At 67.8% G+C, this 204,642-nt stretch carries 182 protein-coding genes and 2 tRNA genes; 82 read left to right on the forward strand and 102 right to left on the reverse strand.

Annotated elements, in window-relative coordinates:
• The first annotated feature begins 769 nt into the window (after positions 1-769).
• On the forward strand, positions 770-1,339 hold the full coding sequence (locus ACFSGX_RS14250) for a hypothetical protein (protein ID WP_380930909.1): 570 nt from the start codon (positions 770-772) through the stop codon (positions 1,337-1,339).
• Between the two features lie 118 nt (positions 1,340-1,457).
• Here ACFSGX_RS14250 and ACFSGX_RS14255 read toward each other — a convergent pair whose 3' ends face one another.
• Together ACFSGX_RS14255 and ACFSGX_RS14260 are read right to left on the reverse strand one after the other, a co-directional pair.
• Positions 1,458-1,865, reverse strand: a complete 408-nt coding sequence (locus ACFSGX_RS14255) for a hypothetical protein (protein WP_380930911.1) — start codon at positions 1,863-1,865, stop codon at positions 1,458-1,460.
• Positions 1,866-1,983: 118 nt separating this feature from the next.
• Positions 1,984-2,706, reverse strand: coding sequence for a calcium-binding protein (locus ACFSGX_RS14260; protein WP_380930913.1), 723 nt, complete (start codon positions 2,704-2,706; stop codon positions 1,984-1,986).
• Between the two features lie 159 nt (positions 2,707-2,865).
• Between ACFSGX_RS14260 and ACFSGX_RS14265 the strand changes: the two genes are divergently transcribed.
• Positions 2,866-3,555 carry a hypothetical protein gene (locus tag ACFSGX_RS14265; RefSeq protein WP_380930914.1) on the forward strand — a complete coding sequence of 230 codons (690 nt, stop codon included), beginning with the start codon at positions 2,866-2,868 and terminating at the stop codon, positions 3,553-3,555.
• Here ACFSGX_RS14265 and thyA read toward each other — a convergent pair.
• From thyA to ACFSGX_RS14285, 4 genes are all read right to left on the reverse strand, one after another.
• A complete protein-coding gene (gene thyA / locus ACFSGX_RS14270) occupies positions 3,533-4,456 on the reverse strand; it encodes a thymidylate synthase (protein ID WP_380930916.1) in 924 nt (307 codons plus the stop codon). The two genes, ACFSGX_RS14265 and thyA, sit on opposite strands and share 23 nt — an antisense overlap.
• Before the next feature lie 147 nt (positions 4,457-4,603).
• Positions 4,604-6,148 carry a DsbA family protein gene (locus tag ACFSGX_RS14275; RefSeq protein ID WP_380930917.1) on the reverse strand — a complete coding sequence of 515 codons (1,545 nt, stop codon included), beginning with the start codon at positions 6,146-6,148 and terminating at the stop codon, positions 4,604-4,606.
• A gap of 538 nt (positions 6,149-6,686) precedes the next feature.
• Positions 6,687-8,036, reverse strand: coding sequence for a M48 family metalloprotease (locus tag ACFSGX_RS14280; RefSeq protein WP_380930919.1), 1,350 nt, complete (start codon positions 8,034-8,036; stop codon positions 6,687-6,689).
• 327 nt (positions 8,037-8,363) lie between these two features.
• Complete coding sequence (locus tag ACFSGX_RS14285; RefSeq protein WP_380930921.1) at positions 8,364-11,339, reverse strand: Rne/Rng family ribonuclease; 2,976 nt, start codon at positions 11,337-11,339, stop codon at positions 8,364-8,366.
• Between the two features lie 523 nt (positions 11,340-11,862).
• On the opposite strand from ACFSGX_RS14285, the gene ACFSGX_RS14290 reads away from it, so the two are divergent.
• Positions 11,863-13,122: an N-acetylmuramoyl-L-alanine amidase gene (locus tag ACFSGX_RS14290; protein WP_380930923.1), complete on the forward strand. Its 1,260-nt coding sequence runs from the start codon at positions 11,863-11,865 to the stop codon at positions 13,120-13,122.
• A gap of 16 nt (positions 13,123-13,138) precedes the next feature.
• On the opposite strand, the gene ACFSGX_RS14295 is transcribed toward ACFSGX_RS14290, so the two are convergent.
• Positions 13,139-14,083 (reverse strand): VOC family protein, encoded by a 945-nt coding sequence (locus ACFSGX_RS14295; protein WP_380930925.1) that lies wholly within the window; start codon positions 14,081-14,083, stop codon positions 13,139-13,141.
• 59 nt (positions 14,084-14,142) lie between these two features.
• Positions 14,143-14,604, reverse strand: a complete 462-nt coding sequence (locus tag ACFSGX_RS14300; RefSeq protein WP_380930926.1) for a DUF4126 domain-containing protein — start codon at positions 14,602-14,604, stop codon at positions 14,143-14,145.
• Between the two features lie 147 nt (positions 14,605-14,751).
• On the opposite strand from ACFSGX_RS14300, the gene ACFSGX_RS14305 reads away from it, so the two are divergent.
• Together ACFSGX_RS14305 and ACFSGX_RS14310 are read left to right on the forward strand one after the other, a co-directional pair.
• Positions 14,752-16,458: a M28 family peptidase gene (locus ACFSGX_RS14305; protein ID WP_380930927.1), complete on the forward strand. Its 1,707-nt coding sequence runs from the start codon at positions 14,752-14,754 to the stop codon at positions 16,456-16,458.
• Positions 16,459-16,553: 95 nt separating this feature from the next.
• Complete coding sequence (locus tag ACFSGX_RS14310; RefSeq protein WP_380930928.1) at positions 16,554-17,582, forward strand: zinc-binding alcohol dehydrogenase family protein; 1,029 nt, start codon at positions 16,554-16,556, stop codon at positions 17,580-17,582.
• A gap of 9 nt (positions 17,583-17,591) precedes the next feature.
• Here ACFSGX_RS14310 and ACFSGX_RS14315 read toward each other — a convergent pair whose 3' ends face one another.
• A complete protein-coding gene (locus ACFSGX_RS14315; protein ID WP_380931155.1) occupies positions 17,592-18,305 on the reverse strand; it encodes an HAD family hydrolase in 714 nt (237 codons plus the stop codon).
• 123 nt (positions 18,306-18,428) lie between these two features.
• On the opposite strand from ACFSGX_RS14315, the gene ACFSGX_RS14320 reads away from it, so the two are divergent.
• Positions 18,429-19,121: an NnrU family protein gene (locus tag ACFSGX_RS14320; protein WP_380930929.1), complete on the forward strand. Its 693-nt coding sequence runs from the start codon at positions 18,429-18,431 to the stop codon at positions 19,119-19,121.
• Between the two features lie 58 nt (positions 19,122-19,179).
• Here the strand turns inward: ACFSGX_RS14320 and yghU are convergent, their stop codons facing one another.
• From yghU to ACFSGX_RS14340, 4 genes are all read right to left on the reverse strand, one after another.
• Positions 19,180-20,043, reverse strand: a complete 864-nt coding sequence (yghU, locus tag ACFSGX_RS14325; RefSeq protein WP_380930930.1) for a glutathione-dependent disulfide-bond oxidoreductase — start codon at positions 20,041-20,043, stop codon at positions 19,180-19,182.
• Positions 20,044-20,137: 94 nt separating this feature from the next.
• On the reverse strand, positions 20,138-20,476 hold the full coding sequence (locus ACFSGX_RS14330) for a hypothetical protein (protein WP_380930931.1): 339 nt from the start codon (positions 20,474-20,476) through the stop codon (positions 20,138-20,140).
• Between the two features lie 95 nt (positions 20,477-20,571).
• On the reverse strand, positions 20,572-21,321 hold the full coding sequence (gene eutC, locus ACFSGX_RS14335; protein WP_380930933.1) for an ethanolamine ammonia-lyase subunit EutC: 750 nt from the start codon (positions 21,319-21,321) through the stop codon (positions 20,572-20,574).
• Entirely contained in the window at positions 21,314-22,714 is a 1,401-nt protein-coding gene (locus ACFSGX_RS14340) for an ethanolamine ammonia-lyase subunit EutB (RefSeq protein ID WP_380930935.1), read from the reverse strand. The genes eutC and ACFSGX_RS14340 overlap by 8 nt, the downstream gene beginning before the upstream one ends.
• Before the next feature lie 141 nt (positions 22,715-22,855).
• Here ACFSGX_RS14340 and ACFSGX_RS14345 point away from each other — a divergent pair, with 141 nt between their 5' ends.
• Positions 22,856-25,393, forward strand: a complete 2,538-nt coding sequence (locus tag ACFSGX_RS14345) for a penicillin-binding protein 1A (protein ID WP_380930937.1) — start codon at positions 22,856-22,858, stop codon at positions 25,391-25,393.
• A 322-nt stretch (positions 25,394-25,715) separates the two neighbouring features.
• Here ACFSGX_RS14345 and ACFSGX_RS14350 read toward each other — a convergent pair whose 3' ends face one another.
• The gene (locus ACFSGX_RS14350; RefSeq protein ID WP_380930939.1) at positions 25,716-26,516 is read right to left on the reverse strand and encodes a hypothetical protein; all 801 of its coding nucleotides are present in this window, start codon (positions 26,514-26,516) and stop codon (positions 25,716-25,718) included.
• A 292-nt stretch (positions 26,517-26,808) separates the two neighbouring features.
• Positions 26,809-28,275, reverse strand: coding sequence for a S41 family peptidase (locus ACFSGX_RS14355; protein ID WP_380930941.1), 1,467 nt, complete (start codon positions 28,273-28,275; stop codon positions 26,809-26,811).
• A gap of 170 nt (positions 28,276-28,445) precedes the next feature.
• On the opposite strand from ACFSGX_RS14355, the gene prfB reads away from it, so the two are divergent.
• From prfB to ACFSGX_RS14370, 3 genes are all read left to right on the forward strand, one after another.
• The gene (prfB, locus tag ACFSGX_RS14360; RefSeq protein WP_157177089.1) at positions 28,446-29,573 is read left to right on the forward strand and encodes a peptide chain release factor 2; all 1,128 of its coding nucleotides are present in this window, start codon (positions 28,446-28,448) and stop codon (positions 29,571-29,573) included.
• Positions 29,573-30,286, forward strand: a complete 714-nt coding sequence (locus tag ACFSGX_RS14365) for a class I SAM-dependent methyltransferase (protein ID WP_380930943.1) — start codon at positions 29,573-29,575, stop codon at positions 30,284-30,286. Before prfB ends, ACFSGX_RS14365 begins: the two co-directional genes overlap by 1 nt.
• Positions 30,287-30,646: 360 nt before the next feature.
• A complete protein-coding gene (locus tag ACFSGX_RS14370; protein WP_380930945.1) occupies positions 30,647-31,552 on the forward strand; it encodes a class I SAM-dependent methyltransferase in 906 nt (301 codons plus the stop codon).
• A 333-nt stretch (positions 31,553-31,885) separates the two neighbouring features.
• Here the strand turns inward: ACFSGX_RS14370 and ACFSGX_RS14375 are convergent, their stop codons facing one another.
• The 3 genes from ACFSGX_RS14375 to ACFSGX_RS14385 all read right to left on the reverse strand — a co-directional run bounded on the left by ACFSGX_RS14375 (position 31,886) and on the right by ACFSGX_RS14385 (position 34,577).
• Positions 31,886-32,185, reverse strand: coding sequence for an excalibur calcium-binding domain-containing protein (locus ACFSGX_RS14375; RefSeq protein WP_380930947.1), 300 nt, complete (start codon positions 32,183-32,185; stop codon positions 31,886-31,888).
• Positions 32,186-32,298: 113 nt separating this feature from the next.
• Complete coding sequence (locus ACFSGX_RS14380; protein WP_380930949.1) at positions 32,299-32,667, reverse strand: hypothetical protein; 369 nt, start codon at positions 32,665-32,667, stop codon at positions 32,299-32,301.
• A gap of 281 nt (positions 32,668-32,948) precedes the next feature.
• Positions 32,949-34,577 carry an alpha-D-glucose phosphate-specific phosphoglucomutase gene (locus ACFSGX_RS14385; protein ID WP_380930951.1) on the reverse strand — a complete coding sequence of 543 codons (1,629 nt, stop codon included), beginning with the start codon at positions 34,575-34,577 and terminating at the stop codon, positions 32,949-32,951.
• Between the two features lie 255 nt (positions 34,578-34,832).
• Here ACFSGX_RS14385 and ACFSGX_RS14390 point away from each other — a divergent pair, with 255 nt between their 5' ends.
• Entirely contained in the window at positions 34,833-35,156 is a 324-nt protein-coding gene (locus ACFSGX_RS14390; RefSeq protein WP_380930952.1) for a DUF4279 domain-containing protein, read from the forward strand.
• A gap of 128 nt (positions 35,157-35,284) precedes the next feature.
• On the opposite strand, the gene ACFSGX_RS14395 is transcribed toward ACFSGX_RS14390, so the two are convergent.
• The 7 genes from ACFSGX_RS14395 to ACFSGX_RS14425 form a co-directional block, all read right to left on the reverse strand.
• Positions 35,285-35,854 carry a hypothetical protein gene (locus tag ACFSGX_RS14395; protein WP_380930953.1) on the reverse strand — a complete coding sequence of 190 codons (570 nt, stop codon included), beginning with the start codon at positions 35,852-35,854 and terminating at the stop codon, positions 35,285-35,287.
• A 96-nt stretch (positions 35,855-35,950) separates the two neighbouring features.
• Positions 35,951-36,292 (reverse strand): hypothetical protein, encoded by a 342-nt coding sequence (locus ACFSGX_RS14400; protein ID WP_380930955.1) that lies wholly within the window; start codon positions 36,290-36,292, stop codon positions 35,951-35,953.
• 213 nt (positions 36,293-36,505) lie between these two features.
• Entirely contained in the window at positions 36,506-36,775 is a 270-nt protein-coding gene (locus ACFSGX_RS14405) for a hypothetical protein (protein ID WP_380930956.1), read from the reverse strand.
• Between the two features lie 163 nt (positions 36,776-36,938).
• Positions 36,939-37,337, reverse strand: coding sequence for a hypothetical protein (locus ACFSGX_RS14410; RefSeq protein ID WP_380930958.1), 399 nt, complete (start codon positions 37,335-37,337; stop codon positions 36,939-36,941).
• Positions 37,338-37,459: 122 nt separating this feature from the next.
• Positions 37,460-37,960 carry a hypothetical protein gene (locus ACFSGX_RS14415; RefSeq protein ID WP_380930959.1) on the reverse strand — a complete coding sequence of 167 codons (501 nt, stop codon included), beginning with the start codon at positions 37,958-37,960 and terminating at the stop codon, positions 37,460-37,462.
• A gap of 562 nt (positions 37,961-38,522) precedes the next feature.
• On the reverse strand, positions 38,523-39,188 hold the full coding sequence (locus ACFSGX_RS14420) for an RlmE family RNA methyltransferase (protein ID WP_380930961.1): 666 nt from the start codon (positions 39,186-39,188) through the stop codon (positions 38,523-38,525).
• The gene (locus tag ACFSGX_RS14425; protein WP_380930962.1) at positions 39,185-40,369 is read right to left on the reverse strand and encodes a Ppx/GppA phosphatase family protein; all 1,185 of its coding nucleotides are present in this window, start codon (positions 40,367-40,369) and stop codon (positions 39,185-39,187) included. Before ACFSGX_RS14425 ends, ACFSGX_RS14420 begins: the two co-directional genes overlap by 4 nt.
• A gap of 176 nt (positions 40,370-40,545) precedes the next feature.
• Here ACFSGX_RS14425 and ACFSGX_RS14430 point away from each other — a divergent pair.
• From ACFSGX_RS14430 to ACFSGX_RS14440, 3 genes are all read left to right on the forward strand, one after another.
• Positions 40,546-40,619, forward strand: a tRNA-Gln gene (locus tag ACFSGX_RS14430).
• 341 nt (positions 40,620-40,960) lie between these two features.
• Positions 40,961-42,022 carry an SDR family oxidoreductase gene (locus tag ACFSGX_RS14435; protein ID WP_380930964.1) on the forward strand — a complete coding sequence of 354 codons (1,062 nt, stop codon included), beginning with the start codon at positions 40,961-40,963 and terminating at the stop codon, positions 42,020-42,022.
• A 113-nt stretch (positions 42,023-42,135) separates the two neighbouring features.
• Positions 42,136-42,951 (forward strand): NYN domain-containing protein, encoded by an 816-nt coding sequence (locus ACFSGX_RS14440; RefSeq protein ID WP_380930966.1) that lies wholly within the window; start codon positions 42,136-42,138, stop codon positions 42,949-42,951.
• A 439-nt stretch (positions 42,952-43,390) separates the two neighbouring features.
• Here ACFSGX_RS14440 and ACFSGX_RS14445 read toward each other — a convergent pair whose 3' ends face one another.
• The 3 genes from ACFSGX_RS14445 to ACFSGX_RS14455 all read right to left on the reverse strand — a co-directional run bounded on the left by ACFSGX_RS14445 (position 43,391) and on the right by ACFSGX_RS14455 (position 49,092).
• On the reverse strand, positions 43,391-44,497 hold the full coding sequence (locus tag ACFSGX_RS14445; protein WP_380930968.1) for a GGDEF domain-containing protein: 1,107 nt from the start codon (positions 44,495-44,497) through the stop codon (positions 43,391-43,393).
• A 133-nt stretch (positions 44,498-44,630) separates the two neighbouring features.
• Positions 44,631-46,784: a prolyl oligopeptidase family serine peptidase gene (locus tag ACFSGX_RS14450; protein ID WP_380930970.1), complete on the reverse strand. Its 2,154-nt coding sequence runs from the start codon at positions 46,782-46,784 to the stop codon at positions 44,631-44,633.
• 271 nt (positions 46,785-47,055) lie between these two features.
• Positions 47,056-49,092, reverse strand: coding sequence for a DUF3857 domain-containing protein (locus ACFSGX_RS14455; RefSeq protein ID WP_380930971.1), 2,037 nt, complete (start codon positions 49,090-49,092; stop codon positions 47,056-47,058).
• Between the two features lie 311 nt (positions 49,093-49,403).
• Between ACFSGX_RS14455 and ACFSGX_RS14460 the strand changes: the two genes are divergently transcribed.
• A complete protein-coding gene (locus ACFSGX_RS14460) occupies positions 49,404-50,684 on the forward strand; it encodes a glycoside hydrolase family 130 protein (RefSeq protein WP_380930973.1) in 1,281 nt (426 codons plus the stop codon).
• A gap of 159 nt (positions 50,685-50,843) precedes the next feature.
• Here ACFSGX_RS14460 and ACFSGX_RS14465 read toward each other — a convergent pair whose 3' ends face one another.
• Positions 50,844-52,121: a PQQ-dependent sugar dehydrogenase gene (locus ACFSGX_RS14465; RefSeq protein WP_380930975.1), complete on the reverse strand. Its 1,278-nt coding sequence runs from the start codon at positions 52,119-52,121 to the stop codon at positions 50,844-50,846.
• A 242-nt stretch (positions 52,122-52,363) separates the two neighbouring features.
• Between ACFSGX_RS14465 and ACFSGX_RS14470 the strand changes: the two genes are divergently transcribed.
• Genes ACFSGX_RS14470 through ACFSGX_RS14495 form a run of 6 tightly spaced genes read left to right on the forward strand, consistent with a single transcriptional unit; the run spans position 52,364 to position 56,869 of the window.
• Entirely contained in the window at positions 52,364-52,798 is a 435-nt protein-coding gene (locus ACFSGX_RS14470) for an EF-hand domain-containing protein (protein ID WP_380930977.1), read from the forward strand.
• A gap of 11 nt (positions 52,799-52,809) precedes the next feature.
• On the forward strand, positions 52,810-53,397 hold the full coding sequence (locus tag ACFSGX_RS14475; RefSeq protein ID WP_380931156.1) for an RNA polymerase sigma factor: 588 nt from the start codon (positions 52,810-52,812) through the stop codon (positions 53,395-53,397).
• Entirely contained in the window at positions 53,390-53,797 is a 408-nt protein-coding gene (locus ACFSGX_RS14480; protein WP_380930978.1) for a hypothetical protein, read from the forward strand. Before ACFSGX_RS14475 ends, ACFSGX_RS14480 begins: the two co-directional genes overlap by 8 nt.
• On the forward strand, positions 53,798-54,247 hold the full coding sequence (locus ACFSGX_RS14485) for a periplasmic heavy metal sensor (protein WP_380930980.1): 450 nt from the start codon (positions 53,798-53,800) through the stop codon (positions 54,245-54,247).
• 56 nt (positions 54,248-54,303) lie between these two features.
• Positions 54,304-55,716 (forward strand): DUF1800 domain-containing protein, encoded by a 1,413-nt coding sequence (locus tag ACFSGX_RS14490; RefSeq protein WP_380930982.1) that lies wholly within the window; start codon positions 54,304-54,306, stop codon positions 55,714-55,716.
• A 4-nt stretch (positions 55,717-55,720) separates the two neighbouring features.
• A complete protein-coding gene (locus ACFSGX_RS14495; RefSeq protein ID WP_380930983.1) occupies positions 55,721-56,869 on the forward strand; it encodes a DUF1501 domain-containing protein in 1,149 nt (382 codons plus the stop codon).
• 82 nt (positions 56,870-56,951) lie between these two features.
• Here the strand turns inward: ACFSGX_RS14495 and ACFSGX_RS14500 are convergent, their stop codons facing one another.
• Together ACFSGX_RS14500 and ACFSGX_RS14505 are read right to left on the reverse strand one after the other, a co-directional pair.
• A complete protein-coding gene (locus tag ACFSGX_RS14500; RefSeq protein WP_380930985.1) occupies positions 56,952-57,656 on the reverse strand; it encodes a hypothetical protein in 705 nt (234 codons plus the stop codon).
• Position 57,657: 1 nt separating this feature from the next.
• Positions 57,658-58,872 carry a toxic anion resistance protein gene (locus tag ACFSGX_RS14505; protein ID WP_380930987.1) on the reverse strand — a complete coding sequence of 405 codons (1,215 nt, stop codon included), beginning with the start codon at positions 58,870-58,872 and terminating at the stop codon, positions 57,658-57,660.
• A gap of 299 nt (positions 58,873-59,171) precedes the next feature.
• Between ACFSGX_RS14505 and typA the strand changes: the two genes are divergently transcribed.
• The 3 genes from typA to ACFSGX_RS14520 all read left to right on the forward strand — a co-directional run bounded on the left by typA (position 59,172) and on the right by ACFSGX_RS14520 (position 62,996).
• On the forward strand, positions 59,172-61,013 hold the full coding sequence (gene typA / locus ACFSGX_RS14510) for a translational GTPase TypA (RefSeq protein ID WP_380930989.1): 1,842 nt from the start codon (positions 59,172-59,174) through the stop codon (positions 61,011-61,013).
• A gap of 70 nt (positions 61,014-61,083) precedes the next feature.
• Positions 61,084-61,593 (forward strand): GNAT family N-acetyltransferase, encoded by a 510-nt coding sequence (locus ACFSGX_RS14515; protein ID WP_380930991.1) that lies wholly within the window; start codon positions 61,084-61,086, stop codon positions 61,591-61,593.
• 971 nt (positions 61,594-62,564) lie between these two features.
• Positions 62,565-62,996: a hypothetical protein gene (locus ACFSGX_RS14520; RefSeq protein WP_380930993.1), complete on the forward strand. Its 432-nt coding sequence runs from the start codon at positions 62,565-62,567 to the stop codon at positions 62,994-62,996.
• A 109-nt stretch (positions 62,997-63,105) separates the two neighbouring features.
• On the opposite strand, the gene ACFSGX_RS14525 is transcribed toward ACFSGX_RS14520, so the two are convergent.
• Genes ACFSGX_RS14525 through ACFSGX_RS14535 form a run of 3 tightly spaced genes read right to left on the reverse strand, consistent with a single transcriptional unit; the run spans position 63,106 to position 64,283 of the window.
• Positions 63,106-63,492, reverse strand: a complete 387-nt coding sequence (locus ACFSGX_RS14525) for a PaaI family thioesterase (RefSeq protein ID WP_380930995.1) — start codon at positions 63,490-63,492, stop codon at positions 63,106-63,108.
• Positions 63,493-63,526: 34 nt separating this feature from the next.
• Positions 63,527-63,979: a PaaI family thioesterase gene (locus ACFSGX_RS14530; protein ID WP_380930996.1), complete on the reverse strand. Its 453-nt coding sequence runs from the start codon at positions 63,977-63,979 to the stop codon at positions 63,527-63,529.
• 4 nt (positions 63,980-63,983) lie between these two features.
• Positions 63,984-64,283, reverse strand: coding sequence for an SCP2 sterol-binding domain-containing protein (locus ACFSGX_RS14535; protein ID WP_157177119.1), 300 nt, complete (start codon positions 64,281-64,283; stop codon positions 63,984-63,986).
• Between the two features lie 129 nt (positions 64,284-64,412).
• Here ACFSGX_RS14535 and ACFSGX_RS14540 point away from each other — a divergent pair, with 129 nt between their 5' ends.
• From ACFSGX_RS14540 to gstA, 3 genes are all read left to right on the forward strand, one after another.
• Positions 64,413-65,234 (forward strand): ATP-binding protein, encoded by an 822-nt coding sequence (locus ACFSGX_RS14540; RefSeq protein ID WP_380930999.1) that lies wholly within the window; start codon positions 64,413-64,415, stop codon positions 65,232-65,234.
• A gap of 483 nt (positions 65,235-65,717) precedes the next feature.
• Entirely contained in the window at positions 65,718-66,086 is a 369-nt protein-coding gene (locus tag ACFSGX_RS14545; protein ID WP_380931000.1) for a hypothetical protein, read from the forward strand.
• A 201-nt stretch (positions 66,087-66,287) separates the two neighbouring features.
• The gene (gene gstA / locus ACFSGX_RS14550; protein WP_380931002.1) at positions 66,288-66,881 is read left to right on the forward strand and encodes a glutathione transferase GstA; all 594 of its coding nucleotides are present in this window, start codon (positions 66,288-66,290) and stop codon (positions 66,879-66,881) included.
• A 151-nt stretch (positions 66,882-67,032) separates the two neighbouring features.
• Here gstA and ACFSGX_RS14555 read toward each other — a convergent pair whose 3' ends face one another.
• A complete protein-coding gene (locus ACFSGX_RS14555) occupies positions 67,033-68,814 on the reverse strand; it encodes an ABC-F family ATP-binding cassette domain-containing protein (protein ID WP_380931003.1) in 1,782 nt (593 codons plus the stop codon).
• 79 nt (positions 68,815-68,893) lie between these two features.
• Here ACFSGX_RS14555 and ACFSGX_RS14560 point away from each other — a divergent pair, with 79 nt between their 5' ends.
• The 4 genes from ACFSGX_RS14560 (at position 68,894) to ACFSGX_RS14575 (ending at position 72,908) form a co-directional block, all read left to right on the forward strand.
• A complete protein-coding gene (locus tag ACFSGX_RS14560; protein WP_232477371.1) occupies positions 68,894-69,199 on the forward strand; it encodes a hypothetical protein in 306 nt (101 codons plus the stop codon).
• Between the two features lie 279 nt (positions 69,200-69,478).
• Complete coding sequence (locus tag ACFSGX_RS14565; protein WP_157177124.1) at positions 69,479-70,144, forward strand: response regulator transcription factor; 666 nt, start codon at positions 69,479-69,481, stop codon at positions 70,142-70,144.
• A 73-nt stretch (positions 70,145-70,217) separates the two neighbouring features.
• A complete protein-coding gene (locus tag ACFSGX_RS14570; RefSeq protein ID WP_380931157.1) occupies positions 70,218-71,585 on the forward strand; it encodes a sensor histidine kinase in 1,368 nt (455 codons plus the stop codon).
• Positions 71,586-71,846: 261 nt separating this feature from the next.
• Entirely contained in the window at positions 71,847-72,908 is a 1,062-nt protein-coding gene (locus tag ACFSGX_RS14575; RefSeq protein ID WP_380931006.1) for an NAD(P)-dependent alcohol dehydrogenase, read from the forward strand.
• Between the two features lie 45 nt (positions 72,909-72,953).
• On the opposite strand, the gene ACFSGX_RS14580 is transcribed toward ACFSGX_RS14575, so the two are convergent.
• Positions 72,954-74,177 carry a hypothetical protein gene (locus ACFSGX_RS14580; RefSeq protein ID WP_380931007.1) on the reverse strand — a complete coding sequence of 408 codons (1,224 nt, stop codon included), beginning with the start codon at positions 74,175-74,177 and terminating at the stop codon, positions 72,954-72,956.
• Positions 74,178-74,395: 218 nt separating this feature from the next.
• On the opposite strand from ACFSGX_RS14580, the gene ACFSGX_RS14585 reads away from it, so the two are divergent.
• Complete coding sequence (locus ACFSGX_RS14585) at positions 74,396-75,409, forward strand: polyprenyl synthetase family protein (protein ID WP_380931008.1); 1,014 nt, start codon at positions 74,396-74,398, stop codon at positions 75,407-75,409.
• Positions 75,410-75,659: 250 nt separating this feature from the next.
• Positions 75,660-76,700, forward strand: coding sequence for a hypothetical protein (locus tag ACFSGX_RS14590; RefSeq protein WP_380931010.1), 1,041 nt, complete (start codon positions 75,660-75,662; stop codon positions 76,698-76,700).
• Between the two features lie 120 nt (positions 76,701-76,820).
• Here the strand turns inward: ACFSGX_RS14590 and ACFSGX_RS14595 are convergent, their stop codons facing one another.
• The 3 genes from ACFSGX_RS14595 to ACFSGX_RS14605 form a co-directional block, all read right to left on the reverse strand.
• The gene (locus tag ACFSGX_RS14595; protein WP_380931012.1) at positions 76,821-77,240 is read right to left on the reverse strand and encodes an acyl-CoA thioesterase; all 420 of its coding nucleotides are present in this window, start codon (positions 77,238-77,240) and stop codon (positions 76,821-76,823) included.
• 43 nt (positions 77,241-77,283) lie between these two features.
• Entirely contained in the window at positions 77,284-77,709 is a 426-nt protein-coding gene (locus tag ACFSGX_RS14600) for a GNAT family N-acetyltransferase (protein WP_380931014.1), read from the reverse strand.
• A gap of 113 nt (positions 77,710-77,822) precedes the next feature.
• Positions 77,823-77,966: a hypothetical protein gene (locus ACFSGX_RS14605; RefSeq protein ID WP_380931016.1), complete on the reverse strand. Its 144-nt coding sequence runs from the start codon at positions 77,964-77,966 to the stop codon at positions 77,823-77,825.
• Positions 77,967-78,151: 185 nt separating this feature from the next.
• Here ACFSGX_RS14605 and hrpB point away from each other — a divergent pair, with 185 nt between their 5' ends.
• Positions 78,152-80,707 (forward strand): ATP-dependent helicase HrpB, encoded by a 2,556-nt coding sequence (gene hrpB, locus ACFSGX_RS14610; RefSeq protein WP_380931017.1) that lies wholly within the window; start codon positions 78,152-78,154, stop codon positions 80,705-80,707.
• 296 nt (positions 80,708-81,003) lie between these two features.
• The gene (locus ACFSGX_RS14615; RefSeq protein ID WP_157177690.1) at positions 81,004-81,285 is read left to right on the forward strand and encodes an ETC complex I subunit; all 282 of its coding nucleotides are present in this window, start codon (positions 81,004-81,006) and stop codon (positions 81,283-81,285) included.
• 364 nt (positions 81,286-81,649) lie between these two features.
• Here the strand turns inward: ACFSGX_RS14615 and ACFSGX_RS14620 are convergent, their stop codons facing one another.
• The gene (locus ACFSGX_RS14620; RefSeq protein WP_380931019.1) at positions 81,650-82,255 is read right to left on the reverse strand and encodes a TIGR02466 family protein; all 606 of its coding nucleotides are present in this window, start codon (positions 82,253-82,255) and stop codon (positions 81,650-81,652) included.
• Between the two features lie 370 nt (positions 82,256-82,625).
• Between ACFSGX_RS14620 and ACFSGX_RS14625 the strand changes: the two genes are divergently transcribed.
• The 5 genes from ACFSGX_RS14625 to dnaA all read left to right on the forward strand — a co-directional run bounded on the left by ACFSGX_RS14625 (position 82,626) and on the right by dnaA (position 89,101).
• Positions 82,626-83,723, forward strand: coding sequence for a glycosyl transferase (locus ACFSGX_RS14625; RefSeq protein ID WP_380931021.1), 1,098 nt, complete (start codon positions 82,626-82,628; stop codon positions 83,721-83,723).
• Positions 83,724-83,899: 176 nt separating this feature from the next.
• Positions 83,900-85,822, forward strand: coding sequence for an excinuclease ABC subunit UvrC (uvrC, locus tag ACFSGX_RS14630; RefSeq protein WP_380931022.1), 1,923 nt, complete (start codon positions 83,900-83,902; stop codon positions 85,820-85,822).
• A 172-nt stretch (positions 85,823-85,994) separates the two neighbouring features.
• Positions 85,995-86,807 carry a bifunctional DNA-formamidopyrimidine glycosylase/DNA-(apurinic or apyrimidinic site) lyase gene (gene mutM / locus ACFSGX_RS14635; protein WP_380931024.1) on the forward strand — a complete coding sequence of 271 codons (813 nt, stop codon included), beginning with the start codon at positions 85,995-85,997 and terminating at the stop codon, positions 86,805-86,807.
• A gap of 124 nt (positions 86,808-86,931) precedes the next feature.
• On the forward strand, positions 86,932-87,195 hold the full coding sequence (rpsT, locus tag ACFSGX_RS14640; protein WP_157177695.1) for a 30S ribosomal protein S20: 264 nt from the start codon (positions 86,932-86,934) through the stop codon (positions 87,193-87,195).
• Positions 87,196-87,694: 499 nt separating this feature from the next.
• Complete coding sequence (gene dnaA / locus ACFSGX_RS14645) at positions 87,695-89,101, forward strand: chromosomal replication initiator protein DnaA (RefSeq protein ID WP_380931158.1); 1,407 nt, start codon at positions 87,695-87,697, stop codon at positions 89,099-89,101.
• Between the two features lie 18 nt (positions 89,102-89,119).
• Here dnaA and ACFSGX_RS14650 read toward each other — a convergent pair whose 3' ends face one another.
• From ACFSGX_RS14650 to trpS, 3 genes are all read right to left on the reverse strand, one after another.
• Positions 89,120-89,755: an energy transducer TonB gene (locus ACFSGX_RS14650; RefSeq protein ID WP_380931026.1), complete on the reverse strand. Its 636-nt coding sequence runs from the start codon at positions 89,753-89,755 to the stop codon at positions 89,120-89,122.
• A 271-nt stretch (positions 89,756-90,026) separates the two neighbouring features.
• Positions 90,027-90,737 (reverse strand): DUF4136 domain-containing protein, encoded by a 711-nt coding sequence (locus ACFSGX_RS14655; protein WP_380931027.1) that lies wholly within the window; start codon positions 90,735-90,737, stop codon positions 90,027-90,029.
• A gap of 349 nt (positions 90,738-91,086) precedes the next feature.
• Positions 91,087-92,085: a tryptophan--tRNA ligase gene (trpS, locus tag ACFSGX_RS14660; protein WP_380931159.1), complete on the reverse strand. Its 999-nt coding sequence runs from the start codon at positions 92,083-92,085 to the stop codon at positions 91,087-91,089.
• 371 nt (positions 92,086-92,456) lie between these two features.
• Between trpS and ACFSGX_RS14665 the strand changes: the two genes are divergently transcribed.
• Entirely contained in the window at positions 92,457-92,906 is a 450-nt protein-coding gene (locus ACFSGX_RS14665) for a hypothetical protein (RefSeq protein WP_380931029.1), read from the forward strand.
• Entirely contained in the window at positions 92,903-93,763 is an 861-nt protein-coding gene (locus ACFSGX_RS14670) for a hypothetical protein (protein ID WP_380931031.1), read from the forward strand. Before ACFSGX_RS14665 ends, ACFSGX_RS14670 begins: the two co-directional genes overlap by 4 nt.
• A 68-nt stretch (positions 93,764-93,831) precedes the next feature.
• On the opposite strand, the gene murJ is transcribed toward ACFSGX_RS14670, so the two are convergent.
• The 3 genes from murJ to ACFSGX_RS14685 form a co-directional block, all read right to left on the reverse strand.
• Positions 93,832-95,412 carry a murein biosynthesis integral membrane protein MurJ gene (gene murJ, locus ACFSGX_RS14675; RefSeq protein ID WP_380931032.1) on the reverse strand — a complete coding sequence of 527 codons (1,581 nt, stop codon included), beginning with the start codon at positions 95,410-95,412 and terminating at the stop codon, positions 93,832-93,834.
• A gap of 312 nt (positions 95,413-95,724) precedes the next feature.
• Positions 95,725-96,231, reverse strand: coding sequence for a protein-export chaperone SecB (gene secB, locus ACFSGX_RS14680; RefSeq protein ID WP_380931034.1), 507 nt, complete (start codon positions 96,229-96,231; stop codon positions 95,725-95,727).
• A 115-nt stretch (positions 96,232-96,346) separates the two neighbouring features.
• On the reverse strand, positions 96,347-97,150 hold the full coding sequence (locus ACFSGX_RS14685) for a class I SAM-dependent methyltransferase (RefSeq protein WP_380931036.1): 804 nt from the start codon (positions 97,148-97,150) through the stop codon (positions 96,347-96,349).
• Between the two features lie 58 nt (positions 97,151-97,208).
• Between ACFSGX_RS14685 and ACFSGX_RS14690 the strand changes: the two genes are divergently transcribed.
• Positions 97,209-97,394 carry a hypothetical protein gene (locus ACFSGX_RS14690; RefSeq protein WP_380931038.1) on the forward strand — a complete coding sequence of 62 codons (186 nt, stop codon included), beginning with the start codon at positions 97,209-97,211 and terminating at the stop codon, positions 97,392-97,394.
• Positions 97,395-97,589: 195 nt separating this feature from the next.
• Here ACFSGX_RS14690 and ACFSGX_RS14695 read toward each other — a convergent pair whose 3' ends face one another.
• Positions 97,590-99,089, reverse strand: a complete 1,500-nt coding sequence (locus tag ACFSGX_RS14695) for a CpaF family protein (RefSeq protein WP_380931040.1) — start codon at positions 99,087-99,089, stop codon at positions 97,590-97,592.
• A 113-nt stretch (positions 99,090-99,202) separates the two neighbouring features.
• Here ACFSGX_RS14695 and ACFSGX_RS14700 point away from each other — a divergent pair, with 113 nt between their 5' ends.
• Complete coding sequence (locus tag ACFSGX_RS14700; RefSeq protein ID WP_380931042.1) at positions 99,203-99,730, forward strand: GNAT family N-acetyltransferase; 528 nt, start codon at positions 99,203-99,205, stop codon at positions 99,728-99,730.
• Between the two features lie 356 nt (positions 99,731-100,086).
• On the opposite strand, the gene ACFSGX_RS14705 is transcribed toward ACFSGX_RS14700, so the two are convergent.
• The 8 genes from ACFSGX_RS14705 to ACFSGX_RS14740 all read right to left on the reverse strand — a co-directional run bounded on the left by ACFSGX_RS14705 (position 100,087) and on the right by ACFSGX_RS14740 (position 110,936).
• On the reverse strand, positions 100,087-100,353 hold the full coding sequence (locus ACFSGX_RS14705; RefSeq protein ID WP_380931044.1) for an ATP synthase F1 subunit epsilon: 267 nt from the start codon (positions 100,351-100,353) through the stop codon (positions 100,087-100,089).
• Positions 100,354-100,489: 136 nt separating this feature from the next.
• The gene (gene atpD / locus ACFSGX_RS14710; RefSeq protein ID WP_380931046.1) at positions 100,490-101,977 is read right to left on the reverse strand and encodes a F0F1 ATP synthase subunit beta; all 1,488 of its coding nucleotides are present in this window, start codon (positions 101,975-101,977) and stop codon (positions 100,490-100,492) included.
• 85 nt (positions 101,978-102,062) lie between these two features.
• On the reverse strand, positions 102,063-102,944 hold the full coding sequence (locus ACFSGX_RS14715) for a F0F1 ATP synthase subunit gamma (RefSeq protein WP_380931048.1): 882 nt from the start codon (positions 102,942-102,944) through the stop codon (positions 102,063-102,065).
• 89 nt (positions 102,945-103,033) lie between these two features.
• Positions 103,034-104,563 (reverse strand): F0F1 ATP synthase subunit alpha, encoded by a 1,530-nt coding sequence (gene atpA / locus ACFSGX_RS14720; protein ID WP_380931050.1) that lies wholly within the window; start codon positions 104,561-104,563, stop codon positions 103,034-103,036.
• Between the two features lie 2 nt (positions 104,564-104,565).
• Entirely contained in the window at positions 104,566-105,120 is a 555-nt protein-coding gene (locus ACFSGX_RS14725) for a F0F1 ATP synthase subunit delta (RefSeq protein WP_380931160.1), read from the reverse strand.
• 196 nt (positions 105,121-105,316) lie between these two features.
• Positions 105,317-106,888 carry a hypothetical protein gene (locus tag ACFSGX_RS14730; RefSeq protein ID WP_380931052.1) on the reverse strand — a complete coding sequence of 524 codons (1,572 nt, stop codon included), beginning with the start codon at positions 106,886-106,888 and terminating at the stop codon, positions 105,317-105,319.
• An 88-nt stretch (positions 106,889-106,976) separates the two neighbouring features.
• On the reverse strand, positions 106,977-108,530 hold the full coding sequence (locus ACFSGX_RS14735; RefSeq protein ID WP_380931054.1) for a cryptochrome/photolyase family protein: 1,554 nt from the start codon (positions 108,528-108,530) through the stop codon (positions 106,977-106,979).
• 234 nt (positions 108,531-108,764) lie between these two features.
• Entirely contained in the window at positions 108,765-110,936 is a 2,172-nt protein-coding gene (locus ACFSGX_RS14740; RefSeq protein WP_380931056.1) for a primosomal protein N', read from the reverse strand.
• A gap of 54 nt (positions 110,937-110,990) precedes the next feature.
• Between ACFSGX_RS14740 and ACFSGX_RS14745 the strand changes: the two genes are divergently transcribed.
• The 4 genes from ACFSGX_RS14745 (at position 110,991) to ACFSGX_RS14760 (ending at position 114,378) form a co-directional block, all read left to right on the forward strand.
• The gene (locus ACFSGX_RS14745; RefSeq protein ID WP_380931058.1) at positions 110,991-111,668 is read left to right on the forward strand and encodes a DUF4197 domain-containing protein; all 678 of its coding nucleotides are present in this window, start codon (positions 110,991-110,993) and stop codon (positions 111,666-111,668) included.
• Positions 111,669-111,927: 259 nt separating this feature from the next.
• A complete protein-coding gene (gene fsa / locus ACFSGX_RS14750; RefSeq protein WP_380931060.1) occupies positions 111,928-112,581 on the forward strand; it encodes a fructose-6-phosphate aldolase in 654 nt (217 codons plus the stop codon).
• 103 nt (positions 112,582-112,684) lie between these two features.
• Positions 112,685-113,152 carry a nuclear transport factor 2 family protein gene (locus ACFSGX_RS14755; protein ID WP_380931062.1) on the forward strand — a complete coding sequence of 156 codons (468 nt, stop codon included), beginning with the start codon at positions 112,685-112,687 and terminating at the stop codon, positions 113,150-113,152.
• Positions 113,153-113,508: 356 nt separating this feature from the next.
• Positions 113,509-114,378, forward strand: coding sequence for a tyrosine-type recombinase/integrase (locus tag ACFSGX_RS14760; RefSeq protein WP_380931161.1), 870 nt, complete (start codon positions 113,509-113,511; stop codon positions 114,376-114,378).
• Positions 114,379-114,707: 329 nt separating this feature from the next.
• Here the strand turns inward: ACFSGX_RS14760 and ACFSGX_RS14765 are convergent, their stop codons facing one another.
• The 5 genes from ACFSGX_RS14765 to rsmI all read right to left on the reverse strand — a co-directional run bounded on the left by ACFSGX_RS14765 (position 114,708) and on the right by rsmI (position 118,281).
• Positions 114,708-115,310: a DedA family protein gene (locus tag ACFSGX_RS14765; RefSeq protein ID WP_380931064.1), complete on the reverse strand. Its 603-nt coding sequence runs from the start codon at positions 115,308-115,310 to the stop codon at positions 114,708-114,710.
• Positions 115,303-116,256 carry a glutathione synthase gene (gene gshB / locus ACFSGX_RS14770; protein ID WP_380931066.1) on the reverse strand — a complete coding sequence of 318 codons (954 nt, stop codon included), beginning with the start codon at positions 116,254-116,256 and terminating at the stop codon, positions 115,303-115,305. Before gshB ends, ACFSGX_RS14765 begins: the two co-directional genes overlap by 8 nt.
• A 200-nt stretch (positions 116,257-116,456) precedes the next feature.
• Positions 116,457-116,837 carry a YraN family protein gene (locus ACFSGX_RS14775; protein ID WP_380931068.1) on the reverse strand — a complete coding sequence of 127 codons (381 nt, stop codon included), beginning with the start codon at positions 116,835-116,837 and terminating at the stop codon, positions 116,457-116,459.
• A gap of 104 nt (positions 116,838-116,941) precedes the next feature.
• A complete protein-coding gene (locus tag ACFSGX_RS14780; protein ID WP_380931070.1) occupies positions 116,942-117,415 on the reverse strand; it encodes a hypothetical protein in 474 nt (157 codons plus the stop codon).
• Positions 117,415-118,281, reverse strand: a complete 867-nt coding sequence (gene rsmI, locus ACFSGX_RS14785; RefSeq protein ID WP_380931072.1) for a 16S rRNA (cytidine(1402)-2'-O)-methyltransferase — start codon at positions 118,279-118,281, stop codon at positions 117,415-117,417. The genes ACFSGX_RS14780 and rsmI overlap by 1 nt, the downstream gene beginning before the upstream one ends.
• Positions 118,282-118,291: 10 nt before the next feature.
• Between rsmI and ACFSGX_RS14790 the strand changes: the two genes are divergently transcribed.
• Positions 118,292-119,503 carry a penicillin-binding protein activator gene (locus tag ACFSGX_RS14790; RefSeq protein WP_380931073.1) on the forward strand — a complete coding sequence of 404 codons (1,212 nt, stop codon included), beginning with the start codon at positions 118,292-118,294 and terminating at the stop codon, positions 119,501-119,503.
• Between the two features lie 312 nt (positions 119,504-119,815).
• On the opposite strand, the gene hemW is transcribed toward ACFSGX_RS14790, so the two are convergent.
• From hemW to rph, 3 genes are all read right to left on the reverse strand, one after another.
• Positions 119,816-120,943: a radical SAM family heme chaperone HemW gene (gene hemW / locus ACFSGX_RS14795; RefSeq protein WP_380931074.1), complete on the reverse strand. Its 1,128-nt coding sequence runs from the start codon at positions 120,941-120,943 to the stop codon at positions 119,816-119,818.
• Positions 120,944-121,080: 137 nt separating this feature from the next.
• Positions 121,081-121,719, reverse strand: a complete 639-nt coding sequence (rdgB, locus tag ACFSGX_RS14800; protein ID WP_380931075.1) for an RdgB/HAM1 family non-canonical purine NTP pyrophosphatase — start codon at positions 121,717-121,719, stop codon at positions 121,081-121,083.
• Positions 121,716-122,432, reverse strand: a complete 717-nt coding sequence (gene rph, locus ACFSGX_RS14805) for a ribonuclease PH (protein WP_157177723.1) — start codon at positions 122,430-122,432, stop codon at positions 121,716-121,718. The genes rdgB and rph overlap by 4 nt, the downstream gene beginning before the upstream one ends.
• Positions 122,433-122,526: 94 nt before the next feature.
• On the opposite strand from rph, the gene ACFSGX_RS14810 reads away from it, so the two are divergent.
• Complete coding sequence (locus tag ACFSGX_RS14810) at positions 122,527-122,721, forward strand: hypothetical protein (RefSeq protein ID WP_380931076.1); 195 nt, start codon at positions 122,527-122,529, stop codon at positions 122,719-122,721.
• Positions 122,722-122,731: 10 nt separating this feature from the next.
• On the opposite strand, the gene ACFSGX_RS14815 is transcribed toward ACFSGX_RS14810, so the two are convergent.
• Entirely contained in the window at positions 122,732-123,820 is a 1,089-nt protein-coding gene (locus ACFSGX_RS14815) for a glycosyltransferase family 2 protein (RefSeq protein WP_380931077.1), read from the reverse strand.
• Between the two features lie 263 nt (positions 123,821-124,083).
• Here ACFSGX_RS14815 and hrcA point away from each other — a divergent pair, with 263 nt between their 5' ends.
• Together hrcA and grpE are read left to right on the forward strand one after the other, a co-directional pair.
• Positions 124,084-125,127 carry a heat-inducible transcriptional repressor HrcA gene (hrcA, locus tag ACFSGX_RS14820; RefSeq protein ID WP_380931078.1) on the forward strand — a complete coding sequence of 348 codons (1,044 nt, stop codon included), beginning with the start codon at positions 124,084-124,086 and terminating at the stop codon, positions 125,125-125,127.
• 5 nt (positions 125,128-125,132) lie between these two features.
• Positions 125,133-125,684, forward strand: a complete 552-nt coding sequence (grpE, locus tag ACFSGX_RS14825) for a nucleotide exchange factor GrpE (protein WP_380931162.1) — start codon at positions 125,133-125,135, stop codon at positions 125,682-125,684.
• 422 nt (positions 125,685-126,106) lie between these two features.
• Here grpE and ACFSGX_RS14830 read toward each other — a convergent pair whose 3' ends face one another.
• The 4 genes from ACFSGX_RS14830 to ACFSGX_RS14845 all read right to left on the reverse strand — a co-directional run bounded on the left by ACFSGX_RS14830 (position 126,107) and on the right by ACFSGX_RS14845 (position 128,662).
• Positions 126,107-126,514 (reverse strand): hypothetical protein, encoded by a 408-nt coding sequence (locus ACFSGX_RS14830; protein ID WP_380931080.1) that lies wholly within the window; start codon positions 126,512-126,514, stop codon positions 126,107-126,109.
• Between the two features lie 733 nt (positions 126,515-127,247).
• Positions 127,248-127,439 (reverse strand): hypothetical protein, encoded by a 192-nt coding sequence (locus ACFSGX_RS14835; RefSeq protein WP_184075332.1) that lies wholly within the window; start codon positions 127,437-127,439, stop codon positions 127,248-127,250.
• 160 nt (positions 127,440-127,599) lie between these two features.
• Positions 127,600-128,052: a vgr related protein gene (locus ACFSGX_RS14840; RefSeq protein ID WP_380931081.1), complete on the reverse strand. Its 453-nt coding sequence runs from the start codon at positions 128,050-128,052 to the stop codon at positions 127,600-127,602.
• A gap of 169 nt (positions 128,053-128,221) precedes the next feature.
• Complete coding sequence (locus ACFSGX_RS14845) at positions 128,222-128,662, reverse strand: copper chaperone PCu(A)C (protein ID WP_380931083.1); 441 nt, start codon at positions 128,660-128,662, stop codon at positions 128,222-128,224.
• A 269-nt stretch (positions 128,663-128,931) separates the two neighbouring features.
• Between ACFSGX_RS14845 and dnaK the strand changes: the two genes are divergently transcribed.
• On the forward strand, positions 128,932-130,845 hold the full coding sequence (gene dnaK, locus ACFSGX_RS14850) for a molecular chaperone DnaK (RefSeq protein ID WP_380931084.1): 1,914 nt from the start codon (positions 128,932-128,934) through the stop codon (positions 130,843-130,845).
• 143 nt (positions 130,846-130,988) lie between these two features.
• A complete protein-coding gene (dnaJ, locus tag ACFSGX_RS14855; protein WP_380931085.1) occupies positions 130,989-132,110 on the forward strand; it encodes a molecular chaperone DnaJ in 1,122 nt (373 codons plus the stop codon).
• A 930-nt stretch (positions 132,111-133,040) separates the two neighbouring features.
• On the opposite strand, the gene purB is transcribed toward dnaJ, so the two are convergent.
• Positions 133,041-134,345, reverse strand: coding sequence for an adenylosuccinate lyase (purB, locus tag ACFSGX_RS14860; protein WP_380931086.1), 1,305 nt, complete (start codon positions 134,343-134,345; stop codon positions 133,041-133,043).
• Positions 134,346-134,548: 203 nt separating this feature from the next.
• Here purB and ACFSGX_RS14865 point away from each other — a divergent pair, with 203 nt between their 5' ends.
• Complete coding sequence (locus ACFSGX_RS14865; protein ID WP_380931088.1) at positions 134,549-135,547, forward strand: SDR family oxidoreductase; 999 nt, start codon at positions 134,549-134,551, stop codon at positions 135,545-135,547.
• A 462-nt stretch (positions 135,548-136,009) separates the two neighbouring features.
• Here ACFSGX_RS14865 and ACFSGX_RS14870 read toward each other — a convergent pair whose 3' ends face one another.
• From ACFSGX_RS14870 to ACFSGX_RS14880, 3 genes are all read right to left on the reverse strand, one after another.
• Positions 136,010-138,496, reverse strand: a complete 2,487-nt coding sequence (locus tag ACFSGX_RS14870) for a PhoX family protein (protein WP_380931089.1) — start codon at positions 138,494-138,496, stop codon at positions 136,010-136,012.
• Positions 138,497-138,596: 100 nt separating this feature from the next.
• Positions 138,597-139,382 carry a hypothetical protein gene (locus ACFSGX_RS14875; protein ID WP_380931091.1) on the reverse strand — a complete coding sequence of 262 codons (786 nt, stop codon included), beginning with the start codon at positions 139,380-139,382 and terminating at the stop codon, positions 138,597-138,599.
• 9 nt (positions 139,383-139,391) lie between these two features.
• The gene (locus tag ACFSGX_RS14880; protein WP_380931093.1) at positions 139,392-140,735 is read right to left on the reverse strand and encodes an APC family permease; all 1,344 of its coding nucleotides are present in this window, start codon (positions 140,733-140,735) and stop codon (positions 139,392-139,394) included.
• Between the two features lie 265 nt (positions 140,736-141,000).
• Here ACFSGX_RS14880 and ACFSGX_RS14885 point away from each other — a divergent pair, with 265 nt between their 5' ends.
• Entirely contained in the window at positions 141,001-142,242 is a 1,242-nt protein-coding gene (locus ACFSGX_RS14885; RefSeq protein ID WP_380931095.1) for a threonine synthase, read from the forward strand.
• A 69-nt stretch (positions 142,243-142,311) separates the two neighbouring features.
• Positions 142,312-142,854, forward strand: a complete 543-nt coding sequence (locus ACFSGX_RS14890) for a hypothetical protein (RefSeq protein ID WP_380931097.1) — start codon at positions 142,312-142,314, stop codon at positions 142,852-142,854.
• A gap of 295 nt (positions 142,855-143,149) precedes the next feature.
• Here ACFSGX_RS14890 and ACFSGX_RS14895 read toward each other — a convergent pair whose 3' ends face one another.
• From ACFSGX_RS14895 to ACFSGX_RS14910, 4 genes are all read right to left on the reverse strand, one after another.
• Positions 143,150-143,386, reverse strand: coding sequence for a hypothetical protein (locus ACFSGX_RS14895; RefSeq protein ID WP_380931098.1), 237 nt, complete (start codon positions 143,384-143,386; stop codon positions 143,150-143,152).
• On the reverse strand, positions 143,386-143,715 hold the full coding sequence (locus tag ACFSGX_RS14900; RefSeq protein ID WP_380931100.1) for a hypothetical protein: 330 nt from the start codon (positions 143,713-143,715) through the stop codon (positions 143,386-143,388). The genes ACFSGX_RS14895 and ACFSGX_RS14900 overlap by 1 nt, the downstream gene beginning before the upstream one ends.
• Positions 143,716-143,752: 37 nt before the next feature.
• The gene (locus tag ACFSGX_RS14905; RefSeq protein ID WP_380931102.1) at positions 143,753-144,892 is read right to left on the reverse strand and encodes a Gfo/Idh/MocA family protein; all 1,140 of its coding nucleotides are present in this window, start codon (positions 144,890-144,892) and stop codon (positions 143,753-143,755) included.
• 81 nt (positions 144,893-144,973) lie between these two features.
• Positions 144,974-145,405 carry a DUF488 domain-containing protein gene (locus tag ACFSGX_RS14910; RefSeq protein ID WP_380931104.1) on the reverse strand — a complete coding sequence of 144 codons (432 nt, stop codon included), beginning with the start codon at positions 145,403-145,405 and terminating at the stop codon, positions 144,974-144,976.
• 119 nt (positions 145,406-145,524) lie between these two features.
• Here ACFSGX_RS14910 and ACFSGX_RS14915 point away from each other — a divergent pair, with 119 nt between their 5' ends.
• Positions 145,525-146,718, forward strand: coding sequence for a phospholipase A (locus tag ACFSGX_RS14915; protein ID WP_380931106.1), 1,194 nt, complete (start codon positions 145,525-145,527; stop codon positions 146,716-146,718).
• A gap of 181 nt (positions 146,719-146,899) precedes the next feature.
• On the opposite strand, the gene ACFSGX_RS14920 is transcribed toward ACFSGX_RS14915, so the two are convergent.
• On the reverse strand, positions 146,900-148,258 hold the full coding sequence (locus tag ACFSGX_RS14920) for an Nramp family divalent metal transporter (RefSeq protein ID WP_380931107.1): 1,359 nt from the start codon (positions 148,256-148,258) through the stop codon (positions 146,900-146,902).
• Between the two features lie 109 nt (positions 148,259-148,367).
• Here ACFSGX_RS14920 and mntR point away from each other — a divergent pair, with 109 nt between their 5' ends.
• On the forward strand, positions 148,368-148,781 hold the full coding sequence (gene mntR / locus ACFSGX_RS14925) for a manganese-binding transcriptional regulator MntR (RefSeq protein WP_380931108.1): 414 nt from the start codon (positions 148,368-148,370) through the stop codon (positions 148,779-148,781).
• Between the two features lie 243 nt (positions 148,782-149,024).
• On the opposite strand, the gene ACFSGX_RS14930 is transcribed toward mntR, so the two are convergent.
• Positions 149,025-150,377: a Hint domain-containing protein gene (locus ACFSGX_RS14930; protein WP_380931109.1), complete on the reverse strand. Its 1,353-nt coding sequence runs from the start codon at positions 150,375-150,377 to the stop codon at positions 149,025-149,027.
• Between the two features lie 406 nt (positions 150,378-150,783).
• On the opposite strand from ACFSGX_RS14930, the gene ACFSGX_RS14935 reads away from it, so the two are divergent.
• The 5 genes from ACFSGX_RS14935 (at position 150,784) to ACFSGX_RS14955 (ending at position 158,320) form a co-directional block, all read left to right on the forward strand.
• Positions 150,784-151,359, forward strand: coding sequence for a TetR/AcrR family transcriptional regulator (locus tag ACFSGX_RS14935; RefSeq protein ID WP_380931110.1), 576 nt, complete (start codon positions 150,784-150,786; stop codon positions 151,357-151,359).
• Positions 151,352-152,254 (forward strand): carotenoid biosynthesis protein, encoded by a 903-nt coding sequence (locus ACFSGX_RS14940; protein WP_380931111.1) that lies wholly within the window; start codon positions 151,352-151,354, stop codon positions 152,252-152,254. Before ACFSGX_RS14935 ends, ACFSGX_RS14940 begins: the two co-directional genes overlap by 8 nt.
• 48 nt (positions 152,255-152,302) lie before the next feature.
• Positions 152,303-154,840, forward strand: coding sequence for a PepSY domain-containing protein (locus ACFSGX_RS14945; protein ID WP_380931112.1), 2,538 nt, complete (start codon positions 152,303-152,305; stop codon positions 154,838-154,840).
• Positions 154,840-156,900 carry a TonB-dependent siderophore receptor gene (locus tag ACFSGX_RS14950; RefSeq protein WP_380931113.1) on the forward strand — a complete coding sequence of 687 codons (2,061 nt, stop codon included), beginning with the start codon at positions 154,840-154,842 and terminating at the stop codon, positions 156,898-156,900. Before ACFSGX_RS14945 ends, ACFSGX_RS14950 begins: the two co-directional genes overlap by 1 nt.
• Positions 156,901-156,991: 91 nt before the next feature.
• Complete coding sequence (locus ACFSGX_RS14955; RefSeq protein WP_380931114.1) at positions 156,992-158,320, forward strand: amidohydrolase; 1,329 nt, start codon at positions 156,992-156,994, stop codon at positions 158,318-158,320.
• A gap of 13 nt (positions 158,321-158,333) precedes the next feature.
• On the opposite strand, the gene ACFSGX_RS14960 is transcribed toward ACFSGX_RS14955, so the two are convergent.
• Positions 158,334-159,305, reverse strand: coding sequence for a FecR family protein (locus ACFSGX_RS14960; RefSeq protein WP_380931115.1), 972 nt, complete (start codon positions 159,303-159,305; stop codon positions 158,334-158,336).
• The gene (locus tag ACFSGX_RS14965; protein WP_380931116.1) at positions 159,229-159,822 is read right to left on the reverse strand and encodes an RNA polymerase sigma factor; all 594 of its coding nucleotides are present in this window, start codon (positions 159,820-159,822) and stop codon (positions 159,229-159,231) included. The genes ACFSGX_RS14960 and ACFSGX_RS14965 overlap by 77 nt, the downstream gene beginning before the upstream one ends.
• A gap of 153 nt (positions 159,823-159,975) precedes the next feature.
• Between ACFSGX_RS14965 and ACFSGX_RS14970 the strand changes: the two genes are divergently transcribed.
• The 4 genes from ACFSGX_RS14970 (at position 159,976) to ACFSGX_RS14985 (ending at position 167,726) form a co-directional block, all read left to right on the forward strand.
• Positions 159,976-163,383: a TonB-dependent receptor plug domain-containing protein gene (locus tag ACFSGX_RS14970; RefSeq protein WP_380931117.1), complete on the forward strand. Its 3,408-nt coding sequence runs from the start codon at positions 159,976-159,978 to the stop codon at positions 163,381-163,383.
• A 64-nt stretch (positions 163,384-163,447) separates the two neighbouring features.
• Entirely contained in the window at positions 163,448-165,238 is a 1,791-nt protein-coding gene (locus ACFSGX_RS14975) for a CIA30 family protein (protein ID WP_380931118.1), read from the forward strand.
• Between the two features lie 53 nt (positions 165,239-165,291).
• Positions 165,292-166,518 carry a dipeptidase gene (locus tag ACFSGX_RS14980; protein WP_380931119.1) on the forward strand — a complete coding sequence of 409 codons (1,227 nt, stop codon included), beginning with the start codon at positions 165,292-165,294 and terminating at the stop codon, positions 166,516-166,518.
• A gap of 38 nt (positions 166,519-166,556) precedes the next feature.
• Entirely contained in the window at positions 166,557-167,726 is a 1,170-nt protein-coding gene (locus ACFSGX_RS14985) for a pyridoxal phosphate-dependent aminotransferase (protein WP_380931120.1), read from the forward strand.
• Positions 167,727-167,748: 22 nt separating this feature from the next.
• On the opposite strand, the gene ACFSGX_RS14990 is transcribed toward ACFSGX_RS14985, so the two are convergent.
• From ACFSGX_RS14990 to ACFSGX_RS15015, 6 genes are all read right to left on the reverse strand, one after another.
• Complete coding sequence (locus ACFSGX_RS14990) at positions 167,749-168,456, reverse strand: fimbrial biogenesis chaperone (protein ID WP_380931121.1); 708 nt, start codon at positions 168,454-168,456, stop codon at positions 167,749-167,751.
• Between the two features lie 13 nt (positions 168,457-168,469).
• Positions 168,470-171,034 (reverse strand): TcfC E-set like domain-containing protein, encoded by a 2,565-nt coding sequence (locus ACFSGX_RS14995; RefSeq protein WP_380931122.1) that lies wholly within the window; start codon positions 171,032-171,034, stop codon positions 168,470-168,472.
• A 12-nt stretch (positions 171,035-171,046) separates the two neighbouring features.
• Positions 171,047-171,532, reverse strand: coding sequence for a hypothetical protein (locus tag ACFSGX_RS15000; protein WP_380931123.1), 486 nt, complete (start codon positions 171,530-171,532; stop codon positions 171,047-171,049).
• Between the two features lie 19 nt (positions 171,533-171,551).
• The gene (locus ACFSGX_RS15005; protein WP_380931124.1) at positions 171,552-172,175 is read right to left on the reverse strand and encodes a hypothetical protein; all 624 of its coding nucleotides are present in this window, start codon (positions 172,173-172,175) and stop codon (positions 171,552-171,554) included.
• Positions 172,176-172,517: 342 nt separating this feature from the next.
• A tRNA-Thr gene (locus ACFSGX_RS15010) sits at positions 172,518-172,593 on the reverse strand.
• Positions 172,594-172,643: 50 nt separating this feature from the next.
• Positions 172,644-173,534, reverse strand: a complete 891-nt coding sequence (locus ACFSGX_RS15015) for a hypothetical protein (protein WP_380931125.1) — start codon at positions 173,532-173,534, stop codon at positions 172,644-172,646.
• A gap of 77 nt (positions 173,535-173,611) precedes the next feature.
• On the opposite strand from ACFSGX_RS15015, the gene ACFSGX_RS15020 reads away from it, so the two are divergent.
• Entirely contained in the window at positions 173,612-174,463 is an 852-nt protein-coding gene (locus tag ACFSGX_RS15020) for an HpcH/HpaI aldolase/citrate lyase family protein (protein WP_380931126.1), read from the forward strand.
• 84 nt (positions 174,464-174,547) lie between these two features.
• Here the strand turns inward: ACFSGX_RS15020 and cysK are convergent, their stop codons facing one another.
• The 5 genes from cysK to ACFSGX_RS15045 all read right to left on the reverse strand — a co-directional run bounded on the left by cysK (position 174,548) and on the right by ACFSGX_RS15045 (position 180,638).
• Positions 174,548-175,468 (reverse strand): cysteine synthase A, encoded by a 921-nt coding sequence (gene cysK, locus ACFSGX_RS15025; protein ID WP_157177766.1) that lies wholly within the window; start codon positions 175,466-175,468, stop codon positions 174,548-174,550.
• A complete protein-coding gene (locus ACFSGX_RS15030; RefSeq protein ID WP_380931127.1) occupies positions 175,465-176,763 on the reverse strand; it encodes an MFS transporter in 1,299 nt (432 codons plus the stop codon). The genes cysK and ACFSGX_RS15030 overlap by 4 nt, the downstream gene beginning before the upstream one ends.
• Positions 176,764-176,887: 124 nt before the next feature.
• A complete protein-coding gene (locus ACFSGX_RS15035) occupies positions 176,888-177,709 on the reverse strand; it encodes an alpha/beta fold hydrolase (protein WP_380931128.1) in 822 nt (273 codons plus the stop codon).
• Positions 177,710-177,790: 81 nt separating this feature from the next.
• The gene (astD, locus tag ACFSGX_RS15040) at positions 177,791-179,203 is read right to left on the reverse strand and encodes a succinylglutamate-semialdehyde dehydrogenase (protein WP_380931129.1); all 1,413 of its coding nucleotides are present in this window, start codon (positions 179,201-179,203) and stop codon (positions 177,791-177,793) included.
• Positions 179,204-179,249: 46 nt separating this feature from the next.
• Positions 179,250-180,638, reverse strand: a complete 1,389-nt coding sequence (locus ACFSGX_RS15045) for a protein adenylyltransferase SelO family protein (protein WP_380931130.1) — start codon at positions 180,636-180,638, stop codon at positions 179,250-179,252.
• A 50-nt stretch (positions 180,639-180,688) separates the two neighbouring features.
• Here ACFSGX_RS15045 and ACFSGX_RS15050 point away from each other — a divergent pair, with 50 nt between their 5' ends.
• From ACFSGX_RS15050 to ACFSGX_RS15065, 4 genes are all read left to right on the forward strand, one after another.
• Positions 180,689-181,552: an alpha/beta fold hydrolase gene (locus ACFSGX_RS15050; protein WP_380931131.1), complete on the forward strand. Its 864-nt coding sequence runs from the start codon at positions 180,689-180,691 to the stop codon at positions 181,550-181,552.
• Positions 181,553-181,852: 300 nt separating this feature from the next.
• Entirely contained in the window at positions 181,853-182,983 is a 1,131-nt protein-coding gene (locus tag ACFSGX_RS15055; RefSeq protein WP_380931132.1) for a glycosyltransferase, read from the forward strand.
• A gap of 91 nt (positions 182,984-183,074) precedes the next feature.
• Positions 183,075-184,478 (forward strand): NAD(P)H-dependent flavin oxidoreductase, encoded by a 1,404-nt coding sequence (locus ACFSGX_RS15060; RefSeq protein WP_380931133.1) that lies wholly within the window; start codon positions 183,075-183,077, stop codon positions 184,476-184,478.
• Between the two features lie 2 nt (positions 184,479-184,480).
• Complete coding sequence (locus tag ACFSGX_RS15065) at positions 184,481-185,176, forward strand: glutamine amidotransferase (protein ID WP_380931134.1); 696 nt, start codon at positions 184,481-184,483, stop codon at positions 185,174-185,176.
• Positions 185,177-185,316: 140 nt separating this feature from the next.
• On the opposite strand, the gene ACFSGX_RS15070 is transcribed toward ACFSGX_RS15065, so the two are convergent.
• Positions 185,317-185,604, reverse strand: a complete 288-nt coding sequence (locus tag ACFSGX_RS15070; protein WP_380931135.1) for a hypothetical protein — start codon at positions 185,602-185,604, stop codon at positions 185,317-185,319.
• A gap of 179 nt (positions 185,605-185,783) precedes the next feature.
• Here ACFSGX_RS15070 and ACFSGX_RS15075 point away from each other — a divergent pair, with 179 nt between their 5' ends.
• Positions 185,784-186,266 (forward strand): SH3 domain-containing protein, encoded by a 483-nt coding sequence (locus ACFSGX_RS15075; protein ID WP_380931136.1) that lies wholly within the window; start codon positions 185,784-185,786, stop codon positions 186,264-186,266.
• Between the two features lie 15 nt (positions 186,267-186,281).
• A complete protein-coding gene (locus tag ACFSGX_RS15080; RefSeq protein WP_380931137.1) occupies positions 186,282-186,875 on the forward strand; it encodes an NADPH-dependent FMN reductase in 594 nt (197 codons plus the stop codon).
• A gap of 110 nt (positions 186,876-186,985) precedes the next feature.
• On the opposite strand, the gene ACFSGX_RS15085 is transcribed toward ACFSGX_RS15080, so the two are convergent.
• The 5 genes from ACFSGX_RS15085 to ACFSGX_RS15105 form a co-directional block, all read right to left on the reverse strand.
• Entirely contained in the window at positions 186,986-188,185 is a 1,200-nt protein-coding gene (locus ACFSGX_RS15085; RefSeq protein ID WP_380931138.1) for a M20 metallopeptidase family protein, read from the reverse strand.
• 46 nt (positions 188,186-188,231) lie between these two features.
• Entirely contained in the window at positions 188,232-189,281 is a 1,050-nt protein-coding gene (locus ACFSGX_RS15090) for a serine hydrolase domain-containing protein (protein ID WP_380931139.1), read from the reverse strand.
• 47 nt (positions 189,282-189,328) lie between these two features.
• Positions 189,329-190,354, reverse strand: coding sequence for a sugar kinase (locus tag ACFSGX_RS15095; protein ID WP_380931140.1), 1,026 nt, complete (start codon positions 190,352-190,354; stop codon positions 189,329-189,331).
• A 461-nt stretch (positions 190,355-190,815) separates the two neighbouring features.
• The gene (ubiB, locus tag ACFSGX_RS15100; RefSeq protein ID WP_380931141.1) at positions 190,816-192,348 is read right to left on the reverse strand and encodes a 2-polyprenylphenol 6-hydroxylase; all 1,533 of its coding nucleotides are present in this window, start codon (positions 192,346-192,348) and stop codon (positions 190,816-190,818) included.
• 73 nt (positions 192,349-192,421) lie between these two features.
• Positions 192,422-193,150, reverse strand: a complete 729-nt coding sequence (locus ACFSGX_RS15105) for a class I SAM-dependent methyltransferase (RefSeq protein WP_380931142.1) — start codon at positions 193,148-193,150, stop codon at positions 192,422-192,424.
• Between the two features lie 114 nt (positions 193,151-193,264).
• Here ACFSGX_RS15105 and recO point away from each other — a divergent pair, with 114 nt between their 5' ends.
• Together recO and leuB are read left to right on the forward strand one after the other, a co-directional pair.
• Positions 193,265-193,996 carry a DNA repair protein RecO gene (gene recO, locus ACFSGX_RS15110; protein WP_380931143.1) on the forward strand — a complete coding sequence of 244 codons (732 nt, stop codon included), beginning with the start codon at positions 193,265-193,267 and terminating at the stop codon, positions 193,994-193,996.
• Between the two features lie 37 nt (positions 193,997-194,033).
• Positions 194,034-195,077, forward strand: a complete 1,044-nt coding sequence (gene leuB, locus ACFSGX_RS15115) for a 3-isopropylmalate dehydrogenase (RefSeq protein WP_380931144.1) — start codon at positions 194,034-194,036, stop codon at positions 195,075-195,077.
• A gap of 21 nt (positions 195,078-195,098) precedes the next feature.
• On the opposite strand, the gene ACFSGX_RS15120 is transcribed toward leuB, so the two are convergent.
• Positions 195,099-195,260, reverse strand: coding sequence for a hypothetical protein (locus ACFSGX_RS15120; protein WP_380931145.1), 162 nt, complete (start codon positions 195,258-195,260; stop codon positions 195,099-195,101).
• 212 nt (positions 195,261-195,472) lie between these two features.
• Here ACFSGX_RS15120 and ACFSGX_RS15125 point away from each other — a divergent pair, with 212 nt between their 5' ends.
• Entirely contained in the window at positions 195,473-196,747 is a 1,275-nt protein-coding gene (locus ACFSGX_RS15125; RefSeq protein ID WP_380931146.1) for a glycosyltransferase, read from the forward strand.
• 297 nt (positions 196,748-197,044) lie between these two features.
• Here the strand turns inward: ACFSGX_RS15125 and ACFSGX_RS15130 are convergent, their stop codons facing one another.
• Positions 197,045-197,587 carry a glutathione peroxidase gene (locus tag ACFSGX_RS15130; RefSeq protein ID WP_380931147.1) on the reverse strand — a complete coding sequence of 181 codons (543 nt, stop codon included), beginning with the start codon at positions 197,585-197,587 and terminating at the stop codon, positions 197,045-197,047.
• A 125-nt stretch (positions 197,588-197,712) separates the two neighbouring features.
• Here ACFSGX_RS15130 and metZ point away from each other — a divergent pair, with 125 nt between their 5' ends.
• Genes metZ through ACFSGX_RS15145 form a run of 3 tightly spaced genes read left to right on the forward strand, consistent with a single transcriptional unit; the run spans position 197,713 to position 200,104 of the window.
• Positions 197,713-198,927, forward strand: a complete 1,215-nt coding sequence (gene metZ / locus ACFSGX_RS15135) for an O-succinylhomoserine sulfhydrylase (protein WP_380931148.1) — start codon at positions 197,713-197,715, stop codon at positions 198,925-198,927.
• The gene (apaG, locus tag ACFSGX_RS15140) at positions 198,924-199,322 is read left to right on the forward strand and encodes a Co2+/Mg2+ efflux protein ApaG (protein ID WP_157177787.1); all 399 of its coding nucleotides are present in this window, start codon (positions 198,924-198,926) and stop codon (positions 199,320-199,322) included. Before metZ ends, apaG begins: the two co-directional genes overlap by 4 nt.
• On the forward strand, positions 199,319-200,104 hold the full coding sequence (locus ACFSGX_RS15145) for a LysR family transcriptional regulator (RefSeq protein WP_157177788.1): 786 nt from the start codon (positions 199,319-199,321) through the stop codon (positions 200,102-200,104). Before apaG ends, ACFSGX_RS15145 begins: the two co-directional genes overlap by 4 nt.
• 282 nt (positions 200,105-200,386) lie before the next feature.
• Here the strand turns inward: ACFSGX_RS15145 and ACFSGX_RS15150 are convergent, their stop codons facing one another.
• The 3 genes from ACFSGX_RS15150 to ACFSGX_RS15160 are packed head-to-tail and all read right to left on the reverse strand — an operon-like array spanning position 200,387 to position 203,153.
• Positions 200,387-201,535: a hypothetical protein gene (locus tag ACFSGX_RS15150; RefSeq protein ID WP_380931149.1), complete on the reverse strand. Its 1,149-nt coding sequence runs from the start codon at positions 201,533-201,535 to the stop codon at positions 200,387-200,389.
• Entirely contained in the window at positions 201,532-202,857 is a 1,326-nt protein-coding gene (locus tag ACFSGX_RS15155) for a serine hydrolase (RefSeq protein ID WP_380931150.1), read from the reverse strand. The genes ACFSGX_RS15150 and ACFSGX_RS15155 overlap by 4 nt, the downstream gene beginning before the upstream one ends.
• Positions 202,854-203,153, reverse strand: a complete 300-nt coding sequence (locus ACFSGX_RS15160; protein WP_380931151.1) for a chorismate mutase — start codon at positions 203,151-203,153, stop codon at positions 202,854-202,856. The genes ACFSGX_RS15155 and ACFSGX_RS15160 overlap by 4 nt, the downstream gene beginning before the upstream one ends.
• A 92-nt stretch (positions 203,154-203,245) precedes the next feature.
• On the opposite strand from ACFSGX_RS15160, the gene ACFSGX_RS15165 reads away from it, so the two are divergent.
• Positions 203,246-204,259 (forward strand): polyprenyl synthetase family protein, encoded by a 1,014-nt coding sequence (locus ACFSGX_RS15165; RefSeq protein ID WP_380931152.1) that lies wholly within the window; start codon positions 203,246-203,248, stop codon positions 204,257-204,259.
• The last annotated feature ends 383 nt before the right edge of the window (positions 204,260-204,642 follow it).

Consider the following 204,642-nt stretch of genomic DNA (forward strand, 5'->3'; position numbering starts at 1 on the left):
GGGCGTCGGTACGCTGCTTTGTGTCCTACTGGCCATTTTCCATGTCACCTAACATATCACCGTCGTGCGAAAGCTGCCGTTCTGCTTTCCACCACAATGAGACATTCCGGACCAGTGAAGCGGACGTCCGAAAGCGGCCGGTCCGCTAGCGCCCAGTTGCGGACATTCACGATCGCCAAACTATCTCAACGGCAAGATCGAGGGTTTAAGCGGGCAATCGGAGAGGTCGATTTTGATTCTCGTATGACCGATATGATCCACATTCGAATACCTCGACGAGATTACGGTTAGGGTAGAAAGTAGCGATCACCATGCGGAACTCAGCATAATGATTCAAGGTATTGAGTCGCATTTCTTCAGCAATTTCCGGTGGAATATAGATTATACCAACAACTTGTTGATTAGTTCTGCCATCCGTGTGCTCATTATAACGTCGATGCCATTGTGCAATTGATCCCACGCATGGTAATTTTGGAAGACTACGTTCAATTCTTATTATTTGGGATTGAAATAAGTCTGGCGCAGTTGGCTTAACCCCGCACCCCGTAAGGGCGAGCGTCACCGCTGGGAGTAAGCACTTCCGTAGCATATATTCGGTGTAGCTGGTGGCATGCCCCCGTCAACGTCCGCTTTCCACCAAAAGCGGACGTCGAGGGGTAATCAGTCGGTCGTCCGAAAGCGCCGTTCATCGGTCGACGGCGTCATCATGCCGCTATCCTGATCGCGATAGTTCCCGCATGTCTTTGACGGTCAGACTGGAGAACGAACGATGCGCTTTATTCTTGGATTCATCCTGCTGCTCGGCGTGGCGTCCGCTCCCGTCTTCGGGCAGACGCCTGTCGTCCCCGCCAACGCGACGAACAGTGAGATGACCGCGATCTTCGATGCGGATCAGGCCGCGCGGAAGGTGGCCAAGATCGACTGGCGGGTGGTGGGTGAAGCGGATCGGGGCAGGCGTGTCCGCACTCAGGCCATGCTGGACGCGGGACAGTTGCGCAGTGCCGACGACTATTATCATGCGGCCTATGTGTTTCAGCGTGGCGACCAGCCGGAAGACTATCTGAAGGCTCACGCGCTCGCGATCGTCGCGGCGGCGCGCGGAAAGTCGGAGGCGGCGTGGATCGCGGCCGCAACGCTCGATCGCTATCTTCAGCATATCGGGCAGCCGCAGATCTACGGCACGCAGTTTCTTCGCCACGGCGACGGCGATTGGACGCAGGAACCCTATCGGCGCGACTTGCTGTCCGACCCGCTTCGCGAAGCGACGGGCGTTCCGCCGATCGCCAAACAGGGGGAGCGGCTGAAGGAGATGGCAGCAAGCGTTTCGAAGGAGCGGTAATGTGGTTCCGATGCCGGCCGTCACAATGCGACATGTGCCCGGGGGTGGGGTGGATGCCCGAAAGCGGCCGGTCCGGAAATGCCCCATCGCGGGCCGTTATGAGTGCGGCGGTGCTGTCTTACTTTAGATAGAAGCCGGCTATTTTTGTGCCGTTGACGAAATAGGTCGTGATGAGTTCATGCTCGCCGGAGCGGCCCGACTGGGGGCCGTACGGGCATATTCGTCTGACTTCGACGAAGCGGATTTGTGACTGGACGGGGTCACGCTGAGTTGTTTCGCGGATGCTGGTTCTGCGGCAACCATATCGGTCCAAGACACCCAGGATCGAGACCGTCGCCTTGTCGAGTGGTCCCCCGACGTCACCCATCCCGAGCTGGGCGTCGGCCGTCAGCATGGCGAGCGCGGTGGGCCAATCCTGCTTCGTACTGGCTTGCAGCAGTCGTTCGACGATCGCGGTCGGCGTTTCCGCGTTCGACACCGGCGTGATGGGGGCAGCGGCCGCGAGTAATGCGACAATGAGGTTCATGATCCGCTACCCTGGCAGCAAAGCACCAGCTTAGCGGCAAAGCGGACGGTCGCAACTCCATGGCATGGGTACGTCGCCAGCCATGCGCGGGAGACTGCGGCGTCGCTGGACCGGCAGCTCAGTCGAATCCAGCGGGTGGACGTGCGCCGGGGCCGCCGGGGAATCCCCGTCCGCCGGGGCCGCGCGGGTCGCGGTCGGGATCGAGGCGGCGCAGCTCGTCCATCGTCAGTTCGGCGTCGTGGTTGGTGTCCGCCGCGTCGAACCGTTTGCGCTGGTGGGCGATGAATTCGTCCAGCGAGAGGCCGGTGTCGTAATTGACGTTTGCGGCGACGATCGTCATCGCGCTAAGCGGTTCGACCACCATACCCATTGCGCGGCCCCGCGGATCGCGGTCCAGCACGGGGAGAATGGCCTCGGACACGGGGCCGTCGGAGCCGGCGATCGGCTGATTTTCGGAGGAGGCCACCGACCCCAGCGCGCGTTGCCAGGCGAGGAATTCGGGGAGGCTGATCGACTGGTTACGATCCGTGTCGAGCCGTTCGAACCGCGCGCGGATGAGCGTTTCGCGGCGGGCGTCGACCACCATGTTCAGTTCGGCGAGCGTGACGAGGCCGTTGCGGTCGCGGTCCGCGGTCTGAAACATCTGCGCGGCCAGCTTGTCGATCTGTTCGCGCTTGATCGGCTTCATGGGGCGCGGGGCGCTCGGCCGGCCGGCGCCGGGGGGTCCGCCACCGCCGGGCGGTCCGCCGCCCTGGCCGCCGCCGCCGCCCGGAGGGCCGGATTGCGCAAGCGCCGACGTGGCGGACAGGCAGGCCACCAGCCCCAACAGGATCGCGCGCATGAATGACCTTTCGAACAGGGGCGTCTCGATATCGGATCGGCCCTTGGGGCGGCGGTGTTTCTGCGACATTTCCAGGTTGTCGAAAGCGACGGTTCGCCGTGCCCGCGGAATATCTGGCAAAGCCGCGGTCGTGCGTTACTGTCCGGCGGGATGCAGCGGTTGAAGACCTTTGCCAGGGCTGCGGCTTTCTGGTCGCTCTGGGTGGTCTGCGTCCTGATGATCCTGCCCACGCTGTTGAGCGTTCCGGGAGAGGCGACGCCGGCGCAGCTCAATCTGTATGTCGCGGTGCTGTTTTCGGTGATCTGTTATCCGGTCGTGCTGCCGGTCCTGACGCTGATCGAGCGGTTCGCGGTGCGGCGGGGCGCGCAGGCGGCGCTGGTGGCAGTGCGGGTCGCGTTGTGGGGCGGTTTCCTGGGCGTTCTGACCGTGCTGGCGATGCTGGGTATGGCGTTTCATGCGCATGATGTGGAGCAGGCGCGGCCGGTGGTGATCCGGAACGACGGGGTTGCCAGCGCCTTGTCCGGCGCGGTCATGCGGCGGGATATGGCGGCGCTGGACCGCCTGATCGCCGGGGGTGCGGGCGTCGATCACCTGATCCAGCCTTATAACCAGACGCCCGCGATGCGGGCGGCGAACCACGGATACTGGTCGGTGACGCTGTTCCTGCTGGAGCGCGGGGCCAGCCCGGACCGGCCGGACGATCTGGACAATTCGATCCGATCGCTGGCGGACTCGCGGTTGCCGACCCCGCGGGCCGGCGCGGATGTCGTGGCGCTCGCGCGGGTCCGGGCGCGGCTGGGCGTCGCGGGGCCGCCGGGCGAGGGGGCTACACCGCCACCGGCGCGCTGATGCCGGGCATGGGGGCGTAGTCGTACACTTCGAAATCCTCGATGCGGTAGTCGAAGATCGTGGCGGGCTTGCGCAGGAGGCGAAGTTTGGGGGTGCCGGTGGGCACGCGGCTGAGCTGCTCCGTGACGAGATGTTCGTGGTTGAGGTAGACGTGCGCGTCGCCGGCGGACCAGACGAGGTCGCCGGGTTCCAGGTCGCACTGCTGGGCGAGCATGCGGAGGAGGAGGGCGGCGGAGAAGGCGTTGAAGGCGTAGCCGAGCCCGAGGTCGCAGCTGCGTTGCCAGAGCATGCCGGACAGGCGGCCGGCGGCGACATGATACTGGTACGTCATGTGGCAGGGGGGGAGCGCCATGCCGTCGAGCTCCGCGACGTTCCAGCCGGTGAAGATGTGGCGGCGGCTACCGGGGTTGGTTCGCAGGCTTTCGACGAGCAGCGCGATCTGGTTGATGCCGGTCTGTGCGCGGACGAAGCGGCCGTCGGGCTGTGGCTCGTAGACCGGCCAGTCGACCCATTGCTTGCCGTAGACCGGGCCGAGATCGCCATAGTCCGCGGCGAACGCGTCGTCGGCGAGGATCATCGCCTCGAACGTGGCGCGGTCGACGTTGGCGCCGGTGTCGCGATTGTAGCGGGCGAGCGGCCAGTCGGTCCAGATGTGGACATTCTGTTCGACCAGCGGGCGGATGTTGGTGGAGCCGCTGAGGAACCAGAGGAGTTCGCGGGCGGCGACCTTCCAGGCGACGCGCTTCGTGGTGAGCAGGGGGACGGCGTCGTTCGCCAGATCGAAGCGCAGCTGCGCGCCGAACAGCGAGCGCGTGCCGACGCCGGTGCGGTCGCGGCGCTCGTCACCCGTGGTCCAGGTGCGGTGGAGGAGGTCGAGATATTGTTGTTCGGGGTGGGGCATGGTGGGGTCCTTCTTCCCCCCTCCCTTTTAAGGGAGGGGTTGGGGGTGGGTGCGACCTGTCCGCACTCGGCACCGTTGCAGTCTGACAAGCTGTAGCACCCACCCCCAACCCCCTCCCTTGAAAGGGAGGGGGCTCAGGAGGCTTGGTCAGCCCTTCCGTGCGTCCGCGATGGCCTGTTTCAGCGTGTCGTAGCCGACGGCGCCGGAGAGGATGCGGTTGCCGACGACGAAGGTGGGTGTGCCGGTGAGGCCGATGGTGCGGGCGAGCGCGAGGTTGTCGGCGATCTCCTTGGCGACGACCGGATCGGCGCGGTCGCGGGCGACGGCGGCGGGATCGAGGCGGGCGGCGGCGATGACCTGTGCGGACTTGGCGTCGCTGGGCGATCCGGCGGCGAACAGCGCGCGGTGGATGGCGGCGTGGCGGCCCTGGCGCGCGGCGGCGAGCGCGAGCGTGGCGGCCTGTTCGCTGCCCGCGCCGAGGATCGGGATTTCGCGGTAGACGATCTTGAGCTTAGGGTCCTCGGCGATCAGCCGGTCGATGTCGCGCACGCTGGCGCGGCAGAAACCGCAGGCATAGTCGGTGAATTCGACCAGCACGACGTCGCCGTTCGCGGCGCCGGCCCAGGCACCGCTGAACGGGGTCTGGAGGGCGGCGCGGTTGCTGGTCAGGACCGCGTCGGTGTCGCGCTGCTGAAGCTTGGCGACCGCCTCCGGAATGATTTCGGGATGTTCGAGGATGTAGGCGCGGACCGCCTCACCGAAGGCGGCGCTGCCGGGGGTGGGCGCGGCTCCGGTGGGCGGCGCGGCGGCGAGCGCGACGGCCATGCCGGCGATGGCGAGGCTGCCGATACCGATCGTCATCTGGGTTTTCCTGTCTTCAAGCCAGCGGGCGGGGGTGGTGTAGGTGCCGACCGTGGCGGACGGTGAGGTGGTTGGGGTGTCGTGCGTCGCGGGTGCGGCGGCGGCGGCGTGCGCGGTGGAGTGGGTGGCCGTCGGGTGGGACGTGCTCGCGGCGGCGGACGAGCTGGCTGACGACGTTCCGTGCGCGGCCGTTGCGGCGGCGTGCGGGGACGCGGTGGCTGTGGGGGGCGGTGTCGGGCCTGTTGGTTCGGGCGCGGGCGGTGCTGCGGCGGTTGGCGCTGCGGCGGTGCTCGATGCTGCCGGTGGTGGGAGGGGGGCGGCGGTGCCATCTGCTGCGAAGAGTGGCAGGGGCGTGGTGGGCGGTGCGGATTTGAGCGCGGCCGATCTTGCGGCTGCGGCTGCGGCGACGGCGGCGGAGATGCTGCTGGGTGGTGCGGCGGGCGCGGGGATCGGGGGGAGGTCCGTGGGGCGGGCCATCGGGTCGGCGGGCTTGTCCGGCGCGCGCGGGGGGGCGAGCGTGGCGAGGCGGGCGGTGCCGCTGGTCCAGGCCTGGCGGAGCGCGGGGCCGCCGGTGTCCGCGGCGCGGCGGGCGCGGACGCGGGCGAGGCCGGCGGCGCGGCGTGCGGCGGATCCGCCCTTTTTCGCGAGTGCGGCGGCGCGGCGGTCGATTTCGAGCGCGCGGATATCGTCGCGCGCGTCGGCGAGGCGGAGGGGCACGTCGAGCGCGTCGACGCCGCGGCGGACGGCCTGCGCGCCGCGGGCGAGCGTCTGGCCGATCGTGCGCAGGACGGGGGCGATGCGGTCGGGCGTCGGATCGGTCGGGTCGGTCACGGGGGTGGGGGCGTCCTGATCTGTGTGGGGTGGGCGTAGCGTGGGTTGGGGTGTGAGGGAAGCTTTTGGGGGTTGGTGTGGGGTGGGGTTTTGCGAAACTTGGGGTGGGTTTGGTGGCTGGGTCTCGTCAGGCCAGGCCCCCCACCCAACCCTCCCCCCGGTGGGGGGAGGGCTTTTGGGCGGCGCTTGGGGCTGGGGTCGTGTGGTTTACTGGGTGGTTGTGTTCTTAGCCCTCCCCACTCCGGGGGGAGGGTTGGGTGGGGGGCGTGGCTTGGGGTGTTGGTGGTTTGAGGAGGGGCTTGGCGTTTCGCGAAACTTTAGGGACCGTTTGTGGGGTCGTTCGGTCAGGCCACTCCCCCCTCTCCCAACCCTCTCCCCGGAGGGGAGAGGGCTTTTCTGGGGTGCTTGGGGTTGGATGGCTTTTCCAGCCTAAGCCCCCCACCCCGGCCCTCCCCCCGGTGGGGGGAGGGGGTTTGGTTCGCCCTGTGGCGGCGTTGCGTCTAGGCCCCGGCCTGCGCCGGGGAACGTGTCTCGCTCCCTACCGCCGCCGTTCCGCTTCGCCGCGGCTGGCCATGGCGATGTCTTGGGCGCGGATGTAGTCGGGGGTGCCGGGGGGGATGCCCTTGAGGGCGGCGTCGGCGTTTTGCATGGCGAGGCGGGTCTGGCCCTGGAGGCTGTAGCGTTCGGCGCTGGCGAGCATGGCGCGCGCGGTGTCGCCTTCGCCGGCGTAGATGATGCCGAGCTGGTACCAGGCGAATGGGTTCTGATCGTCGCGCTGGACCGCGACGCGCAGGACGCGTTTCGCCTCGGCGAGGTTGGCGGGGTCCTCGGTCGCGATCAGCGCGTGGCCGAGCGTGGCGGCGATCAAGGGTTGGTCGGGGCGGGCGGCGACGGCTTCGCGTAAGGGGGCGATCGCTTCCTTGGGGCGGCCGGATTCGAGCAGGACCTGGCCCTTAAGCTCGAGATAATAGGGGTCGTGCGGTGCGGACGCGACGAGCTTGTCGATCTCGGTCACCGCGCGGTCGGGGTAGGCGCCGCGATGCCAGGCATAGGTGCGCGCGTAGCGGGCCTGCGCGGTCTGGTTCGTCTCCGGGTATTTCGACATCGTGACGGGCGGGTCCTGCGTGAAGCCGAACAGCTTGCCCTTGATCCGCTGGAACCGCGCCTCGATCGCCGGGTCGGTGGGGGTGTTGTAGTAGGGCGAGCTGGTGATGTCGCCCTGGAGCGTGGCCTGGCGTTCGGCGGACATGGGGTGGGTCTGCTGGAACGGGTCGGTCTTCTGGTAGCTCGACGAGTAGCGATATTCCTCCTGCCGCAGCTTGCCGAAGAAGCTGAGCATGCCTTTGCCGGACAGGTGCGCGGTGCGCAGGAAGCCGGAGCCGGCGGCGTCCGCGCTCGATTCCTGTGCGCGGCTGAACGAGAGGTAGCGGCCCATCGCGGCCTGTTGCCCGGCGGCCATCGCGGCCATGCCGGCGGAGCCCGCGCCGGCCGCCATCGCGGCGACCCCGACGATGAGCGAGAGGATGCTGATGCCGCCTGAGGCCTTTGCCATTTCGCCGCCGCGGATGATGTGGCCGCCGGAGATATGGCCGACCTCGTGCGCGATGACGCCCTGGACTTCGGATGCGTTGTCGGCGGCCATGATGAGGCCGCTGTGGATGTAGACGATCTGGCCGCCGGCGACGAACGCGTTGATCGAGGGATCGCCGAGCAGGACGATCTGGAGCGCGCCTTTGCGGAGACCCGCGGCGACGCCGATCGGCTGGGCGAGATCGTTCAGGAACGCCTCGGTCTCGGCATCGCGGAGCACGGACTGGGCGGCGACGGGCTGCGTCGCGAGTGTCGTCGCGATGAGTGTCGCGAGGAGGAGGCGGAGGAGGCGGGTCATCGCCGTGATGTGTGGCGGGGCGCGGGTGAATGGGGGGTGAGCATGGGCGCGGTTTTAGCGGATGCCGGGGTGGGGGTGAAGGGGCTTGGGGTTTTGCTGTGACGCGGGTCTTTCGGGCGAGTTGGGTCTTTCCAGCCTAAGCCCCCCACCCCGACCCTCCCCCCGGTGGGGGGAGGGGGTTTCTGGTTCGCTGTTGGAGCAGGCTCCCTCCACCAACCGGGGGGAGGGTTGGCGAGGGGGGTGTTGCTTGGGGGAGCCTCGCCACGAGCGTTGCTCCCCTCTCCCAACCCTCTCCCCGGAGGGGAGAGGGCTTTTGCTTAGCTCGGCTTATGCGCCGAAGGTGCGTTGCCACCAGCCGCGGCGGGGGCTGCCTTCCTGGTTTTCGGGAGAGGCGGGTTCCGGGGCGTCCGCTTCGCCGGGGTCGGCGGTGGGGGCCGGTTCCGTTGCCACGGCGAGCGGGGTCACCGCTGCCGCGGCCGCGGGCTTGCGGGTGCGGGGGGCGCGGGTCGGGGCGGGTGTTTCGGCGACGGGGGCGGGGGCCTCCGTGGCTTCGACGTCCGACTTTTTCCGGCGCGGGCGACGGGGCTTGGGCGCAGGGGCCTCCGCGTCGGCTTCGACCGGGGTCGGGTCGATCGCGGCCGGGATCACGTCCTCGATCGCGGGGGCGATCGGTTCGGCGATGGGCTCGGCAACCTCTTCGACCGCGGCGTCGGCCTTCTTGCGGCGCGGGCGGCGCGGCTTCGGCGTGACCTCGGCCGGGGCGTCCTCCGTTGCCTCGACCGGCGCTGCGACCGGCTCGATCGCGACCGGTTCCGGAGCGACGGCGATCATCGCGGCGGGCGGAGCGACCGGGGCGGCGACGGGGGTGCCGTCGTCGCGGCGGGCGCGGGGGCGGCGGCGCGTGCGGGGACGGTCTTCCTCGACCACGTCCTCGACCGGGTCCGGTGCCACTTCGACCGGAGCGACCACCACCGGCACGTCGTCGAACGCAGCCTGTTCGGCGGTCGCGTCGGCGAGCTGCGTGCTGGCGGCGCTGGCTTCGTAGCCGGCCTCCGCGTCCACGGGTGCAGCGTCGTCGGACGTGGGCTGGTCGACGGTCTCACTGCCGTCTTCCTGACGGTTGCGGCGACCGCCGCGGCGTCCGCGACGACCGCGACGGCGGCGGCCTTCGCCGTCTTCGTCGGACGCCGGTTCGCCGTGCGCGGCGACGTCGAGATCGGCGTTGGCGCGCGTGGCGATCGCATCCTCGCGGTCCGCCTCGGGCAGTTCGTCGACCGCGACGAGCACGTCGTCTTCGGTGGTCTGACCGTCATGGACGGCCTGATCGGCGCCGTCCGTCTCCACGGCATCGCCATCCTCGCGGCGGCCGCCACGACGGCGGCGACGACGCTTGCGGCCGCCTTCGCCGCCACGCTCTTCGCGGCCTTCACGGCCCCCTTCGCGACCTTCGCGGCGCGGACGATCCTCGCGGGCTTCGACCTCCTCGATCTCGGGGGTCTCCTCCTCGATGTCATCTTCTTCCTCGCCATAATCCTCTTCGTCCTCGGCCTCCATCGGCGGCAGGACGGGGATGCGCGGCGGGTGCGCGGGCGGGGGACCGTGGCTTTCGACGGCCATGCGCGCGCCTTCGAGCTGCCCGTCGGGGCAGATTTCGATCAGCACGCCGTAGCGATCCTCGATCTCGGCGAGTTCGTGGCGCTTGCGGTTGAGGACGTAGAACGCCGCTTCCTGGCTGGCGCGCAGCACGAGCTGCGACCCGCGACCGCGCGCAGCCTCGTCCTCCAGCATGCGCAGCGCGGACAGGCCGGCCGACGATGCGGTGCGGACCAGACCGGTGCCGTCGCAATGCGGGCAGGTGCGGGTGGACGCTTCGAGCACGCCGGTGCGGATCCGCTGACGGCTCATTTCGAACAGGCCGAAGCTGCTGATCCGGCCGACCTGGATGCGGGCGCGATCGTTCTTCAGCGCCTCCTTCATCGCGCGTTCGACCTTCTTGTTGTTGCCGTTCGATTCCATGTCGATGAAATCGATGACGACGAGGCCGGCCATGTCGCGCAGGCGGAGCTGGCGGGCGATCTCGTTCGCGGCTTCGAGGTTGGTCGACAGCGCGGTCTGTTCGATATTATGTTCGCGGGTCGACCGGCCGGAGTTGATGTCGATCGACACCAGGGCCTCGGTCGGGTTGATGACCAGATAGCCGCCCGATTTCAGCTGGACGACCGGATTGTACATCGCCGACAGCTGTTCCTCGACCCCGCCGCGCTGGAACAGCGGCACGACGTCGACGTAGAGCTTCACCTTCTTCGCAGCAGCCGGCGAGAGGAGCTTCATATACTGGCGGGCCTGGCGGTAGCCTTCCTCGCCCTCCACGATCACCTCTTCGATGTCGCGGTTGTAGATGTCGCGGATCGCGCGCTTGATGAGGTCGCTGTCGCCGTAGACGAGCGCGGGCGCCGCGGACTTGAGTGTGTTCTCGCGGATCTCGTCCCAAAGCCGGGCGAGATAGTCGAAGTCGCGCTTGATCTCGGTCCGGCTGCGCTGAAGCCCGGCGGTGCGGACGATGCAGCCCATGGTGGACGGCAGCGCCAGATCGGCCATGATCGACTTCAGCCGCTTGCGATCGGCACCGTTCGAAATCTTCCGGCTGATGCCGCCGCCGTGCGACGTGTTCGGCATGAGCACGCAATAGCGGCCGGCGAGCGACAGATAGGTGGTGAGCGCGGCGCCCTTGTTGCCGCGTTCTTCCTTCACGACCTGGACGAGCAGCACCTGGCGACGGCGGATGACGTCCTGGATCTTGTAGCGGTGGCGCAGGTTCGTGCGCTTCTCGCGCAGATTGTCGACGGCCTGGTCGTCGTTGCCGGCACCGCCTTCGAGCGGGGCGGCGGCGCTGGGCTCGCCGTCCTCGTCGTCATGGTCGGCGTCGGTCTCGGCGCGCTCGGGGGCGTCGTCGCCGTCCTCGTCGTCGAGGTCGTCGTCATGGTCGGGACCGCGCAGACGCTCCTCCTCGGCGGCATGCTCGGCCTCTTCGGCGAGCAGCGCGTCACGGTCTTCCTTCGGGATCTGGTAGTAGTCCGGATGGATTTCGGAGAAGGCGAGGAAGCCGTGGCGGTTGCCGCCGTAATCGATGAACGCGGCCTGGAGCGACGGTTCGACCCGCGTCACCTTGGCAAGGTAGATATTACCCTTGAGCTGCTTGCGTTCCGCGGATTCGAAGTCGAATTCCTCGATCCGGTGTCCGTTGACCACCGCCACGCGGGTTTCTTCCCGGTGGCGCGCGTCGATCAGCATGCGCATTGTCATAATGGAGTCTCCTGGCGCGCAGGGCCGGCGGGGTCACCCGCGGCGGCGCGAAATCATGGGGGCAGGCCGTCGGCACGGACAGATCCGGCGCCGGCATCTGCGGTTGGGTCTGGAATGTGTTGGAGCCGCAGCCACCGTCCCGGACCGACGCACAGCGCCCGTTCGGGCGGCTGTCGGACAACAAGGAGGGATGGATCATGCGAAGCGTCAACCTGGTCGGACGAGGCCGCACCGACATGGGCGCCCCGTAAAGGTCCGGGCGGAGCCTGTTCGCGGTGCGCGAGCGCGGTCCATCCGGATTACACATGTGCTAGCATCGCGCGACCCGTCGCACAAGCGATGCGGCACGCCGCGGCTTTGTGGCGACACGATGGCGAAGGGCGTATTAACTATGCCGGTTCACCATCGGGATAGGTGGCGGCGCTAAGCCGGGGGCATGGACGGACCGACACCCCCTTGCGACAGGCGATTCGCCCGGCCGATGCCGGCGGGAGGCACTGCGATTCAGGGGGGGATTAGGCGCATGAGCCTGTTCGCGGCGATGATGGCCGCCACGATGATGGTGCCGGGGCCGGCCGCGGCCGCCGCGACGATCCGCGCGGTCGATGTGGGTTACGACAGCCTGACCGTGATGTTCGACGATGCGGTCGAAGGTGCGCGAATGTTCCTGCTCGACGGGCCGGAGCGGATCGCGCTCGACATCGACGGGGCGCGGGTCGGTCCGTTGCCGCCGATTTCCACGGGTGGCTTCGTGAGCGGGGCGCGCACCGGGCAGCGCGGCGAGAATACCGCGCGGATGGTGTTCGACCTGGCGACGCCGACGGTGGTGACCAATGCCGCCATGGCGGCGGACGGCCGTTCGCTGACGCTGTCGGTGGCGCCGGCCGATGCACGGAGCTTTGCCGACGCGGTGCGGGCGCGGGCGCGGACGTTGTTTTCGGCGGTCGGATTCCGGCGCTCGACGGCGCTGCCGGTGGCGGGTGCGGCTCAAGGTGCCGAGATGGAGGACGGTGCGATCGTCGTACCGCTGGAATCCGCCAGGCCCTATGTCCCCAACGAAGTGCCGCCGGTGCGTGGCGGGCGGGGCAGCAACCGGCCGCTGGTGGTGATCGACGCCGGGCATGGCGGGCATGATCCGGGTGCGATCAGTGTTTATGAAGGGCGCAAGGAGAAGGATGCGTCGCTGGCGATCGCGCGGGCGATCCGCGATGCGCTGGTCGCCACGGGGCGTGTGCGCGTGGCGCTGACCCGCGACGACGACCGGTTCCTGGTGTTGCAGGAACGGCGCGAGATCGCCCGCCGGCTGAAGGCGGACCTGTTCATTTCGATCCACGCGGACAGCGCGCCGGCCGATCTGGCGCGCGGGGCGAGCATCTATACGCTGTCCGAGGTGGCGTCGGACCAGGTCGCGGCGCGGCTTGCGGCGCGCGAGAACCGGTCGGATATCCTGAACGGGGTCAATCTGGGCAATGCGGCGCCCGATGTCTCGTCGATCCTCGTCGACCTGGCGCAGCGGGAATCGATGAACATGTCGTCGAGCTTTGCCGGGCTGATGCAGCGCGAGATGGCGCCGGCGGTGCCGTTCCGGTCGAGTTACCACCGGTTCGCGGCGTTCGCGGTGCTGAAGGCGCCGGACGTGCCGTCGGTGCTGCTCGAGACGGGGTATATGAGCAATATCGAGGATTCGAAGTTCCTGTTCAGCCGCGAGGGGCGGACGGCGATCGCCGATGGGGTGACGCGCGCGGTGACGGCGTATTTCGCACGGCGGATGGCGAGCCGGTAGGTTCCAGCAGGACGTCCTAGCGTTCGGGGTCGGGCGCGCGGAACGGCGAGTAGCAGGGTTTGCCGATCGCATGGAATTCCATCAGTTCCGCGCGCGTGCCGTCGGGATCGAGCAGGTTGAGCTGCCACTTGGCGTCCCGCCCGATCTTGGGCGTCTGATCCTGTCCGGCGAGCCGATCGCCGTTCCACAGTAGCGTGTAGGCCGCGCGGGCATCCGGGATGCCGAGCGCGAAATGGTTGAGCACGCCGAGGTCGGCCGCCGACATGTCGCGGGGAATGCCCTGTATCCCGGGGGTGCCGACGATCATATATTCGACCCAGTCGCGGCCGTCCGGCAATTGCAGCGAGATCCAGGTCGGACGGTCGTCGCGCATCCCACCCTCCCAATAAGGGCGGAAACCGAGGACGTCCCGGTAGAAGCGGTCCTGCTTCGCGCGATCGTGGACGATGAAGCCGACATGCATGACGTGGCTGGACAGCGGGTTGAGCGACACGGCGGGGGGGGTGGCCGGCGGCTGCATGAACTGGACGATCGTCCCCTCCGGATCGGTGACCGCGAACCAGCGACTGCCGTCGGCGGCGCGATCGAGCCTGGCCGGGACGCGGACGCCCTGTGCCGCGAGATAGCGGCGCATCGCGTCGGCATCGGCGGTGTTGAACGCGACATGCGCCAGGCGGTTGATCGAACGGTGACCGGGCGGCAGCGGCAGCACCTCGACAAATTGCGTCGGTGCGAAATAGTAGCGCGCGCCGGACGGGTGTTCCGGATCGGGTCGTTTCACCGCGCCGAGATCGTGGACGTAGAACCGCTCGCTGCGCGCCGGGTCCCGCGCATAGACGGCGATGTGCGAGACGCTGGCCAGCGGGGGCCGCGTCGGCGCGGGGTTGCGGGCGATGCCCGACCCGGACGCGACGGACGCCGCCAGCACCAGGCCGCACCATGTGATCGTCCGGCGTTTCATCGGCCCTGCTCCCCGCCCCGCGTCGTTCGCGCGGAGCCGGAGCAAGGTGTAGGTCGGTCCTAGCGGTTTAGCGAGGGGCGGGCGTTGGCGATCGCGTTTGCCGCGGCGAGGACCAGCGCGTCCTCCGCAAAGCCGGTCGAGGTCTGGCCCCAGCGCCGCATGGCGCGCTTGCGGAGGGCAAGCCCACCATGGGACGACAGGATCGCGGCGCCGATGCCCAGCGCCGCACCCGCCACCTGGCGTTTGGGCGGTGAGAGCGTCGCGCCCGCGAACCCGGCGGTGATGGTCCGCGCGAGCAGGCCGAGAAACACGGTGCGGTCGGGCGCGGTCTTCGTCTTGTCGCCCACCATTTCGGCGACGGCCATCGCCACGCCGCCCGCGGAGAACAGCGGACTCGCCATCAGGCGCGCTGCGGCATTGTCATACGGCAATGTGCCGCGTCGTGCCGCGCCGGCCAGTGCCGACAGCGGCGTCATCGCGCGCTGTCCGGCGACGAGGCCCATGAGGATCGGTCGAAACATGGCAACTCCTGGTGTCCGAGAGGACGGATCACCGACGGAACGAACCGTGCAGGCGATCCGATCCCGCGACCGGTTCGGGCAGCCGAGCGCTGCCTTGCATGACGCCGCACGGTGCGACAGTCTGACCATGACAGCGGGGGTGACGGCATGGGCAGATGGTGGGCGGCGTTTGCGGCGTTGGTCGGGGCGGTGTTGCTGGCGGTGATCGGCACGACGCCGCCGGCCCCGCGAGCAGCGGATGCGCCGCGGAGCGCGTTTTCCGCCGGGCGCGCGATGGCGGACGTGCGTGCGATCGGGCGTGCGCCGCATCCGACCGGGAGCGTCGAGAATGCGCGGGTGCGCGGCTATCTGATCCAGCGGCTGGGCGCGATGGGCCTGACGGTGCGGGCGAGCGGCACGGCGATGAGCCAGGCGGCGGCGGAACGGATCGCGACGCGGACCGGGGCGGCGAGGGTGCGACCGCCGGTGGTGAACGTGGTGGCGACGCTGGCGGGTCGCGACCGGACGCGGCCGGCGGTGTTGCTGATGGCGCATTATGACAGCGTGTTCGGATCGCCCGGTGCGGCGGACGACGCGGCCGGCGTGGCGACCGCGCTGGAGACGGTGCGCACGGTGGTGGCGGACGGGCGGCCGGCGCGCGACCTGATCGTGCTGCTGACCGATGGCGAGGAGGCCGGGCTGGAGGGGGCGAACGCGTTCTTCGCGGGCGATCCGCTGGCCGGCCGGGTCGGCGTGATCGTCAACATGGAGGCGCGCGGCGGCGGCGGGCGGGCGTCGATGTTCGAGACGGGCAGCGACAATGGCGCGATGATGCGGCTGTTCCAGGATGCGGTGCCGCGGCCGGTGGGGACGTCGCTCAGCGTCTATATCTACCGCCACCTGCCCAATTCGACCGATTTCACGCCGGCCAAGCGCGCGGGCTATGCCGGGTTCAACTTCGCGTTCATCGGGCGGGCGGGGCTGTATCACTCGCCGCTCGCGACGCCCGCGCGGCTCGACCAGGGCGCGGTGCAGGACATGGGCGGGCAGGTGCTGGCGCTGACCCGCGCGCTGCTGGCGGTGGCGGTGTTGCCGGGGAAGGCGCCGGACCTGAGCTTCTTCGATGCGTTCGGATGGGTGCTGCTGGCGTATCCGGCGGGGTTCGGCTGGGTTTTGTTCGGGGCGACCGCGCTGCTGTTCGCGGCGGCGGCGTGGCGCGAGCGGGCCATGCGGGACGTGCTGCGCGGCGCGGGGGCGACGCTGGCGCTGATCCTGCTTTCGGGCGGGCTGCTGTACCTGGTCAACCTGGTGTCGGGCGCGGACGGGCCGGTGAACTATTATGATCGGCTGGCGGCGATCCCGCGGTTGCAGGTGCAGGCCGGGCTGCTGTGCGCCGCGGCGCTGATCGCGGTGTGGGCAGGGCTGGCGGCCGGGCGGCGGTCGGTTGCAGGGCTGGCGGCGGGGGCGGCGTTGCCGATGCTGCTGATCGGCGGGGTCGCGCAATGGGTGGCGCCGACCGTGTCGGGGGTGATCCTGTGCCCGCTGCTGCTGGCGGCGATCGCCGCGGTGGCGCGTGCCTTTGGCGGGGCGCGGGCGGGCGCGATCGTGGGGATCGTGGCGGCGGCGATCGGCGTCGGGTTCCTGTTCGCGCTCGGCTTCTTCCTGATGCAGGCGGTGGGGCCGGATATGCCGTTCGTGGCGGCGGTGCCGCTGGCGCTGGTCGCGGCGTTGCTGTGGCCGCTGATGCCGGTGGTGGCGCGGCGGCCGGCGTTGCGGGTCGCCGGGGTGCTGGTCCTGCTGGCGGTGGGGATCGCGCTGTGGGTCAGGCTGGATCCGGTCGCGGAAAGTGTCGCGACGTTCAGTCTGGCGCGCTGATCGGGCGTCTTCGGACCGGACGGTGGTTCGGCGTCTGGCATTTGGTGCGCCGGTTTCTACATGCGGCGGACCCATTACCGAACGGAGCCAGACCCATGCGCGCCATTGCCTACCGCCAGCCCGGCGCGATCGATCGTCCGGATGCGCTGATCGACATCGACCTTCCGCAGCCCGTGGCGACGGGCCGGGACCTGCTGATCGCGGTGGAGGCGGTGTCGGTGAACCCCGTCGATGCCAAGGTCCGGGGCGGCGCGGCCCCGTTCGACGGGCGGTCTGAGCGGATCCTGGGCTGGGATGCGGCCGGCGTGGTCGCGGCGGTCGGGCCGGACGTCACGGCGTTCAAGGTCGGCGATGCGGTGTGGTACGCGGGGTCGCTGGTCCGCGACGGGAGCAACGCGGAATATCAGCTGGTCGACGAGCGGATCGTCGGCCGCCGTCCGCACAGCCTGACGGCGGCGGCGGCGCTGCCGCTGACCGCGATCACCGCGTGGGAAGTGCTGTTCGACCGGTTGCGGGTGAGCGACGGCGTGGCCGGTGGCGGGGCGGGGAGCATCCTGATCATCGGCGGTGCGGGCGGGGTCGGATCGATCGCAATCCAGATCGCGCGGGCGCGGACCGACCTGACCGTCATCGCGACCGCGTCGCGCCCCGAAACGCGGCAGTGGGTGCGGGATCTGGGGGCACATCATGTGATCGACCATGCCCGGCCGCTCACCCCGCAGATCGCCGCGCTCGGCATCGACGCGCCGGCGTTCGTGTTTTCGACGACCCATACGGATCGTCACCTGTCGGACATCGCCGAACTGATCGCGCCGCAGGGGCGTTTCGCGCTGATCGACGATCCCGCCGGCCTCGACATCGTGGCGTTCAAGCGCAAGTCGGTGTCGGTCCATTGGGAGCTGATGTTCACCCGTTCGCTGTTCGAAACCGCGGACATGGCCGAACAGGGCCGCGTGCTGGATACGGTTGCGGAGCTGGTCGATGCCGGCGCGATCCGCACCACTCTGACCGAGACGATGACGCCGATCGATGCGGCCAACCTGATCGCAGCACATTGCCAGATCGAAAGCGCCACGACGCGCGGCAAGATCGTGCTGGCGGGCTGGGGCGCGGACGCCGCCTGATCATCGCGATCAGGACGGGAGGAGCAGGTCCGGCAGTCCGGCGAGGTCCTGAAGCACGGCGGCCGGTTGCCAAGCGGGGTTGAGCGGTTCGCCCTCCCGATCGATCCAGACGGACCGGATGCCGAGTTCGTGGCAGACCTTCAGGTCGGTGAACTGGCCCATGCCGACGTGGATCGTCTCGTCCGGCGTGACGCCCATGACGGCATAAGCGTGCAGGAAGAGCCGGTGATCGGGCTTGTAGGCGCGGGCCTGCTGCGCGGTCACGACGAAATCGATGGGCGTGCCGATCGCGTCGACGGTGCCGGCGATCAGGTCGTCCGACGTGTTGCTGATGATGGCGATCCGGGTGCGTTCGCGCAGGCGGGCGAGCGCGGCCGGTACCTCCGGGTGAGGGGCGATCCGGCCCAGGGTCTGCAACAGCGTTTCGAGATCGGCAGCGGTGGTCGCGTGGCCTGCTTCGGCCAGCGCCTGGTTCAGGCTGGCGTGCAGCACGGCTTTGTAGTCGAGGAAGGCCGGTTGCCGTTGGTGGTCGACGGCCACCCCGCGCAGGCGGTCCGCGACCGTGGCGACGCGATCCTCCGGCGTGGTGGCCCCCGCGTGCCGGTCCAGGATCAGGCGGACGGCGTGGCGCACGGCACGATGCCACTGGACCAGCGTGCCGTAGCAATCGAAGGTGATGACCTTTGGGAGGCTGTCGACGGCGAGGATGGCATGGACTCCGATCGTGTGCGCCGGTCATGCCGCGGCGCGCGGGTTGCGGCAAGCCGGGGGAGCGGGACCAAAGGGCCGGTGGCCTGATCCGCCGGATGGTGGCAGGATCGTCGGCATTATCGGGGGGAACAAGCAATGACCGGGTCGATGGCCGTTCTGGCGACGGCGGCCGCATTTGTCGGTACGCATTTCGTGATGTCGCATCCGCTGCGGCGACCGCTGGTCGGCGCGCTGGGGGAGAAGGGGTTTCAGGGCGTGTATTCGCTCGTGGCGTTCGCGACGTTCGGGGCGATGGTGTGGGCGTACCGGGCGGCGGAAATCACCGCGCCGCTGTGGGCGGTCGGCGATGGGTTGTGGGCGGTGTCGAGCGCGCTGATGCTGATCGCGTCGGTCCTGCTGCTGGGGTCGCTGGTCCGCAATCCGGCGCTGGCGGGGGCGGCGGTCGACGCGGGCACGGCGGAGGCGCGCGGGGTGTTCGGCGTGACGCGGCATCCGATGATGTGGGCGTTCGCGATCTGGGGCGTCTCGCACATCCTGATCTATCCGGTGGCGAAGAACATCGTGCTGTCGGGTGCGATCATCGTGCTGGCGCTGGTCGGTGCGGCGTTGCAGGATCGCAAGAAGGCGGCGCTCGATCCGCAAGGCTGGCCGGCGTGGGAAGCGCGGACGAGCTACCTGCCGTTTGCGGCGATCCTGGCGGGGCGGGCGCGGTTCGGCGGGTTCGGGATCCATGCGCTGGGCGGTGGTCTGGTGACGTGGCTCGCCGCCACCTGGGCGCATATTCCGCTGGCGGGGTGGCCCGCGGGCATCTGGCGCTGGATCGGCTGAAAGCCAGCGGGATCGCTCGGGCGTCGATCGGTTGGACCGACGCCCGGCGGACTGGTCGTTAGTCGTTCAGCTTGTCCTGGGTGCGCGTGTCGAAGTCGCCGGCGTCGTGGCGTTCATGGAGCTGGCTCGAGGGCTCGCCCATCACACGGTTGACCATGCGGCCGCGCTGCACGGCGGGGCGGGCGGCGAGCTGATCGGTCCAGCGCTGGAGGTGGCGATAGTCCTGCACCTGGAGGAATTCGGCCGCGCTGTAGAGTTCGCCCTGTGCCAGCTGGCCGTACCAGGGCCAGATCGCCATGTCGGCGATCGTATAGTCCGGGCCGGCGATGAATTCGGTGTCCGCCAGCCGGCGGTCGAGCACGTCGAGCTGGCGCTTGGTTTCCATGGCGTAGCGGTTGATCGCATATTCGATCTTTTCCGGCGCATAGGCGTAGAAGTGGCCGAAGCCGCCGCCGACGAACGGGCCGCTGCCCATCTGCCAGAACAGCCAGGAGAGGCATTCGGCCCGCGCCGGCCCCGCCGTGGGGAGGAACGCGCCGAACTTTTCCGCGAGATACAGCAGGATCGCGCCGGATTCGAAGACGCGCACGGGTTCCGCGCCGCTATGGTCGGCGAGCGCGGGGATCTTGGAATTCGGGTTCAGTTCGACGAAGCCGCTGCCGAACTGGTCGCCTTCGCTGATGCGGATCAGCCAGGCGTCATATTCGGCGCCCGCATGGCCGGCGGCGAGCAGTTCCTCGAGCATGATCGTGACCTTGACGCCGTTCGGCGTGCCCATCGAATAGAGCTGGAGCGGATGCCTGCCGATCGGCCGCGGTTGATCACGCGTGGCGCCGGCGATCGGGCGGTTGATGCTGGCGAAGCGGCCGCCGCTTTCGGTGTCCCAGGTCCAGACGGCGGGGGGTGTGTAGGCGTTGGTCATGGTCGGTCTCCGGTGAAGGCAGAACGGGGAACGCGGGCGGCGACGGATGGGCACCAACGATGGTCCGATTGCGTGGGTGCGGAGCGCACGGTGGTCAGCGCTGTTTCTTCGACTGCGTCGCGGTGAAATCGGGGTCCTTCTTCGCCACCCAGTCGACGAATTTGCGCACCGCGGGGTGGGCCAGCAGGCCGTCCACATCCATGCCGTGCCGTTGCAGTTCGGTGTTGGTGAAGTTCGCGACGATCGTCTGCTGACAGATCGGGTGCATGGGCACGACATCGCGGCCGCCCCGGCTTTTCGGGACGGGATGGTGCCAGACGATGATCTTGCCGGTGGGCCGGCCGCAGAGCCAGCAGGGCGGGACCGGTTCGGGCGCCGCGTCCTCCAGCGACAGGTCGTCGTTGGCGGAGTGTCTCGTTTGTTTGCGGGCCATGCGTCTACCTGATTCCGTTCTGGACACCGCCTAGCATGGCCGGGCGGCGGCATCACGCCCGTCGACGCGGCGTCGATGGCGCGCGGGCCTGCGGATCAGCGTGGCGTGGCGGCGTCCGGCAACCTGTCGCCGGCGAAATCCTTGAGCAGCACGCCGGTCCGGCCGGCATCGCGGGCGGCGCGGCAGAGCGTGGCGATCTCGTCCGCGGCCTCGGCATAGTCAAGTCCGTTGGGCGGGTGGATGTTCGAGACGCAGTTGCGTTCGTTGTCGCGACGGCCACGCGCGGGGGCCCAGGTGATGTAGGCGCCGACGCTTTCGGCCGAACTGAGCCCCGGACGCTCGCCGATCAGCACGACGACGATCTTCGCGCGCAAGGCGGCGCCGATCTCGTCGCCGATCGCGACGCGCGCCTGGCGCGCCACGACGATCGGTGCGACGGTCCAGTGGGGCAGCCGTTCGAGCAGCGCCGCGATCAGGGCGCAGGCGTGGCGTTCGACCGCGACCGCGGACAGGCCGTCCGCGACGACGATGGCGAGGTCGGGCTCGCCCGCGGGCAGCAGTGCTGCGTCGTCGGGGTGGAGCCGGCGGCCAAGGTCTGGGCGGTGGAGGTAGCAGGTCCGATCCGCCGCGCGGCTGCGCACGTCGATGACGGCGTGGCCGGCGACGGCGATCGCACCGATCGGCAGCGCGGCGTGGACCGCATCGCGCGCGCGGGCATGGGCGAGCTGGAAATCGAGCATCGGCCGGGTCGGCAGCGCGACGCCGACCCGGCCGAGACCGACGCGCGCGATCGTCAGCGAGCGGAGCCGGGCGGCAAGATCGAGCGGGGCGGGGAGATCAGCCAAGAAGCGCCATCAGGGCGGGCACGCCGTGGTCGCCGAGTGCTGCGCCGCCGGGTTCGCGCAGGCGACCGGCCGGGTCGGTCAGCCCGATCGTGGCGAGCCAGGCCTCGAACTCCGGCGCGGGCCTGAGCCCCAGCACCTGCCGCGCGTAGAGTGCGTCGTGGAAGCTGGTCGATTGATAGCCGAGCATGATGTCGTCCGCGCCCGGAACGCCCATGATGAAACTGACGCCCGCGACGCCAAGCATCGTCAGCGCCGTGTCCATGTCGTCCTGATCCGCCTCGGCATGGTTGGTGTGGCAGATGTCGAGCCCCATCGGCAGGCCCATGAGCTTGCCGCAGAAATGATCCTCCAGCGCGGCGCGCAGGATCTGCTTGCCGTCGTAGAGATATTCGGGGTCGATGAAGCCGACCACCGAATTGACGAGCAGCGGCCGGTATGCGCGGGCGACCGCATAGGCGCGGCATTCGAGTGTCTGCTGATCGACCCCGTGATGCGCGTCGGCGGACAGGCAGGAACCCTGGCCGGTTTCGAAATACATCACGTCGTGACCGATCGTACCGCGGGCCAGGCCGAGCGTCGCGTCCTGCGCCTCGTGCAGCAGCGCCAGGTCGATCCCGAAGCTGCGGTTGGTGGCTTCGGTGCCGGCGATCGACTGGAAACACAGGTCGACGGGCGCGCCGCGGCGGACGAGTTCGATCGTGTTGGTGACATGCGTCAGCACGCAGGACTGCGTCGGGATGGCGAGCCCGTCGCGGATCTCGTCGATCATCGCGAGCAGCGTGGCGACGCGCGCGACGGCGTCGCCGGCCGGGTTGATGCCGATGACCGCATCGCCGGCCCCCATCAGCAGCCCGTCGAGGATCGACGCGGCGATCCCGGTCGGGTCGTCGGTCGGGTGATTGGGCTGAAGCCGGACGGAGAGCCGGCCGGTCAACCCGATCGTGTCGCGGAAGGCGGTGACGACCTGGATCTTGCGCGCGACCGCGACGAGATCCTGGTTGCGCATCAGTTTCGACACCGCCGCCGCCATTTCGGGCGTGATGCCGCGCGCGCACGCCGCGATCGCCGCGCCGTCGGTCGTGTCGGCGAGCAGCCATTCGCGCAGCGCGCCGACCGTCATCGACGCGAGCGGCGCGAAGGCGGCGGTGTCGTGCGTGTCAACGATCAGCCGGGTGACCTCGTCCGTTTCGTAGGGGATGATCGGTTCGGCGAGGAAGGTGGTCAGCGGCAGATCGGCGAGCAGCCAACGCGCGGCGACGCGTTGTTCCGCGCTGTCGGCCGCGACGCCGGCCAGCGTATCGCCCGACCGCAGCGGGGTCGCGGCGGCGAGGACATGCTCCAGCCCGTCGAAACGGTGCCGCGTGCCGGCGAGATCGATGTGGCGTGCGGACATGGGTGGCCTCGCGGTTTCAGCGATCCTGACCGATGTCGCGCGGGATGGCCAGTGCGGACGATGCCGGCGCCTGCGGGGGGCGTTCGGGCGAAATCTGCCCCGTCTGGTAAAGTCTGGCAGGGTCCCCTAGACCGGCGCGCGATGGACGAGACAGCGGAATCGATGCACGTGCGGTTGCGCCGTGGGCCCGGCCATATGCGGGCGCTGTTCGCGCGGCGCTGGGTGCGGGTGCTGGCGGTGCTGGCGCTGCTGGCGGGCGTGGCGGTGGGCGGGTTCTGGATGGTGTTCGCGCGCGACCTGCCGTCGGCGGAGCGCCTGCTGGCGTATGAGCCGGCGCTGCCGACCAATGTGCGCGATATCAACGGGCAGCCGGTCTATGCGTTCATGCGCGAGCGGCGGGTCGAGCTGTCGTTCGACGAGTTTCCCAAGGTGCTGGTCGGCGCGTTCCTGTCCGCCGAGGACAAGACGTTCTTCGACCATGGCGGGATCGACTATCTGGCGTTCGGCAACGGCGTGTTCGAATATCTGACCAAGATGGGGTCGGGCGAACGCGCGCGGGGCGGATCGACGATCACGCAGCAACTGGCCAAGATCCTGCTGGTCGGGGACGAATATTCGCCGGCGCGCAAGATCCGCGAGGCCATCCTGGCGCGGCGGATCGAGGCGGCGCTGACCAAGCAGCAGATCCTGGAGCTGTACCTCAACCAGATCTTCCTGGGGCGGAACGCTTACGGTGTGCAGTCCGCGGCGCGCGCCTATTTCGACAAGGATGTCGGGCAGCTAACCCTGCCGGAGGCCGCGTATCTGGCGGTGTTGCCCAAGGCGCCGTCGACGCTGACGCCCGAACGCCATGCGGACCGGGCGATGGCGCGGCGCGGCTATGTGCTGCGCCAGATGGAGGCGAACGGCTATATCACCGCGGCGCAGCGGGCGGAGGCGGATGCCGCGCCGCTCGGCACGGTGGCCAAGGCACGCCCGCCGAAGCGTCCGGCGGGTGGATATTTCCTGGAGGATGTGCGCCGCGAACTGATCGCCAAATATGGCGAGAAGTCCGACCGCGGGCCGTACAGCGTCTATGACGGCGGGCTGTGGGTGCGGACCTCGCTCGACCCGAAGGTGCAGAAGGCGGCGGAGGACGCGCTGCGTGACGGGCTGATGCGGTACGACGCCGGGCGCGGGTGGCGCGGGGCGATCGCGACGATCGACGCGAGCGAGCTGGGCGCGGGCGGCGCGTGGCGGACCGGGCTGGTGCGCGCGAATGTCGGCGTCGGGTATGACGACTGGCGCGCGGCGGTGGTGCTGGACAAGGCGGGCAGCGCAGCGACGATCGGGTTCACCGATGGATCGACCGGCACGTTGCCGGCGTGGGGTGCGGCCATGCCGCGCCGCGGGATCGGCGGCACGGCGTTCCGGTACATGAAGGCGGGCGACATCATCGCGGTGAAGCGCCAGGGCGGCGACTGGGTGTTGCGCAACATCCCCGAAGTGTCGGGCGCGATGGTGGCGGAGGACCCGCATACCGGCCGCGTGCTGGCGATGCAGGGCGGGTTCGACGAACGCGGCAATGATTTCAACCGCGCGACGCAGGCGATGCGGCAGCCGGGATCGAGCTTCAAGCCGTTCGTCTATGCCAGCGCGCTGGACGCGGGGATGACGCCGGCGACGATGATCATGGATGCGCCGTTCTGCGTGTACCAGTCCGCGCGGCTGGGGCGGAAATGCTTCGTCAATTTCGGTGGCGCGCGCGGGGCGGGCCTCCAGACGATGCGCTGGGGCGTGGAGCAGTCGCGCAACCTGATGACGGTGCGTGCGGCATCGCAGACCGGCATGAACAAGATCGTGGCGACCGCCAAGGCGATGGATATCGGGACCTATCCGGCGGTGCTGGCGATCTCGCTGGGCGCGGGCGATACGACGGTGGCCAAGCTGACCAATGCCTATGCGATGCTGGCTAACCAGGGGCGGTCGTTGAAGCCGACGCTGATCGACCTGATCCAGGACCGGCACGGCAAGACGATCTTCCGCGCCGACATGCGGCCGTGCGAGCGGTGCAACATGAAGGACTGGGACGGCAAGCCGATGCCGCGCCCGCGGATACGGACCAAGCAGGCGATGGACGCGATGACCGCGTACCAGACGGTGCATATCCTGGAAGGCGTGGTGCAGCGCGGGACCGCGACGACGCTGCGCGACCTGAACCGCCCGCTGTTCGGCAAGACGGGGACGTCGACCGGGCCGACCAACGTGTGGTTCGTGGGCGGATCGCAGGATCTGGTCGCGGGCGTGTACATGGGCTTCGACAAGCCGCGGCCGATGGGCGGTTACGCGCAGGGCGGGACGCTGGCGGCGCCGATTTTCAAGCAGTTCGCGAAGGTGGCGATGGCGGACATGCCGGTCGTGCCGTTCAAGGCGCCGCCGGGGATCCGGATGGTGCGGATCGACCGCAGGTCCGGGCGCAAGGTTTACGGCACGTGGCCGACGAACGATCCGCTGGCGCCGGTGATCTGGGAAGCGTTCAAGCCGGAAAGCGAACCGCGGCGGTCGATCCGGCGGTCCTCGCTGGCGGCGCGCGGTCGGCCGAAGGACCCGGTGGCGGCGGAGGCGGAAGCCGCAACCGCGCGGCGGGCGCAGCGCGCGAAGGATGCCGACTTCATGGAGCGGCAGGGCGGGATTTACTGAGGGTCCGCTCGTCGGGTTGATCGGGAACTGCGCGCGGTTCTCGACAGGCTCGAACTGAACGGGGTTGGGGGTTTTGGCCTAGACTAAAGGCTTGGGGCTCGCACCTAGCCTTAGCGCGTCGGAGGTGAGCGGTGAGGCACGGTCGGCTTCTCGGCTTCGCTCGAACGGGCCCTCGACTTCGCTCGGGATGGGCGGGGGTTGGGGGCAGCTTCTTGGATGACGCGGGGCTTTACCTCCCCCCGTTCGGTTCGAGCTTGTCGAGAACTGCGCGAGTTCTCGACAGGCTCGAACCGAACGGATTTGGGGGGCGCCGACCGCGCGGTTACTCGTAGTCGACCTTCCAGCGGTCGATCTGGAGGTGGCCGAAGCCGGCCATGGGTTCGGCGCCGATCGCGATGCCGGTGAACCATTCGGTGCCGGTGACGAGCTTCTGCGCCTTCAGCCAGCGGAGCGCGGCGAGGATGTCGAGCGTGCCCTTGGCGACCGGGGCGTTGTCCGTGGGCAGGAACAGGACGTATTTCTCGTTGAGCGATGCTTTCCATTCGCGCCCGGCGGCGTCGCGGTACTGGCCGATCGGCTTGCCGCCGTCGGCGAAGGCGATCGTGCGGGGCGGGGCGGAGAGGAGGAAGCCGATTTCGAGCAGCTTGGATTCGCTGTCGGCCGGATCGGAGCGCAGGTAGAATTCGGTGAGGACGTTGGCGCGGCCCAGACCGGTGCTGGTCCAGGCGAAATCGTGGCGCAGCGTGCGGATGCGGTCGATCTGGCGCGGGGGCACGGGCGTTTCGGGCGGGCCGCCGTCGTAATTGCCGTAGGCGATGAAGTCATAGGCCCAGACGCCGGCACCGCGCGGCGCGTGCGGCGGCCAGCGCCAGTGCATCGCGGTGTTGTTCGGGAAGCGCGCGGGGTCGATCCGCATCGTGTCGGCGTAGGTCGCCCAGTAGCGGTAGAGCGGGTCCGCATCGCCGCCCCAGGGCTGGGCATAGGCGGTGTAGGGCCCCTTGTGGAAATTGGTGCGCGCGGCGACCACCAGGCGGTCGCCGCCCCAGGCCGGGTAGCGCGCGAAGACGAAGAGCAGGGCGAGGACGGCGAGCAGGCCGATGCCGAGACGGCGGATGACGGTCACGCGATGTCCTTGTCGAAGAGGGGCGCGGGGTGCGGTGACGTGTCTAGGGGGATCGGCGCGGGCGGACAATGCGGGTGTGGTGGGGGGTGGGGAGTGGCGATGGGGCCGGATCCATCCTCCGTTCGGTTCGAGCTTGTCGAGAACTGCGCCGGGTTCTCGACAGGCTCGAACCGAACGGAGGGGGGGTAATCGAACCGAACGGAGGGTGGTAACCGAATCGAACGGGGGTTGAGGCTCGAACCGAACGGAGGTTGGTGGTCGAGCCGAACGGGGTTTGGCGGCGGCGGCCTTGTCAGAACAGGCCGGGGACCTCGCGTTGGGCGGTGTCGGGCTTGGCGGGGATCAGGAGTTCGCGGTCGGTGGCGAGGCTGCGGGAGCCGATGCCGCTGGCGGTCGTGGCGGTGATGCGGGTGCAGGGGCGGCCGGCGAGGAAGTCGAGCGCGCGGGCGGTGCTCGATTCGCGGGGGTCGCCCATCGGGAAGCTTATGTCGTCGTTGGCGGCGCAGCTGGCCTCGACCGTGGTGGCGAGGCCGTCGAAATAGGCGGCGGAGCGCGCGCTGTTCTGGACCGCGATGGCGACCACGCGGAGCCGATCGTCGCAGGCCGGGCGATCGAGCGCGATCTGGCCGACGGGCTTGCCGTAGGTGTTGCTGCCGATCAGCGCGGCGCGGTTGCGCAGGTAGGGCGTGTAGGCGTTGATGACGAGTTCGCTGGCCGACGCGGTGCCGCCAGTGCCGATGAACGCGACGCGCGTCGGGGCGACCGATTCGGCGACGGTGCGGAAATAGCGGACGGTGTCGTTGGTCGCCTTTTCCGGGCGGAAGGAGGTGTAGCCCTGCACGTCGGTGGCGGCGCGGTCGCGGCCGAGCAGATCGACGAGGTTTTCGGCGACCGAGATGAGCCCGCCGCCATTGTAGCGCATGTCGACGATGATGTCGGTGATGCCCTGTGCCCGGAAGTTGGCGAAGGCGGTGCGGAGCGCGGGATCGGCGCTGGAAATAAAGGTGCGCAGGTTGACGTAGCCGACGCGGCGATCGCCGTCGGTGAGGATTTTTGCGCCGTAGCGGCTGGACACGGGTGCGATGTCATATTCCGTCTTGGTCAGCGTGACGAGGCGCGTTCCGGCCGGGCCAGTGACCTGGAGCGTGCGGACGAGGCCGGGCGTGTTCGGCCCGAGCGCGACGCCGATCGGATCGGCCCCGCCGAAGTTGTAATATTCGCGGACCGGGCGGAGCGGCGTATCGCCAGACCCGATGGCAAGGATTTCGTCGCCGCGTTCGATGCCGCCGCCGGCCGCCGGCGTGCCTTCGAAGGTTTCGGCGATGAACAGGCGGCGCGCGGCGGTATCGCCCGACAGGCGGAAGCCGAACCCGGCGCTGGACCCGGTGGCGTAGAACGCGTCCTCGCCCCGGATCGAGGTGAGGTAGGTGAAATAGCGGTCGCGGCGCTGGCCGCGCGCGGTGGCGGTGAGCGCGTCGACATAGGTATCGACCGAGCTGTAGGGCGTGGGATCGAGGCTGGCCGGCAACGTTTCGGGGAACAGATACCATTCGCGCAGCTGCGCGGCGGCCCAGTCCTGCCGTTCGCGCAGCGAGCAGCCGGTGGAGGCGACCGGGGTCGGGGTGGGCGTGGCCGTCGGGGTCGGTGTCGGGGTGGGAGTCGTGCCGCCGGTGACGGGTGCGCTGCCGCCACCGCCGCCACCGCATGCGGACAGCAGCGCCGCAACAGACAACAGGACACCCGAACGCCGATACCGCATGACAAACCCCCCCGGAATATTGCGGTGATCCTAATATGTTCCGGGCAATACGCCAGCGCCAAAGCGGGCGCGCGACGTCGCGGGTTGCGGAAGGCCGGGCATGTCCCCTATTTGCTGTCGATTACGCGGCGGCCTTAGTGGGGCCGCCGCGACCGTACCGGAGAATTGTCATGCGCGCCGAAGCGCAAGCCCACGCCGACCAGATCAATGCCGCATTGGCGTTGTTGCGCCGTTTCCTCGACTGGGATCGGGCGCTGCGGCGGCTGGAGGAGCTGAACAACCGCGTCGAGGACCCGACGCTGTGGAACGACCCGAAGGCCGCGCAGGAGGTGATGCGCGAACGCCGGCGGCTGGACGAGGCCGTCAACGCGACGCGCGCGATCGAGGGTGAGCTGGCCGATACGAGCGAGCTGATCGAGATGGCGGAGGCCGAGGGCGACGGCGCGATGGTCGACGACGGCGTCGCGAGCCTGGCCGCGCTGGCCGAGCGCGCCGAGCGCGACAAGGTCACCGCGCTGCTGGCGGGCGAGGCGGATGCCAACAACAGCTATATCGAGGTGAACGCCGGCGCGGGCGGGACCGAGAGCCAGGACTGGGCGGGGATGCTGAGCCGCATGTACACGCGCTGGGCCGAGCGGCGGGGCCTGAAGGTCGAGCTGATCGACCATCATGCGGGCGAGCAGGCGGGGATCAAGTCCGCGACGATCCTGGTGAAGGGCGAGAATGCCTATGGCTACGCCAAGACCGAGAGCGGCGTGCACCGGCTGGTGCGGATCAGCCCCTATGACAGCGCGGCGCGGCGCCACACGAGCTTCGCCAGCGTCTGGGTGTATCCGGAAGTCGACGACGACATCGATATCGAGGTGTTGGACAAGGACCTGAAGATCGACACGTACCGCGCGTCGGGCTCGGGCGGACAGCACGTCAACACGACCGATTCCGCGGTGCGGATCACCCATATCCCGACCGGGATCATCGTGGCGTGCCAGAACCAGCGGTCGCAGCACAAGAACAAGGCCGAGGCGCTGAAGCAGCTGAAGGCGCGGATGTACGAGCGCGAGCTGGCGATCCGCGAGGCGGCGGCCGACGAGGGCTATGCCGCCAAGACGGAGATCGGCTGGGGCCACCAGATCCGGTCCTATGTGCTGCAACCCTATCAGCTGGTGAAGGACCTGCGCACCGGCGTGACGTCGACCGCGCCGGGCGACGTGCTGGACGGTGATCTCGACAAGTTCATGGCGGCGGCCCTGTCGCAGCGCGTGACGGGCGAGGAAGTGGACGTGGAGGACGTGGAGTGATGCGGACGACCGCGAGCCTGGGCCTGTTGCTGATGGTCGCGGCATGCGGTGCGGCGAGCCCGCCGGCCGCGGGCGACACGAAGGTGAAACCGTCCGAATTCCCGACCGCGCACCGCCCGGTGGCGGCGATTGTATCCGACCGCTGGTCGAACGAGGAGGAGCGCGACCGGCTGCGCGAGGCGGGGACGGTCATGGACTATAGCGGCGTGCGCAAGGGCATGACGGTCGCCGATATCGGCGCGGGCGAGGGATATTACACGATCCGCCTGGCGCAGCGCGTGGGCCCCGACGGGCGCGTGCTGGCCGAGGATATCCTGCCCGCGGTGCGCGACAAGCTGGCCGAACGCGTGACGCGCGAGGCGCTGGACATGGTGAGCGTGAAGCTGGGCACGCCGGCCGATCCGAAGCTGCCCGAGAACAGTTTCGACCGGGTGTTCCTGGTCCATATGTATCACGAGATCGCGTCGCCCTATGAATTCCTGTGGCATTTGCGGCCTTCGCTGCGCGCCGGGGGGCGCGTGGTGGTGGTCGATGCCGACCGCCCGACGCAGAACCACGGGACGCCGCCGGCGCTGCTCGACTGCGAATTCGCGGCGGTGGGCTATGTCCGGGTGGAACGCCGCGCGATGCCGTCGGCGGGCGGGTACCTCGCGATGTACGAGGCGCGCGGGGCGCGACCGGAGCCGGGGGCGATCAAGGCCTGCGGGGGGTGAGCTTGGTGGTGACGGTCGGGGACCGGCACCGCTGACTGCATCGTCAGTCTGAGAAAGAACAGGAGCGGGCACGCCGGTCGTTTCCGCCGTGGCCTGTCGTGTCAGCGGAGCGCACCATTGGGCGTGGTGCCGTTACCTGAATGTTGCGCCGATCGGTCACTGCGAACCATCCTGAGCGCCCGTCTGCTACACCGCTTCTTTTGGATTCGGGTCGCGAGCGGCTCGATCGACTAATTCAAATCAATAAACTTAAGTATATAAATTATGCAACCACGGGCGTCGGGGAATGTCTTGTTGTCCACAGAACTGACGCATAGAGTGTCTATTCGAGAGCAATAGACCTCAAATAGAGTCCGCCTTATGGAAAGCTCTGCCGTTCTCCCTCCCGAATTCGACGCAGGGCATTACCGCGGTCGGTACGAGGACCTGCGCGCGCTGGACGATGCCCAGGCCGCCTCGCATTTCGCCGTGATCGGTCACAAGGAGGGACGCGAAGGATCGCCGTTGTCGTTCCGCGAAACGTTCCTGGCGGAGATCGTTCAGCGCGACGAGGGGGACATATTGGAGATCGGGCCATATTACAGCCCGGTCGTGACGGGTCCGAACGTGGCCTATCTCGACGTTCTGGATGCGGACGAATTGCGCGCGCGTGCGATCGAACAGGGGCATGACCTGGCCAAGGCCCCAGCGAAGATCGATTTCGTCGGTGATATATCGACCGTCGACCGGTCGTTTGCCGCCGTGGTCAGTTGCCATGCGATCGAACATCAGCCGGATCTGGTCCGCCATTTGAATACGGTCGCGAAGATCCTGGAGCCGGGCGGCCGTTATTATCTGATGGTTCCGGACCATCGCTATTGTTTCGACGCGCTGATCCCGGGGAGCACGATCGCCGGCGTGTTGCAGGCGCATCGCGAGGGGCGGACGCGCCATACGTTGCAGAATGTCATCGAGCATCGCGCGCTGACCACGCACAACAACCCGGCCCTGCACTGGCAGGGTCTGTCCGGGGAATCCAAGCCGGCGAACCAGGAAACGCGGATCCTGGCCGCGATCGCGGAGTATGACCGGGCGGACGGCGGCTATGTCGACGTCCATGCGTGGTATTTCACGCCGACGTCGTTCCGGAACATCACCGATGCGTTGTTCCAGATGGGGCTGTCGGAACTCAAGCCGGTGCGGATCTTCAACACGCCGATGGGCCGGTTCGAATTTTGTGCGATCCTCGAGAAGCCGCGCGAGGAGCCAGCTTCCACGCCGATGTAGTGTTGCGGCGGCCGTCACATTGACCGGCACGGCTTGCATTTTGCGCAGGATGAAGCCGACGGACAGCGGCGCTGGCACGATCCAGCGCGCGCTGAACGGGGTTGGGTCGCGGGTCACGTGCGTGGGTGTACGGAGCTGTGCCACGAGGCATTGGTTGAGATAGTTTGACCGGAACTGAGGTCGGTTCGGACTTCCGCAGGGTCATTGGCAGGGTTCGGCCGTTGCGCTGGACCTGGCAGGACGCGGAAGTCTTGAGGGGGGGGCAGCTCTTGAAGCGGCGGCCGGAGGTGGTGGCGATCACGGCTTGCGCGGGCTGACGGCGAAATTCAGATGTCAGGGGATCGGTTCGCAGGCGATCCCGTCGCGGTCGCCGTCCAGGCCTTCGCGGTAGCCGGGTTCACCGCGGTAGAGCGGTGCCGTACCGGCGGCGCGTGGCCCGTTGCAGCCGGCCCAATGGTCGCCGGGCTGGGGTGGTCTCTGCCGGACGGTCACGCTTGCGACGGCAAGCCGGCGGATCGGGGTGGCGGCGTCCGCATCGGCCGGCGCGGACGGGAGCGAGGCGTAGCCGATGGCTCCACCGACGATGGACGCCGCGGCCAGGACCGCAAATGTCGGGAGTTTGGATGTGGCCACGGGTCGGGCCTAGCCGGCCCGCATCAAGAACGGGTTAAGCGCGCGGTCTGTGATCCGGGTCGCGGCCAGGTCATCGCGCAGATCCGTTGTTGAACGGGTCTGCGTAGTCCGGCTCAGTTCGGGGTGGCCATCAGGATGACGGTGTCGGCGTAGGCCGGGTTGTCGGCGTCGAACTGCGGATGGCGGGTGAAGGGGAAGGACGTCAGCGCCAGGTCGGTCAGGCCGGAGAGGCGGAATGCGCCGAGCTTGATCAGTTTGGGCTTCGCGCCGTCGCGTTCGAGCACGACCGCGTCGAGGATCGGATCGTCGTGGCGGGTGTACAGGACGTGCGGCGCGATGCGGATCGACGTCTTGTTGTAGGTGGCCTGCAGGCACAGCTTGCGCGCGATCGCGGTGGTGACGACCGGCGGGACCGGGGTGACCACGTCGGCGGGAACGACGGCCGCGGCAGGCGCGCGGAGAACGAGGCGGGGCTTTTCCATATCGGTTGCCTTTACGGCAGGCGGGGCGGCGTTGCACGCGGAAAGGGTGGGGTGGCGCGCCGTTGGGGTTCTTCGGTTTTGCTTGGTGGGGCAGGCTCCCTCCACCCATCGGGGTAGAGGTGGGGAGGGGGGTGTGGCTTGGTTGGGCTTTGCCAACAGGCGTTGCTCCCCTCTCCCAACCCTCTCCCCGGAGGGGAGAGGGCTTTTCTGGGGCGTTTGGGTTGGACGGGCTTTCTTGCGTAAGCCCGCCACCCCGGCCCTCCCCCCGGTGGGGGAGGGAGTCAGGTGATGACGTCGGGATCGGTGCGTCCGGTGTGGTGTTTGATGTTCGCGAGCTTCTCGGCGGCGGTGATGAGGGGGGCCAGGGCTTCGGCGACTTCGTGGCCGAGTTTGCCGTCCTTGGGTTCGTAGCGTTCGAGGTAGAGGCGGAGCGTGGCGCCTTCGGTGCCGGTGCCGGAGAGGCGGAACACGATGCGCGATCCGCCGTCGAACAGGATGCGGACGCCTTGCTTCAGGCTGACCGAGCCGTCGGTCGGGTCGGTGTAGGCGAAGTCGTCCGCCGCGGTGACGGTGAGGCCCTCGACCGTCGTGCCGGGCAGCGTGGCGAGTTGAACGCGCAACGCCGTCATCAGCGCGTCGGCGCCGGCGGTGGGGACGCCCTCGTAATCGTGGCGGGCATAATAGTTGCGGCCGAACAGCGACCAGTGGTCGTGGACGATTTCGACGACGCTCTGCCGGCGGACGGCGAGGATGTTGAGCCAGAGGAGCACCGCCCAGAGGCCGTCCTTTTCGCGGACGTGGTCGGAGCCGGTGCCGGCGCTTTCCTCGCCGCAGATCGTGGCGAGGCCGGCGTCGAGCAAAGTGCCGAAGAACTTCCAGCCGGTGGGCGTTTCGTAGGCGGGGATGCCGAGCGCGGCCGCGACGCGGTCGGCGGCCTGGCTGGTCGGCATCGATCGGGCGATGCCGGCGAGGCCCTTCGCATAGGCGGGTGCGAGATGCGCGTTGGCGGCGAGCAGCGCCAGCGAGTCGGAGGGCGTGACGAAGATGTTGCGGCCGATGATGAGGTTGCGGTCGCCGTCGCCATCCGACGCGGCGCCGAAATCAGGCGCGTCGGGGGCCATCATGCGCGCGTGCAGTTCGTGCGCGTGGACGAGGTTCGGGTCCGGATGGTGGCCGCCGAAATCGGGGAGCGGCGTGCCGTTCACCACCGTGCTGGGCGCCGCGCCGAGCCGGCGTTCGAGGATCTCGGTGGCGTAGGGGCCGGTGACCGCGTGCATCGCATCGAACGACAGCCGGGTGCCGGACGCGATCATCGCGCGGATCGCGGGGAAATCGAACAGGGTCTCCATCAGATCGGCATAGGCGGCGACCGGATCGACGACCCGGACGCGCGTGGTACCGACCAGCGTTTCGCCGTCGCGGTCGAGATCGACGTCGGGCGTGTCGAGCGTCAGGTAGCGGTCGATCGTCTTGGTTCGCGCGAAGATGGCGTCGGTGATCGCCTCGGGCGCGGGGCCGCCGTTGGCGATGTTGTATTTGATGCCGAAGTCCTCGTCCGGGCCGCCGGGGTTGTGGCTGGCCGACAGGATGAGGCCGCCATACGCCTTGTGCAGGCGGATCATGTGCGAGGCGGCGGGGGTGGACAGGATGCCGCCGCGGCCGACCAGGACCGTGCCGAACCCATTGGCGGCGGCCATGCGGATCGCGGTCTGGATCACCTCGCGGTTCAGGTAGCGACCGTCGCCGCCGATGACGAGCGTTTCGCCCTGGATCTCGGCGAGGCTGTCGAACACGGACTGGATGAAGGTCTCGGCATAATGGGGCTGCGCGAAGATGCGGACCTTCTTGCGCAGGCCGGACGTGCCGGGTTTCTGGTCGGTGAAGGCGGTCGTCTGGACGGTCTGGATCACGCGTGGTTCCCCCGGGGCGATGTCGCGGGGCGGGGGTATGCGGATATCGTTACGGTCGCAAGTTTGGGCGGGCGTCGGGCGGCGACGGGGGACAGATGGGGCGGGGGGTGATTGATCGATCGGCGGCCATTGCGGACCGGGGAGGATGGATCGACGGCGTCCGTCGCCTCAACTGCGCTGCGGGCGTCTGCTACTGGTGGAAAGCAGTCCGTCGGCTTTCTGGCCGCTGGCGCCAATCCGTGCAATCGGGTGCCGATGAGCACTGTTTACAAATCGGCGGCTTCGATCGGCTTTTTTGGTGAGGACCTTGATCCGGTAGAGATTACGACTTCTCTCGGCGCGGCGCCGACCGTCGGGGTACGGAAGGGTGGCGTATGGCGTACCAAGGCAGGAGCGGAAAAAGTTGCCCTGCAAGGTTCGTGGCGCATGGAGGCAGAACGACGCGAGCCGGGTGATCTGGATGACCAAATCAACGAACTACTTGATGGTCTATCGAGTGATCTTCGCGCATGGCGGTCATATTCCAAACGGTATCGCGGACGAGTTTTTGCGTGGCTTGTTCCTCGCCAGCGGGAATGAGGGTCTTACCCTGAGGTCTGAAACGCTTGCCCGCCTTGGTGATCGAGGCCTCCTTATAGACCTTGATATATACGGCTCGGACGACCCCGCCTAAATATCTGCAGATGGTGGATAGCGGAAGTTCCCGATCAGGGGTTCCGCCGCATCAGGATATGACAAGCTTTGATCGAAGACGTGAATCTTATCCGGGTGCCTAGAACGCGAGCGGCCTGAATGAGATGAAGCGGTTGCCATCCAAGCATGGCTGCTCCGGCGACCGTTCTCTCGTCGACAATATCGTGGCCAGGCTCCACGGCCCCGAGCAGTATACGGGCAGTCTCTTTCGGAGGTGGCAGCAGCGCACACTCATTGCTCTGAACTTCCCGCCTCGGCTGCCCAGCATATAGGAAGAACTCCGTAACGCTCCCGTCAGGTGCTAGGTTGATGCGCAGGAACCGCTCTTCGGACGAGAAGTAATATCGCTTCATGACAAGCGATCCCATCCGCTCCTCGACCTCTTGCGCTGGGCCCTGCCAAACCGGCCCTAACCTACGCACCAAAGCCAACGCCGTGATAGGCGACACGAAAAGCGGACGCGTGATCGTCGCCGGGAGTTTTTCACTGCTTGGAGGAACGCTAGATTCCGAAGCCCCGGCATATGTCGCGACACCGAGGAAAACGACTTTGATGGCTAGAACGTTTCTCGTCACTGTCATCATTTAAAACAGGTGAACGACCGTCCGCAATTGGCCGTTAGCGGATGTTCCACGATTCCTGCTCAACAATCGTTTAACGGGAATGTCCGGGTTTGGTGGTTAGCCGCCGTTCCGACGAACTGTCTTTGCAACCATCCAAAGGTGAAAAAACTGTGCTGCAAGGAAGACCATTCCGAGCGCGATGAACGACGGGATCACCATGCCCTCCTGGCCGGGCCGGGGCCCCGTGCTGGCAAGCAGGACACCGACGCTACCGAGCGTGAGAATTGACAGTGCGGGAATGAATGTAAGCGCCATCCAGCGTGGGACGGACCAAGTTACTTCGCCGTCTAACCACCACTGCATCGGCAATCGATCTTCACTTCGAAAGCGCGCCTCGGCACGAAGCGCGACGCCGCAGAGCACCAAGCCGAAAACTATGCCGATCAGCACTATCGTCATAGACCGCCTCCCGATGATCCCATAATAACGCAATCCGAGATGTCTGCAAATGGGCGTTTGAAGCCACTCCTACCGGATCGCAAATCGAAGGCCCGGAGGTGGTGGTTCGCAGTCCGACCGCTATTCGGAAGCGAGATGGCGTTCGCCGACATCATGTGACGTCGTCGTTTCTACCGAGCAGGGCGGCGTTCCAGGAACGGCCATGTTCTGGCGCTAAATGACAAACCGGCCCAACTCGTTTGCCGGGAAGGTTCGGAACCGCCGGAACCCGCCCTGCACTGCGTTGGCAAGAGACGCGATAGCCGCGATATCGCCGGCATCTGCCTTTCGGGAATCCTCTTCGGTCAACATCACCCCGACAGTAAAGGAGACCGCACTGATCGCGACAGGAACCGCAAGGACGTGCCGCCCGCGCATCCCGTTCGAAACCGTGACATCGACCGCATAGAGACTAAACTGGTAGTCACGTTCTGCGATCAGCACCCTTGGCCCTGTGAGGCAATATCGAGGTTCATCGCCATCCAGTCGACCATAATCAGAACTGTATCTAGCCATCGATTCATTATGCAGCGGGGCCGCCTTGTTTTGAAGCGATAAGCCTCGTGATCTTGTGAATGTCCGATTTTGGTGGTCAGCGGACGCTATCTCACGCCCAGACAAACATGGCCAGTCCTCCCAACATGACGATCAGAACGATGCAACTCCATCTAGATGCGGCGCTGACAAAACGCTGGCGCTTTGTCCAGAACGCTTCGGTAGCGGCAACCAAAGCAGGAAGATCAGCATCGTGCGGGACCATTTGACCCACCCCCTGCAATGAGCGTCGCAGAAGCTCACGCAAACTCTCCGGATCGGCTGGCTTTTCGATGGGGCGGATCACAACGCATTCGCCCTCTGTCGTGATTGAATAGGGCTCACCCGCTCGTCCGAAGGCTCGGGTGTAGATACCGTCACGGACATCTGCCGCTTCGATGTGCTGCTCAGCTTCCTCTACGGAAGAAAACACAAGGAGTGGCTCGTCTGCTTCGATGAAAAGAGTCGTCATGTCGGCAACCTCTCAACCAAACCAAATGTCCACAATTGGGCGTTAGCGGACATCCGAGTGGTGGCGGTGTCGAACGTCTGGTTTTGGTGGGAAGCGGACGTTCGGATTAGGATAATGTCGGCCTAAACACCCATAAGCGCGTCCCATAGCGCGAACGAATAAGTCGAGGTTCGAGTGAAGTTGACGCGATGACGCGACACGAGAATCTGACCATCGTGGGTATTTGCTACAGAGACTAGAATGCCTTCCGTCAGGTCGGCCACACCCAGGTCCGCATCGAAGTAACAGGCATCATGATACTCAAGGTTGCAACGGGCTTCAATTTCTGCGCCCCTTTGTGAAGAAATCGTGATCTTATAGTCGATTTCGCGTCCAGTACCGTTTCGATTGCGAATGTTGCCGCGGATCGGCCCTGTGTTGGGAGAATTGCTTCTGAAAATGATCGGCCAGAAACCGAACGATTCGTGAATTTTTACGGCTTCAAGCCGCAGAACTAAGTTTCCGGCTTCTAGCGGCGCCGCAACGGGTGCGGTGGTGCGGGCCCAGCCGAGGCCAAATATAGGAATAGCTAATATCAGGATAGCAACCAGCCACCCAATCCATATTTTACTCAACCTCATCATACAGTCGGCCATAACTGGTTTTACTATGTTCGCAATTGAGGGCTTTGGACGATCATGCGATCGTTGGCCCGAACGTTCGGGTCTGGTGGTTAGCAGACCTACTGGGCGTCTTGTGTAGGTGGTGGCTCAGCCAGAAGGCCGACACTTGCGCGGGTGGATTGCGCCCACCGCATCATGCAGACGAAGTTGGGCCAAGGCAGTCCGTCCAGATCGCCGTTTGGCGTAAGGTCCGCTCGGCGCTGACCAAGCTTGTCTTTGGACCAGACTAGCTGATCCAACCTGATGCCGCACTTGACGGCCTGCGCCGCTATTGCCTGCTCAGATGGTGCAGCGGCAGCAAGCAGTAGTGCGGGGATGAGCATCATTTGTTGATGATTGCTCGAAATCGCGAATGTCCGCAATTGGGCGTTAGCGGACATTCTCGAAGTCGTTGCGTCGAACCATCTTGAATGGTCGTTTCCGGGCGGTTCAATTGTTCGTTTACGGCAACAGCCGCCCAGGGGCGTCGGTTAGGTGAACACGTCCGTGCCCGCGCCGGCCGGGGCGGGCCGCGTCGCGGTGATCAACTGGGACCCTTGAAGCCTTGCGCGATCACGTACCATTCCGAGCTGTCCTTGCGGCTGGCGGGGGGTTTGGCGTGTTTTACGGTGGTGAACATGCGTTTGAGGAGGGCGACGAGGTCGCTGTCCGCGCCGCCGGCCAGGACCTTGGCGACGAACGAGCCGCCGGGGCGGAGGATTTCGCCGGCGAAGACGGCGGCGGCCTCGACCAGGCCCATGGTGCGGAGATGGTCGGTCTGCGCGTGGCCGACGGTGTTGGCGGCCATGTCGGACAGCACGACGTCCGCCTGGCCGCCGAGCGCCTCGGTCAGCAGGCCGGGGGCGGTGTCGTCCATGAAATCGAGCAGCAGGATGTCGACGCCGTCGATCGGATCGACGGGGAGAAGGTCGATGCCGACGACGGTGGCCTTGGGACGGACCTTGCGCACGACCTGCGCCCAGCCGCCGGGCGCGATGCCGAGGTCGATCACGCGGTCCGCCCCGCGCAGCAGACCGAAGCGTTCGTCGAGTTCGATCAGCTTGTAGGCGGCGCGGCTGCGGTAACCCTCCGCCTTGGCGCGGCGGACATAGGGGTCGTTGAGCTGGCGTTCGAGCCAGCGGGTGGACGCGGCGGTGCGGCCGCGCCCGGTCTTGACGCGGACGCGGCCGCCGGAACCCCCGCGGCTCATGACTTCGCCCTTTCGCGACCCATCAGGGTCCGCAATATGCCTTCGCGGATGCCGCGGTCGGCGACGCCGAGCCGTTCGGCCGGCCAGATGTCGAGGATCGCGTCGAGGATCGCGCAGCCGGCGACGACGAGGTCGGCGCGCTCGTGCCCGATGCAGGCGAGCGTGGCGCGTTCGGTGACCGACATGCGCGCGAGCCGGGCGCTGATCGCGCGCATCGATTCGGACGGCACGATCAGCCCGTCGATCGCGCGGCGATCATAGGACGGCAGTTTCAGATGGACGCTGGCGAGCGTGGTGACGGTGCCGCTGGTGCCGAGCAGCCGCATGGGACCTGGCATCCGCGCGCCGATCGCACCGTGGAAGCCGGCGAACGCATCGGCCACGCGGGCTTTCATGCGGTGGTAGGCGGCCTCCAACGCATCGGCATCGTCGCCGATATGCGGGTCGTTTTCGCTGAGCGAGACGACGCCCCAGGGTGCGGAGAACCAGTCGACGATGCGCGGTTCGCCGGCCGCGGTGTCGATCAGCACCAGTTCGGTCGATCCGCCGCCGATGTCGAACACCAGCGCGGGCCCGTCGCCGGGTTCGAGCAGCGCGTGGCAGCCGAGCACGGCGAGCTTCGCCTCCGTCTCGGCTGTGATAACCTCCAGCGCGATGCCGGTTTCGCGGTGGACGCGGGCGACGAAGTCGGCGCCGTTGGTGGCGCGGCGGCAGGCCTCCGTCGCGACCGAGCGGACGAGCGTGACGTGGCGGCGCATGAGCTTGTCCGCGCAGATCGACAGCGCGGAGACGGCGCGGTCCATCGCGGCGTCGGACAGCCGGCCGGTGGCGGCAAGCCCTTCGCCCAACCGCACGACGCGGCTGAACGCATCGACGACGACGAAGCCGTCCTCCTGCGGCCGCGCGATCAGCAGGCGGCAATTGTTGGTGCCGAGATCGAGCGCGGCATAGGTGCCGCGGTCGGCGCGTGGCGGGCCGGTGCGCGGGCCTTGACGGGGGGGGCTGTCGGCTGCGCGGCTGGGTGAGCGGGTGCCGTCAGGGGCGTCGGCCGACGAACCTTTGGCAGGCTGGCCGTTGGCGCGCGTGGACGATGGATTGGGGGACCTGCCGGATGGTCCGGATGCCGCGCGTCCCGGCGGGTGGCCGGGGGACGGCGCGGCCTCGAAAGGGCGGTGCGCCATGGATCGAAAACTCTGTTCTGGGGCCGGCGGAGCATGACGCTGCCGGTGCTTGGGAAGGAGCGTAGCGGTGTGCCGTGCCGGGCACAAGCCGTCGCGCGTTTGGGGGCCGGCGGCGGGTGGCGGGCGATGCGGCGTTGACAGCCGCGGAGCGACCGATTAGGCGGCGGACACGCTGCTGCCCCGTCGTCTAAAGGTAAGACAACGGTTTCTGATACCGTTTATCGTGGTTCGAATCCACGCGGGGCATCCAGTGGCGTTCGGTGCGAGTTGGATCGCGCTTTTTCAGATCAGGTTCGCGGGTGCGGTAGGGGTCGGGCTGGGGGTGTCCCCGGTGGCGCTGTGCTGTGCGGTATTGCGGCCGGTCTTTCCGGTTTGACGATGCTTGAGGAGCGCCGGTCGGCTGCGCGATAGCTTCGCTGTTCCGTTGCTGAAGAGGTAGCACCCACCCCCCAACCCCCTCCCTTGAAAGGGAGGGGGCTGTGGTTTGGCTTTGGGTCGCGTAGCTCGGCCAGCCGGGTTTCCGTTACGTCCCGGCGAGGGAACAGGTGGGGGGCTGCCCTGTTCAGGGAGGCAAGTAGTAGATCGGAGCATGTGATGAAGACGGCATTGGTTGTGGGCGCGAGCGGGATTGTGGGGAGTGCGACGGCGGCGTTGCTGGTTCAGGAGGGCTGGACGGTCCACGGGCTGTCGCGGCGGCCGGGGGCGCAGGAAGGCGTGCAGCCGGTGGCGGCGGACCTGCAGGATGCGGCCGGCACGCGGGCGGCGCTGGCGGGGCTGCACCCGGACGCGGTGTTCATCACGACGTGGCTGCGGCAGGACAGCGAGGCGGAGAATATCCGCGTCAATTCCGCGATGGTGCGCAACCTGCTCGATGGGCTGGATGACGACGGGGCGACGCGGCATGTCGCGCTGGTGACGGGGTTGAAGCATTATCTCGGGCCGTTCGAGGCTTATGGCAAAGGCGCGCTGCCGCAGACGCCGTTCCGCGAGGAGCAGGGCCGGCTCGACGTCGAGAATTTCTATTATGCGCAGGAGGATGCGGTGTTCGCCGCCGCGGCGCGCGACGGGTTTTCGTGGAGCGTCCACCGGCCGCATACCGTGATCGGCAAGGCGGTCGGCAATGCCATGAACATGGGCACCACGCTGGCGGTCTATGCGACTTTGTGTCGCGAGACGGGGCGGCCGTTCCGTTTCCCGGGGTCGACGGCGCAGTGGGAGGGGCTGACCGACATGACGGATGCCGGGCAGCTGGCGCGGCATTTGTTGTGGGCGACGACGACGCCCGAGGCGGCGAACCAGGATTTCAACATCGTCAACGGCGACATCTTCCGCTGGCAGTGGATGTGGGGGCGGATCGCCGAGTGGTTCGGCGTGGAGCCGGCGCCGTTCGACGGGACGATGATGCCGCTCGAGACGCAGATGGCGAACGACGGTGCGCTGTGGGCGGAGATCGCGGCACGCGAGGGGCTGGTCGAGGCCGACCTGTCGCGGCTGGCATCGCCGTGGCACACCGATGCGGACCTAGGCCGGCCGATCGAGGTGGTGACGGACATGTCGAAGAGCCGGCGGATGGGGTTCACCGCGTACCGGCCGACGGACGACGCGTTCTACGACCTGTTCGCGCAGCTGCGTGCGGATCGCATCATTCCGTGAGGTGAGAGCTGGGGGACTGGCGGAGTTGGGCGTGCCCTGTTCCGCTGGTCCTCGACCGCGTCGTTCGGGGGGCGTAGGAGGCTGGAATGCCTGTTCGTGTCCGGAGACCTGTTGTGCGCCTTGCCGTTCTCATCGATGCCGACAACGCATCCCCTAACGTCATCGGGCCGTTGCTGTCCGAGGTCGCGGCGCTGGGGACCGCGGTGGTGAAGCGGATCTACGGCGACTTCACGATGCAGAACCTGGCCGGGTGGCGGAACCCGTTGATGGAACATGCGATCCAGCCGATCCAGCAGTTCCGCAACACGATCGGCAAGAACGCCAGCGACAGCGCGCTGATCATCGACGCGATGGACCTGCTGCACCAGGGCAGCCTGGACGGGTTCTGCCTGGTGACGAGCGATAGCGACTTCACGCGACTGGCCACGCGGATCCGCGAGAACGGGCTGACCGTGTTCGGGTTCGGCGAGAAGAAGACGCCCAAGCCGTTCATTACGGCGTGCGACCGGTTCATCTATACCGAATTATTCCGCCAGAAGGGGGCTGCGGCAGCGGCGGTCGCGGCGGGGCCGGTGTCCGTGCCGGCGACGCGGACGCCTTCGCGGAACGAGGCTCCGCGGGCGGCGGCCCCTGCGCCGGTGGCGGCGGCTCCGGCGGCGACTTTGGCGAGCCCGGCGGATTTCCGGCCGGCGCTGGACGAGGCGTTCGATGCGGTGATCGGCGACGACAAGCGGGTGCCGTTGGGGGTTGTGGGGGCACAGATCCAGAAGCTGATGCCGGACTTCGATCCGCGGAACTACGGGATGCGGAAGCTGTCCGATCTGGTGGAGAATGAGGACGGGTACGACATCCTGCGCGAGAAGGTCGCGACGGGTGGGGACCGGTTGTATGTGGAGCGGGTGAGTAGTGCGCCGGTGCGGCGGCGGTAGTGTCGGTTGGTCTCCGTAAAATCCCGTTCGGTTCGAGCTAGTCGAGAACTGGGCGATGTTCTCGACAGGCTTGAACCAAACGGGATTTTTTTCAAACCCCGTTCGTCCTGAGTAGGGGCTGAGCGCAGTCGAAGGCCCGTATCGAAAGGGTTGCGCTTCGTGCCTCGAGACGCGCCCTCGATACGCTCCTGGGGGGCTACTCGGTCGCTACTCAGCATGGACGGGGTTTGGGGGCGGGGTCCGGTGGGGCCGGAACTGCGCGGTGTTCTCGTTCTTCGACAGGCTCAGGAGGCTCGAACCGAACGGGGATTGGCCGGATGTGGGGTGTGTTCGTAGCCGACTGGTTCGGCTGTTCCGTTCTTGGCCGGCGGGGCTTCTCGACTTCGCTCGAAGGGTCCCTCGATTTCGCTCGGGATGGGCGGATTTGGGGGTTTTGTCTTTACTCTGCCGCGTCGCGGCTGACGTGTTTGGCGGCGTAGAGCGCGCGGTCGGCTTCGGCGAGGAGGCGGTCGAGGTCTGGGCGGGGGGCGGTGGCGAGCGTGGAGCCGATCGAGGCGCCGACCCGGACGCCGCCGGACCCGACCCGGCAGGGCGCGTCGAAGCAGGCGCGGAGCCGGGCGGCGAAGGGGGCGACCTCGTTCCCGTGGCGGACGGGGGCCTGGATCACGACGAATTCGTCACCGCCGACGCGCGCGGCCAGATCGGTCGGGCGGAGCGCGGCGCGCAGCCGGTCCGCGACCTCCGCCAGCACGGCGTCGCCGGCGGGGTGGCCGTGGCGGTCGTTGATCGGCTTGAACCCGTCCAGATCGCAGTAGTGGACGGCGAGCATCGGCGCGGCGCTGGTCGGCACGATCCGCGCGAAGGCCTGGCGCAGGCCGAAACGGTTGAGCAGGCCGGTCAACGGATCGTTGCGCGCGACGGTCGACATCTCCTGCGCCGTGGTGATGTGGCGGCGGGCGGCGTCGTACCCCTGCCGGACGGTGCCGAGGGCGGCGACCAGGAACAGCAGGAGGCCGACCGCGAGGATGTCGTGATGCGGTTCGGGCGTGACCCAGGCGGCCGCGGCGACGGGCACGACGGTGACCATCAGCGCCAGCCCGCAGACGAGCGGGCGGACCGACAGCCGCGCGATGACCCCGGAGCAGAAGCCGAACATCATGCCGACGACAAGCATCTGGAACACCGGGTCCCCGATGGCGAACATCCGCAGGCAGAGCCCGCTGAGCAGCGCGGAGAACAGGATGAGGCCGAGGCTGTAGCGCAGTTCCCAGGTGGCCGCCGTGCGCGCGTCGGGCAGCGTCCCGCCGGCCGCGCGACGGACGCGGCGGAACCGGCGGAGGAGGAAGATGCGCGGAATCTGCACCACCGCCCCGGCCAGCGTGATGGCGGCGGTGATCGGATCGTTCATCGCGATCGCGAGGTACAGGCCGAGGCTGGTGAAGATGAGCCCGGCGATCCAGGTCGACCCTTCGATATCGAACATCGCGGAGACGAGTTCGACATAGACCGGATCGGGTTCGGGATCGGTGCGGAAACGGGCAAACATGGGTTGGGGTAACATGGATCAGGTAAAAGAGTTCGGAATAATTGGACGCCGCGGTCGGCGGGCGGCCGCAATTGGAGCGGGCTCAGACCAAGCTGGAAGGCCGGGATGAGGTCATTCCCGCCCCCTCGATCGTTTAACGCACAAATCCCGGTGCTCCGAACCGATTAAGGAAAAATGCGAAGATGTCGGCACGCTCGTCAAGACTCTGGTCTCGCGTAGACCCGAGGCCGTGTCCGGCCTTTCCGTCGGATCGGATCACGACGAGATGTTTGTCACCCCATTTGGCACGCATCATGGCGACCAGCTTTGCCGACATCCATGGATCGACGCGCTTGTCGTTCAGACCGATCGTGAAGAGGAAATCGGTGCCGCCTTTCGCGCCGGGCAACAACAGGGTCGAGTCCTGCGCCGCAAGCGCCCTGAACCCGCTCTCCGTTGTTGGATCACCCATTTCGCCATATTGATTGGGGCCGTTGTTGGCCGACGCCAGTCGGATCGGATTGACGATGCCGACACGCGTTACCGCTGCCGCAAAGAGGTCGGGTCGCTTCAGAGCCGCCGCAGGGACGAGCAGCCCCGCGGCGCTGGCACCGAACAGGCCGAGCGTCCGGGGGGTGGCATAGCCGAGCGTGACCAACCGCTCCCCGCAAGCGATCAGGTCGGCGTGACTGTTGACCTTGTTCGCCTGCATCCCGCCACGGTGCCATGCCTCGCCAAGCTCGCCGCCACCGCGGATATGGCAGTAGGCATAGACGCCGCCGCGCTGGTTCCAGACGTCCCAACTGGCGGAATAGAATGGCTGGCCCGATACGCCGTAGCTGCCATAGGCGTCGATCACCGTCGGCCCCGGCCCCTTTCGTCCGTCGGCAAAGACGATGGTCAGTGGCACCTTGGTGCCGTCGGCACTCGTCGCCACCTCCTCGACGACATGACGCCGGCCGGCGGACGGTGGGGTGGCGTTCGCCAGACCGATCGTTGCGACTCCACCAGCGGTGGCGCGGTAATAGACGTCGCCGACCGTGTAGCCGCCCATCGAGAAGGACACCGACTTCCGATCCGGTGACGGTGTCATGTCGTTGATCGACTGGCTGGCCGGTAGCGCGAGTTTGACCGGGGCGCCGCCCTTGCTCGGTACAAACCACAGTTCGCTTGCCGCGGACGGCAGGGTCGTGGTGACGTACAAACCGGTCGTGGTTCCGATGATGTTGGCAAGCACGCGTCCGTCCGAACGCATGATGACCCGGCTTTTCGAAAGCGATGGCGCGCCGCCGCCGAGGTCGATCGCGCGTAGTTCGCCATTCTCGTCGGTCCTGCTCGTCAGATAGTAGAGCGTGTCACCGACGATGTCGGCGAAGGTGACGCGGTCGTCATAGTCTGCGAGCTTCGTCCATGCGGGCTTGCCGGCGCGCAGATCATCGAGCCTGCCGACCGCGATCGGAACTTCGACACGGGCGTTTGCCGCTATTGCCAGCACCCAGCGCGAGGTCGGATCGGGCATGACGATCGGGAATTGCGCGGGATCGACCCGAAAGCCCCGATCCGGGCCGCTGCCGCCAAGCACCGCCACGTCCTGGCTGATCGGCGTACCGATCACGTGCCGATAGGCGACCATCCCCTTCATCTGATCACCGTTCGCCGCGGGGCCGAGGCGTGTATAGGTCACCGTCCTGTCGTCGATCCAGGCGACGCGGAACTCGCCCCATACCGGGGTCAGCACGTCGGGACCGGGCCGGCCAGTGGCGACACCGTAGAACCGGATCGCACCGGTTTCGCCGCCGCCTTCGCCGATGTGGATGGCGACATAGCGACCGTCCGGCGAAACCGAGAAGCTCGAGATCGCACGCGGCGTCTTGTCGTCGCTGCCGGCCATCGGGTCCAGCAGAAGTCGGTCCCTGCCGGCTTTCCGTACCATCAGCACGGGTATCTGCTTGTCGGGGGCAAGCATCTGGTAGAACAGCTTGCCGCCGGCTTCCTGTACCGAATTGTAACGGTTGCTGGCGCGGCTCAGCGCCTGCATGTCCCTGTACAAGGCCTCGCGACCCGGCACGGCCGAAAGCTCGGTCGTCGTATGCAGGCTCGACGCGTTGACCCATTGTTCGAGTGCGACACGGTGTTCCGGCTTTTCCATCCACCGATAAGGATCGTCGATGGAGATGCCGAACACGGTTTCGCGGAACGGCTCGGCCGTCGGCATGGGAGGAAAGTTCGAAAGGCCAGTTTTATTGGCCGGTTGTGCGAGTATGACAGCCGGTACCAGCAACGTTGCCGCTACAAGTCCCCTGATCATGGCGTGCCCCCTTCGGATCGACGCGATCAATTGATGATATAGTTGACCCATTCGGACTGCCCGGTCAATATACAACCGGCGGACGGTCCAGGCGTCTGCATCATCATTTGCTGCCGATGCTCATCAGATACGATCCTTGTTCACCTGCGCGATCCGGCCACCTCCACCTGTCTTTCGCCGGCTGCGTTGCGGCAGGCGAGGTTCGTCCGTAAAAGGGCAGGCCGATCGACTGCGCTCATCTAGCGTCGTGCATCCTGTCCCGCGCCGCCTGTCACCGCGTTGCGGGGTTTATCGGGGAGGCACATGGAACTGCGCTGGCCGTCCAGTCGAAATCGTAGGTGGTTGGGACGTTCTCGCCATTGCCGACGGCCGGTTTCTGCCCGGTGGGCGTGTAGGACAGCCAGCCCATGCTGTTGTCGAACGCGGCGATCCGCGCGTTGTCACGCTGGGCGTCGGCCGCACTGATTTCCGGTTGTTCGACGCGCGATCCGCGGACCATGCGGACGGACCCGTCGCGCAATTCCCACGCGCGATGATAGTTGCGGCCGAAGATGCGCGTGTCGAAGCTCGGTTTTGACGACCATTGTTTGGCCTGCGTCGACGTCGGCAACCTGACCGTCGTGACGTGGCAGCTATAGTCCGGCTTGGTGTAGAAGGGTGCGTCGCTGTTCCGGTCCTGCGTCCGCGCCCGCCGCTCCGGCGGGTTGAACCCGCCACCGGGAAGCGCCAGCGACTTGGCGCCATTGCCATCATCGTCCCAGTTCACCGTCCCGGTGCCGGTGATCGTCAGGATGCTGGCTTGGGCCTTCTGGTCGTAGCGCCACTGCACATCGTCGATCGCCTGCCAGATGTCGCCGATCGCTCGCTGACGGAACGCGTCGAGCATCTGGCCGGCCGTCACCGAGGAGAATTGAACCTGTTGCTGAAGGCCTTTGACGCCCCGGACGATTTCGGTCGACACGATCCGGGCGGGCTTGTCGAAGCCGGCCCGCGCATCGATTTCGAACAGGCTGATTTCGTCGGGCGTGGTGGCCGGCTGCCACCCCAGTTTCTCGATGCCGGTGCCGCCCGCGGTGAGCGGCAGGACCCAGTTGACCGGGAAGACGGGCCGGGCGCCCGGCAACGCGACCTGCGGCAAGGTCCCGTCCAACCAGTAGGTCGCGCCGTCGATGCGCGCGCGCACGAGCACATGATCGAACAATTGCGGAAGCGGCAGGCGTTGATCGAGACCGTCGTCGTTCCCGCTGGAATTGACGAGGACGGGTTCCGCGTCGACGCCAAGTTCCCCAAGCAGCGCGAGCAGCAGCGTGGTCTTCCCCTTGCAGTCCCCATAGCGACGCTGCCAGGTTTCGTCGGCGGACGCGGGGATCAGGTTGCCGCCGTTGAGGCCGACATAGATGTAGCGCACGTCCTGCTGAACCAGTTTGAGCGCCGCGGCCGCCCGATCCAGCGGACGGGTGTTCGCCGCGGCGATGCGGGCGGCCTCGCGCTTGACGGCGGAGTTCGGCGCCAGCGTCGACGCTTTGGTGAACAGCGGTGAGAAATGGCGTGAAACGGCGGGCCAGTCGGAGAAGTCGCTATATTCGATGGCACGCTGCCACTGGTAACGTGCCGGCGCGTCCTTCGGCGCTGACAGGGTGGCGGGGTTGTCGAAGCGGAAATTCACAGAATGTTCGCTGATCGTCATCGCCGAGGTCATATCGGCCGTGCTCTTCAGGTTGGGCTTTTGGCGGGGTTCCCAGCTCAGTCCCAGACGATAGCGGCCCGGTGAAGGGCTTGGCGTCAGCATGAGGAGCCCGGACTCGTTATGTCCGAGCGTCCGGTCGTTCGCGAAGGTCGTGAGGCGGACCTCCAGTTCGTCGCCGACCCGAAGGTCCGGCACGCGCAGGACCGCGGTCAAAGTCCCGTCCAACTTTGCGGCTTCGAGCTGATCCTCCCGCCGCAGGATTTCGAACGCCGTGCCCTTGAGCACGTCGACGACCTGGTTTTCACGGAAGACCTTGATGTCGTGGACGATCGGGGCACCCGCCGCCGGGTCCCATGCGATCGAGATATTGCCGAGTTGCAACGCGCTCGGTTGGAGGATCCTGATACGCGATCCGAGATACTGGGCCTGTCCCTGATCACTCAGGTGAACCTCCAGATCCTGGCGACGGATGAAGACCGGGCCGCTGACGGTGTCCGGCACCGGCAACAGTTCGGAGGACGACGCCCAGGCCGGCGCGGGGCCGCGGCGGACCTGCTGGGGCTGGGCATCGCCCGGCGTACTGATGAGAACCGACGCCAAAGCCAACAGCGTAATGCGCACCGATACCCCCCCCACCCACAAGATCACCCTTGTGGCAGAGCCGGGACCGCTTTCAAGTCACCGTACGCGTTAATCGGTCCTGTTCATGCTGGAGGCCGCGATGCCGCCGGACGTGCCGATCGCCAGCCGGCAGTCTGTCGATGTGGCGGCTCCGCGCGAGGCGGTCTGGGTGGTGGTGACCGGTAGCGGAGCGATCGGGGTGTCGCGTTGCGTTCCGCAAAAATCTCTGCAGTCTCGCCTGGTAGCGTCAGACACGGATCGAACCGTGTCGCGCTTCGCTATTCGGGCGTGATCAGAGCGAGGGATGTCAGATGGAAGCTGCGGACGTATTCAAGACACTCGACGTAGAGCTGAAACCGGATCCGGCCCGCACCGTCATACGGCCATTCAGCTTCAGCTATCCCGGCGCGTTCGCCGAGGGGCGGCCCACCCGTTCCGAAGCGGTGGCGGCACGGCTGATGGCTTTGGCGCCCGAGATGCGCGCGCGCATGCTGGAGCTTCTCCACGATGCCATGAAGCCGCGGCACAGGAACGTCGACCAGGTATTCCTGCGCCGCTTTGCAGAGGTAAAGGACGAGCTGGGCGTCGCGGTGGAGTCAGAGTGCGACCAATTGCTGATCGGCGCCTATTTCAGTCAGGAATATGCTTTTGAGAGCGCGGCACTCTTCAACCCATCGATCGTGCCCATTCCCGATCAAGACCGGGGCGATGACAGCATCGGCTTCGTTCTGTCGCTGCGTGGCGTGGGCGAGGGGCACATTTCGTCGGTGACGTTCCGATCGGGCACGTGGGACGGCGCAAACGGTCTGGTGATCGATCCGGCCAGCTCGCAAGGCGTGCCACCGCGGATCGAGCGCGACGACGATGCGGGCTGGGTGCGGCTGCGGTCCGACGACAGTGAAGATATTTCGGAAACCGTGATCTTCCCGACGCTGCCCAGTCAGCGCCAGGGCGTCGAGGATCTGCGGCTCGTCCAGTTCACCGACGACGATGGCACCGAGAGCGTGATCGGCACCTATACGGCATTCGATGGCCGGGACGCGCGGGCGGAGCTCTTGCGCGGCGTCGACCTGCGCACGTACGAGATGCGGCCGCTGACGGGCGCGATGGCCGCGTACAAGGGCATGGCCCTCTTCCCCCGACGGATCGATGGACAGTTTGTCATGCTCGGCCGGCAGGACAATGAGAATATCTGGCTGTTGCGGTCCGACGACCTGCATCACTGGGACACCGGCGAGATCATCATGGGACCGCGCTACCCCTGGGAGTTCGTCCAGATGGGCAATTGCGGGTCGCCGATCGAGATCGACGAGGGATGGCTCGTGTTTACGCACGGAGTCGGCCTGGTGCGCGGTTATTGCGTGGGCGCGTGCCTGCTCGACAAGGCCGATCCGACAAAGGTGCTGGGGCGAACGCCGTCGCCTTTGCTGTTTCCGAGCGGCGAACAGCGTGGGGGCTACGTCCCCAATGTCACCTACAGCTGCGGCGCGCTGCTGCACAAACGACGCGTGTTGTTGCCGTACGCGATCGCCGATGAATACTCCGCCTTTGCGGTTGGCAGTGTCGACGACATATTGTCCGTGATGCGGTAGGCCTTGGGCGCCGAAGATCGGTCACCGACGCGTGTCCGAAGTCTGGCATCGTGAGTGTGGTCACAAATGGCCGCCATCGGGCCGTAGCCGGTCCGGCCAGACTTCGGTTCGTCCCGACAGTTCCCGGACGTCTTCGACGGCAACGCCGGGCGGTCTGGCTCAGCCGGCCGAGTTCGAGGTGAGACGCAGCAATCGTCCGTCGGTGCCGTCCTCGAGGACCCACAAGGCTCCATCAGGGCCGGACATGACCGCGCGGATGCGGGTGCCCATGTCCCAGCGTTCGGCCTCCCGTGGAACGGGACCGTCGAATTCGATCCGGACGAGCGCAGACGATGCCAGCCCGCCGACAAATGCCGAGGTTTTCCACTGCGGGAACATGTTGCCCCGGTAGAATGCGAAGCCGGCGGGTGCGATGACCGGGTTCCAGTACAGCACGGGCTCCTGAAACTTCGCCTGTCCGGCGGGCGAGGGGATCGGCGTGTCGTCGTAATTCTTGCCGTAGGAGACGACCGGCCAGCCATAATTCTTGCCGCGCTCGATCAGGTTCAGCTCGTCGCCGCCCTGCGGACCCATTTCGGTTTCCCAGAGACGGCCCTGCGGATCGAACGCCAGCCCGTAGGAATTGCGGTGGCCGGTCGTCCAGGTTTCGGCGGGGGTCAGGTTCGGGGCGGGCATCGTCGCCTTGCGGATCGCGGCGGTCGCGGCGGCGCCGGTGTTCTCCGGCGGGTCGATCACGCCGATGGTCGTGCGACCGACCGTCCCGGCGCCGGGATTGTCGGGGGCCGGTTTCCCGTCGAGCGTCAGATGCAGGATCTTGCCCAGCGCCTGATCCGGATCCTGCGCCGGCGTGAAACGCTGCCGTTCGCCCGAGGTGAGGAAGAGCGAGCCACCGTCCGGCGCGAACGCGATATAACCGCCGAACTGGCCGCCCGCGCCACGCGGCAACTGGCGCCAGATGACCTGCAGATTCTCAAGCGCCGGCTGCGCTGCATCGGTGTTCAACGTCGCACGGGCGAGCGCCAGACCGTCGCCGCCGTCACCCGGTTCGGAATAGGTCAGGTAGACATGGCGGGTCTTGGCGAAATCGGGCGACGTCGCGACGAACAACAGTCCGCCCTGGCCCTCGGCATGCACGGCCGGCAGGCCGCGGACGGGTGTCTTGACCCCCGCACCGGTCACCAGCCAAAGCCGACCCGGCTTCTCGGTCACCAGCATCCGCCGATCCGGCAGGAACGCGAGCGCCCAGGGCGTGTCGAACGTCGCGACGACATCGGTCTTGAACGGCTTTGCGGTCGCCGCCTTGAGTGCCCCGTAATTGACCGGCGGGGCCGGCTCGCCCGGCGCAGCGGTCGTTTCGCGTGACTGCGCGGGTTGCGGCGACCCGCAGCCGATCAACAGCGACATCGTGGCCAGGGCCAACACAGGGTGAAATTGCACGGACGATCCTTTTGGCATGAGGGAGCGGTGTGCCCCAAAGGATGGGCGGTGACCAGCCGATCGCGCCGACGAACTGGTCGGACATGTCGAGTGCCGGTACCGGCCGGGCGAGCGGTCGGGTGCGGGTGCCGCTTCACAACTTTTTCGCAGGTCCGCGACGGAGTCGGCCTTCTCGATCGTTGGAGGGGATGAGTTACCGCGCTTACCCGCTCAGGCATAACCTATCATCGGAGCCGCAGGTCATGATCAACGCATTCTGGACGACGAGCCTGGCCGGTCTGGCCGTCCTGTCGGCGACAGCCGCCGGCGCGCAGACCCCCGAGACCCCGCGGCGAGCCGGGCGCGGCGGGGCGACCATGACGTTGCAGGACTTTACCGCACGAGCCGAGCGGCGGATGCTGGCCGGCGATGTCGACGGCGATGGTCGGGTGAGCCGGGCGGAGTTCCAGAGCGGCGGCAAGTCCGGCAAAGGCGGCAAGGGCGGCAAGGGCGATCCCGCGCGGCGGTTCGGGCGGCTCGATCGGAACGGTGACGGGATGGTCGATCGGCAGGAGATCGGCACCGTTGCCGCGCGGCGCTTCGCGCGCCTGGATGCGGACCGGAACGGATCGCTGACGCGTGAGGAGCGGGCCGCGGCGCGGACGGCCGCGGCGGATCCGGATGACACCGGCGCCTGACCCGACGACGGATAGCATGGCGGGGCGAAAGACCAGGTTTGGACGACCACGATCCGGATATAGCGATGCTCGCACGGGTCGGTCGCGGCGATGCGGCGGCGATCCGTATGCTGGTCGCGGCGAAACTGCCGCGGATCGTCGGGCTGGCGACGCGGTTGCTGCGCGATCCCGCCGCGGCGGAGGATGTCGCACAGGAGGCGTTCGTGCGGGTCTGGCGGATCGCCGCCAAGTGGCAGCCCGGCACCGCGCGGTTCGATACGTGGCTCCATACGGTGGTGCTCAACCTGTGTCGCGACCGGCTGCGGCGTCGTCGCGAGGTGTCGGACGATGTCGTGCCGGAGACGGCCGACCCGGCGCCGGATGCGGAGGCGGGGCTGATCGCGGCGGAGCGCGACCACCGGGTTGTGACGGCGATCGGTGGCCTGCCCGAACGGCAGCGCGACGCGATCCTGCTCGTCCATTATCAGGACCTGTCCGGTGCGGAGGCCGCCGCGGTGCTGGACGTCAGTATCGAGGCGCTCGAATCGCTGCTGGCCCGGGGGCGACGCACGTTGCGCGCCCGACTTTCCCCATCGCAGGAGGACGAGGCGCATGACTGATCCCCTGACGCTGACCCGCTTCCGGGAGTTGGCGGACGCTTATGGCGGGGCCGTCGCGCGCTGGCCGGAGCGTTACCGCGCGGCCGGGGTAAGCCTTGCCGCGACGCCCGCGGGTGCTGCGATCATCGCCGGGGCGGACGAGCTCGATGCACGGCTGGACCTGTGGCGGGTGCCGGCGCCGGCGGGGGATCTCGCCGCGCGGATCGTGGCCGGCGCGCCGGTCGTGACGCCCCGCGCCGCGTCGCGGCTGCGCTGGTGGTGGTCGGGGGTGGGGATCGCGGCGACGCTGGCGGGGGCGGCCGCCGGGACCGCGGCGGTGGCCATCGTCGTGCCCACTGAATCGGTGGGTGGCGGCAACGGCAGCACGTCGTTCGGCGATATCACCGGATCGGATGGATAGATGACGACGAAGCTGCGCATCGGGCTGATCGCGTCGATCATCCTCAACCTGTTCCTCGCGGGCGTGCTCGTCGCGGGCTATGCGTCGTTGCGGACCGGGGATCGGATGCTGAATGCCGGTTCGCTGCGGATTGCGGGGGCGGAGTTGCCCGCGGCCGAACGACGGCCGTTCCGGCGGGCGCTGCGGGAGGCGCGGCGGGCGATGCGCCCGACGGCCGTCGCATCGCGCGCGGCGAAGGCGGAGGCGGCGCGGCTGCTGCGCCGGACGCCGGTCGATCAGGCGGCGATCGCGGTGGCGCTGGACCGGGCGCGGACCGCGGACTTTGCAGTGCGGGCGGCGGTGGAACGGCGTGCCGTTGCGTTTGCCGCGGGGCTGCCGGCCGAGGACCGTGCCAAGCTGGCCGCGGCGATGGAACGTCGCGCCGGCAGGATCGCGCCCGCCGCCGAATAGCCGCGCGACGGATTGCCCGGGTTCGCGCGTTCAACCTGCATCAGACGTCGCGAGGAATGCCCGTGCCAGTTCAATCGGCCACACTGTCGCCCGCCGCGGTCGCGCTCAACCGGTTCGGGCTGGGCGCGCGGCCTGACGATGCACCGCCCGCCGATCCGAAGCGGTCGATCACGGATCAGTTCGCACGCTTTGAGGTCCGTCCCGCCCGCTTCGCCGCGCTCGCCGATGGCGGGGCGCTTGTCGCTCGCTACCGCGCGCAGCAGGAGGAGCGGCGGCGGTTGGGCAAGCAGGAGGCATCCGCGCAGGCGATGGCCGCGGTCAAGGTGGACCGCCGCGACATCGGGCAGGACGTGCAGGCGCTCTATGCCGAGGGTGTCCGCGCGCGCGCCGATGCGGCCGTCGCCAGCGATGCGCCGTTCGTCGAGCGGATGGTGCATTTCTGGTCGAACCATTTTTGCGTTTCGGCGGACAATCCGCGCGTCACCGCGCTGGTGCCGGCGTTCGAGCGGGATGCGATCCGGCCGCATGTGCTGGGGCGGTTCGAGGACATGCTGCTGGCGGTCGAACGCCATCCGGCGATGCTGCTCTACCTGAACCAGATGCAGTCGGTGGGGCCGGCCAGCCCGGCCGCCCTTCGCAACCCGGATCGCAAACGCGGGCTGAACGAAAATCTGGCGCGCGAGATCATGGAGTTGCACACGCTGGGTGTCCGCTCCGGCTATACGCAGGGCGACGTGACGGAGTTCGCGCGGGCGCTGACCGGCTGGTCGGTCGACGGGCTGGGCGGGGCCAAGGATCAGGGCGATCCGAACCGCTTCGTCTTTCGCCCGCCGCAGCACGAGCCGGGGGTCCGCACGATCCTGGGCAAGGGCTATGCCGAGGCGGGCGAAGGGCAGGCGCGCGGGGTGCTGGCGGATTTTGCGATTGCGCCCGCGACGGCGACGCATATCGCGACCAAGCTCGCGCGGCATTTCGCCGGGGACGACCCGCCGCCGGCGATGGTGGCGCGGCTGGCGGCGGTGTTTGCGAAGGGTAAAGGCGACCTGCCGACGCTCTACCATGCGATCGTCGCGTCGCCGGAGGCGTGGGTCGCGACGCCGACCAAGTTCAAGACGCCGTGGGACTGGACGATCTCCGCGCTGCGCGGCACCGGGCGGCGCACGGTTGGCGCGATGCAGATCGCGGCGTTGCAGACGCAGCTCGGCCAGCGCGTGTGGAAGCCCGGTGCGCCGGCGGGGTGGGACGATATCGCGGCGTCATGGTCCGGGTCCGACGCGCTGCTGCGCCGGGTGGAGATCGCGCAGCAGCTTGCCGCCCCGCTGGCCGAGACGATCGACGCGCGCGTGCTGGCGCCGCGGATCATGCCCGCGTCGCTGGCGGTTGCGACCGCGGACCAGATCGCCCGATCGGAAAGCCGGGCGGGTGCCATCGCGCTGATGCTTGTGTCGCCGGATTTCTTGAGGAGATGATGCGATGATCGCACGACGCCAGCTTCTGTCCCGCGCGGCGCTTGGGGCCGGCGCGCTGTTCGTCGCGCCGGGGATCGCGTTCGCGACGGTGGCGACCGACTGGCGGTTCGTGTTCATCATCCAGCGCGGTGCGGCCGACGGACTCGATATCCTGCGGCCGACCGGCGATCCGGCCTTTGCAGGGCTGCGCGGCGGGCTGATCGGCGACGCCGCCCTGGGCACGAAGCTCGATGCGATGTTCACGCTCCACCCGGCGCTGGTCGAGATGGGGAAGATGTATGCGCAGCGTCAGGCGCTGTTCGTCCATGCGGTCGCCTCGCCCTATCGCGACCGATCGCATTTCGACGGGCAGAACGTGCTCGAGACGGGTGGGGCGCAACCCTATGTCGTCCGCGATGGCTGGCTGAACCGGCTGGTCGCGATGCTGCCGCGGACCGGGGAGGAAGCGATCGCGATAGCATCGACGGTCCCGACCGCCTTGCGTGGGCCGGTGCAGGTGCCGTCGTTCGCCCCGTCGGCGTTGCCGAATGCGGCCGATGACCTGATGACGCGGGTGGGGGCGCTGTACGACGCCGATCCCCAGCTCCATCCCGCATGGGCCGCGGCGATCGAGACGAAGGGCTTGGCGGCCGGCATCGGGCCACGGCAGGACCCGGCGAGCCTGGGCCGGTTGACCGCGAGTTTCCTGACCAAGGCCAACGGCCCGCGGATCGCGATGCTGGAGACGCTGGGGTGGGACACGCACACCGGGCAGACGGGGCGGCTCGGCAACCAGTTGAAGAACCTGGACGCGCTGATCGCCGCGCTGCGCGACGGGATGGGGGCGGCGTGGTCGACGACGACGGTGCTGGTGGCGACCGAGTTCGGGCGGACGGCGGCGGTCAACGGCACCGGCGGGACGGATCACGGGACCGGGTCGGTCGCGATGCTGGTGGGCGGCGCGGTAAAGGGTGGTCGCGTGATCGCCGACTGGCCAGGCCTTGCCGCGCCGAACCTGTACGAGCAGCGCGACCTGCGGCCCACGGATGCGCTCGACGCGCTGATCGCAGGTGCGGTGGCGGAAAGCCTCCTGCTCGATCCGGCGCTGGTCGGTCGGAGCCTGTTCGCACAGGCCACGACAACGCGGCCGATCAGCGGTCTGGTGAGGAGCTGAGTCGGTCCGGGCGTGACCGATGCGGTCGGACCGCCGACATTGACTGATCCGCGGGCTCATTGGGATCAACCTGCGGCCCGTTCTAGTTGCCTTCGCCGCGATATTTGAGTTCGAGGAAGCGGCCCTGCGTGGCGAGGCGGTGGAGGTCGCCGTCGGCGATGCGTTCGGCCATGCGGGCGAGTTCCTCGTCGACCACGGCGAGGCCGTCGAGCAACTGGCGGTCGGGGTTGAGGCCGGAGCGGGCGGCGCCGGTGCGGAGCGCGGTGGGGACGCGGCGGTAGCCGGTGATGAGTTCGGGCAGTTCCTCGCCGATCAGTTTGCGCAGGTCGGCCGCGGCGGGCGTGGCGGGATCGAGCGTGGCGAGCTGGGGGGCGAGCGTGTCGAGTTTCAGGCCGATCGCATCGACCAGCGTGATGGCGGGCGCGGGGAGCGCGGGGCGTTGTTGTTCCAGCCAGCTTTCGGTGCGGGCGGGGAGCCGCGCGATGTCGGGGGCGGCGAGGTCCGCGACGCGCGCTTCGGGCTCGACCGAGCCGAAGATGACGAGTGCCCAGGCGATCGCGGCGGCCAGCGCGAAGAGCATCGCGCCGCCGATGCCGATCGGGGTGACCATGCCCGCCCCGACCATGAGGAGCAGCAGCGCGACGGTGACGAGAGCGAGCCGTTTGGACGTGGCACCCAGCCGGCTGCGGCGGCGGGCGCGGCGGCGGGCGATGCGGGCGCGGTTGCCCTCGCTCACCCGGCGCAGGACGGCGTCGGCATTCTCCATCACGCGGTCGCTGTCGTGCATGTCAGCGATCCAGGCGGAACGGGTCGGGGGTGGTCGAGGCGCCCGCGATCGCGGTCTGGGCACCTTCCGCCCGCGCGATGTACCCGCGGGATTTGTCGACCTCGTCGGTCAGGACATCGACGGTCTGTTTCATCGAGGACAGCGCCTGCACCTTGAACGCGTCGATCGTGTCCATCGTGGTGTAGATGTTCTGGAACGCGCGCTTGAGCGTTTCGAGCGGGATGGTGGAGGCGGCGGCCTGTTGATGGATCGTCGCCGTCTGGGTGCGGAGCAGTTCGCCCGTGCTGTCGATGATGTTGGCGGTGGTGGTGTTGAGCGCGGTGATCTGCCCCAGCACCAGCTTCTGCGCGGTCATCGCCTGCGCCACCGTCACCGCGGTGCGGAGCGCGGCGACCGTGGTGGTCGACGCGCGGTCGACGCCCTTCACCAGCTCGACATTGTTCTTCTTCACCAGATCGAGCGCGAGATAGCCCTGCACCGTGACCGCCATCTGGGTCAGCAGGTCGGTGCTGCGCTGGCGGACGTAGAACAGCGCGGTTTCCTTGATCGCCTTGGCCTTGGCGGGGTCGCTGATCTCCAGCTCCGCGGCGGTATCTTCCAGCCGGGCGTCGAGCGCGCGGGAGATGTGGATCATCTGTTCCAGCCGGCCCATCGCGGCCCAGAGCGTCTGGCGCTCGACGTCGATCGCGGCATTGTCCTTGAGCAGCTCATCCTTGCCGGAGGCGAGGCGGGCGAGGATCGCGGCGATGTGGGTCTGCGCGCTTTTGTAGCCGTCGAAATAGTTCTTCATGCTGTTGCCGAACGGGATCAGGCCGAACAGCTTGCGCGGGGCCATGGCGTGGCGGCCGGGATCAAGATCCTCGATCGTGCGGCGCAGTTCGGCCAGGTCGGTGCCGACCGATCCGTCCTTGTCCATCGCGCGGACCGGGCGGTCGAGGAAGCGGTTGGACTGGCCGGCGGCCTCGGCGATCTCGCGCCGGCCCATGTTGGTTATGGCGTCGACCTGCGCGCCGAATTCCGGGCTGTTGGCGTCGGCGGCGACGAGTTTGGCGACGAAGCCGTCGACCTTCTCGTTCAGCTGGCCGCGTTGCGTGTCGTCGAGCGGCACCAGGCCCACGGCGCGTTCAGCGGTGACCGCGCGGACGGGAGGCGGGGGTTGCAGCACCAGATCGGGTTCCGCGCCGCGGATCGCATCGGGGGAGCCTGCCGTCGCCATGTCGTGCCTGTCCTTATCGATGGGCCTGGGGGCAGGATGGACGTGTTGGTGGGGCGGATCAAGTGTGATGCTTGGGTAATACGGTGTTGGGGGGTTCTGGGCGTTTGTTTCGGCTGCGTGGGCATCTTGTGGGAAGAGGTTGCACCCACCCCCGGCCCCTCCCTTGAAAGGGAGGGGGTAAGAAGGGCCGTTCCGTTGGAGTGGAAGGCTTTATATCTTGTCCGAAACAACACACCTTTGCGCTGCGGCGCTTTTCGGCTATGCGCCGCCCCGATCATTTCTCGTTTTCAGGATAATCCATGAGCCTCCGCAACGTGGCCATCATCGCGCACGTCGATCATGGCAAGACCACGCTGGTCGACCAGCTGTTCCGCCAGTCCGGCACCTTCCGCGACAACCAGCGCATCGAAGAGCGCGCGATGGACAGCAACGACCTGGAAAAGGAGCGTGGCATCACGATCCTGGCCAAGCCGACCTCCGTCGACTGGACCCCGCCGGGTGCCAGCGAGAGCATCCGCATCAACATCGTCGACACGCCCGGCCACGCCGATTTCGGCGGCGAGGTGGAGCGCATCCTGAGCATGGTCGACGGCGTCGTCCTGCTGGTCGATTCCTCCGAAGGCGCGATGCCGCAGACCAAGTTCGTGACGGGCAAGGCGCTGGCGCTCGGCCTGAAGCCGATCGTGGTCGTGAACAAGGTCGACCGTTCGGACGCGCGCATCCAGGAAGTGCTGGACGAGGTGTTCGACCTGTTCGTCTCGCTCGACGCCAACGACGAGCAGCTCGATTTCCCGGTGCTCTATGCATCGGGCCGCAACGGCTACGCATCGACCGACATGGACGCGCGCGAAGGCACGCTGATCCCGATGTTCGAGACGATCGTGAAGCATGTGCCGGCGCCCAAGGTGGAAGTGGAGGACGTGCCGTTCACGTTCCTCGTCACGCTGCTCGACCGCGACAACTTCCTCGGCCGCGTGCTGACGGGTCGCGTCAACAGCGGCACGATCAAGATCAACCAGCCGATCCACGCGCTAAACAACGACGGCAAGATCGTCGAGACGGGCCGCGCGTCCAAGATCATGTCCTACCGCGGGCTGGAGCGCGTGCCGGTCGACGAGGCCAAGGCAGGCGACATCATCTCGCTGGCCGGCCTGTCGATCGCGACCGTGGCCGACACGATCGCCGACATCACGGTGTCCGAGCCGCTGCACGCGCAGCCGATCGATCCGCCCACGCTGTCGATGCGGTTCGCCGTCAACGATTCGCCGATGGCGGGGCGTGAGGGCACCAAGGTGACGTCGCGGATGATCCGTGACCGCCTGATGCGCGAAGCCGAGAGCAATGTGGCGGTCAAGGTCGTCGAAGCATCCGACAAGGACAGCTTCGAAGTCGCTGGCCGCGGCGAGTTGCAGCTGGGCGTGCTGATCGAGACGATGCGCCGCGAAGGGTTCGAGCTGGGCATTTCGCGCCCGCGCGTGCTGTTCGGCGAGGACGAGCATGGCAACAAGACCGAGCCGTACGAGACCGTCATCATCGACGTGGACGACGAGCATTCCGGCACGGTCGTCGAGAAGATGAACCTGCGCAAGGCGGAGATGACCGACATGCGGCCGTCGACCGGCGGCAAGACGCGCATCACCTTCTCCGCACCGTCGCGCGGGATGATCGGCTATCACGGTGAATTCCTGTCCGACACGCGCGGCACGGGCATCATGAACCGGCTGTTCGAGAAGTACGGGCCGCACAAGGGCACGATCGAGGGCCGCAAGAACGGCGTGTTGATCTCCAACGGTACGGGCGAAGCGAACAACTATGCGCTGGGTCCGCTCGAGGAGCGCGGCATCCTGTTCATCGGCCACGGCGAGCAGCTGTACGAGGGCATGATCGTCGGCGAGAACGCCAAGACGGACGACCTCGAGGTCAACCCGATGAAGACCAAGGCGCTGACCAACTTCCGCGCAAGCGGCGGCAAGGACGACCAGGTCCGGCTGAGCCCGCCCAAGCGCGCGACGCTGGAGCAGGCGATCGCCTACATCGACGACGACGAGATGGTCGAAGTGACGCCGAAGTCGATCCGGCTGCGCAAGCGCCACCTAGACCCGAACGAGCGCAAGCGCGCGTCGCGGTCCAAGGCGGCCTGATCCTTCGGATCTTGTTCTCGAAAGGGGTCGTCGTTCCATGCGGAACGGCGGCCCCTTTTGTTTTGGGGTGATGGCCATGGACTATCGGTTGGGTGGGCCGGCGGACGCGACGGCGATCGCGGCGCTGTTCGAGACGAGCTTCGTCGCGACGTTCGGGCATCTTTATGCGGCGGAGGATCTGGCGGCGTTCTTGGGGCAGTTCGGGCCGGAGCGCTGGGCGGCGGAGCTGGCGGATCCTGCGCTGGTGTTCCACATCGCCGAGCACGACGGGCGGATCGTGGGGTATGCGAAGGCTGGGCCTTTGACCTTGCCTGTCGAGGTCGAGGGGGCGGCGCTGGAGTTGCGGCAGCTGTACCTGCTGGCCGATGCGCAGGGGAGCGGGGCGGGGCAGGCCTTGCTCGACCGCGCGATGGCGACCGCGGCGACGCGGGGGGCGGCGGCGGTGGTGCTGTCGGTCTACGTCGACAACCACCGCGCGCGGCGGTTCTACGAGCGCAACGGGTTCGTGCGGGTGGGGCGGTACACGTTCATGGTGGGGAACCATGCGGATGAGGATGATCTGATGGGTCGGGTGTTATGACCGATCGGAGGCTACCAAGTTCGCTCAGAAATTCCTAAGCCAAACGTCGGAAGATTTTATGAAGCGGACTGTCTTTCTCCATTTATAACTGTCGTCGGGTCGAGCTCTCTGTGATAAAGTAGCAATGTTTCGGTTAAGATTTACTGGTTCGAGTTGACCGAGGATCTCATTTTTCAGCCACGCATATGGCTCGGTTTCGGCGGTTCCTTTTCAGTCCGGCTTTTTGACTGGAATGCGACCAATCCCGCTGCAAAAAAGTGGCCGTTCCATGTGGCTTGTTAGGAAACTTCGGGCCTGTGGTGAATCCGGCGAGTCAGGCGCTAGGCGTGGCACTGCGGCTTAACGAATATTCTCCGCAATAGTTTGTAGTGAAAAAGGGTTGCCGTGCTACCTAGCCCGAAGATATATTTAGTCGGAATCTGTTGGGACTAATAAATGATTGGAGACGCATGGAGTTGGCTTACTGCCCCCGGTAACGATCCAACAATCTCAGCTCTCGGATTTATCCTTGGCATAATAGGATTTGCGATAACCCTCGGCGGGTTTGGGGTAGCGCTACGTCGTCTGCGCAAACTTGAAACCGCGGCAGAGGCGGCGCGCGTGGCCGTCGAGGGATTCCGCCTTCGGATCGTACACTATGACGCTGCAAATGATGCGACTGAAGCTAGAGTAGCACTAATGTCGACACGCCGACATCTTGCCAACAACGGTTGGCGTGATGTCGCAGAAACCTACGAGGACGCGCGGCGCGCAATGATCCGATTATTGCCAAACCTCATTGATGCGGACCGTGAACTTGGGGGCGAGGTAGATCGAATGGTGTCCCAAATCGACAAGCAATGTACCGTAGTCGAGCGAAGCCTTAATGACCCTCAACGTCAGATGCCGAGTAAGTCGGCCATAAGTTCGTTGATTCGAAGGCACCTGGATCTAATGCAACGGGTTATGCAGCACTTAGAACAAAGGCAATCATGATGGATGAAATTCAACGAAAGCAAGCTGAGCTCGTTATTCGTCTTCATCGATTAACAACAGCTCGGATTTTGGATTGGAATAGAAATGAATATGAGGGTAACAGGCTGGAAGCCCGTCTTGGTGATATGCAGATAGTTTTAAGTAATACAAACCATGAAGGTACCCCATTTGAAATTATAGAAGTATGGCGAAATGATAATTTCATTCAATCGTTTAATGATGGTAATCTAAACATTAAACCGCCTTCGAACGATATGCAGAGCTATTGGCATATAATGTCTAGCCTACGGGAATTAGCCGAACAACAGTCACTTAAAATTGAAGAGCATCTAGATACTTTGTTGACGGCATTAGATGATTTGGAAAATCAAAGGCCAAAATCGGCAAGCCCGTTTGACTCTGATCTAGATGATGATGTGCCATTCTGATTATATCAAATAACCAGTATTTTATTAGAATCAGTAAAACTGTTTGCGCTGCTGTATTGGGGGCCATGGCTGATGTTGAGCATGGCGATCGATGCGACGAGTCCGCCCATCACCGCGTGAGCGACAGGTTCATGCGAGCCGTCGTGACGGGTTTGGTTTCGTCGTCTTGCCAGGCTTCGACGGTGACGGCGGCGATGCGGGCGCCGTTTCGGACGAGGTGGCCGCGGGCGTAGGTGGGGGCGAAGCGGGCGCCGCGGAGGAAGTCGACCGTCATGCCGATGGGTTTGATGGCGACGCTCTCGTCGCCGAAGGTGTGGCGGGCGGCGAGGATGGCGGCCATTTCTAGCAGGCCGGAGAGGGCGCCGCCGTGGAGGAAGCCGGGGCGGCCGGCGAGGTGGTCTGCGGGGGGCATGACTAGCCGCGGGGGGCGGTCGGCGGCGTCGTCCGGCTCGATCGTGAGGCCGAGCAGCTGCGCGTAGGGCGGGAGCGTGGTCATGCGGCCGGTCCGGGGGCGCGGGGGCGCGGCGCCATCATGCGGCGTCGGTGAACATGAAGGTGCCGGCGACGTGGGCGATCGGGTCGGCGGGGTCGCCGTCGTGGGCCTGGCCGCGGACGAAGGCGATGCGGCGGGTGAGGCGGTAGCATTCGCCGTGGCCGGTGACGGTGCGGCCGGGGACCGCGGGGCGGAGATAGTCGACGCGCAGGTCGAGCGTGGCGAGCGGCACGAAGTTCGCGACGCGCGTCCACACCGCCATGCTGGTCGCCATGTCCATCAGCGACACGATCGGCCCGGAGGCGATCACGCCCGTGTCCGGATCGCCGACCAGTCTGTCGGCGTAGGGCAGATGCAGCTCCATCCAGTCCGGGCCGTGCGCGGCGTAGCCGAGGCCGAGCAGCGCGTTGTGGCCGAGACCGGACAGGAGCCGTGCGAACCGCGCCGGATCGAACGCCGTACCGGCGACCAGATCGGCGCGGTCCGCCACGGGATCAGCCGCCGATCTTGCCGAGCACGCTCTGGAGCTGCATCGCGACGGACATGTCGCCTTCGACCTTTAGCTTGCCCGACATGAATGCGGTCATCGGATTGAGCGTGCCGCCGGCGAGCGCCTGCCAATCTTCCCACGACACCTTCACGGTGGAGTCGGCGTCGCCGTCGGATTCGGTCACCTGACGGTCGACGCCGTCGAGCATGATGACGCCTTCGGGGCCGAAATCGATCTTCACCTTCTTGCCGGCGACGAACGCGTCGGCGGATGCGAACTTGGCGGCCATGTCGGACTTGGTCATGATGGGCTCCCTTGAGATAGCGGCACCGCGATAGCCGGCTTGACGCGCACGTCAAGCGGTGTGGTTAGGGATGGTGCGATCGGTCGCGTGGTGTAGGCGGCGTTCGGGCACGGCGGACGGGAGCGACGGATGGAGATCGAGACGAGCGCGGTGGAGCGGATCGCGGCGGCGCTGGAGCGGCTGGCTCCGGCCCCGCCCGTGTCGGCGGATGCGGCGGCGCACCCGGCCTATGTCTGGCGGGCGGGCGCGCTGGTCGCAGCGCGGGCGTTCGCGCCGTTGCCGTTGGGGGCGCTGGTCGGGATCGACGCGCAGAAGGCGGCGCTGGTCGAGAATGGCCGGCGGCTGGCGGAGGGCCATGCGGCGCACGACGTGCTGCTGTGGGGCGCGCGCGGATCGGGCAAGTCGGCGGTGGTGAAGGCGAGCGTCGGGGCTTTGCAGGCGGACGGGCTGGACATCGCGCTGGTCGAGGTGGCGGGGGACAGGATCGCGACGTTGCCGGCGTTGTTCGACCGGCTGGCGGGGGCGGGACGCGCATTCGTGCTGTTCGTCGACGATCTGGGGTTCGACGCCGATCTGGGCGCGCCCAGGCTGCTGCGGTCGTTGCTGGAGGGCGGGGCGGAGGCGCGACCGGACAATGTGCGTGTGTATGTGACGGCGAACCGCCGGCATATCGTGCCGCGCGACATGGCCGAGCAGGACGCCGCCGTGAACGCGCGCGACGTGGTGGACGACCGGCTGGCGCTGGCCGACCGGTTCGGGCTGAGCCTGGGGTTCCATGTGGCGGACCAGGCCATGTATCTGGCGATGGTGGCGGGCTATGCCGAGCGGCTGGGGTTGGCGTTCGATGCGGGCGAGGCGGTGGCGTGGGCGACGATGCGCGGGGGGCGGTCCGGGCGGGTGGCCTGGCAGTACGTGGTGGAGTTGGCGGGACGGGCCGGGCGGGGGGTTTAGGGTTTTTCGTGGGCGGTGGCGGGGGGCGGGGAGCGGAGGTCGAACGTCCGGTAACGCCCAATTGCAGTCACTCACCTCAGGGCCTACTCGGCATCGATGCCCTTCTTTCGGTTCATGGTACATGGTCGCGACCCACATCTCCCGGCGGGGATGAAGGGGTTTTATACAACCCGTCACGCTTACGCAGCCACGCAAGCGGAAGCTGCTAAGAAGGTGCTTCGCCGCCTAGAGCAGGAGTTCACCGTCGGCGTGTCCGCTTCGATTTGGAACAGTGACATGCCGATCATGTCGATCGAAGACGCTTGGCGTATCCGCATACACCAGCTTCTCTTGACGCCTAATAAGGGTAGCACGTTCTATCGTCCGTGAACGACCGCTTTCCACCACAATGAGACATTCCGGACCAGTGAAGCGGACGTCCGAAAGCGGCCAGTCCGCTAACGCCCAATTGCGGACGTTCAGCGCCTATGAGACGGTGAGCGCATGACGCGCGTCGTAGAAATCCTCGTCCCATTGCTTAACGAGGGCACACACGTATCTCGACCCGTTAAAGCCGAATGGCTTGGAGGTGATCGCTATCGTGTTCTGGGTGACGCTCCCCCAAATGAAGAGTGGGCGTTCGGTTCCGGCACGATTGTCATCGCGCGGAAGGAAAAGGGCGTAGTCCACGCAGTTGAAGAAGAGGGTGGTGATGAGGAGTTCTGGGCTGAGCACGACCCTCACGGCGACCGCTTCGGCACACCGATCCGGAAGTGGGGCTGCCCGGCCATGTTAGCGGTCGGAGTGCTTGGTGTTTATGCGCTCTACCGGCTCCTGATCAGCATCGGCTTTGCTGCTCAAATCAGCGTTTGAGATGCTGCAAGCGGACGTTCCGTTTTCCACCAATCTCGGACATTCGAGTGACGTTTGCGGACTGACTTCCGATTGGGGGTATTGGTCAGGCAGGCGGATTTGCGCCGCGCTCATGGTTTGATCGGATTGCGAGCGGATCGTGGGCGGGTTGGCGGCGTTACGATGGCGAGGGGCGACCGCCGCCTACCATAGGAGATTGCGATGAAGCTTTATTATACGCCGGCGACCTGTGCGATGGCCGATCATATCGCGTTGATCGAGGCGGGGATGGATTATGAGCTGGTCAAGGTCGACCTGAAGGCGAAGACGACCGAGGACGGGGCGGATTATCTGGCGGTCAATCCGAAGGGATATGTGCCGGCGATCGCGCTGGACGACGGGACCGTGCTGACCGAGAATATGGCGATCCTGAACTGGATCGCGGACACGTCCGGAACGCTGATGCCGGCGGATGGGATCGGGCGGTACCGCGTGATTGAGGCGACGTCCTATATCGCGGGCGAGCTGCACAAGAACTTCAAGCCGTTCTTCAACCCGAACGCCAGCGAGCTGGAGCGTGACGAGGCGCGCAAGATGCTGACAAAGCGGTACGCGTTGATCGAAACGATGCTGACAGAGAATGCGTATGTCGCGGGGGACATGTTCACGGTGGCGGATTGCTATCTGTTCGTGACGATGAACTGGGCGGTGAACAAGTTCGATATCGAACTGCCGCCGCAGGTGATGGCGCATTTCAACCGGCTTGGGGCGCGGGATTCGGTGCAGCAGGCTATGCGTGAGGAGGGGTTGGTTTAGGGTTTTTTTACCTTCGCCCCTCTCCTTCAGGGGAGGGGTTGTGGTGGGGGCTACGGTTTCGCCATCACTGTTTTATTGGTGAAGAGGTTGCCCCCACCCCCAACCCCCTCCCCTGAAGGAGAGGGGGCTTTCTGTTCCACCCGTGACGCGGTTAGCTCAGGTTTTCGGACTGTTCGGCGAGTTCGAGCCAGCGTTGTTCGGCGGCTTCCTTCTTGGTGCGGGTGGCGGCGATCGAGGCCATCAGGGTGTCGAATTTCTTGGGGTCGCGGACGTAGAGGGCGGGGTCGGCGAGGAGGGCTTCGTCGCGCTTGATGGTGGCTTCGAGCTTCTCGATCTCCTTGGGGAGCAGATCGAGGTCGCGCTGGTCCTTGTAGGTGAGTTTCTTGGCGACCTTCGGAGCCTCGGCAACCGGCTTGCTGCTCGCCTTTTTCGGTTCGCGCTTGGGCGCGCGCTGGCGTTCCCAGTCTTCGTAGCCGCCGGCGACGATGTCGACATGGCCGCTGCCGTCGAGGCCGAGCGTGACGGTCACGGTGCGGTCGAGGAAGTCGCGGTCGTGGCTGACGATCAGGACGGTGCCGTCATAGTCCGCGATCACCTCCTGCAACAGATCGAGCGTTTCGAGGTCGAGGTCGTTGGTCGGCTCGTCGAGCACCAACAGGTTCGAGCGCCGGGCGAATTCGCGGGCGAGCAGGAGGCGCGAGCGTTCGCCGCCGGAGAGCGTCGAAACGCGTGCCTCGGTCATCGACGGGTCGAACAGGAATTCCTTGAGGTAGCCGTGGATGTGCTTGCGGACGCCCTGCACGTCGATCCAGTCGCCGCCGTCGGCCAGCACGTCGCGGACGCGTTTGTCGGGGGCCATGAGGCTGCGCTGCTGATCGATCACGACGGCGTCGAGCGTTTTGGCGAGCTTCACGCGGCCCTCGTCGGGTTCGACCTCGCCGGTGAGCAGTTTGAGCAGCGTCGACTTGCCCGCGCCGTTCGCGCCGACCAGGCCGATGCGGTCGCCGCGGGTGACGCGGAAGCTGAAATCCTTGATGATCGTGCGGCCGTTATAGGTCTTCGTCACATGTTCGGCGTCGATGACCGTCTTGGTGCGGACGTCGTCGGTGCCGATGCTGAGCCGGGCGGTGCCCTGCGGCCCGAGCATCGCCTTGCGGGTGGCGCGCATCTCGACGAGCTTCGTCAGGCGGCCCTGGTTGCGGCGGCGGCGCGCGGTGACGCCGCGCAGCATCCAATGCTCTTCGATCTTGAGCTTGGCATCGAGCCGTTCGGCGTTGCGCTGTTCCTCGTCATGGACGCGCTCGGTCCACGCCTCGAACCCGCCGAAGCCGATTTCCGCCCGGCGGATGCCACCGCGATCCAGCCAGAGCGTCTGCTTGGTCAGGCGGGTGAGGAAGGTTCGGTCATGGCTGATCGCGACGAACGCGCCGTTGAAGCGGTTCAACCATTGTTCGAGCCAATCGATCGCGGCGATATCGAGATGGTTGGTCGGCTCGTCGAGCAGCAGGACGTCCGGGTCCATGGCGAGCGCACGGGCGATGGCGGCGCGGCGGCGCTCGCCCCCGGAGGCCGTGGCGGCTTCGCGGTCCAGGTCGATGCCGATCTGGTCGGCGATCGATTCGACTTCGTGGACGGCGGGTTCGGCCTCGCCGGGCGCGGCGGACATGGCGTAGTCGCGCAGCGTCGCGAACCCGGTCATGGCGGGTTCTTGTTCAAGCAGGACGACGCGGCTGCCGGGGACGATCGTGCGGCGGCCCTCGTCGCAATCGATGCGGTTGCCGAGCAGTTTCAGGAGCGTGGTCTTGCCCGCGCCGTTGCGGCCGATGAGCGCCAGCCGGTCGCGCGGGCCGACATAGATGTCGAGGTTGCGGAACAGCCAGCCATGGCCCTGGACAAGGCCGAGATCTTCATAAGCGAGAATGGGTGCGGACATCGTGCAACAATCACCGGAAATAGGAAGGACGCGGAATATTCACGGCCTGTTCAATGCGGCCGCCCTATGCCACGTCGTCATGAATATGAAGAGTGCAATCCTGTCCGCCGTTTTGGTGGTTCATCTCGTCGCGCCGGCTGCGGGGCAGACGCAGCGTTATCGCGACCAGGATGCGGCGGCGGAAGCGCGGCGTTCGGGGCAGATCAAGTCGCTGCGCGAGATCGAGGAACGGGTGATCCCGCGGATGGTGGGCGCGCGGTATCTTGGGCCGGAATTCGATGCGCGGACCGCGACGTACCGGCTGAAGTTCATGCGCGGCGGGTCCGTGGTGTGGGTGGATGTGGATGGGCGCACGGGTGCGGTGATCGGGCGGAGTGGGGAGTGAGCTGTTCTTAGCCCCTCTCCTTCAGGAGTTTCGATCTCCGACAGGTGAAACCTGCCAGAGATCGAACATGGGTTGGGGTAGGGCTAAGCTCTTCAAGCCAACAACGTTGTAGGGGTGGTGCTGTTGCCCCCACCCCAACCCCTCCCCTGAAGGAGAGGGGCTTAAGTAAGGTCTCGGTCCCTGCACGGGGTGTCTGGAACGCGGCGTAGACCCACCCCGACTTGATCTTCCCCCCGCTTTGGTGTGGAGCGGTTCCCTGAAGCGATGGAGGCCCTGAGCATGCGTGTATTGATCGTCGAGGACGAACCCAATCTGGGTCGGCAATTGCGGGCGACGCTGGAGGGGGCCGGCTATGCGATCGACCTGGCGACGGACGGCGAGGACGGGCATTTCCTGGGGGCGAGCGAGGCGTATGACGCGGTCGTGCTCGACCTGGGCCTGCCGGGGGTCGATGGGCTGACGGTGCTCGACCGGTGGCGCAAGGAGGGGAAGGATTTCCCCGTGCTGGTGCTGACCGCGCGCGACAGCTGGTCCGACAAGGTGGCGGGCCTCGACGCGGGCGCCGACGATTATCTGGCCAAGCCGTTCCAGACGGAGGAGCTGATCGCCCGGTTGCGCGCGCTGATCCGGCGGGCATCGGGCAACGCATCGTCCGAGCTGACCGCGGGCGACGTGCGGCTCGACACGCGCAGCGGCAAGGTGACGCTGGCGGGCGAGCCGGTGAAGATGACCGCGCAGGAATATAAGCTGCTGAGCTACCTGCTGCACCACAAGGGCAAGGTGGTGAGCCGGACCGAGTTGATCGAGCATATCTACGACCAGGATTTCGACCGCGATTCGAACACGATCGAAGTGTTCGTGACGCGGATCCGCAAGAAGCTGGGCCCCGACGTGATCACCACGATCCGTGGCCTGGGGTACAGCCTGGAAGATACGGATGGCTGACGACGCACCGGCGGTGCGCGACCCGTGGTGGCGGACCGCCACGAACGGAATCGGCGTGCTGTTCGGGCGGCGAATGCGGGTGGACGACCATATCGTCGATACGCGCCGCGCGACCGGATCGCTGACGCGGCGGATGATCGGCATCGCGGCGATCTGGATCGCGGTGCTGCTGCTCGGCGGCGGGATCGCGCTCGACCGGTTGCTGGGGTCGGCGATCACCCGGACGTTCGACGCGCAGCTGGAATATGTGATGCAGGCGATGATCGCATCGTCGGAGATCGACCCGGCGGGCGAGGTGCATTTCAACCGGCCGCTGGGCGACCAGCGGTTTCTGGAACCCAATAGCGGACTGTACTGGCAGGTGTCGGCGCCGGGGGTGAAGCCGTTCCCGTCGCGGTCGTTGTGGGACCGGCAGCTGGCGATCCCGGACCATGTCGATCCGGAGGGGCTGCACGCTTATGACAGCCGCGAATTCCGCGACGATACGCTGCGCATCCTGGAACGCAACGTGACGTTGCCGGGGTCGAAGGCGCTGTGGCGGTTCCAGGTGGCGCAGTCGCGATCCGGGCTGGACGAGCAGATCGCGGTGCTGCGCAAGACGATCCTGCGGTCGTTCCTGCTCCTGGGCCTCGGGCTGGTCGTGATGGCGGCGTTGCAGGCGACATTCGGGCTGTGGCCGCTGCGCCGGGTCAGGCGATCGATCGCGATGGTACGGACCGGGGCGATCGCGCGGGTCGACGACCGCCTGCCGATCGAGATCGCGCCGATGGTCGAGGAGCTGAACGACCTGCTGGCGCATAACGAGCGGCAGGCGGAGGAGGCGCGGCGCCACGCGGGGAACCTGGCGCATGCGCTGAAGACGCCGCTGACGGTGATCATGAACGAGGCGACGGCGCAGTCGCCCGATCTGGTCGCGACCGTGATCCGCGAGGCAACGACGATGCGGCGTCAGGTGGACCATCACCTGGCGCGCGCGCGGGCGGTGGGCCGGCGTGGGTCGGCGCAGAGTCGGGCGGAGGTCTGGACCGCACTGAAGGCCGTCGAGCGCGCGGTGAGCCGGCTGTACCGCCACGTCACGATCGACCTGGACGGCGACAAGACCGCGGTGGCGCATGTCGAGCATCAGGACCTGGAGGAGATGCTGGGCAACCTGATCGAGAATGCCGCGAAATACGGGCAGGGCCGCGTGTTCGTGACCGTGGTGCGCGAGGCGGGGTTCGTCGAGATCATGGTCGAGGACGACGGGCCGGGCATCCCGGAGGCGGAGCGTAACCTGCTGTTCGAGCGCGGGGCGCGGCTCGATACGGGGAAGCCGGGGACGGGGTTAGGCCTGGCGATTGTGCGCGACGTGGTGGAGATCTACGAGGGGACGGTCGCGCTGGAGGAGAGCGAGGATCTGGGCGGGCTGCTGGCGCGGTTGCGGTTGCCGGCGGTGGCTTGAGGCCCGTTTGGGGGCGGGTTTGATTGAGTCACGACTGCCCGCAACCCCGTTTGGTTCGAGCCTGTCGAGAACTCAGCGCGCTGTTCTCGACAGGCTCGAACCAAACGGGGCGGGGTTTTGTGGTGGCGGCGGGCGTTCTCGACAGGTTCGAACCCAAGGGATTTTGGTGGGGTCGGTCAAATGCCGTACTTCCCGATGGTTGCGCTCCGTGTTGCGGCGCACAATGTACCGGTCGGTATTCAACTCGCCCGAGGAATTTGCATGACGACCCATACGCACGGCTATGCCGCACACGCCGCCGGTTCGGCGCTGGCCCCGTTCAGCTTCGAACGGCGCGATCCGGGCGCCAAGGACGTGGCGGTCGACATCCTGTTCTGCGGCGTGTGCCATTCGGATCTGCACACCGCGCGCGGCGAGTGGGAGGGCACGTTGTACCCGTGCGTGCCGGGGCATGAGATCGTCGGCAAGGTGACGGCGGTCGGTTCGGATGTGACGAAGTTCGCGGTCGGCGACATCGCCGGCGTCGGCTGCATGGTCGGCAGCTGCGGCCACTGTGCATCGTGCGACGGCGGCGAGGAGCAATATTGCGAGACGACCGGGTTCGTCGGCACCTATAACGGACCGGACCCGGTGATGGGCGGTCATACGCTTGGCGGATACAGCGACCATATCGTCGTCGACGAAGGCTTCGTGCTGAAGGTCACGCACGACGAGGGCGATCTGGCCGCGGTCGCGCCGCTGCTCTGTGCGGGCATCACCACCTACTCGCCGCTGCGCCACTGGAATGTCGGACCGGGGCAGAAGGTCGCGATCGTCGGGCTTGGCGGGCTGGGCCATATGGGCGTGAAGATCGCCGCGGCGATGGGTGCGGAAGTGCATGTCATCAGCACGTCGGCGAACAAGCGCGACGATGCGATCCGGCTGGGTGCGACCGGGCTGATCGTGTCGCGCGATGCGGACCAGATGGCGGAACATGCGGGCACGTTCGACTTCATCCTGAACACGGTGGCGGCGCCGCACGACCTTGACGCGTTGCTGATGCTGCTGAAGCGCGACGGGACGATGACGCTGGTCGGCGTGCCGGCCGAACCGCATCCGTCGCCTTCGGTCGGGTTGCTGGTGTTCGGCCGCAAGTCGATCGCCGGGTCGCTGATCGGCGGGATCGCCGAGACGCAGGAGATGCTCGATTTCTGCAAGGCGCACGGCTTGACCGCGGATATCGAGATGATCCGGATGGACGAGATCGAGACGGCGTACGAGCGGATGGTGAAGAGCGACGTGCGCTACCGCTTCGTCATCGACATGGCGACGATGACGGCCTGATCATGGCGGGCGTGCAGGCGTTCGCGATGCCTGCACGCCCGTCGTTCACGGGGCCGGCGGTGGCGGTGGCGCAGCGCCGGCAGTCGTCGGGTCCGTGAGGTCGAGCGATTCGAGCCACGTGGCCCCCGTGCGACGGCGGATGTTGCTGTCCTTCGGCGTTCCGTATTTGGCGCGGAGGGTGAAGCGTTCGACCCGGTAAGCCGGCGTCCCGACGAAGGTCGTGTAGCGACGGCCTGCGATCTGCGTGAGGACGGGCGGGATCCAGCCGCGCGACGGCGATCCGCGCAGGATTTCCGCGTCGCGCGTCCGGCCATCGGGATCAATCCAGAAGCCGATATCCGTCCAGTTTATGCGGCCGACCTCTGATGACAAGGACGCGCTCATATTCACGTCGCTGAACCGGCGCGCGGCGTTCTCGGCGGCCGCACCGGCGGTCGGGGCATAAGGCGGCCCGGAGATGAGCGCGGGTCGTGTCATGGGTTCGCGCGCGAGGTCGGCGATCAGGCGGTCGACCTGGCCGTCGTCGGTGCCGCGGGCGACCAGCCGCAGCCGCAGGACGCGTAAAGCGGGGCGGATCGTTGGATCGGCCGCGGCCGGGCGGACCTCCAGCGCAGCCAGCATCGCGGTGGCGCGGTCGTCCTGCCCCCGCGCGGCGGCCAGCCAGATCCGATTGATCGAGGCTTTCATCGCGGCGCGGTCGTTTCCGGCATCGGCCTGCCGCCGTTCGATCGCGGCGAACACCTTGTCGGCCTGACCATATTCGCCGACCGTGATCCACATGTCGCCGAGTGCGGTTTCGCTCTCCAGCACCGCCGGGTCGTCGGGCGGCAGATTTTCGCGCAGGGTTTCGACCTGTCCGCGAACGGCGGTGCGGAAGATCCTGAGATCGCCGTCGTGGCGGGCGACCGTCGCATAGGCTTCGTACAGCGCGGCAACGGGTTTCGGATCAGTCGCCGCGTGGCGTCGGTTGCGCGCGACGGCAGCGGCAAGGAGGTGCTTGGCATCGAGATAGGCACCGCCGCGAAACTGTTCCTCGGCCAGCGCGATCGACACGCGGGCGTCGCGCAGCGGCGTGCATTCGCCGCGGACGCACGCGGCGTGGGCGTCCGCCAGCCGCCGGCCGGTGACGATGAGTTCAGCGGGCGGGGCCGGGAGCTCAGCAGGCGGTGTCGGGAGTTCGGCGGCGGCGGGTGCCCGATCGCCGGGCCGGGGCTGTTCCGCCGGCGCACCGAGCAGGAGCGCAAGCGTGATGGTCGCTATGATCGGCATGACACCCCCAGGGGGACGCGCGAAACGCCGGTTGCCGGCGCGCGTCGGCCGGGATGTTTTCATTCTCCCCAATCATTTGCAAGCCGGTAATGATTGCGGACGGCGTTGGGCCGATCGGCCGTGGCGGAGCCCGTCGGTCGTCCTGCTGGTCGCGCATGTCGTGGTTCCGGCTGCCAAGCGGCCTTGCGCTTGTAAGGAACGGAGGCCACTTGGGGTCCATGACAGCGACCTTGATCCCGATCCGGCAAGGCCGGCCGCCGAGCCTCGATGCGCTGATGGCGCTGGTTTCGCAGGACATGCACGCGGTGAACCGGGTGATCCTGGACCGGATGCAGTCGCAGGTGCCGCTGATCCCGGAGCTTGCGGGGCATCTGATCGCGGGCGGGGGCAAGCGGATGCGGCCGATGCTGACGCTGGCGTGCGCGCGGTTGCTCGAATATCCGGGCACGCGGCATCACATGCTGGCCGCGGCGGTGGAGTTCATCCACACGGCCACGCTGCTGCACGACGACGTGGTCGACGGGTCGGGCCAGCGGCGCGGCAAGCGCACCGCGAACATGATCTGGGGCAACGGGCCGAGCGTGCTGGTGGGTGACTTCCTGCTGAGCCGGGGGTTCGAGCTGATGGTCGAGGACGGCTCGCTGCGCGTGCTCAAGATCCTGAGTCATGCGAGCGCGGTGATCGCGGAGGGCGAGGTCGAGCAGCTGTCGGCCCAGCGCCGGGTCGAGACCGCCGAGGCGCAGTATCTCAAGATTATCGACGCCAAGACGGCGGCGCTGTTCGCGGCGGCGTGCCGGATCGCGGCGGTGGTGGCGGAGCGCGATGCGGCGACCGAGGCGGCGCTGGACAATTACGGGCGGTATCTGGGGATCGCGTTCCAGCTGGTCGACGATGCGATGGACTATGCGTCGGACGCGGCGGTGATGGGCAAGGACACGGGCGACGACTTCCGTGACGGGAAGGTGACGTTGCCGGTGATCCTGGCGTTTGCGCGCGGCACGACCGAGGACCGCAAGTTCTGGCGCGATGCGATGGAGGGGCGGCGGGCGTCGGACGCGGACCTGGCGCACGCGACGCGTCTGCTGCAGGATACCCACGCCATCGCGGACACGGTCGCGCGGGCGCGGCATTATGGTCAGCGGGCGATCGATGCGTTGTCGGGGATCGGGAGTGGTCCGGCGCGGGCGGCGCTGGTCGAGGCGGTCGAGTTTGCCATTGCGCGAGCTTACTGAGGGCACGCGCGTCAGTTCCCCGGCGCAGGCCGGGGCCTGGACGCGGCGGTTTCACCCAGGCCCCGGCCTGCGCCGGGGAACCCTTGGGGCCCAATGTGACAAACCGGGCGCAAGAATTGCACTGATTTCAAGCGTTTTGGTGTCGTTCTATGTCAAAAATGACACAATCCGCGGCATGACGATGCTGGCGGCATACATCTAAGTCAGTTATCAGTTTGCCCAAGGGGCGAGCGGGGGTCGGCTTCAGGTTATGCGGGTATTGGGGGGGACCGCGGCGGCGGGGGTCGCCGACGCGGCGTTTGCAATGCCGGCGGGGATGGCGATGCGGTACGATCGGCCGGCGGATACGCTAGCGGACTGCATCACCGGCTACACCGTCTATCATGCCGACAGTCCGGATGCGCTGTCCGACTGCTTCCTGCCGGCGCCGGTGATGCTGTGCCTCTTCATCGAGGCGGGGCGGGTGACCGCGAAGATCGGCAACCACCTGTTCGATCCGTTGCCGAAGATCGCGGTCATCGGGCCGACGACGCGCGCGCTGCACGTCACGACACACGGCGGGACGATGGTGGGGATCGGCATCAGCGCGACCGGATGGGCGCGGATGACGGAGACGCCTGCGATCCGCGTCCACAACCGGATCGTGCCGGCCGACACGGTGCTGAACCCCGCGGCGGTGGAGGCGCTGGCCCGGCAGATCGCGGCGTTGCCCGACGATCGCGGGGTGAAACCGTTGCTCGATGCGCAGCTGCCGACGTTGTTGCGGCCGATGCCGAACGGGGCGAAGGGCGGGCACATGCCGCTGATCGCGCGGCTGACCGCGCTGGCGACGACGGACCGCGAGATCGACGTGGCGCAGATCGCCCGGGAGATGGCGGTGCCCGAGGCGCAGTTGCGCCGCCTGTCACGGAGCTATTTCGGGATGCCGCCGAAGCTGCTGCTGCGCCGGGCGCGGTTCCTGCGGTCGTTCGTGCGGTTGTTCGCGGGTGGGGACATCGCTGACAGCCGGCGGCTGGACCCGAGCTATTTCGACATGTCGCATTATCTGCGCGATGCGAATGCGTTCCTGGGGACGACGCCGCGGCGGTTCCTGGCGAATGCGTCGCCGTTCCTGTCGGCGAGTATCCGCGCGCGGATGGCGGTGCTGGGTGCGCCGACGCAGGCGCTGCACCCGCCGGGCGGGGTGCGGATGGAGGAGGCCGAGGATATGGTCCAGCCGGCTGGGGCGAGTTCCGGGGAATGCCCGGATGGGGCGCTTGACAGGATCGAGACCGAAGAAGCCTTGGGGTGAGGTTTCGTCCTGCGGCCGCCGGCCGTTCAACGGACTGACGGCACGCGGCCGGAACCGGGTCGGCTCCGCTCATCGGGGCGAACCGCGGGGCGGGGCATCGCGTCCCCCCGCGCCGCGCGGTCAGTCGCGTGGCGGGTAGAAATGTTCGATGACGCTTTCGGTCAGCCGCGCGGGGCGGAGCGTTTCGGCGTCGAGGCAGCACCAGCTGGAGCGGACCTCGGCCAGCACATCCTCGCCGCGGCGGATGATCGTTTCGTAGAAGGCGCGCGCACCCTGGACCTTTTCGAGGAGGACGGTGGCGATCACCTCGTCATTCAGGAAAGCGGGTTTGCGGTAGGTGATCTCGTGCTTCAGCGCGACCCAGAGGTGGCTGGCGACCGCATCGGCGGGGGCGAGCCTTTGCCAATGGCTGATCACCGCGGCCTGCACCCATTTCAGGTAGCTGGCATTGTTGACATGCCCCATGAAATCGATGTCGGCGGGATCGATGCCGATGGGAAAGCTGTGCGGGATGGCTGTACTGGTCACGATGTCAGTCATAGCAGGTTGGCGGGGCGGCGGCGATGGGTGTCTTGCGGCCGGATCAATCGCTTAGCCGTTTAAGGAGGAAATGGCGGGCGCCGCCGACCGGGTGATCGGCGATCGTGCCGAAGACGGTGTAGCCGAGTTTTTCGTAGAAACCGCGCGCCTGGAAATCGAATGTGTCGAGCCGGACGCCGATGCAGCCGCGGTCGCGCGCGATCGCCTCGGCCCGAAGCATGAGCTGCGTGCCGACGCCCTGGCCGCGGAGGGCGTCGGAGACGACGAGATATTCGATGAACAGCCAGTCGTAGCCGGTCTTGCCCCAGAGGCCGCCGATCGTTTCGCCATGCTCGTCCGCGACGATGAGGGCGAGCGACAGATGCTCCGTGACCGGGGCGTTGGCGGCGTTGTAGGCGCGCAAGGGGGCGAGGATCGCGTCGCGGTCTGCGTCGGTCGGGGCGTCGGGGGTGAGGATGCGGTGGGCCATCGGCACGGGATAGTCGGCGGGCGGGGCGGGGGCAATCGGCGCGCGGCAAGGTCGGGTGCGAGGACGGTCGATCGTGATAGGCTGCGCGACTTCGGGTGCGGCCGGCGGCGCTGCTATTTGTCGGTTCGGGCCTTTTGAAAGCCCACCACCAGGACCGCGGCGACCAGACCGAACGGGAACCACAGGCCGAACTTGCCGGTGACCAGGCCGATCAGGCCGAACACGACCAGGACCGCAAAGGGCGTGAGGTTCTTCATGTACGAATGCTACGTCGAACCCGAACGGATTGTCGAGATAGTTTCGGGTGGTAGTATCGGTGGTCGCGCGGTCTTTCGTGGCGGGGGGATCGTAGCAGTTCGATCTCGATTTTGGGCGGCCGGGGTGTTTCGCCGCGCGGCCGGTGCGATTGGCGGGGCGGGCGCAGGGTGGCTATGGTCGGGGGATGAGTGACCTGCCGATCCATGCCGTGCTGCCCGATATTCTGTCCGCGTTGCGGGAGGGGCCTTCGCTGGTGCTGGTGGCGCCGCCGGGCGCGGGCAAGACGACCGCGGTGGCGCCGGCTTTGCTGAGCGAGGACTGGTGCGACGGCGAGATCCTGCTGCTGAGCCCGCGGCGGTTGGCGGCGCGCGCGGCGGCGGAGCGGATGGCGATGCTGGCGGGCGAGCCGGTGGGGCAGACGATCGGTTATGCCACGCGGATGGACAGCAAGCGGTCCGCCGCCACGCGGGTGACGGTGCTGACCGAAGGGATCTTTCGCAACCGGATCCTGGCCGATCCGGAGCTGGCGGGGGTGTCGGCCGTGCTGTTCGACGAGGTTCACGAGCGCAATCTGGACAGCGATTTCGGACTGGCGCTGGCGCTGGACGTGCAGGGGGCGCTGCGGCCGGACCTGCGGCTGGTGGCGATGTCGGCGACGCTGGATGGGGCGCGGTTCTCCGCGATGATGGGCGATGCGCCGGTGATCGAGAGCGCGGGGCGGAGCTGGCCGCTGACGCTGCGGCATGTCGGGCGGGACGCGGCGTTGCGCGTCGAGGATGCGGTGGCGGGGGTGATCCGCGATGCGCTGGCGGAGGCGGAGGGTGGCGTGCTGGCGTTCCTGCCGGGGGTGGCGGAGATCGAGCGGACAGCGGAGCGGCTGGTGCGGTTGCCGGCGGACGTGGTGGTCTACAAGCTGCACGGGACGCTGGATGCGGGCGAGCAGCGGGCGGCGATCGGCCCGGCGGCGGCGGGGGTGCGCAAGGTAGTGCTGGCGACGGCGATCGCGGAGACGAGCCTGACGCTCGACGGGATCCGGATCGTGGTGGACAGCGGGCTGGCGCGTCGGCCGCGGTACGACCGGGCGGCGGGGATGACGCGGCTATCGACCGAGCGAGTGAGCCAGGCGGCGGCGACGCAGCGCGCGGGGCGGGCGGCGCGGCAGGGGCCAGGGGTAGCTTACAGACTGTGGGAGGCGGCGGCGACGGGCGGGTTGCCGCGGTTCGATCCGCCGGAGATATTGGAGGCGGATTTGTCCGCTTTGGTCTTGGACTGCGCGTTGTGGGGGGAACTGGAGCCGGCGCGGTTGCGCTGGCTGGATGCGCCGCCGGTGGCCGCGGTGGCGGAGGCGCGCGGGCGGTTGCGCGGGCTGGGCGCGGTCGATGCGGACGGGCGGGCGACGGCGCACGGGCGGGCGATCGCGAAGCTGCCGCTGCCGCCGCGGCTGGCGCATATGCTGGTGGTGGCGGCTGCTCGGGGCTGGGCTGCCGTGGCGGCGGAGGTGGCGGTTTTGCTGGGCGAGCGGGGGCTTGGCGGGACGGATGTGGATGTGGCGGCGCGGGTGCGGCGCTGGCGTGGGGAGCGTGGTGGTCGGGCGGAGGCGGCGCGCGGGTTGGCGCGGCGGTGGGCTGGGGCTGTTGGCGGGGCTCGGGGTGGGGGTGGGGCGCCCTCGGCTGCGCTCGGTCGGTCCCTCGACTTCGCTCGGGATGGGCGGGAGGGGGGTGCTCGGGATGGGCGGGGTGTAAGAAGTGAAAGTTCTGACGGCGCGATGGATGTCGTCGGGGCCTGTCTCGCCTTGGCGTTTCCGGATCGCGTGGCGCGGCGGCGGGGGGCGGATGGGGCGGAGTGGGCTTCGGTCGGGGGGCGGGGGTTTCGGCTCGATCCGATGTCTCCGCTGGCGCAGGCGGAATGGCTGGCGGTCGGCGAGGTGCAGGGGGTTGCGGCGGGGGCGCGCATCCTGTCCGCCGCGGCGATCGATCGGGAGATGGTGGAAACGCTGTTCGGCGAGCGGATCGAGACGCGCCGGACGGTGACGTTCGATCCGGCGACGGGCGGCGTGGCGGCGTTGCGCGAGCGGCGGCTGGGGGCGATCCGGCTGACGTCGGGGCCGGACGAGGCGCGCGATCCGGAGGCTGTGGCGGCGGCCTTGCTGGAAGGGGTGCGGGCGCATGGGCTGGACCTGCTGCCGTGGAGCGAGGGCGCGCGGGCGTTGCAGGCGCGGGTGGCGTATGCGCGGGCGGGTGGGGCTCTGGAGTTGCCCGAGGTCGATGATGCTTCTTTGCTGGCGTCGTTGGATGACTGGTTGCCGGGGTTGCTGATCGGCAAGCGGCGGCTGGATGCGCTGGCGGGGGGTGCGGTGGAGCAGGCCTTGTCCGCGATGTTGGGGTGGGCGGGGACGCAGTTGCTCGACCGGGTGGCGCCGGCGGCGTTCCGGTCACCGGCGGGGAGCTCGCATGCGATCGACTATGGCGCCGATGGTGGCCCGGCGGTGACGGTTCGGGTGCAGGCCCTGTACGGGCTGGCGGTGCATCCGGTGGCGGCGGGGGGGCCGTTGGTGCTGCGGCTGACGTCGCCGGCCGGGCGGCCGATCCAGACGACACGCGACCTGCCGGGGTTCTGGGCGGGAAGCTGGGTCGCGGTGGCGCGCGAGATGCGCGGGCGGTATCCGCGACATCCATGGCCGGAGGATCCGGCCGGGGCGGATCCGACTTTGCGGACGAAGCGGGCGGATGCTCGGCGGTGAGGTTTGGGGCGTGCTTCGATACGCGCCCTCGCTACGCGCTGCGCGCTACTCGGTCGCTACTCAGCATGAGCGGTTTGAGGGCAAGTTTAAGTGCTGGACCTTGCTTCTAGATCGTCATCCCGGCGGAGGCTGGGATCTCGTTCTGGCTTGGGCTTACCCCTAGCCCGAGGGACATCCCGGCTTTCGCCGGGATGACGGTTTGGGGGAACCGAGCGTGGCCTGAGGCGCCTCTACCCTTGACGGGGAAACGTCGGGCGGGGCATGGCTTTCGGGACTAAGAGGCGAATGGACGAACCATGGGCAAGGCGCGGATCTATCAGCGGGCGAAGAGCGCCATGTCTTCGGGCCTGGCGCGGACCGGGCAGTGGGTGCTGGAACATGAGCCCGCCGAGCGCAAGGTGCCGGATCCGCTGACCGGCTGGGCCGGGTCTGGCGATACCAATGGGCAGATCAGTCTGACGTTTCCCACGCTGGAGGCGGCGCAGGCTTATGCGGCGCGGAACGGGCTGGAGACGACGATCATTCCGATGCAGCCGCGGAAGCTGAAGCTGCAGGCTTATTCGGATAATTTTCAGTAGGGTTTGTGGGCTGCGGACTGGTTCCAGCGGCTGCTAAGATTCAAACCCCGTTTGGTTCGAGCCTGTCGAGAACTCTGCGCGGGGTTCTCGACAGGCTCGAACCAAACGGGGTTTTGTGTTGTTTGTCGGCTGCGGCTCTTGTGCCCGGGGCCTGTTTGATGCGTGCGAGGCGAAGGTAAGTTTCCCGCGGTACCTCGCAGGGTGCTGTCGGCTTCTCGGCTTCGCTTGAAGGGTCCCTCGACTTCGCTCGGGATGGGCGGTCTTTTTGTAATTAGGTTCTGTTCCCCGGCGAAGGCCGGGGCCTGGGTGGAAGCGTTTCACCTAGGCCCCGGCCTTCGCCGGGGAACTGTTCTAAGGTTGAACATTAACGCCGGTAGTTGAAACTCACGCTGATCCGTTCCGACTTGGCGGTGCCGGGGGCGACTTCGTGGCGGAGCCAGCTTTCCCAGAGGAAGATGCTGCCGGGGGCGGGGTGGGCGTAGACGAAGGTCTGGCTGTCTTCGGGGGCGGCGTCGGTGCGTTGCGGGGCGGCCATCATCATCGGGAGGCGGGGGTCCTCCAGCTTGAGCGGGCCGGCGCCGGGCGGGACGGCGATGTAGACCGTGCCGGACACGACGCTGCCCGGATGGAGGTGGCCGCTGTGCATGCCGGCAGGTTTCAGGACGTTGACCCAGAGGCTGTCGAGTTTGAGCTTCCGGCCGCCGAGATCCATGAACGATTCGAGGGCGAAGCGCTGGACGTGGGCGTCGAGCTTGCGCTTCAGATCGGCGAAGGCGGGGTCGCGCATCGGCAGATCGTCGAGCGAGGCGTAGCTGGTGTAGCCGGGATAGCCCTTCGCCTTGCACCAGGCGCGGCCGGCGCGGTCGTCCTGCGCCAGCGTGCGGCAGCTGTGGTCGAGCTCCTCGAGGAGGGCGTCGTCGGCGAGGGCTCCTTCGTAAAAGCGCGTGGCGAAGAGGCTGCGTGTGGTCATTGCCAAGCTGGAAGCATGGCGTGGGGGTGTGGGGCAAGGGGTTTGGTTGTGTTTGCCTTCCTGCGTTTTGTTCGAGCTTGTCGACTAGGGGTGAACCTTACCCCCAAAGCCCCGTCCATGCCGAGCGTAGTCGAGGCACCTTCCCCGAGCGTAGTCGAGGGGTGCTGTTGGCTTCTCGACTGCGCTCGAAGGGTTCCTCGACTTCGCTCGGGATGGACGGGGTTTAGGGGGCCTTCAAACTTCCTCGAAAGGAACGTGGCGCGGCGTTCTCGACAGGCTCGAACCGAACGGGGTGGGGGAGTGGCTTGGATGTCGCTGGCGCCCCCGCCAAGCGATGCGGTAGGTGGAGGGACATAACGGGGGGCATCCTTTGACCGAGCGGCCGATCAGTTTCTTCATCCACCATCAGGGGCGCGGGCATGCGAACCGGGCGCGGGCGATCATTTCGGAGATGAGCCCGAACCGACGGGTGACGGTGATGACGGCGAAGCCTTCGCTGTTCGACGGGTATGACCGGCCGATCGAGATCGTGGAACTGCCCGACATGATCGGGGCGCCGGTGCCGACCGCGGAACTGTTCGCGGAGGCGACGCCGGACGTGATGCACTGTGTTCCGCTGGGCGTGGAGAAGACGCGGCGGACGATGCGGACGATCATCGACCATCTGGACGATGCGGACCCGACGCTGTTCGTGATCGATGTGTCGGCGGAACTGGGGCTGCTCGCGCGGATCGCGAGCGTGCCGGCGGTGACGGTTCGGATGCACGGCGACCGGATGGATCCGGGGCATCTGGGGGCGTATCAGGCGTGCGTCGGGATGCTCGCGCCCTATGACGAGGCGATCGAGCAGGACGATTATCCGGCCTGGGCGCGGGCGCGGACCTGCTACACCGGCGGGCTGTGTACCACGCTGGCGCCGGTGTTGGACAAGGCGGCGGCGCGGGCGAAGCTGGGGCTGGACCCACACCAGGACATCATCGTGGTGCTGACCGGCGGGGGCGGGGCGGGGACGCCCTATGCGCCGCTGACGATGGCGGCGCGGGCGCTGCCCGATACGCTGTGGCTGGTGCTGGGGCCGGTGCACCGCGAGGGGCACGAGACCGATTTCGGGAACCTGCGCGAACTGGGCTGGGTGGCGGACGTGACCGACCACCTGGCGGCGGCGGACGTGGTGATCGCTTCCGCCGGAGATAACACGGTGCATGAGATCGCGCGGGTGGGGCGGCCTTATCTGTGCGCGCCGGAGTGGCGCTATTTCGACGAGCAGCTGCGCAAGTCGGAGCGGCTGGGCGATGTGGGGGCGGCGGTGGCACTACCGAACTGGCCGGGGTCGAATGCGCGGTGGCGGGAGGTTGTGGCCGAGGCGCGGCGGCTGGATGTGGGGCGGTTGCAGGCCTTGTATGATCCGGGGGCGGCAAAGCGGGCGGCGGGGTATCTGGAGGGGGTTTCTGATCGGTTGTGGGGTTAGGGTTGGGGGAGAAGCGGCATCCCGGATCAAGTCCGGGATGACGTGGGTTTGGGGGTTGCTCTTCTTCTTAGCCCCTCTCCTTAGGGGGAGGGGCTTAAATGGGTTCCTGACCTGTTCCTGACCGGCACTCCCCCGCAGGGCTTCCCGTTTCGTGTCCAGGTCCCTAGATCGCGGGAGTGAGCGATACGACCAGCACCGACCGTTTCAACGAGGAGAAATCCGCCTTTACCGTCCGGGGGAGCGATGCGCCCGATATCGAGGCGGGGGTGGCGGCGATCCGGAACGTGTTGTCGACGCTGCCGCTGCGCCCCGGCGTGTACCGGATGCAGGACGCCAAGGGCGACGTGTTGTACGTCGGCAAGGCGAAGGCGCTTAAGAACCGCGTCGGCAATTATGTGCAGGTGTCGCGCCTGCCGAAACGCATCGCGCGGATGGTGGCGCAGACGCGGTCGATGACGATCGTGACGACCAACACGGAGTCGGAGGCGCTGCTGCTGGAGGCGCAGCTGATCAAGCGGTACCGGCCGCCGTACAACGTCCTGCTGCGCGACGATAAGAGCTTTCCGTTCATTCTGCTGCGCGAGGATCATGCGTTTCCGCGGGTGCAGAAGCATCGCGGGGCGCGGCGTGCGGTGGGGCAATATTATGGGCCGTTCGCCAGTGCGGGGTCGGTCACGCGCACGCTGAACGCGCTGCAGAAGCTGTTCCTGCTGCGGTCCTGTACCGACAGTTTCTTCGCCAACCGGTCGCGGCCGTGCCTGCTGCACCAGATCAAGCGCTGTTCCGCGCCGTGCGTCGACCGGATCGCGAAGGAGGACTATGCCGAGCTGGTGAGCGACGCGAAGGCGTTTCTGGGCGGCAAGTCGACGCAGGTGCAGAAGAAGCTGGGCGAGCAGATGTCGGTCGCCGCCGAGGCGATGGATTACGAGCTGGCGACGATCCTGCGCGATCGGTTGCGCGCGCTGACGTTCATCCAGGGGACGCAGGCGATCAACGCGGAGGGGATCGGCGATGCGGATGTCTTCGCGCTGGCCAACCGGTCGGGCGTGATGGGGATCCAGGCGTTCTTCATCCGCGGGGGTCAGAATTGGGGGCATCGCAGCTTCTTCCCCGCGCATACCGCAGAGGTGCCGGAGGACGAGGTGCTCGCCGGGTTCCTGATGCAATTTTACGAGGAAGTGCCGCCGCCGAAGCTGGTGCTGCTCGACCGCGTGTTGCCGGAAGCGGTGCTGATCGAGGCGGCGCTGACCGAGAAGGCGGAGCGCAAGGTGCAGCTGAAGCAGCCGCAGCGCGGCGACCAGGTGAAGCTGGTCGCGCAGGCGAGCCGCAACGCGATCGAGGCGCTCGACCGGCGGCTGGCGGAGTCGACGACGCAGGGGAAATTGCTGTCGGAGGTTGCGGACCTGTTCGAGCTGGAGGCGCCGCCGGGGCGCATCGAGGTGTACGACAACAGCCATATCATGGGCACCAACATGGTCGGCGCGATGATCGTCGCGGGGCCGGAGGGGTTCCGGAAAGGTGCCTACCGCAAGTTCAACATCAAGCGGCCGGAGACGGCGGCGGGCGACGATTTCGCGATGATGCGCGAGGTGCTGGAGCGGCGGTTCGCGCGGCTGGAGAAGGAGGACCCCGAGCGGACGAGCGGGGAGTGGCCGGACCTGCTGCTGATCGACGGCGGCAAGGGGCAGCTGTCGGCGGTGTGCGCGGTGCTGGAGGAGATGGGGGTGCAGGACGTGCCCGTCGTCGGGATCAGCAAGGGGCCGGACCGCAATGCGGGGCGCGAGCATTTCCACATGCCGGGCGGGCGCGAGTCGATGTTGCCGCTCAATTCGCCGGTGCTGTTCTTCCTGCAACGGCTGCGGGATGAAGCGCACCGCTTCGCGATCGGCGCGCACCGGGCGAAGCGGGCGAAGGCGTTTACCGCGAACCCGCTGGACGACGTGCCGGGGATCGGCCCGGCGCGGAAGAAGGCGCTGCTGATGCATTTCGGGACGGCGAAGGCGGTGCGCGCGGCGGCGCTGGAGGATCTGCAGCGCGCGCCGGGGGTGTCCGCGGCGATGGCGCGGGCGATCCATGATCATTTTCATGCCGGGGGGTGACGTAAGCGCCGCCCCGTCCGGTTCGAGCTTGTCGAGAACGCTGCGCTGAGTTCTCGACAAGCTCGAACCGGACGGGGTTTGGGCTTGGGGGCGGGTTCTCGACAGGTTCGAACCGAACGGGGGTGGTGGGCGCGCGCTTGCCCCGAGCTGTCCCCGACCATATCTCCCGCCCATGCCTGAATTGCCAGAAGTCGAGACGACCGTGCGGGGTCTGCGCCCCGTGCTCGAAGGGGCGCGCCTGACGCTCGTGGAGCCGCGTCGGGCGGATATCCGGCGGGCGATCCCGGTGGATCTGCGGCAGCGGATGACGGGGGCGGTGGTGACGGGGCTGGGGCGGCGCGCGAAGTACGGGCTGGTGAGCACGGACCGCGGCGATACGATGATCTTTCATCTGGGCATGTCCGGGCGCTGGCGGATCGATCCGGGCGAGGTGGGGAAGCATGACCATCTGGTGCTGGAGACCGATGCGGGGCGGCGGCTGGCGTTGAACGATGCGCGGCGGTTCGGGTCGATCGACCTGGTGCGGACCGACGCGGTGGAGGCGTTTCCGGCGTTCGCGGCACTGGGGCCGGAGCCGTTGGGGGCCGAGTTCAACCGGGCGTATCTGAGCGCGAAGCTGGCCGGGCGGGCGGGGCCCATTAAAGCCCTGCTGCTCGATCAGCGGATCGTGGCGGGGCTGGGCAATATCTATGTGTGCGAGGCGCTGAACATGGCGGGGATCGCGCCGTCGAGCGCGGGCGGGGCGATCGGGCCGCGGCGGCTGGGGCGGCTGGTCGATGCGGTGCGCGCGGTGCTGCTGTCGGCGATCGACGCGGGCGGATCGACGTTGCGCGACTATGCGCAGCCGGACGGCAATCTGGGCTATTTCAGCACGCAGTTCCGGGTCTATGGCCGGACCGGCGAGCCGTGCCCGTGCGGGGGAGTGGTGGAACGCCGTGCGGAGGGCGGGCGATCGACCTTCTGGTGCCGGAAATGCCAGCGCTAACAAGTGGGCTGGAAACCGGGGTCGCGGTTGACCCTGTCATGGAATCGCAGTAGGGAACGCGCCTTCCCGGAGCGGGCCTGCGCCTGCGCCGCTTAAACCTTTTGCCTGTCGAGGACTGATTTCTATGGCGAACACGCCACAAGCCAAGAAGCGTATCCGTCGCAACGAGCGTCGCGCCGAAATCAACGGCGCACGCGTGAGCCGGATCCGGACGTTCGTGAAGAAGGTCGAACTGGCGCTGGCGACGGGCGACAAGGATGCGGCCGCGACCGCGCTGCTGGCGGCACAGCCGGAAATGATGCGTGGCGTGTCGAAGGGCGTGCTGCACAAGAACACCGTGTCGCGCAAGATTTCGCGCCTGACCAAGCGCGTCGCCGCGCTGGCCTGAGCCGAGCCGAAGCCGCCGGTCGTCCGGCGGTTTACGACCAAAGAGAAAAGCCCGGGGACCCCATGGTCGCCGGGTTTTTTTGCGTTCGCAGAAACCGCGGATTTGCGTGGGTCGGCCATTGATTCGTTTGGAACATCATGGCAACGTTCCGAAAATAGTCGTTTCGGAACAATGGCATGCACCGGGCGGAACGCATTTCCGCGGGGTTTGGCTGTCAATCGGTTTATTTCGGTTCGGTGACAATAACCGGGATTGATCGCGGTCCGTCGCTGTCCCTAGAAAGGGGTCTGCCGCGGGGCGACTCTCCCCGTTGGCGGCAAACAGTCTTGGTGATCCGGACTCCGGTCGGCGACTTTTCATGGTTGCCGGATCGGGAGCGTGTGCCCCTGAGCGGGGGCGGCGCGGTCGTGCCCGTTCGGGCATGCGGATCGGCCGAGGCGGTCACGTCGCCGCCATCGGGGTGGGCGCGGGCGAGGGGGAGACGGGCGTGGCAGTTGCAATGGAGGCGATCGACGATGTTGCCGCCGGGATGTCCCCGGTCGAGGCCGCATGGATCGCCGTCCGCGATATGCTTCGCCGGTCGTTGGGTGCGCGCACGTTCGACGGCTGGCTGAAGCCGCTGGGGCTGGACGGGTTCGACGACGACAGCGGCGTCGTGACGCTGGCCGCACCATCCGATTTCATGGCGAGCTGGGTCGCGACGCATTTCGCCGACCAGCTGCGCGCGAGCTGGCGCGCGGTCCTGCCGCACGTGACCGAAGTGCGCGTCGCGGCGCGCAGCGAATCGGTCCGGCTGGCGAGCTTCGGCGCGGACAGCCCGTCCGCGATCGAGCCGACGGTACCGGTCGCGGTCGTCGAGGCGGCAGCGCCGCTTGCGATGATCGGGACACCGCTTGAGGCGCGCTACACGTTCGACAGCTTCGTGGTCGGCAAGGCCAACGAGGTGGCGTACAACGCGGCGCGGACGCTGGCGCTGGGTGGGCCGGTGACGTTCAACCCGCTGTTCCTGCATGGCGGCACCGGGCTGGGCAAGACCCACCTGATGCACGCGATCGGGCAGGATTATCTGGCGCGGCATCCGGACGCGCGCGTGATCTACATGTCCGCCGAAAAGTTCATGTTCGAGTTCGTGTCCGCGATGCGCGCGAAGGACACGCTGACATTCAAGGCGCGGCTGCGGTCGGCCGACCTGCTGATGATCGACGACGTGCAGTTCATCGCCGGCAAGGATTCGACGCAGGAAGAATTCTTCCACACGATGAACGAGATCATTTCGGCCGGGCGCCGGTTGATCATCACCGCCGACCGGTCGCCGCAGGACCTGGAGGGGATCGAGAGCCGGATCCTGTCGCGGCTGGGCTGGGGCCTGGTCGCCGACGTAAACCCGGCCGATTTCGAGCTGCGGCTGAACATCATCGACAAGAAGCTTGAGGGCATGACTGGCGCCACCGTGCCGGCCGACGTCGCGATGTTCCTGGCCAAACGGATCAGCGCGAACGTCCGTGAGCTGGAAGGCGCGCTGAACCGCGTGGTTGCCTATGCGACGCTGCTCGGTCGGACGATCGACATGGATTTCGCGCAGGAGACGCTGGCCGACCTGCTGCGCGCGAACCAGCGGCGGATCACCATCGAGGAGATCCAGCGCCGCGTGTCGGACCATTACCGCATCCGCCAGACCGAGATGTCGAGCGCACGACGGGCGCGTGAGGTCGCGCGGCCGCGGCAGGTGGCGATGTACCTGTCGAAGCAGCTGACGCCGCGCTCGCTGCCCGAGATCGGGCGGCGGTTCGGCGGGCGCGATCACACGACGGTGATCCACGCGGTGAAGCAGATCGAGAAGCTTCGTGCGCAGGATGCGGAGCTGGATGCCGACGTGCGGCTGCTGATCCGGCAGCTGGAGGGCTGAGGCGGGGCCCTGGCGCGATCAGCGCGGGGCGTGAGACAGGCTGCTTACGATTGTCATGCGGGACGGGACCGGCTTACCATCCTTGGCCAGGGGCGTGACGCCCGGGCTGGCACGAACTTCGAGACATGGATCGCCGAGCGGAACTGGGGCGGTACCGGTTCGGGTCACGACGCGACAGTCGGCGACCTTGCCGGCCGCGTCGATATCGACCTCCATCTCGAAACGGAAGGGCGCGCCGAACCCGGCCGTCTGCGGGATCGGGTCGTCCTTAGGTAACCGCCAGGTGAAGCGCAGCGTCTTGGACGCGCTTTCGACCGCGCGGCCCTTGCCATCCAGTTCGGGGGTGTAGCGGGCACGTGTCTGGACCAGGGCGCAGGCCATCGCGTCGAGGAGGTCGGAGCCCGAAGACTGGTCGGTTTCGCAGCCGGTGACCCGGCCGTTCGGCAGGACGCGGAACGTGATCTGGCTCGTGCCCTCTTGCTTGGTTCGGATCGCCATGGGCGGGTAGTCGTCCGGGGTGACCCATTCCGCCGGCGACGTGATCGTGGCGGCCGGGCGGGAGAGGTCCGTCGCCGCGGACTTCGATGGGAGCGGGGCCGGGGCGGTCAGCGCGAGCGTCGCCGCGACGGCGAGCGTCGTGAATGGGTCGATCATGGTCTGGTGGTTCCCCTGTTGTCGGGGATGATATCGCGTAGCTGCGCGGCGGCAAGGCGGGATTTCCCGAACGCCGATGGTGTTCGGCGACGGGTCAGGTTTGGGCGCTGGGTTACCCTTGACCGATGGGAGATCCCGGCTTTCGCCGGGATGACGGTTGGGGGGTGTGGACCGCGGACGTCCTTAGCCCGATCCGCTTCCGTCACCGTCCCGATACAGAAAAGCCCCGGCCTTGCGGTCGGGGCTTTGTCTGTCGCGCGTGGGCTGGACCTTAGCGGCGGCGGTTGCGGTCGCGGATCGTGGCGGGGCGGTCGTCCTCCGGGATGGTGATGCGGACTTCCTCGCCCGAGCGGCCGGGGAAGGCGGTGAACATCGCTTCGACCAGGTTCGGCACGATTGCGGGCAGGCTGTCGGTGCGCGAGCGGGCGCGGGCCTTGCCCTCGAACAGACGCTCGCCGTCGGCGGTGCGGCTGATCTGCATATCGAGGAAGCTGGTGAAGTAGGTGTAGCTCTGGACGTTGTTGAACCCGCCGCCGAAGAACGGGTCGCCATAGCCGTAGAAGAAGGGCGAGCCGAAGCCGTAGCGGCCGTAGCCGAACCGGCCGAACCCGCCATAGCCGAGACCGCCGTAACCGAACCCGCCGCCACCGAAGCCTCCGCCGAAACCGGGGGTGGAGACGACCTTTTCATTACCGTTGTCGACGCCGTAGTCGAGCGAGACGACGAGCGTCGCTGACGCCGGGCTGGCGGCCGGGCGGTACCCCTGGCGGCCGAGTTCCTGCGTCACGTAGCCAGCATATTGCGCGAATTCGAGACCGCCGCGCTTGTTGGGATCGAGCGCCTGGATGTAGAAACTCTGCCCGGCGGGGGCCGGCATACGCTGGTAACGCGAGACGTCCGCAGCGAACGGGGTGGCGCAGGCGCTGAGCGCGAGCAGCGAGAGCGGAGCGGCGAGGGTAAGGACGGTGCGGCGAAGCGACATGGGTGTGACCTTCTGGCGGGCGGACTTCTAGGCAGTTGACCCGTGATATAGGGCGTTTTGCCTGAACGGGGATTGAACGATCCGATCCGCGGATTCGTTGCCTGGGCTTGATATGCGCCCGTGGGGGACGCGGTTCGGGGCGCAAACCCGGCGCTGGCCGGGGTTTGCATCTGGTTTCAACGATATGGGGGGTCGTTTCGCGTTTCCCAGCGGGGGGATGAACTTTGCCTGCGGAGCGGGCGTGGTGGGGGCAGCGACACGCGTGGCATGGTGGAGCGGCGGTTGGCCGTCTCGGCTGCGCGCGACGGAGTCCCTCGGCTTCGCTCGGGATGGGCGGTTTCGTTGCTTCCTAGAGGCCGAGCGCGCTGTAGGCAGCGGCGAGGGTCGGGGCCGCGAGCGTACGGGCGCGGGCTGCGCCGTCGGCGAGGAGGCGGTCGAGTTCCGCGGGGTCGGCGCGGAAGGTGAGGAGGCGGTCGCGGATCGGCGAGAGTGTTTCGACGGCAAGATCGGCGAGCGCGGGCTTGAAGCTGCCAAAGCCCTGGCCGGCGTGGGTGGCGAGGACCTGATCGGGGGTGATGCCGGCGAGGGCGGCGTAGATGCCGACGAGGTTGCGCGCCTCGGGCCGGTCGGCAAGTTCGGCCGCGGTCGCGGGAAGCGCGTCGGCGTCGGACTTCGCCTTGCGGATCTTCGCGGCGATCGTGTCGGCATCGTCGGTCAGCGCGATGCGGCTGGCGTCGGACGGGTCGGACTTCGACATTTTGGCCGTGCCGTCGCGCAACGACATGATGCGCGCGGCAGCGGGTGGGATGATCGGGTCGGGCAGAGTGAACAGGTCGGTGCCGGTGTCGGCGTTGAACTTCGTCGCGATGTCGCGCGCGAGTTCAAGATGCTGTTTCTGATCGTCGCCGACCGGGACGTGCGTCGCCTGGTATAGCAGGACGTCGGCGGCCTGGAGCACGGGGTATGCGAAGAGCCCGACCGAGGCGCCCTCGCGGTTCTTGCCGGACTTCTCCTTGAACTGCGTCATGCGGTTCAGCCAGCCGATCCGCGCGGTGCCGTTGAGCAACCAGGACAGCTCGGCATGGGCGGGGACATGGCGCTGGCGGAACAGGATCGCGCGCGCCGGGTCGATGCCGCAGGCGATGATCGTGGCGGCCATCTCGCGGATGTTGGCGGCGAGCGTGGCCGGGTCGTTGTGGACGGTGATTGCGTGGAGATCGGCCAGGAAGAACAGGCATTCGCCGTCCGCCGGCATCTCGTCCTGCATCCGCACCCAGTTGCGGATCGCCCCCAGATAATTGCCGAGGTGGAGGTTTCCGGTGGGCTGGATGCCCGAGACGATACGCATGGCCATGCCGCGGGCCTTCGCCGAGGGCGGGGGCGGCGTCAAGCTTGGGGTTGGGGGGAATGGGGGAATCGCGCCGCGGCGGTGGCCATCTGACGAATGTTCGTTCACGACCAATCTAGCAATAGACACAGGTATAAAACGGGCTCGCCGTGCGCAATCGGCACACGCGAGCGCTTGAAAATCAATCAGCGAGCGGACGCCATTTCGCAATCGACTCTATGTTATGTTCATCCCAAAATTCAGGGGGGACATTGATGACAAAACCTAGCCGCTATTTAGCTATACTGCCCGACTGCTCTAAAGCAGTCGTTCATATAGACCAGAACCATGTAAGATTAGAGGTTGATCGAGAGCATCAGCATCCACGGGAGATGTTCGATGCCCACATTATGCCCGACAGAATTTCGGTGGCATTAGATAACAATAAATTCGCTACTTTAACGGGTTTGTATCGGACTAGTCGATCCTCAAATTTCGTCACCGCCCACGAAGTGTATGAAGCAAACTTGTCGTTCGTCGGCCCGAAGGAATTTGTATATGCCCCGTCTGTTAAAATTATGAGTTTTAGGCCGACTAATGAGATGCTTGCAGTGATGTATCGGGGGCATCGGGTCAGTCGACATCTCGCGACGGATAACATTACGTTAGCAGAACTAGAACAAGAACCGCACAAGGGGATGAGGTATCTTGTTGATCTAATCGACCACGAGCGATGCCAAGCATTTGCCGCCAAGGCTGATCGCCTGCAAATTTCAGGCCACATCCTAGTCTCGACAAACGCAACGGTGCAGGGTCAAACCGCGCAGGAGGAGGCCAGGTGAAACTCACCTATACTCAGCCAACGCTAATTCATTCGGCTATAACTGATATGCTCAGTGTATGCGATTTTATGTCGTTAATGGTGGGGGAAGTAATAAGCCCAGTCTCCGTTTCATTCGTTACCGAAGGTGAAGTGGATCGATGGGGTGCCTTGCCTCATTACGATGTTCACGCGCGCTGGAGGCCGAACGGTAAAGATATAGATCCTCAATATGGGCGCCGCTGCCTGTCCACTCCGATGTTTGACACAGAGACCTATCAGAGCGCGCTCGCAACATGGGTCAACCGTCAGAGCCGATGGCTTCAAAGTCACGCCCTCGCGACAGTTTGTTTGGATAATCAGCGGGAAATCAGTCGACGCCGTTTCTTGGATGCCGCAGCATGGTTCGAGTCGGTACCTACGTTCTATGAATGTCAGCGGGAGGAGATCAAACGTGAGGTCATCACCGATGCTGCGACGGCAGCATGTAAGGTATTCATCGAGAGCGGCGCGGACGTCTCTATTGATAGGGCACAGGCCCTTCTGAGTCCGTTGAATTCTGCCTCGCTCTCCATTCGTATTGCAGACGCAATGGCTCGTGTGCGGGCAACTCTAGGCGATGATTTGCTCCCGGAGAGACTTGATAAACTCGCTAAAGTACTTCCGCGCATACGGGGCAAGTTCGCACACGGCGAAGACGCATTCCTCGGTGATTTGGGCCATATGGTACACGATGCAACACTGCTCTTCGAGGTGCTGTCCGCGGCGCTAACCCTTGAGGAACTTGGCGTTCGCATCACACCCGATTCGTTCGGTCATCCATTCAGCAACTCGGTGACCGAACTCCAGCAATTTGGCCTTGCTGATGCGGTTGCGTGAGTAGGAACCGTAGTGTTCGAGGTGTCTCCGTCGGCTAAGAACCTGGTAAGTGGTCGATGCCAAGGTGATCAACCCCGCTTCCGTAGCCCCTTCAACTCCGCGAGCGAGAAAGCGCGGAAGAGGAAGGCGGCGGCGGCGTAGGTGACCGTGCCGGCGGCGATGAGGGCGGTGAGGGCGGCGGCGCGGATCGGGATGGGGCCGGCGGTATAGGGGTCGATCAGGGGATTCAGGAGCAGCAGGACGGCGCCCATCGCGACGCTGGCGGCGCCGAGCCGCACGGTGCGGCGGGCGAGTTGCGCGTCGACCGCAAAGTGGTTGCGGCGGCGGAGCGTGATGTAGAGCATCGCGACGTTGAGCCACGCGGCGGCGGCGGTCGAGAAGGCGAGGCCGACATAGCCAAGCGGGGTCAGGAACACGAAGCCGAGGTTGAGCGCGAGGTTGGCGACCATCGCGATCATCGCGATCCGCACGGGGGTGCGCGTGTCCGACCGGGCGTAGAAGCCGGGGGTGAGCACCTTGATCAGGATGTAGGCGGGCAGGCCGAACGAGAAGGCCGTGAGCGCGGCGGCGCAGCCTTCGGTCGCCTCCGCGGTGAAGCGCAGGCCCTGGAACAGCCCGCGGACGAGCGGGGTGGCGGACAGCATGAGCGCGACGGTGGCGGGGAGGGTCAGGAGCAGCGAGAGTTCGATCGCGCGGTTCTGGGTGTGGACCGCGGCGCCGTCGTTGCCCGAGCCGATCTGGCGCGAGAGGGCGGGCAGGATGGCGGTGCCGACGCCGATGCCGATCAGGCCGAGGGGCAACTGGTTCAGCCGGTCGGCATAATAGAGGTAGGAAACCGCGCCTTCGCCGAGGAAGCCGGAGGCGAGCATCGTCGAGATCATCAGGTTGAACTGGACCGCGCCGGCGCCGATCGCGGCGGGCCAGATGATGACGAGGAGCTTGCGGACCTGGGGGGTGAGCTGCGGACGCTTGAGACGCAGCACGATGCCGGCGCGGCGGCAGGACCAGATGAGCCAGGCGAGTTGTGCGACGCCCGAGATGGTGACGGCGATCGCCTGCGTCCGGGCGGTGTCGATGCCGGTCGCGCCGCGGAAGAAGATGAGTCCGGCGATCATGCAGATGTTGAGCAGGACGGGGGCGGCGGCGTTGACCCAGAAGCGGCCGAGCGAATTGAGGATGCCGCCGAGCAGCGACACGAGCGAGATCAGCATGAGGTAGGGAAAGGTGATGCGCGTGAGTTCGGTGGCGAGCGCGAGTTTCTCTGCGCCGCCGCTTTCGCGGAACCCGAAGGTGATCGCCCAGACGACGGGTCCGGGGACGAGCATGACGAGCGTGGTGAAGACCGCGAGGAACGGGAACAGGACGGACAGCACGTCCTCGGCAAAGCGGCGGCCGGCGGGGAGGCCGTCCTTGCCGTCCGTTTCGCCCTCTGCAATCGTGCGGTTGAACATGGGGACGAAGGCGGAGGCGAACGCGCCTTCCGCGAACAGCGCGCGGAACAGGTTGGGGAGCCGCCACGCGACGAGGAACGCATCCGACGCGAAGCCCGCACCGACGAACCGCGCCATCAGGACATCGCGGACGAGGCCGAGGATCCGGCTGATCAGCGTGAAGCCGCCGATGGTCGCGGTGTTGCGGACGAGGCTCATGCGGGGTTCCTCATTTCCGGGCGGCGGGGCGGTGTGTCGCGCTGCGAGGTGGTCGGCAGCGTGTCTCGATTGGTTGCCGCGCTCGGTCAACCGGTTCGCAGGGCCGCGCGTGGCTCATGTGCGATGACACCGCGGGGGGGGGGGGGGGGGGGGGGGGGGGGGGGGGGGGGGGGGGGGGGGGGGGGGGGGGGGGGGGGGGGGGGGGGGGGGGGGGGGGGGGGGGGGGGGGGGGNCCCCACCCCCAACCCCCTCCCCTCAAGGGGAGGGGGCTTGCTTTGGTTCGCGGGCAGCGCGTTAGGCGCCCGCAAACCCTCAGGCGTGGCCGATGGGCTGGCCCTGGCCGTCGGTGGCGCCCTGCTGCTGCGACAGATAGAGCGCTGCGAAGTCGATTGGTTCGAGCATCAGCGGGGGGAAGTTGCCGTCGCGGGTGGCGTCGGCCACGATGCGGCGCGCAAAGGGGAAGAGCAGGCGCGGGGCCTCGGCGAGGAGGAAGGGCTGCATCTGGTCGTCGGGGACGTTCCGGATGCCGAACAGGCCGGCATAGCTCAGCTCGATCGCGAACGCGGTCTGGTCCTCGACCGATGCCTTGGCTTCGATCTTGAGGATGACCTCGTAGATGTCCTCGCCCACGGTGGTGGAGCCGATGTTGAACTGCACGTCGATCCGCGGCTGGGCCTGCTGCTGGTAGATCATCGGTGCGTTCGGATTCTCGAACGAGAAGTCCTTCACATATTGCGCGATCACGCCGACCTGCGGCGCGGTGTCGTCCCCGGTGAACATTGGGGTGTCGGCGTCGGTCATGCCTTCGTTCTCGGCCATGTCATGTTCCTGATCGGGGAGGATAAAGGCCGGGCGATAGCGGTCCGGCGCGAGGGGAGCAACCCTGTCGCCGGCCCGGAGGGGTGGAGTGCGGGCCGGCGACGCGCGACGCGGATCAGCGGCGCGGCTTGACGAATTTAAGCGTCATGCGGTCGCTTTCGCCGATCGCGGCATATTTCGCGCGGTCCGTGTCGCCCTCGGCGTAGTTGGGCGGCAGCGTCCAGACGCCCTTGGGATAATCGGCCTTGTCCTTCCGGTTCGCGTTGACCTCGCTTTCGCCGGCCAGGCGGAAACCGGCGGCCTGGGCAAGCGCCACGACGGTGGTGCGCTTCAGGTAGCCGCTCGTCTTCTCGTCCGTCGCGGGGCGGGCGGCGGGCAGGCGATGTTCGACGATGCCGAGCGTGCCGCCGGGCTTGAGCATGGCGAACCACGCCTTGAATGCACCCGCGGCGTTGGCCCCGCCGCCCATCGTCAGGTTGTGGATGTTGCGGAAGGTGAGCACGACGTCGGCGCTGTTGGCGGGGACGGTGGAGGTGCCGGCGGCGGCATCCATGGTGGCGACCGTGGCGGCGGGGCCGACCGCGGCGCGTTTCGCCTCGAGCATCTTGGTCGCGGAGTCGGCGCCCTTGGCGGACCCGACGAGCGCGATGTAGCGGCCCTTGCCGTTGACGAGCGGCCCCAGGATCTCGGTGTACCAGCCGCCGGCGGGCGAGAATTCGACGACCGTGTCGGTGGGCTTCACGCCGAAGAAGGCGAGCGTCTGCGCCGGGTGGCGGTAGCGGTCGCGCGCCAGGTTGGCGGGGGTGCGGGTGGGGGCGGCGACGGCGGCCTTGATCGCGGCGGAGGGCGCCTGCGCCGGGAGCGCCGCGGGGGCGACGAGCGCGGTGGCGGCGGCGAGGCAGAGGAAATGGTGGCGCATGACGGCTCTCCGGTTCTAGTTCTTCTCAGGGCGCGACTATTGCGGCGGGGAGACGGGGTTGCAAGACTTGCTTCTGTGGGCGGCGGGGGCGGCCGTACTGGTCGCCGTGGCGGCGGGTGTGATGGAGCGCGTGCGGCAGCGGCGACGGCATGTCGCGGGGGTCGGCTGGATGCCGTGGAGCGGGGTGACGGTGGCGGCTTTGTTCGTGGCGGTGATGTGTTTGGTGTTGGGGTTGCGGGGGTAGGTTCGGTTGGGGGCTTGAGCTGGTTCCTCTTCTTAGCCCCTCTCCTTTAGGGGAGGGGTTGGGGTGGGGCTGACCTGTTCAACCCGGTGAGGTCGTGGGTGAGGAGCTGTTGCCCCCACCCCAACCCCTCCCCTGAAGGAGAGGGGCTTTCTGTTGTGTTTGGCTCTCGCTTGCGTCTTACCGGCGGCGGAAGATCTACAAACAGCTCTCCAGATACGGCTGGTCGAAGCCGAACTGTCGCGCCTTGTCGAGCGTGTAGGGGCGGAGGCCCATGGCGCGGTATTCGCCCTGGATCATGCCGTCGCTGCCCTCGTCCATGAATTCGAACTTGAACAGTTCCTGGGTGACGATGACCGGGCCCTCCATGCCGATCACCTCGGTGATGTTGGTGATGCGGCGGGAGCCGTCGCGGAGGCGCTTCACCTGGATGATGAGGTCGACCGAGTCGGCGATCTGGCGGCTGATCGCTTCCTTCGGCACCTTGATGTCGGACATCAGCACCATGTTCTCCATGCGGGCGAGCGCCTCGCGCGGGGAGTTGCTGTGGAGCGTACACATCGAGCCGTCGTGACCGGTGTTCATCGCGGCCAGCATGTCGAAACATTCCGGCCCGCGGATTTCGCCGAGGATGATGCGGTCGGGCCGCATGCGGAGCGCGTTGACGACGAGATCGCGGATCGTGATCGCGCCCTTGCCTTCCAGGTTCGGCGGGCGGGTTTCGAGCGGGAGCCAGTGCGGCTGCTGCAGCCGGAGCTCGGCGGCGTCCTCGATCGTGATGACGCGTTCGCCGGGGTCGATCATCTTGGACAGCGCGTTCAGCATCGTCGTCTTGCCCGAGCCGGTACCGCCCGAGATGATGATGTTGAACCGCGATGCGCCCGCGATCTTGAGCGCGGTGGCCATCTTGGTCGACATCGATCCGCCGCTGGCCATCATGTCGAGTGTGATCGGCTTGGCGGAGAATTTGCGGATCGAGATCGCGGTGCCGCGGAGCGAAAGCGGGGGGACGATGACGTTGACGCGCGAGCCGTCGGCGAGGCGGGCGTCGGCGAGCGGCGTGGTCTGATCGACGCGGCGGCCGACCTTCGACACGATGCGCTGCGCGATCTGGAACAGATGTTCCTCGTCGCGGAACACGACGGGCGCGATGGTGAGCCGGCCCTTTTTCTCGATATAGACCTGGTTCGGACCGTTCACCATGATGTCGGTGATGAGCGGATCGGCGAGCAGTTCCTCGAGCGGGCCGAGACCGAGCAGTTCGTCGACGAGCACTTTTTCCAGCGCGAACTGTTCGCGGCGGTTGAGCGTGATCTTGAGATCGGCGAGCACCTCGCCGATGATCGGGCGGAATTCCTCGGCCAGCTCGTCCTTGGTCAGCGTCGCGGCGGCCTCCGGATCGACGCGTTCGAGCAGGCGGGGGAGGACCTGTTCCTTGATCTTGTGGACCGACGCCTCGAAGCCCTCGGGCTTGTTGCTGCCGGCCTCTCCGGACGCGGCCTGGCGATCGGCGAGGCGGGTCATGGCGTCGGACAGCGGCATCTCGCTGCCGGGCTCCGCGCCGGGGAGCGTGTCGAGCGAGGGGAATTGCGTGCCGGCGTCGATGGGCGTGCCGACGGATTGCATGGGGCGCGCCACCCCGAAGGCGGGGCGCGAGCCCGCGCCGCCCGATCCGCTGCGCCGTCCGAATGCACTCATGCCGATCGTCCTCGTCGAGCACGGACATACACGCCGTGCCTGCTATGGCGGCAGGGTTAGCGGGCGAGGTTTTACAATTCGCTAACCGTGCAGGCGAAAGGATGAGGATGGACGTGACGATACGGGCCGCGGGGGCGGGCGATGCGGATGCGGATGCGGATGCGCTGGCGCTGGTCGGGGGCGCGACGTTCCTGGAAAGCTATGCGTGGATGATCCCGGCGGCGGACCTGCTGGCGCATGTGGCCGCGCGGCATGGGGCGGAGGTGTATGCCGCCTGGCTGGCGGATGCGGGGTCGCGGGTGTTCGTGGCGACCGCGCCGCTGGGGGCGGTGATGGGCTATGCGGTGCTGACGGCGCCGGACTTGCCGGCGGACTGTGTTCTGGACGGCGATGTGGAACTGCGGCGGATCTATCTGCTCGGGATCGCGCAGGGGCAGGGATCTGGGGCGGCGCTGATGGCGGCGGTACTGGAGGGCGCGCGCGACATGGGGGCGGCGCGGGTGACGCTGGGCGTGCACGGCGGCAATGCGCGGGCGATCGGCTTTTACGGGCGGATGGGGTTTGCCCCGATCGGGCGGCGGACGTTTACTGTGGGTGGGCAGGTTTATGATGATCTCGTTATGGGGCGGGGGTTTGAGTGACTGCCGCGGCTGAGGCGACCCCGCTGATCCGTTTGGTTCGAGCCTGTCGAGAACGGCGCAGGGTTCTCGACAGGCTCGAACCAAACGGGGTTGGGAGCGGGGTGAACGGGCGGCGTTCTCGACAAGCTCGAACCGAACGGGGGTGGGGTGTGGGTTCGGCTGGGTGTCACGGCCTTGCGGTCCCGCGACCCCCGCGGCGCACCACCCAATAACCGTCCAAGCCGAGCGCAGTCGAGGCACGCTCTCCCCCAAGCGTAACCTTGGGGTGTTGTAGGCCGTCTCGGCTACGCTCGACGGGTCCCTCGACTTCGCTCGGGATAGACGGGTGAGTGGAAGTGGCTGTTGCTTGGATGCCGTTAGGCGACTTCGGTTGCGGCCTCGGCCAGGATGGTGAGGCCCTTTTCGTTCACTTCCGCAAAGCCCCCTTCGATGGCGATGCGGCCGGTGACGGTCGTGGCCGAGCTGTAGATCGCGATCTCGCCGGGGCGGATGACGGTCATGAAGGGTGCGTGGCCCTCGAGGACCGCGAAGTCGCCTTCGATGCCGGGGACGACGACCATGTGGACGTCCTCCGAACGGAGCAGCTTTTCCGGGGTAACGAGTTCGAAGTGGAGGTTGGGCATCGGGTTTTCCTAAGCCCCTCCCTTTAGCGGGAGGAGTTGGGGTGGGCTGACCGCTTCACCCGGATCTGTCGTTGGTGAGGTGCTGTTGCCCCCCACCCCCAACCCCCTCCCCTGAAGGGGAGGGGGCTTTAGGTTCTTACGCTTCCTGAGCCATCTTTTCGGCCTTGGCGACGGCTTCTTCGATGCCGCCGACCATGTAGAAGGCCGCTTCCGGCAGGTGGTCGTATTCGCCGGCGACGATCGCCTTGAAGCTGCGGACCGTGTCTTCGACCTGGACGAACTTGCCGCTGATGCCGGTGAAGACCTCTGCGACGTGGAACGGCTGGGACAGGAAGCGCTGGATCTTGCGGGCGCGCTGGACGGTCAGCTTATCCTCTTCGGACAGCTCGTCCATGCCGAGGATGGCGATGATGTCCTGGAGCGACTTGTACCGCTGGAGCAGCGACTGGACCGCACGGGCCGTGTCGTAATGCTCCTGACCGACGATGCGGGGCGACAGCATGCGCGACGTGGAGTCGAGCGGATCGACCGCGGGGTAGATGCCGAGTTCGGAGATCGCGCGGTTGAGGTTGGTCGTCGCATCGAGATGCGCGAACGACGTGGCGGGCGCGGGATCGGTGAGATCGTCGGCGGGCACGTAGATGGCCTGAACCGAGGTGATCGACCCCTTGTTGGTCGAGGTGATGCGTTCCTGCAGCTGGCCCATGTCGGTCGACAGCGTCGGCTGGTAGCCCACGGCCGACGGGATGCGGCCGAGCAGCGCGGACACTTCGGACCCGGCCTGCGTGAAGCGGAAGATGTTGTCGACGAAGAACAGCACGTCCTGGCCCTCGACGTCGCGGAAATATTCCGCGTTCGTCAGGCCCGACAGCGCGACGCGGGCACGGGCGCCCGGCGGCTCGTTCATCTGGCCGAACACGAGCGCGACCTTGGAGCCTTCCGACTGCGGATTGCCGTCGGCGTCCTTGGCGATGACGCCGGCGTCGAGGAATTCGTGGTAGAGATCGTTGCCCTCGCGGGTCCGCTCACCCACGCCGGCGAACACCGAGGTGCCGCCATGGCCCTTGGCAATGTTGTTGATCAGTTCCTGGATCAGCACGGTCTTGCCGACGCCGGCGCCGCCGAACAGGCCGATTTTGCCGCCCTTCGCATAGGGTGCGAGCAGATCGATGACCTTGATCCCGGTGACGAGGATCGCGGACTCGGTCGACTGGTCGATGAATTCCGGGGCCTTGGCGTGAATCGGCATGCGCGTCGCGGCATTGACCGGGCCGCGCTCGTCGATCGGATCGCCGACGACGTTCAGGATGCGGCCGAGCGTGGCCGGGCCGACGGGGACGAGGATCTGCGTGCCGGTGTCGGTCACGGGCTGGCCGCGGGTCAGGCCCTCGGTCGAGTCCATCGCGATCGTGCGGACGGTGTTCTCGCCGAGATGCTGGGCGACTTCGAGCACGAGGCGGTTGCCCTGGTTCGTCGTCTCGAGCGCGGAGAGGATCGCGGGGAGCTTGTCCTCGAACGTCACGTCGACGACGGCGCCGATGATCTGCGACACGCGGCCGACATTGTTGGTCGCCAGTGTGGGCGTGGCCGGTGTTGAACTGGTAAATGCTGGTGCGGTTGCCATCGAGTTCGTCCCTTGCCTTCCAAAAGTCTACCGTCGCGGCGGTCCCCCGCCAGAGCGGAGGTGCGATACGGCAGATGTATAGTGTTTAGAGCGCTTCCGCGCCCGCGATGATTTCGATGAGTTCGGTGGTGATCGCGGCCTGGCGGCTGCGGTTGTACTGGATGGTGAGGCGGTTGATCATGTCGCCCGCGTTGCGGGTGGCGTTGTCCATCGCGTTCATGCGGCTGCCCTGCTCGGAGGCCGCATTTTCCAGCATCGCGCGGAACAGCTGGATCGCGACGTTGCGCGGCAGCAGTTCGGCCAGGATCGTCTCCTCGTCGGGCTCATACTCGGTCGCGGCGGCGACCGGTTCGGCGGTGCCCTCGACCTTGGGGATCGAGACGGGGATGATCTGTTGCTCGGTCGGCACCTGGACCAGAGCGGACTGGAAGCGCGCGTAGAACAGTTCGGCCACGTCATAGTCGCCGGCTTCGAACCGGGCAATCAGGTCGCGGGCGACCTCGAGCGCGTCGGTGAAGGCGACGTTCTTGATGTGCGTCTGATCGACCTGGTGGACGATGCGGCCGGGAAACAGCCGGTTGAGGACCGCGCGGCCCTTCTTGCCGATCAGGTAGAACTTCACGTCCTTGCCCTCGGCGATCAGCGCGTCGGCCTTCTTGCGCGCGGCGCGGACGATGTTGCTGTTGAACGCACCCGCGAGGCCGCGTTCGGACGTGGCGACGACGATCAGGTGGCGCTGGTCGGATCCGGTGCCGGCGAGCAGCTTGGGGCTGTTCGGGCCGACCTGGACCTTGCCGGCCAGGCTCGCCATCACGGCGGTGAGCCGTTCGGCGTAGGGACGGCCGGCCTCGGCCGCCATCTGCGCTCGGCGCAGCTTCGCGGCGGCCACCATCTTCATGGCCTTGGTGATCTTCTGGGTCGACTTCACCGAGGTGATGCGGACCTTGAGGCTCTTGAGGCTGGCCATCCTAGGCTGTGTCTTCCCTGTCGAAGAGGGTGCGTCCAGTGACGCCCCCCACCATAGCCTCCCCCGGTGGGGGGAGGGCTATATCGTGTTTACGCGAACGTCTTGGCGAAGTGGCCGATGGCTTCCTTGAGCGCTTCGGTCGTCTCTTTCGAGAGGTCCTTGCTGTCGCGGATCGTGGTCAGGATCGCGGTGTCGTGCGACCGGATGTGGGTCAGCAGCGCGGCCTCGTAACGCGTCACGTCCGCGACGGGGACGGTGTCGAGGAAACCGTTCACGCCGGCGAAGATCGACACGACCTGTTCCTCGAACGGAAGCGGCTGATACTGACCCTGCTTGAGCAGTTCCGTCAGGCGCGCGCCGCGGTTCAGCAGGCGCTGCGTCGAGGCGTCGAGATCGGAACCGAACTGCGCAAAGGCCGCCATTTCGCGGTACTGCGCCAGCTCCAACTTGATCGAGCCGGCGACCTTCTTCATCGCCTTGGTCTGCGCGGCGGAACCGACGCGGCTGACCGAGAGGCCGACGTTGATGGCCGGGCGGACGCCCTGGTAGAACAGTTCGGTTTCGAGGAAGATCTGGCCGTCGGTGATCGAGATCACGTTGGTCGGGATGTAGGCGGACACGTCGCCGGCCTGCGTTTCGATGATCGGCAGCGCCGTCAGCGAACCGTTGCCGTTGTCGTCGTTCATCTTGGCCGCACGCTCGAGCAGGCGGCTGTGCAGGTAGAACACGTCGCCCGGATAGGCTTCGCGGCCCGGCGGACGGCGCAGCAGCAGCGACATCTGGCGGTAGGCGACGGCCTGCTTCGACAGATCGTCGTAGACGATGACGGCGTGCATGCCGTTGTCGCGGAAATATTCGCCCATCGCGCAGCCGGTATAGGGTGCGAGGAACTGCAGCGGGGCCGGCTCCGACGCGGTGGCGGCGACGACGATGGAATATTCCATCGCACCGTTCTCCTCCAGCGCGCGGACGATCTGCGCCACGGTCGAGCGCTTCTGGCCGACGGCGACGTAGATGCAGTAGAGCTTCTTGCTCTCGTCGTCGCCCTGATGGCCCTGCTTCTGGTTGATGAAGGTGTCGATCGCGACGGCGGTCTTGCCGGTCTGGCGATCGCCGATGATCAATTCGCGCTGGCCGCGGCCGACGGGCACGAGCGCGTCGAGCGCCTTCAGGCCGGTCTGGACGGGCTCATGCACCGACTTGCGCGGGATGATGCCGGGGGCCTTCACCTCGACGCGCATGCGCTTCTCGGCGACGATCGGCCCCTTGCCGTCGATCGGGTTGCCGAGGCCGTCGACCACGCGGCCGAGCAGACCCTTGCCGACGGGGACGTCGACGATGGTGCCGGTGCGGCGGACGATGTCGCCCTCGCCGATTTCGGCGTCGGAGCCGAAGATCACGGCGCCGACATTGTCGGCTTCGAGGTTCAGCGCCATGCCCTGCACGCCGTTCGAGAATTCGATCATCTCGCCGGCCTGGACGTTGTCGAGGCCGTGGATGCGGGCGATGCCGTCACCCACCGACAGGACGGTGCCGACTTCGGACACCTGAGCTTCGGTGCCGAAATTGGCGATCTGGTCGCGGATGACCTTCGAGATTTCTGCGGCGCGGATATCCATGTTCAGCCTTTCATCGCCTGCGCGAGCATGTTCAATTTGGTGCGGATCGACCCATCGACCTGGCGCGAGCCGAGTTTGACGATGAGGCCGCCGAGAATGGATTTGTCGACAGTCGCCTCGATCGAGACGTCCTTGCCGGTCTGCGCCTTCAGCTTGGTCTTGAGCGCTTCGAGCTGGTCCGCGTCGAGCGGGTGGGCCGAGACGACTTCCGCCGTGGTTTCGCCGCGATGGTCAGCCGCGAGCATGCGATAGGACCGCATGATGGCGGGAAGATCGCGCAGGCGACGGTTGGAGGCCAGCACGCCGAGGAACTTCGTCGTCAACGGATCGAGGCCGAGCTGCGGCGCCACGGCGGCGACCGCATGGGCGGCATCGGTCCGGTTGATGAGCGGGCTGGTGACGAGCCGACGGAAGTCGTCGGACCCGGCAACCGCCTGGTTCAGCGTGGACAGCGAGGCCGACACGACGTCGATCTGCCGTTCGTCGCGCGCGAGTTCGAACAGCGCCATGGCGTAGCGCCCGCCAAGACTTGCCTGAATACCGCCGGAAGTCTCCACGCCCGTCCCCGCCCCGTGATGCTGTTCGCCCATGCGAAAAAAGGGGGCGCGTTTGCGTCCCTCTGCATGGTGGGGGGCGGTTAGCATCGGACCCCGGCGGATGCAAGGTTGGTGGCGGGCAGGGTTCGGTTGCAGGGGCAGAAGCCTGCCGCGCGCGTCATGCCGGGGAGGGCCGAGCGACGCGTGCAGGCAGGTCTTATTCCGAATCGCTGTCGTCTTGGGCGTCGGCCGCGTCGCTGGCGGTGCGGATCGCGGCTTCGTCGGCGGAGTCGAGGCTGGCAATGAGTTTGGCGGCGGGGCTGTCTGGGCCGCGGTGCGGATCATAGGCGAGGGGGGCGAGGACGAGTTTGGCCTCGTTGCGCTTGCCGTCACGGATATATTCGCGCGCGACGCGGAAGCGCAGGCCGGCATCCTGCGGTGCCAAGGCAAACGCTTGGTTCAGGCCGATGATCGCGTTGGCGGACGGGCGCTGGCCCGACGGGCGGAAGCTGTCGTAGAACAGCATCAGCGGTTCGGCATCGTCGGGTTCGAGCCGGTTGGCCTTGACGAACCAGCTGCGCGCCTCGCGCCAGACGGCCTGGTCGGTCGCCTTGGCCTGGACCGCGCGGCGCATGTGGACGCGGCCCTTGTAGAGCAAAGCCTCCCGCGATTTCGGATCGACCGCAAGCGCGCGGTCGGCGGCCGCCTCCGCCCGGTCGTCCTGACGCGCGTCATATTCCGCCTCGGCAAGCCAGGCCTGGACGACGGGGTCGGCGGCATAAGGCGCGGCGAGCGTGCGGGCCTGCGCCACGACCGCGGTGGCGGTGGTGGCGTTGACGCCGCGTTCGGACCGCATACGCACCGGCATCATCGCGGTTTCGCCGGGGGACAGCGGCCGGATGGTAACCTCGCCGATCGGCAGCTTGTCCTTCGCGATCGGCAGATAGGGCATCTTGGCCGACAACAGGTAGCGTTCGACATCGCGATCGAGGATCTTCAGGTCGCCGAACGCGATCTTGGCGGCCTCCAGACTGGGCTTGCCGCGGTTCAGTTCGCGCAGATAGGTGCTGAGCTGTCCGTCGCGCTTGCGTTCGAACGTGAGATAATGGGTGAGCAGCCAGCCGCGGCCATAGAGTGCCTCGCGCTCGTCCTGGTTCAACTTGCGGCTGTCGGCGGTCAGCAATTCCTCCAGCGTCAGCGGTTTGCCGCCGTTCATCAGGCTGTAGCCGCGGTGCATGGCCGGGATGCCGAAGCCGAGCCCGCCGTCGCGTTCGCTGCGCGCGGTGCCGTTGAATTCGGCGAACCCCTCCGTGAACCAGCCGGGATAGGCGGCGGTGTAGTTGGCGTACATGAAGTGGTGGGTATATTCGTGGAACAGCACCGTCTGTGCGTTCAGTTCGAACTGGCCGCCGTTGCCCGAGCGACGCGGCGTGAAGGCGACCGAGCCGCCGGCGCGCGGCTGATAGAAACCGGCGACGTTGCGGCAGGTGCTTTCCTTGCGGTTTCCGCCGCTGCCGCAGAGCCGTTCGATCGAGGCGGCATCGGGCAGCACATAGACGTACAGCGGGTTCGCCCGGTCGGACGGCCGTTCCGGCAGGCCGCGCATGACGCGCAGCCCCTTGTCGAACCGTTCGAGCCGGGTGGCGTAGTCGCGTGCGGTGTCCGCGCTGCCCGGTGCGTAGATCACGAAATGGTCGCTGCGCGCCTCGAACCACGCGGCGGTGGCCGGCGTGGCGAGCGCGCCTGTCAAGGCCGCCGCGATCGCCGCGTGCCAGAATCGTTTCGTCATCGTCCTCGTCCCCCCGAACATCTTTGTCAGGATGCTATGACGGATCGAAGTATCCGCGAAAGCTGTATTTTTCGTTGTCGTCGGCAGGTCAGTCCCTGGCGTAGCCGGGTTTGGCGGGTTCGAGGGTGTCGAGGAAGGTCGCGGCGCTGGTGCGGTATTCGGCGCGGCGGTCGTCGGTCATGCGGTTCCAGCTGGCGTAGACGGTGCGCAGGCGCATGTTGGTCTTGAGCGTGTCTTCGTGGCGGGCGAGGAAATCCCAGTAGAGCGCGTTGAACGGGCAGGCGTCGGGGCCGGTCTTCTGCTTCACGTCGTAGCGGCAGCGGCCGCAATAATCGGACATCCGGTCGATATAGGCGCCGCCGCCGGCATAGGGCTTGGACGCGATCATGCCGCCGTCGGCGAACTGGCTCATGCCGATGACGTTGGGCATCTCGACCCATTCATAGGCGTCGAAATAGACGACGAGGAACCAGTCGCTGATCTCGCCGGGTTCGACGCCGGCGAGCATCGCGAAGTTGCCGAGGACCATGAGGCGCTGGATATGGTGGGCGTAGGCCTCGCGCTTCGTCTGGTCGATGCTCTGCGCGAGGCAGCGCATGTCGGTGTCGCCGGTCCAGTAGAAATCGGGGAGCGGGCGGTGTGCGTTCAGCGCGTTGCGCGTCGCGAACTCCGGCATGTCCCACCAGTACATGCCGCGCATATATTCGCGCCAGCCGGCGATCTGGCGGATGAAGCCCTCGGTCGCCGGGAGCGGCGCGAGGCCGGCGTCGTAGGCGCCGGCGGCGGCTTCGCAGACTTCCAGCGGTTCGAGCAGGCCGGTGTTGAGGCAGAGCGACAGGACGCTGTGGTAGAGATAGTCCTGCCCCGCGATCATCGCGTCCTGGTAGCGCCCGAAATCGGGGAGCGCGGTGTCGATGAAGTGCTTGAGCGCCTGTTTGGCGTGGGCGCGGGTGACGGGGAGCGCGAAGGGTTCCAGGTCGCCGAAATGGTCCGCGAACTCTTCTGAGACGAGGGTCAGGACGTCCTGCGTGATCTCGTCGGGTTCGAAGCGGAGCGGGGCGGGGTAGTTGAGCCCGCGCGGCGGAGTCTGGCGGTTTTCCTTGTCGTAGTTCCAGTCGCCGCCGGTCGGCTTGCCGTTCGGGTCCATGAGGAGGCCGGTCTTGCGCCGCATGTCGCGGTAGAAGAACTCCATCCGGTGTTCCTTGCGGCCCTGTGCCCAGGTCATGAATTCCGGGATCGAGCAGATGAAGCGATCGTCGTGGAGGATGTCGACGGGGAGGCCGGTGGCTTTCGACCAGTCGTCCTGCATCTGGCGCACGCGATATTCGGCGCCCTCGACCGTGCGGATCGCGGTGGCGGCGTGGCGGGCGGCGGCGCGGGTGACTTCGCCGGTGAAGCTGTGCGTGTTGGCGGGGTCGGTGAGGCGGACATAGTCGACGGTCCAGCCGGATTTCTCGAGTGCCGCGGCGAAGTGGCGCATCGCGGAGAAGATCAGCGCGATCTTCTTCTTGTGGTGTTTGACGTACTGGGTCTCGGCTCTGACTTCGACCAGCAGGATCACGCTGGTGGCGCGGTCCTGGTCGCGGAGCGAGGCGAGGGTGCCGGAGAGCTGGTCGCCGAGGACTGGGATGAGGGTGGTCATTGTTGGGTTGTAGGGGGAGTGTGCGGGGATGCGAGGGGACTTTTTGTCTTATTGGGTGAGTGTTCTTGCCCCCCTCCCTTTTAAGGGAGGGGTTGGGGGTGGGTGGTACCTGTTCGTCGTCGCGACATTGGATTTGGGGAGCTGGCGCACCCACCCCAAACCCCCTCCCTTGAAAGGGAGGGGGCTTTCTTGTCTTCCCTGTCTTCTTCTCCCTCCCCCCGGGGGGGAGGGCTTTTAGAGGAAACTGTACGGGTCGACATCCACGTTCACCCGCACCGTCTTCGGCCATTCCAGCGCGCCGAGCCACGTTCGGATCGCGTCCTGCATGTCGAAGGTGCGGGCGGCGTGGACGAGGAGGCGGTGGCGGTGGCGGCCGCGGAGCATGGAGAGCGGCGCGGGGGCGGGGCCGTAGACTTCCATGCCGGGGACGCGCGGGGCTGTGCGGCCGATCAGGCGGGCGGTGTCGAGCGCGGCGGACTGGATTTCGGACGACACGACGATGCCGGCGAAGCGGCCGAAGGGGGGTGCGCCGGCCGAGCGCCGGCTGTCGGTTTCGGCGGCGTAGAAGCTGTCGGCATCGCCCGAGACGAGTGCCTGGATGACGGGGGCCTGCGGTTCGTGGGTCTGGACGAAGACCCGGCCGGGCTTGGTCCCGCGGCCGGCGCGGCCGGAGACCTGCGCGATCTGCTGGAAACTGCGTTCCGCGGCGCGCAGGTCGCCGCCCTGCAGCCCCAGGTCCGCATCGATCACGCCGACGAGCGTGAGGTTCGGGAAGTGGTAGCCCTTGGTCACGAGCTGCGTGCCGACGACGATGTCGATGTCGCCGGCCTCCATCCGGTTGACGAATTCGGCGGCGCGGGCGGGGGACCAGATGGTGTCCGACGTGACGACCGCGGTGCGCGCGGTGGGGAACAGCACCGCGACCTCGTCCGCGATCCGTTCGACGCCGGGGCCGCAGGCGACGAGGCTGTCCTCCGCCTTGCATTCGGGGCAGGCGGCAGGCGGCGGCATGGTGTGGCCGCAGTGATGGCACGCCAGCCGCGCGGACAGCCGGTGTTCGACCATCCAGGCGGTGCAGTTCGGACACTGGAACCGGTGGCCGCAGGTGCGACACAGTGTGAGCGGGGCGTAGCCGCGGCGGTTGAGGAACAGCAGAACCTGCTCCTTCTTCGCCAGCGTCTCCTCCATCGCCGCGACCAGCACGGGGGCGAGCCAGCGGCCGCGGGCGGGCGGATCGGCGGTGAGATCGAGCGCGGCGATCGTCGGCATCTGTGCCGCGCCGTAGCGGCCGGGGAGTTTGAGTTCGGCATAGTGGCCGAGCGCGACCTGCTGCCGCGTTTCGATCGCGGGGGTGGCCGAGGCGAGGATGACGGGGAAATCCTCGAACCGGCCGCGCATCACGGCGACGTCGCGGGCGTGGTACATCACGCCTTCTTCCTGCTTGAAGCTGGTCTCGTGCGCCTCGTCCACGACGATCAGGCCGAGGTTCGGGTAGGGGAGGAACAGTGCGGAGCGCGCGCCGACCACGACGCGGGCCTCTCCGCTGGCGATCGCGCGCCAGGCGCGGCGGCGCTGCGACTGGCGCAGGTCGGAGTGCCAGGCGACGGGGAGGCAGCCGAAGCGCGCTTCGAACCGTTTGAGGAAGGGTTCGGTCAGGGCGATTTCTGGGAGCAGGACGAGCGTCTGGCGCCCCTCCGCGATCGCGCGGGCGACGGCCTCGAAATAGACCTCGGTCTTGCCGGAGCCGGTGACGCCATCGAGCAGGAAGGGTTGCGCGGTGTGGGCGGTGACTGCTCCCGACAGCACCGTCGCGGCGGCGCGCTGGTCGTCCGAGAGCGTGGGCGGGCCGTGGGCGGGGTCGGGGACCGGGTAGGGGTCGTCGGCCTGGACGGTGACGGCCTCAAGTGCGCCGGCCTTGACGAGGCCGCGGACGACCGCGTCGGTGACGTCCGCGCGGGCGGCCAGTTCGCGGATGAGGCCCTGTCGCGTGCCGATCCGGTCGAGCGCCTGGGTGCGTTGTGGCGTCATGCGGTCCGGCACATGGCCGGTGGCGCGATATTCGACGATCACCGGGCTGCCGTCGAGCGCGCTGGCGGACGCGAGCGTCATGCGCAGCACGGCGGCGGGGGAGGCCATGTAGTAGGCCGCGGTCCACTCGATCAGCCGGCGGAGCGAGGCCTTGAGCGGTGGCAGGTCGTAGACGGCGGCGAGCGGGCGCAGGCGGTTGTCGCCGACCTCCATGTCGGACGGCATGTGTTCGGGTTCCCACACTACACCGGTCAGCTGGCGCGGCCCGAGCGGCGCGAGCACGATCGAGCCGGGTTCGACCGGGTTGTGGGGATCGACCCGATAATCGAGCGGGCCGATCGCGGCATTGAGGAGCAGGACGCGCGCACGGGGGTTCATGCTGCATCAAGTAGGGATGGCGGACGGGTGCGTCGAGTTTTGAAGGAGTGGGTGATGGAAGCGATGAACAGGCGCGCGTTGCTGGGCATGGCCGCGATGGTGCCGCTGGTGGCGGTGGTCGGGTGTGCGACCGGGCCGGGGGCGAGCACGGTTGAGGAGGGTGTGCGGCGGCTGCTGACGCTGTCGACCGAGCGGGCGTTCGACCGGTTGATGGAGCCGAACGGGTTCTACGACAGCCAGGTCGCGCGGATTGCGGTGCCGCAGGCGCTGGCCGGCAATGGCGGCGTGCTGGCGTCGTTGCTGAACAGCAGCCTGGTGCGCAACCAGATGGGCATCGTGCTGAACCAGGTGGCGCAGGATGCGGCGCGTCGCGCGACGCCGGTGGTGCTGGACCATGTGCGGCGGATGTCGTTGCGCGATGCGGTGGCGGTGCTGCGTGGCGGGCCGACGGCGGCGACCACGTTGTTGCAGCAGGATGCGGGTGGGGCGGTGCTCGACGCGATGCTGCCGGAGGTGTCGCGCGGGTTGCGGTCGGACGTGATCCGGACGCTGAGTGCGGCGATCGCGGAGAAGACGGGCGTGGATTATGCCGAGCTTGGCCAGACGGTGGCGGGGCAGGCGTCGGACGGGATCTTCCGCGCGATCGGGCGGGAGGAGGCGGCGATTCGGGCTGATCCTCGGGCGACGCGGGATCCGGTGTTGATTGCGCTGTTGGGGGCCGGGCGGGGGTGATCTGCTCCCTCCCTTTCAAGGGAGGGGCTGGGGGTGGGTGGTACCTGCGCGCCTTCGCTGGCGTGTGGTGAAGAGGTAGCACCCACCCCCAACCCCCTCCCTTAAAAGGGAGGGGGCTTCGCTTGGCCTTTGGGTTGCGCACGACCCCGGTGGGGGGAGGGCTAGTACTTCGGTCCCACCCGCGGCACGCAGGGCTTCTATTGCTCCGGGGTCTCGCTCGGTCCTATACCCCCCGAGATAAACAACCTCCGGAGCTCCCATGAAATTCTTCGCTGACACCGCCGATATCGCCGACATCACGGAGCTGGCCGCGACGGGGTTGCTGGACGGGGTGACGACAAATCCGTCGCTGATCGCCAAGTCGGGGCGCGATTTCCTGGAGGTGGTGGCCGAGATCGCGAAGATCGTGCCGGGGCCGGTGTCGGCCGAGGTCGTGGCGCTCGACCATGAGGGCATGATGCGCGAGGCGGAGATCGTGCGGAAGATCGCCGACAATATCGCGGTGAAGGTGCCGCTGACGCTCGACGGGCTGAAGACCTGCAAGAAGCTGACCGACGACGGCACGATGGTGAACGTGACGCTTTGCTTCTCGGCCAACCAGGCGTTGTTGGCGGGCAAGGCGGGGGCGACGTTCGTGTCGCCGTTCGTCGGGCGGCATGACGATATCGGCTTCGACGGGATGGCACTGATCGCCGACATCCGCCAGATCTACGACAATTATGATTTCGGGACGGAGATCCTGGTCGCGAGCGTCCGGCACCCGATCCATGTGCTGGAAGCCGCCAAGATCGGCGCGGACGTGATGACCGCACCGCCGGCGATCATCAAGATGCTGGTCAACCACCCGCTGACCGACAAGGGGATCGAAGGGTTCCTGAAGGATTGGGCGAAGACGGGCCAGACGATCGGCTGAGCGCGTCTGCCGCTTGCGACGAAGATGCGACCAACGGAGTCGCGTGGGTTCGTCCGGTTCGGTTAGCTTTGCCTTGCGGTCATTGGGGCCGGGGGGTGGGTTTATGCTGAGCTGGACGAATGTGCGGGCGGGGTTTGTGGCGGCGTTGCTGGTGAGCGGCGGGGCCGGGGTTGCTGCTGCGCCGGTGGCTGCGGTTGCGCCGGCAGATGCGGCGTTGCTGACGGTGGTCGATGCGTTTGCCAATGCGCGGTTGGCGTTCGATCCGGCTGCGATCGCGGCGACGATTACGGCGGACTATGTCGAGGTTTCGCCGGTGGGCGAGGTCGATCCGCGCGAGAAGATGCTGGGCTTCTATGCGCCGGACAAACGGCAGCCGGCGCCGCCGATGACGACGAGCGAGCTGAGCGTGCGGCGGCGGGGCGATACGGGTGTGGTGCTGAGCAAGGTGACGTACCGGATGGCGGGGCCGGACGGGGCGGTGCGGGAGCGGTCCATGCGTGTCGGCTATGCGATGCGGCGTGAGGGTGGGCGTTGGTTGATTGCTTCTTCGCAGGCTACGCCGATGCGGTGAGGGTTGGCTGGGTTGGACTGCGGTGTTTGGTGCGGGCCAATTTTTCCTTCTTCCGTTCGGTTCGAGCCTGTCGAGAACTTCGCTAGAGCTGCCGATGGTTTCGGACCGAACGTGCTGGTGCATGGTCTGGCGGAGTGCCATCGTGCGCCGGCGAAGCGTCGGGGGGAGGTTGGCCGGATGAAATTTTCTGATGTTGCGTCCAGTGACGCCCCTCTCCCCAGCCCTCTCCCCGGAGGGGAGAGGGGGCTTGTTGTGTTTCTTCTTTTGCGTTGCGTCCGGTGACGCCCCCCACCCCGGCCCTCCCCCCGGTGGGGGGAGGGAGTTCTGTCATCCCGCTCGACGATCATCCGGCTCGCCTGCTGGCGGCGCAGTGGGAGTGGTATCTGGTCGTTGATCGGCGGATGTCTGGGCATACGGCGCGGGCTTATGTGGCGGGGGCGCATCGGTTGATCTCGTTTCTTGGGGAGCATCTGGGCGCGGAGGTGGATCTAACTGCGCTGGGCAAGCTGACTTCCGGGGATTTGCGGGCGTTTCTCGCCAAGCGGCGCAGCGATGGGCTGGGCAATGCGGGGGCGGCGCGGGAGTTGTCGGCGGTGCGTGGGTTTCTGGGCTTTGCGGGCGTTGATGTGCCGCGGATGCACGGGGCTCGGGTGAAGCGCGGCGTGCCGCGGCCGGTGGCGCCGGGCGATATCGATGCGATGGTCGAGGATGTCGGCGTGGCCGATGCCGAGTGGGTGGGCCTGCGCGATGTCGCGGTGCTGTTGCTGCTGTACGGGTGCGGGCTGCGCGTGGGGGAGGCGATGGCGCTGACCCCGGCGATCCTGCCGATCGGCGATGCCATGCTGGTGACCGGCAAGCGCGCCAAGACGCGGTTGGTGCCGGTACTGGCGCCGGTGCGCGATGCGGTGATGGCGTATGTTGCGGCGTGTCCGTGGCCGCTGGTGCGCGACGAGCCGCTGTTCCGCGGGGCGAAGGGCGGGGCGTTGTCGGCCGATATCGTGCGGCGTGCGGTGCGCGGTGCGCGCGGGCGGCTGGGGTTGTCGGAACGGACGACGCCGCATGCGTTGCGGCACAGTTTCGCGACGCATCTTCTCGGGCGGGGGGCTGATCTGCGCTCGCTGCAGGAGTTGCTCGGGCATGCGAGCTTGTCGTCGACGCAGGTCTATACCGCGGTGGATGCGGCGCATCTGCTGGATGTTTATCGGAGCGCGCATCCGCGGGCTTGAGTGGGCTTAGCCCCTCTCCTTCAGGAGTTTCACCGATCGTCAGGTAAAACATGCCGGGGGCATGTTTTACCTGACGATCGGTGAAACTGGGTTGGGGTGGGGCTGACCTCTTCATCGTCGCAACGTTAGGGGTGTGGTGCTGTTGCCCCCACCCCAACCCCTCCCCTGAAGGAGAGGGGCTTAAGAGACACAACCGTCATCCCGGCGCAGGCCGGGATCTTCCTTGGGCTTGGGGTGGGCGCTTCAACTAAGGGAGATCCCGGCTTTCGCCGGGATGACGGTTTTGGTTGAGGGCGGGGTGGAGGCGGGAAGAGGGGACCTACGCCCGCTCAGTCCTTCTTCGGCTTCCAGGTGATGACGCGGAAGACGTACCAGAGGAGGAGGACCGCGATGACGGCGGTTCCGGCGGGGCCGAGATATTTGTCGACCTGCGTGTAGTTCTGGCCGAGCACGTAGCCGGCGATGGCGAGCGCGCTGGTCCAGCCGGCGGTGCCGATCGTCGACCAGATCAGGAACGGCACGAGCGGCATGCCGAACAGCCCGGCCGGGATCGAGACGAGCGAGCGGATCGTCGGGACCATGCGGCCGAGGCAGACGAACAGCCGGTCGAAACGATCGAAGAAATGGTCGGCGCGCTCGACCTCCCGCCAGTCGAGCGTCAGGAAGCGGCCGAACCGCGCGACCAGCGGCCGGAACCGGTCGATGCCGAGCCAGCGCGCGACATAATACCAGATGAGGTTGCCGGCCATCGCGCCCGCGGTGCCGGACAGGATCGCGCCCCAGAGCGTCATGGTGCCGCGTTCGGCCTGGAGCCCGGCGAGCGACATGATCACCTCCGACGGGATCGGCGGGAACACGGTTTCGAGGAACATGAGGAACGCGACACCGGCATAGCCGCCGACCTCGATCCAGTGGCGGACGATGTCACCCACGAGCGGACACCCGGCGTTCGATGGCGTCCCAGATCAGGCCGGGGGTGTCCGTGCCGTTGAACTTGTCGATCGCGACGATGCCGGTCGGGCTGGTCACGTTGATCTCGGTCAGGTGGCCGGCGATGACGTCGATCCCGACGAAGATCAGCCCGCGGGCGGCGAGTTCGGGGCCGAGGACGTCGCAGATCTCGCGCTCCTTGGGCGTCAGCTCGGTCGCGTGCGCGGCACCGCCGGCGGCGAGGTTGGAGCGGATTTCGCCCGATTTGGGCAGGCGGTTGATCGCGCCGGTGGGGACACCGTCGACCAGCACGATGCGCTTGTCGCCCTCCGACACGTCGGGGAGGAACGCCTGGACCATGAACGGTTCGCGCCAGACCTCGCCGAACAGTTCGATCAGCGCGGCGAGGTTCTTGTCGGCGCGACCGACGTGGAACACCGCGGAACCGGCATTGCCGTAGAGCGGCTTCACGACGATTTCGCCATGTTCGGCGTGGAAGGCGCGGACCTCGTCCAGCTTCCGCGTGATGAGGGTCGCCGGCATGAACTGCGCGTAGTCGAGCACGAACAGCTTTTCGGGCGCGTTGCGGACCGCGGCGGGGTCGTTCACCACCAATGTGCGTTGGGCGATCCGTTCGAGCAGGTGGGTCGCGGTGATGTAGGCGAGGTCGAACGGCGGATCCTGGCGCATCAGCACGACGTCGATGTCGTCGCCGAGGTCGATGACCTCCTGCTCGCCGGCGGTGAAATGGTCGCCCTGCGCGGCGCGGACCGTAACCGGGCGGGCGAGCGCGCGGACCTGGCCGCGGTCGTAGCTAAGGTCGCCGGGGCCATATTCGTAGAGCGTGTGGCCGCGGGATTGCGCGGCCATCATGAGCGCGAAGGTCGAATCGCCCGCGATCTTGATCGTTTCGAGCGGATCCATCTGGACCGCGACTTTCAGGCTCATGGGGTCGGTCTCCGGCATGGGTGCTGGCGCTGTCTAGAGGGGGGCGGGGCGGCTGTCATCCCGTGCTGTTTGGCGGGGGGCTCCCCATTCCGTTCGGTTCGAGCTTGTCGAGAACTTGCGCGAGTTCTCGACAGGCTCGAACCGAACGGGGGAAGCGCAGGGTTCTCGACAGGCTCGAACCGAACGGATTGGTGGTGGGTTCAACCGATCCAGGCATTCTCGATGTGTCGGACGGGGGTTCCGCGCGCGATCAGGATGACGTCGATGCGGATGTCGTCGCCCGGGCCGGCGTAGCGGGGCATGAGGATTTCCGCGGCGGCGGCCACGCGGGCGAGGCGGTGGGCATCGATCGCGTGGTCGAGTTCGAGCGCGGTGGCCCGGCCTTTGACCTCGACGAACGCGACCAGCGATCCGCGGCGCGCGACGATGTCGACTTCGCCCCGCGGGGTGCGGACGCGCTTGTCGAGGATGCGCCAACCCTTGAGCCGCAACCACCACGCCGCCAGCCGTTCCGCGCGACGCCCCGCCGCATCTGCTGCGCGGCGTTCCTCGGGGCTGCGGGTGGGACGGGGGCCCGGCATCGGTGATGCTTGAGGGATGGTGTTGCCACCGGCAAGCGACGATTCCGCAATCGCCGTCCGGGAAGGAAGATGTACGGGTTCGATGCGTGTTGTGGGAACGGGACTTAGCGTGATGATTTAGCGGTTCGGCGGGCCGTCGCGGGTTTCAACTTCGTCATCTGCAGGACGCGATCGACCTTCACCATCTTGGAGTACGCGTTGAAGTGGCCGTAGCCGGGCGACGACGCACCCGGTTCGGTGCGCGCGCGGCGTCCCTTGAACCGAATAGAGTAGGCATCGCATTCGTAGCGCCGCTTGAAACCGGGCGGCATGACTGTCGTTTTGTCGATGGTAAGCCAGACGTCTTGCTTGGAAGTTTGCAGCCTACCAAGATCGGTTGCGCCTTCGTGGAAAACAGACCCTTCGAAGCAGTCTTTCCATATTCCCGACAGAATGCGCGGAGGCCCGAACTCTTCGCACTTTCGATCGGCGAGGTAAGTTCGGAAGATCCGGCCATTCTTCTTGTTTTCGATATAGCAAGGCCGAGCCGCGGGCGGGGCCGGAGACACCTGCAATAGCAGGAACGCGACGGCGATCATCAAACGGTTCTTTCTTCGCCAGCGTCTTCCCGCATGGCGAGCGCGCGTGCGTAGAGGTCGCGTTTGTCCAGGCCCGTCGCCTTGGCGACTTCGGCGGCGGCTTTGGCCATGGGGAGGCGGGTGACGGCGTCGCGGAGGAGGGCGTCGACGGCGTCGGGTTCGGGGGGTGGGGCTTCGCCGGGGGGTGCTACCACGATGACGATTTCGCCGCGGGGGCCGCCTTCGGCGTAGCGTTCTATGAGGACCGAAAGCGTGCCGGTCACCGCCTCTTCGTAGGCCTTGCTGATTTCGCGGGTGACGGCGGCGTCGCGGTTGCCGAGGTGGGTGTGGAGTGCCGTGAGCGTCGCGTGGAGGCGGGGGCCGCTTTCGTAGAGCACGAGGGTGGCGCGGACGGCGCCGAGTTCGAGGATGGTGTCGGCTTTCGCCTTCTCCTTCACGGGGAGGAAGCCGGCGAACAGGAAGCGGTCGGTGGGCAGGCCGGCGAGCGTCAGCGCGGCGATCGCGGCGCAGGGGCCGGGGATGGTGACGATCGCGTGCCCGGCGGCGCGGGCGGCGCGGACGAGCTTGTAGCCCGGGTCCGAGATCAAGGGCGTGCCGGCGTCCGACACCAGCGCGATCGATTCGGTGGCGAGCCGCGCGACGAGGTCGGTGCGGACATGATCGGCGCTGTGATCGTGATAGGGGATCATGCGGCGTTTGGTGCCGATATGGTTCAGCAGCTTTGCGGTGACGCGGCTGTCCTCCACCGCGATGGCGTCGGCGCGGGCCAGGATCGATGCGGCGCGGGGGGACAGGTCGCCCAGATTGCCTATCGGGGTAGCGACAATGTAAAGGCCGGGATCAAGTCGTTCTGGGGTGGGGTTCATAAAGATGTTCATGGCAGAGGCGCAGGACCGCCCGCAACCTTTGCGACAGGGGATGGGTCGACGGCGCGTCGGGGCGGGGCTGCTGGCGGCGATGCTGCTGGCCGGATGCCAGACGATCGTGCCGCGCGGTGTGGACGATCGACCCGCGCCGTCGCGTCCGCCGCGCGGGGCCGAGACCGCGCCGACCGCGCCGCAGGGGAGCCTGCCGGCCGATGCGGAGCGCAACCGCGTCGCGTTGCTGGTGCCGATGACCGGGCCGAACGCGGCGGTGGGCAATGCGATCGCCAATGCGGCGAACCTGGCGCTGATCGATACCGGGACCGCCAAGGTGCGGATCACGACGTACGACACCGCGACGGGTGCGGCGGCGGCGGCGGACCGTGCGCTGGCCGACGGCAACCGGTTGTTCCTGGGGCCGTTGCTGGGCGACGACGTGCGCGCGGTGTCGCCCATGGCGCGCGCGGCGAAGGTGCCGGTGATCGCGTTTTCGAACGATGCAACGGTGGCGGGCAACGGCACGTACCTGATGGGCTTTTCCCCGGCGCAGTCGATCGCGCGCGTGGTGGACTATGCGCGGTCGAAGGGGATGACGCGCTTTGCCGGGCTGGTGCCGACGGGGGCTTATGGCCGCACGGCGTCGGCGATGCTGATCCGCGCGGCGGAGGCGTCGGGCGGCAGCGTGGTCGCGATGCAGACGTTCGACCGGTCAGCGGAATCATTGAAGGCCGCCGTGGCGCGGTTCGGGCGAGACCAGCAATATGACGCGGTGCTGATCGCCGACGGCGGGCGGATCGCGTTGCAGGCGGTGCCGTTGCTGAAGCGGACGGCGTCGCCGGGGGCCAGGATCCTCGGCACGGAATTGTGGGCGACGGACAATGCGATCCGGACCGGCGGGGCGCTGAACGGCGCGTGGTATGCGAGCGTGCCCGACGCGATGTACCGCCAGCTGGGGCGGCGGTATCAGGCGCGGTACGGGCGGGCGCCGTATCGGTTGGCGAGTCTGGGGTATGACGCGGTGCTGCTGACCGTTCGGATCGCGGCGAACTGGCGCGTGGGGACGGCGTTTCCGGAACGGATGCTGATCGACCGCGGCGGATTCGGCGGCGTGGACGGTGCGTTCCGCTTCAACCGCGACGGGATTGCGCAGCGGACGCTGGAGGTGAACCAGGTGGCGGCGGGGACTCCGGTGGTGGTTTCGGTGGCGCCCAAGGGGTTCGAGTAGGGGTTGCCGCGGGTTTTAGTTCCCCGGCGTAGGCCGGGGCCTAGGTGAAAGCCTCGTCCCTAGGCCCCGGCCTTCGCCGGGGAACGTTCGCTGGCGGTTGGTTTGATCGAAGTGGGGAGGATCGCTGCCTCCGTTTTTTCCCCGCGGGGGCGGGAGTCCTAGGGCCGCAATCGGTATCGCCTGCGTCACTGGACCCCCGCATGCGCGGGGGTACGAAAGGAAGGTCGGCCTGTTCTAGTTCCCCGGCGCAGGCCGGGGCCTAGACGCAACCGTTTCACCTAGGCCCCGGCCTTCGCCGGGGAACTTTCGCGGTCAGGTGGTGATGACGAGGTCGGCCAGGACTGCGTTCAGGAGGAGCATACCGGCGGGTGTTACGCGGATGCGTTGTGCGTTGCGGGTCAGCATCCCTAGTTCGGTCAGGCGGTGCTCGGCCTTCGGATCGATCAGCTCTGCGATGCCGGTGCGGCGGGTCAGGTGCGCGAGGTCGACGCCTTCGTCGAGGCGGAGGCCCATGAGGAGCGCTTCGGTGGCGCGTTCGCGGGGGGCGAGGGGGTCTTCGACCTGGATGCCGTGGCCGGTGGCGGCGACGCGTTTGAGCCAGTTTTCGGGTTTCTTGTGGCGAACGGTGGCCGCGCCGAGGCGGCGGCCGTGCGCGCCGGGGCCGATGCCGAGATAGTCCTGGTAGCGCCAGTAGGCGAGGTTGTGGCGGCTCTGCTGGCCGGGTTTCGCGTGGTTCGAGACCTCGTAGGCGGGCAAGCCGGCGGCGGCGGTGCGGGCGCGGGTGGCCTCGAACAGGTCGGCGGCGCGGTCGGGGTCGAGCTCGATCAGGCTGCCCTTGAGCGCATCGGTGGCGAAGCGCGTGCCGTCCTCGATCGTCAGCTGGTAGAGCGAGAGGTGGCCGGTGCCGAGCGCGATGGCTTGGGCGAGTTCGCGATCCCAGGCTTGCGGAGACTGGTCGGGGCGGGCGTAGATCAGGTCGAAGGTGACGCGGTCGAACACGCTTTGCGCGACGGCGAGCGCGCCGAGCCCTTCGCGGACGTCATGCGCGCGTTCGAGGAAGCGGAGCGCGGCGTCGTCGAGTGCCTGGAGCCCGAGCGAGACGCGGTTGACGCCGGCGGCGGCGATGTCGGCGAAACGCGCGGCCTCGACCGAGGAAGGGTTGGCCTCCAGCGTGATCTCGATATCCGGCGCGAAGCCCCAGTGGCGTTCGGCCGCCGTCAGGAGCGCTGCGACGGTCTCGGGGGGCATGAGCGAGGGGGTGCCGCCGCCGAAGAAGATCGATTGCAGTTTGCGGCCGGGGGTGAGCGCGGCTTCGTGGGCGAGGTCGGACAGGAGCGCGGTGCGCCAGGCGGCCTGGTCGACGCTGTCGCGGACGTGGCTGTTGAAGTCGCAATAGGGGCATTTGGAGACGCAGAACGGCCAGTGGATGTAGAGGGCCAACTGCTCCCCCTCCTGAAGGGAAGGGGCTGGGGGGTGGGTGGCGTCCGCGAGCGCCACGGGCGTTGCGGGCTCGCTGCGCTCGCCACCCACCCCCGGCCCCTCCCTTGAAAGGGAGGGGGGAAGAGGGGCTTCGTCCTTCAAAACACCGCTGCGGTGAGGAGGTTGAAGGCGGCGGCGCGGTGGCTGATGGCGTGTTTGGCGTCCGGGTCGATTTCGCCGTAGGTTTCGGTGGCGCCGAGGGGGAGGAACATGGCGTCGTAGCCGAAGCCGTGTTCGCCGCGCGGGGGCCAGACGAGGGTGCCGTCGGCGCGGCCTTCGAAGGTTTCGATGTGGCCGTCGGGCCAGCAGAGCGAGAGCGCGCAGACGAAGTGGGCGTCGCGGCCGGCATCGGGGCCGGTGGCGAGGATCGCGTCGTTGACGAGCCGCATCGCGACGTCGAAGTCCTTCGACGGGCCGGCCCAGCGGGCGGAGAAGATGCCGGGATCGCCGCCGAGCGCCTCGACGCACAGGCCGCTGTCGTCGGCGAGCGCGGGGAGGCCGGACAGGTCGGCGGCGGCGCGCGCCTTCAGTTCGGCGTTGGAGGCGAAGGTGGTACCGGTTTCGTCCGGTTCGGGCAGGTCGAGTTCGGCCGCGGACACGGTTTCGATGCCGTAGGGGCGCAGCAGGTCGCCGATCTCGCGAACCTTGCCCTGATTGTGGCTGGCGATGACGAGCCGGCCGGGGCCGAGCTTGCGGTGGGGCACGGGCGGGGCCGCGTCGTCCGAGAGCGCGATCATCGGCCGGTGGCCTTGCGCTGGGCGGCGAAGATGTCTGTGCAGCCGATGCGGGCGAGGCGGAGCAGGCGGAGCAGCTCCTCCTCGTCGAAGGTGGCGCCTTCGGCGGTCGCCTGGACCTCGGCGATCTTGCCGTCGCCGATCAGCACGAAATTGGCGTCGGCATGCGCGTTCGAGTCTTCGATATAGTCGAGGTCGAGGACCGGCGTGCCTTCGTGGATGCCGGCCGAGACGGCGGCGACCTGCGACTTGATCGGGTCGGCGGTGAGCTTGCCGTCGGCGAGCAGCTTGTCGACCGCGAGGCGGAGCGCGACCCAGGCGCCGGAGATCGCCGCGGTGCGCGTGCCGCCGTCGGCCTGCAGCACGTCGCAGTCGAGCGTGAACTGGCGCTCGCCGAGCACGTCCATGTCGACGACGGTGCGGAGCGAGCGGCCGATCAGGCGCTGGATCTCCTGCGTGCGGCCGGACTGCTTGCCCTTGGCGGCCTCGCGGTTGCCGCGGGTGTGGGTGGCGCGCGGGAGCATGCCATATTCGGCGGTGACCCAGCCCTTGCCCTTGCCGCGCAGCCAGGGCGGGAGCCGTTCCTCGAGCGAGGCGGTGACGAGCACGCGCGTGTCGCCGAAGCCGATCAGGCAGGACCCCTCGGCATGGGCGGAATAGCCGGTTTCGATGGTGATCGCCCGCATCTGGTCAGGGGCTCGGCCGGAGGGGCGCATATCGTCTTGTCCTGTCGCTGTGATCCGCGCGATGTAGCGGCGCGACGGGATTGCCGCCAGCCCCGGCGGCCGCGTGGGTTACGGAGATGATGCGATGAAGACGGCGTGGCGGATCGTGGGGGTGGCGGCGATGCTGATCGGGGCGCTGTGGATTTTGCAGGGGCTGGGCGTGGTGCGGTGGCCGGCGTCGAGCTTTATGCTGGATGCGCGGCCGTGGGCGGTGCGCGGCGCGGTGATGATGGCGATGGGGTGCGTGGCGTTGTGGATGGGGGCGCGGGCGCGGGGATAGCGTCCGCCGTCTAGCCGAAAAGGAGCGGCGCGGCGGTTTCGGGGCCGAGGCGGATGCCGTCGAGCGGGCCGTGGCGCGGTTCCCGGTCGTTGGCCGAATATCCCGTCGCGCGGATCGCAATGACCTCTGCCCCGACGGGATCCGCCGACACGGGCAAGGGCGCGATCCGATATTTGCGGGATGGCATGCCGAGCAGGTGGCGCAGGACCAGTGGCAACGCGCCGGGGTGGCGCGTGGCGAGGACATGCCGCGCGAACGCCGCGAGATGGCCGCGCTTGAGCCGCGCGAGCGCGCGCAGCAGGCGGATGAAATCCTGCGCCACGCCGAGCGGCGGTACGGTCGTCTTGTCGCGGACATAATGGTAGGCGTAGGCACGGTAGGCGATGAATTCGCGATCGAGATCGTCGAGCAGGATTGCCGAAGACATCGTTTCCTGTTCGCCCTGCCGCCACTGGGCCAGCGCGCGATTGACGATCAGGACGGGCGCGAAATCGTAGAGCCGCGCGTTCCAGCAGGATTCGGCCATGGTCGGCATCATGTCGACCGTTTCGAACAGGATGCCGGCCTCGATCGCGCTGCGGTGGACGCATTGCGCGGTGGGGATCGTCTCGCCGACATCCTGGAGCGTGTAGGCGGCGGCGGCGGCCTGCGACTGCGGAATCGAGGCGAATAGCGGGCGGTTGCCGGGGTGGAACGGCGTCACCAGCCGGTTGCCGACATAACGGTCGACGCGGCAGCGGAGCAGCCGGGCCTCCGGACAGGCACGCGCGCCCGCCATCAGCGTCGTGACGCAATCGCGCGCCAGGACGTCGTCGTCGTGGAGCAGTTTCAGCCACTCGCCCGGTGCGGCGCGGAGCGCGCGGTTGGTGTTCGCGACGAACCCCGCCTCGCCCGGGCCGCGGACGATGCGCAAGCGCCGTTCGCCGCCGAACCGCTGTTCGAGCAATCGGGTGGTCGGGTTCGGGGCCGGCTCGTCATCGCTGACGACCACGGTGATGTTCGGGTAATCCTGGTCCAGCGCACTGGCGACCGCCCGAACAAGGGTCGCGGGCCGCCGGTATGTCGGGATGCAGATACTGACCGCGGGATGGATCGACATGGAAGCGCACTCTTCTGGGGCTTCTCCGGTGTGCATAGCCCTGCGGTCCGACCGGTTATGTCTGCGATCCTGCCGTTTGTTTACCATGCTTCTTGCGTGCGGCTTTTTGAGATGGTTGCTTTGTGGACCCGTTGTTCGGGCTGGATCGGGCGCCGTGCGCGAATGGCGTCCTGCTTTTTCCGGACGCGGGCTGATGAGCGGCGCGGGGGGCGGAGTGCGGCCCGGGGTTTGGAGCCGCCGCGGTTTGTGATTACATGGGTGACATGAACGGGACACCCATCACCGAATTGTCGGCGCGGGCGCGCGAGGTTTTCCGGGTGGTCGTGGAGTCGTATCTCGGTACCGGCGCGCCGGTCGGATCGCGGACGATCTCGAAGCTGGCGTCGCTCAATCTGTCGCCGGCGTCGATCCGCAACGTGATGCAGGATCTGGAGGAGGCGGGGCTGCTGGCAGCACCGCATACCAGCGCGGGGCGGATGCCGACCGAGAGCGGGCTCAGGCTGTTCGTCGACGGGATGATGCAGGCGGCGCTGCCGTCGGCGGAGGAGCAGGCGGCGATCGAAGGGCGCGCGCGCGGCGGGGGCACGATCGAGGAAGCGCTGGTCGCGACGTCGATGGCGTTGTCCGGCCTGTCGGCCTGCGCAGGCATCGTGCTGGTGCCGCGGCGGGAGCCGGTGTTGCGGCAGTTTTCGTTCGTGCCGCTGAACGCGATGCAGGCGATCGCGGTGCTCGTCGGCACGGACGGGACGGTCGAGAACCGCGTCGTCGACCTGCCGCCCGGGATGCCGCCGTCCGCGCTGGTTGAGGCGGGGAATTATATGTCGACGCGGCTGACGGGGCTGAACCTGTCGCAGGCGCGCGGGCGGATGGACGAGGAGATCGGGCGCGGGCGCGCGGCGCTGGACCTGGCGGCAGCGGACCTGGTGGCGCGCGGGCTGGCGGTGTGGTCCGAGGACGGCGCGGCGCGGCCGGTGCTGATCGTGCGCGGTGCGGCGAACCTGATCGACGCGACCGCGTCGGCGGACCTGGAGCGGGTGCGGCAATTGCTCGACGAGATCGAGGGCAAGGAGGAGATCGCCCGGCTGCTCGACATGGCGCGCGGGGCGCAGGGGATGAAGATCTTCATCGGATCGGAGAACAAGCTGTTCTCGCTGTCCGGCTCGTCGGTGATCGCCGCGCCTTACCGTGGGGGCGACGGACAGGTGGTCGGTGTGGTGGGGGTGATCGGGCCAACTCGGTTGAACTATGCGCGGGTGGTCCCCATGGTGGATTTCACGGCTCAAGCACTGACGAGATTGATGGCATGATCGATATGACGAACGACGACACGAACACCGAGGACCTGCGCGCCGAGACGGCGGGCGATGCGCCGGAACTGGCGGAGCATGACCGGTATGCCGCGCTGGAAGAGGAAGTGGCGCGGTTGAAGAACGAGGTGCTGTACGCGCAGGCCGATACGCAGAATGTCCGCCGCCGGCTGGAAAAGGACAAGGCGGATGCGACCGCCTATGCCGCGACGAGCTTTGCGCGCGACATGCTGTCGGTCGCGGACAATATGAGCCGGGCGCTGTCGGTGATCCCCGACGAGATGCGCGGCGACGAGCGGCTGAAGGGCCTGCTGGTCGGGATCGAGGCGACGGGCCGCGAGCTTGAGTCGGTGCTGAAGCGCCACGGCGTGGTGAAGATCGAGTCGATGGGCGAGAAGCTGGACCCGAACAAGCACCAGGCGATGATCGAGATGCCGTCGGACAAGGCGCCGGGCACGGTGATCCAGGAGATGCAGGCGGGCTACATGCTGCGCGACCGGCTGCTGCGGCCGGCGATGGTGGGGGTTGCTCGGGCGCCGGATGCGGCGGCTGGGTGATTTTTTTGATGCTGGGGGTTGGGGCGTCGGTTCGATGTCCTGGCTTCCGTATCCCGGCGGATGCCGGGATCCAGCTGAGTTGCTGGCGGAGCGTTTTGGTTTTGTAGGTTAGTCGCGCACGCTCAGCTGGATCCCCGCATCCGCGGGGATACTGGTTTGGTGAATGGCGAGGGTTGTTAGGCCGCTTTGTCGGCTCGCTAGCTGACGTATTGAGACACGATTCCGTATCTCGGCGGATGCCGGGATCCAGCTGAGTTGCTGGCGGAGCGTTTCGGTTTTGTAGGTTAGGCGCGCACGCTTAGCTGGATCCCCGCGTCCGCGGGGATGCGGTCGGTTTACGTCGTGCGACTTCAACGTGACGCTGCGAGCGGTCAGGGGGAGTGCAGCGCTTTCTCCGCCGCGTCCCTCGACTGAGCGCGGGCTCAGCCCTGCAGCGCGGGCGTCAGGCGGCGGTGGAAGGTCGTGAGGTGGCGGATCGCAAGCGCCGCAGTTGAGCGCGGCACCAGCAGCGCGAGCGCGGCGGTGGCGGCGGCGGGGTTTTCCGGGACGAGCGCGGCGATGCCGAGCAGGACGGCTTCGTCTTCCTCGACGCGCGCGTGGCAGGGGCGCTGGAAGGCGATCGGGGCCGCGTCGGCCCCGTCGAGGAGCGTCATCGCGGCGTGGAGCGCGTCAGTGGCGCCGACGCGCGCCGATTCGGGCAGGCGGGCGGCGGCGTTGGCGGCCCGATCCCGGCCGAGCGTGGCAGCGAGCGCCCAGTTGCGCATGGCGTCGAGCAGGACACGGTCGGCGGTCGAGAGTGCTGCGACAGGACGGTCGAGATAGGCGTACATGGCGCTCCGGACGGGTTAGTTGCGAATGATTGTCATTCCTAGCTTACTGACACCCGTCGTCAAGATGCGAATGATTGTCATTCCGAACTTCGTGAGCTTCGGGATGTGTGTGGATGGCGCGGGGTGGCTGGATCGGCGTGCGGTGGCGTGACGCCTTGCCGTTGCCGATGCTCGGCAGAACTGGGGGCCGTTTCTCGGGGTCACCTTTGGGTGGATGTGGGCCGTCTCGGCTTCGCTCGACGGGTCCCTCGACTGCGCTCGGGATGGACGGGTGGGTTTGGGGCGGCAGGCTGGAGAGCAGCGCCGTTGACCCGACGGTACGGGACTTCGTCTTGTATCACGCCGAGGCGTGCGTGGTTCAGGGTTCCCGACAGGCTCGAACCAAACGGAGGTGGCGTGGGGTTCTCGACAGGCTCGAACCGAACGGAGGTGGTGCGGGTTCTCGACAAGCTCGAACCGAACGGACGTGGTGCGGCGCGAACGGCTTCGGCTTGAGTTCCGGGAGGCGGATCGGCCTTCGACAAGCCCTGAAAGTTTCCCGGCGGAGGCTGGGGCCTGAACGCAACCGCTTCACCTAGGCCCCGGCCTTCGCCGGGGAACATGCAGCGTTCCGAGGGGGGCGGGGATGTTGAGTTGGCGAGGGTATTCTGGGGTGAGCGCGCGATGTTCGGCGCGCACCAAAAAGGGCGCGGACCTTGGCCCGCGCCCTTTTCCTGTTCGAACGGTCGGCCGGTTAGGCGGCGACGGGTTCGAAGTGGCCGCACCAGTCGGAGGCCTCGACCTTCGGCCAGATGCCTGCAGCTTCGCCGCTCGGCTGGCTGATCGGCGGGTTGTAGCGGCAGAGGCCCAGGTCGGCGGATGCTTCGGCGTTGTCGAAGAACTTGCACTTGGCGCAGGCGGCGGCTCCGGCGGTGGTGATGACCATGATGTTTCTCCGTGACTGGGATCGTCTTGTTGATGAAATCCCCTAGCCCGCAAAAAGTTGCTTGTGAAGTCAAACTATTCAATGCGATTCATTCTCACAGATACTGATAATGGATCGCATTATCCGGGGTAACGATAATCATTTGCAAGTAAGCCGAAGATCAGCCGTGAAACGGAAGCAGGCTGTCATATTGCGCGAGCGGCGGGGCGCCCGGCACGGTGCGGCCCTGGCGGAGGAGCCAGGCGTGGCGGACGATTTCGGCCTGTTGTTCCAGCCCGTAGCGCGCGAGCGGCCAGCCGGGGGTGAGGCGGTAATGGTAGCGGCAGAAGGGGTGGCGGGCGAGCGGCAGCCAGATGCCGCGCTGACGCTGCCAGACATGGGTCATTTCGTGGACGAACAGCCCGCGCAGGCCGAGCGGGGCGAGCGTGTAGTCGTCCGCGTAGAGGTCGCCTTGCGGGTGGAGCCAGATGTGGCCGTCGGGCGACATCGCGACGTTGCGCGGCTGGAAGGGGAACCATTTGGCGCGGTTGATGGTGACCGGGGCGGTGTCGATCGTGGCGCCGAAGATGGTGCGGACGAGGTCGATCTCGTTCGGGGTGAGGGGGCGGCGCATTTCGTCGATGTAACCGCTGACTTTGCGTTTGGGGAGAGGTTGCCCCCACCCCAACCCAGTTCCAATTCCTCGCGGGTGAAACAGGCCCCCGGCCTGTTTCAGGAATTGCCGGGGCAATCCCGACCCGCCAGGAATTCAAACTCCTGAAGGAGAGGGGCTTTAGAAGAGATCAGTAGGGCGCGTCGTCGCCGGCGGCGATGGTCTGGGCTTCGGTGGTGAGGGTAGTGCCGGACCGGAAGCGCAGGATGAGCGGGACGGGGGTACCGGGCGTGACGTTCTGCGACAGGCCGAACAGCATGACGTGGTTGCCGGCCGGGGAGAAGGCCACGACCCCATCGGCCGGTATCTCAACGTCTTCCAGCGGGGTCATGGTGGCCATGCCGGCGTGCATGCCGGATGCGTGCAGTTCGGCGCGGGCGGCACCCGTGGCGGTGATACCGACCAGCCGGTCCGGAAGTCCGCCGCCGGACACGGTGAAATAGGCCGCCGCGGGGCGGCCGGGGACCGCGGGGAGCCGGACATAGGCGTCGTCCACGCTGACCGAGCGCGCCTGACAGGCCGACAGCAGGACGGGCAACAGCGCGGCGAGGAGGATCGGATGGCGGCGCATGGCGGTTCTTCCCGGATGGCGGCGGCGCGGTCGTAAGGCGGGCCTTGAGCGTCATCTGCAATCCGGGCCGGGCAACGCGCAAGCCGGAAAAGGGGTCCGCCGACAAATCGTCCTACGCTTGAAGGGCCGCGCCACCCCCCTATATCCCGGATCACACTGGTTTAGTCCGCGGTTTTGGCCGCGGGCTTCATCCGGAGTTTCGAACGGGTTGCCGACCGGAGACGGCGCGACCCGATCGGTTCATTTTCGAGGGGCACAAAGAGAGCATTATGGCAAAAGTCATCGGGATCGATCTGGGTACCACCAACAGCTGCGTCGCCGTGATGGAAGGCGGCAAGCCGAAGGTCATCGAGAATTCGGAAGGCGCGCGCACCACGCCGTCGATCGTCGCATTCGCCAAGGACGGCGAGCGGCTGATCGGCCAGCCGGCCAAGCGCCAGGCGGTCACCAACCCCGACAACACGATTTTCGCCGTGAAGCGCCTGATCGGCCGCCGGTTCGACGACCCGGTGACCAAGAAGGACACCGAGCTGGTCCCGTACCACATCGTCAAGGGCAGCAACGGCGACGCATGGGTCAAGGCCGGGACGGAAGAGTATAGCCCGTCGCAGATCAGCGCGTTCACGCTGCAGAAGATGAAGGAAACCGCCGAGTCCTATCTGGGCGAGACGGTGACGCAGGCGGTGATCACCGTGCCGGCATACTTCAACGACGCACAGCGCCAGGCGACCAAGGATGCCGGGCGCATCGCGGGCCTGGAAGTGCTGCGCATCATCAACGAGCCGACGGCGGCGGCGCTGGCGTACGGCCTCGAGAAGAACGACGGCAAGACGATCGCGGTCTACGATCTGGGCGGCGGCACGTTCGATATCTCCGTGCTGGAAATCGGCGACGGCGTGTTCGAGGTGAAGGCCACCAACGGCGACACGTTCCTGGGCGGTGAGGATTTCGACAGCAAGGTCGTCGAATATCTGGCCGAGGAGTTCAAGAAGGCCGAGGGTATCGACCTGACCAAGGACCGGCTGGCGCTGCAGCGGTTGAAGGAAGCGGCCGAGAAGGCGAAGATCGAGCTGTCGTCCACCGCGACGACCGAGGTCAACCTGCCGTTCATCACCGCCGACGCGACGGGTCCGAAGCATCTGGTCAAGACGATCACGCGGTCCGACCTGGAGCGGCTGGTCGACGGGCTGGTGAAGCGCACGATCGAGCCGCTGCGCAAGGCGCTGGCCGATGCGGGACTGAAGCCGGACGACATCGACGAGGTCGTGATGGTCGGCGGCATGACCCGCATGCCCAAGGTGCGCGAGGCCGTGAAGGCGTTCTTCGGCGGGAAGGAACCGCATGTCGGCGTGAACCCGGACGAAGTCGTGGCGATGGGTGCCGCGATCCAGGCCGGCGTGTTGCAGGGTGACGTCAAGGACGTGCTGCTGCTCGACGTGACGCCGCTGTCGCTGGGCATCGAGACGCTGGGCGGCGTGTTCACCCGCATGATCGACCGCAACACGACGATCCCGACGAAGAAGTCGCAGACCTATTCGACGGCGGACGACAACCAGAACGCGGTCACCATCCGGGTCTTCCAGGGTGAGCGCGAGATGGCGGCGGACAACAAGATGCTCGGCCAGTTCGACCTGGTCGGCATTCCGCCGGCGCCGCGCGGCGTGCCGCAGATCGAGGTCACGTTCGACATCGACGCCAACGGCATCGTGAACGTGAGCGCCAAGGATCGCGGCACCGGCAAGGAGCAGCAGATCAAGATCCAGGCATCGGGCGGTCTGAGCGATGGCGACATCGACCAGATGGTCAAGGATGCCGAGCAGTTCGCCGAGGACGACAAGAAGCGTCGTGCGGCAGCCGAGGCGAAGAACAACGCGGAGGGGCTGATCCATTCGACGGAGCAGCAGCTGCGCGAGCATGGCGACAAGATCGACGCCGGGCTGAAGTCCGAGATCGAGGCGGCGGTGGCCAAGGCCAAGACCGCGGTCGAGGGTGGCGATGCCGACGCGATGTCGACCGAGGCGCAGGCCCTGGCGCAGGTCGCTATGAAGATGGGTCAGGCGATCTACGAGAAGGACCAGGCCGCGGCCGCATCGCCCGGTGGCGAAGGCGGTGCGGAGACGGCGGCGAAGGACGACGATGTCGTCGACGCCGAATTCTCCGAGGTGGACGACAAGAAGGCGTAAGCGTCTTCGTCCCCGATCGTCACCCCGGCGCAGGCCGGGGTCTCCCTGGGGCAGGCGCGTCCCAAGCCTCAGGGAGATCCCGGCCTGCGCCGGGATGACGGTAGGGGGTTGGATCGCCGTGCTGTACTGACCGAGTAAACGCCATGCCTGATACCGAATATTACGAGCTGCTGGAGGTCGAGAAGACCGCCGACGACAAGACGATCAAGTCGTCCTACCGGCGGCTGGCGATGATCTGCCACCCGGACAAGAACCCGGGCTGCGCGAAGAGCGAGGCGAAGTTCAAGGCGATTTCCGAGGCCTATGACTGCCTGAAGGATCCGCAGAAGCGCGCGGCTTACGACCGGTTCGGTAAGGCGGCATTCCAGAATGGCGGCCCCGGCGGCGGGCAGGATTTCGGCGGCGGCGGTTTTTCCGACATCTTCGAAAATATCTTCGGCGAATTCATGGGCGGCGGTCAGGGTCGCGGCGGGCAGCGTCAGTCGCACCGTGGTGCCGACCTGCGTTACGACATGGAGATCACGTTCGAGGACGCGTATCACGGCAAGGACGCATCGGTCACGATCGAGGTCGCGACGCCGTGCGAACCGTGCGACGGGACGGGCGCGAAGCCCGGCACCAAGGCGCGCGGGTGCCCGACCTGCGCCGGCCATGGCAAGGTCCGCGCACAGCAGGGCTTCTTCGTGGTGGAGCGGGTCTGCCCGACCTGCCACGGCGCGGGGCAGGTGATCGAGGCGCCGTGCGACAATTGCCGCGGCGAGGGCCGGGTCGACAAGCAGAAGACGATCTCCGTCAAGATCCCGCCGGGGGTGGACGAGGGGACACGGATCCGCCTGACCGGCGAGGGCGAGGCCGGATCGCGCGGGTCCCCGCCGGGCGACCTTTACATTTTCATCCACCTGGCGCGGCATGCGTTGTTTCAGCGTGAGGGCAATACGCTGTTCGCGCGGTGCCCGATTTCGTTCACGACCGCGGCGCTGGGCGGGACGATCACTGTACCGGGGCTCGACAAGGTAGCGCACGAGATCCGCATTCCGGCCGGCATCCAGTCGGGCAAGCAGATCAAGCAGCGCGCGGCAGGGATGCCGGTGCTGAACGGCCGCGGGTTCGGCGACATGGTCGTCGAGATCGAGGTCGAGACGCCGACCAAGCTGACGTCGAAGCAGAAGGAATTGCTGGAGCAGTTCCGCGCGACCGAGACGGGGGCTGAGTCCCCAGCGAGCGACGGGTTCTTCGGGAAGATCAAGCATATCTTCGGGGAGTGAGTTGGAGAGTTGCTGAGGGTCGGGTTGGGCTGAACTGGACGTCCGACTGCTGTAAGTGACGAGGGGAGCGGTAAGCGCCCCCGTCGTCATCCCGGCGGACGCCGGGATCTCCATGGGGCCTGGTGGGGTCTCTTTTTAGGAATGGTCGCACGCGTAGCGTAGGGCCGGGTTGGCGTTTTCGTCCCGCTGTTGCTGTGCCGATCTTGGTCGAGACGTGTGGATTGGCCTGTCTGTTACCGAAGGGAGATCCCGGCTTTCGCCGGGATGACGGTTTGTCGGGGGCGTTGCGGCACGCGGATCGGTTGCGGTGGAACACTGATCTCAGCGCTATCGTCCGCCTCTCCGCGGCTAGGTGCGCTCGTTACACTCGCTGTCTTCAACTCGAACCGGTTTCCGACACAAAAAAAGCGCCGCGGAAGCGGCGCTCTTGGGTGGGTTTCCCCGGTTGGTGCGTCTACGCTTTAGAGCGAGACGACGACTGCGACGGCGAGGGCCTGGGCGGCGATCGCGAGGACGGCGGTCGTGGCGTTTTCGAGGTAGGTCATGTCGTGCTCCTTGGCCCGGCGGAATGCCACGGGCCGGCGCTCTCTAGCGCGTGAGTAGACATATGGGATTGTTGTTTGCGCGCGCAATTTTAATGCGTGCGTGTGCGGTTGTGTTTCTTGCACTTGTAAGGTTGTTTGGCGCCGCGGTGTCGGTGCTGTGGTCGGGATGGGGATCGGTGACCCGCGACGGAGCAAGACGTCCTTTGTCACACTCTCGGAAAGTCCAGCAATGAGGTCGTCGGGGCTTGGTTCCAGGCTGGGATCGCAACAGCTGGAGTCAAATCCCACAACCCCGTTTGGTTCGAGCTTGTCGAGAACTCAGCGCGGAGTTCTCGACAAGCTCGAACCAAACGGGGAGGGCTATTTGGTCTGGTAAAGCCTTGGGTTACGCTTCGCCGAAGACGCGGGTGAAGATCGTGTCGACGTGGCGGAGATGGTAGGCGAGGTCGAAGCGGCTTTCGATCTCCTCCGCGCTGAGGGCCGCGGTGACCTGCGGGTCGGCGAGCAGGAGGTCCTTGAGGGACAGTGCGCCGTCCGACTCCCAGACCTTCATCGCGTTGCGCTGGACCAGCGTATAGGCGTCTTCGCGGCTGACGCCGGCCTGGGTGAGCGCGAGCAGGACGCGCTGCGAGTGGACGAGCCCACCCATGCGGTCGAGATTCTTCTGCATGCGCGCCGGGTAGACGACGAGCTTGTCGATCACGCCGGTGAGGCGGGCGAGCGCGAAGTCGAGCGTGATGGTGGCGTCGGGGCCGATATAGCGTTCGACCGACGAGTGGCTGATGTCGCGTTCGTGCCAGAGCGCCACGTTTTCGAGCGCGGGGGTGACATAGCCGCGGACCATGCGGGCGAGGCCGGTGAGGTTCTCGGTCAGCACCGGGTTGCGCTTGTGCGGCATCGCCGAGGAGCCCTTCTGGCCGGGGGAGAAATACTCCTCGGCTTCCAGAACCTCGGTGCGCTGGAGATGGCGGATCTCGGTCGCGAGCCGTTCGATCGACGACGCGATGACGCCCAGCGTGGCGAAATACATGGCGTGGCGATCGCGCGGGATGACCTGCGTCGAGATCGGTTCGACGGTGAGGCCGAGCTTCTCCGCGACGTAGGATTCGACGAACGGGTCGATGTTGGCGAAGGTGCCGACGGCACCGGAGATGGCGCAGGTCGCGATCTCCGCACGCGCCGCGACGAGCCGCGCGCGGCAGCGGGCGAATTCCGCATGGGCGAGTGCGAGTTTCAGGCCGAAGGTGACCGGTTCGGCGTGGATGCCGTGGCTGCGCCCGATCGTGGGGGTGAGCTTGTGTTCGAACGCACGAGTCTTGAGCGCGGCGAGCAGCGCGTCGAGATCGGCGAGCAGGATGTCGCTGGCGCGCGCGAGCTGGACCGACAGGCAGGTGTCGAGCACGTCGGACGAGGTCATGCCCTGGTGCATGAAGCGCGCCTCCGGGCCGACATGTTCGGCGACGTTGGTGAGGAAGGCGATGACGTCGTGCTTGGTCTCGCGCTCGATTTCGTCGATGCGGTCGACCTCGAACGCGCCCTTGGCCCAAATCGCGGCGGCGGCCTCGCGCGGCACGACGCCCAGTTCGGCGAGCGCGTCGGTGGCGTGCGCCTCGATTTCGAACCAGATGCGGAAACGCTGTTCCGGCGTCCAGATGGCGACCATGTCGGGGCGCGAATAGCGAGGGATCATGTGCGGCGGTCCTGGCTGATGATGTCTGGCGGGCCGGTAGCAGAGGCGGGCGAGGGCGTCCACGTGGGCGGCTTTTTCTTGATCTGTGTAAAGTCATGGTTGTGCGATCGATCTGGATCAATGAATCTTGCCGCGATGCAGCGGAACGCAAGTCGGGTGGCAGGTGTTCTCCAGTAAACGACCATCGTCGACAGGAATTCAGCATGACCGATACAGACGCAAGCCGCCGTAATTTCGTGACCGGTGCCGGCGTGGTGGCCGCCGCCGCCGCGGTTGCCCCTGTGCTGGCGCAGGCGCAGACGCCGAAGCCCGTCGAGGCCGCGACGACGCCGGCCGCCGCCGCCTATCCCAAGCCGCCGTTCCAGGCGCAGTCGCAGCCATGGCCGGGCCTGGCGTCCAAGATGAACCCGCGGCCGGACCACGGCGAGCAGAGCTACAAGGGTTCGGGGCGACTGGCCGGCAAGCGCGCGCTTATTACTGGTGGTGACAGCGGGATCGGTCGGGCGGCGGCGATCGCCTATGCGCGCGAGGGTGCGGACGTGGCGATCAACTATCTGCCCGCCGAGGAGCCGGATGCGCGCGAAGTGGTGGCGCTGATCCGGGCGGCGGGCCGCAAGGCGGTCGCGATCCCGGGCGATCTGCGCGACGAGGCGTTCTGCCAGAAGCTGGTGGCGCGTGCGGCGCAGGAGTTGGGCGGACTCGACATCCTGGTAAACAATGCGGCCCGGCAGCAGACCAAGCCGACGATCGGTGAGATCAGCAGCGCGGATTTCGACGCGACGATGAAGACCAACGTGTATGCGCCGTTCTGGCTGACGAAGGCGGCGGTCGCGCGGATGGGCGCGGGCGGCGTGATCGTGAACACGTCGTCGGAGCAGGCGGGTGATCCGTCGGCGGATCTGGTCGATTATGCGCTGACGCGGGCGGCGGTGCTGAACTTCACCAAGTCGATGGCCAAGCAACTGGCGCCGAAGGGCATCCGCGTGAATGCGGTGGCGCCGGGTCCGTTCTGGACGCCGTTGCAGGTGAGCGGCGGGGCGACGATGGAAAAGCTGCAGAGCTTCGGCAGCACTGCACCGCTGGCGCGTCCGGGGCAGCCGGCGGAGATCGCCGGACTGTATGTGGCGGCGGCGGACCCGTCGTTGAGCTATTCGACCGGGCAGATTTTCGGGTCGACGGGCGGGAACGGGCAGCCTGCCTGATTTTGCTTTAGCTGACGTTTGGAGGCGGGGGTGCACGGGGTGCGCTCCCGCTTTTTTTGTGGGGTTTGGGATGAGTGTTGAGGGGGGCGTTGCGCCGATTGTTCCCCGGCGCAGGCCGGGGCCTTGGTGCGGGCGCTTTACCTAGGCCCCGGCCTTCGCCGGGGAACTACGTGAGATGGCTTGCCGACCGAGTGTTTGAAGGATGATCGGGACTGAGTTGTGGTTGGGCTTACCGAAGGGAGATCCCGGCTTTCGCCGGGATGACGGTTTGAGGTGGGTGAGTTCGACGCTTCGGTTGTTCCCCGGCGTAGGCCGGGGCCTTGGTGGGACTGTTTCACCTGGGCCCCGGCCTTCGCCGGGGAACTGCTGCGCGTACGGTTAGTATCGTGTGACGCGGTTCTTTCCAGCCTAAGCCCCCCACCCCGGCCCTCCCCCCGGTGGGGGGGAGGAGCGTGCGCTTGCTTACAGGCCGACGAGGCCGCCGTCGTTCTTGGTGATGACGATGGTGGCCGAGCGGGGGCGCGAGGTGCCGGCGGTGCCGGCCTGCGAGGCGGGCCAGTTGCTGGTGGGGGCGGCACCGGTGCCGCCTTCGCCGGGGTGCTGGATGTTCACGAACAGCGTGCGGCCGTCCGGCGTGCTGTCGACGCCGGTGATCTCGCATTCCTTCGGGCCGACCAGGAAGCGGCGGAGCGAGCCGCCGGGTGCCTTGCCGACGAAGGTGGACTGGCTGCGCGTGCCGGTGTCGGTGGCGGCGAGGTTGACGATGGTGCGCGCGGCACCGTCGCCGACCGTGCCGGGGAGCGCGGCGAGCATCATGCAGTTCGTCTGATCGGTGAAGGCGCCGTCGTCGGTCTGGATCCAGAGCAGCGGATTGACCTGGCCGGTCGGGTTGGTGCTGCGCGAGAACCACAGGCCGTCCGGGCTGGACAGGTCGTTGGTGGCATCGAGGCCCGAGAGGTTGATGTTGGTCGGGTTGAGATCCGAGCCGGCGCCGAAGAGGTAGATGTCCCAGCGGAACGAGGTGGCCTCCGACGTGTCGCCGTCCTCGCGCAGGCGGATGATGTGACCGTTGGGGTTGCCGCGCTGGGCGGCCGTGCCCTTCGGATCATTATAGTAGCGCGGGTTGGCAGCGTCGGTGTTGGCGAGCGTGCGCGAGCTGTTGTTGGTCAGCGTCAGGTACATCTCGCCCGTTGCCGGGTTGACCGCGGTCCATTCAGGACGGTCCATTTTGGTCGCGCCCAGCGAGTCACCGGCGAGGCGGACGTTGGCGAGGACGTCGGCCTGATCCGCGAAGGGATAGGTCGCGTTCGACGCGTTCAGGCCGTTCTCGTTGAAGCGCAGCGGGAGCCACACGCCGGCGCCGGTGGCGTCGAAGCGCGCCACGTAGAGCGTGCCGGAGTCGAGATATTTGTCGCCGATCGCGAGGCGGTCGGTCGCGGTGGCGTCGGCGGCCGCCCAGGGGGTGTTGGACACGAACTTGTAGAGATATTCGTTCTGCGCATCGTCGCCCATGTAGAAGGCGAGCTTGCGGCCGGCGACCGGAACCGACGGCCAGCAACCCTCATGGTTCATGCGGCCGAGCGCGGTGCGCTTGCGCGGCACGGAGGTGGGCAGATAGGGATCAATTTCGACGACCCAGCCGAACTGGTTGGCTTCGTTGCGGAAATCGCCCGTGCCGTCGGCCGCGGTGCCGGCCTGGACGTTGATGTTCCAGCGCGAATAGAGCGTGCTGGTGCTGTCCGCCGGGGTCACCGTGCTCCAGCGGTTGTTGCCGGTGCGGTTGGAGGTGACCGCGATGCCGTAGCGGTTGAGCGAGATGACGTCCTTGGCCGTACGGGCCGCGTTGTCGGTGGTGTCGCGGCGGAAGTAGCCGGCCCAATTCTCTTCGCAGGTGGTGTAGGTGTTCCACGGCATCAGGCCGTTCGCGCAGTTGTTGATCGTGCCGCGGCCCATCGTGCCGTCGGTCGAATAGCGCGTGCGGATCAGCGCGGAGCCGCGCAGCGGGCCGTTGAACTGCATCGGGGTGTTCGGCGTGATGCGACGGTTGAGCGTCGAGTTCTGGACATAGCTCCAGCCGCCGGTGGCACCGCGCGTGACCTCGATCACGCTGACGCCGTGGCATTCGATTTCCTTCAGCGCTTCGGCTTCAGGACGGGCGTTGTTGACCAGAGTCTGGCCGGCCGGGTGCAGATAGGCGGCGCTGATGTTCTCGTGGTTCATGACCAGCAGGCCGCGCGCGCTGTTCGCGGCGTCAGGCGTGCTGGCGCCGGTCAGCAGGCCGAAATAGGACATGCCGTCATGATGATCGCCGGCGCGGGCGGAGAAGGTGCTGTCCGTGCCGTCATTGGCATAGGCGCCGGTTGCCGCGTTGATCGGATCGCCGAGACGGTAGAGCACCGTGACGGTGTAGCCGGCCGGGACGGCGACGACATCAGCGAGCGATTTCGGGACGGCGGTGAAATCGAGCGTGGCAGGCGCGACGGTGATCGTGCTGTCCGCGGTGGCGGTCGCGCCGAAATTGTCGGTCGCGGTCATGCGGAACACCAGAGGCGTCGCGGTGGCGACGGCCGGCGCGATGAAGCTGGCGTTGAGCGTGCCGGCGTTGGTGAGCGTGACCGTGGGGCCGGAAACCTGCGTCCAGACGGTGCCGGCGATGCTGCCGCCGGCGTCGGTGGCGGTGGCGGTCATGCTGACCAGCTTGCCCGACGTCGTGGCCGCATTCTGACCGGCGGTGACCGTGGGGGGGGTGTTGTCTTCCGCATCCGAACCGCAGCCGCTGAGCAGCGTGGTGCCGAATGCCGCGAGCGTCATGGCGGAGACGCCGCCGACCATGGTCTGGCGACGCGAATAACGCTGATCGACGATGGCGCCGAGCGTCGGGCCGTCGGAGCGGTTCGTGTCGATATCGCCATCGGTGTAGGCGTCGTCGAACGACAGAAGATCATGCATGTTTCAGGCCCCCGGAGATTTGTTCCGACGTTGCCTAAAGTTCATATGCGGCGATGCCGTGCGATTCTGTTTACCGTTTCGTTACAATCGCAACGACCCGTCAGCCTTCGCCGCCGTTGAACGAGATGCGGATCCGAACCCAGGAGCCGACGAGCGTCTTGCCGCCGACGCGCGGCGGGCGGACGCGGAATTGCCACGCCGCCTGGCGGATCGCGCCGCCGAGGCCGAGGCCGGCGGGGGACTGACCGAGTTCCTGGCATTGATCGACGCGGAAGCCGGGGAGCGTGTGGCAGGCGATTTCGGCCCATGCCCCCTCCGGCGCGCCGCGCGGCAGGTAGAAGGCCAGTTCGGCGTGCGTGGGTTCGCGCACCCACTCCGCCTTGTAGAGCGGTTCGCCGCCGGGGCCGGTGCCTGCGCCCTGGCTGGACCCGCGACCAGTGCCGGAACCGGCGATGCCGCTGCCCCCGCCGCCGGGCGCGGGCGGGCCCTGGCGCGGCATGGCGGCGATGTCCGCCGCGGCAAAGTCCTCGCGGGTGAGCGGGATGATGTCGAGCGGCGGGGCGGGTGTGGGGATCGGCGAGGGGGCGATCAGCGGTGGGGCCGACGGCGTCTTGCGGACCACCGGCGCTGTCGCCGGGCGATCGGGCGCGCCGCCGCCTGTCGGGGCAGCCTTCACCGGGGTGCGCGTCGGTTCGGGATCGGGCGCGAGATCGAACATCATCGGTGGGCGCGGGGCGGCGGCGGGCGGCGGCGTGGTGAAGATCGCGAGCCGCAGGAACATGAAGATGATGAGCGCCGGGATCGCGCAGGCCAGCACCAGCGCCACCGCACGTCGCCGCCGCGAGATGAGGTGCAGCGACGCGAAGGGGGATTGCGCCGAGGCCATGGCGCGCGCCTAGCGGGTGCCGTCGCCGGCGGCAACCGCCGAACGCGGGCCGGCCATGCGGCGCAACAGATGCGCGGTGACGCCGATCAGGATGGTGACCGCGGTGGCCGCGAATTGCAGCGGCGCGTTGAGCGCGGCGAGGAAGCCGCAGAGGAGCGTGCCGGCGACGAAGATGGCGGGCGCGAGCGGGTAGGCGCGGCTGGCCGGGCGCTTGCCCGTGCGGATGTGGTGGACGAACAGCGTCGACACGGCGAACGCGGCGCTGAGCGAGAGCGCGAAGCCGAGATAGGAGAGCAGATCGCGCAGCGAGGCGATGCTGGTCGCGACGATCGCGAGTGTGACCTGGAACAGGATGGCGGCGCGTGGCGGGGTGGCATTTGCGCCGGCCAGCCAGCGTGGCAGGACGCCGTCGCGCGCCATGCGGGCATAGACGCGCGGGCCGGCGAGCAGCATCGACAGGATCGCGGTGGCGAGCGAGACGAGGATCAGCGCCTCCATCGCGTGGCGCGCGGGGGTGCCGCCGAGTGCCTGCGCGGCAAGGCCGGCGATGTCGGGCTGCCCCACGATGGTGGCGTAGGGCGCGGCGTAGAGGAACGCGAAGTTGACCGCGAGGTAGAGCAGCAGGGTGAGCGCGGTGCCGATTAGGATCGCGCGCGGGACGGAGCGAGCCGGATCGCGCGCCTCCCCCGCGACATAGATGGCGGCGTTGAACCCGGAATAGCTGAGCGAGATCCAGACGAGCGCATCGCCGAATGCGGGCAGGCGGAAGGGCTGGGCCGGGGGCGCGGGCGGGATCGGGGCGGCGCGGGTGGCGATGAGGGCGGCGGCGGCGATGCAGAAGGCGACGAGGCCGACGAGCTTTAGGATCACCATGGCGGTGTTCAGCGCGGCGCCCGCGCCGGTGCGGCCGAGGTGGACGAGGCCGGCGAGCAGGATGAGTGCGGCGCCGATCGCCTGCGGCGGCAGGACGGCGAGGCCCGGCAGCGCGGCGCGGGCGTAGAGGCCGAAGGTGGCGGCGGCGAACGCGATCGCCCCGGTGAAGCCGGCGAGCAGCGAGACATAGCCCGCGATGCTGCCCGCGACGGGGTGGATCTCCTGCCGCAGGTACAGATATTCGCCGCCCGACTGGGTGAGGCGGCGGGCGAGCATCGCGTAACTTGCGGCGCCGGTGAGCGCGAGCAGGCCCGCGACGGCCCAGCCGGCCATGACCACGCCGCGCGACCCGAGCGCGCCGAGCGAAAGGCCGGAGGTGGTGTAGACCCCCGCGCCGATCATGTCCCCGACGACGAGCGCGACGAGCGTCCAGAGGCCGAGGCCGGTGCTGCGACCGGGATGCGATGGGGGCGCGGGCATTGCGGCGGTTGATAGGGGGGTTTTGGTGGTGGGTCGATGGGGTTGGGGAGAGAGGTTCGGTTGTTCCCCGGCGGAGGCCGGGGCCTGGGTGGGTCCGCTTTGCTGGGTTTGAGCGGGCTTGGTGCGATTGCGTTGCAAGATCGTGGAGTTGGGTCACCTAGGCCCCGGCCTGCGACGGGGAACTGATTTTGCGGTGTTGGTTGCGACGCTGCTTCTGGCCTAGGGTCATGGTCTTACGCCCGAACGACGCAACGAGGAGTCCACCATGCGGCACGACGACAATCTGACGACCGAGCGGCCGACGTTCGTGACGCATCTGGAATGTTCGATGACCGGCGAGCGGTTCGAGGCGGATCGGCTGCACGGGCTGTCCAATGTCGGGCGGCCGTTGCTTGTCCGGTACGATCTGGACGGCGTGCGGGGGGCGATGACGAAGGACGCGCTGGCGGGGCGGCCGGCGGATCTGTGGCGGTACCGCGAGCTGCTGCCGGTGCGGGACTGTGCCGATATCGTGAGCCTGGGCGAGACGGTGACGCCGATCGTGCCGTTGCCGCGGATCGGCGCGGCGATGGGTGCGGCGGAGATTTTGGTGAAGGACGAGGGTCGGTTGCCGACCGGGTCGTTCAAGGCGCGCGGGCTGGTGATGGCGATCAGCATGGCCAAGGCGCTGGGCGTCAAGACGATCGCGATGCCGACCAACGGCAATGCGGGGGCGGCGGCGGCGGCCTATGCGTCGCGGATCGGGATGGAGGCGGTGATTTTCTGCCCCGCCGATACGCCCGAGATCAACGTGCGCGAGATCGCGGCGCAGGGCGCGCGGGTGTACCGCGTCGACGGGCTGATCGACGATTGCGGCAAGCTGGTCGGGCAGGGGGCGAAGGAGCGCGGCTGGTTCGACCTATCGACGCTGAAGGAGCCGTACCGGATCGAGGGCAAGAAGACGATGGGGCTGGAACTGGCCGAGCAGCTCGACTGGAAACTGCCCGACGTCATCTTTTACCCGACCGGCGGCGGGACCGGGTTGATCGGCATGTGGAAGGCGTTCGACGAGCTGGAGGCGATCGGTTTCATCGGGCCGGAGCGGCCGCGGATGGTGGCGGTGCAGGCCGAGGGCTGCGCGCCGATCGTGCGCGCGTGGGAGGAAGGCGCGCGCCATGCGACGCGCTGGGAAGGGTCGCACACGATCGCGATGGGCATTCGCGTGCCGCAGGCGGTGGGTGATTTCCTGATCCTGGACGCGGTGCGGGCGAGCGACGGGTTCGGCATCACCGTGTCGGACGCGGAGATCCTGGCGGCGGTCGACCGCGTCGGGCGCGAGGAAGGCTTGCTGCTGTGCCCCGAGGGCGGCGCGACGTTTGCGGCCTATGCCAAGGCGCGCGCGGATGGGCGGGTGCGTGCGGACGAGCGGGTGATGCTGTTCAATTGCGCGACGGGGCTGAAGTATCCGATGGCGGATCATTCGCGGACGATCGAGAAGGATGGTCCGGTGGATTGGGCTTCTCTGTAAGGCCTCGGGTCGCGGGGCGCTGTTTCACCTAGGCCCCGGCCTGTGCCGGGGAACTTTGGGGGTGTGCGGGTGGCAAAGCTGAAGGTGTATCGCACCGCGATCGGGTTTCACGACGCCTATGTCGCGGCGCCGAGCAAGAAGGCGGCGCTGCAGGCGTGGGGGAGTAAGGCCGACCTGTTCGCGCGCGGGATGGCGGCGTTGGTCGAAGATCCTGCCTTGTCCGTGGCGCCGCTGGCTGCGCCGGGGGAGGTGGTGCGGTTGTCGCGGGGGACGCGGGACGAGCAGATCGCGGCGTTGCCGAAGGCTGCCACGAAGCGGGCTCGGGTGGTTGAGGAAGACGACGAGGCTGCGCCGCGGGCGGCGAAGCGGGTGGTGCGGAAGGTCGTGCCGAAGCCGGATCGGGGGGCCTTGGACAAGGCGGAGGCTGCGCTGGAGGCGGCGGAGGTGGCGCACACTGCGGAGGCGGAGGCGTTGCAGGCGCGGATCCGGAAGCTGGAGACCGAGTATCGCGCGCTGCGGAAGGTGCAGGCGGCGCGGGTGGCCGAGCTGGAGGCGGCGCGGCGGGTGGCGGATGCGGCATATCGGGAGGTTGTGGCGGCGGCTTCCGAGTGAGGGTTGGGGCGTGGTTCGAGAGGTGTGCGCTCCACTCGGGCGTCATCCCGGCGGAGGCCGGGATCTCCCTTGGGCTGGGGGTGCGCGCTTCACCGAAGGGAGATCCCGGCTTTCGCCGGGATGACGGTTTGGCGTGGGGGCTGGGTGGCGAGGGAGCGTTCCGGCTTGCTGGTTCGGCTGCGACCCAACCCGTTTGGTTCGAGCCTGTCGAGAACGTTACGCCGAGTTCTCGACAGGCTCGAACCGAACGGGGGTTGGGGTTGGGAAGGGCGAGAGTAGGCCCGTGCGCTTCCCCTTACGACGACCGGGCGCTGTCGATCATGCGTTGGGCGATCTGGCGGACGGCGGCGTCGTCCTTCGTGTCGTCGTGGGCGTTGTCGCCGAGGTGGTCCAGGCTCGCTTCGATGCTGTCCAATAGGCCGGGGTGGGCGGATTCGACGTGTTGGAGTAGTTTGAAGACGACATGTTCGGTCGCGATTTCGCGGCGGCGGGCGGTGACGATGGGGTCGGTGGGCTGGGTCTTGTCGGTCATCAGAGATCCTTTTGCGTGGGTTCGGCGGGCATCGTTGGGGCCGTGTCATCGTCGTCGTCGGTGTGGACCCAGGCGGCGGGGTCGTCGAGCGGGCGGCCGGTGGGGGGCGGGACGTCGCCTTCCTCGTCCGCGCCGAACCAGGCGTTGGCGCCGTGGTTCGCATCCTGGACGGGGACCGCGCTGTCATGCGCGAGGGCGGTCGGTCGGATGGCGGCGATGTCCGCCTCCGTTCGGCCGAGGCGGCGGGCGATCTGTTCGGGCGTGGCGCCGCCTTCGAGCATGCTGTGGACCAGATCGAGGTCCATCTGCGTCCATTCGGGTTCGGTCATCGGGGTCTCCGGGCGGCTGCGTGGGCGGTGGGCAAGGTCAGTCCTTGCCGCGGGCGGGGTTGGAGGCGTGGACGGTTTCGGGCTTCTTGATCGCGGACAGCGTCTGGACCTGCGCGTCGGGATCGATGCGGCGGGCGCGGGTGAAGGGGGGCAGCTCGACACGCTGGCCGGTCTTGAGTGCCTCGACGATCCCCTCGACCACGCGGAGGTCCGCGATGCCTTCCTCCGCGTCGGGTTCGGGGTCACGGTTGTTCAGGATGCAGTCGGAGAAGTAGCGCAGTTCGCCGCCGAACTGGTCGGTTGCCTTGAACGTTTCGTGCGACTGGTCCTCGCCGATCGTGCGGGTCTGTTCGAGGCCCTGGCCGAAGCCGTAGGCGGGGCTCATGTGGATGCTGCCCTTCGTCCCCGCGATGGTGAAGCTGTCAGTGCGGTTGGCGTAGTAGGAGACGGTGAAGCTGGCGAGCCGGTCGCCGGGCATGCGCAGCACGACCGCGACGGTATCGTCGAGATCGCCCAAGTCGTTGCCCGGCTGGCGCGTGCCGATGGCCGATTCGACCGCAACGGGCTCCTCGTCGAACAAGTAGCGGATCGCGTTGATCGGGTAGGGGCCCATGTCGAACAGCGGGCCGGCGAGCAGGCCGTTCTGCGCGCGGTGGTTGGCCGGATCGACCATCTGCGCGAAGCAGGAGGTGAAGGTGGTGAGGTCGCCCAGCTCACCGGCGCGGATGCGGGTGATGGCATCGAGCGTGGCGGGCTCGAAATGGAGGCGGTAGGCGACCATGAGTTTCGCGGCCGAGCGGTTCGCGGCGTCCTGGATTTCGCGCGCGCGATCGACCGAGATTTCGAGCGGCTTCTCGCACAGGACGTGGATGCCGGCGGCGAGCGCGGGGACCGCGAATTCGGCGTGCCGCCAGTTGGGCGTGGCGATGTAGACCGCGTCGATCTTGCCCGACGCGAGCAGGTCGGCGTAGCCGGCGTAGTTGGTGACCTGGTCGAGGCCGTAGGATTTGGCGAGCGCCTCCGCCTTCACGGGATCGTCGGTGACGATCGCGGCGAGGACCGAATTGCCGGTGTGGGCGATGCCGGGCATCAGCGACGCCTGGCTTATGTCGCCCGCACCGACGACGGCGTAGCGGACCTTGTTGACGGTCAAACCGAGGGCGGATGCGATGCTCATGGACGGTTCCTGACGGTTCGTTTCCGGGGTGCGTGTGGGTTCAACGCGGCTGGCGCGCGACGTCTCCATCGGTGCGGCGCATCAGGTGAACAGGTCGACCACCTCCGCGTCCGGTGCGACCCGGTCGATCAGGATCGAGCGGTGGCAGCCCTTCGGATCGCGTTCGAAACAGAGGAGCGCGGAACGGTGGAGCGAGGCTTCCTCGAGCATCTGCGCGGACTGGACCATCGCCTCGGGCAGTTCGAGCTGGCCGTCATAGACGCGTTCGAGGATGTCGTGGCGGCCCTTGCGGGCGGCCTCGCGCCCCTCCGGCGGGGTGCCGAGCGCCTTGAGCAGCAGGTAGCCGATGCCGGCTTCCTTGAGCCCGGCGGCGAGCACGTTCTTGGAGAAGCCGGGGCGGCGCGAGAGCGGGACGGCGCGGATGTCGATGAGCGTTTCGATCTTCGCCGCGGACAGCACGGCGATGACCTCCGCCTGCGTCGCGCCTTCGTAACCGATCGTCCAGATCTTCATCGCGTGTTCCCATACGGCATTGAAGGATGGAGCGGTTCGCGAGGGGGTCGGGTTCCGGACGGGGCGACATTGATCTGGAGGGCTGTTCGTTCGGACGTGCTTCCCGCATACGGCGACTCATGAGCACCCGATCGATCCGCCTGCTGTCCCTCCTGCTGACGAGCGCGGTGCCGGCCGCGGCGTGGGCGCAACCCGCGCCGATCATCGGCGGTGTGACGGCGGGGACGGACCCGACCGCGCGAATGGTGGAGATCGTCGTGCTGGACGGTGCGGCGCGCCTGCCCGCGCGGATGCCGGCGGAACTGACGCGCGGCGGCGTGCGGCGGCCCGTGACGCTGGTACGCGAGGCCGATGCGGACGCGGCCGCGGGCGGGACGGAGGGTTATGTGCGCGGGCGATACCGCCTGACCCTGCCGACCGATGCGGCCGGGGCGTCGGTCGCGACGCTGTCGCTGCAGCCGGGCAGCGTGAGCGGCTATGCGTTCGCGGTGGACGGGACGGCGACGTTGCCGTCGTCGACCGCGCAGGCACTGGTGGCGCCGGCGGCGGTCGCCGACGTGGTCGATGCGCCGGCGGCGAAGCCCGAGACGGGCAACGCGTTCGTTGGCAACCTGTCGAACTACGGACCGATCTATGCCGCGTACGGGCCGGGGACGAACACCGATGCTCGGATCGAGATCGGGTTCAAATACCAGCTGTTCGGCGCGGCCGGTGCGGTGGGCGGTGATGCGCCGTGGGAGAACGGGTTTCACTTCGGCTATACGCAGCGGCTGTTCTGGAACCTGGGGGCGAAATCCTCGCCGTTCCGGAATGTCGAGTATCGGCCGGAGGTGTTCTACCTGATCCCGGCGAAGGCGGTGACCGACCGGTTCGTGCTGGGCGGTCAGGTGGGCCTGCGGCACGAATCGAACGGGCGCGACGAACTCGATTCGCGGTCGTTGAACACCTTCTATGTCCAGCCGCAGGCGACGACGCGGATCGGCGATACGGTCATCACGCTGGCGCCGCGGGCGTGGTTCTATGTCGGCAGCCTGGAGGACAACCCGCTGATCAAGCGGTATCGCGGCAACACCGGGCTGTTCGCGGAGATCGGCCAGACCGACGGCTGGCGGCTGAGCACGATCACCAACGTGGCGCTGAGCACCGGGCGCGGGTCGGTCGACGCGATGCTGAGCTATCCGTTGCAGCGCGTCGTGCCGGGGGACCTGAACCTGTATCTGTTTGGGCAGGCGTTCGCTGGGTACGGTGAGAATCTGCTGGATTATACCAAGCGGCAGACGCGGGTGCGGATCGGGGTTGGGTTTGTGCGGTGAGGGTTGGGTTGGGGTTGCAGAGTTGTCCGGCTTCGCGCCGCTGATGCGTTCCCCGGCGTAGGCCGGGGCCTAGGCGCAGCGGTTTCACCTAGGCCCCGGCCTGCGCCGGGGAACACATCGGCCTAGGTTTGCCTGGCGCGGCGACGCCTGAACCGGGGACCTCACGCGTTCCGCGTCAGCCTCACCAGATGCCGGCGACGCTCAGCAGAAGTTTGACGTTCAGGCCGACGATGATGGCGGCGATCGTCCAAGCGGCGATTTTCAGCCAGGTCGGGTTCGCGAAGTCGCCCATCTTTTCGCGGTTGCTCGTGAAGCTGACGAGCGGGATGACGGCGAAGGGCAACTGCATGCTCAGCACGACCTGGCTGAGCACGAGGAGGCGGGCGGTGCCCTGTTCGCCGTAGATCAGCGCGACGGCGACCGCGGGGACGATCGCGAGCAGGCGGGTGATGAGCCGGCGGACCCAGGGGCGGAGCCGGACGTGGAGGAAGCCCTCCATCACGATCTGGCCGGCGAGCGTGGCGGTGACGGTGCTGTTCTGCCCCGACGCCAGCAGCGCGACCGCGAACAGCGTGCTGGCGGCGGCCGCGCCGAGCGTGGGGCTGAGCAGCTGGTAGGCGTCCTGGATCTCGGCGACCTGCGTCTGGCCGCCGACGTGGAAGGCCGAGGCGGCGAGGATCAGGATCGCGGCGTTGATGAACAAGGCGAGCATCAGCGCGATCGTGCTGTCGATCGTGGCGAACAGGACCGCCTCGCGCTTGCCGCGCGTGTCCGTGTCGAACGCGCGGGTCTGGACGATCGAGCTGTGGAGGTAGAGATTGTGCGGCATCACGGTGGCGCCGATGATGCCGATCGCGATGTAGAGCATCGCCGGGTTGGTGAGGATCGCGGTCTGCGGCACGAAACCGGCCATGACGGCGGACAGTTCGGGGCGCGACAGGAACAGTTCGTAGATGAAGCAGCCCGCGATCACGACGAGCAACGTCACGATGAACGCCTCCAGCAACCGGAATCCGCGTTGCTGGAGCAGCAGGATCAGCAGCACGTCGAACGCGGTGAGGCAGATGCCCCAGACGAGCGGGAGCCCGAACAGCAGTTGCAGCGCGATGGCGGTGCCGATGACCTCCGCCAGGTCGCACGCGACGATCGCCAGTTCGCAGAGCGCCCACAGCATGATGCCGACCGGGCGGCTGTAGCTGTCGCGGCAGGCCTGGGCGAGATCGCGGCCGGTGACGATGCCGAGTTTCGCCGCGAGCGATTGCAGCAGGATCGCCATGACGTTCGACAGCAGGATGACGGAGAGCAGGGTGTAGCCGAACTGCGACCCGCCGGCGAGGTCGGTGGCCCAGTTGCCGGGGTCCATATAGCCGACCGCAACAAGGTAGCCGGGGCCGGAGAAGGCCGCGAGCTTGCGCCAGAATTTCGCGCCGCCGGGAACGGCGATGCTGCGGAACACCTCCGGCAGGCTGGGGACGAGCGGGCGGGGCGTGGGTGTCGGGCCCGCGGCGACGGGCGGCGTTGGTTGATGATCGTCCTGCATCGACGATGTCTCCCCTGTTTCATCGCGATGTAGGCAATCGACAGGATTTAGCCAAGGCTAACTTTGCTTTGTCACGGCCCTGTGGCAGATAAAGCGCGGAGGACGAGCGATGGCGTTACCGGACCCCGGCGAACAGGCGCGCCGGTTCATCAAGGTGCGGGAGGCGCACCGCAGCGAGGTGCAGCAGGATTATGTCGAGCTGATCGCCGACCTGGTCGCCGAGCGGGGCGAGGCGCGCGTGACGGACCTGGCCGAGCGGTTCGGCGTGACGACCGCGACGGTAGCCAACACGCTGGCCCGGCTGAAACGCGACGGGCTGGTCGAGGATCGTCCGTACCGGTCGCTGAGCCTGACCGCGGCGGGCGTCGCGATGGCCGATGCGTCGCGGCGGCGGCATGATATCGTGATCGGGTTCCTGCTGCGGCTCGGCGTGTCGCCTGCGGTGGCGGAACTGGATGCGGAGGGGCTGGAGCATCATCTGAGCGCAGAGACGCTGCGCGCGATGCAGGCGTTTCGCGGGTAGGGGCTGCACGCCGGACTGGGCGGACTGCACGATGTCAGCTGGATCTCGAGCGGGACGCGCGGTTTGGAATGGCTCCGCTGCAAATGAAGCGGGTTGCCATCCCAAATCGCGGCTCACCCCGAGCGGCACGGCATCTTGCACGAACCGCCCAGGGATGTGCGGACCGGGATCGCCGAAGCGACATGGACCCGCCGGGAGCAGGACCATGTCGCCGCGCTCGGTCCTCAGACCGATCGAGTGCCGTCAGGCCGCGACGGCGCGATCGGCCCGGGCCGGGACCAGCACCGTCGGCAGTTCGCCCGGCGTGATGGCGATGTGTTGGACGGGACGGGCGAAGCGCAGTTCGGCGGCGCCGTCCGTCCAGCGCCACGTGGTTGCGCCGTCGCTTTCCACGCCGTGGGTTCCGGCGGCGAAGATCTCGGACGTCAGGTCGACGGGCTCGCCATCGACGGTGAGGTCGAAGATCTGGAACCCGAGCCTACGCGTGTCGGTGACTGCCGGATCGCTACCGCCGCGAATGGCCGCCGCGGACCCGATCGTCACGACCGAAGACGGTTCGGCGAGGTGGAAGTGGAGCCGGCCGTCGATGGTCTGCGCCTGGGCCACCCGACCGTCCGCCGTGAGCGTGATGCGGGGATCGTGGCCGCGGGTCCAGCCCATTGCCGTCGCGATCGCCAGAGCCTCGGTCCGGACGCGGCGGAGCATGACGCCGGAACGGTCGGTCGGGGCGAACGCGATTTCGTTCCCGGCGGCGTCGAGTTGCGGGCGGAGCGGGGTGACCGGACCCTGATCGAACCCGAGCCGGTTGCCGACGTCGAGAAACGTCTCGGCAGGCAGGCCGTTGGCGATCAGCGCATCGTGGCTTTCGACCTCGACATGATAATAGCCGACCTCGTCGACCGGCTGCTGGGCGATCGTCGCGCCGTTGACGAGATCGATCGCGCAGAACAGGTGACCGTGCAGGTAGAGCCGGTGGCCGGGCGACACGAACAGGTCGCGGGACGGCAGGTCGGCACCGAGCGCGCCGCGGCCGATGCGGACCGGATCGACGATGTCGCGCTGGCCCCAGGATACCGGGCGGATGACGCGCGAGCCGAGCCAGATGATCGGCCGATGTTGCCCGCCGGCGGTCACGATCAGGTCGCCGACGACCAGATCCTCGACCGCGCGTTCGCCGTCGGTGGTCAGGATCATCGTGCCCGCCGCGAAACAGGCTGGCGAGGTGTAGGGCGCGACGCTGGAATAGTTGGTATTTGGGGGCGGTGGGGCCTGAGTGGACGACAAGGCGTAGGCGGGGTTCTGATTGTTCGAACTGGGACCGAAGAAAAGGTAGCGACCGTCCGCGCTGGCACCGTACACCTGATATTGCTGATTGTTGATGCTAATCAGACCGTTGGCCTGGTTGGTCGTGATCGCACCGGAGAATTGGGCCGTTGCCGTATAACCGGTCGCGCTGCCGCCATAGGTTGCGGTGGTCGATCCGTTGATCGTGGTGATCTCGATACTCTGCGCAGAAGATCCCGTGACGGCGTAATAGGAATTCGGTGCGGGCGTGACCCCGTTCAGTGCCGAGAAGTTGGTGACGATCCTAGTCATGTAACGCAAGCCCCCTGAAGACGTCGAATGTTACGTCGGGGTCAGGTTCGCAAGGTTGGATCGGGCCGTCCAGCGGACTCGATGCGCTATTCCAGGGTGATTGATCCATTTTGGTACTGGTGGTCACCATAGTGGATACAAGACATATTTGTGACAGGTCCGTCCGAGACATCAAAAAACTGTCACGAATATTGTGGTCGGCGAAGATGCCGTTCGGATCGTTTTCGTTGTCTACGACAGGTGCCACGTCTGGCGGGCAGGGGCGGACATGCGTGGAACGATGCAACTTCCGTCTAGCGACCCATCTTGACATTACGATCCGGCATCGTATCTTAAAGGGATGGAAACGGAAAATGAAGCGCCCTCGCGTGGCCGTCCGCAAAGCGAGCGGTTGCACCGGAGCATCATGGCGGCGGCGGTGGAGGTTCTGGCCGAGGTCGGGTTCGACGCGCTGTCCGTCGCGGAAGTGGCGCGTCGGGCGGGGTCCACGCCGCCGGCAATCTATCGGCGCTTTCCCGGCAAGACGGAGCTGGTGACGGCCGCGCTTCGCGAGGAGCTGTCGCTCATCGGGTTCGACGTGCCGGACCTGGGAAGCCTGCGGGTGGAGCTGCTGATGTGGACGCGATCGGTGGCGCAGGCGCTGACCCCGGAACGGCTGCGTATCATCGCGGCGCTGTTCCTGGCATCGCGGCAGGACCCCACCCCGACGGAAAGCCTCGGCGCGCATCTGCAGTCGGTCGCCGTGCCTGCGTGGCGGATCGTGCTGGACCGCGCCCGCGATCGCGGGGAGATCGCGCAACTGCCTGATGCCTACGAGCTGATCGGTCAGGTGGCGCCCTCGGTCATCGTGAACGCGGCGCTGATGCTGCGGCCGCAGGACGAGGCGACCCTGGTGAGCCTCGTCGATGCCATTCTCATGCCCGCGCTTGGTGCATCGCCGGAGCCGATCTCCACAGCGTCCAAGAGGAACGATCATGACTGATGTCAAACAGCCGGCATCGACGCCGATCGGGAGGATCCTCGATCAGGCACAATGGGGTTTCGCGATTGCCGCCGTCGCGGCCGCGGTGCTGCTGCCGCTGAACGGCGGCAATGGCGGAACGGTGGCGGCGTTGCTGCTGACCATACCGTTCGCGACGATCCACGGCGTCCGGCGCTATGGCTGGCAGCGGTTTCTGATGTTCTTCGTCGTGACGTTCGTGCTCAGCAATTTCTTCGAGAATCTGAGCATCATGACCGGGTTTCCGTTTGGTCATTATCATTACACCGGGTCGCCGAAACTCTTCTACGTGCCGATCGCGATCGGCCTGATCTATTTCGGATTGGGCTATGTCAGCTGGCTGGTCGCATCGACGATCCTGGATCGGGCGGACGAGGGGCTGAACCTGCGCACGCGCGGCGGGCGGATCGACGTCGTGCTGCTGCCGGTGCTGGCGGCGGCGGTCATGACGGCGTTCGACGTCGGCAGCGATTCGGTCGCCTCCACCGTCGCCCATACGTGGGTCTGGCGCGACGGCGGCGGATTGTTCGGTGTCCCCTACACCAACTATCTCGGCTGGTGGCTGGTCACCTATTCGTTTTTCCAGGTCTTCGCGCTGATCCTGGCGCGCAGTTCGGGGGCGCGGAGCGTCGCGGCCGGCGCGCTGCTGCCGCCGGTCCTGATCTACCTGTCGCTCGGCCTCAGTTCCGTCAGCTACTTCATCGGCGTGGCAGACAGCGCCGCGTTCGTGACGGACCAGGCGGGCGTATCGTGGAGCCTGTCGCAGCTGGCGGAGGCGATGATGACGATCAATATCTTCGGGCTGCTGGTCTTTGCCGCCATCGCGCTGGCGAGCCTCGTCCGGGGGGAGGCGGGTCGCCGCGATATTCGTGGTTGAGAGTAATTCGCATTAGCTGCTAGGAGCCCCCTCGGAAGCCGGGGGACCATGCGGACACATCAACTCGATCGACAGGCGGGCGCCGGCGGGAGTGGCCTGACAGCACGGCAAGTCATTTTCCAGATCCACTGGTTGCTGGGCATCACGGCCGGGTTCGTCCTGGCGCTGATGGGGGTGACGGGCGCCGCAATGGCGTTCGAGGACGAGATCATGGCGGCGCTGAGCCCGGGGGTCGTCACGCTGGCGCCGCTTGGCGGAGCGGATGGGGAGCAGGCCGGGCGCGCGCGGCTGTCGCCCGACGCGCTGGCTGCGGCCGCGCTGCGCCAGCGGGGCGTGCGGGTGCAGGACGTGACGATCGAGCGCGACCCGACATTGGCCGCTGCGGTCCATTTCGTGCCCGAGCCGGGGCAGCGGCGCGGGGAGCGCAGCTATATCGATCCGCGGACCGGCGTGCTGCTGGGCAAGGCGACCGGCGCGGGGGTGTTCCGGACGATCCAGGACCTGCACCGCTGGCTGGCCCTGCCGGGGAACGGCAACGGGATCGGGCGGCAGATCACGGGCTTTGCGGCGATCGCGCTGGTCTTCTTCGCGGTGTCGGGCCTGTATCTGCGGTGGCCTAGGCGGCCGCTGGACTGGCGGGCGTGGTTCGTGCTCGACCTGCGCAGGACGGGGCGCAACCTCTACCGTGCGCTGCATGCGGTGATCGGCGGCTGGGTGGTGCTGTTCTACCTGACGAGTGCGCTGACCGGGCTGTGGTGGTCGTATGACTGGTACAAGCAGGGCGCGCGCTATGTGCTGACCGGCAAGAGCGCGCCTGCGGAGGGGCGCAAGGATGACGCGCCGGGCGGTCCGTCGCGTCCGCTGGCGCCGGCCTGGGCGGGGTTCCTGGCGGCCGAGGGTGCGCGTTACGAGCGGGTGGTCGTCACGTTGCCGACCGGGGACAAGCCGGTGACGATGCGCGTCCTGCCGCGTGGTGCGCGGTTCGACCGGATGACGGACGAGCTGCGCTTCGACGCCGCGACCGGCACGCTGGTGAAGGCGGACCGCTATGCCGAGCGCAGTGCCGGCGAAACGATCGCGACCAACATGTATCCGATCCATAGCGGCGCGTTCTTCGGATGGCCGGGGCGGATCGCGATGTTCCTGACCAGCCTGACGATGCCGCTGTTCACCGTCACCGGGCTGCTGCTGTATCTTGCGCGGCGGCGGAGCAAGCGTGCGCTGGCGGCGATCGCACCGTCTGCCGAGACGGCGGGCGGGGCGGGGGCGGTACTGGTCGTGCATGCCTCGCAGACCGGCGGCGCCGAGCGGCTTGCGCGGCTGAGCGCGGCGGCGTTCCCGCGTGCCAGCGTGCGCGCGATGTCCGCGGTGTCGTCGGACGATCTGCGCGCGGCAGGTACGGTGCTGTTCGTCGTCGCGACCTACGGCGAGGGCGAGCCGCCCGATGCGGCGCGGGCGTTTGCGCGATCGGTGATGGCGATGCCGGCCGATCTGTCGGGGGTCGATTATGCCCTGCTGGCGCTCGGCGACCGCGAATATCCCGATTTCTGCGCGTTCGGGCACCGGGTCGACGCCTGGCTGCACGCAAGCGGGGCGCGCCGGCTGTTCGATCTGGTCGAACTGGACGGCAGCGATGTCGAGGGCGAGCGGCACTGGCAGCAGCAGCTGCACGCGATCGGGGCGGATGCCGGACAGCCGGACTGGCAGCCGGCGAGTTATGAAGCATGGCCGCTGGTCGAACGGAGCTGGCTCAATCCGGGCAGCCCGGGCGCGCCGGTGTACCGCGTCGTGCTGGCCCCGCCGGGTGAGACCGAGTGGGCACCGGGGGCGATCGCCGAGATCGCGCCGCGTCATGATCCGGTGCGGATCGATCGCGTGCTGGCCGGGTGGGACGGGGCGGACGATGCGGCGTTGCGCGCGGCGCTCGCCACGGCGATCCTGCCCGAGGACGGCGGGTTCGATCCGGACGCGCTTCGGCCGTTGCCGCACCGCGCTTATTCGATCGCGTCGATCGCGGCGTCGCGGTCAGTCGAGCTGCTTGTTCGGCAGTGCCCGGCGGCGGATGGCGGGCTCGGGATCGGGTCGGGCTGGCTGACGAAGATCGCCAAGGTCGGTGAACCGGTTGCGGTGCAGATCAGGGCGAACCCAGGTTTTGCGGCGCCGAGCGACCCGACGACGCCGCTGGTGCTGATCGGGAACGGTACCGGTCTGGCGGGACTGATGGCGCATCTGCGCGAGCGGGCACGGACCGGGGGTGCGCCCGTGTGGCTGCTCTACGGGGAGCGGAGTGCGAACCATGACCGGCCGTTTGCGGACGAGATCGATGGGTATCTCGCCGCCGGGACGCTGGCGCGGGTCGATCGCGCCTTTTCGCGCGATGCGGGTTGCGGGCGATATGTGCAGCAGCTGGTCGTCGAGAATGCGGGGGCCATCGTCGACTGGGCCGATCGCGGGGCGGCTTTCTATGTCTGTGGTTCCCTCGCCGGCATGGCGGGCGAGGTGGACGCGGCGCTGCGGTCGATCCTTGGCGACGGGCGGGTCGAAACCCTGATCGCCGACACCCTTTATCGTCGGGATATCTATTGATGCGTGTTCGCTGTCTGCTGTCCGGCACCGCCTTGATTGCTGCATTCGCGCCCGCGCCGGCCCTCGCGCAGGAAGGGTCGCTGCTCGACGAGATCTTGATCACCGGGCGGCGTCACAGCGTCCGGCCCGAACGGGCGGCGGGCGCCACGCGCACGCAGACGCGGATCGAGGATATCTCGCAGGCGATCCAGGTCATCCCGCGCGAAGTCATCGAGGAGCAGCAGATCACCCGGCTCGGCGATGCGGTCGCCAATGTGTCGAACGTGCAGCAGGGCGGGACGCAGGGGAACCGGTCCGAGCTGTTCATGGTGCGTGGGTTCGAGGTGAACGCCTACGCCATCGACGGCATATTGCTCAGCCCGGCGCAGAATTTCACCGAGACGGTCCGCGACCTGGCGAACGTGGCGCAGGTCGAGGTGCTGAAGGGGCCGGCGTCGGTGCTGTACGGGCGGGGCGAGCCGGGCGGCACGATCAACATCGTCACGCGGCGTCCGGCGGACCGGTTCGGGGCTGAGGCGGTGGTTCAGGCGAACGATTTCGGGCTGCGGCGCGGCCAGTTGTCGGTGACCGGCCCGATGAGCGAGACGCTCTCCGCCCGGGTCAGCGTGGCGGGGCAGGAGACCGGCACCTTCCGCGATTTCCAGGCGGACGGGACCCGGGTGTTCTTCGCCCCGACGCTGGCGTGGCGGCCGGATACGAAGACCCGCGCCGATGTGGATTACGACTATACCTATCAGACCAGTCCGGGCGACCGGGGGCTCGTGGTGGTCGGGGACCGCGTCGCGGGGCCGGTTGGGCGCAGCTATGGCGAGCGCTGGTCGGAGAATTTCGGTCGGTCGCACACCATCCGCGGGCGGATCGAGCATGACGTGACGGACTGGCTGACGCTGCGGCAGATCGTTTCGCATCAGGCGGGCGACAGCGGGCGGACCGTCGCGGACTTCACCGGGTTGAGCGCGGACGGCCGGTCCGTCCTGCGGCGCGGCGTGCAGCAGGACCAGCGGGTGTCGGCGACCACCAGCCAGACCGAGGCGCTGCTGCGGTTCCGCACCGGGCCGCTGCGCCATGTCGTGCTCGCCGGGTTCGAATATGTCGATGCGCACCGCGACACGAACGAGGCGCGTGCGACACTGGCGGGCATCAGTATCGCCGATCCGGTGCAGGGCGCGCAGCCCGGTCCGTTCGTGGCGGCCCGCGCGATCCGCGTCGATGCGCGTTATGTGGCGCCCTATGTCCAGGATCAGATCAGCGTCGGGGACGCCGTCGATATCCTGGCCGGCGTGCGGTGGGACGATGTCGACCAGACGACCGTCGACAACGCCGTCCGCACCGCCGAGAACGGGAAGCGCGCGTCGCCGCGGCTCGGGATCGTCTGGCATCCGCAGGCGACGGTCGCGCTCTACGGCAACTGGTCGACATCGTTTCGGCCGCGCAGCGCCAGCGTGTTCGGCGGCGGATCGGCCCCGCCCGAAACCGGCCGGCAATATGAGGCGGGAGTGAAGGTGACCCCCGCGAACGGCCGGTTGATCGCGACCGCCGCAGTGTTCGACATCACCAAGAACAATGTGTCGAGCGCCGATCCGGACAATAACGGCTTCGTCGTCGTGACCGGGCAGCAACGCGTGCGCGGGGCGGAGATCGATGTGAGCGGCGAGATCCTGCCCGGCTGGCGGATGATCGCGAGCGCCGGCTATCTAGATGCGAAGGTCACGCGCGACAGCGTGATCGCGGTCGGCAACCGGCTGCGCGGTGTGCCCGAGTTCAGCGCGAGCCTGTGGACGACGTATCGGATCGCGCACGGGCCGCTGGCGGGCGTGATGCTGGGCGCGGGCGCGACCCGCGTGGGCAGGCGCGAGGGCGATCTGGCCAACAGCTACCGGATTGCGGGCTATACGCGCGTGGACCTGACCGCGGACTACCGGATCGCCGATCGGTATCGGCTGGGCGTGATCGTGCGGAACGTGGCGGACCGTTTCTATATAGAACAGCCCGTCGCGCGGACGACCAACTATCCGGGGGCGCCGCGCACCGTGTCCGTCCGGCTGGGTGTCGAGATCTGATCCGGTTCCCGGGCGGTTGGGGGTTCAGCGCCGATCGCTCGTCTGACAAGGGAGAGCCTGCGACGATCGCGGGGAATTTCAAGGTTTTGCGATGACGAGGAATCTGTTCGGCGCGGTGGCAGGGTGCGTGATCGCCACGGCTACCGCGTCCGCCGCCGCGACCGGGCCGGCCGAAAGCCGGGCGGAGATCGATACGCAGATCGAGCGGACCTATCCCGCGCTCGACACCCTGTATCGCGACCTGCACGCGCATCCCGAACTGGGGATGCAGGAGACGCGCACAGCCGCGCTGCTGGCGCAGAAGATGCGTGGGTTGGGCTTTGCGGTGACGGAAAAGGTGGGCGGGACCGGGGTGGTCGCGATCTACCGCAACGGCGCCGGGCCGACCGTGATGGTGCGGACCGAACTCGACGGGCTGCCGATGGAGGAGAAGACCGGGCTGCCCTATGCCAGCCGGGCGCAGACGGTGTTCGACGGCAAGTCGACGTTCGTCGCGCAAAGCTGCGGCCATGACGTCCATATGGCGGCCTGGGTCGGCACGGCGCAGGCGCTGGTCGCGATGAAAGCGCGGTGGACGGGCACGCTGATGTTCATCGCGCAGCCAGCGGAGGAGCAGCTGAAGGGCGCGAAGGCCATGCTCGACGCGGGGTTGTTCACCAAGTTCGGGAAGCCGGACTATGGCTTTGCGGCGCATGTCGGATCGGACGTGACCGGTACGGTGATCGTCAAGGACGGTGTGACCAGTTCCAATTCGGACAGCGTCCAGATCACGTTCAAGGGGCGCGGCGGGCACGGGTCGATGCCGAGTGCGACGATCGACCCGATCGTGATGGGCGCGCATTTCGTGAGCGACGTGCAGAGCGTCATCAGTCGGCAGAAGGACGCGAACGCGTTCGGCGTCGTGACGGTCGGCAGTTTCCAGTCGGGGACGGTCGGGAACATCATCCCGGACCAAGCGGTGCTGAAGCTGAGCCTGCGGTCGTTCGACAAAACCGTGCGTCAGCTGCTGCTCGACGGCGTGAAGCGGACCGCGGAGGCATCCGCGGCGATGTCGATGGCGCCGGCGCCGGAGGTGAAGTGGCTGTACGGGACGGCGGCGGTGGTGAACGACCACGCGCTGGCCGAGCGGTCGGCGGCGGTGCTGAAGGCGGCGGGCGGCGATCGTGTTACGTTCGTGCCCGCCAGTGCGCCCGGATGGTCGGCGAGCGAGGACTGGTCGGCGTTCGTCGAGGCGGGCGTGCCGTCCGTCTATTTCACGATCGGCGGGTATAATGCGGCGACGCTCGCCCGGTACAAGGCGCGCGGCGAGGCGGTGCCGAGCAACCATTCGCCGTTCTTCGCGCCCGATCACGACAAGGCGATCCGGACCGGCATTCGGACATTGGCACTGGCCGTGCTGATGGTCGCGGAACCGAAATAAGCCCGAGCCCGGCTCAGCCGCGGCGCAGGACCACCGCACCGTCCGTGGTCCGTTCGGCCGTGATCGCGAAGCTGGCCTGGAGCGCGCCGACAAAGGCGTCGCCGTCATGCACGCCGAACCGCCCGGCGATCGCCAACGACGCGATGCGCGGATCGCCGATCAGGATCGGCTGGTCGCGGTAGCGGTTGAATTCGGCCACGGCCTGTTCGAGCGTTTCGTCCTTCAGTTCGATATAGCCGTCCTGCCAGGCGACGCGCTGGCGGAGCAGCGCCACGTCGAGATCGGTCGTCGCGACCACATCGGGCCGGATCAGCGTCGTCTTGCCGACCCCGACCTGCGTGCTCTGCCCGTTGGCCGCGATCACGGACACGAGGCCGTGGGTAACGGTCAGTTCGACATTGTCGGTACGTTTGCGGATGTTGAACGCCGTGCCGAGCACCTCGACCCGGGCGTTGCCGAGATCGACGACGAACGGACGCGTTTCGTCGCGCGCGACCGTGAACAGCGCCTCGCCCGCGATGAACCGGACCAGACGCTGCGAGGCGTCGACCGAGACATCCAGCCGCGTATCGGTGTTGAGCGCGATCGACGATCCGTCGGACAGCCGCGCGACGCTCTGCTGCCCGCGCCGCGTTTCGTGGCGGTCGCCGTCGGCAAGCATGACGCGGCCGAGCCCGATCGCGCCGACCATGGATGCCGCGATCAGCGACATGCCGAGCGAGCGCCGCGACAGGACGGAGGGCCGGGCCGTCGTTCCGGGCGCGCCGGGCGGGGCGGGCGTGTCACGCAGCCGGGCGTGCGGGCTTGCGTCCCACGCCGCTTCGGCCGCGACGAACGCGACCGCGTGGCGGGGATCGGCGTCGATCCACGCCTCCGCGCGCGCACGGTCCGCGGGGTCGGGATCGTCGCTAAGTCGAACGACCCACTGCGCCGCCTCGCTCGCGATCGCCTCGCGTTCCGCTCTCGCTTTGGACGGTGAGTCCAACGACATAATCCTCTTGTTCCGCCAAGGCCCGCGTCACGTCTTTCAACGCCTTGGTCAAATGCTTCTCGATCGTAGAGACGGACAGGCGCATGATGTCCGCTACCTCGATCAGCGAATGACCCTGGACACGGCGCAGGATGAACGCGCGGCGCGGTTGCGGGGGCAAGGCGTCGATCACGCGTTCGAGCCGGCGCAGTTCATCGCGCGCCGTCAGCATATGTTCGTACGACGCGCTGCGTTGCAGGTCCTCGATATCGGCCATCAGGTCGAAAGATATGATCACCTCGCGACGTTGCCGGTCGATCAGGATGTTGCGCGCGATGCGCGTCATGAATGCCAGACCGTAGCGGATGTCGCGCCAGTTTTCTGCGGCGAAGGTCCGCGCCAGGACTTCGGCGACGACGTCGTCGACTTCGTGCGGGTCGTTCAGGATGCGGCGGATACGCTGGCGCAACGCACCCTGGTGCGGATACACCGTCTCCTTGAACCAGGCGAGCTTCTCGTAGCGATCGTTCAAATCGGCACCCCCCGTGCGATTATGCGATCCTCTCCTACGGCCCGCGCATCAAAGCGTCTCGGTAGCCGGCTGTCGAGTCACAAAAGCTTAAAAAGGTTCCCGCAGAGTTGGGGGTTGTGTCGACGTCGTCCGTCCTACCCCCTGAAGGAGCGAATGCTCCTCGACTTCAAGGGGGTAATGATGTTCGACCGGAGCGGACGCGCGAGCCTGATCGCGCACGCCAGCAGTTTCGTCATCGCGACGACGATCGTCGCCAGTCCGGCGCTGGCGCAGGACATGCGGTTCGACATTCCGGCGCAGCCCGTCGGCAGCGCGTTGCAGGCCTTTTCGAAGCAGTCCGGATACCGCGTGCTGTTCCCCCCGCAGAGCGTCGGCACGGTGACGTCGCACCCGATCGCCGGCCGTTTTTCGAGCAGCGCGGTCCTGCGGATGTTGTTGAAGGATACGCCGCTGACGATCGCGGCGATCAACGGGAAGGTCGTCGCGCTGACGGTCCGTCCGCCGGCGTCGGGGGTGGTGCCGGCGAGTCTGAGATCGGCAGCGCAACCATCGGGTTTCGCGGTGCAGGACGCGCCCGCGCCGCCGCCGGCCGCGGGCGAGGCGGAGGACGCGACGCCGCAGAGCGAGATCGTCGTGGTGGGGTCGCAGATCAAGGGCGCCAAGCTCAACGCCGCGTTGCCCGTGACGGTGATCGGGACGGCCGAGATCGAGGCCAGCGGTGCGGTGTCGGGCGACGAACTGTTCCGATCGGTGCCGCAGTTCGGCGACGTGACGTTCAACAGTAGTTATCTGCCGGGCAGCAGCAATTCGGCGCGCGGCGACGTGGGGTCGGTCAACTTGCGCAACCTGGGGATCGGCAACACGCTGGTACTGCTGAACGGACGGCGGGTCGTCACGCATCCGACGAGCCAGGCCAATACGCAGCTGGTGCCGGTGCTGAGCTACAACACCAACGCCATCCCGGTGAACGGGCTCGACCGGCTGGAGGTGCTGCGCGACGGGGCGGCGGCGATCTATGGCGCGGATGCGGTGGCGGGCGTCGTCAACACCGTGCTGAAGACCGATTTCGACGGCGGCGACATGTCGGTGCAATATGGCGGCGGGGAGGGGACCGGTTTCCGCGAAGTCAACGCGAACGGGGTGTTCGGCAAGAATTTCGCCGAAGGTCGCGGGAACATCACGGTGTTCGCCAGCTACGACCACGGCACCGGGCTGGACACCACCGAACAGTCCTACACCGCGTCGTCCAACCGGACCGCGTTGTTCGCGGGCACCCGGTTCGAGGGGGCGACATCGCTCGACGGGCGGAGCGCGACGACGCCCTGGGCATCGTTGCAGACGCCGGCGGCATTCGGGACGGTGCGCCGCGGCACGACCGCGCTCACCAGTTCGTCGGGGCTGTTCCACATCCAGCCGACGACCAGCGCGAGCTGTCAGCTGGGGATCGGCAACGGCCTGTGCATCGACGACGGCGCGATCGCGACCGCGGGCGCGGACCGCAACCTTCGCCAGGATACCGCGGCGGCGGGCACGTCGGTCCTGCCCCGGCTGGACCGCGTGAACCTGTTCGCCAGCGGTCATTACGACCTGGACGACAGCACGACGATGTTCTTCGAGGGTGGCTATTATCTCGGCAAGACGCATGCGGAGCAGAGTCCGATCTCGACGCTGACGTCGATCCCGATCACCGTTCCGGCGAGCAATTACTGGAACCCGTTCGGTGCCGCGGTCTTCGCCGACGGCACGATCAATCCGAACCGCGTGGCCGGCACCAACGTTCCGGCCGCCGGGCTGTCCGCCACGGTGCGCAGCTATGCCTTCACCGATTTCGGCAACATCGACGTCGACGTGAAGAACCAGCAGCTGCGCGGCCTGATCGGCTTCCGCGGCGAACATGCGGGCTGGAACTGGGAATCGGCGCTGAGCTATTCCGAGGCGACGGTGCGGGACGTCAGCGATAACATCTCGCTGACCGCGCTGGCCGCATCGCTCGCCAAGTCGACACCCGATGCGTATAATGTCTTCAACGGCGGGACGATCGACAACCCGTCGACCGGCGATGCGACGCCGAACAGTGCGGCCGTCATCGACGGTCTTCGCCAGAAGCTGGTGCGCTATACCAAGTCGACGCTCGGCACGTTCGATTTCCGCGTGTCGCGGCGTGATCTTCTGACGCTGCCCGGTGGCGATGTCGGATTCGCGGCCGGGATCGAGGCGCGGCGCGAAACGCAGCTCGACGACCGCGACCCGCGGATCGACGGGACGATCACCTATACCGACCCAGCGACGCAGGTCGTGTACGGCGATTTCGTCAATTCGAGCATCAATCCCGATACGGCGGGGCACCGCGAGGTCTTTTCCGCTTACGGAGAACTGGCGATCCCGGCGATCTCGCCCGAAATGGACGTGCCGTTGATCCGCAGCCTGGAATTCCAGGTGGCCGGGCGTTTCGAGCGCTACAGCGATTTCGGCGACATCGCGGTGCCGAAGGTCGCGGGGGCGTGGGACCTGTTCAAGGGCGTCCGGCTGCGCGGGTCGTGGGCGAAGTCGTTCCGCGCGCCGAACCTGGAACAGACCAACGCGGCGCTCGTCACGCGCAGCAATACGCGCACCGACTACGCATTCTGCGAGGCGGACCTGCGCGCCGGCCGGATCACGAGCTTTTCCAACTGTGCCCGGTCGCAGCTGACGACGGCGCAGCGGGCCGGCAATCCGGACCTGGACCCGGAACGCGCCAACACGATCTCGTTCGGCACCGTGATCGAACCGCCGTTGCCGACCGGGTTCGGCAATCTGACGCTGACCGCGGATTATTGGCAGGTGAAGCAGACCGGGCTGGTCGGGATCTTCGGCGAGGGCAACGCGCTGATCCTCGACTATCTGCTGCGCCAGACCGGGCAGACCAACCCCAATGTCGTCCGCGCGGCGGTGACGAGCGACGATATCGCGGCGTTCGCCGGGACCGGACTGACGCCGGCGGGGCAGGTGCTGTTCGTCAAGGACCAGTATGTGAACCTGTTGCCGCAGACGGTGCGCGGGCTCGACCTGAACCTGATCTACCGCACGCCGGAAACCAGCGTCGGTCGCTTCAACCTGTCGGTCAACGTCGCGCACCTGATCAAATTCTATCAGGATCCCTCGCCGGGCATCGCCGAACTGCTGGCGGCGCGTGACGCGGGGGAGATCAACGCGGGAACGACGATCACCGGCGGTGGCGACCTGAAGCGCCAGAACGGGCGGCCGGCCTGGAAATGGTCGGGGTCGCTCACCTGGTCGCTGGGCAATGTGACGGTCGGCGGCTTCACATCCTATATTGGCAGCGTCGAGGACACCAACCTGATCGATTCCGCGGGGTCGCCCTGGGTAGTCGACGATCAGGTGACCGGTAACCTCTACGTCGATTATCGCTTCACCAGCGGGGCGCTGGACGGGACCAGCGTGCGGGTCGGCGTGCGGAACCTGACCGACGAGAAGCCGTCGCTGTCGTCGGACGGGTATCTCGGCACGTTGTACACGCCCGTGGCGCGTTACTGGTACGCCAACATCCGGCACCGGTTCTGATCCGGTGCGCGCTGTCGAGGGTCGCCCACTTCACCCGTCCTGCCGTTGCGAAGGAGATCGTCCGATGACCGAACGTAGGACCCGTATCGCCCTGCTGCTGGCCGGCGCGGTGGTGCTGGCGTCGCCCGTCGGTGCGGCACCCAAGGGCGCAGTGGTCGCGATCGTCGGGGCGACGGTGTTCGACGGCACCGGGGCCGCGCCGCGCGCCGCGACGGTGATCATCGAGAACGGCCGGATCCGGCAGGTCGGTGCGGGCCTGACGCCGCCGCGGGGGGCGACGGTGATCGACGCGCGGGGCAAGGCGCTGCTGCCCGGCTTCTACGACCTGCACACGCACTGGACGCCGGCGGGGAACCCGGCGACGACGCCGCAGATCGCGACCGCCTATGTCGCCGCCGGTGTCACGACGGTGAACGATTTCCACGAACAGCCCGAATCCTACGCGCCGCGCCGTGCCTGGTTGTCGACGCTGGTCGCGCCGCACGTCAATTTCGCCGCGCGGATCAGTACGCCCGGTGGGCATGGCGCGGACTGGGGCGACCAGTCGACGACGATCTGGATCAACACGCCGGACGCCGCGCGCGCCGCGATCGCGAAGCTGAAGCCGTACCAGCCCGACCTGATCAAGGCGTTCACCGACGGGTGGCGTTACGGCCTGTCGCCCGACAATACGAGCATGGACGAGTGGACGCTGCGCGCGCTGACCGATGCGGCGCACAAGGAGGGGCTGGAGGTTCTGACCCATACCGTGACGGTCGATCGCGGTGCGATCGCGGCGCGGGCCGGTGTGGATGCGCTGGCCCACGGTCTTCAGGATCGCGAACTGGATCCCAAGGCGCTGTTCGACATCTCCGCGTCGAAGATGGCGCTGGCCCCGACGCTGGCGGTCTATGAACCGAACAAGCCCGGCAGCCCGCCGCTCGACCGCACCGATCCGAAGGTCGCGCCGCGCTTCGTCAAGTTCGGCTATGCGCTGAAGAATGTGAAGACGATGTACGATGCGGGCGTCCGGGTCGGGCTCGGCACCGATGCCGGGATGCCGGGGACGCCGCACGGCCGGTCGACGCTGCGCGAGATGGAGCTGCTGGTGCAGGCCGGGTTGACCCCGACGCAGGCGCTCGTCGCCGCGACATCGGCCAGTGCCCGGATCATGCATCAGGACGGCGACCGTGGCACGATCGCGCCGGGCCAGCGCGCCGACATCGTCCTGATCGACGGCAAGCCGTGGGACCGGATCGCCGATGTCCACAAGGTGTCGCAGGTGCTGATCGACGGCAGGCCGGTCTATGGCACCGGGGCGCCCGCGCTGCCCGCCGCGAACCTGCGCACGCAGCTTGCGTCGGTGACGATCGGGCGGCTGGTCGACGATTTCGAGCGCGCCGACCAGCGATCGTCGCTCGATACGCTGCGGCTCGAAACGCCGGACGGCGGGATGGACCGGTCGCTGGAAATCTCGCAGGTCGTGCCGCGCGACGATGGCGGGCACGCATTGTCCGTCTCGGCCAAGCTGAGCATCAAGGAGGACCCCTATGCCGGCGTCGCCATCCCGCTGACGCGCGGATCGGTGCAGGGCGTCGATCTGCGCGGCTATACCGGCGTGCGCGTCGATATTCGCGGCGACGGCGCCTACGCGCTGAAGCTGAACGGGTTCGGTCGCAGCTGGACCGCGCCAGTCAAGGCCGCGAGCGGGTGGACGACGGTCGACGTGCCGTTCAGCGCGTTGAAACCCGTCGCGATGGGTAAACGCGCAGGCACGCCGTGGACCGCGGACGGCATCGTCCAGGTCGAACTCGGCGCGACGCGCGATCCAGGCGAGCGGATCTGGATGCAGATCGACAATGTCCGCTTCTATTGACCGACACCCGAAATGCCGTTCGGAATGGTCACGAAACTCGATTGGGGGGACTGATGCGTAGGATCGTTGCCATTCTGTTTGCCGTGCCGCTGATCGTCGGCGCGGCGCCCGATCCCAGGACGGCGCGTGCGGTGCATGACCGCGCGATCGTGCTCGATACGCATTTCGACACGCCGGCCAATCTGGGGCGGGCCGGGTGGAGCATCATGGACCGTCACGACGTGGCGACGACGGGCGACCAGGTCGACGTGCCGCGGATGGTAGAGGGCGGTGTCGATGGCGGGTTCTTCGCGATCTACACCGCGCAGGGGCCGCGGACGCCGGAGGGCGACCGGGCGGCGCGCGACGCGGCGCTGGTCCGCGCGGTGCAGATCCGCGAGATGGTCGCCGCGCACCCGGACGTGTTCCGGCTGACGACGACCTCGGCCGAGGCACGCGCGGCGGTGGCGGCGCGCAAGCGGTTCGTGTTCATGAGCATGGAGAACGGGTACCCGTTCGAGGCGGACCTGACGCTGATGCGGACGTTCCAGCGGCTGGGCGTGACGATGATGAGCCCGGTGCATTTCCGGGACAACGACCTGGCGGACAGCGCGACCGACAAGCCCGAATGGAACGGGCTGAGCGAGACGGGGCGTGCGTTCGTCGCGGAGGCGAACCGGCTGGGGATCGTGATCGACGCGTCGCACAGTTCGGACCTGGCGCTGCGCCAGATGATCGCGCAGTCGAAGGCCCCGATCATCCTGTCGCATTCGGGCGTGCGCGGGGTGTTCGACCATCCGCGCAACGTGAGCGACGCGGACCTGCGGCTGCTCGCGGCGAAAGGCGGCGTGGTGCAGGTCAATGCGTTCAACGGATATATGGTGCCGCAGCCGAAGATCGCCGAGCGCGAGGCGGCCATCAAGGCGCTGATGACGGGGATCGACCCCGCCAAGGCAACCGATGCCGATCGGCGCAAGGTGCTGGCGGGGCGCAAGGCGATCGACGCGCGATGGCCGGTGCCGAAGGCGCGGTTCGACGACGTGATGAAGCACCTGTTCCACGCGATCGCGGTGGCCGGGATCGACCATGTCGGGATGAGCGGCGATTTCGATGGCGGCGGCGGGGTCGAGGGGTTCGACGACGTGTCCGATTATCCGAAGGTCAGCGCGGCGTTGCTGGCCCGCGGGTTCAGCGCGGCCGACGTGGCGAAGGTCTGGGGCGGCAACGCGTTGCGCGTGCTCGACGAGGCGCAGCGGCGGGCCGAACCGGGGGTGAAGCCGGTGATCCCGGTGACCGGCTGATGCTCCGTCCATCTCTGTCCCCGAGCGAGGATAATGCCATGACCGAAGCGACCGTGCTGCCCGAGGAAGCCCGCGACGATTTGCTCGACCGTGGTTACACGCGGCGCCAGCTGGCGCGGGTGGGGAGCGTTTTCGGAGCGGGCGCGGTCGCCGCCGCGTTCGGGCGGCCGGCCTGGGCGTCGGGCGGCGTCCCCGATCCGGCGCCGACCGCGAAGGTGCGGATCGGATCGAACGAATGCTGGGCCGGGCCGCTGCTGCCGGGTCAGCGCGCGGCGCAGAAGATCGTCGCGAGCAGCAACCGCTATGCCCCGCACGACGAGCGCAACGATTTCCTGAAGGCGGTGATGGCGGTCGAGGGCGTGCCCTATGACCATATTGCGCCGTGGCCGGGATCGAGCGATCCGCTGTCGCGGGCGATCGTGAGCTTCTGTTCGCCGCAGCGCGGGCTGGTGACCGCGGACCCGACGTTCGAACTGGCCGGGCGGACGGCGGACTGGCTGGGCGCGCCGGTCAAGCGCGTGCCGTTGAGGGCGGATTATGCGCACGATGTCCGCGCGATGCTGGCGGCGGACCCGAATGCCGGGGTCTATTATGTCTGCACGCCGAACAATCCGACGGGGACGACCACGCCGGTTGCCGACATTGCCTGGCTGATCGCCAACAAGCCGGCCGGTTCGGTGGTGCTGGTCGACGAGGCCTATACGCATTTCGCGGGCGTGCCGGTGGCGTCGCCGCTGGTGGCGCAGGGCCGCGACGTGATCGTGTTGCGGACGTTTTCGAAGATCTTCGGCATGGCGGGGATGCGGATGGGCTTCACGATGGCGCGGCCGGACCTGCTGGCGAAGATGATGCGCTATGACGGCGGGATGCAGTCCGGCGCGTTGCCGCTGCCGTCGCTGGCCTGCGCGACGGCGAGCCTGACCGCAGCCCCGCTGATCGCCGCGCGACGGACCGAGATGGAGGAGGCGCGGGGGATCGCGCTCGACCACCTGCGCGCGCGGCGGGTCGCGGTGAAGCCGACCAATGCGAACATGTTCATGATCGATTGGAAGACGCGATCGGCCAAGGACGCGCAGACCGCGTTCCGCGCGCAAAGCGTGGAGATCGGGCGGTCGTGGCCGATCTGGCCGACCGTATCGCGGGTGACGGTGGGATCGGCCGCGGAGATGAAGGCGTTCTGCGTCGCGCTGGACAAGGTGCTGGCCTGACGCGCCGGCGCGGGAGTGCCGGTCAGAAGCGCATCGGTTTCACGGTCGTACCGCTCTTGACCAGATAGTCCACGGGGCGGGCGGGGTCGATCGGTTGCTGCCAGTCGGCACCGGCGTAGAGGCGCTTGGCCGGCAGGTCGCGGCAGTCGGCGCCGGCCGCGTCGCACTGGCGGCCGCGGTACAGCTCCACGCTCGTGCTGCCGGCGTTGGTGAGCGTCATGGTGGTGCCGGCGCGGCGGGCGGTGATGGTGTCGGTCAGGACGGCGGGGCGGACGATGACGAGCATGTCGTAGCCGACCAGCACCTTCAACGCCGATCCGGACACCGCGAGTTCGCCGACGACGGGCTTCACGGTTACGCGGTAGATCCGGTCGCGCGGGCTGCGCGGCAGGATGGCGGCGATGCGGATCAGCTTCCGCTCGCCCGGTTCGAGGATCATCTTCTGCGGGGTGACGAGCAGCCCGCTGGCCGCGGGATCGTTACTGGCGACGCGGCGCTCCTGCGGTGTGCCGGGGTCGAGGATGCTGGCCGGTTCGGCGACGACGTACATGCGCTCCTCGCCATTGTTGAACGCCTCGACATCCGCACGTGGCGGACCGGCGGGCATGAGATCGAGCACGACCTGGCTCAGCACAAGCTCCGCACCGGCGGGGGCGGCCATGAGGCCGAGCGCCGCGCCGGCCAGCATGAGAAGGCGGTAGCGCCGCCGCGGACCGTACTTCATCGTCATACCTGTTCCCCCGTCATTGATCTGGTTTCGTATCGGCCGGTCGCAGCCCGGCGGCGGCGGGCCGGCAGGTAAGACTCCCGAGTGCGGCATAGCCTTCCTTCGCCGGGCCGGCGCGGACCGCAATGCGGCAGCGGCGCCCATCCGACGAACGGACGTCGAGAACCGCATTCGATGCGGCCTCGACCTGGAAATAGCCCGCCACATCGGTGCTGCCGATCGCGCCGGTCGTGGTGATCGCGGCGTCGGCCACCGGCGATCCGTCTGGCCAGACGATCCGGCCGAACATGGCGGTGACGCGCGAGGCCGACCAGGCGACGCGCGCGACGGTACCGGGATAGACGCTGACCTGCCGCATGCCGCCGTCGAGCCGGATCAGTTCCTCGCCGACCGGGCGGAGGCGCACCGCATATTGGCGGTAGGCCGGGACCGCGACGGACAGCGTTCCGCCCGCCCGGACGATGCCGCGCGCGGCGTTGTCGACCAGCACCTCGAACGGGGCCGGGCTGGCGGGCGGGTGCGCGGCGTCGCTGGCGCTGTCGCTGACCTGGACGACGATCACGCTGTCGTGACGATCGCGACCCTGCATGACGAGGTTCCCGCCGACCGCGGCGGCGCTGGTCTGGAAGCTGAGGCTGTACTGGGTCGAGCCGTTGTTGCCGCCGATCGGCTGCGCCACGTCGGCGAACAGCGATCCGACCCCGGTCCGCAGATCGGCATGCGCGCGGGCGAGCGTGCCGTAGACCTCGCGTTCCAGGCCGCCGGACGCCGACAGGTCGCCGCCGAGCACATTGTCCTTTTGCCACGATGCGGCGATGCCGCCGACCGCGGTGGCGGCGGTGCTCGCTTCGTCGCCCTTGTTTGCGCGGAAGCCGCCCGTCGCGGCGAGCGACGTGGCGCCGCGCAGGCGTTGCAGGCTGATGCCGACATAGGCGGAGTGGCCGCGATTGGTGAGCGTGGCGTCCGCGCGGAGCATCAGCTGGAACCCGCCGCGCTGGACCAGCGGGACCGATGCGCTGGGGCCGATGCCGTAGGACTGGCCGGCGCGGGCATCGCGGCGGTAGAAGCCGCTGAGGCCCGCCTGACCACGCGGCAGCGAGTAGCTGATCGTGCCGTAGAATTGCGTGAAGGCGCCTGCAGCGAATTGCGCGCGGTCGGGCGTGACGAGGCCGGGGCGGTCGAGGATGCCGTCCATGATCGGGATCAAGTCGCGCCCCCGGCGGCTCCAGACGCGGCGCAGGTCGAACGTATAGGTGAGGCCCGCCGTGCCGGACGACGCGGCCTGAATTAGCACGCCGGTCTGGCCGCGGACCGAGACAAGCCCCGCGGTCCGCAGTTGCGCCACCGGGCCGAGCCAGTAGCCGCCGATTTCGAGCAGCGCGGTGCGGTTCGTGCCCATCAGCGTCGCATCGAGTGCCAGTTGCGGCGTGAAGCGGCGAGCGATTCCGGCTTCGTAGAACAGCGTGCGCGATGGGGCGACGAGCCGGCCGCGGCGGTCGTTGGCCAGCACGCCGGCATAGCCGAAGACGATCGGATCGCCGATCGCGGCGATCGCGGCGTTCTTGGTGAAGAAACGCCGTTCGTCGCGGGTGGCGCCGCCCGCCTCGACGATATGGAGCACGAGTTCGTAGGCGCCATCGGGCAGGCTCGCCGTGTCGAGCGACTGGTTTCCAGGCTCGTAGGTCCGCGACGTCAGCAGGCGGCCGTCGCGCAGGATATCGACGCGCGACCGCAGCGCGAGCGAGACGACGAGCGGGCTGCCGGCGATCAGCGTGCGATCGAGCCTTGTATCGATCTGACTCTGCACGCCGACGCCGAGCAGCTTGCGCCGCCCGGTGAGGTCGATGCCGGGCGCCCAGAGTACGCCGGCGGAATAGCGATAGTCGCGCGTGTCGAGTTCGGCCGCGAGCGTATCGGCGACGAGGCCGTAATAGGAGGAGTAGGACAGGTCGTTGCGGACCCGCGCATTGCCGAGTGCCACGATCGCGCGGTTCTGGATCGTGTAGTCGACGAAGCCGCCGCTGCCGGCGATCGTGCCGCCGATCTGGTCGATCAGCGAAAGCCTTGCGTCAGGGGTGGGCAGGTAGCGCCGCTCGCCGGCGCGGTGGACGGCGAGCAGGCGCGGGTGGAAGAACAGGTCGATCCGGAAGCGCGCCGCGTCGAAGATGACGCCGGCGTCGGCGGGTTTGAGCGTGCCGCAGGTGGCGGCGTCGGCGTCGGCGGGGCAGATCAGCCCGGCGTGCGAGTCGAGATCGGGTTGGGCCAGCGCGGCGCGTGCGGTTGTGGGATCGATCAGATCGGGGACGAGCGCGAGGAGGGTGTCGACGTCGAGGAAGGTCACCCGGCCGGAGCTGAACCGGACCCGCGCCTGGCCGAGCGGGCGGCCGCCGGAATAGACGTCGACGACGGTTTCCTGCGGCGCGAGCAGCGTGTCGAAGCCGGCCGGCGCACCGACCCGGAACAGCGAGGGGGCGGCCGGGGTGGCGGCGGGCGCGGTCGTCGCCGGACACAGGGCGAGCATCGCCAGCGTGACCGGGCGGGCGGAGATCGGACGCGCGGTCGGTCGAGGACGCCGGGCCATGAACGACCGGCGCTATTCCGCCGCGATCAGCAGCGTCAGCGTACCGCTATAGGCACCTGCGGTCGCCCGGCTGAGATCGCCCGAGCGCAGCGTGAGGATCAGGCTGGCCGAGTCATTGCCGAGCGCGCAGGCGAGGTTCAGGCCGAGCCCGTTCGTCGTGAGGCCGGAGCGCGTCACGCCGGGAACGAGCGCGGTGCCGGACGTCTGGTCCGCCCGGTCGTTCCACTGGACGTCATAGGGCAGTACCGCGGCGGGGCCGGCCAGCGTGAACGCGCCCGCCGTGCCGCCACCGGTCGCGCGGATGCCGTAACGCCCGCTCAGGCTCGTCGCCGAGATGCAGGCGTTCCTGCTGAGACTGATGTTCTGCGACACGTTGGTGATCGTGAAGCTGTAGTCGGACAGCCGGCTGATCCGCACCTGCTGCGCGTTGCCCGTACCCGGCCATGACAGTCCGATCAGGAGCAGCGCGCAGGCAAGGACGGTGTGCGGGAGCGTCATGATGCCGCCCGCCGATCCCTCAGGCCGGGTTGACGAGCAGCGTCAGCGTACCGGTGTAGTTGGTGAGCGACGGCATCGTCTGAAGCTGTGCCGTGGCGATGGTGACGGTCATGCTGGAGCTGGACCCCGTGGCGCAACCGGGGATGAGCGCGGTCGAGACGTAGCCGGTGGACACGGTGCCGGGGGTCAGCGTCGTTCCGGCGGTCTGGCCCGACGCCTGGTTCCACTGCACATCATAGGCGACGGGCGGGAGGACGCCGGAGGCCAGCGTGAAGGCGCCGGACGCACCGCTGCCGGTCGCGGTGATGGTGTAGCCCTTGGTCGCGGTGTTGCTCCAGACGCAGTTGTTCTGCGAGCTGATCGCCGGGGTGTTGGGTTCGACGTTGGCGAGGGTGATGTCGCTGAGGCCGGTGATCTGCACGCGGCTGGGCACCGAAACGCTGATCTGGATGCTGCCGGTCGAGGTGGCGCCGAGCGATCCCTGCGTTGCGGCGGACACCGGGGCGGCGATCACCGCGCCCATGCAGGCCAGCGCCACGGACCCGGCGCGGGCCGTCGTGCGCAGCCGCGCCAGGACTGGCGTCGCGCGCCCGCCGTGCCGGGCGGCGATGCGGGTTTCGTTCAGTCCGGTTGTGTGTGCCATAACGACGCGCCTATCCTTTGGAAGAGCAAGGCAGCAGAAAGGACGGGACTATTCTTGCGAAGTTGCGAACGTCCGTCTTCTGTACTGTCTTGCGGTACGAACTCATTCGCTTTTTCAAATTAACAAAGTGTAAAACTCGTAGTGTGGTTATACCAAAGGACGAACGGGCGGGCGGAACCTCTGCGCCGTTCATGACTTTAGTCGAACTTGCTTCGGCTGGGTAATTGTCGCCGTCGTGAGACGACGGACCGGGCGAGGGCGCGCGCGGCCGGATTGTTGCCAGGCAGGCGCCGGTGGCTTGAATCGGACGAACGATCGGGTCGCCGGTGATGTTGCGGGGGGTGGTGCCGAGTGTCGGACTCGAACCGACGACCTACCGCTTACAAGGCGGTTGCTCTACCAGCTGAGCTAACCCGGCCACGGCGCATCCATGCCTTGCGCGCGCGTTCGCGGCAAGAGGGCGCGGCTTCACGGGATGCCGAAGGTCCAGCCTTCGGTGGCGGCCAGTGCGGGGTCGAGGCCAGCGGGGGTCCAGAGTTCGGCGTCGGCGGCGACGTGGCGGAGCCAGGCGGCGGTGAGCAGTGCGTCGGTGGCGTGGTCGTCGTAGCGCGCCAGCGTGGTGTGAGGTTTGGTGGCTAGGTTCGCGAGTGCGGCGTCGAGCGTGGGGCCGTCGCGGAGCTTGGTGCGGCTGCTCGTGAGGCCGGCGGCGCGGGCGGCGATGGTGGTGTAGATCTCGACGATCAGCGGGCCGTGGGCGGGGACCGGGTCGAATGGCCAGATCGGCACGCGGCCGGCGAGCGTGTGGAGCAGGCGCATGCCGGTGAGGCTCGATTTGCCGACCTGCGACGCGCCGATCAGGTTGAAGCAGCTGACCGCGTTGCCGAGTTTGAGCGCGCGGCAGCGGCGTTCGACGACGCGGAGGCGGCCCATGCTGCCCTCGAACCGGTCGCCGCGGACGATCGCGCCGGCCGTGGCATGGCGGAAGTGGCGGGCGGTTTCGATGTGGTCGGTGAAGGTCGAGGCGGAGAGGTGCGGTTCGTTGGCGCAGAGTTGGTCGACGAGCGCCCAGAGACCGCGGGCGTCCGAAGGGGTTTCGGACCAGTCGGGGAAGTAGGCGCCCTGGTCCGCGTGCGGCAGCGCGGGGGAGAAATCGATGCCGACAAGGAGGTCGGTTTTCGCCTCCGCCTGTGCGAGCAGCCAGTCGAGCGCGGCGGGGCGCGACCAGCCGCGGTCGGGGGCGATCAGGATCGGAGCGGCGTCGCCCGTGCCGCACTCGGCCAGCGTGATGCCGGGCGGGCGGGCGATGGCGCGGCCGGACCAGTCGAACGCGGCGAAACGGGTGAAGCGGCGTGGCGGCATCGGGGCTTTCGGGGGCGGCGGATTGCTGCGTCGGGATAGTCGGGTTAGGCGATGGCGGTTCGAGAAGCGAGGTCCTGATGATCGTCCGTCCACGCCGCAGTGCGCTGTACCTGCCCGCATCCAACGCGCGGGCGATCGAGAAGGCGCGCGGGTTGCCGTGCGACGTCGTGATCCTGGACCTGGAGGATGCGGTCGCGCCCGATGCGAAGGGGACGGCGCGGGCACAGGCGGTGGCGGCGGTGCGCGACGGCGGGTTCGGCGCGCGCGAGCTGGTGGTGCGGGTGAACGGGCTGGCGACGCCTTGGGGGGCGGACGATCTGGATGCGCTGGCGACGGTGGCGCCGGATGCGGTGCTGGTGCCAAAGGTGAATGGGGCGGACGACGTCGCCGCCTATCGCACGCGGGTGGCGGATGGGGTCGCGTTGTGGGCGATGGTCGAGACCGCGAAGTCGGTGCTGCGGCTGGAGGCGATCGCGTCCGCGCCGGGGCTGGGGGCGCTGGTGCTGGGCACGAACGACCTGGCGAAGGAGATGCGGGCGCGGCTCGATACCGAGCGGACCGCGTTTGGCGGCATGCTGGCGATGACGGTGGCGGCGGCGCGGGCGTTCGGGCTGGTGGTGCTCGACGGGGTGCATAATGCGATCGACGATGCGGACGGGCTGGCGCGGCAATGTGCGCAGGGTGCGGCGCTGGGGTTCGATGGCAAGACGTTGATCCATCCCGCACAGATCGCGGCGTGTAACGCGGCGTTTAGTCCGGCGGCGGATGAGGTGGCTTGGGCTCGGCGGGTGGTGGAGGCTTTCGAGGGGCAGGAGGGTGTCGGCGTGATCCGGGTGGATGGGCGGATGGTGGAGCGACTGCATCTGGCGGAGGCGCGGGCGTTGCTCGATGTGGTGGCGATGCTGGAGGTCTCGTCGCCCCGGACTTGAGCCGGGGCCCCGCTCGGTCGGTTGGAAGAAGCGGGATCTCGGATCAGGTCCGGGATGACGGGATTTTGAGGGTGTTCGCCTAACTCACTGTTCCGGCAGGAAATCCGGGACGGAGAGATAGCGTTCGCCGGTGTCGTAGTTGAAGCCGAGGATGCGCGCGTCGGGGCCGAGTTCGGGAAGCTTCTGCGCGATCGCCTGGAGCGTGGCGCCGGACGAGATGCCGACGAGCATGCCTTCTTCCGATGCCGAGCGGAGCGCCATCGCCTTGGCGGCGGCGGGGTCGACCTGGATCACGCCGGTCAGCAGATCGGTGTGGAGGTTGGCGGGGATGAAGCCCGCGCCGATGCCCTGGATCGCATGCGGGCCGGGCTGGCCGCCTGAGATGACGGGCGACAGCGTCGGTTCGACCGCGAAGACCTTCAGGTCGGGCCAGTGCTTGCGCAGCACCTCCGCCACGCCGGTGATGTGGCCGCCGGTGCCGACGCCGGTGATGATCGCGTCGAGCGGCATGTCGCGGAAGTCGGCGAGGATTTCTTCAGCGGTCGTCGTGACATGCACGTCGATGTTGGCAGGGTTCTCGAACTGCTGCGGCATCCAGCTGTTGGGCGTTTCGGCGACGATTTCGAGCGCGCGTTCGATCGCCCCCTTCATGCCGCGTTCCTTGGGCGTCAGGTCGAAGGTGGCGCCATAGGCGAGCATGAGGCGGCGCCGTTCGATCGACATCGACTCCGGCATGACCAGGACGAGCGTGTAGCCCTTCACCGCGGCGACCATGGCAAGGCCGATGCCGGTGTTGCCGCTGGTCGGCTCGACGATCGTGCCGCCGGGCTTCAGCCGGCCGTCGGCCTCCGCCGCCTCGATCATGGCGAGCGCGATGCGGTCCTTGATCGACCCGCCGGGGTTGGAGCGTTCCGACTTGATCCAGACCTGCGCGTCCGGGAACAGCCGCGAGACGCGGACGTGGGGCGTGCGGCCGATGGTCGAAAGGATGCTGTCGGCGATCATGACTGGGTCTCCTGAGCGGGGGTGAGCGGGGGATCTTCGAGCCGGGCGGGGGGCGTGAAGGTACGCGCGGCGCGCAGTTCGGGGAAGAGCCGCGACCAGAGCAAAGCGATGCCGATCGCACCGACGCCGCCGGCCACGACCGCGGCGACCGGGCCGATGAGCGCGGCGAGGAAGCCGGACTCGGCCTCGCCCAGTTCGTTCGAGCCCGAGACGAAGAGCGACGAGACGGCACCGACCCGGCCGCGCATGTCGTTGGGGGTCGACAGCTGGATCAGCGATTGGCGGACATAGACCGAGAACATGTCGGCGACGCCCAGCACCGCGAGGCAGAGCAGGGACAGCGCGACGTTGCGCGACAGGCCGAACACGACGGTGGCGGCGCCGAACACACCGACCGCGATCAGCATCTTGACGCCGACCTCGCTCTTCAGCGGGCGAAACGAGAACCAGAGCGCGGTGGCGGCGGCCCCAAAGGCGGGGGCGGCGCGCAGGTGGCCGAGGCCTTCCGCGCCGACATCGAGCACGTCGCGCGCGTAGATCGGGAGCATCGCGGTCGCCCCGCCGAGCAGGACGGCGAACAGATCGAGCGAGATCGCGCCGAACACGATGCGGTTGTGGCGGACATAATGGAGGCCGTCGATCATCTGCCGCCAGGGATTGGCGCGGCGATCGAGCGCGGTGCGGGCGATCGGGCCGATCGTCATGAGCCCGACGAACGAGACGAGGAACAGCGCGGCGGCGCAGGCGAAGGGCAGCCAGTGGCTGTGCGCGTAGAGGTAGCCGCCCGCCGCGGGGCCGACGATGCCGCCCGACTGCCACGCGATCGACGACAGCGCGATGGCGGTGGGCAGCGAGGCGGGGGGGACGAGGTTCGGGGCTAGTGCGCTCAACGCCGGGCCGGCGAAGGCGCGGGCGACGCCAAGGAGGGCGGCGATGCCGAACAACGCGGGGAGGGTGGTCCTGTCGGTCCAGGCGAGACCGGCGAGCGCGATGGCGCAGCTTGCCTCCAGCAGCACGGCGCAGCGTGCGATCCAGCGGCGGTCGATGCGGTCCGCGGTCCAGCCGACGACGAGGGTGAGGAGAAGTAGAGGCAGGAACTGCGCGACGCCGATCAGGCCGAGCTGGAAGGCGGCGTCCTTCAGATCCATCGTGCGACGGGCGATGTCGTAGACCTGCCACCCGATGACCACGACCATGCCGTTCTGCGCCAGCGTGCTGGAAAAGCGCGCGACGAGATAGGAACGATAGTCCGGGAAGGTGAAGGGATGCGGCGGTTTGGTCGGCTGGCTGCTCACGCGACGTACCTAGGCGTTGCGGGCCCGGCCCGGCAAGCGGGTACGGGTTTGTCGGCTGAAAGACGAGATATTCGCCGTCCGCGTCCCCACACGAAACGCGGACGGCACTCGGTTTGAGTTGGGATCAGTTCTTTGCGAACGCCAGCAAGTCACTCGTAAGACGATCTTTTTCCGTTACGTTCAAGCCGTGCGGCGCGCCGGCATATTCGATCATCTGGGCCTGCGCGATGCCCGCGGCGGCGGCGCGGCCGGACGGGTCGATCGGGACGGTGCTGTCCGACGTGCCGTGGACGACGAGCGTGGGGACGGTAATCGCCGCCAGATCGCCGCGGAAGTCGGTGCGGCCGAACGCGTCAACGCAATCGAGCGTGCCCTTGAGGCCGGCCATCAGAGCCTGGCGCGAGAAATCGTCGAGCACGTCCTGGCTGACCGGGCTGGAGATCCAGCCGACGCCGTAGAAGGACTGCGCGAAGGTCGCCATGAAGTTCGGGCGGTCCTTCAGGATGCCGGCCTTCATTCCGTCGAACACGGAACCGTCGACGCCGTGCGGGTTGCTGTCGTCCTTGAGCATGTAGGGCGCGACCGAGGCGATCAGGCCGGCCTGGACGATGCCCTTGCCGGCGTGGCGCGACATGTAGCGTGCGACTTCGCCGCCGCCCATCGAGAAGCCGACGAGTGTGGCGTCCTGCGCGCCGGTCTGGTCGATCACGGTCGCCAGATCGTCGGCGAGCGTGTCGTAGTCGTAACCGGTCCAAGGCTGCGTCGAGCGGCCGAAACCGCGTCGGTCGTAGAAGATCACGCGATGGCCGGCATTGGCCAGCGCAAGCGCATGTTCGTCCCAACTGTCGGCCGTAAGTGGCCAGCCGTGCAGGAGAATGACCGGACGGCCGCTTCCCCAATCCTTCACATAGAGTTCAGTGCCGTCCTGCGTCTTGATCGTTGGCATGAGTGTGCTCCGTCCGGGGATTGCGCCCATGAACGCGGGGGCGGGGCGGGGGTTGCCTGCGCTCGACGCGTCAGGGGGGCGTCAGGCGTCGCGCAGGCCGATGCCGAGCGAGGCGCGCGGCTGTTCCGCCTCCGACGAGACGACCGGGTAGGCGCAATAGTCGGCGGCGTAATAGGCGGTCGGGCGATGGTTGCCGGACAGCCCGACGCCGCCGAACGGGGCCTTGGACGGCGCGCCGTTGGTTGGGCGGTTCCAGTTGACGATGCCGGCGCGGGTGTTGGCCCAGAAGCGATCGTAAAGCTCCGGCGCGCCGCTGATCAACGCGGCGGACAGGCCGAAGCGGGTGGCGTTCGCCTCCGCGATCGCGGCGTCGAAATCGGCGACGCGGATGACCTGCAGCACCGGGCCGAAGATTTCCGCGTCGGGGCGGTCGGCGACCGTCGTGACGTCGATCAGCGCGGGGGTGAGGAATGGGCGGTCCGGGTCCGGGCGGACGAGTTGCTTCAGCGGGCGTCCGCCGGCGAGGATGAGGTCGAGGAAGGCGTCCTGCACCCGGTCGGCGGCATCGTTGTCGATGACGGGACCCATGAACGGCGCGGGGACGGCGTGCGGATGATCGACGATGATGCGATCGATCAGCCGGCCGATCTGGTCGAGCAGCGCCTCGTGTGCGCCGTCGCGTACGATCAGCCGGCGGGCGGCGGTGCAGCGTTGGCCGGCGGAAAGATAGGCGGACTGCACCGCGATGACGGCGGCGGAATAGATGTCGGGCGTGTCCCATACGACGAGCGGGTTGTTGCCGCCGAGTTCGAGCGCGAGCAACTTGTGCGGCGTCTCGCCGAATTGGCGGTGGAGTGCGGCGCCGGCGGTGGCGGAGCCGGTGAACAGCAGCCCGTCGATGCCGTCATGCGCGGCCAGCGCGCGGCCGGTGTCGGGTCCGCCCTGGACGCAGCGCACGACTGACTGCGGGACGCCCGCGGCGTGGAGGCAATCGACGAGATAGGCGCCGACCGCGGGGGTCTTCTCCGACGGTTTGAACAGCACGGCGTTGCCGGCGATCAACGCGGGGACGATGTGGCCGTTGGGCAGATGCGCGGGGAAGTTGAACGGCCCCAGCACCGCCATCACGCCGTGCGGCTTGTGCCGAACCGCGATGCGTGCGCCCATCGCGCCCTCCATCCGGCGTTGCGGCGTGCGATCTGAATAGGCGGCGGCGGAGATGTCGACCTTTGCGATGACGCTGTCGACCTCGGTCCGCGCCTCCCACATCGGCTTGCCGGTTTCGCGAGCGATGAGGTCGGCGAACGGTTCGGCGCGGGTGCGGACGGTGTTGGCGAAGCGGCGCAGCGTTTCGACGCGGACGGTGAGCGGGCGGGCGGCCCATTCGGTCCAGCCGGCGCGAACGATCGCGACCTCCGCATCGACATCGGCGGCGGGGCCGCTCCACACCGGCGCGCCGGTCGCCGGTTCGGTCGAATGGAAGGGCGTCGTCATGCTGACGGCATTCTGATCGCGTGCATCACGGGTGGCAAGTGTCGGGTCATGCGCGGAGTGCCTCGCCCATGCGGCGGATCGCGGCGATCTTGGCGTAGAGCGGCGCCCAGTCGTCGTCCGCGGCGATCGGCGCCCAGAGCGCCTCGACCTCCTCGATCGGCATGCCGCAGGGCGCGGCGTCGGACCAGTAGGGGTGATCGAGCGGAGTGGTCGGTTCGTAGGTCGCCGCGATCTCGGCGAAAGCGGCGAAGCGCGGGTCGGTATAGGCCTGCGTCGCGGTGCGCAGCCGGCCGCCGCGCCAGTCGAAGAAGAAGCGGTCGATCGGCGTGTCGGTTTCGGCGAGCGCGGTTTCCATTGCGCCGAGCAACGCGAAGTCCTGGTCCTCGCTCTGCGGCCGGACGCCGAGCCGGGCGAGGATCGCGGTGCGGAAGGCGGCTTCGTAGGCGGGCGAGTAGAGGTCGACCATCGGGGCGAGTGCCTCGGCCGACGCAAGCGTGCGGAGCGCGATGGCGAGTTGCACGACGTTCCAGTGGATCGCCGCGGGCTGGCGGCCGAACGCGTAGAGCCCCTGATGGTCGAAATAGGCGGCGGTGAAGTCCGATTTCCAGAGCGGGGCGAAACGCCACGGGCCGTAGTCGAAACTTTCCGTCGTGATGGCGATATTGTCGGTGTTGAGCACGCCGTGGACGAAGCCGGCTGCCATGTAGGACGCCGCCAGCCGGGCCGTGCCGCGCGCGACATGGGCGAGGAGCTGTGCCTCGGGCTCGTCGCCGGGCGTCTCACCGTAGAGTTCGGTGAGGCAGTAGTTGACGAGTGCGCGCATGGTGTCCGCATCGCCGAGCGTGGCGAGCCGCTGGAACGAGCCGATCCGGATATGGCCGTGGCTGAGCCGGACCATGACGGCGGAGCGGGTGGGCGAGGGTTCGTCGCCGCGGTGGAGCGCCTCGCCGGTCTCGATCAGCGAGAGCGTTTTCGAGGTGTGGACGCCGAGTGCCTCGAGCATTTCGGTGGCGAGGATTTCGCGGACGCCGCCCTTGAGCGTCAGGCGGCCGTCGCCGGAGCGGCTCCAGGGGGTGGTGCCGGAGCCCTTGGTGCCGAGGTCGAGCAGCCGGTTTGCGCCGTCGCGGACCTGCGCGAAGAGGAAGCCGCGGCCGTCGCCCAGATCGGAGTTGTAGTGGCGGAACTGGTGGCCGTGATAGCGCAGCGCCAGCGGCTGTTCGAGCGAGTCGGGGAGCGGCGCGAACCGGCCGAAGTGGCGCGCCCAGGCGGTGTCGTCGAGATCGGCGAGGCCGATGGTGGCGGCGTGCGCGTCGTTGCGGAACCGCAGGATCGTCTCGGGGAAATCGGCCGCCTGCACCGGATCGTACAGCGTGTCGGGCAGCGTCAGGATCGTCCGTTCGGGGCGATAGGCGGCGGGTTGCGGTGGCAAGCTCATGCGCGGATATGGGGGCGGGGCGTCGGGCGGCGCAAGTGAAGGGTATCGGCATGACGGCGTGGACGGACGGATATTGGTGGTCGAAGGACGGGATCCGGCTGCATTACCGCGACTATGCCGGCGATGCGGCCAAGCCGCCGATCCTGTGCATCCCCGGGCTGACCAGAAATGCGCGCGATTTCGAGGGGTTGGCAGCGGTACTTTCACCGGAATGGCGGGTGATCTGCGTGTCGCTGCGGGGGCGGGCGGACAGCGGTTATGCGCGCGACCCGATGAGTTATGTGCCGCTGGTGTACCTGCAGGACCTGGAGGCGTTGATCGAGACGCTGGGGCTGGAGCGGTTCGTGGCGGTGGGGACGTCGCTGGGTGGGATCCTGACGATGCTGCTCGCGGCGACCGGGGGCGGGCGGATTGCTGGTGCGGTGCTGAACGATATCGGGCCGGTGCTGGACCCGGTGGGGATGGCGCGGATCAAGGGTTATGTGGGGAAAAACAACAGCTTCCCGACGTGGCTTCATGCGGCGCGTGCGATTGCGGAGACCAACGGGGCGGCGTTCCCGCGCTTCCAGATCGGCGACTGGGTGGCGATGGCGAAGCGGCTGTGCCGGCTGACGCCCGCGGGGCGGATCGTGTTCGATTACGACATGTCGATCGCCGAGCCGATGCGCGTGCCGAACGAGGGGGCGTTGGATATGTGGCCGGCGTTTGCGGCACTGGGGTCTGTGCCGTTGTTGTTGGTGCGGGGAGCTTTGTCGGATCTGCTGTCGGAAGAGACCGCCGGGGATATGGCGGCGCGGGCGCCTTCGCTGGAGGTCGTGACTGTGCCGGAGGTGGGGCATGCGCCGACCTTGGATGAGGATGAGGCGCGGGCTGGAATACTGCGGTTGTTGGGGCGGGTTTTGGCGGCTGGCTGATTGAGAGGAGGTCGTCTCAAGCCACTCCCCCTCTCCCCAGCCCTCTCCCCGAGGGGAGAGGGGGGCTTTTGTTGTGTTCGGGCTTCTGGCTCCCTCCACCCATCGGGGGGAGGGTTGGGGTGGGGGGCTTTGCTTGGGGTTTGGGTGTTTGAGAGAGTGGCGGTGTGGCGGGTCGTGACGTTTCGTTCATGACGCCGTTGGATTGTGCCACGCCCCCCACCCAACCCTCCCCCGGGTGGGGGGAGGGCTTTGATGGCCTCTGGGCTGTGTTCTTAACTTTGCTGGGGTAGCCTTGCGCGCATGACAGTCGTTCGCATTCTTCATCTTCATTCCACCTTTTCGCTGGGCGGTAAGGAAGCTCGGGCGGTGCGGTTGATGAATGCGTTCAGGGATCGCGCGACGCATACCGTGCTGAGTGCGATGCCGGGGGAAATGGGGGCGCGGTCGGCGATCGCGCCTGATATCGAGGTTACGTTCCCTACGGATGCGCCGTCTTTGCAGGGGAAGCCCGGGCCGGCGCGGTACCTGCGGCTGGCACGGTATATGGCGGGGTATGATCTGGTGCTCACCTATAATTGGGGGGCGATGGATGGGGTGATGGCGCGGCGGATGTACGCGCCGGTGATGCGCCTGCCGCCGATCGTGCATCATGAGGACGGGTTCAACGCGGACGAGACGCACGGGCAGAAGGCCAAGCGCGTCTGGTTTCGGCGGGCGGGGTTGCCGACTGTCGCGGCGCTGGTCGTGCCGTCGCAGCGGCTGGAGCGGATCGCGGTCGACGTGTGGCGGCAGCCGGCGGCGCGCGTGCGGCGGATCGCGAACGGGATTGCGGTCGGCGAGTATGGCGGAGCGCCGGAGCCGTTGGCGGGGTTCGAGCGGCGGCCGGGCGATGTGGTGGTCGGGACGATCGCCGGGTTGCGCGCGGTGAAGGATCTGCCGCGGCTGGTGCGGGCGGTGGCGGCGTTGCCGGGGCATGTGCGATTGCTGATCGTCGGCGAGGGGCCGGAGCGCGGGGCGATCCTGGCGGAGGCGGTGCGGCTGGGGATCGGTGATCGGGTGCATCTTGCCGGGTTCCATTCGCGGCCGGCGGCGGTGCTGGGACATTTCGACCTGTTCGCGCTGTCGTCCGAGAGCGAGCAGTTTCCGATCTCGGTGCTGGAGGCGATGGCCGCCGGGCTCGCCGTGGTCGCACCGGCGGTGGGGGATGTCGCTTCGATGGTTTCTGTGCCGAACCGGCCGTACGTCGTGACGGAGCCCAATCCGGCTTTGGCAGACGCCCTGGGCGGGCTGGTGGCGGACGAGGGGCTGCGTCGGGAGATCGGCCGCGCGAACCGGGCGGTGGCGGAAAAATCCTTTGACGAGAACCAGATGATTGCGGCTTACCGCGCGCTGTATGGCGGTGCGATCGGGCGGCCGGATGCGTTCGGCTGAGGTCACGCTGCTTTGACGTGCTTTCCGCGCAACCCTATTATAAGGCGGCGCGTATAAACAGCCGGGCAAAGGCCCGACCGGGAGGCTTTCGTTGTTCAAGGGTATCAAGCCGATCGTGTATGCCGGCCGCGAAGTGTGGCCGTTGATCGAGGGCGGCAAGGGCGTCGCGGTATCCAACCACCAGAGCAGCGGCGCGTGGGCGTCCGCGGGTGGAATCGGCACGGTGTCGGCGGTGAATGCCGACAGCTACGACCCCGACGGCAAGATCGTGCCGCAGGTTTATCACGCGTTGACGCGGCGCGCGCGCCACGAGGAGCTGGTGCAATATGCGATCGACGGCGCGGTCGACCAGGTGAAGCGTGCGTACGAGATGGCCGAGGGCCGCGGCGCGATCAACATCAACGTGCTGTGGGAAATGGGCGGGGCGCAGCGCGTGTTGCACGGCGTGCTGGAGCGGACGAAGGGCATGGTCGCCGGCGTCACGTGCGGCGCGGGCATGCCGTACAAGCTGAGCGAAATCGCCGTGTCGTACGGCGTGCAGTATCTGCCGATCATCTCGTCGGGCCGGGCGTTTCGCGCGCTGTGGAAGCGGGCTTATTCGAAGGCGGCGGAGCATCTGGGCGCGGTGGTGTACGAAGATCCGTGGCGCGCGGGCGGGCATAACGGCCTGTCCAACGCGGAGGATCCACTGGTCCCGCAGGATCCGTTCCCGCGCGTGAAGGCGCTGCGCGATACGATGCGCGAGGGCGGGATCGCCGACAGCGTGCCGATCGTGATGGCGGGCGGCGTGTGGAATTTGAAGGAGTGGAACGACTGGATCGACAATCCGGAGCTGGGCGCGATCGCGTTCCAGTTCGGGACCCGGCCGCTGCTGACGCGCGAAAGCCCGATCCCGGAGGATTGGAAGAACGCGCTGATGACGCTGGAGGAGGGCGACATCCTGCTCCACAAATTCTCGCCGACGGGATTTTATTCGTCCGCGGTGCGTAATCCGTTCCTGCGACAGCTGGAAGCGCGGTCCGAGCGCCAGATCGCGTTCAGCGGCGAAGCAGCGGGCGACCACCAGTATCAGCTGGACGTCGGCGTGAAGGGTAAGAGTTTCTGGGTGACGCGCGGCGACCTGCTGCGCGCGCGCGAGTGGGACATGCTGGGGTTCACGTCTGCGCTCAAGACGCCGGACAATACGCTGGTGTTCGTGCGGCCGGAGGAGATGCAGGTGATCCGCAAGGATCAGGCGGACTGCATGGGGTGCCTGAGCCAGTGCAGCTTCTCGTCCTGGGCCGATACGGAGGGCAATTCCACCGGGCGGCTGGCCGATCCGCGCAGTTTCTGCATCCAGAAGACGTTGCAGGACATCGCGCATGGCGGGCCGATCGAGCAGAACCTGATGTTCGCGGGGCATAGCGCGTTCCGGTTCCGACGCGATCCGTTCTATTCCAACGGGTTCGTGCCGACGACGCGGCAGCTGGTCGATCGCATCCTGACCGGCGACTGAGGTTGCGCGCGCTGATCGTTCGCCACACCGATTATGAGGGTGCGGCGGGGTTTCGCAGGCCGATCGAGGCGGCGGGATATTCGTTTTCGCGGATTGACGTGCTGGACCCGGCGTTCGGCGAGGCGGATTTCATGGCGCCCGATCTGCTCGTCCTGATGGGTGGGCCGATGGGGGTGTATGAGCGCGACAAGCATTCGTGGATCGACGGTGAAGTCGCGCGGATCGCGGCGCGGCTGCAGGCGGATCTGCCGACGATCGGGATATGTCTGGGGTCACAGCTGATCGCAGCGGCGCTGGGTGCGGCAGTGTATCCGGGGCCGGTGCAGGAGATCGGGTTCGGGCCGGTGACGGTCAATCCGGCCGGGATGGCGAGTCCGGTGAGCCATCTGGCGGGAACGCCGGTGCTGCATTGGCATGGCGATACGTTCGATCTGCCCGATGGGTGCGAGTTGCTGGCGTCGAGTGGGGTGTATCCGCACCAGGCCTATCGTCGGGGTACGCGGTTGTTGGCGCTGCAGTGTCATCCGGAGATGGGGGAGGACCCGCGGATTTCGCGGTGGATCGACGGTGGGTCCGCGGATCTGGCGGCCGCCGGGACCGATGCGGCGGCGATTTGGGCGGATTATGCCTCGCATGGGCCGCGTGCCGTGGCGGCCGGGCGGGCGATGTTGACGGAGTGGTTGCTGGGGTTGCGTTAGAGGTTTCCCGCGGGCGTTCGCCGTCTAGGCTACGCTCTACGTGGCCGTCGGCCTCGTTCGGGATAAGCGGTCTCTAAACATCGTCGGACAAAAAAAGGGCGCGTATCCGGGTGGATACGCGCCCTTCCTGTTACCGCGGTTTAGCGGTACGTGCGGCGACCGCGCTTGTCGAGAGAGTAGCGGCGACCGCGGCTGTCACGGTAGTAGCGCTTGTTCTTGGTGAGCGCGGTGACGGCGGCGCCGCCCGCGGCACCGATCAGCGCGCCGTTGCCGACGGACAGGCCGGGAATGACTGCACCGGCGACAGCGCCACCGGCGCCGCCGATCGCGCCACCCTTGAGCAGCTCGCCCGCGCTCTGCGCATAGGCCGGCGATGCCAGACCGAGCGCCATTGCGGCCACGCCCACGATATATTTCGCAGTCTTCATGATTCTTCCCTTTCACACGGAAACACGAGCAGACAACGGAACAAAACCGACCCGGTTCCTTCATCGGGCGTTCAGCAAATTGTTCCGTCCGGTTACGAGATGTTCATCCTTTCGGCGGCGTTGCGGAGCGCGGCGGTCGGCGGGTAAGGCTCCGTGCGACAGCGGTGCGAGGACGGATGATGCGGACGGGATTGGCAATGATGGGCGCGCTGGTCGCGCTGGCGGTGGGATCGACCGGGGTGGCGCAGGCGCCGCGTCCGCTGCCTTACTGGGCGTCGCTGACCGCCGGGGACGCGCTGATGCGGACCGGGCCGGGGCGGGAATATCCGGCGACGTGGCGGTATCGGCGGGTCGGCCTGCCGCTCAAGGTCGTCGCGGTCCACGAAAGCTGGCGCAAGGTGCGCGAGCCAGACGGGACCGAGGGCTGGATGGCGTCGGTGCTGCTGACCGAACGGCGGACCGGCATGGTGCAGGGCGATCCGGTGGCGCTGCGCGAGAAGCCGGCGACGAACGCGGCGGTGCGGTGGCGCGCGGCGCCGGGCGTCGTCGGCAAGATCGGGCAGTGTCGCGCGGGCTGGTGCCATTTCGACGTCGCCGGCAAGGACGGGTTCGTCGAGGCGAGCCGGTTGTGGGGCGTCGAGCTGGGCGAAGTCGTCGAGTGATGTGAGGAGCGCGTGATGGCGGATCGGATACTAGTTTTCTACGGGTCGTACCGATCGGACCGGACGGGGATCCGGTTGGCGAACTATATCATGGCGGGCCTGCGGGCGCTGGGGGCGGAGCCGGAGCTGATCGATGCGAAGGTGGTCGGGCTGCCGATGCTGGACCGGATGTACAAGGAGTATCCGGCCGGGACCGCTCCGCAAGCGATGGAGACGCTGGCGGGCAAGATCCGCGATGCCGACGCGTTTCTGTTCGTGGTGGGCGAGTATAACTGGAACGTGCAGGCCGGGCTAAAGAACCTGGTTGACCATTATCTGGAGGAATGGGCGTGGCGGCCGGGGGCGATCGCGAGCTATTCCGCGGGGCGTGTCGCGGGGGCTCGGGCGAGTTTGGCTTGGCACGGGATCCTGCCGGAGCTGGGGATTGCGGTGGTGCCGCGGACGCTGACCGTCGGGTCGATCGGGGATGCTCTGGACGCGGGCGGGGTGCCGACCGGGGCGGGTGGGGCTGCGCTGGAAAAGGCATTTCCGCGGTTTGTGGAGGATCTGGCCTGGTGGACTGCCGCGACGCGGGGGGCGCGGGCGCGGGGGGTGCCTGGTTCGTCCTGACCTACGGAAGTCATCCCGGCAGAGGCCGGGATCTCCCTTGAGCTGGAGGTTTGCTCTTCACCGGAGGGAGATCCCGGCGTTCGCCGGGATGACGGTTTGGGGAAGCGGTTTTAGCCCAGCCCCGTCTCCAGAAACCGCTCCGCCACGGCACAATGCAGCGCCACGCCCTGCGCCATGACGGCTTCGTCGATGGTCATGCGGGTGTTGTGGAGCGGGGGGTTGGTGGCGGGGTCGGTGCCGGGGAGGGCGGCGCCGAGGAAGGCCATGGCGCCGGGGACGGCTTGCAGCACGTAGGAGAAATCCTCCGCGCCCATCATCGGGGCGGGCATCGGTTGCCAGGTGTCGGGGCCGCCGAGGGTGTCGGCGCAGGTCCGGACGAGATCGGTCGCGCGCGGATCGCAGACGGTGACCGGGTAGCCGGGGTCGATCGTGACCTCCGCGGTGCAGCCGTGTGCGGCGGCGACATGTTCGGCGATCCGCCGGAACCCGGCGCGGGCGGCGGCGCGGGTGTCCTCCGACAAAGTGCGCAGCGTGCCGAGCAGTTCGACCGTGTCGGGGACGATGTTGTGTGCGGAGCCCGCGTTGATCTTGGTGATCGACAGGACGGCGGGATCGCCGACGGGGATGTGGCGCGCGATGAAGCCTTGCAGCGCCAGCACGACCTCGCACGCGACGGGCACCGGATCGATGCAGTCGTGCGGCATCGCGGCGTGGCCGCCCGCGCCGCGGATGGTGAGGTGGAGCGTGTCGGTGGACGCCATCAGCGTGCCGGGGCGGCCGACGACCTTGCCCGAGGGCATGTTGGGCGAGACGTGGAGCGCGAAGGCGGCGTCGGGCTGGGCGACGTCGATCAGCCCGTCGGCGATCATGTGGCGTGCGCCGTGATGCCCCTCCTCGCCCGGCTGGAACATGAAGACGACGGTGCCGGCGAGCTCCGCGCGGCGGGCGGACAGCGCCCGGGCCGCACCGACGAGCATCGCGCTGTGCGTGTCGTGGCCGCAGGCGTGCATCCGGCCGGGGATGGTCGAGGCGAACGGCAGCCCGGTCTCCTCCGTCATCGGCAGGGCGTCCATATCGCCGCGGAGCAGGACGGTGCGGCCGTTGTCGGCGCCGCGCAGGATGGCGACGAAGCCGGTGGTGGACGGTCCCGAGTGGATTTCGAGCGGCAGGCCGGCGAGCGCGGCCTTGAGCTTCTCCGTCGTGCGCGGGCAATCGAGGCCGGTTTCGGGCTCGGCGTGAATCGCGCGGCGGAGCGGCACGATCGCGTCCATTTCGGCGAGGCCGGCGGCGGTCCAGTCGGTGTCGGTCATGATGCGAGTCCTCTTTGCCCCGAGTTTAGCGCGGCGTGCGCGAATGTCATGAGGCGCCGGTCTCGGCCGCGGGGATGATGCCGTCGGCGAGCAGGGCGTTGAGCGCGGGAACGTGGCTTTCGGCGCGGGGGTGGGGGCTCGGGTCGGACGTCATGACGACGGTGAGCGCGAGATCGGGGACGACATAGACCATCTGGCCGCCATAGCCCCAGGCGAAGTGGACCGGGTGGCCGCGCGCGGTGGTGGAGAACCAGCCATAGCCGTAAGGGTTGCCGCTCCACGGCGAGGTGGTGCGCGGGCGCCAGCTTTGCGCGACCCAGCCGGCCGGCAGGATGCGGCGGCCGCGCGCGACGCCGTCGTTGCGGTAGAGTTCGCCGAACGCGGCGAGCGAGCGCGGCGACATCAGCATGTCGTTGCCGCCGAAGTAGATGCCCTGTGCATCGCGCGGCCAGGGCGGGATGCCGATGCCGAGCGGTGCGGCCAGCCAGTCCTGCGCCAGCGCGTGCGTGCTGCGCCCCGACGCGCGGGTGAGCATGGCGGACAGGATGTGCGAGTTGCCGGTAGAATAGAGCATCGCGCCGCCGGGTTCGGCGACGAACGGGCGGGACAGCGCGAACCGGACCCAGTTGGGGCTGGCGACCCAGCGACCGTAATATTCGCCCGAGGTGCGTTCGAGCCCGGACTGCATCGAGAGCAGGTTGCCGACCGTGATGCGGAGCAGCCGCGGGTCGGGGTTTGCCGGCATGTCGGCGCGCAGGACGCTGGCGACGGTCTGGTCCGTGCCGGTCAGGACGCCGCGCTGGATGGCGATGCCGGCGAGCGCGGACAGGACGGTCTTGGACGCGGACTTGACCGAGACGGGCTGGTCGAGCGGCGGGCCGGTGAAGCGCTGGGCGACGACTTCGCGCCCGTCGCGCAGGACGAGCAGCGTGCGCAGGCGGGGGAGGCGCGCGGCGGTGGCGAGGGTTTCGCGGACGCCGGCGGGGTCGAGGCCGGTGGTCGGTTTGGTGGTTTGGGGCGGTTGCGGGGCGGGTTCAGCCGGGGCCTGCGTGCAGGCGATGAGGAGGAGGGCGGACAGGGGGGCGAGCGGGTGCATATTTTAGAGATAAGGGCTGGGGGGCGGGATTGCGCGCCCCTCCCCGGTCAGCGGCGGACGTCGAGGCCGCCGGCGAGGAAGGCGTCGATGTCGGACTGGCCGAACAGGCTGGCGTCGCCGGGCAGCGAGTGCTTGAGGCAGGCGAGCGCGAGGCCGGTGGCGACGGTGCGTTCCTCGTCGAGGCCGGAGAGCAGGCCGTGGAGGATGCCGGCCGCGAACGCATCGCCGCCGCCGATCCGGTCGACGATGCCGGCGACGACGACCTCGGCCGTCTGCCAGTCGCGCTCGGGGGTGTCGATGCGGGCGGAGAGCCGGTGGCGGTCGGCATCGTCGACGTGGCGCGCGGTCGACGCGATCCAGCGGAGGTTGGGGAAGGTGGCGAACCCGGCCTCTGCGGCGTGGCGGCGGCGGTCGGTGCCGTCGCCGTCGAACGGCCGGTCGAGCAACAGCGCCATGTCGCGGTGGTTGCCGAAGAACAGGTCGGCCGAGGCGACCAGTTCGGTCAGGATCGCGCGCGGGTCGCTGTCCCACGCCTCCCACAGCCGCGCGCGGTAGTTGCCGTCGAAGCTGATCCGGACACCGGCGGCCTTTGCGGCGACGACGGCGCGGAGCGCGGCCTGTGCGGGCACGGGGCCGAGCGCGGGGGTAATGCCGGACAGATGGAGCCAGTCGACGTCCGCCAGGGCGGCGGTCCAGTCGATCGCGTCCGCGGTGGCGAGGGCGAATGCGCTGTAGGCGCGGTCGTAGACGATGTCGGAGGCGCGCAGGCCGGCGCCGGGGGTGAGGAAATAGAGCCCCATCCGGCCGGGTGCGGTGGCCAAGCCCGACACGTCGACGCCGTAGCCGCGCAGTTCGCGGGTTGCCGCCGCGCCGAGCGGGTTGGCGGGCATGATGCCGACCATCCGGGCGTGGTGGCCGAGGCAGGCAAGCCCGGTCGCGACGTTCGATTCCGCGCCGCCGACGCAGACGTCGAGCCGGGCGCTTTGCAGGAGAAGCTCGCGGCCGGGGGCGGTCATGCGGAGCATGATCTCGCCGAAGCAGGCGATGCGGCCGGTTTGCTTGGGGGTTTCCATCATCGTCTCCTGGCGTGCCGCGGTCGGGGCGGCTGCTTTGGGGCGGGGGTGTAGGCGATGTGTGGGGAGGGTTCGACCGGTTTCTGGGTGAGCGGGGTTTGCGCCGCGCGACTAGGTCGGGCTTCACCGAAGTGATATCCCGGCTTTCGCCGGGATGACGGTTTTGGGGTGGGGTGGCGGTTCCGGTGCTGCGACGGTTTCGGCGCGCTTGGGTCTTCGGCCCGGGGTGGGCTGGAAGCCGGCTCTTCACCCTGCAATCGTCATCCCGGCGGAGGCCGGGATCTCGCTTGGGCTGGGGGTGAGCGCTTCACCGAAGGGACATCCCGGCTTTCGCCGGGATGACGTGTTTGGGGTAGGGATGCGGAGTTTGCGCTCGCGCTTCGGCGGCGGGGGTGGTTCGCGGTCCGGTCTGGGTCCCGGCCTTCGCCGGGGAACTGTTCTCGGGGCGTTCGGCGGAGGGGTTAGTTGATCAGGGCGACCAGCGCTGCGCCCAGGCCGCCGGCGAGGAGGGCCACCAGCGCGTAGCGCCAGCCGCCGCCGATGCGGACGACTTCGACGGCGCGCAGGGGAGGGAGCGGCGGCGCGGCGCCTTCGGGGGGGAAGCGGGCTTCGATGCGGCGGACGAGTTCGGGGATGGCGGCGAGCGTCTTGAAGTCCGCGGTGAGGCGGTTGGCGACGGCCGCTTCGGGGCCGAGTTCGGAGCGGAGCCAGTCCTTCACGAACGGGCCGGCCGATTCCCACATGTTGATGTCCGGATCGAGCGCGGTCGCGACGCCTTCGACCATGACCATCGTCTTTTGCAGGAGCAGCAGGTGCGGCTGCGTCTGCATGTCGAAATCGCGGGTGATGGCGAACAGGCCGTCGAGCATCTGGCCGACCGACATGTCTTTGACCGACCGGCCGCGCATCGGTTCGCCGACCGCCCGGAGCGCGGTGGCGAATTCCTCCAGATCGTGGTGCGCGGGGACATATTGCGCCTCGAAATGGATCTCGGCCACGCGGCGGTAATTGCCGGTGATGAGGCCGTAGAGGATTTCCGCCAGCCACATCCGCGCGCGGCGATCGATCCGGCCCATGATGCCGAAATCGATCACGGCAAGCCCGCCGTCATGCGTGACGAACAGATTGCCCTGATGCATGTCGGCGTGGAAGAAACCCTCCGCGATCGCCTGGCGCAGGAAGGCGCGGAGCAGGACCTGGGCGAGGTGGGCCGGATCGTGGCCGGCGGCGACGATCGCGGCGCGGTTCGACAGCTTGATCCCGTCGATCCATTCGAGCGTCATGACCTTGCCCGAGGTCCGCTGCCAATCGATCGTCGGCACCTTGAAATCGGGTTCGGCGGCCATGCGTTCGCCGAGTTCGGAGGCGGAGGCGGCCTCGCGACGCAGGTCGAGTTCGCGCGCGGTCCAGCGCTTGAAGGTGGCGATCGTCAGGCGCGGGCGGAGGCGGGCGAGTTCGCCGCCCATTGCCTCGACCTGCGCCGCGGCCCATTCGTAGGTTTCGATGGCGCGCGCGAATTCCGCCTCGACGCCGGGGCGCAGCACCTTGATCGCAACGGTGCGGCCGTCGGTGGTGACCGCGCGGTGGACCTGCGCGATCGACGCGGCGCCGACCGGCACGGGATCGATCGAGGTGAACAGCGTGGAGATCGGCTTGGCGAAGCTGGCGACGATCTGCGCCTCGATCACCGAGAAGGGGAGCGGGGGGAGCGCATCCTGGAGGCGGGTGAGGTCGCGCGCGGCATCCTCCCCCACCAGATCGGGGCGGGTGGCGAGCGTCTGGCCGAGCTTGATCGCGGCGGGGCCGATCGCCTCCAGCGCGTCGGCATAGGCCGGCACCTTCGGCACGCGCGCGCCGATGCGGGCGATGCGCGCGAGGCGGCGGACCATCGGCGGTGTGAGCGGATCGCGTTCGATCCCCTTCAGCGCGCCGTGGCGGGCGAGCGTGCGGCCCCATTTGAGCAGGCGGTAGAGATGGACGGCGGGCGCGGTCATGCGGTGCGCGGCTCCGCATCGATTCGAGCGTGGTGGACCCCCGCCGGTGCGGGGGTACGGACGAGACCCATCGTCAGATCTTCCAGCCGCTATGGATCGCGACGAGGCCGCCCATGATCGGTTCGACCGACGTGCGGACGAAGCCGGCGTCGTCGATCATCGCCTTGAACGTCGGCATGTCGGGGAAGCGGCGGATCGACTCGATCAGGTATCGGTAGCTCGCCTCGTCATTGGCGAGGAGCTTGCCGAGTTGCGGCACCATCTTGTGCGAATAGGCGTCGTAGACCTCGCCAAAACCGGGCCAGACGGTGGTCGAGAATTCGAGCACGAAGAACCGCCCGCCGCGGACCAGGACGCGGTGCGCCTCCTTCAGCGCGGCCGGGATATCGGTGACGTTCCGGATGCCGAACGCGATGGTGTAGGCATCGAAATGGCGGTCGGGGAAGACGAGCGTTTCGGCGTTCGCTTCCGTCCAGACGAGGCCGTCGATGCGGCGCTTCACGGCGCGGTCCATGCCGACGGCGAGCATCGCGGCGTTGATGTCGGCGACCGTAACCTGCGCGCCCGAAGCGGCCATGCGGAACGCGATGTCGCCGGTGCCGCCGGCCATGTCGAGGATGCGTTCGCCCGCGCGCGGCTTCACCCGGCGGACGAAGCGGTCCTTCCACAACCGGTGCATGCCGCCGGACATGGCGTCGTTCATCAGGTCGTATTTCGCGGCGACGTTCTTGAACACGTCGCCCACGCGGGCGGTCTTTTCGGACGGATCGATGTCGGCATAGCCGAAGGGGACGGTTTCCATGGGGTTACGCATAGCGGAGCCGGCGGGCGGGGCATAGCGGGACATTCTGTCTTGGGGGCTCGGGGTTCGGTCGGGGGGCTTTCTTGTTGTCCGGGCTGTGCCATATCTTCGCCCATGCATCTTTCCACCGAAGCGATCGTGTGCGGCGTGATCCAGCATGGGGAGACGGGGACGGTGGCGCGGTTGCTGACGCCGGCGGACGGGATGCAGCCGGGGTATGTGCGCGGCGGGCGGTCGCGGCGGTTGCGGCCGGTGCTGGTGCCGGGGAATGTCGTGCGGGCGGAATATCGCGCGCGGACCGATACGCAGCTGGCGGCGCTGACCGTGGAACTGGTGACGAGCCGCGCGCCGATGCTGGCCGAACCGGCGGCGGCGGCGGCGATCGAGTGGGCGACCGCGCTGGCGGCGACCGCGTTGCCGGAGGCGCAGGCCTATCCGCGGGTGCATGCCGCACTCGACGGGACGTTGCGGGCGATCGAGAGTGCGCCGTCCGCGCGGATCTGGGCCGCGGCGCTGGTGCGGTACGAACTGCTGCTTCTGGCGGAGCTGGGGTTCGGGCTCGACCTGTCGGCGTGTGTCGCGACGGGGGCGCGGGAGGATCTCGGCTATGTCAGTCCGAAGAGCGGTGCGGCGGTGTCGCGGGCGGCGGGGGACGGTTATGCCGATCGGCTGCTGCGGTTGCCGGCGTTTCTGGCGGACGGCGCGGCGGCGGACTGGGATGCGATCGGCGACGGGTTCCGGCTGACCGGGCATTTCCTGGCGCGCGACCTGCTGACCGAGCGGCGCGCGAGGGTGCTGCCGGCGCGCGAGCGGTTGATCACGAGGTTGCAGCGCGCCGCGACCTGACGCAGAGGGAGCCGCGAACCAAGAACGGAGATCGCCCATGTTGATCGCTTTGTTGCCGGGAGACGGGATCGGGCCGGAGGTCGTCGCGCAGGCGCGGCGCGTGCTGGATGCGGTGTGCGGGGATGCGTTGTCGTACGAGACGGCGGCGGTCGGTGGCGCCGCGTATCACGCGACGGGCCATCCGTTGCCGCCCGAGACGCTGGCGCTGGCCGAGCGCGCCGATGCGGTGCTGTTCGGTGCGGTGGGCGATCCGACATGCGATGCGCTGGAGCGCGCGTTGCGGCCGGAGCAGGCGATCCTGGGGCTGCGCAAGGCACTCGGGCTGTTCGCCAATCTGCGGCCGGCGCGGCTGTTTCCGGAGCTGGCCGACGAGTCCGCGCTGCGCCCCGAGATCGCGCGGGCGATCGACATGGTGATCGTGCGCGAGCTGAACGGCGACGTGTATTTCGGCGAGAAGGGCATGCGCCGGACCGCGACCGGGCGGCGCGAGGGCTATGACGTGATGTCGTACGACGAGGACCAGGTCGCGCGGATCGCGCATGTCGGGTTCCGGACGGCCATGGGGCGCGACCGGCGGCTGTGCTCGGTCGACAAGGCCAATGTGCTGGAGACGTCGCAGCTGTGGCGCGACGTGGTGATCGAGGTGTCGGCCGACTATCCGGACGTCGCGCTGGAGCATATGTATGTCGACAACGCCGCGATGCAGCTGGTGCGTGCGCCGGGGCGGTTCGACGTCATCGTGACGGGCAATCTGTTTGGCGACATCCTGTCCGACCAGGCATCGATGTGCGCGGGTTCGATTGGGATGCTGCCGTCCGCGTCGCTGAACGAAAGCGGCAAGGGGCTGTACGAGCCGATCCATGGCTCCGCGCCGGATATCGCGGGGCAGGGCAAGGCGAACCCGCTGGCGACGATCCTGTCCGCCGCGATGATGCTGCGCCATTCGCTGGGCCGGCCGGACGACGCGGACCGCATCGAGACCGCGGTGGCGAAGGCGCTGGCGGGCGGCGCGCGGTCGCCGGACCTGGGTGGGGCGATGACGACCGAGGCGATGGGGGATGCGGTGCTGGCGGCTTTGTAGGCCGCCAGCACCGCCGCTGTCTCAGCGGTTGCAGTTGCCCGCGCTGTCCTTGGAACGGCACTGGTTGCAGAGTTCGCCCGTGGTCGGCTTGCCGGACTGTTCCACAATATTCGTTGTCGGCCAGAGCGTGCAGTTCCGACAGAAGTGCCAGGTATCGCTGGTCTTGTTGCGGCGATATGCCATATTTCGGTCCTTCCGATGAGTAGGACGTTACTTTCGGTTAAGACCGATGGTTAATAAAGGCGGAGTCCGCTCCGATACGGAGGGACTCCGTAGGTTTGACGTCCGGTTTGAACCGATAGTTGGATTTGAGTGGTGAGGTTGCGGGTCGTTGTACCCGTCGAGCCCCGGCGCGAGTGTCTCGCGCGTGCAATGGCGGTGGGCTAGCTTCGATCATGGCCCGGATCGTTCTTGTCACCATTGGCTCGCTGGGCGACCTGCATCCGTTCATCGCGATCGGGCGGGCGTTGGTTGCGCAGGGCCACGGGGTCGTGTTGGCCGTTCCGGACGATGGGGTGGCGAAGGTGCGCGGGGCGGGGCTCGATGCTGCGGGCATCCTGCCGGGTTATCGTGCGATCTGCGCGCGGGTCGGGTTGAGTGCGGAGGCGGTTGCCGCGCGGATCCTGGTCGATCCGAACTTCGTGATCGACGAGATCCTGATGCCGACGTTGCAGTCGAGCACGGCGGCGCTGGATGCGTTGGCGGTGGGTGCCGACGTGATCGCCGGATCGATCTTCGCGCTGTCCGCGGGGATCGTCGCGGAGAAGCGCGGGCTGCCGCTGGCGAGCGTCGTGCTGCAACCGATGACGCTGTTTTCTGCCTGGCAACCGCCGGCGGCGCCGCGGTTTGCGATGATGCGGCACGATCCGCGCAGCGTGGTCGGGCGCGGCTGGAACCGCGCGTTCTTTGCGCTGGCGCGGATTGCGCTGCGCCGGCGGCATGGGGCGCGCATCGATGCGGTGCGGGCCGAGCATGGGCTGGGGCGGGCGGCAGGTGCGCCGATGCTGGATCATGGAGCGGCGACGAGGGCGGTGCTGTGCTGCTGGTCGTCGGCGCTGGGGATGTTGCCGCCGGATGCACCTGCGTGCGCGGCGCTGGTCGGCTTTCCGTTTTTCGACAGCGAGAGCGGGGGCGCCGAGGAATTGGCGCCCGAGATCGAGGCGTTCCTGTCCGACGGGGATGCGCCGATCGTGTTCACGCTGGGGTCGTTCGCGGTGGCGGCGCCGGGGGGCTTCTATGAGCGGGCCGCCGAGATCAGTCGGGCATTAGGGCGCCGCGCGCTGTTGCTGACCGGGCAGGCGGACGCGGCGCGGCGCGAGGGGGATTGCCTGTCCGTCGGATATGCGGCGCATTCGGCGGTGTTTCCGCGGGCGTCGATCGTGGTGCATCATGGCGGGGCCGGGACGACGGGGCAGGCCTTGCGCGCCGGCCGGCCGCAGGTGATCGTGCCGCATTTCGGCGATCAGCATGACAACGCGGTTCGAGTGGTCGCCGCCGGGTTGGGTCGCACGATCGGGCGCGGGCAGTTCGATCTGGCGCGTGGCAAGGCGGTGATCGCGGGCGTCCTGGCGGATCGGGATATGGCGATGCGTGCCGAGTGGGTCGCGCGCCATCAGGTCGGCGAGGATGGGGCGGCGGAAGCGGCGCGGCGGATCGTGGCTTTGGTGTGAGTGTGGATTGGGGCCGCGGCGGGGCTCGGTCGCGATGGACGTGGTCGGTTCGTCCGGTTGTCGCGATCGAACGCGTCTGCGTCGGCTTTCGAGAACGCAGCCACGCAAGCCGAATGGCGGCGGGAACGAGAGGGTCCGGCGCGGCCGAACTCCTGCATTGCAACGCGGATCGCATGGTCGACAGGTGGCGATGACGGGGCTCGCGAACGTTGCTGCGGTTCGTCTCATGGCGAGCCCCCGCGTCGGCTGTCCGGGTGTCGTCGCGTCTGGTGTTTCCGACCTGACGCGATGCATCACTCACTCGCTGGCGAACAACTCGCGTTCGACGGCCAGGACCAGCGCGTCGGCGTCGGGGGTGGTGTCGGGGGTGAAGCGGGCGACGACCTGGGCGTCGCGGCCGATGAGGAATTTTTCGAAGTTCCAGAGGATGGCGGACGGGTCGGTCGGGGCGCGGCTGCCGAGCTTGTCGCGCAGGGCGGTGCCGCCGGTGGCGGTCGGTTCGGCCGCGATCAGCGCGCGGTAGAGCGGGTGGGCGTTTTCGCCGGTGACGGGGGTCTTGGCGAACATCGGGAAGGTGGCGCCGGTGCCCTTCACGAACGCGGCGATCTCTTCGTCCGTGCCGGGTTCCTGGCCGGCGAAGTCGTTGGACGGGAAGCCGAGGACGGCGAACCCTTCGGCCTTGTACTTTGCGTAGAGCGCCTCGAGCCCGTCATACTGGTTCGTCAGGCCGCATTTCGACGCGACGTTGACGACCAGCAGGACCTGGCCGGCATAGTCGGCCAGCGTGGCGTCGGCGCCGTCGATGGTCTTGAGCGGGATGTCGGTGAGCGCGGTCGGCATGGTGTGGCACCTGTGCTGTTTCGTTGGGGCAGGGGTATCGCCTGTCTCTGATGCGGGCAACCGGCCGGCGGCGGTGCTGTTCCATGCACTTGCACGCCATCGCCGGCACGGGCAAAGCAGCGCGCATGAAAAGGCATACCGGGCAGGACCGCAACATCACCGAGAACTGGCGCCCCGCGACGCAGGCGGTGCGTGGTGGAACGGCGCGGTCGGAATATGGCGAGACGTCGGAGGCGTTGTTCCTGACGTCGGGCTATGCGTACGACAAGGCATCCGACGCGGCGGCACGCTTTGCGGGCGAGCAGGTCGGCATGACCTATTCCCGGCTGCAGAACCCGACGGTCGAGATGCTGGAACAGCGCATCGCGTTGATGGAGGGTGCGGAGGCCGCGCGCTCTATGGCGAGCGGCATGGCGGCGATGACCGCGGCGTTGCTGAGCCAGGTGCAGGCGGGCGACCATGTCGTCGCGGGGCGCGCGGCGTTCGGATCGTGCCGCTGGCTGACCGACACGTTGCTGCCGAAATTCGGCGTGGCGACGACGATCGTCGACGGGACGGACACGCAGGCCTGGGCCGATGCGGCGCGGCCGGAGACCAAGCTGTTCTTCTTCGAAACGCCGGCCAATCCGACGCTGGACATCGTCGACCTGGCTGCGGTTTGCGGGATTGCGCGCGAACGCGGGATCACGAGCGTGGTGGACAATGCGTTCGCGACGCCACTGCTCCAGCGGCCGATGGATTATGGCGCGGACGTGGTGGCGTATAGCGCGACCAAGATGATGGACGGGCAGGGCCGCGTGCTGGCCGGGGCGGTGTGCGGGACCGCGGAGTTCATCGACAAGACGCTGCTACCGTTCGTGCGCAACACCGGGCCGACATTGTCCGCGTTCAATGCGTGGGTGGTGCTGAAGGGGCTGGAGACGCTCGACCTGCGGATCAACCGGCAAAGCGAGAATGCGCTGAAGGTGGCGCAATTCCTCGAGGCCCGCGTGCCGCGCATCCTGTATCCGAACCTGCCGAGCCATCCGCAGCACGAGCTGGCGATGCGACAGATGTCGGCCGGGGGCACGATCCTGTCGCTGTTCGTCGATGGCGGGCGGGCCCAGGCCCATGCGTTGCTCGATGCGCTGGAGCTGGTCGATATCAGCAACAATATCGGCGATTCGCGCTCGCTGATGACACATCCGGCATCGACCACCCATGCCGGGTTGTCGGAGGAGGTCCGGACCGAAATGGGCGTGACCGAGGGGATGCTGCGGCTGAACATCGGGCTGGAGGATCCGCTCGACGTGATCGACGATCTGGACCGGGCGCTGACCGCGGCCGGGTTGCCGGCATGAAGGCGCTGTTTCCCTATGCGGCGACGACGCGCGACTGCGTGGTGCGGGTGTCGGTCAGTTACCTGCCGGAACAGTCGGACCCGGCGAAGGGGCGGTGGTTCTGGGCCTATCACATCCGGCTGGAGAATGAGGGGAAGCATGCGTTGCAGCTGCTGACCCGGCACTGGATCATCACCGATGGGCGCGGCGCGCGACATGAAGTGCGCGGCGACGGCGTGGTCGGCGAACAGCCGCTGATCGAGCCGGGGCGGACGTTCGACTATGTCTCCGGCTGTCCGCTCCAGACGCCGAGCGGCGCGATGGAGGGGAGCCTGCACATGCTGGGCGCGGACGGGACGGCGTTCGATGCGACCATCCCGCGCTTCCAGCTGATCGCGCCGGCGGTGGCGCGTTGAAGCGGACGCATCTGCCGCTGAACGCGCTGCGCGTGCTCGACGCAGCGGCGCGGCATCTGAGTTTTACGCGTGCGGCGGACGAGCTGGCGGTGACGCCGGCGGCGGTGGGACAACAGGTCCGCGCGCTGGAGGATACACTCGGCGTCGTGCTGTTCCGGCGGACGGCGAAGGGGCTGGAATTGACGCCCGAGGCGGCGGCTGGGCTGGGTGCGCTGCGCGACGGGTTCCTGCAGTTCGAGGAGGCGGTGCGTGCGATCCAGTCGGGGCAGACGTCCAAGACGCTGACGATCGCGGCGCCGCGTGATTTGACCGCGCGGTGGCTGGGGGCGCGGCTGGCGGCCTATGGCCGGACCGATCCGGAGCTACGCTTCGTCCTGATCGCGAGCGACGAGGAGCTGGATTTCACGCAGGCGAACCTGGACCTTGCGATCCGGCTGGCGGACGGGCCGGGCGAGCATGAGGGCGCGGCGCTGGGCGATGCCGGGTTCGTAACGGTGGCGATGCCGGACGCGCCGGACCGGACGATCGCGTGGCCGGGCCATGCCGGCGACGGCGCGGTCGACGGCGCGGTGGTGACGGTGGCGGATGCCGGGTTGGCGATCGATGCGGCCGCGCAAGGCTTCGGCCGTGCGACGGTGCCGGCGCTGCTGGCGGCGGGCGATATCGCCCCGCTGGTGGTGCAGGGGCAGGTGCCCTCGCTGCTCGGCTACTGGCTGATCGCGCCGGTGCCGCAGTGGCGGCAGCGGAAGGTGAAGGCATTGGTGGGGGCTTTGCTGGGCTGAGAGGATGCACGGCCTTAGCGTCGCGATTCCTGATCGGGTATTTACCCGTTCGGTTGGAGCTAGACTTTCGCGGATTTGTCTGCGCCTTCTCGACGGGTTCGAACTGGGCATCCCACATTGCGCCTTTGTTGAACGCTTCCCAGCAAAGCCGAGCAAGTTCACGAGTGTAGCCCTGAAAGGCGCTGCCGGTTCCTCGACATCGATCGGGATGGAGCGGTCCAACGGGATGCCGCTCAAGTCGGCGAGCACGTTCGAGTTCGGTGCCACGACCGGTCGGCCCGGTCAGGAGGGTGAGGCGGGTGTCGGCGCAGGCGGTTCGGCGGCGAGGTCGAGCCGTTCGTAGCGCGCGGTCGGACCGTGGCGGCGGATGCGGCTGCGCGAGTCGCTCATCATGAGCGACGTGAGCGTGTAGCGTTCGACATGGTAAGCGCCGCCGGGATTGTCGTCCGGCGCGGCGAACGGGGTGTAGCGACGGGCGGCAAGGCTGACCAAGACCGGGCGGGCCCAGGCGGGGTCGTTCTCGCTGTGGCGGAGCAGCTCGATATCGGCGACGGTGCCGTCGGGGCGGATCCAGAAGCCGAAATCGCCCCACGCATCGTCGAACGACCGCGTCGCGATCCAGTTGACCGCACCGCTGCCGAGACCGACGCCGACGGGTGCGTCGTGGATCAGGATCGGCATCGGGGTCGGATTGCGCGCGAAGGCGGCGATGACCGCATCGGTGCTGTCGGTGCGTCCCGCGCGACGATCGAGCCGGGCGAGCAGGATGCGTGCGGCCATCGCGAACGGGCGGCGGGCCGGATCGGTGGCGTCGACGACGGCGGTCAGGTCGCGGCGTGCATCGCTCGTGAAGCCGATGCTGTCGCGCAGGATCGCCTGGCGCAGTTGCACCATCGTCGCGATGTCCGGGCGGTTGGCCTTGCGCGCGCGTTTCACGACGTCGCCGTAAACCGCCTGTGCGCGGTCGTATTGGCCGAGGCCGCTGTTCATTTCGCCCGTCTCGATATCGGCGGAGAGTGATTCGACGCTGTCGTCCGGCAGGCCCGCGCGGATCGAGCGGCCGATGCCGTAGACGGCGCGGCGATACGCCTCGCCCTCGCCCAAGTGGATCGCGACGCGGCCGGTGACGCGGTAGAGATCGGCGACGGGGCGGGGATAGTCCTTTGCGAAACGGGCGTTGCGCGAGATTGCGCGGTTGAGGACCGACCGCGCCGCCGCATAGTGTCCGGCGAGGAACTGGGTTTCGACGACGGCCAGCGTACGGTCGATGTCCTCGTTCGGCGGGCATTTGCGGGCGATGCACTCCGCGAGCGCGCGGGTGGCATCTGCCAGCGGACGACCGGTGACGACGATCGTCTGGGTCTGCGCGGGGGCGGCCGGTGAAGGCGCAGGCGGAGCGAGCAGCGCGGCGAGCAGGACGAATGCGGTCATGGCACCTCTTCGCCGACAAGCTGAACGACCCGCGTGAGAATGGCAACCAACCGTCGTTCGGCGAGCGTCGCGGTCGGGTCGTTCCAGCTGGCGCTGACCGCGTACCAGGTGCCGCCGCGGGTGCGGAGCAGGTAGCTCATCGCCAGCACGCCGGCCTCCGACCCGCCCTTGTAGCCGACATAGCCGAAGGACGGGTCCGTGCCGGGCAGGCCGGGGCTGATCGCCAGCAGCGTGAGCGCGGTGGCGGCGGCGCTGTCCGGCTTCGCGCCGCCGCGGCGGAACCAGTCGAGCGCGGTGACGACCGCGTTCGGGCTGGCGAACCATTCGATCGTGTCGATGTGGTGCGGGCGGGTTTCGAGCGCGGCATAGTCGATCGCGGTGCGCGGCGTGGCGGCGACCCGGCCGGCGAGCATGCCGCGGCGCGCGGCGGGGGTGGCGCGGGCGTAAGTGTCAGCGGGGGTACCGCCGGCGGTGCCCTTCAGCGTCGCCATTTCGAGCGTGGTCAGGAACGGGTCGTTGCCGGGGAGGGCCGGCCAACCGAGCGCAGGGCCCATCGCGGCGATGCGGTCGCGGCCGAGCAGCGCGATCAACGTGTCGGTCGCGCTGTTGTCGCTGCGCGAGATCATGAGCGCGGCGAGGCTGTGGAGCGTCAGCGGGGCGCGGTCGGGCCAGTCCTGCAGGATGCCGCTCGGCACGGAGCGGTTGGTGAGCGGCGCGACGTCGGTCCAGCGCCGCTCGCCCGCGTCGATCGCGCGAACCAGTTCGGCGAGGACGAGCAGCTTGAAGGTGGAGCCGACCGCCTGCGCACGGTCTGGGTTCGCGCCGACGATCGTGACCGGGCGGTCGCCGCCGAGCCGTGCGACGGACAGCGCGGTGGTGCCGGGGAGCGCCTTCAACGCGGTGACGGCGGCGGCGAGCGTGGGCAGGCGGGCGCTGGCCGCGGTCAGCGTGAGGCCGGCGATGCGCCCGGGCGGGGCGGGGTCGAGCGTCATGACGGCCGAGGCGGTGGCGCGTTCCTGCACGATGGTGAGCGCGTAGCGGTTGGTCCCGGCCGGGGTGACGCTGCCGATGCGGAGCGCGCGGCCGCCTTCCGCCACGATCTGCGCGGCGAGCGCGCGGAGTTGCGCCGCGGGCACGTCCGCGAGGAAAGTCGGCGTGAAGCTGTCGACGAGCTGGCCGCCGCCGTTCAGGATCGCGATCAGGTCATTGGCGCGGGCTGCTGCTGCTTGATTTGCAGTCGCCGGGGCCGCCGCAGTGCCGGCGGGTGCCGCGATCTGGACCGCGACCGTCATGGCGAGCAGGGCAGGGTACGATCGGGTCACCCCTGGACGCGTTCGTGGTGCCGGATGACCTCGTCGATGATGAAGCGGAGGAAGGCTTCGGAGAAATCGGGGTCGAGATTGGCGGATTGGGCCAGCGCGCGGAGCCGTTCGACCTGGCGGGTTTCGCGGCTCGGATCGGCGGCGGGGAGGCCGGTCGCGGCCTTGTGCGCGCCGACGGCCTGCGTCACCTTGAACCGTTCGGCGAGGAGGAAAACGAGCGCCGCGTCGATATTGTCGATGCTCTGGCGGTAGCCGGCGAGGACGGGGTCGGGGCTCAGGTCTGGCGTGTCGGTCATGCTGTGTCTCCTCGGGCACGCCCTTATTGCGGGTGGCGACGAGGCTGCCAAGCGGCCTTGCGCTTGTAAGGAACGGAGGCCACTTGGGGTCCATGACAGCGACCTTGATCCCGATCCGGCAGGGCCGGCCGCCGAGCCTCGATGCGCTGATGACGCTGGTTTCGCAGGACATGCACGCGGTGAACCGGGTGATCCTGGACCGGATGCAGTCGCAGGTGCCGCTGATCCCGGAGCTTGCCGGGCATTTGATCGCGGGCGGGGGCAAGCGGATGCGGCCGATGCTGACGCTGGCGTGCGCGCGGTTGCTCGAGTATCCGGGCACGCGGCATCACATGCTGGCCGCCGCGGTGGAGTTTATCCACACCGCGACTTTGCTGCATGATGACGTGGTCGACGGGTCGGGCCAGCGGCGGGGCAAGCGGACCGCGAACATGATCTGGGGCAACGGGCCGAGCGTCCTGGTGGGGGACTTCCTGCTGAGCCGGGGGTTCGAGCTGATGGTCGAGGACGGGTCGTTGCGCGTGCTCAAGATCCTGAGCCATGCGTCGGCGGTGATCGCGGAGGGCGAGGTCGAGCAGCTGTCGGCGCAGCGCCGGGTCGAGACGGCCGAGGCGCAGTATCTGAAGATCATCGATGCCAAGACGGCGGCGCTGTTCGCGGCGGCGTGCCGGATCTCGGCGGTGGTGGCGGAGCGCGATGCGGCGACCGAGGCGGCGCTGGACAATTACGGGCGGTATCTGGGGATCGCGTTCCAGCTGGTCGACGATGCGATGGACTATGCGTCGGACGCGGCGGTGATGGGCAAGGACACGGGCGACGACTTCCGCGACGGGAAGGTGACGTTGCCGGTGATCCTGGCGTTCGCGCGCGGCACGACCGAGGACCGCAAGTTCTGGCGCGATGCGATGGAGGGGCGGCGGGCGTCGGACGCGGACCTGGCGCACGCCACGACGCTGTTGCAGGACACGCATGCGATTGCGGACACGGTGGCGCGGGCGCGGCATTATGGTCAGCGGGCGATCGACGCGTTGTCGGGGATCGGGAGTGGTCCGGCGCGGGCGGCGCTGGTGGAAGCGGTCGAGTTCGCAATTTCCAGGGCTTATTGAGCGGCCGCACTGTTTCCCACCGTTGCAGTACCCCGGCGGATGCCGGGTCCAGACTCGAGTGTTTCGCCCAGCTCGAACCTTCACGGAAGGGCCGACAGCAGCTGAAATAAGCGGCAGATCCACGAGCCGCACGGTGTTGCATCACGCGCGCCCGAGCCCAGCACTCTCCCTCGGTCCCCCGGCGCGGGTCGGGCCCTAGGTGAAGCTGTTTCACCCAGACGCGGCCTACGTCGGGGAACTGACCTGTGGGGGGCCGAGCGACTCACACCTATCCATGATTCGGGCACCTCACGGACTCGGCCTAGCCCTCGACGACCCTCGCAAACCTCCGGAAACAGGCCATTCAGGCCACTTCCGTCATCCTCTGCCACAAAACTGCAATT

This window comes from Sphingomonas arantia (assembly GCF_042682045.1).
GTDB lineage: Bacteria > Pseudomonadota > Alphaproteobacteria > Sphingomonadales > Sphingomonadaceae > Sphingomonas_R > Sphingomonas_R arantia.

What these genes read in the sequence shown, in the direction of transcription:
- fsa (WP_380931060.1), top strand. Translation starts at nt 111,928, where the DNA reads ATGAAATTCTTCGCTGACACCGCCGATATCGCCGACATCACGGAGCTG.
- ACFSGX_RS14345 (WP_380930937.1), top strand. Translation starts at nt 22,856, where the DNA reads ATGGACGAGACAGCGGAATCGATGCACGTGCGGTTGCGCCGTGGGCCC.
- ACFSGX_RS14970 (WP_380931117.1), top strand. Translation starts at nt 159,976, where the DNA reads ATGCTCCTCGACTTCAAGGGGGTAATGATGTTCGACCGGAGCGGACGC.
- ACFSGX_RS14395 (WP_380930953.1), bottom strand. Translation starts at nt 35,854, where the DNA reads ATGATGACAGTGACGAGAAACGTTCTAGCCATCAAAGTCGTTTTCCTC.
- ACFSGX_RS14260 (WP_380930913.1), bottom strand. Translation starts at nt 2,706, where the DNA reads ATGCGCGCGATCCTGTTGGGGCTGGTGGCCTGCCTGTCCGCCACGTCG.
- ACFSGX_RS14655 (WP_380931027.1), bottom strand. Translation starts at nt 90,737, where the DNA reads ATGTCGCTTCGCCGCACCGTCCTTACCCTCGCCGCTCCGCTCTCGCTG.
- ACFSGX_RS14980 (WP_380931119.1), top strand. Translation starts at nt 165,292, where the DNA reads ATGCGTAGGATCGTTGCCATTCTGTTTGCCGTGCCGCTGATCGTCGGC.
- ACFSGX_RS15050 (WP_380931131.1), top strand. Translation starts at nt 180,689, where the DNA reads ATGACGGCGTGGACGGACGGATATTGGTGGTCGAAGGACGGGATCCGG.
- ACFSGX_RS15090 (WP_380931139.1), bottom strand. Translation starts at nt 189,281, where the DNA reads ATGCACCCGCTCGCCCCCCTGTCCGCCCTCCTCCTCATCGCCTGCACG.
- ACFSGX_RS14540 (WP_380930999.1), top strand. Translation starts at nt 64,413, where the DNA reads ATGGAGATCGAGACGAGCGCGGTGGAGCGGATCGCGGCGGCGCTGGAG.
- ACFSGX_RS14715 (WP_380931048.1), bottom strand. Translation starts at nt 102,944, where the DNA reads ATGGCCAGCCTCAAGAGCCTCAAGGTCCGCATCACCTCGGTGAAGTCG.
- ACFSGX_RS14280 (WP_380930919.1), bottom strand. Translation starts at nt 8,036, where the DNA reads ATGACCCGCCTCCTCCGCCTCCTCCTCGCGACACTCATCGCGACGACA.
- ACFSGX_RS15150 (WP_380931149.1), bottom strand. Translation starts at nt 201,535, where the DNA reads ATGACCGCATTCGTCCTGCTCGCCGCGCTGCTCGCTCCGCCTGCGCCT.
- ACFSGX_RS14650 (WP_380931026.1), bottom strand. Translation starts at nt 89,755, where the DNA reads ATGATCGACCCATTCACGACGCTCGCCGTCGCGGCGACGCTCGCGCTG.
- atpA (WP_380931050.1), bottom strand. Translation starts at nt 104,563, where the DNA reads ATGGATATCCGCGCCGCAGAAATCTCGAAGGTCATCCGCGACCAGATC.
- ACFSGX_RS14615 (WP_157177690.1), top strand. Translation starts at nt 81,004, where the DNA reads ATGGGCAAGGCGCGGATCTATCAGCGGGCGAAGAGCGCCATGTCTTCG.
- rph (WP_157177723.1), bottom strand. Translation starts at nt 122,432, where the DNA reads ATGCGCCCCTCCGGCCGAGCCCCTGACCAGATGCGGGCGATCACCATC.
- ACFSGX_RS14415 (WP_380930959.1), bottom strand. Translation starts at nt 37,960, where the DNA reads ATGATGAGGTTGAGTAAAATATGGATTGGGTGGCTGGTTGCTATCCTG.
- recO (WP_380931143.1), top strand. Translation starts at nt 193,265, where the DNA reads ATGCATCTTTCCACCGAAGCGATCGTGTGCGGCGTGATCCAGCATGGG.
- rdgB (WP_380931075.1), bottom strand. Translation starts at nt 121,719, where the DNA reads ATGATCGCGCTCTCGGACGACGCGGCCCCGCCCGTGCCCCACCGCAAG.
- ACFSGX_RS14420 (WP_380930961.1), bottom strand. Translation starts at nt 39,188, where the DNA reads ATGAGCCGCGGGGGTTCCGGCGGCCGCGTCCGCGTCAAGACCGGGCGC.
- ACFSGX_RS14295 (WP_380930925.1), bottom strand. Translation starts at nt 14,083, where the DNA reads ATGAAACGCCGGACGATCACATGGTGCGGCCTGGTGCTGGCGGCGTCC.
- purB (WP_380931086.1), bottom strand. Translation starts at nt 134,345, where the DNA reads ATGATCCCTCGCTATTCGCGCCCCGACATGGTCGCCATCTGGACGCCG.
- ACFSGX_RS14450 (WP_380930970.1), bottom strand. Translation starts at nt 46,784, where the DNA reads ATGATCAGGGGACTTGTAGCGGCAACGTTGCTGGTACCGGCTGTCATA.
- dnaA (WP_380931158.1), top strand. Translation starts at nt 87,695, where the DNA reads ATGGAGGCGATCGACGATGTTGCCGCCGGGATGTCCCCGGTCGAGGCC.
- ACFSGX_RS14735 (WP_380931054.1), bottom strand. Translation starts at nt 108,530, where the DNA reads ATGACCACCCTCATCCCAGTCCTCGGCGACCAGCTCTCCGGCACCCTC.
- ACFSGX_RS14290 (WP_380930923.1), top strand. Translation starts at nt 11,863, where the DNA reads ATGAGCCTGTTCGCGGCGATGATGGCCGCCACGATGATGGTGCCGGGG.
- ACFSGX_RS14310 (WP_380930928.1), top strand. Translation starts at nt 16,554, where the DNA reads ATGCGCGCCATTGCCTACCGCCAGCCCGGCGCGATCGATCGTCCGGAT.
- ACFSGX_RS14570 (WP_380931157.1), top strand. Translation starts at nt 70,218, where the DNA reads ATGCGGGTGGACGACCATATCGTCGATACGCGCCGCGCGACCGGATCG.
- ACFSGX_RS14880 (WP_380931093.1), bottom strand. Translation starts at nt 140,735, where the DNA reads ATGCCCGCGCCCCCATCGCATCCCGGTCGCAGCACCGGCCTCGGCCTC.
- ACFSGX_RS14990 (WP_380931121.1), bottom strand. Translation starts at nt 168,456, where the DNA reads ATGACGATGAAGTACGGTCCGCGGCGGCGCTACCGCCTTCTCATGCTG.
- ACFSGX_RS14920 (WP_380931107.1), bottom strand. Translation starts at nt 148,258, where the DNA reads ATGCAGGACGATCATCAACCAACGCCGCCCGTCGCCGCGGGCCCGACA.
- ACFSGX_RS14320 (WP_380930929.1), top strand. Translation starts at nt 18,429, where the DNA reads ATGACCGGGTCGATGGCCGTTCTGGCGACGGCGGCCGCATTTGTCGGT.
- ACFSGX_RS14975 (WP_380931118.1), top strand. Translation starts at nt 163,448, where the DNA reads ATGACCGAACGTAGGACCCGTATCGCCCTGCTGCTGGCCGGCGCGGTG.
- ACFSGX_RS15075 (WP_380931136.1), top strand. Translation starts at nt 185,784, where the DNA reads ATGCGGACGGGATTGGCAATGATGGGCGCGCTGGTCGCGCTGGCGGTG.
- ACFSGX_RS14955 (WP_380931114.1), top strand. Translation starts at nt 156,992, where the DNA reads ATGACGAGGAATCTGTTCGGCGCGGTGGCAGGGTGCGTGATCGCCACG.
- ACFSGX_RS14480 (WP_380930978.1), top strand. Translation starts at nt 53,390, where the DNA reads ATGACTGATCCCCTGACGCTGACCCGCTTCCGGGAGTTGGCGGACGCT.
- ACFSGX_RS15035 (WP_380931128.1), bottom strand. Translation starts at nt 177,709, where the DNA reads ATGCCAACGATCAAGACGCAGGACGGCACTGAACTCTATGTGAAGGAT.
- ACFSGX_RS14885 (WP_380931095.1), top strand. Translation starts at nt 141,001, where the DNA reads ATGCGGCACGACGACAATCTGACGACCGAGCGGCCGACGTTCGTGACG.
- ACFSGX_RS14900 (WP_380931100.1), bottom strand. Translation starts at nt 143,715, where the DNA reads ATGACCGAACCCGAATGGACGCAGATGGACCTCGATCTGGTCCACAGC.
- atpD (WP_380931046.1), bottom strand. Translation starts at nt 101,977, where the DNA reads ATGGCAACCGCACCAGCATTTACCAGTTCAACACCGGCCACGCCCACA.
- metZ (WP_380931148.1), top strand. Translation starts at nt 197,713, where the DNA reads ATGAAAAGGCATACCGGGCAGGACCGCAACATCACCGAGAACTGGCGC.
- ACFSGX_RS15095 (WP_380931140.1), bottom strand. Translation starts at nt 190,354, where the DNA reads ATGGAAACCCCCAAGCAAACCGGCCGCATCGCCTGCTTCGGCGAGATC.
- ACFSGX_RS14545 (WP_380931000.1), top strand. Translation starts at nt 65,718, where the DNA reads ATGACGCGCGTCGTAGAAATCCTCGTCCCATTGCTTAACGAGGGCACA.
- gstA (WP_380931002.1), top strand. Translation starts at nt 66,288, where the DNA reads ATGAAGCTTTATTATACGCCGGCGACCTGTGCGATGGCCGATCATATC.
- ACFSGX_RS14560 (WP_232477371.1), top strand. Translation starts at nt 68,894, where the DNA reads ATGAATATGAAGAGTGCAATCCTGTCCGCCGTTTTGGTGGTTCATCTC.
- cysK (WP_157177766.1), bottom strand. Translation starts at nt 175,468, where the DNA reads ATGATCGCCGACAGCATCCTTTCGACCATCGGCCGCACGCCCCACGTC.
- murJ (WP_380931032.1), bottom strand. Translation starts at nt 95,412, where the DNA reads ATGAGCCTCGTCCGCAACACCGCGACCATCGGCGGCTTCACGCTGATC.
- ACFSGX_RS15165 (WP_380931152.1), top strand. Translation starts at nt 203,246, where the DNA reads ATGACAGCGACCTTGATCCCGATCCGGCAGGGCCGGCCGCCGAGCCTC.
- ACFSGX_RS14585 (WP_380931008.1), top strand. Translation starts at nt 74,396, where the DNA reads ATGACAGCGACCTTGATCCCGATCCGGCAAGGCCGGCCGCCGAGCCTC.
- ACFSGX_RS14390 (WP_380930952.1), top strand. Translation starts at nt 34,833, where the DNA reads ATGAGCACTGTTTACAAATCGGCGGCTTCGATCGGCTTTTTTGGTGAG.
- ACFSGX_RS14995 (WP_380931122.1), bottom strand. Translation starts at nt 171,034, where the DNA reads ATGGCCCGGCGTCCTCGACCGACCGCGCGTCCGATCTCCGCCCGCCCG.
- ACFSGX_RS14950 (WP_380931113.1), top strand. Translation starts at nt 154,840, where the DNA reads ATGCGTGTTCGCTGTCTGCTGTCCGGCACCGCCTTGATTGCTGCATTC.
- ACFSGX_RS15130 (WP_380931147.1), bottom strand. Translation starts at nt 197,587, where the DNA reads ATGCCGACCGCGCTCACCGACATCCCGCTCAAGACCATCGACGGCGCC.
- ACFSGX_RS15070 (WP_380931135.1), bottom strand. Translation starts at nt 185,604, where the DNA reads ATGAAGACTGCGAAATATATCGTGGGCGTGGCCGCAATGGCGCTCGGT.
- ACFSGX_RS15160 (WP_380931151.1), bottom strand. Translation starts at nt 203,153, where the DNA reads ATGACCGACACGCCAGACCTGAGCCCCGACCCCGTCCTCGCCGGCTAC.
- ubiB (WP_380931141.1), bottom strand. Translation starts at nt 192,348, where the DNA reads ATGACCGCGCCCGCCGTCCATCTCTACCGCCTGCTCAAATGGGGCCGC.
- ACFSGX_RS14300 (WP_380930926.1), bottom strand. Translation starts at nt 14,604, where the DNA reads ATGTTTCGACCGATCCTCATGGGCCTCGTCGCCGGACAGCGCGCGATG.
- ACFSGX_RS14445 (WP_380930968.1), bottom strand. Translation starts at nt 44,497, where the DNA reads ATGTTTGCCCGTTTCCGCACCGATCCCGAACCCGATCCGGTCTATGTC.
- ACFSGX_RS15015 (WP_380931125.1), bottom strand. Translation starts at nt 173,534, where the DNA reads ATGCCGCCACGCCGCTTCACCCGTTTCGCCGCGTTCGACTGGTCCGGC.
- ACFSGX_RS14600 (WP_380931014.1), bottom strand. Translation starts at nt 77,709, where the DNA reads ATGGCCCACCGCATCCTCACCCCCGACGCCCCGACCGACGCAGACCGC.
- rsmI (WP_380931072.1), bottom strand. Translation starts at nt 118,281, where the DNA reads ATGAACCCCACCCCAGAACGACTTGATCCCGGCCTTTACATTGTCGCT.
- ACFSGX_RS14500 (WP_380930985.1), bottom strand. Translation starts at nt 57,656, where the DNA reads ATGCACGACAGCGACCGCGTGATGGAGAATGCCGACGCCGTCCTGCGC.
- ACFSGX_RS14505 (WP_380930987.1), bottom strand. Translation starts at nt 58,872, where the DNA reads ATGGCGACGGCAGGCTCCCCCGATGCGATCCGCGGCGCGGAACCCGAT.
- ACFSGX_RS14485 (WP_380930980.1), top strand. Translation starts at nt 53,798, where the DNA reads ATGACGACGAAGCTGCGCATCGGGCTGATCGCGTCGATCATCCTCAAC.
- prfB (WP_157177089.1), top strand. Translation starts at nt 28,446, where the DNA reads ATGCGCGCCGAAGCGCAAGCCCACGCCGACCAGATCAATGCCGCATTG.
- ACFSGX_RS14780 (WP_380931070.1), bottom strand. Translation starts at nt 117,415, where the DNA reads ATGATCGCCGTCGCGTTCCTGCTATTGCAGGTGTCTCCGGCCCCGCCC.
- ACFSGX_RS14590 (WP_380931010.1), top strand. Translation starts at nt 75,660, where the DNA reads ATGCGGGTATTGGGGGGGACCGCGGCGGCGGGGGTCGCCGACGCGGCG.
- ACFSGX_RS15020 (WP_380931126.1), top strand. Translation starts at nt 173,612, where the DNA reads ATGATCGTCCGTCCACGCCGCAGTGCGCTGTACCTGCCCGCATCCAAC.
- ACFSGX_RS14775 (WP_380931068.1), bottom strand. Translation starts at nt 116,837, where the DNA reads ATGCCGGGCCCCCGTCCCACCCGCAGCCCCGAGGAACGCCGCGCAGCA.
- ACFSGX_RS14740 (WP_380931056.1), bottom strand. Translation starts at nt 110,936, where the DNA reads ATGAACCCCCGTGCGCGCGTCCTGCTCCTCAATGCCGCGATCGGCCCG.
- ACFSGX_RS14685 (WP_380931036.1), bottom strand. Translation starts at nt 97,150, where the DNA reads ATGCGCCACCATTTCCTCTGCCTCGCCGCCGCCACCGCGCTCGTCGCC.
- ACFSGX_RS14865 (WP_380931088.1), top strand. Translation starts at nt 134,549, where the DNA reads ATGACCGATACAGACGCAAGCCGCCGTAATTTCGTGACCGGTGCCGGC.
- ACFSGX_RS14365 (WP_380930943.1), top strand. Translation starts at nt 29,573, where the DNA reads ATGCGGACGACCGCGAGCCTGGGCCTGTTGCTGATGGTCGCGGCATGC.
- thyA (WP_380930916.1), bottom strand. Translation starts at nt 4,456, where the DNA reads ATGCCCCACCCCGAACAACAATATCTCGACCTCCTCCACCGCACCTGG.
- hrcA (WP_380931078.1), top strand. Translation starts at nt 124,084, where the DNA reads ATGAACGGGACACCCATCACCGAATTGTCGGCGCGGGCGCGCGAGGTT.
- ACFSGX_RS15005 (WP_380931124.1), bottom strand. Translation starts at nt 172,175, where the DNA reads ATGGCACACACAACCGGACTGAACGAAACCCGCATCGCCGCCCGGCAC.
- ACFSGX_RS14370 (WP_380930945.1), top strand. Translation starts at nt 30,647, where the DNA reads ATGGAAAGCTCTGCCGTTCTCCCTCCCGAATTCGACGCAGGGCATTAC.
- ACFSGX_RS14495 (WP_380930983.1), top strand. Translation starts at nt 55,721, where the DNA reads ATGATCGCACGACGCCAGCTTCTGTCCCGCGCGGCGCTTGGGGCCGGC.
- ACFSGX_RS15045 (WP_380931130.1), bottom strand. Translation starts at nt 180,638, where the DNA reads ATGAGCTTGCCACCGCAACCCGCCGCCTATCGCCCCGAACGGACGATC.
- typA (WP_380930989.1), top strand. Translation starts at nt 59,172, where the DNA reads ATGAGCCTCCGCAACGTGGCCATCATCGCGCACGTCGATCATGGCAAG.
- ACFSGX_RS14410 (WP_380930958.1), bottom strand. Translation starts at nt 37,337, where the DNA reads ATGACGACTCTTTTCATCGAAGCAGACGAGCCACTCCTTGTGTTTTCT.
- ACFSGX_RS14515 (WP_380930991.1), top strand. Translation starts at nt 61,084, where the DNA reads ATGGCCATGGACTATCGGTTGGGTGGGCCGGCGGACGCGACGGCGATC.
- ACFSGX_RS15080 (WP_380931137.1), top strand. Translation starts at nt 186,282, where the DNA reads ATGGCGGATCGGATACTAGTTTTCTACGGGTCGTACCGATCGGACCGG.
- ACFSGX_RS14810 (WP_380931076.1), top strand. Translation starts at nt 122,527, where the DNA reads ATGAAGACGGCGTGGCGGATCGTGGGGGTGGCGGCGATGCTGATCGGG.
- ACFSGX_RS14520 (WP_380930993.1), top strand. Translation starts at nt 62,565, where the DNA reads ATGATGGATGAAATTCAACGAAAGCAAGCTGAGCTCGTTATTCGTCTT.
- ACFSGX_RS14575 (WP_380931006.1), top strand. Translation starts at nt 71,847, where the DNA reads ATGACGACCCATACGCACGGCTATGCCGCACACGCCGCCGGTTCGGCG.
- ACFSGX_RS14535 (WP_157177119.1), bottom strand. Translation starts at nt 64,283, where the DNA reads ATGACCAAGTCCGACATGGCCGCCAAGTTCGCATCCGCCGACGCGTTC.
- ACFSGX_RS14255 (WP_380930911.1), bottom strand. Translation starts at nt 1,865, where the DNA reads ATGAACCTCATTGTCGCATTACTCGCGGCCGCTGCCCCCATCACGCCG.
- ACFSGX_RS14835 (WP_184075332.1), bottom strand. Translation starts at nt 127,439, where the DNA reads ATGGTCATCACCACCGCCGGAGCCGCCGCCTGCGCCAAGTGCAAGTTC.
- ACFSGX_RS14285 (WP_380930921.1), bottom strand. Translation starts at nt 11,339, where the DNA reads ATGACAATGCGCATGCTGATCGACGCGCGCCACCGGGAAGAAACCCGC.
- ACFSGX_RS14580 (WP_380931007.1), bottom strand. Translation starts at nt 74,177, where the DNA reads ATGCCGATCATAGCGACCATCACGCTTGCGCTCCTGCTCGGTGCGCCG.
- ACFSGX_RS14620 (WP_380931019.1), bottom strand. Translation starts at nt 82,255, where the DNA reads ATGACCACACGCAGCCTCTTCGCCACGCGCTTTTACGAAGGAGCCCTC.
- ACFSGX_RS14695 (WP_380931040.1), bottom strand. Translation starts at nt 99,089, where the DNA reads ATGAGTGCATTCGGACGGCGCAGCGGATCGGGCGGCGCGGGCTCGCGC.
- ACFSGX_RS15000 (WP_380931123.1), bottom strand. Translation starts at nt 171,532, where the DNA reads ATGACGCTCCCGCACACCGTCCTTGCCTGCGCGCTGCTCCTGATCGGA.
- ACFSGX_RS14915 (WP_380931106.1), top strand. Translation starts at nt 145,525, where the DNA reads ATGAGCACCCGATCGATCCGCCTGCTGTCCCTCCTGCTGACGAGCGCG.
- ACFSGX_RS14305 (WP_380930927.1), top strand. Translation starts at nt 14,752, where the DNA reads ATGGGCAGATGGTGGGCGGCGTTTGCGGCGTTGGTCGGGGCGGTGTTG.
- ACFSGX_RS15105 (WP_380931142.1), bottom strand. Translation starts at nt 193,150, where the DNA reads ATGGAAACCGTCCCCTTCGGCTATGCCGACATCGATCCGTCCGAAAAG.
- ACFSGX_RS14745 (WP_380931058.1), top strand. Translation starts at nt 110,991, where the DNA reads ATGGAAGCGATGAACAGGCGCGCGTTGCTGGGCATGGCCGCGATGGTG.
- ACFSGX_RS14340 (WP_380930935.1), bottom strand. Translation starts at nt 22,714, where the DNA reads ATGTCCGCACGCCACATCGATCTCGCCGGCACGCGGCACCGTTTCGAC.
- ACFSGX_RS14940 (WP_380931111.1), top strand. Translation starts at nt 151,352, where the DNA reads ATGACTGATGTCAAACAGCCGGCATCGACGCCGATCGGGAGGATCCTC.
- ACFSGX_RS14665 (WP_380931029.1), top strand. Translation starts at nt 92,457, where the DNA reads ATGTTCGATGCCCACATTATGCCCGACAGAATTTCGGTGGCATTAGAT.
- ACFSGX_RS14930 (WP_380931109.1), bottom strand. Translation starts at nt 150,377, where the DNA reads ATGACTAGGATCGTCACCAACTTCTCGGCACTGAACGGGGTCACGCCC.
- gshB (WP_380931066.1), bottom strand. Translation starts at nt 116,256, where the DNA reads ATGAGCCTGAAAGTCGCGGTCCAGATGGATCCGCTCGAAACGATCAAG.
- ACFSGX_RS14870 (WP_380931089.1), bottom strand. Translation starts at nt 138,496, where the DNA reads ATGCATGATCTTCTGTCGTTCGACGACGCCTACACCGATGGCGATATC.
- ACFSGX_RS14595 (WP_380931012.1), bottom strand. Translation starts at nt 77,240, where the DNA reads ATGACTGACATCGTGACCAGTACAGCCATCCCGCACAGCTTTCCCATC.
- ACFSGX_RS14755 (WP_380931062.1), top strand. Translation starts at nt 112,685, where the DNA reads ATGCTGAGCTGGACGAATGTGCGGGCGGGGTTTGTGGCGGCGTTGCTG.
- ACFSGX_RS14425 (WP_380930962.1), bottom strand. Translation starts at nt 40,369, where the DNA reads ATGGCGCACCGCCCTTTCGAGGCCGCGCCGTCCCCCGGCCACCCGCCG.
- dnaK (WP_380931084.1), top strand. Translation starts at nt 128,932, where the DNA reads ATGGCAAAAGTCATCGGGATCGATCTGGGTACCACCAACAGCTGCGTC.
- ACFSGX_RS14470 (WP_380930977.1), top strand. Translation starts at nt 52,364, where the DNA reads ATGATCAACGCATTCTGGACGACGAGCCTGGCCGGTCTGGCCGTCCTG.
- ACFSGX_RS14895 (WP_380931098.1), bottom strand. Translation starts at nt 143,386, where the DNA reads ATGACCGACAAGACCCAGCCCACCGACCCCATCGTCACCGCCCGCCGC.
- apaG (WP_157177787.1), top strand. Translation starts at nt 198,924, where the DNA reads ATGAAGGCGCTGTTTCCCTATGCGGCGACGACGCGCGACTGCGTGGTG.
- ACFSGX_RS14905 (WP_380931102.1), bottom strand. Translation starts at nt 144,892, where the DNA reads ATGAGCATCGCATCCGCCCTCGGTTTGACCGTCAACAAGGTCCGCTAC.
- ACFSGX_RS14400 (WP_380930955.1), bottom strand. Translation starts at nt 36,292, where the DNA reads ATGACGATAGTGCTGATCGGCATAGTTTTCGGCTTGGTGCTCTGCGGC.
- ACFSGX_RS14840 (WP_380931081.1), bottom strand. Translation starts at nt 128,052, where the DNA reads ATGCGCCGCCCCCTCACCCCGAACGAGATCGACCTCGTCCGCACCATC.
- ACFSGX_RS14845 (WP_380931083.1), bottom strand. Translation starts at nt 128,662, where the DNA reads ATGCGCCGCCATCCGATCCTCCTCGCCGCGCTGTTGCCCGTCCTGCTG.
- secB (WP_380931034.1), bottom strand. Translation starts at nt 96,231, where the DNA reads ATGGCCGAGAACGAAGGCATGACCGACGCCGACACCCCAATGTTCACC.
- ACFSGX_RS14565 (WP_157177124.1), top strand. Translation starts at nt 69,479, where the DNA reads ATGCGTGTATTGATCGTCGAGGACGAACCCAATCTGGGTCGGCAATTG.
- ACFSGX_RS14705 (WP_380931044.1), bottom strand. Translation starts at nt 100,353, where the DNA reads ATGCCCAACCTCCACTTCGAACTCGTTACCCCGGAAAAGCTGCTCCGT.
- mutM (WP_380931024.1), top strand. Translation starts at nt 85,995, where the DNA reads ATGCCTGAATTGCCAGAAGTCGAGACGACCGTGCGGGGTCTGCGCCCC.
- ACFSGX_RS14910 (WP_380931104.1), bottom strand. Translation starts at nt 145,405, where the DNA reads ATGAAGATCTGGACGATCGGTTACGAAGGCGCGACGCAGGCGGAGGTC.
- mntR (WP_380931108.1), top strand. Translation starts at nt 148,368, where the DNA reads ATGGCGTTACCGGACCCCGGCGAACAGGCGCGCCGGTTCATCAAGGTG.
- grpE (WP_380931162.1), top strand. Translation starts at nt 125,133, where the DNA reads ATGACGAACGACGACACGAACACCGAGGACCTGCGCGCCGAGACGGCG.
- ACFSGX_RS14460 (WP_380930973.1), top strand. Translation starts at nt 49,404, where the DNA reads ATGGAAGCTGCGGACGTATTCAAGACACTCGACGTAGAGCTGAAACCG.
- hrpB (WP_380931017.1), top strand. Translation starts at nt 78,152, where the DNA reads ATGAGTGACCTGCCGATCCATGCCGTGCTGCCCGATATTCTGTCCGCG.
- yghU (WP_380930930.1), bottom strand. Translation starts at nt 20,043, where the DNA reads ATGACCAACGCCTACACACCCCCCGCCGTCTGGACCTGGGACACCGAA.
- ACFSGX_RS14730 (WP_380931052.1), bottom strand. Translation starts at nt 106,888, where the DNA reads ATGACGAAACGATTCTGGCACGCGGCGATCGCGGCGGCCTTGACAGGC.
- ACFSGX_RS15120 (WP_380931145.1), bottom strand. Translation starts at nt 195,260, where the DNA reads ATGGCATATCGCCGCAACAAGACCAGCGATACCTGGCACTTCTGTCGG.
- trpS (WP_380931159.1), bottom strand. Translation starts at nt 92,085, where the DNA reads ATGCGTATCGTCTCGGGCATCCAGCCCACCGGAAACCTCCACCTCGGC.
- ACFSGX_RS14355 (WP_380930941.1), bottom strand. Translation starts at nt 28,275, where the DNA reads ATGCGGTATCGGCGTTCGGGTGTCCTGTTGTCTGTTGCGGCGCTGCTG.
- leuB (WP_380931144.1), top strand. Translation starts at nt 194,034, where the DNA reads ATGTTGATCGCTTTGTTGCCGGGAGACGGGATCGGGCCGGAGGTCGTC.
- ACFSGX_RS14815 (WP_380931077.1), bottom strand. Translation starts at nt 123,820, where the DNA reads ATGTCGATCCATCCCGCGGTCAGTATCTGCATCCCGACATACCGGCGG.
- ACFSGX_RS14525 (WP_380930995.1), bottom strand. Translation starts at nt 63,492, where the DNA reads ATGACCACGCTCCCGCCCTACGCGCAGCTGCTCGGCCTCACGATCGAG.
- ACFSGX_RS15085 (WP_380931138.1), bottom strand. Translation starts at nt 188,185, where the DNA reads ATGACCGACACCGACTGGACCGCCGCCGGCCTCGCCGAAATGGACGCG.
- ACFSGX_RS14605 (WP_380931016.1), bottom strand. Translation starts at nt 77,966, where the DNA reads ATGAAGAACCTCACGCCCTTTGCGGTCCTGGTCGTGTTCGGCCTGATC.
- ACFSGX_RS15055 (WP_380931132.1), top strand. Translation starts at nt 181,853, where the DNA reads ATGACAGTCGTTCGCATTCTTCATCTTCATTCCACCTTTTCGCTGGGC.
- ACFSGX_RS14830 (WP_380931080.1), bottom strand. Translation starts at nt 126,514, where the DNA reads ATGTACGCCTATCTCGACCGTCCTGTCGCAGCACTCTCGACCGCCGAC.
- ACFSGX_RS14875 (WP_380931091.1), bottom strand. Translation starts at nt 139,382, where the DNA reads ATGGCCTCGGCGCAATCCCCCTTCGCGTCGCTGCACCTCATCTCGCGG.
- ACFSGX_RS14490 (WP_380930982.1), top strand. Translation starts at nt 54,304, where the DNA reads ATGCCCGTGCCAGTTCAATCGGCCACACTGTCGCCCGCCGCGGTCGCG.
- ACFSGX_RS15125 (WP_380931146.1), top strand. Translation starts at nt 195,473, where the DNA reads ATGGCCCGGATCGTTCTTGTCACCATTGGCTCGCTGGGCGACCTGCAT.
- ACFSGX_RS14985 (WP_380931120.1), top strand. Translation starts at nt 166,557, where the DNA reads ATGACCGAAGCGACCGTGCTGCCCGAGGAAGCCCGCGACGATTTGCTC.
- ACFSGX_RS14790 (WP_380931073.1), top strand. Translation starts at nt 118,292, where the DNA reads ATGGCAGAGGCGCAGGACCGCCCGCAACCTTTGCGACAGGGGATGGGT.
- ACFSGX_RS14330 (WP_380930931.1), bottom strand. Translation starts at nt 20,476, where the DNA reads ATGGCCCGCAAACAAACGAGACACTCCGCCAACGACGACCTGTCGCTG.
- ACFSGX_RS14555 (WP_380931003.1), bottom strand. Translation starts at nt 68,814, where the DNA reads ATGTCCGCACCCATTCTCGCTTATGAAGATCTCGGCCTTGTCCAGGGC.
- ACFSGX_RS14935 (WP_380931110.1), top strand. Translation starts at nt 150,784, where the DNA reads ATGGCGGCGGCGGTGGAGGTTCTGGCCGAGGTCGGGTTCGACGCGCTG.
- rpsT (WP_157177695.1), top strand. Translation starts at nt 86,932, where the DNA reads ATGGCGAACACGCCACAAGCCAAGAAGCGTATCCGTCGCAACGAGCGT.
- dnaJ (WP_380931085.1), top strand. Translation starts at nt 130,989, where the DNA reads ATGCCTGATACCGAATATTACGAGCTGCTGGAGGTCGAGAAGACCGCC.
- ACFSGX_RS14945 (WP_380931112.1), top strand. Translation starts at nt 152,303, where the DNA reads ATGCGGACACATCAACTCGATCGACAGGCGGGCGCCGGCGGGAGTGGC.
- ACFSGX_RS14250 (WP_380930909.1), top strand. Translation starts at nt 770, where the DNA reads ATGCGCTTTATTCTTGGATTCATCCTGCTGCTCGGCGTGGCGTCCGCT.
- ACFSGX_RS14380 (WP_380930949.1), bottom strand. Translation starts at nt 32,667, where the DNA reads ATGGAAAAGCCCCGCCTCGTTCTCCGCGCGCCTGCCGCGGCCGTCGTT.
- astD (WP_380931129.1), bottom strand. Translation starts at nt 179,203, where the DNA reads ATGACGACGCCCTTCCATTCGACCGAACCGGCGACCGGCGCGCCGGTG.